Annotated in this window: 229 protein-coding genes, 1 tRNA gene, 3 pseudogenes and 1 other annotated feature (2 of these 234 only partly in view); of the genes and pseudogenes, 29 read left to right on the forward strand and 204 right to left on the reverse strand. The window is 38.1% G+C overall.

Translation table 11 applies throughout. The annotated features are described in order from the left end of the window. From IGI67_RS05185 to IGI67_RS05215, 7 genes are all read right to left on the reverse strand, one after another. A protein-coding gene (locus tag IGI67_RS05185; protein WP_429956987.1) for a CPBP family glutamic-type intramembrane protease crosses the window boundary here: on the reverse strand, positions 1 to 694 show its 5' portion. Its footprint begins 110 nt before the window's first position; 694 of the gene's 804 nt are visible here — the first part of the coding sequence; its start codon is at positions 692 to 694; its stop codon lies off the left edge, out of view. Positions 695 to 709: 15 nt separating this feature from the next. Beyond that, complete coding sequence (locus IGI67_RS05190) at positions 710 to 1,267, reverse strand: TetR/AcrR family transcriptional regulator (protein ID WP_429956988.1); 558 nt, start codon at positions 1,265 to 1,267, stop codon at positions 710 to 712. A 177-nt stretch (positions 1,268 to 1,444) separates the two neighbouring features. Then, positions 1,445 to 1,831 (reverse strand): DUF1761 domain-containing protein, encoded by a 387-nt coding sequence (locus IGI67_RS05195; RefSeq protein WP_207110337.1) that lies wholly within the window; start codon positions 1,829 to 1,831, stop codon positions 1,445 to 1,447. A gap of 20 nt (positions 1,832 to 1,851) precedes the next feature. Continuing rightward, positions 1,852 to 2,208 (reverse strand): rhodanese-like domain-containing protein, encoded by a 357-nt coding sequence (locus IGI67_RS05200; protein ID WP_429956989.1) that lies wholly within the window; start codon positions 2,206 to 2,208, stop codon positions 1,852 to 1,854. Positions 2,209 to 2,310: 102 nt separating this feature from the next. Then, positions 2,311 to 3,282, reverse strand: coding sequence for a hypothetical protein (locus tag IGI67_RS05205; RefSeq protein WP_429956990.1), 972 nt, complete (start codon positions 3,280 to 3,282; stop codon positions 2,311 to 2,313). 301 nt (positions 3,283 to 3,583) lie between these two features. Further along, complete coding sequence (locus IGI67_RS05210; RefSeq protein ID WP_429956991.1) at positions 3,584 to 4,534, reverse strand: Gfo/Idh/MocA family protein; 951 nt, start codon at positions 4,532 to 4,534, stop codon at positions 3,584 to 3,586. 9 nt (positions 4,535 to 4,543) lie between these two features. Next, the gene (locus IGI67_RS05215) at positions 4,544 to 4,990 is read right to left on the reverse strand and encodes a pyridoxamine 5'-phosphate oxidase family protein (RefSeq protein ID WP_429956992.1); all 447 of its coding nucleotides are present in this window, start codon (positions 4,988 to 4,990) and stop codon (positions 4,544 to 4,546) included. 106 nt (positions 4,991 to 5,096) lie between these two features. On the opposite strand from IGI67_RS05215, the gene IGI67_RS05220 reads away from it, so the two are divergent. Then, positions 5,097 to 6,026, forward strand: coding sequence for a helix-turn-helix transcriptional regulator (locus IGI67_RS05220; RefSeq protein ID WP_429956993.1), 930 nt, complete (start codon positions 5,097 to 5,099; stop codon positions 6,024 to 6,026). A gap of 150 nt (positions 6,027 to 6,176) precedes the next feature. On the opposite strand, the gene IGI67_RS05225 is transcribed toward IGI67_RS05220, so the two are convergent. The 6 genes and pseudogenes from IGI67_RS05225 to IGI67_RS05250 form a co-directional block, all read right to left on the reverse strand. Further along, the gene (locus IGI67_RS05225) at positions 6,177 to 7,697 is read right to left on the reverse strand and encodes a hypothetical protein (RefSeq protein ID WP_429956994.1); all 1,521 of its coding nucleotides are present in this window, start codon (positions 7,695 to 7,697) and stop codon (positions 6,177 to 6,179) included. Positions 7,698 to 8,015: 318 nt separating this feature from the next. Further along, positions 8,016 to 8,426 carry a nuclear transport factor 2 family protein gene (locus tag IGI67_RS05230; protein WP_429956995.1) on the reverse strand — a complete coding sequence of 137 codons (411 nt, stop codon included), beginning with the start codon at positions 8,424 to 8,426 and terminating at the stop codon, positions 8,016 to 8,018. A gap of 41 nt (positions 8,427 to 8,467) precedes the next feature. After that, positions 8,468 to 8,945: pseudogene (locus IGI67_RS05235) on the reverse strand (antirestriction protein ArdA). A gap of 12 nt (positions 8,946 to 8,957) precedes the next feature. Then, positions 8,958 to 15,128 (reverse strand): SpaA isopeptide-forming pilin-related protein, encoded by a 6,171-nt coding sequence (locus IGI67_RS05240; RefSeq protein WP_429956996.1) that lies wholly within the window; start codon positions 15,126 to 15,128, stop codon positions 8,958 to 8,960. Positions 15,129 to 15,631: 503 nt separating this feature from the next. After that, positions 15,632 to 15,991 carry a rhodanese-like domain-containing protein gene (locus IGI67_RS05245; RefSeq protein ID WP_207110329.1) on the reverse strand — a complete coding sequence of 120 codons (360 nt, stop codon included), beginning with the start codon at positions 15,989 to 15,991 and terminating at the stop codon, positions 15,632 to 15,634. A gap of 60 nt (positions 15,992 to 16,051) precedes the next feature. Beyond that, positions 16,052 to 16,888 carry an AraC family transcriptional regulator gene (locus IGI67_RS05250; protein WP_429956997.1) on the reverse strand — a complete coding sequence of 279 codons (837 nt, stop codon included), beginning with the start codon at positions 16,886 to 16,888 and terminating at the stop codon, positions 16,052 to 16,054. A 417-nt stretch (positions 16,889 to 17,305) separates the two neighbouring features. Between IGI67_RS05250 and IGI67_RS05255 the strand changes: the two genes are divergently transcribed. Beyond that, positions 17,306 to 17,578: a hypothetical protein gene (locus IGI67_RS05255; protein WP_429956998.1), complete on the forward strand. Its 273-nt coding sequence runs from the start codon at positions 17,306 to 17,308 to the stop codon at positions 17,576 to 17,578. A 276-nt stretch (positions 17,579 to 17,854) separates the two neighbouring features. Here the strand turns inward: IGI67_RS05255 and IGI67_RS05260 are convergent, their stop codons facing one another. The 17 genes from IGI67_RS05260 to IGI67_RS05340 all read right to left on the reverse strand — a co-directional run bounded on the left by IGI67_RS05260 (position 17,855) and on the right by IGI67_RS05340 (position 41,456). Next, positions 17,855 to 19,063, reverse strand: a complete 1,209-nt coding sequence (locus tag IGI67_RS05260) for an LPXTG cell wall anchor domain-containing protein (RefSeq protein ID WP_429956999.1) — start codon at positions 19,061 to 19,063, stop codon at positions 17,855 to 17,857. Positions 19,064 to 19,261: 198 nt separating this feature from the next. Continuing rightward, positions 19,262 to 19,801, reverse strand: coding sequence for an STM3941 family protein (locus IGI67_RS05265; protein WP_207106752.1), 540 nt, complete (start codon positions 19,799 to 19,801; stop codon positions 19,262 to 19,264). A gap of 74 nt (positions 19,802 to 19,875) precedes the next feature. Further along, entirely contained in the window at positions 19,876 to 20,655 is a 780-nt protein-coding gene (locus IGI67_RS05270; RefSeq protein WP_429957000.1) for a winged helix-turn-helix domain-containing protein, read from the reverse strand. Between the two features lie 35 nt (positions 20,656 to 20,690). Then, entirely contained in the window at positions 20,691 to 22,193 is a 1,503-nt protein-coding gene (locus IGI67_RS05275; RefSeq protein ID WP_207106751.1) for a hypothetical protein, read from the reverse strand. Next, a complete protein-coding gene (locus IGI67_RS05280) occupies positions 22,193 to 22,909 on the reverse strand; it encodes a hypothetical protein (protein ID WP_429957001.1) in 717 nt (238 codons plus the stop codon). Before IGI67_RS05280 ends, IGI67_RS05275 begins: the two co-directional genes overlap by 1 nt. Positions 22,910 to 23,034: 125 nt before the next feature. Beyond that, a complete protein-coding gene (locus IGI67_RS05285; protein ID WP_429957002.1) occupies positions 23,035 to 24,111 on the reverse strand; it encodes a hypothetical protein in 1,077 nt (358 codons plus the stop codon). A 16-nt stretch (positions 24,112 to 24,127) separates the two neighbouring features. After that, positions 24,128 to 24,868 (reverse strand): hypothetical protein, encoded by a 741-nt coding sequence (locus IGI67_RS05290; RefSeq protein WP_429957003.1) that lies wholly within the window; start codon positions 24,866 to 24,868, stop codon positions 24,128 to 24,130. 37 nt (positions 24,869 to 24,905) lie between these two features. Continuing rightward, complete coding sequence (lepB, locus tag IGI67_RS05295; protein WP_429957004.1) at positions 24,906 to 25,454, reverse strand: signal peptidase I; 549 nt, start codon at positions 25,452 to 25,454, stop codon at positions 24,906 to 24,908. 41 nt (positions 25,455 to 25,495) lie between these two features. After that, the gene (locus tag IGI67_RS05300; RefSeq protein ID WP_429957005.1) at positions 25,496 to 25,897 is read right to left on the reverse strand and encodes a hypothetical protein; all 402 of its coding nucleotides are present in this window, start codon (positions 25,895 to 25,897) and stop codon (positions 25,496 to 25,498) included. A gap of 219 nt (positions 25,898 to 26,116) precedes the next feature. Then, positions 26,117 to 27,304, reverse strand: a complete 1,188-nt coding sequence (locus IGI67_RS05305; RefSeq protein ID WP_429956489.1) for an IS110 family transposase — start codon at positions 27,302 to 27,304, stop codon at positions 26,117 to 26,119. Between the two features lie 581 nt (positions 27,305 to 27,885). Further along, a complete protein-coding gene (lepB, locus tag IGI67_RS05310) occupies positions 27,886 to 28,452 on the reverse strand; it encodes a signal peptidase I (RefSeq protein ID WP_277988913.1) in 567 nt (188 codons plus the stop codon). Beyond that, a complete protein-coding gene (locus IGI67_RS05315; protein WP_429957006.1) occupies positions 28,406 to 30,553 on the reverse strand; it encodes a glucosaminidase domain-containing protein in 2,148 nt (715 codons plus the stop codon). Before IGI67_RS05315 ends, lepB (IGI67_RS05310) begins: the two co-directional genes overlap by 47 nt. An 11-nt stretch (positions 30,554 to 30,564) precedes the next feature. Next, positions 30,565 to 32,277, reverse strand: a complete 1,713-nt coding sequence (locus IGI67_RS05320; protein ID WP_429958610.1) for a class C sortase — start codon at positions 32,275 to 32,277, stop codon at positions 30,565 to 30,567. Between the two features lie 99 nt (positions 32,278 to 32,376). Further along, on the reverse strand, positions 32,377 to 33,051 hold the full coding sequence (locus IGI67_RS05325) for a pilin N-terminal domain-containing protein (protein WP_429957007.1): 675 nt from the start codon (positions 33,049 to 33,051) through the stop codon (positions 32,377 to 32,379). A 3-nt stretch (positions 33,052 to 33,054) separates the two neighbouring features. Next, positions 33,055 to 37,995, reverse strand: coding sequence for a SpaA isopeptide-forming pilin-related protein (locus IGI67_RS05330; RefSeq protein WP_429957008.1), 4,941 nt, complete (start codon positions 37,993 to 37,995; stop codon positions 33,055 to 33,057). A 22-nt stretch (positions 37,996 to 38,017) separates the two neighbouring features. After that, positions 38,018 to 39,808, reverse strand: coding sequence for a SpaH/EbpB family LPXTG-anchored major pilin (locus IGI67_RS05335; protein ID WP_429957009.1), 1,791 nt, complete (start codon positions 39,806 to 39,808; stop codon positions 38,018 to 38,020). A gap of 532 nt (positions 39,809 to 40,340) precedes the next feature. Beyond that, positions 40,341 to 41,456, reverse strand: a complete 1,116-nt coding sequence (locus IGI67_RS05340; protein WP_429957010.1) for a tyrosine-type recombinase/integrase — start codon at positions 41,454 to 41,456, stop codon at positions 40,341 to 40,343. 422 nt (positions 41,457 to 41,878) lie between these two features. Here IGI67_RS05340 and IGI67_RS05345 point away from each other — a divergent pair, with 422 nt between their 5' ends. Further along, positions 41,879 to 43,378: a helix-turn-helix domain-containing protein gene (locus IGI67_RS05345; protein WP_429957011.1), complete on the forward strand. Its 1,500-nt coding sequence runs from the start codon at positions 41,879 to 41,881 to the stop codon at positions 43,376 to 43,378. Between the two features lie 1,082 nt (positions 43,379 to 44,460). Here the strand turns inward: IGI67_RS05345 and rbsK are convergent. Genes rbsK through IGI67_RS05380 form a run of 7 tightly spaced genes read right to left on the reverse strand, consistent with a single transcriptional unit; the run spans position 44,461 to position 50,972 of the window. Then, a complete protein-coding gene (gene rbsK, locus IGI67_RS05350) occupies positions 44,461 to 45,378 on the reverse strand; it encodes a ribokinase (protein ID WP_429957012.1) in 918 nt (305 codons plus the stop codon). Positions 45,379 to 45,432: 54 nt separating this feature from the next. Further along, positions 45,433 to 46,380 carry a nucleoside hydrolase gene (locus IGI67_RS05355; protein ID WP_429957013.1) on the reverse strand — a complete coding sequence of 316 codons (948 nt, stop codon included), beginning with the start codon at positions 46,378 to 46,380 and terminating at the stop codon, positions 45,433 to 45,435. Between the two features lie 27 nt (positions 46,381 to 46,407). Next, a complete protein-coding gene (locus tag IGI67_RS05360; protein WP_429957014.1) occupies positions 46,408 to 47,856 on the reverse strand; it encodes an MFS transporter in 1,449 nt (482 codons plus the stop codon). A 40-nt stretch (positions 47,857 to 47,896) separates the two neighbouring features. Then, positions 47,897 to 48,724 (reverse strand): energy-coupling factor ABC transporter ATP-binding protein, encoded by an 828-nt coding sequence (locus IGI67_RS05365; protein ID WP_207106736.1) that lies wholly within the window; start codon positions 48,722 to 48,724, stop codon positions 47,897 to 47,899. Continuing rightward, complete coding sequence (locus IGI67_RS05370; RefSeq protein ID WP_207106735.1) at positions 48,714 to 49,556, reverse strand: energy-coupling factor ABC transporter ATP-binding protein; 843 nt, start codon at positions 49,554 to 49,556, stop codon at positions 48,714 to 48,716. Before IGI67_RS05370 ends, IGI67_RS05365 begins: the two co-directional genes overlap by 11 nt. 12 nt (positions 49,557 to 49,568) lie before the next feature. Further along, the gene (locus tag IGI67_RS05375) at positions 49,569 to 50,327 is read right to left on the reverse strand and encodes an energy-coupling factor transporter transmembrane component T (protein ID WP_429958611.1); all 759 of its coding nucleotides are present in this window, start codon (positions 50,325 to 50,327) and stop codon (positions 49,569 to 49,571) included. Positions 50,328 to 50,345: 18 nt separating this feature from the next. Further along, a complete protein-coding gene (locus IGI67_RS05380) occupies positions 50,346 to 50,972 on the reverse strand; it encodes an ECF transporter S component (protein WP_429957015.1) in 627 nt (208 codons plus the stop codon). Between the two features lie 219 nt (positions 50,973 to 51,191). Here IGI67_RS05380 and IGI67_RS05385 point away from each other — a divergent pair, with 219 nt between their 5' ends. Next, positions 51,192 to 53,090, forward strand: coding sequence for a PfkB family carbohydrate kinase (locus IGI67_RS05385; protein WP_429957016.1), 1,899 nt, complete (start codon positions 51,192 to 51,194; stop codon positions 53,088 to 53,090). A gap of 287 nt (positions 53,091 to 53,377) precedes the next feature. Here the strand turns inward: IGI67_RS05385 and IGI67_RS05390 are convergent. The 3 genes and pseudogenes from IGI67_RS05390 to IGI67_RS05400 form a co-directional block, all read right to left on the reverse strand. Beyond that, a pseudogene (locus tag IGI67_RS05390) lies at positions 53,378 to 54,638 on the reverse strand (cytochrome P450). A gap of 204 nt (positions 54,639 to 54,842) precedes the next feature. Then, the gene (rpoE, locus tag IGI67_RS05395) at positions 54,843 to 55,451 is read right to left on the reverse strand and encodes a DNA-directed RNA polymerase subunit delta (protein WP_429957017.1); all 609 of its coding nucleotides are present in this window, start codon (positions 55,449 to 55,451) and stop codon (positions 54,843 to 54,845) included. A gap of 73 nt (positions 55,452 to 55,524) precedes the next feature. After that, positions 55,525 to 55,959, reverse strand: a complete 435-nt coding sequence (locus IGI67_RS05400; RefSeq protein WP_207106729.1) for a DUF1934 family protein — start codon at positions 55,957 to 55,959, stop codon at positions 55,525 to 55,527. Positions 55,960 to 56,104: 145 nt separating this feature from the next. On the opposite strand from IGI67_RS05400, the gene IGI67_RS05405 reads away from it, so the two are divergent. Beyond that, complete coding sequence (locus IGI67_RS05405; RefSeq protein ID WP_429957018.1) at positions 56,105 to 56,914, forward strand: lipoate--protein ligase family protein; 810 nt, start codon at positions 56,105 to 56,107, stop codon at positions 56,912 to 56,914. After that, positions 56,904 to 58,253, forward strand: a complete 1,350-nt coding sequence (locus tag IGI67_RS05410) for an HD domain-containing protein (protein ID WP_207106727.1) — start codon at positions 56,904 to 56,906, stop codon at positions 58,251 to 58,253. The genes IGI67_RS05405 and IGI67_RS05410 overlap by 11 nt, the downstream gene beginning before the upstream one ends. A gap of 125 nt (positions 58,254 to 58,378) precedes the next feature. Here the strand turns inward: IGI67_RS05410 and IGI67_RS05415 are convergent, their stop codons facing one another. Then, positions 58,379 to 58,819 (reverse strand): NUDIX hydrolase, encoded by a 441-nt coding sequence (locus tag IGI67_RS05415; RefSeq protein ID WP_207106726.1) that lies wholly within the window; start codon positions 58,817 to 58,819, stop codon positions 58,379 to 58,381. A gap of 137 nt (positions 58,820 to 58,956) precedes the next feature. Between IGI67_RS05415 and gloA the strand changes: the two genes are divergently transcribed. Continuing rightward, positions 58,957 to 59,325 (forward strand): lactoylglutathione lyase, encoded by a 369-nt coding sequence (gene gloA, locus IGI67_RS05420; RefSeq protein WP_207106725.1) that lies wholly within the window; start codon positions 58,957 to 58,959, stop codon positions 59,323 to 59,325. 41 nt (positions 59,326 to 59,366) lie between these two features. On the opposite strand, the gene IGI67_RS05425 is transcribed toward gloA, so the two are convergent. The 10 genes from IGI67_RS05425 to IGI67_RS05470 are packed head-to-tail and all read right to left on the reverse strand — an operon-like array spanning position 59,367 to position 69,252. After that, positions 59,367 to 60,728, reverse strand: a complete 1,362-nt coding sequence (locus IGI67_RS05425) for a TrkH family potassium uptake protein (RefSeq protein WP_207106756.1) — start codon at positions 60,726 to 60,728, stop codon at positions 59,367 to 59,369. A gap of 30 nt (positions 60,729 to 60,758) precedes the next feature. Next, positions 60,759 to 61,391, reverse strand: coding sequence for a V-type ATP synthase subunit D (locus IGI67_RS05430; protein ID WP_207106724.1), 633 nt, complete (start codon positions 61,389 to 61,391; stop codon positions 60,759 to 60,761). A gap of 4 nt (positions 61,392 to 61,395) precedes the next feature. Next, positions 61,396 to 62,772: a V-type ATP synthase subunit B gene (locus IGI67_RS05435; RefSeq protein WP_429957019.1), complete on the reverse strand. Its 1,377-nt coding sequence runs from the start codon at positions 62,770 to 62,772 to the stop codon at positions 61,396 to 61,398. Further along, on the reverse strand, positions 62,765 to 64,546 hold the full coding sequence (locus IGI67_RS05440) for a V-type ATP synthase subunit A (protein ID WP_207106722.1): 1,782 nt from the start codon (positions 64,544 to 64,546) through the stop codon (positions 62,765 to 62,767). Before IGI67_RS05440 ends, IGI67_RS05435 begins: the two co-directional genes overlap by 8 nt. Before the next feature lie 14 nt (positions 64,547 to 64,560). Beyond that, positions 64,561 to 64,872, reverse strand: coding sequence for a V-type ATP synthase subunit F (locus tag IGI67_RS05445; protein WP_207106721.1), 312 nt, complete (start codon positions 64,870 to 64,872; stop codon positions 64,561 to 64,563). Further along, positions 64,862 to 65,857: a V-type ATPase subunit gene (locus IGI67_RS05450; protein WP_429957020.1), complete on the reverse strand. Its 996-nt coding sequence runs from the start codon at positions 65,855 to 65,857 to the stop codon at positions 64,862 to 64,864. The genes IGI67_RS05445 and IGI67_RS05450 overlap by 11 nt, the downstream gene beginning before the upstream one ends. 37 nt (positions 65,858 to 65,894) lie before the next feature. Further along, positions 65,895 to 66,479, reverse strand: a complete 585-nt coding sequence (locus IGI67_RS05455) for a hypothetical protein (protein ID WP_207106719.1) — start codon at positions 66,477 to 66,479, stop codon at positions 65,895 to 65,897. Positions 66,480 to 66,491: 12 nt separating this feature from the next. After that, entirely contained in the window at positions 66,492 to 66,962 is a 471-nt protein-coding gene (locus IGI67_RS05460) for a V-type ATP synthase subunit K (RefSeq protein ID WP_207106718.1), read from the reverse strand. Positions 66,963 to 66,980: 18 nt separating this feature from the next. Beyond that, complete coding sequence (locus tag IGI67_RS05465; RefSeq protein WP_429957021.1) at positions 66,981 to 68,942, reverse strand: V-type ATP synthase subunit I; 1,962 nt, start codon at positions 68,940 to 68,942, stop codon at positions 66,981 to 66,983. Then, positions 68,929 to 69,252: a hypothetical protein gene (locus IGI67_RS05470; protein ID WP_429957022.1), complete on the reverse strand. Its 324-nt coding sequence runs from the start codon at positions 69,250 to 69,252 to the stop codon at positions 68,929 to 68,931. The genes IGI67_RS05465 and IGI67_RS05470 overlap by 14 nt, the downstream gene beginning before the upstream one ends. A 51-nt stretch (positions 69,253 to 69,303) precedes the next feature. Continuing rightward, positions 69,304 to 69,351: a sequence feature (sodium ion sensor (DUF1646 type); this cis-regulatory element may regulate processes involved in with the transportation of sodium ions), on the reverse strand. Between the two features lie 216 nt (positions 69,352 to 69,567). On the opposite strand from IGI67_RS05470, the gene IGI67_RS05475 reads away from it, so the two are divergent. The 3 genes from IGI67_RS05475 (at position 69,568) to IGI67_RS05485 (ending at position 72,428) form a co-directional block, all read left to right on the forward strand. Further along, complete coding sequence (locus IGI67_RS05475; RefSeq protein WP_207106715.1) at positions 69,568 to 70,293, forward strand: gamma-glutamyl-gamma-aminobutyrate hydrolase family protein; 726 nt, start codon at positions 69,568 to 69,570, stop codon at positions 70,291 to 70,293. Positions 70,294 to 70,477: 184 nt separating this feature from the next. Further along, on the forward strand, positions 70,478 to 71,155 hold the full coding sequence (locus IGI67_RS05480) for an ABC transporter ATP-binding protein (RefSeq protein WP_429957023.1): 678 nt from the start codon (positions 70,478 to 70,480) through the stop codon (positions 71,153 to 71,155). A gap of 1 nt (position 71,156) precedes the next feature. After that, a complete protein-coding gene (locus IGI67_RS05485; protein WP_429957024.1) occupies positions 71,157 to 72,428 on the forward strand; it encodes an ABC transporter permease in 1,272 nt (423 codons plus the stop codon). Between the two features lie 62 nt (positions 72,429 to 72,490). On the opposite strand, the gene IGI67_RS05490 is transcribed toward IGI67_RS05485, so the two are convergent. The 11 genes from IGI67_RS05490 to zapA form a co-directional block, all read right to left on the reverse strand. After that, on the reverse strand, positions 72,491 to 73,939 hold the full coding sequence (locus IGI67_RS05490) for an alanine/glycine:cation symporter family protein (protein WP_429957025.1): 1,449 nt from the start codon (positions 73,937 to 73,939) through the stop codon (positions 72,491 to 72,493). Positions 73,940 to 74,143: 204 nt separating this feature from the next. After that, positions 74,144 to 74,959, reverse strand: a complete 816-nt coding sequence (locus tag IGI67_RS05495) for an aldo/keto reductase (protein ID WP_207106711.1) — start codon at positions 74,957 to 74,959, stop codon at positions 74,144 to 74,146. Between the two features lie 72 nt (positions 74,960 to 75,031). Then, positions 75,032 to 76,291 (reverse strand): ABC transporter permease, encoded by a 1,260-nt coding sequence (locus IGI67_RS05500; protein WP_429957026.1) that lies wholly within the window; start codon positions 76,289 to 76,291, stop codon positions 75,032 to 75,034. Continuing rightward, complete coding sequence (locus IGI67_RS05505; RefSeq protein ID WP_429957027.1) at positions 76,284 to 77,183, reverse strand: ABC transporter ATP-binding protein; 900 nt, start codon at positions 77,181 to 77,183, stop codon at positions 76,284 to 76,286. The genes IGI67_RS05500 and IGI67_RS05505 overlap by 8 nt, the downstream gene beginning before the upstream one ends. Positions 77,184 to 77,194: 11 nt before the next feature. Then, entirely contained in the window at positions 77,195 to 77,659 is a 465-nt protein-coding gene (locus tag IGI67_RS05510; protein WP_429957028.1) for a DUF6442 family protein, read from the reverse strand. Then, positions 77,659 to 77,865 (reverse strand): helix-turn-helix transcriptional regulator, encoded by a 207-nt coding sequence (locus tag IGI67_RS05515; RefSeq protein ID WP_207106707.1) that lies wholly within the window; start codon positions 77,863 to 77,865, stop codon positions 77,659 to 77,661. The genes IGI67_RS05510 and IGI67_RS05515 overlap by 1 nt, the downstream gene beginning before the upstream one ends. A gap of 87 nt (positions 77,866 to 77,952) precedes the next feature. Then, entirely contained in the window at positions 77,953 to 79,728 is a 1,776-nt protein-coding gene (uvrC, locus tag IGI67_RS05520; protein WP_207106706.1) for an excinuclease ABC subunit UvrC, read from the reverse strand. 165 nt (positions 79,729 to 79,893) lie between these two features. Beyond that, positions 79,894 to 80,208 carry a thioredoxin gene (gene trxA / locus IGI67_RS05525; RefSeq protein WP_010744490.1) on the reverse strand — a complete coding sequence of 105 codons (315 nt, stop codon included), beginning with the start codon at positions 80,206 to 80,208 and terminating at the stop codon, positions 79,894 to 79,896. Between the two features lie 114 nt (positions 80,209 to 80,322). After that, positions 80,323 to 82,683: an endonuclease MutS2 gene (locus IGI67_RS05530; protein WP_429957029.1), complete on the reverse strand. Its 2,361-nt coding sequence runs from the start codon at positions 82,681 to 82,683 to the stop codon at positions 80,323 to 80,325. Between the two features lie 61 nt (positions 82,684 to 82,744). Continuing rightward, positions 82,745 to 83,293 (reverse strand): CvpA family protein, encoded by a 549-nt coding sequence (locus IGI67_RS05535; protein WP_207106704.1) that lies wholly within the window; start codon positions 83,291 to 83,293, stop codon positions 82,745 to 82,747. Between the two features lie 12 nt (positions 83,294 to 83,305). Continuing rightward, positions 83,306 to 83,740, reverse strand: coding sequence for a cell division protein ZapA (zapA, locus tag IGI67_RS05540; RefSeq protein WP_207106703.1), 435 nt, complete (start codon positions 83,738 to 83,740; stop codon positions 83,306 to 83,308). A 136-nt stretch (positions 83,741 to 83,876) separates the two neighbouring features. Between zapA and rnhC the strand changes: the two genes are divergently transcribed. Beyond that, positions 83,877 to 84,779 carry a ribonuclease HIII gene (gene rnhC / locus IGI67_RS05545; RefSeq protein WP_429957030.1) on the forward strand — a complete coding sequence of 301 codons (903 nt, stop codon included), beginning with the start codon at positions 83,877 to 83,879 and terminating at the stop codon, positions 84,777 to 84,779. A gap of 45 nt (positions 84,780 to 84,824) precedes the next feature. On the opposite strand, the gene IGI67_RS05550 is transcribed toward rnhC, so the two are convergent. The 23 genes from IGI67_RS05550 to IGI67_RS05660 form a co-directional block, all read right to left on the reverse strand. Then, positions 84,825 to 86,015 (reverse strand): amidohydrolase family protein, encoded by a 1,191-nt coding sequence (locus tag IGI67_RS05550; RefSeq protein ID WP_429957031.1) that lies wholly within the window; start codon positions 86,013 to 86,015, stop codon positions 84,825 to 84,827. Positions 86,016 to 86,127: 112 nt separating this feature from the next. Beyond that, positions 86,128 to 87,588 (reverse strand): amidase, encoded by a 1,461-nt coding sequence (locus IGI67_RS05555; RefSeq protein ID WP_429957032.1) that lies wholly within the window; start codon positions 87,586 to 87,588, stop codon positions 86,128 to 86,130. A 141-nt stretch (positions 87,589 to 87,729) separates the two neighbouring features. Then, on the reverse strand, positions 87,730 to 88,389 hold the full coding sequence (locus IGI67_RS05560) for an amino acid ABC transporter permease (RefSeq protein ID WP_429957033.1): 660 nt from the start codon (positions 88,387 to 88,389) through the stop codon (positions 87,730 to 87,732). Continuing rightward, entirely contained in the window at positions 88,389 to 89,228 is an 840-nt protein-coding gene (locus IGI67_RS05565; protein WP_429957034.1) for a transporter substrate-binding domain-containing protein, read from the reverse strand. Before IGI67_RS05565 ends, IGI67_RS05560 begins: the two co-directional genes overlap by 1 nt. A 561-nt stretch (positions 89,229 to 89,789) precedes the next feature. Then, a complete protein-coding gene (locus IGI67_RS05570; RefSeq protein ID WP_429957035.1) occupies positions 89,790 to 90,470 on the reverse strand; it encodes a PBECR4 domain-containing protein in 681 nt (226 codons plus the stop codon). A 279-nt stretch (positions 90,471 to 90,749) separates the two neighbouring features. After that, positions 90,750 to 91,265, reverse strand: a complete 516-nt coding sequence (locus IGI67_RS05575) for a DUF6933 domain-containing protein (RefSeq protein ID WP_429957036.1) — start codon at positions 91,263 to 91,265, stop codon at positions 90,750 to 90,752. Between the two features lie 1,642 nt (positions 91,266 to 92,907). Then, complete coding sequence (locus IGI67_RS05580) at positions 92,908 to 93,384, reverse strand: sigma factor-like helix-turn-helix DNA-binding protein (RefSeq protein ID WP_429957037.1); 477 nt, start codon at positions 93,382 to 93,384, stop codon at positions 92,908 to 92,910. A 124-nt stretch (positions 93,385 to 93,508) separates the two neighbouring features. Next, a complete protein-coding gene (locus IGI67_RS05585) occupies positions 93,509 to 94,150 on the reverse strand; it encodes a hypothetical protein (protein ID WP_429957038.1) in 642 nt (213 codons plus the stop codon). A 22-nt stretch (positions 94,151 to 94,172) separates the two neighbouring features. Continuing rightward, entirely contained in the window at positions 94,173 to 94,541 is a 369-nt protein-coding gene (locus IGI67_RS05590) for a phage replication protein (RefSeq protein ID WP_429957039.1), read from the reverse strand. A 50-nt stretch (positions 94,542 to 94,591) separates the two neighbouring features. Next, positions 94,592 to 94,786 carry a hypothetical protein gene (locus tag IGI67_RS05595; RefSeq protein WP_429957040.1) on the reverse strand — a complete coding sequence of 65 codons (195 nt, stop codon included), beginning with the start codon at positions 94,784 to 94,786 and terminating at the stop codon, positions 94,592 to 94,594. A gap of 177 nt (positions 94,787 to 94,963) precedes the next feature. Beyond that, positions 94,964 to 95,116, reverse strand: a complete 153-nt coding sequence (locus tag IGI67_RS05600; protein ID WP_429957041.1) for a DUF2292 domain-containing protein — start codon at positions 95,114 to 95,116, stop codon at positions 94,964 to 94,966. Between the two features lie 27 nt (positions 95,117 to 95,143). Beyond that, positions 95,144 to 95,464: a hypothetical protein gene (locus IGI67_RS05605; protein WP_429957042.1), complete on the reverse strand. Its 321-nt coding sequence runs from the start codon at positions 95,462 to 95,464 to the stop codon at positions 95,144 to 95,146. A gap of 91 nt (positions 95,465 to 95,555) precedes the next feature. Then, positions 95,556 to 96,398, reverse strand: coding sequence for a DnaD domain protein (locus tag IGI67_RS05610; protein ID WP_429957043.1), 843 nt, complete (start codon positions 96,396 to 96,398; stop codon positions 95,556 to 95,558). Positions 96,399 to 96,423: 25 nt separating this feature from the next. Continuing rightward, the gene (locus IGI67_RS05615) at positions 96,424 to 96,642 is read right to left on the reverse strand and encodes a hypothetical protein (protein ID WP_429957044.1); all 219 of its coding nucleotides are present in this window, start codon (positions 96,640 to 96,642) and stop codon (positions 96,424 to 96,426) included. Next, on the reverse strand, positions 96,639 to 96,848 hold the full coding sequence (locus IGI67_RS05620; RefSeq protein WP_429957045.1) for a hypothetical protein: 210 nt from the start codon (positions 96,846 to 96,848) through the stop codon (positions 96,639 to 96,641). The genes IGI67_RS05615 and IGI67_RS05620 overlap by 4 nt, the downstream gene beginning before the upstream one ends. Continuing rightward, positions 96,845 to 96,988, reverse strand: a complete 144-nt coding sequence (locus IGI67_RS05625) for a hypothetical protein (protein ID WP_429957046.1) — start codon at positions 96,986 to 96,988, stop codon at positions 96,845 to 96,847. Before IGI67_RS05625 ends, IGI67_RS05620 begins: the two co-directional genes overlap by 4 nt. 19 nt (positions 96,989 to 97,007) lie before the next feature. Further along, positions 97,008 to 97,289 carry a hypothetical protein gene (locus IGI67_RS05630; protein WP_429957047.1) on the reverse strand — a complete coding sequence of 94 codons (282 nt, stop codon included), beginning with the start codon at positions 97,287 to 97,289 and terminating at the stop codon, positions 97,008 to 97,010. Next, entirely contained in the window at positions 97,286 to 97,462 is a 177-nt protein-coding gene (locus IGI67_RS05635) for a hypothetical protein (protein WP_429957048.1), read from the reverse strand. Before IGI67_RS05635 ends, IGI67_RS05630 begins: the two co-directional genes overlap by 4 nt. 138 nt (positions 97,463 to 97,600) lie before the next feature. Beyond that, positions 97,601 to 97,930 carry a hypothetical protein gene (locus IGI67_RS05640; protein WP_429957049.1) on the reverse strand — a complete coding sequence of 110 codons (330 nt, stop codon included), beginning with the start codon at positions 97,928 to 97,930 and terminating at the stop codon, positions 97,601 to 97,603. Between the two features lie 2 nt (positions 97,931 to 97,932). Further along, positions 97,933 to 98,229, reverse strand: coding sequence for a hypothetical protein (locus tag IGI67_RS05645; protein WP_429957050.1), 297 nt, complete (start codon positions 98,227 to 98,229; stop codon positions 97,933 to 97,935). 113 nt (positions 98,230 to 98,342) lie between these two features. After that, a complete protein-coding gene (locus IGI67_RS05650) occupies positions 98,343 to 98,642 on the reverse strand; it encodes a DNA-binding protein (protein WP_429957051.1) in 300 nt (99 codons plus the stop codon). A 12-nt stretch (positions 98,643 to 98,654) separates the two neighbouring features. Continuing rightward, positions 98,655 to 99,317, reverse strand: coding sequence for a Rha family transcriptional regulator (locus IGI67_RS05655; RefSeq protein WP_429957052.1), 663 nt, complete (start codon positions 99,315 to 99,317; stop codon positions 98,655 to 98,657). A gap of 2 nt (positions 99,318 to 99,319) precedes the next feature. Beyond that, positions 99,320 to 99,529, reverse strand: a complete 210-nt coding sequence (locus tag IGI67_RS05660) for a helix-turn-helix domain-containing protein (RefSeq protein WP_429957053.1) — start codon at positions 99,527 to 99,529, stop codon at positions 99,320 to 99,322. A gap of 160 nt (positions 99,530 to 99,689) precedes the next feature. On the opposite strand from IGI67_RS05660, the gene IGI67_RS05665 reads away from it, so the two are divergent. From IGI67_RS05665 to IGI67_RS05675, 3 genes are all read left to right on the forward strand, one after another. After that, positions 99,690 to 100,658: a helix-turn-helix transcriptional regulator gene (locus IGI67_RS05665; RefSeq protein ID WP_429957054.1), complete on the forward strand. Its 969-nt coding sequence runs from the start codon at positions 99,690 to 99,692 to the stop codon at positions 100,656 to 100,658. After that, positions 100,651 to 101,262: a Fic family protein gene (locus IGI67_RS05670; protein ID WP_429957055.1), complete on the forward strand. Its 612-nt coding sequence runs from the start codon at positions 100,651 to 100,653 to the stop codon at positions 101,260 to 101,262. The genes IGI67_RS05665 and IGI67_RS05670 overlap by 8 nt, the downstream gene beginning before the upstream one ends. A 74-nt stretch (positions 101,263 to 101,336) precedes the next feature. Beyond that, on the forward strand, positions 101,337 to 102,485 hold the full coding sequence (locus IGI67_RS05675; protein ID WP_429957056.1) for a tyrosine-type recombinase/integrase: 1,149 nt from the start codon (positions 101,337 to 101,339) through the stop codon (positions 102,483 to 102,485). An 82-nt stretch (positions 102,486 to 102,567) separates the two neighbouring features. On the opposite strand, the gene IGI67_RS05680 is transcribed toward IGI67_RS05675, so the two are convergent. From IGI67_RS05680 to IGI67_RS05690, 3 genes are read right to left on the reverse strand one after another with little or no spacing between them, the layout of a single operon-like run. Beyond that, entirely contained in the window at positions 102,568 to 102,891 is a 324-nt protein-coding gene (locus IGI67_RS05680) for a DUF1292 domain-containing protein (protein ID WP_086305741.1), read from the reverse strand. Positions 102,892 to 102,906: 15 nt separating this feature from the next. Beyond that, positions 102,907 to 103,335, reverse strand: a complete 429-nt coding sequence (gene ruvX / locus IGI67_RS05685) for a Holliday junction resolvase RuvX (RefSeq protein ID WP_207106697.1) — start codon at positions 103,333 to 103,335, stop codon at positions 102,907 to 102,909. Beyond that, positions 103,332 to 103,601: an IreB family regulatory phosphoprotein gene (locus IGI67_RS05690; RefSeq protein WP_010739601.1), complete on the reverse strand. Its 270-nt coding sequence runs from the start codon at positions 103,599 to 103,601 to the stop codon at positions 103,332 to 103,334. The genes ruvX and IGI67_RS05690 overlap by 4 nt, the downstream gene beginning before the upstream one ends. A 249-nt stretch (positions 103,602 to 103,850) precedes the next feature. Between IGI67_RS05690 and IGI67_RS05695 the strand changes: the two genes are divergently transcribed. Beyond that, a complete protein-coding gene (locus IGI67_RS05695; protein ID WP_207106696.1) occupies positions 103,851 to 104,318 on the forward strand; it encodes a TspO/MBR family protein in 468 nt (155 codons plus the stop codon). Between the two features lie 40 nt (positions 104,319 to 104,358). Here IGI67_RS05695 and IGI67_RS05700 read toward each other — a convergent pair whose 3' ends face one another. Together IGI67_RS05700 and IGI67_RS05705 are read right to left on the reverse strand one after the other, a co-directional pair. Further along, positions 104,359 to 104,685 (reverse strand): GNAT family N-acetyltransferase, encoded by a 327-nt coding sequence (locus IGI67_RS05700; protein WP_429958612.1) that lies wholly within the window; start codon positions 104,683 to 104,685, stop codon positions 104,359 to 104,361. A gap of 12 nt (positions 104,686 to 104,697) precedes the next feature. After that, positions 104,698 to 104,934 carry a hypothetical protein gene (locus IGI67_RS05705; protein ID WP_429957057.1) on the reverse strand — a complete coding sequence of 79 codons (237 nt, stop codon included), beginning with the start codon at positions 104,932 to 104,934 and terminating at the stop codon, positions 104,698 to 104,700. Positions 104,935 to 105,072: 138 nt separating this feature from the next. Here IGI67_RS05705 and IGI67_RS05710 point away from each other — a divergent pair, with 138 nt between their 5' ends. Both IGI67_RS05710 and IGI67_RS05715 read left to right on the forward strand, forming a co-directional pair. Further along, positions 105,073 to 105,522, forward strand: a complete 450-nt coding sequence (locus IGI67_RS05710; protein ID WP_207106695.1) for a LytTR family DNA-binding domain-containing protein — start codon at positions 105,073 to 105,075, stop codon at positions 105,520 to 105,522. Beyond that, on the forward strand, positions 105,519 to 105,929 hold the full coding sequence (locus tag IGI67_RS05715; protein ID WP_207106694.1) for a DUF3021 family protein: 411 nt from the start codon (positions 105,519 to 105,521) through the stop codon (positions 105,927 to 105,929). The genes IGI67_RS05710 and IGI67_RS05715 overlap by 4 nt, the downstream gene beginning before the upstream one ends. Before the next feature lie 20 nt (positions 105,930 to 105,949). Here IGI67_RS05715 and IGI67_RS05720 read toward each other — a convergent pair whose 3' ends face one another. Beyond that, entirely contained in the window at positions 105,950 to 106,684 is a 735-nt protein-coding gene (locus tag IGI67_RS05720) for a class I SAM-dependent methyltransferase (RefSeq protein WP_429957058.1), read from the reverse strand. 199 nt (positions 106,685 to 106,883) lie between these two features. Between IGI67_RS05720 and IGI67_RS05725 the strand changes: the two genes are divergently transcribed. Further along, positions 106,884 to 107,639: an ABC transporter ATP-binding protein gene (locus IGI67_RS05725; RefSeq protein WP_429957059.1), complete on the forward strand. Its 756-nt coding sequence runs from the start codon at positions 106,884 to 106,886 to the stop codon at positions 107,637 to 107,639. Then, on the forward strand, positions 107,620 to 108,462 hold the full coding sequence (locus IGI67_RS05730; RefSeq protein ID WP_429957060.1) for an ABC transporter permease: 843 nt from the start codon (positions 107,620 to 107,622) through the stop codon (positions 108,460 to 108,462). The genes IGI67_RS05725 and IGI67_RS05730 overlap by 20 nt, the downstream gene beginning before the upstream one ends. A 45-nt stretch (positions 108,463 to 108,507) precedes the next feature. On the opposite strand, the gene IGI67_RS05735 is transcribed toward IGI67_RS05730, so the two are convergent. The 9 genes from IGI67_RS05735 to IGI67_RS05775 all read right to left on the reverse strand — a co-directional run bounded on the left by IGI67_RS05735 (position 108,508) and on the right by IGI67_RS05775 (position 118,330). Further along, positions 108,508 to 110,160: an IS1182 family transposase gene (locus IGI67_RS05735; RefSeq protein WP_429956783.1), complete on the reverse strand. Its 1,653-nt coding sequence runs from the start codon at positions 110,158 to 110,160 to the stop codon at positions 108,508 to 108,510. A 202-nt stretch (positions 110,161 to 110,362) separates the two neighbouring features. After that, positions 110,363 to 110,836: an IS200/IS605 family transposase gene (tnpA, locus tag IGI67_RS05740; protein WP_429956784.1), complete on the reverse strand. Its 474-nt coding sequence runs from the start codon at positions 110,834 to 110,836 to the stop codon at positions 110,363 to 110,365. A gap of 227 nt (positions 110,837 to 111,063) precedes the next feature. Beyond that, positions 111,064 to 112,404, reverse strand: a complete 1,341-nt coding sequence (glnA, locus tag IGI67_RS05745; RefSeq protein ID WP_429957061.1) for a type I glutamate--ammonia ligase — start codon at positions 112,402 to 112,404, stop codon at positions 111,064 to 111,066. A gap of 49 nt (positions 112,405 to 112,453) precedes the next feature. Continuing rightward, complete coding sequence (locus tag IGI67_RS05750; protein ID WP_010744471.1) at positions 112,454 to 112,834, reverse strand: MerR family transcriptional regulator; 381 nt, start codon at positions 112,832 to 112,834, stop codon at positions 112,454 to 112,456. Positions 112,835 to 113,520: 686 nt separating this feature from the next. Continuing rightward, entirely contained in the window at positions 113,521 to 114,777 is a 1,257-nt protein-coding gene (locus tag IGI67_RS05755; protein WP_429957062.1) for an aminotransferase class I/II-fold pyridoxal phosphate-dependent enzyme, read from the reverse strand. Next, on the reverse strand, positions 114,761 to 116,005 hold the full coding sequence (hflX, locus tag IGI67_RS05760) for a GTPase HflX (protein WP_207106688.1): 1,245 nt from the start codon (positions 116,003 to 116,005) through the stop codon (positions 114,761 to 114,763). Before hflX ends, IGI67_RS05755 begins: the two co-directional genes overlap by 17 nt. 63 nt (positions 116,006 to 116,068) lie before the next feature. Then, complete coding sequence (gene miaA / locus IGI67_RS05765) at positions 116,069 to 117,013, reverse strand: tRNA (adenosine(37)-N6)-dimethylallyltransferase MiaA (protein WP_429957063.1); 945 nt, start codon at positions 117,011 to 117,013, stop codon at positions 116,069 to 116,071. After that, complete coding sequence (locus IGI67_RS05770) at positions 117,010 to 117,744, reverse strand: glycerophosphodiester phosphodiesterase (RefSeq protein ID WP_207106686.1); 735 nt, start codon at positions 117,742 to 117,744, stop codon at positions 117,010 to 117,012. The genes miaA and IGI67_RS05770 overlap by 4 nt, the downstream gene beginning before the upstream one ends. 70 nt (positions 117,745 to 117,814) lie before the next feature. Further along, the gene (locus IGI67_RS05775) at positions 117,815 to 118,330 is read right to left on the reverse strand and encodes a hypothetical protein (RefSeq protein WP_207106685.1); all 516 of its coding nucleotides are present in this window, start codon (positions 118,328 to 118,330) and stop codon (positions 117,815 to 117,817) included. A gap of 296 nt (positions 118,331 to 118,626) precedes the next feature. Here IGI67_RS05775 and clpP point away from each other — a divergent pair, with 296 nt between their 5' ends. Beyond that, positions 118,627 to 119,220, forward strand: a complete 594-nt coding sequence (clpP, locus tag IGI67_RS05780) for an ATP-dependent Clp endopeptidase proteolytic subunit ClpP (RefSeq protein WP_088932181.1) — start codon at positions 118,627 to 118,629, stop codon at positions 119,218 to 119,220. Positions 119,221 to 119,278: 58 nt separating this feature from the next. Here the strand turns inward: clpP and IGI67_RS05785 are convergent, their stop codons facing one another. The 5 genes from IGI67_RS05785 to IGI67_RS05805 all read right to left on the reverse strand — a co-directional run bounded on the left by IGI67_RS05785 (position 119,279) and on the right by IGI67_RS05805 (position 122,564). Continuing rightward, on the reverse strand, positions 119,279 to 119,920 hold the full coding sequence (locus tag IGI67_RS05785; protein ID WP_429957064.1) for a lactate utilization protein: 642 nt from the start codon (positions 119,918 to 119,920) through the stop codon (positions 119,279 to 119,281). A gap of 171 nt (positions 119,921 to 120,091) precedes the next feature. After that, positions 120,092 to 120,547 (reverse strand): DUF3788 domain-containing protein, encoded by a 456-nt coding sequence (locus IGI67_RS05790; RefSeq protein WP_429957065.1) that lies wholly within the window; start codon positions 120,545 to 120,547, stop codon positions 120,092 to 120,094. 118 nt (positions 120,548 to 120,665) lie between these two features. Further along, the gene (locus tag IGI67_RS05795) at positions 120,666 to 121,379 is read right to left on the reverse strand and encodes a DNA/RNA non-specific endonuclease (protein WP_429957066.1); all 714 of its coding nucleotides are present in this window, start codon (positions 121,377 to 121,379) and stop codon (positions 120,666 to 120,668) included. Positions 121,380 to 121,417: 38 nt separating this feature from the next. Further along, the gene (locus IGI67_RS05800) at positions 121,418 to 122,362 is read right to left on the reverse strand and encodes an SPFH domain-containing protein (RefSeq protein WP_429957067.1); all 945 of its coding nucleotides are present in this window, start codon (positions 122,360 to 122,362) and stop codon (positions 121,418 to 121,420) included. Further along, positions 122,349 to 122,564, reverse strand: coding sequence for a hypothetical protein (locus IGI67_RS05805; RefSeq protein ID WP_207106754.1), 216 nt, complete (start codon positions 122,562 to 122,564; stop codon positions 122,349 to 122,351). The genes IGI67_RS05800 and IGI67_RS05805 overlap by 14 nt, the downstream gene beginning before the upstream one ends. Before the next feature lie 134 nt (positions 122,565 to 122,698). Here IGI67_RS05805 and IGI67_RS05810 point away from each other — a divergent pair, with 134 nt between their 5' ends. Then, positions 122,699 to 123,391: a CPBP family intramembrane glutamic endopeptidase gene (locus IGI67_RS05810; protein ID WP_429957068.1), complete on the forward strand. Its 693-nt coding sequence runs from the start codon at positions 122,699 to 122,701 to the stop codon at positions 123,389 to 123,391. A gap of 952 nt (positions 123,392 to 124,343) precedes the next feature. On the opposite strand, the gene IGI67_RS05815 is transcribed toward IGI67_RS05810, so the two are convergent. From IGI67_RS05815 to IGI67_RS05895, 17 genes are all read right to left on the reverse strand, one after another. Beyond that, complete coding sequence (locus IGI67_RS05815) at positions 124,344 to 125,351, reverse strand: DUF4767 domain-containing protein (protein ID WP_429957069.1); 1,008 nt, start codon at positions 125,349 to 125,351, stop codon at positions 124,344 to 124,346. A 908-nt stretch (positions 125,352 to 126,259) separates the two neighbouring features. Further along, on the reverse strand, positions 126,260 to 126,460 hold the full coding sequence (locus tag IGI67_RS05820) for a cold-shock protein (protein ID WP_429957070.1): 201 nt from the start codon (positions 126,458 to 126,460) through the stop codon (positions 126,260 to 126,262). 17 nt (positions 126,461 to 126,477) lie between these two features. Next, complete coding sequence (locus tag IGI67_RS05825; protein WP_429957071.1) at positions 126,478 to 127,005, reverse strand: hypothetical protein; 528 nt, start codon at positions 127,003 to 127,005, stop codon at positions 126,478 to 126,480. Between the two features lie 2 nt (positions 127,006 to 127,007). After that, positions 127,008 to 127,193, reverse strand: coding sequence for a hypothetical protein (locus IGI67_RS05830; RefSeq protein ID WP_429957072.1), 186 nt, complete (start codon positions 127,191 to 127,193; stop codon positions 127,008 to 127,010). 88 nt (positions 127,194 to 127,281) lie between these two features. Continuing rightward, positions 127,282 to 127,791, reverse strand: coding sequence for a hypothetical protein (locus IGI67_RS05835; protein ID WP_429957073.1), 510 nt, complete (start codon positions 127,789 to 127,791; stop codon positions 127,282 to 127,284). A 22-nt stretch (positions 127,792 to 127,813) separates the two neighbouring features. Continuing rightward, positions 127,814 to 128,305 (reverse strand): hypothetical protein, encoded by a 492-nt coding sequence (locus tag IGI67_RS05840; RefSeq protein ID WP_429957074.1) that lies wholly within the window; start codon positions 128,303 to 128,305, stop codon positions 127,814 to 127,816. Between the two features lie 455 nt (positions 128,306 to 128,760). Next, positions 128,761 to 128,895 carry a DUF2292 domain-containing protein gene (locus IGI67_RS05845; protein WP_429957075.1) on the reverse strand — a complete coding sequence of 45 codons (135 nt, stop codon included), beginning with the start codon at positions 128,893 to 128,895 and terminating at the stop codon, positions 128,761 to 128,763. 137 nt (positions 128,896 to 129,032) lie between these two features. Beyond that, positions 129,033 to 129,185, reverse strand: a complete 153-nt coding sequence (locus tag IGI67_RS05850; RefSeq protein WP_429957076.1) for a hypothetical protein — start codon at positions 129,183 to 129,185, stop codon at positions 129,033 to 129,035. A gap of 1 nt (position 129,186) precedes the next feature. Beyond that, positions 129,187 to 129,384, reverse strand: coding sequence for a hypothetical protein (locus tag IGI67_RS05855; protein WP_429957077.1), 198 nt, complete (start codon positions 129,382 to 129,384; stop codon positions 129,187 to 129,189). Beyond that, on the reverse strand, positions 129,377 to 129,577 hold the full coding sequence (locus tag IGI67_RS05860) for a hypothetical protein (RefSeq protein ID WP_429957078.1): 201 nt from the start codon (positions 129,575 to 129,577) through the stop codon (positions 129,377 to 129,379). Before IGI67_RS05860 ends, IGI67_RS05855 begins: the two co-directional genes overlap by 8 nt. A 337-nt stretch (positions 129,578 to 129,914) precedes the next feature. Next, on the reverse strand, positions 129,915 to 132,401 hold the full coding sequence (locus IGI67_RS05865; protein WP_429957079.1) for a VapE domain-containing protein: 2,487 nt from the start codon (positions 132,399 to 132,401) through the stop codon (positions 129,915 to 129,917). Positions 132,402 to 132,429: 28 nt separating this feature from the next. After that, positions 132,430 to 132,648, reverse strand: a complete 219-nt coding sequence (locus tag IGI67_RS05870; protein ID WP_429957080.1) for a hypothetical protein — start codon at positions 132,646 to 132,648, stop codon at positions 132,430 to 132,432. Continuing rightward, complete coding sequence (locus tag IGI67_RS05875; protein ID WP_429957081.1) at positions 132,645 to 132,914, reverse strand: hypothetical protein; 270 nt, start codon at positions 132,912 to 132,914, stop codon at positions 132,645 to 132,647. Before IGI67_RS05875 ends, IGI67_RS05870 begins: the two co-directional genes overlap by 4 nt. Then, complete coding sequence (locus tag IGI67_RS05880; RefSeq protein ID WP_429957082.1) at positions 132,914 to 133,090, reverse strand: hypothetical protein; 177 nt, start codon at positions 133,088 to 133,090, stop codon at positions 132,914 to 132,916. Before IGI67_RS05880 ends, IGI67_RS05875 begins: the two co-directional genes overlap by 1 nt. A gap of 130 nt (positions 133,091 to 133,220) precedes the next feature. Continuing rightward, on the reverse strand, positions 133,221 to 133,430 hold the full coding sequence (locus tag IGI67_RS05885; RefSeq protein WP_429957083.1) for a hypothetical protein: 210 nt from the start codon (positions 133,428 to 133,430) through the stop codon (positions 133,221 to 133,223). Positions 133,431 to 133,546: 116 nt separating this feature from the next. Beyond that, positions 133,547 to 133,831 (reverse strand): helix-turn-helix domain-containing protein, encoded by a 285-nt coding sequence (locus IGI67_RS05890; protein WP_429957084.1) that lies wholly within the window; start codon positions 133,829 to 133,831, stop codon positions 133,547 to 133,549. Positions 133,832 to 133,840: 9 nt separating this feature from the next. After that, entirely contained in the window at positions 133,841 to 134,023 is a 183-nt protein-coding gene (locus tag IGI67_RS05895; protein ID WP_429957085.1) for a hypothetical protein, read from the reverse strand. 159 nt (positions 134,024 to 134,182) lie between these two features. Between IGI67_RS05895 and IGI67_RS05900 the strand changes: the two genes are divergently transcribed. Both IGI67_RS05900 and IGI67_RS05905 read left to right on the forward strand, forming a co-directional pair. After that, entirely contained in the window at positions 134,183 to 134,617 is a 435-nt protein-coding gene (locus tag IGI67_RS05900; protein ID WP_429957086.1) for a helix-turn-helix domain-containing protein, read from the forward strand. Positions 134,618 to 134,676: 59 nt separating this feature from the next. Then, the gene (locus IGI67_RS05905) at positions 134,677 to 135,822 is read left to right on the forward strand and encodes a tyrosine-type recombinase/integrase (protein ID WP_429957087.1); all 1,146 of its coding nucleotides are present in this window, start codon (positions 134,677 to 134,679) and stop codon (positions 135,820 to 135,822) included. A 209-nt stretch (positions 135,823 to 136,031) separates the two neighbouring features. On the opposite strand, the gene IGI67_RS05910 is transcribed toward IGI67_RS05905, so the two are convergent. Then, positions 136,032 to 136,102 (reverse strand) — tRNA-Gly (locus IGI67_RS05910). Between the two features lie 132 nt (positions 136,103 to 136,234). On the opposite strand from IGI67_RS05910, the gene IGI67_RS05915 reads away from it, so the two are divergent. Further along, positions 136,235 to 136,573 (forward strand): thioredoxin family protein, encoded by a 339-nt coding sequence (locus tag IGI67_RS05915; protein WP_429957088.1) that lies wholly within the window; start codon positions 136,235 to 136,237, stop codon positions 136,571 to 136,573. Positions 136,574 to 136,637: 64 nt separating this feature from the next. Here IGI67_RS05915 and IGI67_RS05920 read toward each other — a convergent pair whose 3' ends face one another. Further along, a complete protein-coding gene (locus IGI67_RS05920; protein WP_207107041.1) occupies positions 136,638 to 137,276 on the reverse strand; it encodes a redox-sensing transcriptional repressor Rex in 639 nt (212 codons plus the stop codon). Between the two features lie 202 nt (positions 137,277 to 137,478). Between IGI67_RS05920 and IGI67_RS05925 the strand changes: the two genes are divergently transcribed. Together IGI67_RS05925 and IGI67_RS05930 are read left to right on the forward strand one after the other, a co-directional pair. After that, positions 137,479 to 139,398 carry an ABC-F family ATP-binding cassette domain-containing protein gene (locus IGI67_RS05925; RefSeq protein WP_429957089.1) on the forward strand — a complete coding sequence of 640 codons (1,920 nt, stop codon included), beginning with the start codon at positions 137,479 to 137,481 and terminating at the stop codon, positions 139,396 to 139,398. Between the two features lie 67 nt (positions 139,399 to 139,465). Continuing rightward, entirely contained in the window at positions 139,466 to 140,125 is a 660-nt protein-coding gene (locus tag IGI67_RS05930) for a C39 family peptidase (RefSeq protein ID WP_207107043.1), read from the forward strand. 268 nt (positions 140,126 to 140,393) lie between these two features. Here the strand turns inward: IGI67_RS05930 and IGI67_RS05935 are convergent, their stop codons facing one another. The 9 genes from IGI67_RS05935 to IGI67_RS05975 all read right to left on the reverse strand — a co-directional run bounded on the left by IGI67_RS05935 (position 140,394) and on the right by IGI67_RS05975 (position 147,971). Further along, the gene (locus tag IGI67_RS05935; protein WP_207107044.1) at positions 140,394 to 141,032 is read right to left on the reverse strand and encodes a bifunctional 4-hydroxy-2-oxoglutarate aldolase/2-dehydro-3-deoxy-phosphogluconate aldolase; all 639 of its coding nucleotides are present in this window, start codon (positions 141,030 to 141,032) and stop codon (positions 140,394 to 140,396) included. A 26-nt stretch (positions 141,033 to 141,058) separates the two neighbouring features. After that, positions 141,059 to 142,126, reverse strand: coding sequence for a mannonate dehydratase (gene uxuA, locus IGI67_RS05940; RefSeq protein ID WP_207107045.1), 1,068 nt, complete (start codon positions 142,124 to 142,126; stop codon positions 141,059 to 141,061). A gap of 23 nt (positions 142,127 to 142,149) precedes the next feature. Next, complete coding sequence (locus tag IGI67_RS05945) at positions 142,150 to 142,593, reverse strand: PTS sugar transporter subunit IIA (RefSeq protein WP_429957090.1); 444 nt, start codon at positions 142,591 to 142,593, stop codon at positions 142,150 to 142,152. A 16-nt stretch (positions 142,594 to 142,609) separates the two neighbouring features. Further along, a complete protein-coding gene (locus tag IGI67_RS05950; RefSeq protein WP_207107047.1) occupies positions 142,610 to 143,482 on the reverse strand; it encodes a hypothetical protein in 873 nt (290 codons plus the stop codon). Positions 143,483 to 143,515: 33 nt separating this feature from the next. Beyond that, complete coding sequence (locus IGI67_RS05955) at positions 143,516 to 144,022, reverse strand: PTS system mannose/fructose/N-acetylgalactosamine-transporter subunit IIB (RefSeq protein ID WP_207107048.1); 507 nt, start codon at positions 144,020 to 144,022, stop codon at positions 143,516 to 143,518. An 80-nt stretch (positions 144,023 to 144,102) separates the two neighbouring features. Then, on the reverse strand, positions 144,103 to 144,975 hold the full coding sequence (locus tag IGI67_RS05960; protein ID WP_207107049.1) for a PTS system mannose/fructose/sorbose family transporter subunit IID: 873 nt from the start codon (positions 144,973 to 144,975) through the stop codon (positions 144,103 to 144,105). 23 nt (positions 144,976 to 144,998) lie between these two features. Further along, positions 144,999 to 145,841, reverse strand: coding sequence for a PTS mannose/fructose/sorbose/N-acetylgalactosamine transporter subunit IIC (locus IGI67_RS05965; protein WP_429957091.1), 843 nt, complete (start codon positions 145,839 to 145,841; stop codon positions 144,999 to 145,001). 14 nt (positions 145,842 to 145,855) lie between these two features. Continuing rightward, positions 145,856 to 146,959, reverse strand: a complete 1,104-nt coding sequence (locus tag IGI67_RS05970; protein WP_207107051.1) for an iron-containing alcohol dehydrogenase family protein — start codon at positions 146,957 to 146,959, stop codon at positions 145,856 to 145,858. A 13-nt stretch (positions 146,960 to 146,972) separates the two neighbouring features. Beyond that, positions 146,973 to 147,971: a D-isomer specific 2-hydroxyacid dehydrogenase family protein gene (locus IGI67_RS05975; protein ID WP_429957092.1), complete on the reverse strand. Its 999-nt coding sequence runs from the start codon at positions 147,969 to 147,971 to the stop codon at positions 146,973 to 146,975. A gap of 294 nt (positions 147,972 to 148,265) precedes the next feature. Between IGI67_RS05975 and IGI67_RS05980 the strand changes: the two genes are divergently transcribed. Then, positions 148,266 to 149,126 carry a MurR/RpiR family transcriptional regulator gene (locus IGI67_RS05980; protein WP_429957093.1) on the forward strand — a complete coding sequence of 287 codons (861 nt, stop codon included), beginning with the start codon at positions 148,266 to 148,268 and terminating at the stop codon, positions 149,124 to 149,126. 124 nt (positions 149,127 to 149,250) lie between these two features. On the opposite strand, the gene IGI67_RS05985 is transcribed toward IGI67_RS05980, so the two are convergent. The 19 genes and pseudogenes from IGI67_RS05985 to IGI67_RS06075 form a co-directional block, all read right to left on the reverse strand. Then, a complete protein-coding gene (locus tag IGI67_RS05985) occupies positions 149,251 to 149,883 on the reverse strand; it encodes a YczE/YyaS/YitT family protein (protein WP_429957094.1) in 633 nt (210 codons plus the stop codon). Next, positions 149,876 to 151,765, reverse strand: a complete 1,890-nt coding sequence (locus IGI67_RS05990) for a BglG family transcription antiterminator (RefSeq protein WP_429957095.1) — start codon at positions 151,763 to 151,765, stop codon at positions 149,876 to 149,878. Before IGI67_RS05990 ends, IGI67_RS05985 begins: the two co-directional genes overlap by 8 nt. A 115-nt stretch (positions 151,766 to 151,880) precedes the next feature. Then, positions 151,881 to 153,323, reverse strand: coding sequence for a glycoside hydrolase family 1 protein (locus IGI67_RS05995; RefSeq protein ID WP_429957096.1), 1,443 nt, complete (start codon positions 153,321 to 153,323; stop codon positions 151,881 to 151,883). A 54-nt stretch (positions 153,324 to 153,377) separates the two neighbouring features. Next, positions 153,378 to 153,719: a PTS lactose/cellobiose transporter subunit IIA gene (locus IGI67_RS06000; RefSeq protein ID WP_207107057.1), complete on the reverse strand. Its 342-nt coding sequence runs from the start codon at positions 153,717 to 153,719 to the stop codon at positions 153,378 to 153,380. A gap of 34 nt (positions 153,720 to 153,753) precedes the next feature. After that, positions 153,754 to 155,019 carry a PTS sugar transporter subunit IIC gene (locus tag IGI67_RS06005; protein WP_429957097.1) on the reverse strand — a complete coding sequence of 422 codons (1,266 nt, stop codon included), beginning with the start codon at positions 155,017 to 155,019 and terminating at the stop codon, positions 153,754 to 153,756. Between the two features lie 3 nt (positions 155,020 to 155,022). After that, positions 155,023 to 155,328, reverse strand: coding sequence for a PTS sugar transporter subunit IIB (locus IGI67_RS06010; protein ID WP_207107058.1), 306 nt, complete (start codon positions 155,326 to 155,328; stop codon positions 155,023 to 155,025). 211 nt (positions 155,329 to 155,539) lie between these two features. Then, a complete protein-coding gene (hemC, locus tag IGI67_RS06015) occupies positions 155,540 to 156,436 on the reverse strand; it encodes a hydroxymethylbilane synthase (RefSeq protein WP_429957098.1) in 897 nt (298 codons plus the stop codon). A gap of 315 nt (positions 156,437 to 156,751) precedes the next feature. Continuing rightward, complete coding sequence (locus tag IGI67_RS06020; protein ID WP_207107060.1) at positions 156,752 to 157,198, reverse strand: precorrin-2 dehydrogenase/sirohydrochlorin ferrochelatase family protein; 447 nt, start codon at positions 157,196 to 157,198, stop codon at positions 156,752 to 156,754. Further along, positions 157,183 to 157,881, reverse strand: a complete 699-nt coding sequence (locus IGI67_RS06025; RefSeq protein WP_429957099.1) for a sirohydrochlorin chelatase — start codon at positions 157,879 to 157,881, stop codon at positions 157,183 to 157,185. The genes IGI67_RS06020 and IGI67_RS06025 overlap by 16 nt, the downstream gene beginning before the upstream one ends. A gap of 399 nt (positions 157,882 to 158,280) precedes the next feature. Then, positions 158,281 to 159,402 (reverse strand): aminotransferase, encoded by a 1,122-nt coding sequence (locus IGI67_RS06030; RefSeq protein ID WP_429957100.1) that lies wholly within the window; start codon positions 159,400 to 159,402, stop codon positions 158,281 to 158,283. Positions 159,403 to 159,537: 135 nt separating this feature from the next. Then, entirely contained in the window at positions 159,538 to 160,191 is a 654-nt protein-coding gene (locus IGI67_RS06035; RefSeq protein ID WP_429957101.1) for an HAD family hydrolase, read from the reverse strand. Positions 160,192 to 160,240: 49 nt separating this feature from the next. Then, positions 160,241 to 160,801, reverse strand: a complete 561-nt coding sequence (gene hxlB / locus IGI67_RS06040; RefSeq protein ID WP_429957102.1) for a 6-phospho-3-hexuloisomerase — start codon at positions 160,799 to 160,801, stop codon at positions 160,241 to 160,243. A 16-nt stretch (positions 160,802 to 160,817) separates the two neighbouring features. Further along, a complete protein-coding gene (hxlA, locus tag IGI67_RS06045) occupies positions 160,818 to 161,453 on the reverse strand; it encodes a 3-hexulose-6-phosphate synthase (protein WP_429957103.1) in 636 nt (211 codons plus the stop codon). Between the two features lie 19 nt (positions 161,454 to 161,472). After that, positions 161,473 to 162,406: pseudogene (locus tag IGI67_RS06050) on the reverse strand (dihydroxyacetone kinase subunit DhaK). A 5-nt stretch (positions 162,407 to 162,411) separates the two neighbouring features. Further along, positions 162,412 to 163,062 carry a dihydroxyacetone kinase subunit DhaL gene (gene dhaL, locus IGI67_RS06055; protein ID WP_429957104.1) on the reverse strand — a complete coding sequence of 217 codons (651 nt, stop codon included), beginning with the start codon at positions 163,060 to 163,062 and terminating at the stop codon, positions 162,412 to 162,414. 6 nt (positions 163,063 to 163,068) lie between these two features. After that, complete coding sequence (locus IGI67_RS06060; protein WP_429957105.1) at positions 163,069 to 164,229, reverse strand: mannitol dehydrogenase; 1,161 nt, start codon at positions 164,227 to 164,229, stop codon at positions 163,069 to 163,071. Continuing rightward, on the reverse strand, positions 164,229 to 164,660 hold the full coding sequence (locus IGI67_RS06065; protein WP_429957106.1) for a PTS sugar transporter subunit IIA: 432 nt from the start codon (positions 164,658 to 164,660) through the stop codon (positions 164,229 to 164,231). The genes IGI67_RS06060 and IGI67_RS06065 overlap by 1 nt, the downstream gene beginning before the upstream one ends. Positions 164,661 to 164,676: 16 nt before the next feature. Next, positions 164,677 to 166,668, reverse strand: a complete 1,992-nt coding sequence (locus tag IGI67_RS06070) for a BglG family transcription antiterminator (RefSeq protein WP_429957107.1) — start codon at positions 166,666 to 166,668, stop codon at positions 164,677 to 164,679. A gap of 63 nt (positions 166,669 to 166,731) precedes the next feature. Continuing rightward, positions 166,732 to 168,186 (reverse strand): PTS transporter subunit EIIC, encoded by a 1,455-nt coding sequence (locus IGI67_RS06075; RefSeq protein WP_429957108.1) that lies wholly within the window; start codon positions 168,184 to 168,186, stop codon positions 166,732 to 166,734. Between the two features lie 188 nt (positions 168,187 to 168,374). Between IGI67_RS06075 and hxlB (IGI67_RS06080) the strand changes: the two genes are divergently transcribed. Next, positions 168,375 to 168,932, forward strand: coding sequence for a 6-phospho-3-hexuloisomerase (gene hxlB / locus IGI67_RS06080; protein ID WP_429957109.1), 558 nt, complete (start codon positions 168,375 to 168,377; stop codon positions 168,930 to 168,932). Positions 168,933 to 168,995: 63 nt separating this feature from the next. Here the strand turns inward: hxlB (IGI67_RS06080) and IGI67_RS06085 are convergent, their stop codons facing one another. The 20 genes from IGI67_RS06085 to IGI67_RS06180 form a co-directional block, all read right to left on the reverse strand. Next, positions 168,996 to 169,862 (reverse strand): class II fructose-bisphosphate aldolase, encoded by an 867-nt coding sequence (locus IGI67_RS06085; RefSeq protein WP_429957110.1) that lies wholly within the window; start codon positions 169,860 to 169,862, stop codon positions 168,996 to 168,998. Then, positions 169,856 to 170,395 (reverse strand): DUF4428 domain-containing protein, encoded by a 540-nt coding sequence (locus tag IGI67_RS06090; protein WP_429957111.1) that lies wholly within the window; start codon positions 170,393 to 170,395, stop codon positions 169,856 to 169,858. The genes IGI67_RS06085 and IGI67_RS06090 overlap by 7 nt, the downstream gene beginning before the upstream one ends. Then, a complete protein-coding gene (locus IGI67_RS06095) occupies positions 170,392 to 171,861 on the reverse strand; it encodes a xylulokinase (RefSeq protein WP_429957112.1) in 1,470 nt (489 codons plus the stop codon). The genes IGI67_RS06090 and IGI67_RS06095 overlap by 4 nt, the downstream gene beginning before the upstream one ends. A 15-nt stretch (positions 171,862 to 171,876) precedes the next feature. Beyond that, positions 171,877 to 172,923: a zinc-dependent alcohol dehydrogenase gene (locus IGI67_RS06100; RefSeq protein ID WP_429957113.1), complete on the reverse strand. Its 1,047-nt coding sequence runs from the start codon at positions 172,921 to 172,923 to the stop codon at positions 171,877 to 171,879. Positions 172,924 to 172,933: 10 nt separating this feature from the next. Further along, entirely contained in the window at positions 172,934 to 173,764 is an 831-nt protein-coding gene (locus IGI67_RS06105) for a PTS system mannose/fructose/sorbose family transporter subunit IID (RefSeq protein ID WP_207107077.1), read from the reverse strand. After that, entirely contained in the window at positions 173,757 to 174,521 is a 765-nt protein-coding gene (locus IGI67_RS06110; protein ID WP_207107078.1) for a PTS mannose/fructose/sorbose/N-acetylgalactosamine transporter subunit IIC, read from the reverse strand. Before IGI67_RS06110 ends, IGI67_RS06105 begins: the two co-directional genes overlap by 8 nt. An 18-nt stretch (positions 174,522 to 174,539) precedes the next feature. Then, complete coding sequence (locus IGI67_RS06115) at positions 174,540 to 175,016, reverse strand: PTS sugar transporter subunit IIB (RefSeq protein ID WP_207107079.1); 477 nt, start codon at positions 175,014 to 175,016, stop codon at positions 174,540 to 174,542. Positions 175,017 to 175,045: 29 nt separating this feature from the next. Next, positions 175,046 to 175,459, reverse strand: coding sequence for a PTS sugar transporter subunit IIA (locus IGI67_RS06120; protein ID WP_207107080.1), 414 nt, complete (start codon positions 175,457 to 175,459; stop codon positions 175,046 to 175,048). 27 nt (positions 175,460 to 175,486) lie between these two features. Further along, positions 175,487 to 177,388 (reverse strand): BglG family transcription antiterminator, encoded by a 1,902-nt coding sequence (locus tag IGI67_RS06125; RefSeq protein ID WP_429958613.1) that lies wholly within the window; start codon positions 177,386 to 177,388, stop codon positions 175,487 to 175,489. A gap of 25 nt (positions 177,389 to 177,413) precedes the next feature. Then, positions 177,414 to 178,250: a class II aldolase gene (locus IGI67_RS06130; protein ID WP_207107082.1), complete on the reverse strand. Its 837-nt coding sequence runs from the start codon at positions 178,248 to 178,250 to the stop codon at positions 177,414 to 177,416. Positions 178,251 to 178,827: 577 nt separating this feature from the next. Further along, positions 178,828 to 179,907: a hypothetical protein gene (locus IGI67_RS06135; RefSeq protein ID WP_429957114.1), complete on the reverse strand. Its 1,080-nt coding sequence runs from the start codon at positions 179,905 to 179,907 to the stop codon at positions 178,828 to 178,830. A 407-nt stretch (positions 179,908 to 180,314) separates the two neighbouring features. Beyond that, on the reverse strand, positions 180,315 to 181,601 hold the full coding sequence (locus IGI67_RS06140; RefSeq protein ID WP_207107084.1) for a class II D-tagatose-bisphosphate aldolase non-catalytic subunit: 1,287 nt from the start codon (positions 181,599 to 181,601) through the stop codon (positions 180,315 to 180,317). Between the two features lie 249 nt (positions 181,602 to 181,850). Then, the gene (locus IGI67_RS06145) at positions 181,851 to 182,945 is read right to left on the reverse strand and encodes a PTS fructose transporter subunit IIC (protein WP_429957115.1); all 1,095 of its coding nucleotides are present in this window, start codon (positions 182,943 to 182,945) and stop codon (positions 181,851 to 181,853) included. 15 nt (positions 182,946 to 182,960) lie between these two features. Continuing rightward, positions 182,961 to 183,275 (reverse strand): PTS fructose transporter subunit IIB, encoded by a 315-nt coding sequence (locus IGI67_RS06150; RefSeq protein WP_207107086.1) that lies wholly within the window; start codon positions 183,273 to 183,275, stop codon positions 182,961 to 182,963. 59 nt (positions 183,276 to 183,334) lie between these two features. After that, entirely contained in the window at positions 183,335 to 183,808 is a 474-nt protein-coding gene (locus tag IGI67_RS06155; RefSeq protein ID WP_207107087.1) for a fructose PTS transporter subunit IIA, read from the reverse strand. Position 183,809: 1 nt separating this feature from the next. Then, positions 183,810 to 185,729 carry a BglG family transcription antiterminator gene (locus IGI67_RS06160; protein ID WP_429957116.1) on the reverse strand — a complete coding sequence of 640 codons (1,920 nt, stop codon included), beginning with the start codon at positions 185,727 to 185,729 and terminating at the stop codon, positions 183,810 to 183,812. Positions 185,730 to 186,065: 336 nt separating this feature from the next. Further along, a complete protein-coding gene (locus IGI67_RS06165) occupies positions 186,066 to 187,616 on the reverse strand; it encodes a hydantoinase/oxoprolinase N-terminal domain-containing protein (RefSeq protein ID WP_429957117.1) in 1,551 nt (516 codons plus the stop codon). Then, positions 187,609 to 188,700 (reverse strand): DUF917 domain-containing protein, encoded by a 1,092-nt coding sequence (locus tag IGI67_RS06170; protein WP_429957118.1) that lies wholly within the window; start codon positions 188,698 to 188,700, stop codon positions 187,609 to 187,611. Before IGI67_RS06170 ends, IGI67_RS06165 begins: the two co-directional genes overlap by 8 nt. Positions 188,701 to 188,703: 3 nt before the next feature. Beyond that, positions 188,704 to 189,996, reverse strand: coding sequence for a cytosine permease (locus IGI67_RS06175; RefSeq protein ID WP_429957119.1), 1,293 nt, complete (start codon positions 189,994 to 189,996; stop codon positions 188,704 to 188,706). A 136-nt stretch (positions 189,997 to 190,132) separates the two neighbouring features. Continuing rightward, positions 190,133 to 191,620: a PucR family transcriptional regulator ligand-binding domain-containing protein gene (locus IGI67_RS06180; protein WP_429957120.1), complete on the reverse strand. Its 1,488-nt coding sequence runs from the start codon at positions 191,618 to 191,620 to the stop codon at positions 190,133 to 190,135. A gap of 347 nt (positions 191,621 to 191,967) precedes the next feature. On the opposite strand from IGI67_RS06180, the gene IGI67_RS06185 reads away from it, so the two are divergent. Further along, positions 191,968 to 192,654, forward strand: coding sequence for a phosphoribosylaminoimidazolesuccinocarboxamide synthase (locus IGI67_RS06185; RefSeq protein WP_429957121.1), 687 nt, complete (start codon positions 191,968 to 191,970; stop codon positions 192,652 to 192,654). A 126-nt stretch (positions 192,655 to 192,780) separates the two neighbouring features. Here the strand turns inward: IGI67_RS06185 and IGI67_RS06190 are convergent, their stop codons facing one another. The 32 genes from IGI67_RS06190 to IGI67_RS06345 form a co-directional block, all read right to left on the reverse strand. Then, positions 192,781 to 193,080 (reverse strand): hypothetical protein, encoded by a 300-nt coding sequence (locus IGI67_RS06190; RefSeq protein WP_429957122.1) that lies wholly within the window; start codon positions 193,078 to 193,080, stop codon positions 192,781 to 192,783. Positions 193,081 to 193,381: 301 nt separating this feature from the next. Next, positions 193,382 to 193,669, reverse strand: a complete 288-nt coding sequence (locus tag IGI67_RS06195) for a PspC domain-containing protein (protein ID WP_207107095.1) — start codon at positions 193,667 to 193,669, stop codon at positions 193,382 to 193,384. A gap of 221 nt (positions 193,670 to 193,890) precedes the next feature. Continuing rightward, a complete protein-coding gene (locus tag IGI67_RS06200) occupies positions 193,891 to 194,313 on the reverse strand; it encodes a VOC family protein (protein WP_429957123.1) in 423 nt (140 codons plus the stop codon). A 59-nt stretch (positions 194,314 to 194,372) separates the two neighbouring features. After that, on the reverse strand, positions 194,373 to 194,996 hold the full coding sequence (locus IGI67_RS06205; RefSeq protein ID WP_429957124.1) for a class I SAM-dependent methyltransferase: 624 nt from the start codon (positions 194,994 to 194,996) through the stop codon (positions 194,373 to 194,375). A 177-nt stretch (positions 194,997 to 195,173) separates the two neighbouring features. After that, positions 195,174 to 195,605 (reverse strand): VOC family protein, encoded by a 432-nt coding sequence (locus IGI67_RS06210; protein ID WP_429957125.1) that lies wholly within the window; start codon positions 195,603 to 195,605, stop codon positions 195,174 to 195,176. A gap of 448 nt (positions 195,606 to 196,053) precedes the next feature. Beyond that, complete coding sequence (locus IGI67_RS06215) at positions 196,054 to 197,214, reverse strand: tyrosine-type recombinase/integrase (protein WP_429957126.1); 1,161 nt, start codon at positions 197,212 to 197,214, stop codon at positions 196,054 to 196,056. Positions 197,215 to 197,268: 54 nt separating this feature from the next. Continuing rightward, positions 197,269 to 197,469, reverse strand: a complete 201-nt coding sequence (locus tag IGI67_RS06220; RefSeq protein ID WP_429957127.1) for a DUF3173 family protein — start codon at positions 197,467 to 197,469, stop codon at positions 197,269 to 197,271. A 215-nt stretch (positions 197,470 to 197,684) separates the two neighbouring features. Further along, positions 197,685 to 197,876, reverse strand: coding sequence for an RNA polymerase sigma factor (locus IGI67_RS06225; RefSeq protein ID WP_429957128.1), 192 nt, complete (start codon positions 197,874 to 197,876; stop codon positions 197,685 to 197,687). A gap of 40 nt (positions 197,877 to 197,916) precedes the next feature. Continuing rightward, the gene (locus IGI67_RS06230; protein WP_429957129.1) at positions 197,917 to 198,297 is read right to left on the reverse strand and encodes a sigma-70 family RNA polymerase sigma factor; all 381 of its coding nucleotides are present in this window, start codon (positions 198,295 to 198,297) and stop codon (positions 197,917 to 197,919) included. Positions 198,298 to 198,459: 162 nt separating this feature from the next. Further along, positions 198,460 to 199,923 carry a helix-turn-helix domain-containing protein gene (locus IGI67_RS06235; RefSeq protein ID WP_429957131.1) on the reverse strand — a complete coding sequence of 488 codons (1,464 nt, stop codon included), beginning with the start codon at positions 199,921 to 199,923 and terminating at the stop codon, positions 198,460 to 198,462. Positions 199,924 to 200,152: 229 nt separating this feature from the next. Continuing rightward, positions 200,153 to 200,467 carry a hypothetical protein gene (locus tag IGI67_RS06240; protein WP_429957132.1) on the reverse strand — a complete coding sequence of 105 codons (315 nt, stop codon included), beginning with the start codon at positions 200,465 to 200,467 and terminating at the stop codon, positions 200,153 to 200,155. Between the two features lie 111 nt (positions 200,468 to 200,578). Continuing rightward, the gene (locus tag IGI67_RS06245) at positions 200,579 to 201,379 is read right to left on the reverse strand and encodes a hypothetical protein (RefSeq protein WP_429957133.1); all 801 of its coding nucleotides are present in this window, start codon (positions 201,377 to 201,379) and stop codon (positions 200,579 to 200,581) included. A 58-nt stretch (positions 201,380 to 201,437) separates the two neighbouring features. Further along, the gene (locus IGI67_RS06250; protein ID WP_429957134.1) at positions 201,438 to 202,004 is read right to left on the reverse strand and encodes a hypothetical protein; all 567 of its coding nucleotides are present in this window, start codon (positions 202,002 to 202,004) and stop codon (positions 201,438 to 201,440) included. Between the two features lie 60 nt (positions 202,005 to 202,064). After that, on the reverse strand, positions 202,065 to 203,042 hold the full coding sequence (locus IGI67_RS06255) for a hypothetical protein (protein WP_429957135.1): 978 nt from the start codon (positions 203,040 to 203,042) through the stop codon (positions 202,065 to 202,067). A gap of 166 nt (positions 203,043 to 203,208) precedes the next feature. After that, positions 203,209 to 203,880, reverse strand: coding sequence for a helix-turn-helix domain-containing protein (locus IGI67_RS06260; protein WP_429957136.1), 672 nt, complete (start codon positions 203,878 to 203,880; stop codon positions 203,209 to 203,211). Positions 203,881 to 203,905: 25 nt separating this feature from the next. Next, positions 203,906 to 206,155, reverse strand: coding sequence for a hypothetical protein (locus IGI67_RS06265; RefSeq protein ID WP_429957137.1), 2,250 nt, complete (start codon positions 206,153 to 206,155; stop codon positions 203,906 to 203,908). Beyond that, the gene (locus tag IGI67_RS06270; protein WP_429957138.1) at positions 206,155 to 206,931 is read right to left on the reverse strand and encodes a hypothetical protein; all 777 of its coding nucleotides are present in this window, start codon (positions 206,929 to 206,931) and stop codon (positions 206,155 to 206,157) included. Before IGI67_RS06270 ends, IGI67_RS06265 begins: the two co-directional genes overlap by 1 nt. 91 nt (positions 206,932 to 207,022) lie before the next feature. Next, the gene (locus IGI67_RS06275; protein WP_429957139.1) at positions 207,023 to 208,132 is read right to left on the reverse strand and encodes a hypothetical protein; all 1,110 of its coding nucleotides are present in this window, start codon (positions 208,130 to 208,132) and stop codon (positions 207,023 to 207,025) included. Between the two features lie 90 nt (positions 208,133 to 208,222). Then, on the reverse strand, positions 208,223 to 209,722 hold the full coding sequence (locus IGI67_RS06280) for an immunoglobulin-like domain-containing protein (RefSeq protein ID WP_429957140.1): 1,500 nt from the start codon (positions 209,720 to 209,722) through the stop codon (positions 208,223 to 208,225). 364 nt (positions 209,723 to 210,086) lie between these two features. Continuing rightward, positions 210,087 to 210,902: a CatB-related O-acetyltransferase gene (locus tag IGI67_RS06285; RefSeq protein ID WP_429957141.1), complete on the reverse strand. Its 816-nt coding sequence runs from the start codon at positions 210,900 to 210,902 to the stop codon at positions 210,087 to 210,089. A 92-nt stretch (positions 210,903 to 210,994) separates the two neighbouring features. Further along, positions 210,995 to 212,011, reverse strand: a complete 1,017-nt coding sequence (locus IGI67_RS06290; RefSeq protein WP_429957142.1) for a D-alanine--D-alanine ligase family protein — start codon at positions 212,009 to 212,011, stop codon at positions 210,995 to 210,997. A 59-nt stretch (positions 212,012 to 212,070) separates the two neighbouring features. After that, the gene (locus IGI67_RS06295) at positions 212,071 to 213,540 is read right to left on the reverse strand and encodes a hypothetical protein (protein WP_429957143.1); all 1,470 of its coding nucleotides are present in this window, start codon (positions 213,538 to 213,540) and stop codon (positions 212,071 to 212,073) included. A gap of 19 nt (positions 213,541 to 213,559) precedes the next feature. Beyond that, complete coding sequence (locus IGI67_RS06300; protein ID WP_429957144.1) at positions 213,560 to 215,785, reverse strand: Mur ligase family protein; 2,226 nt, start codon at positions 215,783 to 215,785, stop codon at positions 213,560 to 213,562. Between the two features lie 44 nt (positions 215,786 to 215,829). After that, positions 215,830 to 217,626 carry a CapA family protein gene (locus IGI67_RS06305; RefSeq protein WP_429957145.1) on the reverse strand — a complete coding sequence of 599 codons (1,797 nt, stop codon included), beginning with the start codon at positions 217,624 to 217,626 and terminating at the stop codon, positions 215,830 to 215,832. Beyond that, entirely contained in the window at positions 217,619 to 219,133 is a 1,515-nt protein-coding gene (locus IGI67_RS06310; protein WP_429957146.1) for a glycosyltransferase, read from the reverse strand. The genes IGI67_RS06305 and IGI67_RS06310 overlap by 8 nt, the downstream gene beginning before the upstream one ends. A gap of 336 nt (positions 219,134 to 219,469) precedes the next feature. Next, entirely contained in the window at positions 219,470 to 220,171 is a 702-nt protein-coding gene (locus IGI67_RS06315) for a class A sortase (protein ID WP_429957147.1), read from the reverse strand. 98 nt (positions 220,172 to 220,269) lie between these two features. After that, positions 220,270 to 224,631 carry a MucBP domain-containing protein gene (locus tag IGI67_RS06320; RefSeq protein ID WP_429957148.1) on the reverse strand — a complete coding sequence of 1,454 codons (4,362 nt, stop codon included), beginning with the start codon at positions 224,629 to 224,631 and terminating at the stop codon, positions 220,270 to 220,272. 61 nt (positions 224,632 to 224,692) lie between these two features. Beyond that, complete coding sequence (locus IGI67_RS06325) at positions 224,693 to 224,791, reverse strand: hypothetical protein (RefSeq protein WP_429957149.1); 99 nt, start codon at positions 224,789 to 224,791, stop codon at positions 224,693 to 224,695. 489 nt (positions 224,792 to 225,280) lie between these two features. Then, complete coding sequence (locus tag IGI67_RS06330; RefSeq protein WP_429957150.1) at positions 225,281 to 226,414, reverse strand: hypothetical protein; 1,134 nt, start codon at positions 226,412 to 226,414, stop codon at positions 225,281 to 225,283. Then, positions 226,411 to 226,545: a hypothetical protein gene (locus IGI67_RS06335; RefSeq protein WP_429957151.1), complete on the reverse strand. Its 135-nt coding sequence runs from the start codon at positions 226,543 to 226,545 to the stop codon at positions 226,411 to 226,413. The genes IGI67_RS06330 and IGI67_RS06335 overlap by 4 nt, the downstream gene beginning before the upstream one ends. 24 nt (positions 226,546 to 226,569) lie before the next feature. Beyond that, positions 226,570 to 229,821: a KxYKxGKxW signal peptide domain-containing protein gene (locus IGI67_RS06340; protein ID WP_429957152.1), complete on the reverse strand. Its 3,252-nt coding sequence runs from the start codon at positions 229,819 to 229,821 to the stop codon at positions 226,570 to 226,572. Between the two features lie 31 nt (positions 229,822 to 229,852). Beyond that, a protein-coding gene (locus IGI67_RS06345; protein WP_429957153.1) for a hypothetical protein crosses the window boundary here: on the reverse strand, positions 229,853 to 230,686 show its end. Its footprint extends 834 nt past the window's final position; 834 of the gene's 1,668 nt are visible here — the last part of the coding sequence; its start codon lies beyond the right edge, outside the window — the gene reads right to left on this strand; its stop codon occupies positions 229,853 to 229,855.

Raw genomic sequence — 230,686 nt, forward strand, 5'->3', positions numbered from 1 at the left:
GAAGATTAGCTTCTGGATTGGAAATTAACATTATTTTTTCAAATAGAACCGTTGATCCCATGTTTATTGAAGTATGAAAAAGAATCGACGCAACGATGTTATTGTTAGTTTTAATATATAACCAAGATGAGATAAATGAGAATTCAGTAACCGCCAATATATAAAGCAAAGCTAAACTAATTGATTGAAACCTGAAATGCCAGACTCCCCATAATATACCTATGATCAAACTACTAGTAAATAAAGAATATTTTTCTAGCATCTTTGGCAACATAAATCCTCGCCAACCAATCTCCTCACCTGTCACGCTAAATATAGTAGCGATCATACAAATAACATAACTTGGAAAAGAACGAATCATATCTGGATTAACCCACTTACTATTAACTACAAATGTAAGTGCAAAATAGCTGAATATACATAAAATCATAGGGAGAACAATAGCAATGATTAAGTACTTAAAAGATGTATTCCTTATGGTGATTTTCTTTAATAATCTAGTAATCCCGATCTTTCTATCGAGAGAAAAAGCGACAACAAAAGCTCCTAGAGCAGGTCCCCATTGCGCAGTCATTAGACCCGTTTTTAACGAGTCCGGAAACAGCATTATTTGCGGTGCACCGATGAGTATTGTAATCAAAATTGTTAGTGGATAAAATAAAGTTAGTGGATATTTGATGACTATCTTTTTCATGTTATTTCCCTCCTACTAATTTGATATTTCTTCAAAAAATCCTTTTAGTTTCTCTGCCAAATCATCTTCCGAAAAATTCTGTATACCCAAGAAACAGATGATGGCTAATCCATAAGTATAAATCGTTAAGTGTTCAGTAATCTGATTTAATCTTTTTTCGGAGTAATTCTTTTCTGATAATTCTAAAGAAACTAACTTATGCAATTCCTTATCCGTCTGCACAGAAGAAGCGTTTTGATTATCTAAACTTCCATTTCCTTTTGGCATACTGATTAATTTGAACAGTTCTTTCTCAGTTTTAGCGAAATTGATATAGGATAATCCAGAATCTAAAAGAGCGTTATTAGTCTTTTTGTACATATAAACAAAATGCTGCATGTATTGTAATGCGGATTGCATCACTACTTTTTTAAGATCATCCATATTTTTATATATACGATAAATAGGCTTAGTAGAACAGCCAAGTCTTTTTGCTATATTTCTGGCAGATAGTACATCCATCCCTTCTGCACGCACCATTTCAAACGCAACCTCATCAATTTTTTCTTTATCAATAATAATATTATTTACCAAGGTATCCCTCCTTCCACCCAAAGGTAACACGTGTTACCTTTGGGTGTCAACTCCTTTTGTTAAAAATAATAACTTTTGTTAATAATAGATCCTTTTTTGTTTAAAAAATATTGAGTTACTTTAAGTATTTTCTGGAGAATATAAATAAGCCTCTCTGCAATTAGAGAAGCTCAATTTTTACATAAAAATCGAATACGTCGCTGCCAAGATCAAAATACTGATGATACGATAACCTTCATTGATCAAAATTGTTTTAAAGGATTTCCCATCAAATATCGATAATTTTATTCCTTGAAAGATCAATACACCTAAAATCATCAATACCTTATAAGTCAACGCGACAGGCAAATTGTGAAATAACCCAATTGTACAGAATGCTGCGATCCATTCCGTTACAAAGGCAAGAAACATTCTTCCTGGTGTAAATATCTCTTTAATCCGTGCATCTGAAAAGCCCATTTCCTGTTGCCAAATTTTTCCAGTTAATAATGTATACCATAAACATCCAGCCAAAAACGATAGAATCGTTCCAGCTATTGCTGCATAGTAAAATCCTGCTGTCATTTAAACAACCCCCTCACCTTTTAAACTGGTTCCATTGGAAGTTCGGTAGCAGCCCAAGCCTCATTGCCGCCTGCAATTTCCAATACATTATAACCATTTTCTAAAAGGATCAAGCTTGCTTGCTTTGCCAAAGTACAGGCTCCGCTCCAAGTGGCTACATAAATCAGCTTCGTTTTATCTAATTCAGTCAAACGCTCATTTAATTCAATCAATGGAATTTGTTTAGCATTCACAATCTTTTCTTTGAGAAAAGCTGGATCTCCTATCCGAACATCAACCACTTCAAATGCTTCTGGCTTTTCCTGAATCCCCATAAATACCTCGATCGGACTTCTTTGTGAATCAATCACTGCTTGTAAATATTCTTTTCTTGTCATTGTCATGCACTTCCTTTTCTTTTGTTAAGTACATCCTAACAAGATTCACAAACAGAAACTTCTTCTACTTTGCTGTCTTTCTAAAGACGTGATTTAGATTCATTAAATATGTAAAGCAATCTCCCCACTTAAATACTCTACCAAAATCGTTTTAACAGACTCCTTTTCACCTTGATTTAACGAATTTGGCATCATATGGGCAATATTAGTGCCTAGAATGATACTGTCCTCGATAATTTTTACTGGATAGTTTGCTTCGATTTCTTCTCTGCTTGTACATACCGGTGACTCCATTAAGTCTTTTGAATAGATAGAACGGTCTGTTACGACTAAACCATATGGCCCCATCAAAGTAGAATCTGTGATTGCAAGCTCAATCGTTTCGTCTAGAGGAATAGAAAATTTCTTAATGACCTTTCTAAAGTGCTTCGAATGCTTTTCATCACTACCCATTTTCACACAGGAATTATTAAGAAGTCCAAGTTCAGTGATTCGACCAGATAAGTCATTAGATTTGAGGGATTCAACATGACTAATCTCAAGTGTTTCCTTAGTAGTCAGAATGTCGGTGATTGCCTCAATCATTAACTGCATCAACTCTTTTTTTACCTCATCTGACAAAATCGTTTCGAAAAACTCCCACTCAAATGCAGACGCAGCCTTTCCCAAAACCTCAATTGCTTCAACCTTAGAAGATGGATAAGGATAAACCTTAGGAAGATAGTCAGTAAATACACTCATTTCTCTCACATAAATCATATGATCAGTCAATAAAAAGCCTACAGCCTGATTTTTTCGTGTGATTTTATTTTGTGCACGTCCTCCTACAAAGAGAACAGGAATTTCCTTTTGATCTAGTGGAAGATAATCAAGAAGGAGCGTTTTGAATACTTTACTGGCATCCTCCCAAACTTCTGGTTGGAAAAAGGGACTAAAAACAAATTGCAAGGCTTCCTCAGAATAATCCTCGTAACGTGTCGATATTTTTTTACAATAACTTTTTTGATGATCAATCTGCTGAACACTTAAATTATTAGGTACATCCAAATAAAACACCTTCCCTTTAAAATACACTGTTGTTACTTCATCATACTTATTAGAATAACGATAATCAAGATGTTTTGGACTAGAAATATTGCAACAAAAAATGAGGCTTTCCAATCCATAATATAACTATAAAAATAAAAAATAGTTTTATTCGAAAGAGCAATATTATCTTCTTCTCATTGAATAAGGCTAAAAGACTCATTGATCTATTAATGAGTCATATTTTTCATAAGAATAACTTATTTAAAAAAGAAAAAAATTACAGAATTTTTGTGCTTAGAAAAAGCATATTCATTTAGAATATGCTTTTTCTAGAATGTTTATTTAGTTAACTCTTTAATTGCTGCTCCAGTTCCATCACTAGTTTTAATACTGGAATAGATTGTTCTAAATCTGTCAAACCCTTTTCACCACTGACGATTTTTCGCAATGAGTAATCCAATGAAGCAAAGTAATGATTGTGCTTTGGTAAGTCAATACTTTGAACTTCGTCATCGCTGTATAGGAGCATTTCTGCCTTATTGTCACCTGCAGTACTCCAAGACTTTTCATAATAACTAAGTGTCGCTTCTTCAAAGAAAATTTGCCAGCAACTTTGAACTGCATAGACTTTAGTTGGTAATGCGGAATTAGTCAGTACAATGGGGAGTCCATTCAAACCTTCTAATAGAGTCGATGCTGCTGAAGAGTGTTCATCACGTTCTACTGCTGCGACTGATTTTACTTGTAGGTCACCAAGACACCAGGATAAAAAATCAAAATCGCTGTAACTCATTTCCATGGGTAGAGCATTCAATGGTAATGGATGATTGCCCCAAACTGGTCCGGCGGCATTCGTCATTGAGACATGACAAACTCTTCCATATTCTCCGGAATTGATCATTTCATGAGCTATTTTTGCAGGTGTGGTGAAACGATCAAATAAATCAACAAGCACTCGTTTCCCAGTTTGATGAGATACTGCTGTTAGCGTTTCTATATCTGCTAAAATGGGTGAAACTGGAATCTCACAAATGACATCCTTCCCATGCTCCATAGCTTTAATAGCAAATTCAACTTGTAATTTTGGCGGCAATGCGATCGTAACTATTTTTATGTCTGGATCAGTTAAAATGTCTTCTAACTTTGTCGTACTAATCACTCCAAATTGTTTAATAATCGGATCTAGTGATTCTTGTTTACGGCTAAAGACGACAATTTCACTAACTAGTGGATGATTGACAAATGTTTCTACATGAACGACACCAAATCCTGTACCCAATATACCTATCTTCACCATACTCTCCTCCTATAACATCGCTCGAATTGCATGCGGTTTGAAATGCAGCAAAACATAATCGGCAGAGAGCGGACCCTCAGGATGAAATTCTGTCATCCATTCCTCCCATTTTTCTTTCTTTCGCTGATCATCTTCTATTACTTCTCCTGAACATTCCAATACCACATAACCAAAGCCATTTGTAATCGCGATTTCTGCAGTATTACAAGCTAGTAGATTTTTCACTTTTTGACTATTTCGATTGGTCTGCATATAGATTCCACACAGTTTAGAATCTTGCAGTAGGTTAATCACACTTAGCCTTACATGCTGATCCTGTTTAGTACCTAACATCACCGTATGGCTCTCCACACCTGTTTCAGTAAATACCGGAATGCCCTTTTGAACAAAATTGTTTACTTCCTCCGTAAATTCTTGAGGTAAATCTGCTAAACTCCCCATGTAATAAATACTCATAGAAAACTCCTCCTTCATTAAGTTAGTTTCATTCTAGCAAACAAACCACGACAACTAGCTGTCGTGGTTTAGTGATATACTTAAACTATCTATGGAGGTATTTTTTATGAAAATGGATCGTATTCTTTCAATTACGATGATTTTATTAGAGCGCGAACGCGTTAGTATTGGTGAATTAGCGGAAATATGTGAAGTTACTCCTCGAACTATCCAGCGTGACTTGGATGTCATCAATTTGGCTGGAATCCCAATCGTTTCCTATCCAGGTGTGGGTGGCGGGATTAGTATTTTAAAGAACTATAAGCTTGAAAAGCGTTTGTTTTCAACTGCAGATATCACAACCTTGCTCATGAGCTTAGGAAGCATCCGTTCCTCTATTTCTGGTGACGAGGTCGTGAATGCTCTCGCTAAAGTAAAAGGTGTCATTCCAGAAGAAAAGCGGAAAGAGATTGAAGCAAAAGCTAATCAATTGACGATTGATCTGTCCAGTTGGGTCGGAAATCCTTCACATCAAGAAAAACTAAATAGCATTCAGTTAGCGATTAATGATAATCTTCTTCTCCACTTTGCCTATAGTGATCGACTTCAACAAAAAAGCAAGCGCATCATTGAACCTTATAGAGTCATTTTGAAAGAACGTTATTGGTATGTGGAGGGCTACTGTTTGGATCGTCAGTCCTTCCGTGTTTTCAAACTTTCTCGTATGACAGAAATTAACATTTCAGAGGAACATTTCGAACCACGTGAATTTCATCCTGGACCCTCCCTGCAGCCGCATTTCAAAGATACAAATACTGTTGAAGTGACGCTTCGTGTAAATGAGCGTGTTCGTGAACAACTAGTTGATCTTTTCGGCGAAGAGCAGATAACTCAAGAAAGCGAGAATAGTTGGATTGCTAATATCTCTATATCAAATGACGTAATTGGATATCGCTACTTGATTGGTTTCGGTCTTGATTGTGAATGTCTAGCACCACCAGAGGTACGACATAATTTAATCGATTATCTTTCCCAAATGCAAGCATACTATCAATAATGACAAAGAAGGAGGCTCGGAAAATTCCGAACCTCTTTCCTATTATTTTATCGCTCTTTTTCCAGTATATCGGTCCATTTTCCAAAACTCATCCCCTGAACGACCCATTATAATATCTTTATCAGCAGCATTAAGCCAAATTTGCAAAAATTAAGTTGTTCGTTTGCTTAATGCTGTTTGAAGAACCGCGTAGCACTCGTTTACGCGCTGTTGAGAAACATCTTCATCTGGAAGAATATTCCAAGCGTCAGTTATTGCAGCATGGTAAGCTAGATAATCATCATAAGAAGAAAAATCTGCTGTACCAAGATCCTTTGAGCTCTCATATAATGCTGTCAAATCCGTTTTATCTGCTTTAGCGATCAAATTGTCCAATGCACCTTGTAAATGATCCAATGCAGCTTTAGCAGTTTCTTCGATTGGACGTTCACCTGCCAAAATATTTTTGGCTTCATCTAGATATTTACTTAATTCATTCCATGTACTTGGTGTATAATCCTCTTTATTTTTTGTCAGACCAGTTTCATATAATGTGTTTAATTGATTGAGCAACTCTTGAGGGGCATCTGCTTTTGCTAAGTCTACCATCTGTTGCAATTCATTTAATGCATCATTGACTGCTTTCTGAGTGATATTCAGGTCAGACAATTTATTATACGCATCGCTATAAGCATTATGAAACTTGATATATGTTTCATAATCAGCAAAATGTTGTGGACCCATTCCCGTTGCTTTCTGATAGAGGTTTTGTAAGGCCTGGGTTTCTGCACGCTTAACTAATTCCTTTACAGCTTCGTTCAAACTACTCAAACGGTTATCCACTTCCTTTTGAGTCGCTTCTTTTTGATCCATGGTAGCCTTTGCTGCTTCTTTTTCTCTCATTAATTTTTCCCACGATATCGGTGTATAATCATCCTCTTTTAGCTGACCTACAGTTTGCAATGTACTTTGAAGTTTATCTTTATTCACCTTATTGTAGGTAAAGACGACCTTTTTATTAGAAGCAATCTTCTTAATTTCTACAGTATCAGCTCCAACAAGATCATATCCAGAGAATTTTTCTGCCCTTGCAATATAATTAACGCCTTCCTTAATTTTAATGCTAAACTCTTTTAGAACTTTGGTTCCACTTTTATGAACAACCGTCACTTTGAAATAATCATTAGATTCATGATTCGCATAAAATGCTACTTTCTCGTCCCGCCAACCAACCTTTATTAAGTATTTCTGTTCATTCTGATTGATTGTGAAATTGTGTGTTCCAGCCTTAGCATTAGGATTGTATGCGCGGTAGACCGGAATACCGATAGGCTTATCCTTGCTATTGATATCTACTGATTTAAACGCTTCTCCTTCTTTTCGCCAACCAACCTTTCCTAAATAATTGTACTCTTTCGTATCCATTGTGAAATGGTGATCTCCTGCATTAGGATTGTATAATCGATAGACAGTTTTTCCACTGCTAGGTGTTTCCCAAGCTATTCCTTCATCGTGCCAGCCAACTCTAATCAATGTGTTTCTTTCACTTGAATTCTTCGTATAGAAATGTTCACCGCTGTTGGGATTGTAAACCCGGTATAGTGTCTGAGAACTTGCCTCCGCCTCATTTGTTATAAAAAAAAGCGCCAAACCAGAAAGGAAAATAATGCTGAATAACAATCGTCTTTTCATAAAAGTTCCTCCTTCCATTTGTAATCGCTTACGCATAAAATAATATAAGTTATTTTAACATGTGTCAAGACAGAAACTAAGCTTATTGATTATTAGCTACGTCAGTCAATTAATATAGATCATTAATTACAACATTTATCTGATATTAACTCAGTGAATCCTAACTGATTTTTTTAATAATAATTAATTTTTCAATGATAATATAGATAACTTTTCCACCGACCAGATACTGGTATAACTTCTAATTTTTTTTCATTACATCACGTCCTTTCTGTGTTTGAGTATAGAAAAAGAGCAAGCCTTTTAGAGGGATTGCCCTTAATTATTTGTTTTTAGTTTTTCAACATCTTCTTTATCTGATTCATTCATAATGTCAAATGGGATTTTTGCATCACATATGACTTGCCATATTTTTACTTTTTCATCGCCAATAACAACTTTCCAAAAAGCAGGTAATCTCCAAGTTTGCTTTGTGTTTCCTTTGTAACTTCCACTGGCATAACCCAAAAGACCTATAGAGTTTTCATTTTCAAAAGCTTCTGTAACTTCAATATGATAATTTGGAAACCAATTAAAATATCCAGCCCAGCCACTACTCATTTCTTCTTTACTAGCTATATTGTCCCATGTGTCAATAAATTGATGGTCGTTACTCATTAATTGAGATATACCTTTAACATCATGCTGGTTAATTGCCTTGACGAACTGTAACGCTATTTTCATTTTCATGACTTTGACCTCCTTGTATTTAAAATATTATACCATATAGTTTAGCTACAATATTCAAACACACCGTGAGAGGTGACAAGGAAATTCCAATTAATTTCTAAATCCCTACCAATGGTAGAATAATCAAGGTACATCTGCATTCGCTCTGGAAAATCTCCAAACGCTCCTTGTTCTATCCAATCATAAGCCACATCTTCCATAGAATCACAATCTGATTAACAAATGATATCATCTTGATGTTCCAATAACTCTTCTAAAGAGCTAAACCACATCCCTTGAATTTCTTTCAATTCATCATAAATATTCCATTACCATTTCACACAAGCGATGGAGTTCAGAAATAGGTGTGTACTCGTCCACCTCAAAAGGCCATTCATAATCATGAATGGCGTATTCTTCGTATTCACCATCTAGACCAATAAGTTCTTGCATATCTTCGTAGTCAATGGGATGGGTGAGCCATGCACCAACTAGCTCACCCTCGTTGTATTTTCCTAAGTTCGCACTATATACTTGCAGACCTCTTACTACTTAATTTTTTCTTTTAAAGTAAATACCCCCAACAATAGCAATAATTATTATCCCTACTACTAGCAGCAATGTGCTCCGCGTATCATTTGTTTTAGGATAATTTGAACTAGATGACTGAGCATTCCTATATGAATTCTTCGTATCTTTTGGTGTAGCAGGGACTCTTTTATTTACGAACTGACCGACATCAACTGTCTCGGGTTTATTTTTGTTAGCCGCCGAGATTTGGAATTTACGTCTCTCATGATTGATACTATAGCCGTTCGGTGCCTTTATCTCATCAAAATAGTACTTACCGGGCTGTAACTGTTCAGCAGTTATTATCCCTTTATTATCAGAAGTATACTTTCCGACAAGCGTGCCGTTCTCTTTGCGAACTTCAAAAACAGCCCCAGCTAATCCTTTTTCTGATTCTGTCACTTTTTTCATTCGAACAGACCCCTGATAATTAATGAAATCTCCAAGAGCTATCGTCGCAGGCTTGCCAGTTGTACTTTTAGCAATCACAAAGTTGGTCTTTTCAGTATTGAGTAGATAGCCAGTTGGTGCTTTTGTTTCGACTAATTGGTACTCACCAGGAGCTAACCCTGTCGCAAAAATTTTACCATTTTTATCAGAAATCAATGTTTTGCTTTCTTTTCCTGTAGAGTTAAGTACCGTTTGAGCTTCTCCTTGACTATTCTGAATTTCGAATTCTGCTCCTTGAAGAGTTTTGCCTGCTTCATTTTTCTTAAGGAGTTGAACAGAACCTTGATAATTAACAAAATCACCTAGATTAATCGTCTCAGGTTTTCCAGTTTGTTTGGTGATCTCAAATGGATGAGCTGTTTTATCCAAGATATATCCTTTTGGAGCCTTCGTTTCTTTCAATACATAGTTTCCTTCGTTGATCCCTTTGAAGTAAATCTTGCCCTTCTCATCAGAAATAATAGTATCCGTATTTTCACCAGCTTGATTGATTACAGTAACTGGCTTCTCTCTATCCGAGATATCAAATATTTGATACTCAGCTCCTGCCAAGGATTCTTTTCGTTCATTCATCTTATGACCAACAACTTCCACTTGGTAATTCTCGAAATCAAGATTATCAATATTTGGATTCTGATTATCATTTTCTTGAACAACAAAATAGATAGGTTGATTATTAATGATGTAGCCTGGTGCAGGCTTTGTTTCAATGAGTTTGTAGTCTCCTGCACCTAATTCAGATATATCCAAGACACCGTCTTTAGGAGTAACAATCTTCTTAACAAAATATTGCTCACCATCGACGATATGATACAACTCAAATTCTGCCCCAGCAATCGAACCTCCATCACCTACTTTAGTAACCTGTGCCTTTCCACGGAAGTTTTGGAAATCGCCTACATTAACTACTTGTGGTTTCCCGTTTGATTCTTCAGGAATTTCAATTTTTATCAGAGAAGGATTAATGACGTAATCACTACCTTCTGAAACTTCTGGTGCCTTAGTCTCTTGATAATAGTACGTTCCAGGAGATAACTCTTCAAATAGAACGTTTCCGTCCGAATTACTTGTGGCCTTTTTAACCACAGTTGTTTTATCTTCCTTGAATAGTGTAAACTCAGCACCTTTTAATCCATCACCATCTGTATTACGTTTCGTTAGTTCAAACGCCCCTTGATAATTGATAAAATCATGAAGCTTGACTACAGAAACTTTTCCATTTTGGGAAGCTTTTATCGTAAATTGAATCGTTTCTTTGTTTAACATGTAACCATCTGGAGCTTTTATTTCCTCAAGCACATACTCTCCTGGTGCTAGAGATTCCATTTTCACCTTTCCATTTTCATCGGAAATGAGCGGTTCTTGATTGACCACATCTCCATTGAAATCAAGTATATTGAATTCTGCTCCTTTGAGTGTATTTCCTTTCTCATCTTTTTTCAAAAATTCAATAGAACCTTGATAATTGGTTAATTCTAGTGGCGCGCCATCGGGTTGGGTAGTGACTGCAGTCGGTTTTCCATTTGCTTTATCTGAAATAGTAAATGGAACTTCTTGTGTATTTTGAATAAAGTTGTTAGGTGCTTTCGTTTCTACAAATTTATAGTTTCCTGGAGCCAATCCAGTAACTATCACTCGACCATCATTTTGAGAAATCAATGGCTGCTTATTGACTTTTTCTCCTTGGCTGTTGATTACATCAAAGGCAGCTCCAGATAGCGGATTTCCTTGACTGTCTTTTTTAACAAGAACAGCACTTCCTTGGTAATTTTTATGCGAAACATGCACGGTTGGCACTTGATAATGACTGTTTCGATAAACTACGAAATAGGTTGGCCGTGGATCTAAAACATAGCCTGTCGGCGCTTCTATCTCAGTCAATCGATAAACTCCTAAAGGCAAACTGTCAACTTCAAGAAATCCTTCACTATTTGTTGTATCCGGACTCAACGGTACTTCTGTCCATAAGTCCGTTTCGAGGGCTAATGGACCAATTTTTTCTAACTTAAATCGTGCCCCTTTGGTTACACCATTATCTAATTTTATTGGATTTCCATTTTCATCTGTTTTTTGAAAAATCACTTTGTTCCGTTCATTCCGAATGATTGATGGTGCGGCATCGCTTGCAGAGGTATTTTCATTAATCGTTATACGACGACCAGCAACTAAATCATCAGAAATGGTGAATCCATCTGGTGCCTTCGTTTCAAACAATAGGTATTCTCCATATGGAAGACTTCCAAATGTAAGTTGACCATTACTGTCTACATCGCCTTCTCTAAGCAGCTGGGTCTTCATTGTATTCCACAGCTGGAAGTGCGCTCCAGTTAAATGAGTCTTTCCATCAGCTTCTGTTTTCTGAATTGTCAATTTTCCCTTTTTACCGTTTGCAGAACCTCCGCTATGGTTAATCTCGACGACCACATCTTGTCCATCACCACCAGAAACTATTTGCTCATTATCTCCTGTAACGGATAGTTTATTTGAAACGGTATCCGTATTTCCACTTGCGGAAGAAGTAATATAACTTCGATACTCTAACTGATACGCAGTATCTATCTTATGAAGCAACTTGATTGTTAGTTGTTGTTTTCCAGTCTCATTGTTAGTTATCAACTCAATAGTGTAATCTTTATCCAAAGTCAAAGGTTTATCCAGATTAGGAGTGATTGTTCCATCTGCATCTACTGTAGTTTCGTAAAGTTTGATTGATTCTTTATCGATCACTTGATTTTCAGTAGGTTCATCTGTGATAACTACATTTTCTAAAGTGGATTGAGAAGGATTAATGACCGCATGCCAGTTCACATAGTCTGGGTCCTGTTCGTCTTGTTCACCAGTTTTTTGAACAAATTTCCCGCCGTTTTTAATTCCTACTTCACCAATCACATCACGGTCGTCGCCAGCATTTTCATAGTGTGCAACATTTTCATACTGATTAGACCCTGCAATAATCTTCTCTTCGACAGATGTCTTAAATTCAATCAAGTAGGTTGTATCTACTTGATTAGGGAAATCAATCAAAATGGATTGATCGTTACTCTCTGAGGGTTCTTCGACTTTTCTCATTTGGTTATTAACAACGGTCTCAGGTTGTTTCTTTACTACTGTGCCATCCTTCTCTACTTCTGCTTCATAAATTTTCAGTGATTCAGAAACGTAGTCTTGGTTTTCTTTGATGGTATCTTTTAATTGAGCATTTGTAAGAACATTTCCACTTAAATTGACCGCGATTGTCCACGTGATTTCTTTTGTTTGTGCATTGTATTGACCGCTTTTCTGTGCATTTAATTGATAGGGATCATTGGGTTTAAAATTTTGATTGTCCTCAGAATGGTGACTATCACCAAATTTATCTTTCCAATCAGCGGAAATACTATTTTTAAAGTGATCCAATTCTGGTTTATTAGGATCTAACAAAGTCACATCAAAATTTGTTTTGTAGGTTAATTTGAACTCATCTTCTGTGGGATTGTAATCTCCTTTAAAGACCACCTTAAATCCTGTTTCATTTCCATTAGCGTCTTTTAATAGTTGTAGTTCGTAATCCGATCCAGGCGTCAAAACTTTATTTGTTGTAACATCGCGTATTTCAAAATCAGGGGTCAAATCTGGATTTATCGCCATTGATAGTCCTGGAATTGGTGAATACGTATCCGTTAATTCTAAGTCCTTCATATAATAATGATTTTTATTGACACTGATTGTCCATTGAGCTTTATGAGTAGAATAATCTACGTTAGTCAATTTTTTGATCACATTTTGTTGCTGAGCAGTACCTTTGTCGCCGTCTGTTTGCCCCGTACCAATCGAAACAGAATTATTTACCTGTGTTGGATCGGTTACTATACCATCAACTTTTGTTTGATATTCTACTTTCACTGCTTGATCCATATCATGCAAAAACTTCACAACAAAGCCTTTGCCGTCTGGATTCGGTTCTAAGATGTAATCTTTTCCTTCAACTAAAGGGGTTCCCTTGATCTCATTGCCCTTATTATCAAAGGTGATTGGATAGAGTTTCATTGAATCATCTACTAGGTCCATATTATTACTGATAGTATCAATAATGGTCGCCTGATCTTTTGGTATATTTTTTTCGTTGTAATTGTAGTTTATTTCCCAATTGAACTGCTGATTATCAGCATCATAATTCGTCATATTTTTTTCAATTGTTTTCCCATAATTGGTAGTTACTGTCGCCTTCGCATCAAATCCATCTGGATCATTTTTATCGGTTAAGGAGGCTTTGTTTGTAAAACTTACCTTGCCACCATCAGTTGGTTTTATTGAATCATCTATGTCTGTTTGGTAAACAATTCGGTAGGCTTTGTTTGTATCTCCTAGAATTGTCACATTTCCATTAGAATCTACGGTGTATTCATCTGGACTCAATTCTCGACCAACCTCTTTAACTGATCCGTCTAGATTCATGACTAGTTCAGACACTTTGACTGATTTGTAGGTAATGCCATCCGGCCAACTTTCACTAACCGTGGGATCGGTTAAGTGATTCATTGATTGGTTGATATCCACGGTCCACTCGACACTAGAAGGATTGGGCGTTCGATCAAAATGGCCTTTTTTGTCAATTGACTTTTCTGTATCTGGATGTATTTCAATATCCACAGGAGGCAAATTATCTTCTACTGGATAGTGAATCGTAATATCACCTGGTCCATCAATATGTTCTTTATTGAAAAATGTGTCAAAATAAAATTGTCCATTGATATCACTTTGATTCTGAACTTCCTCAGTAAACGTAAATCGAACGTTTCCATTTTTATCAACAGTGTATGTCGCGTATACTTCGCCATCTTCATTTTTCAACTCTCCGCTGGCAGAATTTTTAGGTATCAATTCATCTGGCAATTGAAAATCAAAATAATCTCCGGGTTTAATTTGTTTTCTTACCTCTTCTGGAATACTCCAACTATAATAAATACGAACATTCGTATTCGGACCGACCGGAGGTTCAACAACATTTCCTTTATCATCTAAATACACTAAGTTAGAGCCAGTTAGAATCGTCCCATCACCATTAGGAAAATAGGTCCGAATATCGGTTGGCTCTTCCGCTCGAGTAACAACACTATCTTTTTTCGGCGATTCTTGACTTTTAAATTCTTTACTATCTTCCTCTGAGCTTCCTATGATTTCAGAGCTGCTAATTGTAGTATTTGCAACCACGCTGCTCTTTATATCATCTATTGCTGTTGAACTCGAGGCTTCAGTGGAAGTCTGTTCCAAGGAATCTGGATGTTGATACACTAGACTCTGCCCTTGATACTGAATATCAAATTGACGCATTTGCTTGAAAGAATCCTGCTCCAATGTTAAATGGATCATTCCTTCTCCGCTAAAATCAGTTTGTACTTCAATAACTTGATTTTTTTCAATATTCAAATCTACTGAATGCCCATCTTTCTCTAATTGAGCTCGCTCAATAATTGGCTGAGAGGTTTCAAGCTTAGCAACTTGCTTTTCATTTAATGCTGAAAACTTAACATCCAATTGATTATCTGCATTTCCTTTTTCGATACTTTTTAAGGTTAATGCAGGTGGTGCCACTGTTTCCGCAATTGAGACCAAAGGCGTCAATGAATTTAACAGGATTAAAAAAGTCATAAAACTGTAAATGAACGTTTCCACGCTCTTTCTTCTTATTGCATGCTCCCCTAATTTTTCTTTATTTTTTTCCATCAAAATACCCATCCCCTTTAGAAGCTGTTTCAATTTAAACTAATATAAGAATAGACAACAACTATAATAAACGTATAATAAAACGCTCAAAACATTCATGTTTTTAATCTCTTGCTTAATTCTTGCTAATCAAATTGAATTTCTTCAAAAAATTTGCCTTCTTACAACAAGGTAGATTAGAGCTTTTCTTTAAATGGCACCATTTGAAAAGATTAAGTTAAACGAACAGTTTTGTCATCTCAATATTTTTATATCACTCTAAATTAGATTGCTTTTCTAGGATGTATAGTCCCCCATAAATAATCAAGTTTGACTATGAAACTTCTTCAATAACCACAACAAAAGAGACTCGGATTGTCCAGAGCCTCTTTCGTGCAAATGATATACATTTCGATTGGTTTATTATTTTCCTATTCATACGAATTTCAAACATCACAACTCTTCATTCATCGTTGCTCGATAAGGAAAAGTTGACTTGATAAGACATTTCTATCTTGTTTTAATCAGATTTCCTGCATCGGTAATCCCATTGCCTTCCAAGCTTCATTTCCGCCGCCAATCTCTAATACTTGATAACCGTGATTTAACAGAAGAATACTTGCTTGTTTCGCTAAAGTACATGCAGCATTCCATGTTACTACATAAATTAGTTTGGACTTATCAAGTTCGCTTAACCGACTTTCTAATGCCATGAGTGGAATTTGTTTCGCACCCACAATTTTTTCCTTCAAAAATTCTGGTTCGCCGATACGTACATCCACCACCTCAAACGCATCCTTGTTTTCTTGAATTCCCATAAATACTTCGATCGGTGTTTTCTGTGAGTCAATAACCGCCTGCAAATAATCCATTCTTTCCATCATCAATCGCTCCTTTGTTTTTGATAAACCAATCTTATCAGTTCAGTGAAGAGGAAACTTCTTCTACTTTGCTGTCTTTTGTAAAAAACGATTCTTTACTTTTCGTCTATTTCTCGCCAACTGCTGTTTAATCCCGTTTGCTAGAATATTGGGCAGATTAATGATCAGTGGCGGATCGCTAATCTTCCGCTCTCTTAATTGGATAGTCAATTCTTCGTTCTTTTCCAATGGGAAAGTCACTGATTGCCCATCGCAGGCCCTCATGGCTTTGCTTAATTGAAAATATCGGAAAGGATTCTTACTTCTCCTAACTCCGCAAGCCAACGGATAATAGGTCCCAGGAGGCAGATGGTAAAAATCATACTCAAATCTCTTTACCCGACATCTCCCCATAATTGGTTGATGATTGGGGTTTGGCTTAAGAAATAATCCGCTAAACACGATTCCCTTAAAATCCTTAGGTACTTCGATATGTACGGTCAATTTGTAAGGACTAACGATGATTGGAAAGTTGGGATTTCTGTAGAATAAGGAGTCATTGTCTTCATCGACAGCTTCTTGCTGCTTCACTAGTTCAAATAAATGATTTACTTGCTTTGCATAGGTTTTAGGTGACAGTCCAGTATTTTTAGTAAAAGTCGTTGTAAAGGTCCCAGGACTTGAATAGCCTGCATCCAGCTGAGAATTGATGACGGATTCTCCATTAACTAAAGATTCGATACCGTTTTCAATTTTGAGCGAAGAAAGATACTCGTTTGGTGAAATACCGGTGATCCTTTTGAATTCTCTGCTAAAATGAAATTTGCTATAGCCAAAATGCTCGGCAACCTTTTCTACCTTCAAGCCTTCACAAGCGAATTTTTCCATATACGTAATAATTTCCTGAATACGGGGTTCCATTTTTATCCGCCTTTCTCTTAAATATGATGAATATTGAATAACTTTCAGTTTGATCATATCTTTTTTAGATAACAACTGTCAACATAATAGCTTATATGAAAAATCAGCATAACATTCAATATTTAAAGGATTTATCCTAACCGAACAACAAATAATTATTTATATAATATAACGATCAATCGATTATCGATAAATTAAAACATAAGTATCCTTCATTTTAAAGTTCTCTTCACCATCAAATATAAAAATATCATACAATTATTTCTCGTAGTTTTATCCTTTCTGGCTTGAGTATTCTTCTAAATAATTTTATGTGTTCTGATTCCTTCATTTTCTGAATTAAATAGTTGAATAAGCTATTATTTCTAAAGCTTTATTGCTAGAATGAAGCTATTAAATGTATCAAAGGAGTTAAAAATGAGAGGAACTATTTCAAACGATAAACGTGTGTATATTTACGAATCACCATTCCTAAAACAAGGAGAAAATGGCTTGAGCCTCAATCAATTACGTGCCATTTTCATTAAGACCTTTTTGAATAATCAGCGAGCAAAATATGTGGCGGAAAATTATGCCCTTGAAAAGGAAAAACGCAAAATCTCTATTTGGAGAAAAGATGGGAAAGTTTTGTCAGAGGATGAAGTACTTAAAATTGATATGATTGTTCCTCAGATATTTGAAACAAACTAGCCATTGTTTTGATAGGTCACAAATCCAATAGCTGCCAGTAAAGACCGACAATCTGATGTAAATTGTCGGTCTTTTCTATAAGATTTTTGCTTACAATATAATAAGGTCTCTTCAGTTCTTATCTTGAGCCCCTAATATAGATTAATGAAATAATTTGTTTGTATGTTTGAAAGTTAAACTATTGACTGCTTTAAAATAAGAAAAACCATGAGTAATTCTATTTCTTTCATGAATTACTCACAGTTTTCAGTTAATCATTTTCTATCATAGATATTGTTAAATAAATTTTTTCCTACTTTTTGTTCCTACGTATAAACTGATTCCTAATAAAGCAATTCCTAGCACTACCAAAGAGCTTGAACTACTTTCTCCAGTTTCAGGAAGTTTACTTTTTTCTGAACTTACTGATTCTACATATTTAGTAGCGGTGGAAATAGCTTTTGGTTTCTCTACCACTGTTTCCACAGGATCTGTTATTTCCGCTCTCGAATCTTCTATGTCCAAAGGGTTTTCTTTACTTTCATTATTGTCGATATTTTGTTTTGTCTCCAAAATTGTCAGAGTAATGATCTTTTCTACATTGATTTTTTCTCCATTTAAATCAGTACCTTCAATATAGAATCTAATTTTATGAGTGCCAGCTCTTACTAAGGTATTTCCTAGAACTGTCACTTTGATAGGACTTCCAACAATTTCGTAACCAAAATTCAACCCTTCTGTATTCTCAAATTTTGCCCAGGATAAAATATCATTTTCCGTTAATTTATCTCCCACATACATTGTTTTATCGGATACTTGAATAGACGGTTTTTTGGTTACGATTGGTTTCGTTGTACTTGGTTCTGTTGTACTTGGTTCCGTTGTACTCGGCTCTGTCGTACTTGGCTCTGTTGTACTTGGTTCCGTTGTACTCGGCTCTGTCGTACTTGGCTCTGTTGTACTTGGTTCCGTTGTACTCGGCTCTGTTGTACTTGGTTCCGTTGTACTCGGCTCTGTTGTACTTGGTTCCGTTGTTATTAACACTAACGAGTTAAGCGCATAGTTCATTGAACTAATATAAACTGAGTAATCCAAATTATAATCTAGACACGCTTGAGCATTAGACACAGCGGTCTGTAGCTTAGCAATTGAAGCTTCGGTGTATAGGTGCGCATTCGCAATAGCATTATTTCCCTGATTAACTAAATTTTGTAATTCTGCTCGTAAAGTTGCATCATCATTCGTTACGCTTGGTGTTGTTTCATCCACTTGCACTGACGTAGATGTATTGTTTTCATTTACTGCTAATGATGGTGTTGTACTTGATTCAGTTGCTGGTACTGGTGCTGCTATTGACGTGCTTGATTCGGTTTCTGCAGCTGGTACTACTACTGATGTGCTTGATTTTGTTTCTACTGACTCCGCATTTGCAAATGACAATGGAGCTGATAGTAGAAATGGTCCGCATAATAATGTAATTCCTAAAACCCTTAATCTATTTTTCATAAGTATCTCCTTATTTATATATATTTAAAAAGTATAGAAGTGACGAGTGCTGTCTAAAGAATATGGTGAACTTCCCTCCTATTAAAAAATTATCACTTCTAACTACTTCCCCTAATTTTTATTATCTTATACACTTGTATGTCTCTTTTTATACTTGTTAAACTGTTACTGCGTTATTAGTCAAAAAGGCCAAATAAGCTATTCATTCTCATAATCTTTTTCATTGATTCTTTGGTTTGCATGTCTATTCACTCTAAATTCATTCATTTTTTCTACTAATTCTTTACTTGTACAATTCTTAGCTGATTGAAGACTAATATTTATTTGTCCTAATCCCATTGCTCTATTCATTTGAATTACTTCTTGTTGAATTTTGAAGGATTTCGCTAAGAGAAATTTGTTATCAACCAAATAGACTGAAACAACTACTTGCCCTTTTATTTGTTTTTCCTTGATTTTTTTTACTTTAGTCCATGGGATTAAAATGGGGTAAGTATCGAAGTGAGACAAATAATAATAAAAGCCTTGATCATTTAGAAGAACCAACTTCTTCCTTTTGAACAGTTCAACAATTGATACTTTGGAAAGTAAAAAAATGGAAATGCCTAATAAAAACAATGTTGATAAGAGATATCTATTTCGTTCATGTGACATGTCTAATGACAAGAGCACCGTAAAGAATAAAAAAAGAATTAGGAATAATAATCCAACTGGCTTTACCCTACTTTGATACACCACAAACTCTGTTCTTATTAGATAATTCTCCTTTCTTTATAGAATTTATTATGGCGAATACTTCAGCAACCAAATTTTTAATTGATTAGGATATCACCTGATTCAACTATTCTTAACAATTCCTGATCAACACGATACCCTTTACCCCAAATGGTATGGATTGCAGTTCCCTTTAATGGTGTTTTTTTGAACTTTATTTTTACGCGTGTAATCGTGCTTGAAAGAGAAGCTAAATGGGACTTGGTTGGTCCTTCTTTCCAAAGCTCTTGGCAGATTGCTTCTCTGGATACTATCTTGTTTCCAGCTTTTACTAGAATCGATACGAGTCTAGATTCTGTATGAGATAAATGCAACATAACATCATGATAAGCTGCCGTATCATCAATGTTATTTTCTGATATTTGTAATGAAGGTGCTTTAAGTAATGAGGCACTTCTAGAAAATTGAGAGAGTTTTTTTTCACTGAGACGCTCAACATTTTTCTCAGTTAGAGAATTCAATACTGATAAACATTCTCTCAATTCATCAAGAGAATCCTTGGTTGAAATAATGGCATTTAATAGACCTGTTTCTAAAAAATGCTGATCAACTTCAGTGACTTTTTTTTCAACTTTTCTAATAATCTTGAAAGACGAATCATTCAGTGCTGACGATAATCTTGCTACTTCTGATTCACAAATACTTTCACTAATGATTACATATTGAAAAACATTTAAAAAAATTGAAGTAGTTTCTTGATGTATCAATTCATCAAAAAGTCTTACTGAACAATACACTTCATAATTTAACAATTGTAGTTTATGTTGAAGCTCTTGTTCGATTAAAATATTCTTTGTTAAAATCAAAATCCTATCCATATACAAACCCATCCAATCTTTTCTCATAAAAGTAGTTAATTTTGCTTATTATTTAATAGCGCTCCTTTAGCAAGCCGTTCAACTTTTTGTTCCAAGTCTGTATATATATCTAATACCGTATCTTTCGACTCAGAAACCTCTAACAAAATTTTTCTTGCGCGATTACCGATTGTTTCCACTTCTAACTCAGCTTCATCAATTAGATGTTTTGCCTCGGATTGTGCTTCTTCAATCGTACGATTTGCCTGTTTTTTTGCAGAAAACAATACTTCGCCAATCTCTAATTGAATTTTTGTAGATTCAACTTTTAATTGTTCATTTTCTTTTGTCAGTTCCTCGATTTGCTTCTTTGCTTGTGCTAATTCTTCTGGAGAAAAAGATACTTCCTCTGATTGTTTGACAAGTAACTCTTCAAACTGCTTTAATTGTTGATTTTTTTGTTGGATGACTTCTTCTGTAGTTTTTAAACGTCTAGATAGTTCCGCTTTCTCAAAATGTATCGCCTCACAATTATTTTCTAACTCTTCCACTTTTTCGTTCAATTCATTTATAAGATCGGCGTTATCAGTAATCGATTGTCCTTCTTGCATGACTTCTATTTGTTTTTTTAATTGAAGGATTTCATCTTCTTTTTTTGTTAAGTCTATTCTCAACTCTTTATTTTTTTCGTCTAAATCGGCATTCTCTTTCCTGTCAGCAAGCTCTGCTCCCATCAAAGTGATTCTCTCTTGAGCTTGATGTAAAGCTTCATTCAACTCTTCTTTTTCTTCGCTAAGTTGTTCTTCTAAATGTTGCTTTTCCTTATTAAGTTCCTTTATATTACCCTCCATATTGACTAGTCGCTCCTCCAATTGCTTATTTTTGACGATATGTTGCTTCAATTGACCTCTCAATTCTCCGCGTTCTTCTTCTAATCGATTGACCTGCTGAATAATGCTCGTATATCTTTGAACACTCTCAAAGTGTTGTTTTTTCGCCTTCTTTAGTTGATTTTCAGAATCCAAAAGCAATGCTTTTTGCTTCTCACAATACTCATTTAATTGCTCGTACGCTTTTTGGGGTTCTGTTCTTTCTAGATTTAATTGTTCAAATCGTTCGTTGAGGGTTGAAATTTCTTTTTCTTGTTTTTCTATTATTTCGTTTGCTTTAAGAAGTTCTACTTTGTTTTTTTCATAGTTATCCTTGAATTGTCCAAATTCTTTTTGTTTTTCCTCATAGCTTGTAATTTCCTCTGTTAATTGAGTATTTCTTTGTTCCTGCTGTTCGATCCTTTCTTTATAAGTCGTTTCTTGGATTTTTTTTGATTGAAGTATCTTCTTATGAGCTTCTTTCAGCTCTTCCAGTTCCTTAGACAAACGACGATTATCAGATAAATAATCTTCTTGTCGCTGTATTGTTAAGTTGAGTTGTTCTTTTAAATGTTCATTTTCCTTTACTTGATCCTCAAGTTCTAACTGTTCCTGCTCTATCTCATCATTAGTAAACTCTTTTATTTCATCAATCAAATTTTTATTGAAAAACCAATTGTTTTTAGCCATCAACCTTTTCCTTTCCTCAATTCCGATTGAAATCTAAACTGTCCTTCATCATCTCTTATATAGCTTCCTTTATATAAATCATTTCCATTTTGGTCATTAATATTAATCTGTATTTCAGAAATATTTTTGATCTCTGAGATTTCCCTTATAAATGCAGAAATATTTTGACCAAGAATGACTAGATTAGCATTTCTAGATTCTACAGATCCTGTCAATAGAATAGAAAATGTATCGGACTCGCTACCTGATGAAAAAACAAAATTAGCTTTATCAATATATGGGTGAAGTTGGTTGGATATAGAATGTTCTACTTTTTCTTTATGTTCAATCGTTTGATTATTACTGACTAAATTTTTTTTTAACCCTATGCCTGACGTTGGATATTCTTCAAGTAGCGCGCTTGGAGTTCCCTTCTGTTTCATCGAGCGGACTTCAGATTGAAGCATACGATTATTAGTTGTTATATCTTTCATAGTTATCTCTAAGCGATAAATTGTAACAATGGATACTATAATTGATGCTGACGACCCAACCAATAAATAAATGAGACTCTTTCGTAACTCCTTCTGTTTGAATTGTGTCAGTTTCAATTTAAACAAACGCGAACTCTTATTGACTGAGACCCTATTCAATCGAAAATGAACCAGCATACGATACATTAAGAAAAGAGAAATGATTCCCATGATAAACAAACACCCTAATGTAATCACTCTCATTGCCCCCTCCTACATGATTTACAATAATTACTCTAATGAGAAAACTTATATGTTATGTACAGCTCTAGAGAACAAAGAATCTTTTATTCTGAAGTTCTTTGTTCTCGTTTTTCTCATCAAGATACTTATTTAGAGGATGCAGATAACTTAGAATAATCAAAATAATCAAATTTTGATGCTTCTTCTGCTAAGACAACTTCATTCTTAGCTAACTGATCAACACGCGTTTTTAGCTCGTCATAAATGACCATTATTGCCTGTCGAGATTCGTCGACTTCAAATGAAATTTCTTTTGCTCGTTCTTGAATCGTTTGAATTTCCTCTTCAGAATGCTGGATAATTCGTTGAGCATCCAATTTGGCTTTCTCTACCATTCGATTCGCTTGCTTGCGTGCGGCTACCAAGACTTCTCCAATCTCATGTTGAGAATATTGTGCTTCCTGCTTTAGTTTGTCATTTTCTTTTTGAATAACCATAATTTGACGCTGCAGATCAGATACTACTTCACCCTCAATAGAAGAATCTCGCTGTTCCTCGAGTAATCGTTGAATCAACGCTTCTTTTTCTTGAATAGATTGTTCTCTTTCATTGAAACCTCTCTCAATTTGATGAATCGTTTCTTCCTTTTCCTGAATTGTTTTTTGGGCTTCTAGAAGCTGTTTCTCTATTTTCTGAACGGCATTTTGATGCTGTGAGTCTACAAACTTCTGTTGCATTTCAATTTCATGATACTTTTCTTTATACCTGTTCAATTCATTTTCGACAGTTTGATAATGCTCCAATGATGCATTTAGTTCCATTATCCTATTCTCAGCTTTATCTAATTTTTCTTTCAAATCACCAGACTTTTGATTTTCCTGTAAGCTTTGAATTTCTTTACGATTTTGACGGATTTCAGCTTCTAAATTTTGAATTTGATGCCGATTTTGCGTTTTTTCTTCTCCATTTTTTAGAATCGTTTGTTTATAACTTTCATTTTCTCTAATGAGACGTCGTTTCTCTTCTTTTATGTCATTCTTATACTGTTCAAAAGCTTCTTCTTTTTCTGCTAATCGTTGCTTCAATTCTGCAACCTCATCATTTTTTGTATCAATAGTTGGCATCACAGGAGTGTTCACCATTACATCCTCTGGGACAGAATTAATTTCATCAATAATGTTCTTATTAAAGAACCAGCCATTTTTCTTTTGTTGTGCGTTCATTGTTCTCCCTCTTTCATCATTCATCCTCTTGGATTAATACAAAATTCTCAGTTGCATTTTCACGTGAGAATGTACAACTATACATATTTTTTTTATTATTGTCGTTCAACAAATTCATCTGAAAAGTAATCTGAGTTAACTTTTCAATATCTTTTGCTTCTTTAGCAAAGTTTTTTATATTATCTTTTATTTGTTTTTTATTTTCCTCACTTCCAGAGTTCCCAGCCAAAGCAATATTTAGTGTTTGAGTGGGAATATCTAAAACAATCAGTGTCGTTGACAGACCAAAGTAGGGAGCAACTTTTTCTGAAATGTCATTCTCAATTTCATATTGTTTCTCTCGATTTTCATCAGCAAATATTTGTTCCCAAGAATAGTCTTTTAATCCAATCCCCTTTTGCGGATATGCCTTAATAGGTAATTTAGTGTTCATCTGTTTTTGTTCTTTCTCTACTTTGTATAGCCTATCTCCAAGTGCATTGTTTTTTTCTTCCAAGGCATACAATTGCTTGTTCAATTGAAATGAACTAAACGTGCTAAGAGATAATGCCACTCCTAAAAATAGAGTCAAAAATAATAGCGCTGACACGTGTTTGCTTTGTTCGATTTGCTTCACATAATCAAGCTTTCTTTGAAAAGATAACGGTAAGTTTCGAGGTAGCCTCAGTCTTTCTATTTGCCATTTGATGGCTATCCGTCGACAAGCTATTATGAACACTGCAATGAGCACTCCTACGCTAACCCAATTTACAATCACCACTTTTCTCCTCTTTTCACTTTATTTCTAGCCTTTTTTATTTTAATGTTGGAAAATCAAACTGAACTGTCCCTTCAATTGATTCCTTAGAAACAAAACCAAATGCTCGGCTATCCTTAGAAACATCGACATGATCTCCAATAGCAAAGTACATATCATTAGGAACAGTTGTTAAGTCTTTAAACTCTTCTGAAATTGAAGGTGACAATTGAAAAGTATAAGTTGTCTCAAAGTCATCAATACTCAAAACAATTCGATCATTTCGAATAAACAGTTTATCTCCTGGAATTCCAATCACTCGTTTAACAAATTTTTCTTTTTCACCATCAACTGAAAAGGCGATCACATCATAACGCATGATTTTCGCTTTCTTTTTTACTAGTACCATGTTTTTTTCTGTCAGCGTTGGCGCCATCGAAGTGCCAGAAATAGGATGAAGGCTGTATGTTTTTCTTACAAACTGTCCCGAGATAAACATGACAACTAACAAGAAAAGGGTCAATATAGTTAGAACAAGACTCTTAGTTACTGAACGTTTATAAGGATTCTCTGCTTTTTTTGCTTGACGTGATCGGACATTTGGCATAAATTACGGTATTCCTTTCCAATATTTTGCCTCTACTATTTCTATTTTTTTTGGATAGTAAATGCATCGTCTGACTTTTGCCGTGAGTATGTTTTATTAATTAGAATTTTATTTTTCTTACCTTCTGTATTCATTACTTTTATATGAATTTTCATTAATTGAGGAATCATTTCTACTTCTTGCACAAAGCACTCAATATTCCTTTCAATCAATTTCTTGTTTTCTTCCTCCTGAGTATTTCCTATCAAAGAGATTGACAATGATTTAGGTGACTTTTCTACATTAGTCAATACTCTTGATATACCAAAATATGGGCCCATCTTAGCAGCTACTTCTGTCTCAAGTTTCATTTGCGTTTTACTTGACCCCTCTTGGTCAAAAATTTTTGCCCATTCCAATTTGTTTAATTCAAGTCCTTCTTCTGGATACTGCTTAACCGGCATTTTGGAAATAAGCTGCTTTTGTTCTACTTTTAATGTGTGAATTTCTTCCTGTAATTGTTGAACTTGATTTTTTGTGTATATGATTTTATTTGAAAGACTAACTATATAGAGTCAAGTGAAAAATAGCTAAATAAAAAAAATATTTTATAACAATTAAGTCTAAAAATGAGTGCAACAAATAGACCTTCCACTATTAGATTTTTTTTGATTGTTCAATAGCTAATCGGAAACAATCTTATAAGGTTCATTTTTAGTCAAAATAGCATGGATTACATAACAAAGCTTACGAGAAACAGCACCTAAGGCCGTCAGATGATGCTTACCTTCAGAAATTTTTTTCTGATAAAACGCGCGAAAAACAGGATCACATTGAGAAGCAACCAGAGCAGCTGAAAACAGGGCTTTTCGTAAGTAAGGAGATCCACGCTTGCTCATAACATTATGTGTTGCTTCATATTGCCCCGATTGGGACACAGAAGCGTCTATGCCAGCATAAGCAACCAGTTTTTTCGGATTAGAAAATTTGTGAATGTCTCCAATTTCACCAAGAATAGTCGCGCCATTTATGGGACCGATTCCAGGGATTGTGAGAATAACGGAGTCTAAATCGCTCATTATGCGCTTAATTTCTTTTTCAGTCTCCTTTACTTGGCTTTCGATGAATTTCAATTGTTCAATCATGGAGCGTAATTGAAATGTAAAAGCTTCTTGAGCAAATTTTACTCCAAAGGAGTTAGAAGCTGCTTGCTTCAATTGATCTGCTTTCTCTGGCTTTATTCGGTTTCTGCTTAACTCAGCTAAATATTGAGCCAACGTTTCTGCCGAAATTTCTTCTAGCTCTACAGGAGAACTAAACTCAAGCAATAACTCTTTAGACGCTTTTCCGAAAATACTTTGTTTGGTAAAAATTGATGTATATTCAGGAAACACTTGATCTAGTATAGTTATGATTTTTCGTTTGAAGTCGCTTACGGTACCTACTAAATAGGTTCGGTAACGTGAAAGTTGTTTTAACGAAAAAACATTTTCATCAGACAATACTGTTTCTACAAAGGAACCATAACGCATTAAGTCTGCAATCAAAACAGAATCAATAATATCATTTTTTCGTTTTCTGATTTCTGTTCCTTTGCGCCAGCCATCGGTTTGAAGAGGATTCACAACGTGAATCAAAAAGTCTGATTCGTGGAGGTATGAAAAGATAGAGAGCCAATAATGCCCTGTAGCCTCCATTCCGACAACAAAGTCAGCGGGAGTCTCTGAATATTTTGAAATCCGCTCAATCAGTGAGTCAGCTCCTTCAGTAGTGTTAGGGAAAGAAAAACCTTTTAATATTACCTTACCTTCTTTACTCATTAAAGAAGCTACGTGGGTTCGCTTGCCGATATCAATTCCTAAGAAGTACATGCATTTGACCTTTCTAAAAAAATATTTTGGATTGAAATCCACTCAACTGAAAAGCGTCACTACCTTGTACGAGATACGGAGTAAAGCAAAAACTTTCAACATCTAACTCATACGTGATCCACTTATCAGAGAGAGGTGCCAGTCTTTCGATTACGAGCTTCAAAAACTCAAGGAGTAAACGGCATAGCCTCTCAATCCAATAAATATATTATCTCAAAATGAATGAGTTAATACCAAATTTAAATAACGATGGTTCATAGGGTTATCCAATCAAAACCGGAAGGTTAAAACCCTAACTCTAATATACAAGGAGTATTATAATCGACAAAACTATGAATAAACTGATTATCATGGTTAGAAAATTATACTGATTGTATTTCCTTTGTTTTTGATCTTCAATTTTTTCATAAAAGCTTAGTTTTTCAAGTAATTCTGATGGAGAATTTTTATTATTTTTAATTTGATTTAACTTCTGTTGCTTCACCAATTGATGGAAAATAAAGACAAACATTATGACTAAAAGTACAAGGCATATCCCAATAAGAACAAACAACCAATTTCCACCTCTCTAAGTAATCTGTCTATTTTTTAGACCACAGGACTTTTACCATTCTCCCTTCGATCTGTTTATTAGATACAAAACCAAAGGAACGGCTATCATTAGAAATATCAACATTATCCCCCATGACAAAATAGGCATTCTCAGGAATTGTTGTTCGATTTCTTAATTCATTTGCGATGTCCTTCTCTAATTCAATCTGTATGGTCGTTTGAAAACTATTGCTAGTTCCTAAATCAAGAATCATCACATTATTTTGAATGATATAGGAATCACCTGGTTGGCCAATTATTCGTTTGACTAACAGGTCTCCATTTCGATGATCTGAAAAAGCAACAATGGCATATCTCTTTAATTCCTTTCTTTTATCTATCAGTACCCAATCTCCATTATTCAATGTATCTTCCATTGATTTTCCAGAGATTGGATGTACGATAAAAGTCGTGCGGATAAACACGATAATAAGACTCATAAGAATTAGACATGTTATAAATCCGATATTTATAGTCTTATTCTTCAATTCTGAAGAGTTCCCTTCCACATCACTTCGGCTCAATATAAGAAACAAGCGTTGATTTAGCGAGCTCATTATCTATCACTCGATAAGAAATAATTGTTCCACCAATCACATTGCTTTCAGATATTAAGATGCCGTTTGAAGTGACGGCTTCAACAAAAGCAACATGCCCATAACGTGGATCAGAACCCGCTGTTCCTGGAGAGAAGGAAATCAAATATCCCGCAGTTGGTGTTTGTGTAACTTTATATCCTAAAGCTCGACCTTTGCTCCCCGACTCACCGCCATTGCCCATAAAGTCATCTACTTTTTTTCCTAATTGGGCTACACGATTATAGGCATACCAAGTACATTGCCCCACAGGATAAGAACCGGAAGAATTATAGTTTTTTCCATCATAATCTGGGAATTTCATTGCTGAACGATACTCTTCTGGTATGTTCTCTTTCCCTTGTAATACAGCGCCTGTTTGAGTCCCCTCCACACTTTTAGGAACGTCATATTGTGTTAAATGATACGCAGCAATCAACGAACTGATTTTTCTATTGTATGAAGTATCAGTCGCATATCTTCCTGTTAGTGCGTCAGCTGCTCTTAAATAGTTTTTCGCATTCGATCGCCATGCAGTTGAGTAGTAATTCTCATTTCCCTGTATTCCTGAACGGATCAGTGTAACGTAATCCCCTAAGGATTCTCCATAGCTGGAATAACTTCTAAATGCCGCATTAATAGAATGCATTTCACCACTACCATCATCTTCCTGCGTCGAAAAGTTTACAAAAGAGCCTTTAAACGTTCCTTTTATACCAAAAAGATTGTGGTAAGGAGCAATAGATAGCTGGCTTGTTCCTGAGCCGCTTTCTAGTATCGCTTGAGCGATCATAACTGATGCAAACACGTCATATTTCAGCCCTAAATCTTGTGCGTTATCGGAAATTTCCTCAATAAATGCAGCCGTTTGATCATTTGGTTGAAAATCCATAGAAGCCGGATAGTTTTTTTCTACTTCTTTTCCATAATCAGTTGCAGTTAGATCTATCATTTCGCTATACTGAAATAACGTTTCTGGTTCCTCCGACGTGAATTGTTCAATAACGACCTCTCCATAAGAGTCATCCTCATCCTTCTCTTTCTGCTCATAACTTAAGTAATGATCATCGCCTAAATACATGCCAACAAGAGTATTCTTCTTGTATAACAAGTCACCTGGTTCTCTTGTTTTACTGTTTGCCTTTTTAACATGTTCAAAATCCTCTCCGAATAATTTTGAAGTAAGTTGATTTAACAGCTTTTCTACAGAGTTAACCTGTGAATCGGTCTCTTTCTCTTTTCCAACTAATTTGATTCCTTCAAAGACGAGGATCGCTTTATTTTTGTTTTCAAATGTTCCTAAAAGAGGTAATTCGAATCCTTTCAAATCTGACTCTGCTACTTTGCTGACTTGAAGTGCTTCATCCAACTCGACTTTAGCTTCTTTAGAAGAAAGTACCGATGATTCGCTAGGGTGACTATAAGTAGGTAACATCGATTGTATATTCACAGAAAAGGGGCTTGGATCTGGAGATTGAACGACTGTTTGATTAGAACTACCAACAATTGATTCGGATTTCTGCTCTTTTTTTTCCGAGTTTGTAGTACCTTCGACTACTTCCGAAGACTCTTTCGAATCCTGTATTGAGTTAGAAGTTGCTGTTGATGACTCTTCAGGTCTACTACTTTGTGAAGAACTCATTTCACTTGTCATTGTTGTGCTACTCGATGTCGTCTCACTTGAACCACTTTCAGCAGTTGAAGTGCTTGTAGTCTCTGTCGTGAGAGTACTACTCGTTGACGTCGAAGAAAGCTCACTACTAGAATTGATTTCATTGCTAGATGTTTTCAGGTTATCTGAAGTTTCATTTGTTTTTGTTGGTGGGGCTGTCGACTGTAGGTCTTCTTCTTTTTGCTCAGCAGAAGGTACCACTTCTTCAATAGTCCCTTTTTCAGAGGATTCTTGTGCATTAACACTTTGAATGCTCTTACTTGAAGATTCAACAGTAGGACTATATTCAATCACGTTACTGGATTCTTCAACTATCGAAAGCTCGTCTGCTTTTAATTTTTCTCCAAATAGATTATGAATGGTATATGCACTAATCCCAAGAATGCATATACTCAATAGTTTCTTTTTCATCATTGTTCTCCTTAGCGCATTAGACTGAAAAATAAAATGGGTAATAAGAAAAATAGGAACATTGGAATAATTGTTTGCAATGGATCTGCTACAAATCTTGCAGCAATAGCCATTGAGAAACTATCAAATTCTGTTACAGGCTCCTTTTTTACTACTACACCGTTTGATTTTTTTTCGCTCTTTTTTAGATCCATCTGTTTCATTTGGTTTTCTGATGAATCATCCAATGGTTGAACGCCAGTTAACTTCCCTTGAACTACCCGACGATAAATAGTACCTATGTTTCCTTCACAACGAACCAAAGTTATTTTTGCTTCTTGCTCGTTTGATTTCTCTATATAAGACACTTCTATGTCTCTAACAACTTTGTTAAGATTTACCTCATAGATGTATATATCTCTGTAATCTGTTGCGTAAATCTTGTCTCCATTTTTTAGTTTTTCTATTCTGTGCAAGAGTAAGTCTTGATCATAAATATTATGAGCCAGCAATACATAATTATTTTTGCCTAACTGTTGATCCAATTTGTAGGTTGCTACTCCTGTTAAGAGGTTCTCATTTGCAAGTCCGGCTAGAATGGGGAGATTAATTTGTGCATCTGGAATTACTAATTTTCCAATTCCCCAATTATTGATCGTATCTTTTGTCACAGCCTTAGCATGTGCATAATCTGCTACACTAACGCTAGCAATTTGCTTTTCTTCATAATTAGCCGTACTTATTTTGTTTAAATTGTAGTTACTCAATGACTCCTCTCTACCTATATCCACGGCCGAGACCGTAGTCTCCTGCTGCATATGAGCATATCCATAGATTGCTACTGCAAGAACCGCTGACATAATAACAAATAGTAAAACAAAATATCCCTTTGTTACTCTGAAAAGCAATCTCAACCGCTTCCTAGCTTTTTCGACAACTTTAGGATTATCTGATCTAAATCGTTTCACTTGATAACGATAGATCGCGACTAAAATTAAAAATAGTAACAAATTGATTCCTATTGTTCCTAATACAATCGTTTGATAACTCCATAAGTTACGCTTTTTGATTCTCTTTTTCATAGCGTCTTTATAAGGAATTCTATGACCTGTAACAAGTAATCGATATGTATTAATTCCAGGCGGGGTACACGTTAGCAATGTCACTTGGTCTTTTCCAGGAACAATTTTTACTTTTTCAGCTTCACTCGGTAAAATCTCCTCAAAAGAGTCAATTTGATATGCTAATCGCTTTCCCAGAATGTTGATGAAAAAGAGATCTCCTTCAGTAAGATTTCGGATATCAGTAAAGAGAACTTGGTTCTTAACTCCACTGTGTCCAGTTATAACAGCTCTTGAATCTTTACCACCTATCGGTACAGATGACTCTTTTAAGTGCCCCAGGCCTTTATCCAATGTTTTAAAAGATGTTCCATGAAAGAAAGGCATTTTTTCAATATCAATAGCCGGAATATCAATGGTTCCCATTACCTTTGATTTATTTTTTAATACTGATTCATAAAGAATTGGTTCAACTTCTTTTCCTTGTTGCTTACCGAAAATATATTTGTTGTATTCTTTCACTAACTTATACTGTTCTTCCCGCTCTTTTTTGCTCATTTGTTCGAGTGCATTATCATAAGCAGTAGAAGCTTGGCTTCGTTCACGATTCGCTAAATAATTACCAACGATTGGATACAAAAGGATAGCTACTCCAGAAAAAATCATTAGTATCGCAAATTTCATTAATAAAGAATGGGATTTTTTTTTTCGATTTTCCAACAGAACTCTCCCCTTCTTTTTAAAAGAAGAAGCGTGGATTTCCAACGCTTCCTCTAGATACATTTAGTAATAATGTTTCTTGGATCGCAGCATTCGAATACCTATAAACCCCATCAAAGTTAGAAAAATGATAATCACATAAAATGAATTGTATGAACCAATCGTTCCGCTCGTTTGTGGAATACGTTTGGGATTGGTACCTTTTTCCGTAGTTATTTCCTTAGGATCAATTACAGTTGCTCCAGCTATACTCGATTTTGGATAAAGATAAACATCATTTAATGACTGTCCACTACGCTGCGGCAAAGGAAGCTCTAATATAACTGGCTCCATTGGCTCTTTGATTTGATCCTGAGCTTTTTCAATTACTCGATAAGTCCCCTGGACCAAATCGGAAAGTTGTGCCTGCCCATTATCATCCGTTGTAATTGTCTTACTAAAGGCATCTGTTCCCTGTACAGGCTCAAACTGAGTTGTTCCATTTACAGGAGACACACGTGTGATTTCATAACTTATTCCAGATAGCGGTTCGAACGTTTTACCCTCTTTATTTACTGCCTTTTCAATTTTCGTCCCATCGATTGGCAACGGATTTTCAGCCAAATCCGCTTCTGTTAGCTTGTATTTCACGATTGTTATGCTTCTTCCTTGATCTTCAGCAAATGCTTGAGGTGCCTGAGCAAGAATGACTATCATCAGAAAAAGTAAGGAGAGAGCTCCAGATAACATTTGTTTCATTCTCTACTCCCCCTTCTTTTTCGGTTGACGATAGTAATACGTTATTCCACCAAAACCTGCCACCATAGTGATAGCTGCACCAATCAGAAGTCCAAGTACCCATTTATTTGCGCCAGTGAATGGTAACTCTGTGGATTTATCATCTGAAGCAAATAGTGCAATATTCTGATTTCCTTCAACAACTTCCACATCAATCGGTTCTTTAATTAATTCATATCCTTCGGGTGCTTTGATCTCTTTCAGTTGATAACTCCCTTTATATAGATACTCAAACATCAAATATCCGTTAGTATCTGTATCTGCAGTTCCAAGTGGAGTCGTTTCTCCTTTTTTATAGATCTCAAATGTCGCACCTTTTAACGGTTTTCCAGTTGCTTTTTCTTCATCGCTTAGCTTCCCATCCCCATTAGCATCTACCGCACTCCCAGTTTCAAATTTGAAAAGGCGAAGTGTAGCAGGACGAATTAATCCAAGATTCACATTGTTGATTTTGTACGTAGGGATATCAACATTTTCGATACTATTTAAATTTTCTAATAGCGGTGCCTTGTATCCTGGTGTTTTATAGGTTGTCGGATCAGCCTTCGAATTCTTGGTTGGGTCGTCTCCAACTAATTGTTTTGTGACATGGAATTCTTTTTTCTCTACGCGATCGCCAATAACAAACTCCGCAACATAGGTTCCTTCAGGTATTGCAGCAAAGGTATATTTTCCATTTTCATCTGTTTTAATTAGCGATTTCCCTGATGCGTCAACAAATTTCTCACCTGTTAAGCTAGCTTCAACTAATTTGTCTTTGTAATTTTCGTCAACCAAGCTCGTTCGATAAAGTTTTACTGGAATATCCTTAGCAAATTCTTCCAGTCCGCCTGCTGATTTATTTCCAATTAACCCATCTAAATTATCGTCATACCAAACGACACCTGTTAACTCCCGACCATAAACTCGCGTCCAGACTGCTTGTGATTCTATTGGCAGGTTTAGCTTTGAGTTCATACTGGCATCATTGACAAATACATCTCCAGCTTTTTGATCTGTAGGTTTAAGCTTCACAGTCAACTCAACTTCTTTCCCAACACCTAAAGAAGGAATCGAGACTAAAACTGCTTTGGCATTCTTTATTGAATTTGCTGGAGTTGTTCCCGAGACATAATTTGACCATCCTGAAATAGTATTTGGATCTGTCTTTTCATCCGCTGAGGAATTCGTATAACTGATGGTGGCTGCTGGCTCACTAACAGAAATTTCTTCAATCGTATAAGCTCCTGAAAGCTTGGTCCCACGAGAGTCTCCATCATAAGGTAAGACATCTAGTAACTTGGCTTCTGGAATTGCTGCAGCACTATTATTGAGTATCTTAACTTTATAAGTGATCGTATTATCCACACCTAAAGGATCTGTCTCTCCGAGTTCGATCGCTGGTTTATTGGCCTTCTTACTTAAAATGACTTGCTGAATTAGCATAATAATGAAATCATCTTGTGAAGAGCGAATCCCTTCAGTACTTTTATCATTTAATGTAGGATTCCCACTAACCCACATTTCTCCAACGGTTTTAACTACAAGACTATTCGTATATCCACTCTCTTTAAAACTCAACTGAGAAAAATCTGATTTTGCTTTAAATTTTACTTCTATTCCTAATTTACGTTGGTCATTAGTTAATTCATTGAATACCCAACGAAGGCTTGTTGTTCCGCCCTCGTTTACTGTGATTGTAGGTTCTGGTAATTTATTCCCATTACCATCGACTGAAGAATCAGGTTTGTAAGAAATACCTTTAGGTAGAGTGGTTGTAAGGGCTCCATCATAAGTAACCGTATCACTTCCAGTCATTACTCCGGTTACTTTTATATCAATATCTTGATTTGATTGATAAACTTTTTCAAATACCTCAGTCTTAGTAGTAATAGCCATGTTTTTTACATAGGCACTATCGCCAATAAAATTCCAATAATCCATGTAATCAGTGACTTTACCAACAATATTCCCCGAACTGTCAAATCTTGTCGGGACATATGTTCCATATCCTTTAACATTTGTATAAAAACCATTTTTTGCTGAGGAATAACCATTGTTTGCTGTTTCTGCTGGTGCTTGATATAAAATACCACCATTTTCTTTAAAAAATTTATGTGAGCCTGTGACCACTATAGGTTGACCGCTTTTACTTTTGTCTCCAGAATTAGCTATGACTATTACAGGTACTTTCATTCCAACTGTCAAATTTTTGTAGACACTTGGATCATGGTCATAGGCTGCTTCAGCATAAACTGCACTAATGCTCCCTTGTTTTTCTGCCTCATCAGGAGAATCATACCAATCGTACAAAAGTTTATCGGAATCGACTTGCGATACTCGCATTGTATAAGGTGGTGTTTGTTTTAAACTTTTTGCTATTCCATACTTTAAAATATAACTCCCATTTTTTGTTGACCATAGATCAAAAAGTGCAGCTCTCGATTTATCATATTCGAATGCTGTTGGATCCCATTCAAGTATAGAATTTGAACTTTTTGCTATAGTAGTGTTAGATGTAGCATCATACCTAGATAAATATACTGCTTGTCCGGTAGAAACTTGTGAATTACCAAAATTTTCGACGGTTCTGCCTTGACCTGGGGTTGAACTAGAATAATAACTTCCTTCTATTTTGTATCCACTGTCTGAAGGAGATAAAATTGTAGTATAGCCCCAATAACTCCCAGAGGGTGTAACATTATTTTGATAGGAAATAGAGGAATCATTAGATGTCGATATTCCATCATACGAAACTTTATCGACATATAAAGTCATAGTATATTGTGTCCATTTATTAGCAAGACTCGCATTTATAGTTTTTGTTTTATCCCAATAAAAAACCATTTCTAAACTAGAGAAGCTTTTGGCCATTGCTGTTTGTGTCCTGTTTCCAGTCATATTGTAAGTATATGGATTCAAAATACCGACATAATTACTATTTGAAACATCCGTTGTATATGTTCCATTCGTACTTACAAAATCTCCAGAGTTATATACACCTATTTTTTCTACATTTACTTCGGGTTGAGACATATATATTGCTCCCGTATTTGCATTAGGTATATCTAAAGGTCTTGTAAACTTATCGACATTAACTGTTCCAGTTTTCTTCCAAGAACCTTGACTTCGATTATTGATTGCAGGTGCATATGCTTTCATTGTAAATGGGTTGTACTGTGCAGTTGTTAAATCGCCGGCGTTAGCGCTACCTTTTTGCTTTATTTGATAAGTAATTGGTCCTTTTGGAAAAGTTGAACCCTTATAATCTTTTTTTCCAGGCAATGGTTGTAATGTTGTTGCTATCCCAACATCATAGGACGCCACTTTATCATTAGTTACTCCAAACACAGAGCTATCTTTTACTTCTCCCTGAGTCAATTTAACACCTACAGATGGTTTTGCTGAGACTGTTGTTATGGGTGATTTTAAATTCGATAGAGAATTCATATCATATACTGCATTAATATTCTCTATTTCACCAGTTTTCACATTCTTCGCATCCACTATCTCCAACTTAATTATCGGCTGTATTTTCACACCTTGATTAGAACCATAAACATTTAGAATTACTGGTACAAAAACTTGACCAGAATCGGATATCATAGACTCCATAACCCCTCTAGAAGATTGTGAGGAATCTCCTTCGGCACTATCAATGTATGTACCATTTGCAATTTCTCCATGATTTCGTGGTATAGAATCTTTTACTTCCACTGCATTGGGCATCTCAGCAATTACACGATATCGAATATCAGTATATTCAACGTCTTTCTTAATGTTTTGAATTGAAAAAGATGTCAGATAACTTATTTGATCAAAAGTCCTAACAATATCATTGTCTTCCCTAGAATCATTACCGGGTGAATCATCATTATCAAAATCTGCTGTTCCTGTCTTAACAGATAAATTGGCATCTCGGATAATAATTGGTGAGTCCTGTTCAGATTTAGTTTTGTTCTCATCATGAGTTGCGGTGCTTTTAAAAAAAACTGGTTTTTTTAAAGAATCTTTTTCTGTGTAATCTCCCTTTTCAAGTTCTTTATCTGTTTTGTCGGTTTCTTTTGTTTCAACAAACAATACTTTTTCATAGTTTTTTGGTGAGACTATTGACGCCTGATCTGGTGACTCATCTTCAGTTTTCTTTTGAGTAGAGCTTTCATTTTTCTCTTCTATGTCTTTCGGATTTTCTTTTTCAATAGTCTTTGTTTTCTCTGACGATGAGCTCTGATCAACAGCATCTTCGGATGAACTGATCTTTTCCTCTGTCAATGAAGATTGTGTTTCTTCGGAGACTTGTTCAGAAGAATCTTCTTTACCCTTAGTTGATTCTTTTGTTTCCTTATCAACTATAAAGTTCACAAGTACCTGACTATTCTTTTCGTCTTTTCGGTTTTGTAACTCTACTTTAGTCGCATCTGAACCATTTCGCTCAACACGCAAATATAGACTGCTTCCCTTTTCTAAATTCAAATAGTATGAATCTAGCTCTCCAGAGGATGTAATCTGTGCAAATTCGGGAGCCTTTTCCTTAATTTCTGAACTTCCCGTTTTTGAATCACTTAAGGCTTCCTGTCCACTATCACTACCATAAAAAGTAGTCATATAATTCTTCTCATCGAGAATGGAAACCGTTAATTGTTCGTTTTTCTCATCTATTAAAGTGAGTGAATAACCAGGCTCTTTTTTTACCTTATAGATCCCAGTCTCTTTTGCCACGACCTTGATCAAAGAGCTATTTTTAGTCGTCTCAATCAGTTGATCTTGATCATTTTTATCTCCTATAGGTGATACATCAACCAAATCACGAGAGCTTAATGCTTTTAATATTGGACCTTTAGGAGTGACCACAAAAATGAACACTCCTAAAAGAATAACGATGGGAAGAATTATAAGCATTTTTTGCGACTTATTCACTTTCTTCATTGTTCCCATCCTTTCTTAGCCTCTATACTGCACGTCTTTTTTTGTCTATCACAACTGCTGTGGTACCAATTGCAATGGCTCCTAAAGCGATCACGATCATCAATGTCATGCCGTCCCCACCAGTAAATGGAAGGTCTGTTTTCTCTTTGTTTTCTACATCAACTACTACATTTTTATGTGAATCTAAGGTTACAACAACTTCAACTGGATTTTTTAATAATTCATATCCTGATGGAGATTTTGTTTCGACAATCCAGTAAGATTTCTTGATTTTATCCTTTTCCCAAGTTGCTTCTGATGGAATTGTAGGATCTTGTTTCCCATCTCCATTACTATCTGTAAACCAATCAAGTTTTAACCCGTCAAACTTGGCTACCCCATCTGCATCAGATGTAGTTGTCAAGAATGTCACACCCGTTGGTAATGCTGGAGTTGCTGTGCCATCATTATTTAAGATGTATGATTTACCATCTGAAGCGAGAAATTTCTTGCCCTTGGCGTCTTCTTCGGATTCAGAAATATAGAATTCAGCACCTGCTAATTTATTCGTTTTATCTTCTGAAGATTTACTGATTTTAAAACCACCATCGAAATATTCCGGTTCATCACTCGTACCTTCAAAAGGTTTTTGGCCTGGAATCAAGTAATTTACATCATATTTATTTGAAATTGTTCCATTGAAGTCTTTTAAAGCCTTCACTTTATAAATAACTTGAATCTTTTGATCCTTGTCTTCCTCTACCTTTTTCATACCGTCATTTGTTAAACTTACAAGTACTTTTTTTTCTGAATTAGCATCAGCAGAAACTTTATTTGGAGAAGCTATTGTAGTTCCATTTAATGACACTTTATACTCATCGCCATTTGTTAACGTTGTCCAAGTGACACCGTCTTTTCCTAAAACTCTTACTTCAATATCTTCTAAAGCCAATCTCTGATCAATTTCATCGACTACTTCAAAATAATCCGCATAGATTTCTGTTCCTGCTGCTACATCTAAATCTGGTAATGGATTACCATCTCTATCAAACCTATTGATGATTGTCATATCCTGTGTCACCTTGTTATATAACCCACTTGGCAACTTCGTTGTTGCTTCCCACTGGAACGAATTTCCAGCTTGAATTGAGAATCCCTTACCGCCTTCAACAGTCTTATCTAATTCTGTATCTGTTACAATATTCTTGGGATAAACATGAACATCATAAATCAATTTACCCGTATCATCCCGTTGGGTTTGTGGTAAATGAGCAAAGAATGGCGCCATAGGAGAACTAATTTCTTTTAATGATCCTGTCTCTTTATCCATGTAATCGTATTTTCCTGTATCAGGATTCACAACTTCACGAACTAAGTAAATACCATCCGCTGCTTTTCCAGTTCCAACATCAAACGTCAATTTACCATTAGCATCAGTTTTGCCAGTCATCTTAGTAAAGCTAGTATCTTCTTCCCAATCCGTGCCTTCTTTTTGTTTCAAAGGATCCGTTAAAGCTGATGTATTTAAAGGCTTCACCTTGATTAACTCAAAGTGAACACCCTCCATCAATTTCTTACCATTTAAATCAGGAGCTTTGCTTGGATCTGGATTAATACCGTCTCCTCTATCACCAAGCTCAGATGTATTATTGATTTCATACTTCCATATCGTAATTGAGCGCTCTGATGTATTATCAGATACAGCATTTGAGCTGATATTTTGTCCCTCAGCATGTGCAACTAGAATGTTCCCTACTGGTGCCATAACAGAAAGGCTTGTAAATAATGTTGTTGTTAGCGCTATCTTAGTAATTAGTACCTTTTTCATTTTCATTTATTTATTTCCCTCGTCTCCTCTTAATTAGTAAATAAACCCAAAATCAATTCTATAAATGTAATCTAAAATTAGATTACGTTTTTTCTTAACAGCATTAGATATAGTTTTCACTCCTCCCACAAAGTACGTTTAGAAAATTTTCTTGTTACTCAACTAGCCTAAATCGAATTATTTGAATAAGTTTAATTACTATCGTTTTAGTGGTAAAATGAGGTTGATTAGCGATGAATATATCTTTAACAAAGTGGATATATTCTCAAATTTTTCTTTTTTTTAGTACAAACAAGAAATGTCTTATTTATACCGATAATTACTCTTTTTTTCCATTTACTGACGGTTCATGACGGCTAATAAACTAATTTGAATTTAGATATTATAAAAAAACTCATGATAAGAAATGAAGCCAACAGTGGAATTACACTTAATGGATTTCTTTTTTATCATGAGTTCTCTTTTAAGTATCCTTAATTTTTGAAGACTAGTGACTGTATATTTTCATAGAAAACGGAAAACATCCCTAAACAATTAATTACAATGCTGTTTTAACAATCATTTCCATGTTTTTAATAGCTTTAATTCGATTTTCCATCATAGTATCAGCATAAATATCAAGGGTCATTTTTATGGATGAATGGCCAAGAAGTGAGCTTACAGAAGCAATATCTGCGCTAGATTCTAAACATCTTGTCGCAAAAGTATGCCTCAACTGATGGAAATGGATATTGTTTAAGCCCGCTCTTTCTCTAATTTTATGAAAATGATATGTAATCAGTCTCGGTTCACAAGGCGTTTCATTGTTAGAAAAAATATAAGGTGTGCTTGTGTTATTTCTCTTTAGCAACCATTTTTTTATGTCATCGCTCATTGGGATCTTTCTTATTGACGTCTGTGTTTTAGTTGTTGAATAAATAATTTTTGTTTTTGATGTTCCATTGTGCTTTGGTATCCTTTGCACTGTATGAGACACATATATATAATTTCCCTCCATATCTATATCTTCCCATTTTAATGCGGCCAATTCCCCTATTCGCAACCCTGTGCGAAGAGAAAAAATTACTGCAAAACCCAAACCATCAATACTTTTTCTTGCCTCATTTTCTAACATCTTTTGTTCAGGAATTGTTAGTGAGCGAACTTTATTTCTTTTTTCCGAAGGTAGGTCCACATGATCACAGATATTTTCATTTAGATATTTCTTTTTTACACCAAATAAGAAACTACTTCGCAAAATTGTAAACACTACACGTATAGAGCTTGAAGACAGCCCTGATTCTTGCCAAATTTCTATCATATTTTCCAAATCATGAATAGTTAATTTATTCATCTCGAAATGGCCGATAGCTGGTATAATATATTTGTCTATTTTATATTTATATCCTGAATAAGTAGATTCTTTTATGAATTTTTTATTCTGTGAAAGCCAATGGTACATCCATTCTTTTACATTAATGGATAATTCTTCTGTGATTTCTTTACTATTATTATACTTCGATTTATAGAGAGATAATGAATCCTTTACGCTTTGATAGCTTCTTCCATATATGTATCCATAGACAATTCTTCCATCTTCCTTTCGACCTTTCTTATAGCGGCCTTCCCAACGACCATCTTTTCTTTTATAAATATTTTCTCCACGGCGAACCAATGTTTTTCCTCCTATTTCTTGACGGCTATTTAGACGGTTTTTACAATAAACATTTTATTAGCTTATTTCCTAAGTAAATAAACGTAAAAAAACATTTAATATCGTGTAATAATAATTTTTCAGATGTCACCAAAAAATTATTGACTATACGAATTACATTGATTACAATGTAATTAGAATTTTCGATGTTATTCTTAAATAGCCCTTGTTTTTTTTGATCGTTTTACAAATATTTCTTGTTTGTACTAAAAAAAAGAAATATTAAATCATTGATCTACTTTTCTTTTTTTACTTTATCATATTATTTAGTTATTTATATAACATGTTTTGGGTAAAAAAAAACCACGTTTTGTGTGGAATTAATTGAATAAACTTTAGAAATACCTTATCCTTTTATTTATAAAAAAGAAGAAGGTGTTTTTTTGTTTATTAATCAATTACTTAGTTCAGAAACCCAATTAGAACTTTCCCTTCTACAAACATTATTCGTAAATAGATCTTGGTTAACTACTTTGGAACTTCAGCAATACTGTAAAAAAAGTAGGAATACCATTATCAAGTACTGTGATCTTTTAAAAGAAGATGCTAAGAAAATGACTGCTCATGATTTGATTCTACATGAAAATGGTAGAGGATATTTTTTTAACGGCGGTAAGGAAGATTATCAATCCATGCTTATCTCAATTGTTCATAAATCTCTTTCATTTGATTTACTACAACAACTACTACTTAAAAAAGAAGTTCTTTTGAATGAATTTGCTAATGAACACTATACTGACCCTATGACTATTCGGAGAATGCTTAAAAAATTTAATAAACATACAAAATCTATCGAATTATCATTTCATATTAAAAAAGGGATCATTCATATATCTGGGACAGAACTCGCCATTCGTTTTTTTACATATATTTTTTTTTGGTATATCTATAAAGGAACTGTTTGGCCGTTCAATGATCTGTCAGAACAACAAATCTCTAGTTTTATTAACCATACATTTTCAAAATATGGAAACGTGAATGATGTTATTACTCATCAATGGAGTTATATTTTGGCGATCAATATATTAAGAAATTCTACGGGGCGTAAGATTTCAATGGGTATGCTTCCTGTTTTTTCTGAAGAGTTAGTTTGCTTCGTATTTGAACCTCCCTCTCCAATTGATGGAGATAATTTTATGAAACAGCTTAATAAAATACATGATTTTTCTTGGGAAGAAATTCTCTACTTTTTCCTTTTATTACTTACGGGCGTAAGGTTCTATACAATAAAAGATATATATTCACGAATATTATATTTTCATCAAAAAAATAACTCTATCATAAATGAAAAATTGAGATTAATTATTTCACGCTTTCCAGAGTTCAATCAAGCCACTATAGAAAATCAAGAATTAGCAACCAGTTTACTTATGAGCTCCTTGCTAAGAAGTATTTTATTTCCAAACTACACTGTACCGATTTCTGGCTATGATTATCAGGAATATTTGGATGTCAATTTCCCTTTTCTAAAAAAAGAGATGGCAAACCGACTAAAATGGTTGCAAAGAGAAGATGATTTTTTTAGCTCTTCTCAGGATTTTCTTTTATTACGTATGGTTGAGATGTATACTCTTTTGGGAGACCCCGTGGACTTCAATCCAAAAATTATTTTACAGTTAGAAACTGATTTGCCCATTACAATAGAGAAATTATTGAAATCATATTTACTCTCTCTCTTCAGCCCGTTTTATCGTCTGTCCATTTTTAGTACATTAGGTAGCGATAAAGCAATTATTCCAGATTTAATCATAACTTGCACGAAACCTAAAAATCAGACTGACCACGGTATTCCTATTGTTTATATCAGCCCCAATTTAACCAATAATGATTTAAAAGAACTAACTGCAGCATTTAATAATTTGATTGATGTTAAAATGGTCTAGTTAATTGTAGGGGAACCAGAGAGATAATTGAACTAAACTGCTTTCTGTTTAATTATGTAAACAGGTTTGGCTCATTGATTTTTATTTAATCATTACCGTTCGTTTCCTTAGAGTACATGCTTTTAGGAAATAGATTTTTCTACTTCGATTCAATTACACCTTCTTAACTGCTAAGCAGTTGAAAATCTCAAAAAAAGGTCACTCAAATAAGGTTTCTCCAATTTGGAGAAATCTTTCTTGTTTAATTCTCAATCTGCAATACCTTGCTCTTCGGATATGTTGAGATTTAATTCATTAGAATTTTCCAATCTTATTCTGAACAAAAGATTGATATTTGTTTATTAGCTGATCAGAAAAGACTTGTAAAATATGCAATGTAATCCCACTCACCTACAGCGCAATTGACTAATTACTGTCATACTAATCAACTGAATAACACTCTCTCCGAAGCTCAATAGTTTATTTTCACTAGGCTCATCAATGGCATGTTGAACTCAGACAATTTGTTGATTTCCTTTATCAAGTGAGTCGATAAGTGCATTTAATTTGACTCAATCTTTTGTACTACTCTTTTTTCTCTATGATAGTTTTATTCCAGTAGGCATCTAAAAGATAAACGATTTTGAGAAATATTGTCGATCTCAAAATAACTCCAGAACTTCCAATTTGGTATTATTTCTTGATAGTTTATTCTTAAATGGCTTGAGCCTTAATCAATTACGTGCCATTTTCATTAAGACCTTTTTGAATAATCAGCGAGCAAAATATGTGGCGGAGAATTATGCCCTTGAAAAGGAAAAACGTAAAATCTCTATTTGGAGAAAAGATGGGAAAGTTTTGTCAGAGGATGAAATACTTAAAATTGATATGATTGTTCCTCAGATTTTTAAAACGAACTAGCTACTGTTGTTTTATGTGTTACTTGATTTTTAAAATGGTTTCCTGACGGTCTAGCACCTGTAAGCCAAATAGATTAGAAGCAATCCAAAGTAGATGTGTAGCTATTAATGAGAACCATACAAATAAACACTTCCAGAAAAACAGGAAGTGTTTATTTGCGTTCTCAATTTAAATATGTTTTTTTATATTTCTACGGCTAACTCTGTTTCATATGGTATAGCTGGTTGGGCCCCATACCGTTGGACAGTCAGTGAAGCAGCTTTACTTGCATATGAGATTGCTTCTTCAATATTCTCTAAATCATGAGTCAATTTTGATGCAAGCGCACCAATAAACGTATCTCCTGCAGCTGTTGTGTCCACTGCGTTAACTTCGAAAGCAGATACAAATCCAGTTTTTTTCTCTGCGATAGAATAGAATGATCCTTTACTTCCTAACGTGACAACAAGGACCTTAACTCCTAATTCATGAATTGTTTTAGCTGCCTTAACTAAGTCATCTTCACTAGTAATTTTAACTCCTACTATTGTTTCTAATTCTATTTCGTTTGGTACCAAGATATCTGTCATTTGAATAATTTTTTCGGGCAACATCTCAGGAGCAGGAGCTGGATTAAGAATTGTAAAAGCAGCTCCTTTTTGAGCAATTTCAAAACTTCTTTCAATACTCGTTAGATTAGTTTCTAATTGAGCTATTACATAATCACTCGAAGAGATTTCTTTTTGATTCTCTAAAATGTGTTCGGTTGAAATTTGTTGGTTAGCTCCTCCATAGATTACAATACTATTTTCACCACTATCATCAACGGTTACATAAGCGCTTCCGGTTCTCACGCTATCCAAATGGTCAATTCCTGAAGTATTGATTCCATCTTGTTTAAGTAAATCTACAAGCATCTTTCCCCCATCATCATTTCCCACAGCGCCTATAAAATCTACCTGCGCACCACTTCTGGCAGCCGCGATGGCTTGATTGGCTCCTTTTCCACCACCATTCGTAAATATCTCTTTTGAATGAATCGTCTCACCTGGTTTTGGAAATTGTTCTGTTCGAATCGTTGTGTCCAAATTAATACTGCCTACTACTGTAATCTTATTCATCTCTGCACTTCTCTCCAATTGTCTTCACTTGCATGTACGCCATATTAAAAAATCTTAGGAAAAATACTTGATCGTATCCATAGTCAGTTTTCTGAACTTATCTAAATCAAGTTCAAAAGCAACTTGAACATTTTTATCTTTTTTGTAGACATCATCATAATCAACTACAGTACTTCCTAATGCTAACGTGTCACTAGTTTCTACTTGAACATTCATTGGATATACAGTAAACATATCCGGATCAATAACATAAGCAACAGCACATGGATCATGCATATGGATACCTTCAACGTGAGTTTCATCAGCCCAGAATGGTCGTGTAGTTGTCAGATTGAAAAAATCCAACAGATCAGCCATTGTTGTGGCTACTTGATTTCCTATAGTACGAATTTCCTTGATATCTTCTTCAAATAATTGAGCTTTTAACGTTACATCTAAACCAAACATAGCTACAGGAACTCCTGCTTTAACAACGATATCTGCTGCTTCAGGATCTACATAAATATTAAATTCAGCATGAGGTGTCATATTCCCACCAAAACAAGCTCCCCCCATAAAGGAAATCAGTTCGATTTTCTCTTTTAGTTCAGGGTGTGATAATAAGAAAATCGCAATGTTTGTTAATGGACCAGTAGCAATCAGAGTAACCTTTTCATCTGACTCTCTCAAAATTTTTGCTATCAAATCGTTTGCTGAAATATCCAAATCCGCGATTGTAGATTCTGGCAGTTCAGCACCATCTATACCTGATTCTCCATGAACATCATCTGCAATAATCAATTCACGGCGCAACGGTTTCTTTGCACCGCTAGCAACAGGTATTCCTTCACTTTTTGCAAGTGTTAATAACCTCTTCGCATTAATGTATGTCTTTTCTGGAAGTTGATTTCCAGCCGATGTAGTAACTGCTAATAAATCAATATTATCTGAAGCAATAGCCATCAACAACGCTAATGCATCATCATGACCTGGATCACAATCTAGAATCACTTTTTTTACCATTTCGAATCCTCCAATGCTTTATTATTACTATTTATTTTGTTGAATTTTTTCACCATGAGTGTAAATCATTTTTTTGGTGACAATGAATATTACGAGCGCTACCAATACTATTATTCCGCCAATTAAGAAAATATTGGCATATGTTGAAGCAGCTCCTGCTGTTGAACCAACGACACTGCTTCCGGACATAACACCAGAAGACATCATACCTCCAAATACTGCTACACCTACAGAACCAGTTATAGCTTGTACTAAATCATTTACACCTAATACACGTCCAGACTCTTCAGGTGTAACTGTTAGGGTTGCTGTATCAACAATTGGTGAGTAAAAGAATGATGTTCCAAAATAGTAAATACATGGAGCAAATGCCAAAGCCCAAACTTTACCATGAGGAATTGCAAAAGCAATTGCTAGCAAACCTAGCCCCATAAAAGATAAAGCCATAATAATTGCAGCTGAGCGTCCAATCTTTTTAACAACGGGACCACAGACAAACCCTAAAACGGCTGCTAACAAAATGGATCCAACTAATAGCAATGACACTTCTGCTGAATCAATGCCAAAAACATTTAGTCCAATAGCATTAACGCCTGCATTTAATGTGTAACTAAAGAAGTATCCAATAAATATGACTGACATCGTTGCAATCAATGCAGGATTCTTCAAAAAATCAGGTGTGATAAAAGGATTTTTCGCTTTATTAATATAAACGATAAACAATACTAACGTTACCACTGATGAAATAGCCCAAAATGCATTCATATCAGTGAAAAACATAGTCATTGCACCAGCGAATGCCCCAATCAAGATAAAACCAATCCAATCAATATTAGCCCCTTCTGCACGTTCATCAGGTAAATTTTTTGCTAACGAAGGAATGAATAAAACAGAGATAATTGGAACAGCAAACAACCAACGCCAATCAATTTTTGTAATGTATCCAGCAGCAACAACACCTAAAGCTGCTGAAAAACGGAAAACAGCTACAAAAATACCATAATAGATCACGCGGTTTTCTTTAGCAATATACTTTGAAACCAAAACCAAAAAGACAGATCCTGCGACCTGACCTCCAGCTGATTGAAGAACACGAGCAATAACAACTGCCCAAATACTGCTTGGACCAAATCCAAATCCTATGATAGAACCTAAAACGAAAATAATTACTCCAAATAATGTCATTTTTTTCAATGAAACAAAATCACCAAGTGCTCCATAAACTACACAGACAATTCCCAAAATAATTCCTGGAATTGAAGTAATTAGAGGTGCCAAATTTGTCGCTCCTAATTGTTGTCCAATATTGACAAAAATCATACCAAAAGCTTGTTGCTCCAAAATTCCAAAAGTAAATATCAATAGGATCAAAGGAATGGCTTTTTTTGCCATTCGATTCATTTTTTCAAACTCTTTACTTCCTTCCTCTGGTATCGGAACGCCTATAATTTTCTCATTTTCTTTTGTTGCATCCATACTTTCATCCCCGCTTTCTTAATATATATAAAGGGTTATTTCACCCATTTATCCTTTTTTTGTCAGCTCTCTTCTCTTCAAAGTATCTGTGAAAATCCTGCTGATTAAAAACAGGCTGATCTAAATCTAATATTTGCCCTACCCTTGTAATTGGAGGTGGACTTACATAACTTGCTTTCAAAACATCCGGTGCAGAAAAAATGATTTCTTTCTTTTCTCTGTTTAGAATCTGACCTTTTGACATGACGATTATTTGATCGAAATTCTCTACAACAAACTTCATATCATGAGTAATTGTTAGACATAATTGATTATTTGCTTTCAACGAAGCAATGATTTTAGTCAGTCGCTGATTTCCCTCAATATCTTGCCCACAAGTTGGTTCATCTAATATAATCATTTCCGGATTCATCATGAGAATTGATCCGATGGTACAAAACTTCTTTTCTGTCGCATTTAAATCGAACGGATGGACATAAAGTTTATTTGTTAGACCGACTAAATCAGCTATTTTTTCTAACCGCCAACGGATTTCCTTTTTAGGTACTCCCTGTTGCTTTGGTCCGAACTCAAATTCTTTTTTTACACTTTCCAAAAATAGCTGGTTGTCTGGATTTTGAAATACGTACCCAATTTTTCGTGACCAAAAAGCTGTTGTGTGTTCCTCCACACTTTCACCATTGATTAAAACTTCACCGTCACTCGGTCGTAACAGACCGTTTAAATGCTTAACAAAGGTTGTTTTTCCAGCACCATTTTGACCAATAATGGCAATTGGTTCTGTCCCTTCAAATACAGCACTGATACCATTCAGTGCAACTTCACCAGAAGGATACTTATGTACGAGATTTTTTACTTCAATCTTCATTCATCAACACCTCCTTCAACCTTTTAACAGCTTGTTCCTCAGTAAGAATAACCGAATGAGGAGAGTAATCTTTAGTTATTTCATAATAATCAGGTGCTTTCACACCATAATCCGTTAGCTTGGGATTACTAAAAATTTTTTGTGGTGTATCATTTAAAACTAACCTTCCTTCATGCATAACAAGAACTTTATTTGCTAAGTCAGCGACTTTTTCCATGTCATGATCCACCATTATAATCGTCATCCCTTCACGATTGAGCATTTTAACAGTCTTCATAATTTGCTGACTACCTACAGGATCCAGTTGAGTAGTACATTCATCTAAGATTAAAATTTGAGGCTCTAAAATAATTGCAGCAGCAAGGGCTACTCTTTGTACTTGCCCCCCTGAAAGCTCTAACGGGTTTCTATTTAATAAGTTAGTAATCTGTACTATTTCAGCTACCTTATTAATCTTTTCAATCATAATTTCTTTCACTAATCCTCTATTTCCTAAACCAAAAGCTAGCTCCTCACTTACTGTTTCCGCTGTATAGGATAGTTGATTGAACGGATTTTGAAAAACTAATCCAACCGTTTGTGATAATTCACCCACTCCAAGCTTTGAAATATTTTCTCCCCTTATCCTTATTTCCCCATTTGTATGACCTATAAAATAATTCGGGATTAATCCAGCTAATGCATTACATAAAGTTGATTTTCCGGCACCGTTTGCTCCTATTATCGCAACAAACTCTCCTGCTTGAGCATCAAAATTAATGTCTTTTAGCGCCATATCTGGGGCTTCATTGTATCGATAGGAAAAATTTGTTGTCTCGACTATCTTATTCATCTACTCACCTCACTATCTCCAAAATCGGATAACTATACAAAACAGTAGAAATACGATTGATAATACTTTTAGAAGCGTATCAATTAAACTCTGTTTAACATCAATCAAAGTTGTTGGCTTAATACCCTTAATACTAAATCCCCTTGTTTCGAGGGTCATGCCTCTTTCTTGTGCATCGGTCAGGGAAGACAGAACAACTGGTCCTATTAACGGTAAAAACGCTTTCGCTCTTTGCAAAAAAGATCCTGTTACCTCGACTCCTCGAGATTCTTGTGCTTCTTGAATGATTTTTACTTTTCTCTGCATTTGTGGAACAACATTGAGACTAGCTAGAATAAGGTAGCCGATTTTCATGTTTAGACCAGATTGAGTCAACGCAGCTACTGTTTCCGAATTCTTAGTAGTTTGCAAAAAAAGCGAAAATGCTGTTAGAAAAACTAACAAAGTGGAAGAAATTTTTAATGCATATAGCGTTCCTTCCAAACCTAGTTCAGCGAACCCTAAATCAGCTATTATTGTTGTATTTTTTGGACTGTATAACCCTTGAATAAAAATCAGCATAAATGTAACGGGGATTCCAAAACCAAGTATCAATAAACCAATTTTTCTACCTGACTTCATAAAGCAAGCAAGTACTAAAATTATTGCTAATATGAAGTATCCTAGAAATGGACTAGGATATATTATGCAGCCTACTCCTAAATTCAGTACTAGTAATATTTTGGTGATTGGATTTAAAGCTCTAAAAAAAACATATATTCTATTATTCATCTTCACAAATTCTCACCTTCAATTTTCCGCTTTTCCATTTGTCAACGAAGCATTATCCAATGGAGCGTATTGACTAGAGAAACGCTTAGGTATTTTTTTAACCAACCAATATACGATCAGAAAGACTAATCCTTTATCGATTAAATTCTCTATTAATGAAGTTGAAAATACAGAAAAAACAATTTCTTTTGTAGCGGCAATTAATGCTGCTGTTGCAAGTGAACTTGTATTAATTCCTGTTGCCCCTCCATATACAAATATAGTGATTAGAGATGAGGTAAAAGAATTAGTTAATGTACAAGCTATCCACGTGAATATCACTCCGACAATGTTCTTAAAAAAACCGGCCTTTACTAGATATCCTGTCACTAATCCACATAAGATACTGACAGGTGCATATGGAAAAAAAACTGGATTTGTTACAATTGCCAAAAATAGATTAGTAATCAGTCCGCAAAGTGCTGCTACCCAAGGACCAGCTAAGCAGGCTACTAAAACGGTACCAATCATGTCCAAAAACAGTGGTAATTTTAACGCTGAGCAAAGTGTGCCGCCAATCAAATTGATTCCAACCGCTATCGGTATTAATACAAGCACTTTCGTTGAGAAATTTTTACGGAAAAATGCTTGAAAAAGTTTTTTCATTGTAGTTTCCCTCTTTAATATGTGATAAAATCAATTTAAGAAAACACTTTCGGAAAACGTTTTCCTTGATTAGAATTTATCATCACAGTTTAACTTTGTCAACATGTTTTTTTCGATTGCTCAAAATTTTTTTAGTCTTTTTGACTAAACGTACTTGACCCTTTTTGAATAGGTTGAGTATGATGGGAAAGAGAGAAGAAGAGGATAAAGGAGAAGTATATGAATATAAGAGATATTGCAAAATTAGCAGGGGTTTCTGTATCAACGGTTTCTAAAATTGTGAATAAAAAGGATGCCAGTATTAGTAAAGAAACTCGTGAAAGAGTTTTAAAAATAGTTCATGAATACAATTACACTCCCTATTCATCTACCATTAACTCCGGGACATCCACTGGTTCAATCGGTATACTGATTAACTCTAGTAAATATGTAGAACATTCCCTAAAAGGAATCATTAACTATGCACAACAGATGGGGTATAGTCCGATAATTTTTGATAGTCTCGGAGATCACAAACAGGAGCTTAAAAACATTACTTCTTTAGGAACAAAACAAGTAGAAGGAATAATTTGGGATCCAATAAATGAAAGCAGTTTAAAAAATCTAAAGCATGTTGAAGCTTTAGATATTCCAATAGTATTACTCGGAAATTTGCAAGATGAATCGTCTTACTCCCTTCCATACGAAGAAATCGCCTATTTTTTAACGAAACAATTAATTGAAAGAAAGCATAAAAGAATAGCTTGTATTGTGGGAACTGATAAAAATATGGATCCCTTTCTTAGTGGGTATAAGAAAGCCCTTTTTGAATATAATCTAAAGTTTAATGATTCGCTAGTTATTGACACATTAGATTTGTCTATCAATGATTTTATTATTGATAGACAAATCTCTGGTTTCGTTTCTGCTGATTTTTATAAGTCTATTGAGCTCTATAATCTAACTATGCAAAGTGGTCTCAAAGCACCTAAAGATTATTCGTTGCTTTCCATTCGTAATAATGCAGAATTAGAATTTAAGAACTATCAAGATGCTCTTTCTACTATTACAATTAACAACACAGGTTTTGGTGAGCATGTATGCCGTACACTTATTAGTTTAATTACAAAGGATGAAGAACCAAAACCGTTTTATGAGAAAATGGTTTTGGATAACACAAAGTCACTTGGATTCCCTGCTGAAAATGAACGTCCTAAAATTCTTGTTGTTGGAAGTATCAATATGGATACTTATCTATATTCCTCAAAACTACCTCATAACGGTGCAACAAATTTTTTATCTAATCTAAGCAAGCGTCCGGGCGGAAAAGGTCTCAATCAAGCAATAGGTGCTGCAAAACTAGGGCACCAAGTACGTTTGATTGGCTGTGTTGGATCCGATAGTGAATCAAACACTATGTTTCAAGAACTTAAGAAAAACAGCGTCAATACTGAGGGAATCACGCGATCAGACGATACAGAAACAGGTCAGGCCTATATTTCTGTAGAATCTAGTGGTGATTCCATGATTTCAATTCTGCCAGGAGCAAATGCGGCGTTATCACCTACTATTCTAGAAAATAAGCAAGAGCTATTTTCTAATGTGAAGTACTGTCTCGTGCAAACCGAAATTCCAATAGATGCAGTAGAAATGACTTGTACATTAGCTAAAGAGAATGGTGCTAAAACAATATTGAAGCCGTCAGCTTCAAAAAAAATTTCAGATTCACTTTTAGCTAAAATAAATTACTTTATTCCGAATGAGGAAGAACTATCTTCAGTATGTCCAGATTACAAAACAATTGAAGAAAAGGCAGCCTTTTTGATTTCCAAGGGTGTCAAGAATGTTATCGTCACTTTAGGAAAACAAGGCTGCTTCTTAAAGAATGCTGAACAAGAAAAATATTTCTCAGCTGCTAATTTCTCCACAATTGACAGTACCGGAGCAAGCGATGCATTCATTAGTGCATTATCTGCATATTTATTAAGAGACTATTGCTTAGAAAAGGCTATTCAAATCGCTATTTATGCTGCAGGTTTTTTGGTATCGCGCGATGGCATTACAACAGCTCTAGTCGATCGAACAACTCTCGAAAGTTACATTGCAAAAAAAGAACCCAATCTCTTGTTAAAAGATTAGATTCAAAATCTAGGAATTTTAAACTGCATCTGTGCTGAATCGGTTAGGTCCTGATATCTGTAAACAGTAATTACTACCTGTTGTTTTCATGGTATGAAGTATTGATGATTGTTGAAATGTTCGAATACTTTTGATTGCTAGAACATCTTAGTTTGTTTTTATTCACTCTATGTAGATGCCAATCTAACACTAATAGAGATAACAGTGTTTTGTTTACTGGTTTGCTTTTTAATTTAGTAAAAAACCTCTCCAATAGGGTTTTCCCTACTAAGAGAGGTCTTTCTTGTTTAATTCTTAACTAGCACTGCTTTGCTATTCGGATATGTTGGAAATTGATTCATTGGAATCTCCCAATCTTGTTCCGGTACAGAAAATTGATATTTATTAACTAACTGATCGGAAAAGACGCGTAAAGTATGCAATGTAATCCACTCACCTGCACAACGATGCATAGCTTCAAATTTTCCGCCGCCTTGCGCGATCATTTCATATTCCTCTTCATAGGAAATGTGTTTTTCCTTACCAAGGTAACGTGAGATTCGGAAAACTTCTGGTGTCTCAATTGTTCTCTCGTCATGATTTGTTCCGTAAAGATCCAGTACTACCCAGCTGTCTTTAGGAATCAAGTAACCGTCACTCTCAACGTCTTGCTTCGCAAAAGCCGGAAGCATCGGGAAGAACGGGTAATAGCGTCGCATTTCCTGAATAAATGAATCCTGCAGTTTATTAAACTCCGCATGCAATCTTTGATAGATATCCGGTCTGCTGAAAAGAGCGTGCCCCATCAAGGCGATCCAAACAGTCAAAGCAACGGTTGGTCGAATCACATTCAACAATTCCACCGCAGCTACTTCAATCGGCAGAAGCTCTCCGTCATCATCTGTTGCCTTCGCAAAAGCGTACAGCGCGGTTTCCCCTTTTTCAGCTGCCGGATTTATCCGAGCATTTTCAATCAGCGATTGCGCCCACTTTTCTGACTTCTTACGATTTTCTATTCCCTTAGCATGTGTCGCAGGATTCGTAACAGCAGAGCTAATCATTGAAATCTGATATTCTGCTAATCGATCAATCTCCTCCTGATTCATTTCTGTCAGATCAATACCAGCCCATTCGCAAATGGAGCGGAATAAAAACATCCTTAGATAAATCAAACAGTTCAAACTCACCGTGCTGCTGATCCATTTTTTGTGTCAAATTTTTATCCAAAATTCGATGATAGTCGTCCATTCGTTTTGGCGTCATTAGCTCCATAAAAATGGATTTCCTATGCTCATGTGCTTTACCATCCAAGGTTTGTACACCGTCTTCTCCAAACAGTGTTTTTAAAACAATTTTGGGCATTGCCCCCGCTCTTTTGAAATTTTGCGGATTATAGAATTTCTTAGCTGCTTCTTTCCCATAAACGGCTATCACTTCTTTGTTCAACAGATGGGCTTTAACCACTGGTGCATCTGCTTCCTTGCGTAATTCTGACAACAGCAGATAGCCCTCTTCTAAACGTTCTGGTACATGAGTTAATTTGATTTTGATTTCTGGTACTTCTTTCATAGTGATCCCCTTCCTATTTCTATCTAAAATCATACTATCGTTTTTTTTAGATAAGAATCAAAGGAAGCGCTTGTGAATTTCAAACTAAGATAGACCTTACAGATTCATTTATTTTTTTAAGCATCCATTTGCCATATAACAATCGCTGTACATTCAGCGTTCTTAACAAAAAAAGGACAAAAGAAAAGAATAGATCAAACTGATCTATTCTTCTTCGTCCTCTTCTTCATCAAATTCATCGTCGTCATCGATCACACTTAGATCATCTTCGATTCCGCCTGGGACTACCTCTTCGTCATCTTCACTCGCATCCGCACCGATTTCTTGTAAATCAGAGTTGTATGCTGCGATTTCGTCGTCATCGTCGTCGTCGTCATCATCATCGATTTCATCATCATCGTCGTCAGCGAGCAGATCCGTATCTTCTGGATCATCGTCATTGTAGTCGATAGCATCTTCATCATCATTAATGAAGGCATTGACTTTCTTACGTTTCTTACGACGTGGTTTGTCTTCTTCTTCATCTTCTAAGCCATGGTTTACCTCTTCATCGATTGAATCGATTGCATACCATGAACGTAATCCCCAGCGATTATCGCCAAGAGAAATAAAACTTCCATCAATATTCAAATCGGTATAAAATTGTGCTAATGCATCACGAATCTCACTGTCTGATTTGCCAAGGTAGTTTTGGATTTGATTCACTAGATCCGAAAAATCCATTACATCTTTGCGTTCTTCCAGAATTGCGTGTGCCACTTCAATCATTGATAATTCATCTTTGTTCAAACCATCAAAAATACTAAGTTCCAAGTATGACACGTCCTTTCAAAGTCTACTCCTTATCATACAAAATCAAGCGCTAAAAAGCAAACCTTTCTTATACTTAAGTCGTAAATTCTAGCACCATATGATAGTCGCCAACTTTTTCCTCTTTCATATAAAGTGCGTAATCAATGGTGATCATTCCTGAAAACGGACGATCTTTCAAACTTACATGGAGGTTTTTCGCATACGTCGAGATCATAAAGATTCCAAATGGCGTTTTATAACTAGTCTCTAGTTTTTCACGATAAGCAAAACGCATCCGCATCCGTGCTTCACCGGAACGAATTAGTTGGACCTGTGAATCAGGTGTCACCTTCACTGTGACTGGAACTTCTTGCCCATCTGGCTGGATTTCTTTGTAGCGAATGTACAGGGTATCTCCCATTTTGACGACTTGACCTGGGAGATCAAATACGAAGTCCTCTGTTTCATTGTTTTGAGTAACCTTCGTTTGAACGTTTATTTTTGCGGGAATGCCTTCATTTATATTCACAGAGCTTCCACTCCTTCCATTATTTATTTTTGACGGTTTTCTCTTTTTTGTCAACTACTTCTGCTTTTTTGAGACGCTTAATTACTTGCTTTGCCTATTTTTGTTTATAATAGGAAGAGAAAGCAAGGAACGAGAGGAAGATTAGATGAAAGAAGCATTGCTTTTTGACCAAGAGATGCTTAATGAAAGTGAATTATTTACCCCCTTCGCGTTGACTGATGTGTTGACAGAATTTAGCGGTGAGCAGCAGCAGCCGATCATTCATTTTTGGCAATTGCCGCAAACCCTGATACTGGGAATGAAGGACAGTCGTGTCACTTATTTTGCTGAGGCATTACAAGCCGTTCGAAAAGAAAACTACCATTTACTTTTGCGAAATGCAGGGGGTCTAGGAGTCGTAAGTGATTCTGGCATATTAAATGTTTCGTTGATTCTTCCCAAAGACACCCTTTCCACCTTATCAATCGATGATGGGTACGAAGCAATGGTAGACTGGTTAGCACAAACGAGCTGGGGAAAATTGGGGTTAGAAGTTGGAGAAGTCTCTGATTCCTATTGTCCAGGAAAATATGATCTCTCTGTTAACGGGAAAAAGATAGCTGGCATCGCCCAACGTCGCGTAAAAGACGGTGTAGCGATTATGATGTATCTTAGCGTCAATGGTGATCAAAATTTTCGAGGGGAACTTGTTCGTACCTACTATCAAAAGGGCTTGAAGGAACAGTTTGGCGTAGATTATCCCCCCGTTAATCCTGCTAGCATGACAACCTTGAATGATATCGCTTCACATGACGTATCGATCAATGCAGTAAAAAAAGAGCTTTTGCAAACGATGCCTCATAATGACCAAACAGAGTTTCTAGCAAACTTCTATCAACTAGAAGAATATCAACGCCGCATTAAAAACATGCAGCAGCGTAATTTAATCATTCAGGAGGTTTTCCATGACTTATAAATATCAAATGCTTCCGCTGGAAAAAGTTTTCCGTGATCCGGTTCATAACTATATTCACGTACAGCATCAAGTTATTTTGGATTTAATTAATTCAAAAGAAGTTCAGCGTCTGCGGCGCATCAAACAGCTCGGAACTACTTCGTATACCTTTCACGGAGCAGAGCACAGCCGTTTTTCTCATTCTCTTGGTGTCTATGATATTACACGTCGAATCTGTGATATTTTCCAGCGAAATTATTCCAAGGAAAAATATGGGAAAGATGGTTGGGATGACGCTCATCGCCTAGTGGCTTTATGCGCGGCATTGCTGCATGATGTTGGCCATGGTCCCTATTCTCACACATTTGAACATATCTTTCATACGGATCATGAGGCTCTCACGGTAGCAATTATCACCTCACCTGAAACAGAAGTATTCCAAATTCTAAATAATGTCGAAGCGGGATTCCCTGAAAAAGTAGCCAGCGTAATTACTAAAACCTATGAAAATCCGCAAGTCGTTCAGATGATCTCTAGTCAGATTGATGCTGATCGAATGGATTATTTGTTGCGAGATGCCTACTACACTGGGACTGAATACGGTACTTTTGATTTAACACGGATTTTACGAGTGATCCGTCCCTATGAAGGCGGGATCGCCTTTTCTATGAATGGCATGCACGCTGTAGAGGACTATATCGTCAGTCGCTATCAAATGTATGTTCAAGTCTATTTCCATCCAGTTTCTCGAGCGATGGAAGTACTGCTCGAACATCTACTGGATCGTGCGCATGAATTGTATCAGGAAGATGCGGAAATTTTCACGTTCCATTCGCAATTTTTGATTCCATTTTTAAAACAGGATTTTTCACTAGAGAATTATTTAAAACTGGATGATGGTGTATTAAATACCTATTTTGCTCAATGGATGGACGAGCAAGACTTGATCTTAAGTGATTTAGCTTATCGTTTTTTAAATCGCAAACCATTAAAATCAATCACGGTTGATTCCAGCGAAAATCCATTGCTTCTCGAAATGAAAACCTTAGTAGAAAAAGCGGGCTTCAATCCTCGTTACTATACAGCTATCAACTCAAGCTATGATCTGCCTTATGACCTTTACCATCCTGAAAAAGGAAGCCATCGGACACAAATTGAGCTGATGCAAAAAGATGGAACCTTGATTGAACTGTCAAAAGCCAGTCAATTGGTTTCCGCACTAACAGGTCAAGGACAAGGAGATGTTCGTTTTTATTATCCAAAAGAAATGACCCAGCAGGACAGCAAAAATTCAGACCTGTTTGATGACTATTATCAAGCCTTTTCTAAACATATCCGTAATGGGGCACTAGAGGAATAAAGAAGAACAGCTGAGTAAATCCAAAATCCCAACAACAAAGAAGCCAAACGACCTTATGCTATCACTGATGATAACAGAAAAGTCGTTCGGCTTTTATTCTGATTAATTGCTCAAGAGTCTTTTGGCTAGTCCCTTTTATTCAACCATTCCTCTACAGCCCATTTATGACTGCCGCGCTTCAGTAAATTGATTGCTGCTTGCGGCGATTCCCAGAGACTGTGATTTCCTTCTTCCAATGGTTCAGAAACCTTCTCCCAGCTTTTGGCAGAATAAAAATAGCCTGGGTTATAAAAAAAGGTGGCCCGATGACGTGAATAAAAATATTCATCCGCCTGCCCTAAGTAATCCGATAGAACAATTTCAAAGCCTAGTTCTTCGAGCATTTCTCGCTCAATAGCCTCTTCCTTCGTTTCATTTCCTTCAATTTCTCCTCCAGGTAAAAAGAATGCACCATTAGGAGCTTGTATGAGTGCGATTTTCTCATCCTCATTCATTAAAATCGCATAAGCTGCATAACGCGCTTGATAATTTTTTTCGGCTTCCTTTACGCCAAATACTGGGATCATTCGTGGCCTCCTGCAAAATGTATTTACCAATTAGTTTACATTAAAAAAAACTCATAAACAACCGCTGAGCATAAAAGCTTGTCATTTCATTTTTTATGTTATCATAAATGTATGAATAATTAGGAGGTTACTTATTTATGAAAATGGCACATACTTGCGTTCGGGTAAAAGATTTGGACGCATCAGTAAAATTTTATCAAGAAGCATTCGGTTTTGAAGAGTCTCGTCGTCGCGATTTTCCTGATTCAAAATTCACTTTGGTTTATTTGACTTTCCCAGGAGATGATTATGAATTAGAATTGACGTACAATTATGATCATGCCGCTTATGACTTAGGAGATGGCTATGGCCATATCGCAGTTCGCTCAGAAGATATTGAGAAGCTTCACAGTGAACACAAGGAAAAAGGATTCAATGTAACAGATATGAAGGGCTTGCCAGGTACAGATCCTTCTTACTATTTCATCACAGACCCTGATGGCTATAAAATCGAAGTTATTCGTTAAAAAATACCGCTCTTTAGATTTCGTTCTAAAGAGCGGTTTTCTTATCCAATCATGACACTTTCTTCCGGCAGCTTATAGTGTCCGCTATTAGATTTCATTAGGCGCATCGTTAATGAGAAGCCGACCGTTAAAATGCCGACCCTGCCAATATACATTAAGCCGATAATCAAAAGTTTCCCGGCAAGGGTCAAGCTAGGCGTCAGGCCCATCGTTAAACCAACAGTTCCGAAAGCGGAGAAGGTCTCAAATAAAAGATACTCTATCCCACGAAATCTTGGCAATGTTTCAGTAACCGACATAAGCATTGTCACAAATATGCATGAGGTTAACGTGATAAAAAACAAGGTAAGTGCGCGAGAAACTACTGACGGTCGAATCGTCCGTCGAAAAACCTCTGCGTTTTCTCTTCCCTTTAGCATAGAGATTGTCTGAACTAGCAGAACACCAAATGTTGTCGTTTTTAGTCCGCCAGCTGTCGATCCCGGTGTACCTCCGATAAACATTAAGACGATTGTAAATAAGATACCTGCTTGGCTGACATTCCCATAATCAACAGAGAAATATCCTGCTGTTCTAGCAGTTACCGACATAAAAAGCATATTCGCAAAACGATCAATTGAAGAGGAATCTCCAACGATGTTGCGTCCACCGCTTTCTGATATATAAAACACCAATGTCCCAATAACTAATAAACTGATTGAAACAGTTAAGGCCAGCTTACTATGTAAACTGAGCTTCTTTGTTTTGCGAAAATTCATCAGATCCTGCCAAACAATAAACCCCAAGCCGCCGGCAATGATTAATCCAGAAATCACAAATAATACGTAGGCATTATCTTGAAAGCCAACTAAACTATCTCCGAATAAATCAAAACCAGCATTACAAAAAGCGGAAATAGAATGAAAAATCGCATACCAAAGTCCCTTGGCAATTCCATACGTCGGTACAAAGTCAATTGCCAATAAGATAGCTCCTAATAATTGGAAGCCAAAGGCAAACCGAAAAATGTAAAACATCAGCCGCATAACACCCGACAAGCTATCTAAATTTAAGGACTCTTGCAAGATGATTCGTGTTAAAAGTCCCACCCTTTTCTTCATAAATGCAAAGAAGATGAATGGCATCATCATAAACCCTAAGCCGCCAACCTCTATTAGACCAAGTATTACTAATTGACCGCCAGTATTCCAGTGCTCATTCGTCGTTAATGTGGTCAGGCCTGTCACACAAGTAGCAGAAGTTGCCGTAAATAACGCATCAATAAAAGATGTTCCCTCACCAGAGTTTGTAAAGATCGGCAGCGTCAGCAACAAGCTGCCAATCAAGATAACTCCGCCAAAACCTAATGCAATAAATTGAATAGGATAGAGTTTTAATCGCCGGTGTTTTTCTTTATCCATAATTTCCTACCTTCAAAAAAAGGCACTACTTTCTCAAGTAGTACCCATATTTTTAACTTTAATCATGCGTGTGACTTCAGCACGTTCATTTTCTTCCAGCTTCATTTTAATGAAGTAGATCGTTTCTTCCAGCTGAGGAATCGTCATGTATTCTAAAGCGTTCACTCGTCGTCGTGTTTTTTCGATTTCTTTCGCCATCAATTGACACGTTTTTTCGATTTCTGTTAGTTCCAACAGTTTAGGCAGCACTTCTGTAAACTTCTGAATGCTCTGATCTAAATCATCATTGGAATTTAAGAAGCCATATTCTAACGGACCATCTGATAATTCCGATTCATGTTGAAAATTCATAATCGGAACTTTGACACTCATCACATCTTTTTCAATGACATCAAGAGATACTCGTTCTTTAGGAACAGCTAATAATTCCTCGATGTACTTATCATTCAGCAATGCATCGGCAATCGAAAAATTCTTCATCGCTTGTTGCAGCTCGTCCTCAACCTCTGCTCGCATGATATTGTTCTTTTTGACCAACAATATAAAGCGGCGCATCAGTTCGTCCTGCTTATCCTTTAAAAGCTTATGACCGCGACTCGCAGTTGTCAGCTGTTTTTTTAACCGTGTGAGTTCCATCCGAGTTGGATTGACATTTAGTTTCACCATAGGATCAAACTCCCTCTGTTAAATATTCGTCCAACATATCATCTTTAATCCGTTTTAACTCGGTACGAGGCAGCATAGCTAACAGCTCCCAGCCAAGATCCAAGGTTTCTTCAATGGAACGATTTTCATAAAACCCTTGATTGACATATTCCTCTTCAAATCGTTCAGCAAATTTTGCGTAGATTTTATCAACGTCAGAAAGCGCAGAATCCCCCAAAACGACAGCCAGCTCTTTGGCTTGTTTTCCTTGAGCATACGCAGCGAAAAGCTGATTCATAGTTGGTGCATGATCCTTACGTGTTTTCCCTTCACCGGTTCCCTTATCCTTCAGTCGAGAAAGCGATGGTAAAACATCAATGGGTGGTTGAATACCATTTTTATCCAATTCTCTAGACAAAATAATTTGACCCTCTGTAATGTAGCCAGTTAAATCGGGAATTGGATGCGTCTTATCATCTTCAGGCATTGTAAGGATCGGAATTTGTGTTACCGAACCCTTCAATCCTCGAATACGACCGGCACGTTCATATAATGTAGCCAAGTTTGTATAAAGATACCCTGGATAACCACGTCGGCCTGGGACTTCTCTACGGGCAGCTGATATTTCCCGCAAAGCTTCACAATAGTTGGTCATATCCGTCATAATAACCAAGACATGCATTCCTTTTTCATATGCCAAATACTCTGCCGCAGTCAATGCCATCCGCGGTGTCGCAATCCGCTCAATTGCTGGGTCATTTGCAAGGTTCATGAAGACAACTGAGCGGTCAATCGCACCTGTCTGACGAAAATCTTCCATGAAGAACTCTGCTTCTTCAAAAGTGATCCCAATCCCAGCAAATACAACCGCAAAATCGTCTTCCTTGTTCAATACTGTCGCTTGACGTGCGATTTGTGCTGCCAGTTCTTTATGCGGTAAGCCAAATCCCGAGAATACTGGTAATTTTTGACCACGCACCAATGTGTTCAAGTGGTCAATCGCTGAAATACCCGTTTGGATAAATTCATCGGGGTAATCGCGAGAAACAGGATTGATTACCTCACCATTGATATCGACATTCTTTTCAGCCAAGATTTCTGGTCCGCCATCTTTTGGTCGACCCAATCCATCAAAAACACGTCCAACCATGTCTTCTGAAACACCCAATTCTAATGGATGTCCCAAAAAGCGAGCCGTTGATTCCTTCAAGTTAATGCCGCTAGTTCCTTCGAAAATTTGAACAAGCGCCTTATCTTCATGGATTTCCAACACCTGTCCTCGACGTAGTTCACCATTGTTCAATCGAATTTCAAGCAGTTCTTCATATTTGATACCTTCAACTTTGTCAATCGCCATCAAAGGTCCGACCACTTCATTAATGGTACGATATTCTTTAATCATTGGTCATTCCCCCTTTAGCAACAATCGCTTGAATTTCAGCCACAATATCTAAATTGATTTGATCTAATTTTGTTAACTCATCTTCAGAAATATATTTGCTTCGCGCGATACGGTCTCTCAATGTCACTGTTCCGTCCATGATTTCTTTTAGATAAGTCCCCAATTCTAAAGCACGTTGGCCTTCTTTGTTGAAGGTCAAAATATTATCGATCATTTTAAATTGTTTTTCTCGTGATGTAAACGTATCAACATCATCAAACGCATTTTGCTGCAAGTAATCTTCTCGCAATGACTTCGCTACTTCAAGAGTTAAACGATCCCTTTCTGATAGAGAGTCAATCCCAACTAAACGAACAATCTCATTTAGTTCAGATTCCTTTTGCAGCATTTTCATGCCTTCTGCTACCATTTGAGACCAATTTGCTTGAAGGTCGTTATCCAAATACTTGCCAACTTCTGAAGAGTATAATGAATAACTTTGCAGCCAGTCAATCGATGGAAAATGCCGTTGTTGCGCCAATGTAGCACTTAGTCCCCAGAACACTTTTACAACCCGCAAGGTATTTTGTGTTACTGGTTCAGAAGTATCACCACCTGAAGGCGATACTGCACTGATGGCTGTAATCGAGCCTTCACGACCGTCACTTCCTAAAGCAATGACACGCCCAGATCGTTCATAATATTCCGCCAAACGGCTTCCTAAGTATGCAGGGTAACCTTCGTCACCAGGCATCTCTTCTAAACGTCCACTCATCTCCCGCAAGGCTTCCGCCCAACGTGAAGTAGAATCTGCCATAATTGCAATATTGTACCCCATATCACGAAAATACTCAGCAATGGTGATTCCTGTGTAGATCGAAGCTTCACGTGCCGCTACCGGCATATTCGAAGTATTCGCAATTAGAATCGTCCGCTCCATCAATGACTCGCCTGTCTTAGGATCGATCAACTCAGGAAATTCGTTCAATACGTCGGTCATTTCATTTCCACGTTCACCACAGCCTACGTAAACTACAAGGTCCACATCCGCCCATTTAGCAATCTGATGCTGAACAACCGTTTTTCCAGCACCAAACGGTCCCGGCACTGCAGCTGCTCCGCCTTTTACAACTGGGAAAAAGGTGTCAATTACTCGTTGGCCCGTAATCATAGGTGCTTCTGGATTTAATTTTTCTGACACAGGTCGTCCACGACGTACTGGCCATTTTTGTAACATAGAAAATTCTCGCGGTCCATTTTCTGTCTCAATCACATAAACAACGTCATCGATCGTAAACTCACCTGATGAGATTTTTTTCAGTGTTCCCTTGACCCCATTAGGTACCATAATTTTGTGTGTAATGATTTTCGTCTCTTTAACTGTTCCGACGATATCACCCGCTGATACAGTAGCCCCTTCAGCCATTGTTGCTTCAAACAACCATTTCTTTGTGTGATCTAAAGCTGGGATTTGAATCCCTCGACTCAAAAAGTTACTTTCAGTCTGCTCTTTAAATGTATCTAACGGACGTTGGATACCGTCAAACATTTGAGAAACAATCCCCGGTCCTAATTCAACCGAAAGAGCTTCCCCTGTTGTTCTAACTGGTTCGCCTGGTCCAATTCCAGCAGTTTCTTCATATACTTGAATGGAAGCTACATCGCCACGCATTTCAATGATTTCGCCGATAACTCCAAGGTCACCCACGTAACAAATATCTTGAATTGCCGCTTGCTCCATGTCTTCTGCCAGTACTAATGGTCCAGAAACTTTTATTATTCTACCTTCTTGCAAGTCACTAGCTCCTTTTATAAAATATTCTGTCCTACCGCTCGTTCAACCTGTCCTTGAATCATAGACTGGCCGATTCCTAAAGTTCCCTCATGATTTGGGATCAATACAATCGCCGGAATCATCTTCTCTTCATAACGTTTGATTGTATCAGGGACAAGTTGGGCAAATTCTTCGGTAATATAAATAATGCCATAATCGTTTTTAGCCATCTCTTCGATTTGCTGACGAATCATTTGCTTATCTTTTGTCGTTCGGGTATCAAAATCAAAGAGTTTGAAAGGCAAGACAGAATCCTTATCACCAATTGCACCAATTTTATGTGACATATGTCTCACGCATCCTTTCTCTAATTTGATCCTCCGTTAATCCGATTCGTTTACCTGTGATGATCAAGCGAAGATTTTTATTTTCAATCGACTTCGCATTTAACAACGCTAATACTGGTAGCGGACCAAAGGCTTGTGTTTGCGCCGTTTCGTAAAAACTCGTCAAATAATTATCGCAAAGTCTTTCTAACTGACTTAAATCGATGGTATTATCCTTAATAATCGGTTCGATTACTTCACTGTAGGCGGTAGTTTTCAAATAACTCGTCAACATTTCCATATCAACTTCAACACAATCCAGTAATTCCTCTTTTGGTATACTTCCGTGACTCGATAAAGCAGTCGACATAAAGTTCCGACTTCTTTTTTGTTTAATCCCGCGTGCTACCATTAAGATGTTGGTGAAATCAATGAAGCTGATCACTTCTTTCGTCAACTCCGGCTCATTTATGCTATCTGCGATTTTGCGCTGACAATATAAATATTTACGATCCAAAATAATATCGATTCCTTGCAAACTGTTCGACTCTTCAAAGTGCTCCCTAACCTCTTGGATACTTTCCAGCAAAATATCTGGTAATCCGCTAGCTTGACCCGTTCGGATAGCAGTTTTAATCTGATCTAAAGAATAAAAACCATCATAAATATAAAGGTCATCAAAATCCTGATTTAACAAATCAGCTTTGATCAAGGCTTTCAGGTTGTGGAAGGTAAATCGCATTGTATAGATCCAAATAACATTCGGATCAGGTATGATCTTTACTAATTCTGCCAGCAGATTATTTTGCGCCGTTCCCAGAGCTGCTTCAAAGCTTTCATAAAAATTATCTGACAAATATTCACCGTATATCGTTCCTCTAAAAAGAGCCTCGATTTCTGTCATATCCTCAGCTTTTATCATTCGCGCCATCAATTCAGGAGCCAACAGCTCCAATTCCTTCAAACGAACCAGCGGATTCAATTCATGATACGTAGATTGTTTCATTCAATGCCTCCTAATTCGTAGTCTTTTAAGACCATGGTTATTCAAAAAGCGTTTCGGCTGTTTGATAACTTTCTCGCTGTTGAATTTCTCTAACTAAACTTTGATAAAGAAAGTTATATTGTACGCCCTCTTTATCTAAAATGAATCCAGCTTGACCAATGACCGGCTCCCCACCAATTGTTAATTGATACGTAAGCTTTTGGCTTTGCTCGACTAGCCATTCTTCTGTAAAAATTGCTTGCGACTTCTCACCAGGAATAAAAACTAATTCACCTTGTAATGGCATTTTTCCTAAGGCATCGTGAGCAAATTTCCGCTGCTCTTCTGGTGCCCAATTCTCCATTTGAGTGACTGCTTCAGCAAATACACGTTCTAAAATAGCTTGTTTTTGATTTAAAATCATTTGTTTTTGAGCAACCTGCTGCCGATTCGTAGCCTGCTTGTAATTGTTCTCTAGATTTTGTACATTTTTCTCCAAGCGTTTTTGATGTTCAGCTTCGATCTCTGTCAGCTCCGCCTGAAACTCTTGATCGATCCGTGCAGTCTCTTTTTCCTTCAATTGACGCTGCTCCAGATCTGCTTGCTGATTCAACTGCTCGACTATTTTTTCGATTGCTTCCATTAAAAAAACTCCTTACACTTGTCCGACTAACAAGAATGAGATAACGAATCCTAAGATCGCATATGTTTCAACCATGGCAGCATAAATGATTCCTTTTGTTGAATGCTCAGGTTTTTTCGCCAAAATTTGGATACCTGCCGCTGCAACTTTCCCTTGGGCAATCCCAGAGAACAAACCAGTGAAAGCGATTGGTAATGATGCCCCAAAATACCCTAATCCTTGAACCACAGTTAAATCACTAGATAGATTTGTAAAAATCAAGAAAGCAATAACGAATCCATACAATCCTTGTGTTCCCGGTAATAGTTGTAGAATTAATGCCTGACCAAACTTCTCTGGTTGGCTGGTCGTTAATGCCGCTGCTGCCTCACCCGTCATACCAACACCTTTGGATGAACCGATACCTGAAAAAATTGTTGCTGTCGCCATTCCTAAAATCGCGAAAATAATACCACCACTGTTGTTAATCAAATACTCCATCATTGTCTAAAATTCCTCCAATTATTTTTCTTGTTCTATATTCACATATTTTTCTTCTGACTTTAATGGACGGAATGCACGTCCTCCGCCTTCGTAAAATTTTCCGAAAAATTCTACATATTGTAGACGAGCCCCATGGACATAAGCAGATAATAAAGACAAAAAGATATTTAATCCATGTAGAGCTAACATCAATAAAATTCCAACACTAAATCGTGCAATCGGCGGCATATATCCGACTAGCATATTAAATGCTGCCGCGATGCTTCCTCCAGATATTCCTAAAGCCATCAACCGAGTGTAGCTTACTAAATCACCAATATAACTAGTGATTCCATATAAATTATAGGCCCCTTTAGCTAACCCTTTAATCTTAGATTTCGATTGCAGCATCGGGGTGATAATGATCAGCAAAGCACTTAATCCTGCTAGTCCAACACCTATCATAAATAGCGGCTGGCTGTTCAGCAGCATTTTTCCTGCTCCTCCAATAATCGCCCCAATCATAATCCCTTGCCAAGCAAATCCGTCTGAAACAGCACCTAAATAGTTCTTGGCCTTGATATTTTCTCGTGCTGCTAAACCTAAACCGATAAAAATTTGAATGACACCAAAAATAATCGATAAGACTAAAATACTAATGACGTCCTCACTGGTTGAGAGAATTGGTGTATATCCAAGTGAAAAACCGAAGAATGAATTATAAATCAATCCCCACATAATAGTCGGTACAGCTAAGATTTGGAAAAAGCGCATAAATCGTTCCATTCCTCGTGGCAAGATTGTTCTCAAAGCAACGGTTGTCCCTATTAGCATCAACGCACCATACCCTGCGTCCGCAACCATCATCCCAAAGAAAACAAAGTAAAAAGGCATAAACCACGGTGTTGGATCAACTTCATGGTATTTAGGCAGGCTATACATCTCCGTCAGCATCTCAAACGGTTTTACCAACGTATGGTTCTTTAGCTTAGTTGGTATCTCTTCCGTAATTTCGACACTCGTCGGCTCTTCAATTTCTAGGTAAAGATTTTCACTACCTATTAAATTGCCTACAAAATCTTCAAATGTTTTGAAGTTCTCCGTTTCGATCCACCCTTGCAGCAGGAATAATTTATCATCTTTAATAAAACGATCGTGGATCAACCAGCGATTTTTTCGTGCTAATAGAACCTCTTCTGCTGTTTCCAAGTTTTCAATCACGCTTTTTTTCTGTCCGATTAACCGAGCGAGACGTTTATTTTCTTCCACTAATTCAATGATTTCACGCTGGATCGCGGTCAATTCAGTCTTAGGCAGTCGTGAATAATTATAGGTAAATGCGGTTATACTAAACTGGCGAGCTAGTTCTTGTACCTCTGCTTGTTCAGCTCGCAAGTACAATAGGACAAAATTAACGATATGATCATCACTGTAAATGACTTCACTATGAATCTGTTTCTCTTTCAATTGCTGATCAAATAATTCCCAAATACTCGCATCTGCAGTTCCTAAAAAGCATTTTGTTGAATGCAATGAATAATCTTTTGGCAGAAAATCTAATGATTGCCATTTTTGCAGGAGACTTTCTTGCTCATGCAGATTTTCTTGTTTCGATCGAACCTCAGAAAATAGAGATTCTAACTCCTGGATGCTCTCCAATTCCGATAGCAGCACACTCTCATCAAATGTTTCTTCCAATTTTCTTAAAGTCGCTTGCTGACGTTTAAGGTGGACTCCTTTTTCACGACTGCTGCCGTGATGTTCCACAAATCGTATGGCATGTGTTATTTGTTCTAATTGATGATCGATTTTTGTCAGTGTATCTTGACTAGCCAGAGGTTCAACTTCGTAAAAATATTTTTCTACCCAATCATTGCTAACTGTTTGTTCAAATAAATCTCGAATTTCCACCCCTTGGAATCCCTGAACCGCAGATAGAATTTGTTCACTATACCCCTGCTGGGCAATCAAGGTCAGCTTACTCATTTTACTGACTGCCATATTCTGAGATCACCCTTTCAATAATTTTTTGAATCGTTTGCTCTTTCTTTTCTTGATATTTTTCTTCCATCATTTTAATCGCATCTTCCGCATGGCTGTTCAATTCTTTTTCTTCAGCTGCCAATTCTTCAGACAATACTTGTTCTCTTTCCGATAAAACAGTAGAAAAATCCATTCTCAATTCTTCGCGCTTTTTTTGCAGCTGTTGTTTTTTATTCGTCTCATAAGCTGCTAATTCTGCTACTAGCTTTTCTTTTTTTCTTTCATTTTGCTCCTCAGCAGACTTTATTTTTTCTAAAGCTTCTAACACACAAACCCTCCTTTATAGATACAAAAAAAGAGCGCACCACTCTCAAGGTTGCTCTTCTCACCCCTTGAAGAACACGATCCTTGAAGCTTACGCCCAACCATTTTGTATTTATTCAATGAACATAGTATATCAAAAAAAGGATTGCACGTAACTATTTTTCGCTAAAAAGTTAAAATTTTAATACGTTCGACTTTAAATCTGGACTTTATTTAATAGTAGGTTTTTACAAAGTGGAAATGAGAAAAAATTAATAACCGAATTACTTGCTTTTTGAGTTTTGACTGTGGTATCAAATAGTAGAAGGAGTTGTCGTTTATGAAAAAAAATATTATTGGAATAGCCGCAAACCAACACTACCAAAATAATCAAGATTTTTTTGATCAGCAGTTTACTTACAGTCCTCAAGGTTTCATCGATGGTGTGCATAAAGCGGGGGGCCTACCTATTTTATTGCCAATCAGCAATCCTGAGCTAGCTAGTAATTATATCGAATCAATCGATAAACTTTTATTAGCTGGAGGACAAGACGTAACTCCTATCCTTTACAATGAGGAGCCTCATCCAAAGTTAGGTCCTACCAGTATTGAACGAGATTCTTTTGAGATTGCTCTAATCAAAGAAGCCATCAAACAAAACAAACCTATTTTCACTGTTTGTCGAGGGACACAACTATTAAATGTGGCCTTAGGTGGAACCTTGTATCAAGATTTATCTCAATACCCTGAATGGGAAGTGAAACACGATATGTTTCCAACCGTACCTGATTTTGGTCTACACTCCATCACAGTTAAGCCTGAATCAGCTTTAGCTCCACTTTTTGGTGAACGAGCACAAGTCAACTCCTATCACCATCAGGCCATCAAGGATTTATCTGCAAGTCTCATACCTATTGCTTGGTCACTTGATGGTATCATTGAAGCGGTTGAAAGTCGTGAAAAGAACACGAAAATCCTTGGTGTACAGTGGCACCCTGAACTCACCCATAAGAAAGATTCTAAAGAACAAAGCTTATTCGATTATTTCGTTCAAGATTTTGAGTAAATAATAATGATTTACTCTTTTTTTATTGTTTATTCGTCACTTAATGCTTAATCATCATACTGCGAAATATCATTTCCCTTCAAAAATTTTAGTATTATTCACTAAATACTACTTTAGTACCATTTCATTATTGCCAACTTATGGGAGAATCAATCCATAGCTTTTAGCTAAGAGGAGGAAAATAATGAATGCAATTGAAGTAACGGATGTGAAAAAAGTTTACGGCTCTGGCCAATCAGCTTTTGAAGCATTGAAAGGGATTAATTTTGCGATAAAAAAAGGGGAATCTGTCGCAATTATTGGAAAAAGCGGATCGGGCAAGTCAACCTTGATGCATATATTGGCACTGCTAGACCGTCCGAGTTCTGGGAAAATATCTTTACTTAATCAAGATACAAAACAAATAAAAAATAGTGCGTTGAATAAAATGAGAAACGAAACGTTTGGTTTTGTGTTCCAACAATTTTTTATAAATCCCAAGGATACTGTTTTATCCAATGTATTGCTGCCATTAAAAATCGCTGGTATTAAAAATCGACAAAGAAAGCAAATGGCGATGGAGGCTTTAGAAGCGGTTGAATTGAGTGATAAGGCTGACAATAAGGCCAATGATTTATCTGGTGGTCAAAAGCAGCGTGTCTGTATTGCTCGTGCGATTGTAAATCAGCCAGAAGTCATTTTCGCCGATGAGCCGACAGGTAATTTGGATTCAGCAACTGGAGAAAAAATCGAAAAGCTGCTTTTTGATTTAAATCAGAAAAAAGGCATCACATTGATTATTGTTACCCATGATCCGGAATTAGCGGATCGGTGCGATCGTCAAATCCACATTAAAGATGGTCTAATATTGGAGGGTGCCTAAGATGAAATTATTCGACATTATTAAATCAGCGAGCTCAAACCTATGGAGAAACAAAGGACGAACAGTGTTAACTGTAATCGCAATTTTTATTGGAGCATTCACGATTTCATTAACGACTGGAGTCAACAATGGTGTTAACGATTATATTGATCGGCAAATCAACGGCGTTGGCGGTGAGGACCAACTGATGGTTTTTCCTAAATCACAAATGGGTCCCGCCGATAACGAACCGCAAGAATACGATCCAGATAAAGCTTCTGGAGCAGATGCTGATTACTTAACAGCAAAAGATCTTGACAAAATCAAAGAAACAAGAGGAATCAAGAAAGTTGAGCCTTTCCACTTTTTATCAACGGATTATGTCCAACGAAATACTGGTAAAAAATATCTCCTATCGGCTGTAACTGTTAGTGATATCACGATTGATTTGGAAGCAGGCCGTGAGGCTAGTTCTTCTGGAGATAGCTATGAAATAAACTTGGCTCCAGAATATATGAAGTCATTAGGATTCAAATCAGCTAAATCGGCACTTAATCAGAAAATTAAAATCGCTGTCAGCAGTCAAGCTACTGGCGAGCGTGAAATTTTAGAAGTGACCATCGTCGGCGTTCGTAATGTCAGCCTGATCCAACAAGGTCAATCAATTATGAGTAAAGCTTTGTCTGATAAAATTATCAGTGTCAACGAAAACGGCATGCCAGAAAATATGAAAAATAAATACGGCACCCTTTTTGCTACAATGAATAAGAGTCTATCTGAAAAGCAAATCAATCAACTTAAAAAACGTTTAGAAAAAAAAGGCTTTAGTGCCATGACAGTTGAAGATGAAATCGGAATGATTCGTCAAGTTATTAATGCGATCACTGGTGTCTTAACCTTATTTGGCGCTATCGCATTATTGGCCGCAAGCTTTGGGATCATTAATACACTGTATATGTCCGTTCAAGATCGAACACGAGAAATTGGTTTGATGAAAGCGATGGGAATGGGACGCTTCAAAGTATTTTTAACTTTCAGTATTGAAGCTTTGCTGATTGGGTTCTGGGGTGGTGTTACAGGAATTGCAGGGGCTGTTATAGCCGGCCATTTCCTAAATGATTTTGCTACAACGTCATTTCTAGACGGTTTAACTGGCCTTACTCTATTACAGTTCTCATGGCCGAGCATGGTAATAATTTTATTGATCATTATGCTGATCGCATTTTTAGCTGGAACTTTCCCAGCCAATCGGGCTGCACGGTTAGATCCAATCAATGCTTTACGTTACGAATAAAAGAAAAAGAGCTGTAGCAAAGGATTACAAATTTGCTACAGCTCTTTGTTAATTCTTATAACCTAGTCATCATCAAAAGAGGCATCCGCCAAAGGCACAGATGAAAACTCTTCTATCTCACCTGCAGATAAACGAGCAAAGTAAGATTTTGTTTCTTTAAACACAACTGGACTTAATAGAATCAGAGCAATAATATTTGGAAATGCCATTAACCCATTGAAAATATCAGCAATTGTCCATACTGCTGACACTGTCAAATATGGGCCAATAAATACAGCAAAGATATACACCCAGCGAAAAACTGAGGAGAACTTAGTATTTCCGCCCGTTAAATAACTCAAACAGCGCTCAGAATAATAATTCCAGCCCAAAATAGTTGTAAATGCAAAGAATGCCAAACATATCATCAATAGAAGTGAAGCAAGCGTTTGAGAGATAGGTAATGCTTCACTAAAAGCAAAGATAGTTACAGCAGATCCTTCCAGCCCAGTATCCCATGCCCCAGTCAAAATGATTGCCATTCCGGTCATATTACAGACAACTAAAGTATCGATAAACGTACCCGTCATAGAAACAAGTCCCTGTCGTACAGGTTCTTTTGATTGTGCGGCTGCAGCTGCAATCGGTGCACTTCCTAATCCTGATTCATTAGAAAAAATGCCCCGTGCAATTCCTTTTTGCATAGCTATCATCATGGCGCCTATCGCACCGCCAGAAACCGCACGTAAACCAAATGCACTCTGAACAATTTCTACGATGACCCCTGGCAATTTAGTAATGTTCACTACAATCATGAATAGACATAATCCAACATAAATCACAATCATCAACGGAACAATAATTTCCGATACTCTGGCTATTCGTTGAACACCACCAATTAGCACAATAGCAACAAGAACCGTAACAACAATTCCGGAAATAATCACTGCCCACGAATACTCATTTCCAAAGAGGGAAATCGTATTGACTTTTTTAGGATCAAAAAAAGTTTCTGCCGCAGAAGTAATCCCGTTGATCTGTGCGATTGTACCAATTCCGATTACACCAGCAATTGCACCAAAGAAGGCAAACATTTTCGCTAGCCATTTCCATTTTTTTCCGAGCCCATTTTCAATGTAATAAAATGGCCCTCCCAAAGCTTTGCCATGATCATCAAACGTTCGATATTTTACAGCTAATAACCCTTCCGCATACTTCGTTGCCATTCCTAACAGCCCAGCGAGCTCTAACCAAAATAATGCTCCTGGTCCACCTGCAACAATGGCCGTGGCAACGCCAACAATATTACCTGTACCAATCGTAGCTGATAAAGCTGTACATAGCGCTTGGAAACTTGTGACATCACCTTGACCACCCTCTTCGTTTTTCACCATATACTTCAGGGCTAACGGTAAACGGCGAATTTGGATCATCCGACAACCAACAGTTAAAATAATACCAATTCCTAAAATCAATAAGATCATCGGGGCTCCCCAAATCAAAGAATTAATTTTTGATAAAATATCACCCATCAAATCCCTCCCTTTTTCTTGCCATTTTATCATAAAATTAATTCACAAACTCTTTTTCATTTAAAAAAATTTTTTTATACTTTTGACAAGTACAAAATTTTACTTTTTTTAAACGTGAAAAATTAACAAAAAAGCATGAAGTGGATACTTTTTCGTATCTGCTTCATGCTCATGATTTATACCAAATTTATAATTGATCATTCATTAAAAATCGAAATGATCCGGATCTGCTCCCAAGCGTTCATTGATATTCAATCCATCAATCTGCTTAAGCTCTTCATCAGTCAATTCAAAATCAAATACGTCAACATTTTCCTTGATCCGTTCCTCATGAACAGATTTTGGAATCACTATGATGTCGTTTTGCAAATGCCAACGAATAATTACCTGTGCTGCTGATTTATTGTGCTTTTTCCCAATCTCAATAAGTGTAGGATGTTGTAAAATTTTTCCTTGTCCTAACGGTGACCAAGCTTCGACAGCAATATTTTCTTTGGCCAAGTATTCACGTAACTCAACCTGTGTCAAAGTAGGATGTAATTCTATTTGATTAAGCATTGGTTTGATTTTCGCTGTCGTCATCAGTTCTTCGATGTGGTGCTGATGGAAATTCGATACACCGATCGCTTTCGCACGACCACTTTCATAGATTTCCTCCATTGCCCGCCAAGAGTCATTAAACTTTCCTGCTACTGGCCAGTGAATCAAATATAGATCTACATAATCTAATCCTAAACGGTTTAAACTATCATTGAATGCTTCATGAGCAGACTCGTATCCCTGATCTGCATTCCAAAGCTTAGTGGTAATAAATAAATCTTCGCGCTTAACTCCAGATTGACGAATTCCTTCGCCTACACCTTTTTCATTTTTGTATATTGCTGCAGTATCGATTAACTGATAGCCTTCTTTGATCGCCCATTTAACAGAAGCCGTTGCATCATTTTCTTCCACTCGCCAAACACCTAAACCTAACCGAGGCATTTCGATACCATTTGCTAATTGTTTCATTTTGTCCATCAAATCTCCTCCTTATAGTTTGTGTTACAACTCTATTGTGAGAGACTTTGATGTTGCGGTCAACTGATTTGTCTATTTCTTTTTACGATCATTTCTCATGATAGAGATCGATTGTTTTAAGGCACTCAGAGTCCCGCCTTCGCTATATACTAATACGTTGGATTTATACAGTTGTGCCGAGAAAAGTGTTAAGACAATTGTGAACAATACCAATATCCCTAGTGACACAAAGGCGCTGGACATTGCTGCCGTTCCCGATGCTAATCGCAATGGCATGCTATAGGAAGATAAGAATGGAATATATGAAGTCACTTTGATGATGACATTAGTCGGATCAGAGGTTCCTAAAATCAGTCCTAACATGTAGCCGATCATCGAAAGATACATCACAGGTTGAATCGCTTTTGCCGTGTCTTCTGGTTTACTTACGAGAGAACCACATAATGCTGAAAGCACTGCATATAAAAATAGTCCAACTAACATAAACGCAACAATTGTTATTGCCCCAGTGCCTAAAATTGATTTGATAGACACATTATTGATAATATCCTTCACCATAGCCATATCTTTAAATTGACGATAACCAAAAACTAAAGCGACACCATAAATCAATAATTGCGTTAATGCAACTAACAAAACCCCTAATAACTTGCCATAATAGTGGGTCTTAGCTTTCATACTGGAAAGCAGTACTTCCATAATTCGCGTACCTTTTTCTGAAGCGATCTCTTGGGCAATGATTGATGAGTAGCTGATTATGAACACGAACATAATAATCGTTGTCAAAAAGCTTAAGACGAATTGAGTGCCAGAATCACCGCCATCACTTTGCATCTTACCATTCTCAAAAGTTACTTTTGTTGATTCAAATTTTGCAGGCTCCATGACCTTTTGAACTTCAGCAGTAGTTAAGTTCAATTGACTGGCTCTAGCACTTGCTTGCATTGAACTTAAGATTTGCTGCAATTGCGTTTCGGTTGACGTTCCTAAAGAAGCTTTGCTGTATAATTTCCCCGATACTTGATCCTTACTCATCTTCAGATCAAGATAAGCATCGATCTTTTTGTCCTCTAATTGCTTTTGAGCTTTTTTATTACTCGTAACTACTTTAAAGCTATAATCCTTATTCTTTGTTTTAGCCAGCTGTTCTGCTACCGCCGGTTGATCACTGACAATTCCAATTTTATTAATGTCATTTGCATCACCAAAGAAGTGTTGTGATAAGTAGAAAATTCCCATAAGCAAGAATGGTGCCAGGATCATTATTAAAAATGCCGTCGACTTCACATTTTTCTTATATACGTCTTTGATAATAATTCCCATTTTACTCACTTGCAGCACCTGCTTTCCATTTAAAGATTTCTTCTAACGTCGGAGGTTGTTGATTAAACATCGGAATATACCCATCTTTTGTCGCTTGAGCAAAAATCGCTTGTCCTGCATCTGGATTATCTAACGTGATGTCAAAGCTTCCGTCTTCTTTTTGAATCACCGAATGTACACCAGCAAAAGCTTCTACGTCTTCTTTTGTTAAGTGCGATTCTAAATACAACTTACTGCGACCGAACGATTCTCGAATTTCATGAACCTTACCATTTAGAACGATTTCACCATTTCGCAACATGATCAAGTGATCACAGATCTTTTCAACATTATCCATATTATGGCTAGAGAAAATGACACAGGACCCCTTTTCTTTCAATTCAATAATGCCATTTTTTAATAATTCAGCATTAACCGGATCCAAGCCGCTGAAAGGTTCGTCTAAGATAACTAATTTAGGCTCATGAATCAAAGTGGAAATCAACTGGACTTTCTGTTGGTTTCCCTTCGATAAGGATTTTACTTTGTCTGTTTTTTTTCCTTTAACTTGAAACTTTTCCATCCATTCATCAATTTTTGGTGCAATTTCTTGCTTGTTTTTCCCTCTTAATGAAGCAAAGAACAACAATTGATTTTCAATAGTTACCTTTGGATACAATCCGCGCTCCTCTGGTAAATAACCGATTGTATTATAATCTTTTCCAGATAATGGGTGACCATTCCATGAAACAGTACCAGAATCTTTTGATAAAAAATCTAAAATCAAACGAAAAGTCGTCGTTTTTCCTGCACCATTTTGACCAATCAATCCTAAAATTTTTCCGTCTTCAATCGTAAAACTCATCTCATTCAATGCTTTATACGATCCAAAACTTTTACTCAAATTTTTAACCTGTAACATTTTCTCACTCCCTATAATTTCTTTCTAAAATAAAAGTAACAAATCAGATAACTGATTAAAAACACATAAATCAAGCCACTTGCTGTATACATTAGTGGTCGTGATACAAAGCTACCAATCATGGCTAAAAGGACAAATACAAACAGCATCACGTAGGTAGTTATATATAACGCTCTTGAGATGATCTCAATATTCCGTTCGTCTGTGTGAATAATTCGGTACCGTTTTAATTTATCTAGATCCTCCATTATCCGTCGGTTCCTAAAAATATAAATAATAAGTATCATAGAAGATGTCATGAACATCCCCATTAAGAAGCCGATAGCATGGGCATTGATTTTCAAATCATAGTTATTTACTCCAATGAGAAGTATACCTGAACAGGTCAACATAAAAATAATTGCTATTAGATAAAATCTGTTCTTTTTTTTCAGTTTTTCTTGGTATTCACGATCAGCTTTCGATAACTCTTTCATTATTCCCCATCCTCCTCATCAAAAATGAATACATCCTCAATCGATCGATCAAAATAACGTGCAATTTTATGCGCCAGAATCAAGGAAGCATTGTAACGTCCATTTTCTAGCGAAATAATTGTTTGTCTTGTAACCTCCAATTCTAATGCAAGATCACTCTGGGTCAGCTTCCGCTCTTTTCGGAGCATCTGAATTCGATTTTCCAAACAATCACTCCCTCAATGTATAGTTCCCTTTACATCTTACAAAAAAAGTATAGCACCCTTTACATTAAATGTAAAGGGTGCTATACATTATTTTTTTTGTAGTTGATGATACGTATTCTCAGCGACTACTTTTGGTAATCCGACCTTTTGTAACTCCTCTATTGATGCTGCTTGAATATTCTTTAAGGATTTAAACTCCTTTAACAGCATTTTTTTCCGTTTTGGTCCTAACCCATCAATATTATCCAATTTCGAAGCAAAACTATTTTTACTTCGTAATTGCCGATGGAAGGTAATGGCAAAACGATGGACCTCATCTTGAATTCGTTGAAGTAAGAAAAATTCTTGAGAGTTACGCTCCAAAGGAACAACCGTCAGTTCTGGTCCAAAAAGCAGCTCACTGGTTTTATGCTTGTCGTCTTTTGCCAGACCAGCAATCGGAATGTCGATCCCTAACTGATTCGCTAATACATCCTTGGCAACATCGACCTGTCCTTTTCCCCCGTCAATCACAATTAAGTCTGGGAATGGTAATCCTTCTTTTAACACACGAGAATAACGACGATAGATCACTTCTCGCATCGAAGCATAGTCATCTGGGCCTTTCACTGTCTTTATTTTATACTTGCGGTATTCTTTTTTAGCAGGCTTTCCATCAATGAAAACTACCATTGCAGAAACCGGATCAGTCCCCATAATATTAGAGTTATCAAATGCTTCAATTCGGATCGGCGCTGGAATATTCATCGCATCACCTAATTTTTCTACTGCCCCGATCGTTCGAGCTTCACTGCGACCAATTAAATCAAATTTTTCATTCAATGCTACTTGTGCATTTTTCCCTGCTAATTTCACAAGTTTTTTCTTATCACCGCGTTGTGGTTGTAAAACCTTCGTCGCTAACATGGCTTCTACACTTGGCTTATCAATATTATCGGGAATCAATACTTCCTTGGGAATGAAATGTTCATTTTCTTGGTAAAATTGACCAATATAAGTAAGAAAATCTTCCTCAGCATCATTGTAAAATGGAAACATTGAGACATCTCGCTCAATCAATTTTCCTTGGCGGACAAAAAAGACTTGGACGCACATCCAACCTTTATCAGTTGCATACCCAAAAATATCACGATCAACTAAATCAGTATTAGTCATTTTTTGTTTGGTCATCACTGTTCCGATCGCTTTGATTTGATCTCGGTATTCAGCTGCTTTTTCAAATTCCATATCCGCAGCCGCTTGATTCATTTTTTCCTTTAATTGATCTTGAATTTCAGTATGTCCGCCATTCAAGAAGCTCTTGATTTCTTCTACCATATCCTTATAAACCTGTGGATCCACATGAAAAGCATAGGGACACAAACACTGTCCTAAATGATAATAAAGACAAGGCGTTTTTTGCGATGGTTTACATTTTCGCAACGGAAACAACCGATCCAATAATTTTTTAGTCTCATTAGCAGCATTCACATCAGGATACGGACCAAAGTAATGGGCTTTATCTTTTAAAACTTTGCGCGTAATCATCAAGCGAGGATATTTTTCATTCGTAATTTTTAAAAATGGATAGGTCTTATCATCCTTTAACATGATGTTATACTTTGGATCATTTTTTTTGATCAAATTAATCTCAAGCAGCAACGCCTCAATGTTAGATTCTGTCACGATATACTCAAAATCCACGATCTCACTTACTAATCGTTCAGTCTTAGTGTTATGACTGCCGGTAAAATATGAGCGGACTCGATTTTTTAATATTTTTGCCTTCCCCACATAAATAATCGTGCCATTTTTATCTTTCATCAGATAGCAGCCCGGTTGATCTGGTAAAAGCGCTAATTTGTTTCTGATTCGTTCGTTCATAAGTGGCTTCCCTTCACAGCTATCTCCTAATATAGTAGTTTATTATATCTGCAATTCCACTGAAAAGCTATTTATACCGAGCAATTTTTTGTCTCGGACTCAGCAGCTTACCCTAGTAAAATTGTCACACTTAAAAAAGCTGGACATAAAGTCCAGCTCATCTTCTTACATGTGAGCTTGGATAAGCTCCTTTAATTGATCCTTAGTATGAACACCAATCACTTTATCAACAACTTGTCCATCTTTTTTCAAAACAAGTGTTGGGATACTCATAATACCGAATGATGCTGGAGTCTCTGGATTTTCATCAACGTCCATTTTTACAACTCTGAATTCATCTTCATCATATTCTTCGGATAATTGTTCTAAGATTGGTGCCTGCATACGACAAGGACCACACCATGTTGCCCAAAAATCGATCAAAACAAGTCCATTATCTGTTTCTTCGTTAAACGTTTTATCAGTGACTACTTGTGACATTTGAATTCCTCCTATAATAAATCGGATACTTTAAAATCCGCATCCTTTTTTCTTACTAAAAGTAGTATATCACGGTCACATTTTCTTCGCTAGCTTTCTGCTTACACTTGTAAACTATTTAAAAGTTACCACCGTAGCCCCACTACCGCCTTGGTTTGCAGGAGCAAATTCAAAGCTTTGAACATTCCGATTATTTTTAAGATAATCAGTAATTCCTTTACGTAACGCACCCGTTCCTTTTCCATGGATAATTCTTACTTGAGCAAAATTTGCTAAAAGTGCTGCATCAATGTACTGATCCACCTCAGCAAGTGCTTCTTCATAACGCTTCCCACGCAAATCCAATTCTGGTTTCACACGAGCGCTAGCTCCTCGTTGGACACCTGTTATCACGCGTTGCTTCGGTTCTTCAACAGGCGTAGTCAATACCATATCATCTTCAGAAACGGCCATTTTTAAAATACCCAATTGGACCTGCCACTCGTTCTCACCGATCTTTTGGATTAAAGTGCCCCTTTGTCCATAAGTTTCTACAATAACCTCATCATTTGGCTTAAACTGTTTTTTGGCCTTAGCTTTTTGCAGAATCTTATTTTTTTTCAAATGTTCATCTTGTTTTAAATCCGCTAATTGTGTCTTTGCTCCAATCAGTTGGTGTTCCTTTATACTTCCTTGACCTTCTAATCGCATTTTGCGGATATCTTTAATAATTTTTTCAGCATTTTCTTCCGCTTCGCTGACGATTTTATTGGCCTCTTTACGAGCTTTATCCATTTCTTTCTCACGTTCATCAAAGAAATAGGAATATGCATTTTTTAAATCGCGATAGAGCTTTTCAGATTCCTCCACATAATGACGAACCTCTAGGTATTCAGTTTCCGTAGCTTTACGTTGATTTTCTAAATCAGAGATCATCTCATTCAAATCTTGACTTTCCTCATCAATAATAAGCTTCGCACTCTCAATCACCATCGGATCTAGACCAAGTCGACGAGAAATTTCAAAAGCATTGCTTCGACCAGGTACCCCAATCAATAATCGATAAGTCGGACTTAATGTATCGACATCAAACTCCATGCTTGCATTGATCGTGTTCGAACGATTATAGCCATAAATCTTCAATTCAGGATAATGCGTCGTAGCCATCACATAAGAAGATTTCGCACCAACTGCGTCCAAGATCGCGATCGCTAACGCAGCACCTTCTTGCGGATCTGTCCCTGCACCTAATTCGTCAAACAACACTAGACTATGTTCATCGATTTTATCTAATATTGAAACAATATTGGTCATGTGAGAAGAAAATGTCGATAAGCTTTGCTCGATGGATTGCTCATCACCAATATCAGCAAATACTTCTGTAAAAATGCCCATCTCACTATCTTCATATACAGGTAATGGCAAGCCTGACTGTCCCATCAATTGTAAAAGACCAAGCGTTTTTAAGGAAATCGTTTTTCCCCCAGTGTTCGGTCCAGTAATCACAACAGCCTGAAAGTCCTGACCGATCATAATATCATTAGCAACAGCCTTTTCTTGATCCAACAGTGGATGCCGTGCTTGCTTAAAGAACACATGGTTCTGTTGATTGATCGTTGGTACAACTGCTTTCAACGCTTTGGCAAAGCGTGCCTTTGCGTTCATCAGGTCGAAACGTCCTAATACATACGCATTGTGTAAAATGTCTTTTCTAGGGGCAACTAATTCAGCCGATAATTCAGCTAATATACGTTCGATTTCCGTTCTTTCAGCAATCTGTTGTTGCCGCAATCGATTATTTAACTCCACAATTTGCTTTGGCTCCATAAACAAGGTCTGACCCGAAGCGCTCTGATCGTGTACGACCCCGCCAAAAATCCCACGGTACTCCTGTTTTACAGGGATTACATAACGATCGTTTCTCATAGTAATCAAACTATCACTCAAATATTTTGCATTTTTTCCACGAATCAATCCGTCTAACTGCTCACGAATCGTTTGTTCACTGCGGCGAATTTGACTGCGGATCGTACGTAATTCTGGTGATGCTTCATCCCGTATGCGCCCGTCTTCCTCTACAGAACGTCTCAACTTCCCGCTTAATTCCGGTAATGTCGTCAATTGATCTTCCCAAAAGTATATGCGTAGAAATTCTAACTCGCTATCCTTTAAATCATCAATAAATCGAACCAACTCACTTGTTGTTGATAGCACACGAGAAACCTCTGCCAACTCTACCCCGTTAAGGTTCGCACCAATTTCAATTCGCTTCATGTGTGGTTTAATATTATTTAATTTAGGAATCGGCAGTCCTCCACGTAAACGCTGGACCTTCATTCCATCATCTGTCTCATCTAGCCAGGCTTGAACTGTTTCTTCATCACTAGAAGGAGCCAATTGACGAATTTCTTCTTCCCCTTGTTCAGTTGTTAAATATTGTTGAATCATTTTTTTTACTTGTTCAAACTCTAATGTTTTTAGAATGCGCTCATTCATATTTTCACCTTCTATACATAAATAAACCGAAACCTGTCAAACAGCGTCCCGGTTTTTTTCTTTATCCAATAATTTTTGTCACCCACAAGCTATCAAACTGAGAACTCAAAAATAGTGAGTGCTCAATCATAAAACGGGCATACCAGCTGCCTTCTAATTGATTTTGAATCAATGCCATCGGTACGAAACTGACAAGCTTCAAAATCAAGAAAATGAACACATAGCAAACAAACAGTTGTAAGACTCCAGCGACAATTCCGTCATATTGAGGAATGATCACCTTAAACAACAAATCTTTAAAGAAGATCACGATTAGATGTGTCAACAACCAGCCCGCGAGCAAAATCATCACAAACGCAACTCCTGCATAAAAAGCTTTATCTAAATTGAAAGCTTGTTCCACAGAATAATATACCATCTTTGATTCGCTGGTGACGGATGGATATGGCACAAATAAATCCAAATGCGATCCTAACTGCTGATAAAACATTCGTGCAACAATAAATGACAGCAGATATCCAACCGAAAATACTATCTGATAAGCCAAGCCTCTTCGATAGCCAACATAAAAAGATAGCAGTAATGCAAATAAAATTACCAATGTTAACATAGTATCCCTCACTTATTTATTTGCCGCTCTTTTTTGAATCTCGCGTTTCCGGTTCTCATTAACAATCTGCTGTGCTTCTACGTGGTTCCGGATCGGAACATTTTCTTTTCCGTTTTTCCGCATTATTTCCTTGGCTTCAGCTTCAATTGCTTCGATTTTTTTAATTCGATTTTCTAATTCTAAATTATGAGCCGCTTGTCCATCAAGTGTATATTGCTGCTTTTCCAGCTTCATTAACGCTTCTTGCTTTTTTAATTGATCTGAGACCGCATTGATCGCCAATAACATCGTAGCTTTTTCTTGCGTGATCTCAGGTGATAACGACATGATCTCATTTAACTGTTCATTGACCAAGGCTGTAACCATATCCATATGTTGCTTGGATTCTTGTCCAATGATAGTATAAGTCTGACCGGCAACGATTGCCTTATAGCGATTTTGCGCCATATCGATCAACCTTCCTAATCCGATTTTTTTATTAATCCTGTATCAAAAATACTAATATATTATATGCTAAAACTTTTGATATGTACAACTTTCATCAATTAAAAGCCAATTAACTTAAAGAAAAGAGAAAAAAATCATGAGTTCTGCTGTCTTAAAACTAACAAAAACAGAGATTCAAAAACTGAAAACCTATTACACTGACTATTTGTTAAACAAAAAAGTTCCCTACAGTGAATTTTCTGCCAAAAAAAATGGCACAAGCATCACCGCCTATACTTCTGGTAAAGTTCTATTTCAAGGGAACAATGCTGAACAAGAAGCGGCCCGTTGGGGAAAAACAGGCGCTGCAAACACGAAAAAAGAAAACAGCTTGCCCAAAGATTTCGCGTCACTATCTGTCCTAGGCAGTGATGAGGTCGGTAATGGCAGTTACTTTGGCCCGCTATGTGTTTGTGCGGCCTATGCGGATAAGGAACATCTTACCGCACTAAAAAAACTTGGCGTTAAAGACTCAAAAATGCTGACGGACGGACAAATCCGTAAAATGGCTGAAACAATCAAGGAGTTGATTCCTTATAAATTATTAGTGCTTCATCCAGAAAAATATAATGAGATTCAACCAAAATATAATGCCGTCCGTATGAAAGTCGCGTTGCACAACCAAGCCATTCGGATACTACTAGAACAAATTTCACCTTCTAAACCTGACGCGATCCTAATCGATCAATTCACTTCAGAAGCAAATTACATGAAATATGTTAAACAAGAGACCAAGCAGATTGATCAAAAAATCTACTTCGTCACCAAAGGCGAGCAATACCATCTTTCTGTTGCCGCAGCTTCAATTATCAGTCGAGCAAGCTTCCTTGAAGAACTTGATAAGGCTTCGCTCGAGCTTGGAGCAAAAGTGCCATCAGGAGCCGGCAAACCTTCTGATGAATTGGCAGCAAAATTATTGCGTCAAGGCGGAATGAATCTGTTAAGTAAATATGCCAAATTACATTTCGCAAATACAGAAAAAGCACAAAAATTACTTTAATAAAGTTAACCCGTCAAAATGTCCAGCCATTTCGACGGGTTAATTTTAAACTTCTGATCCAGCTAGATATACTTGGCGGACGTTGCGCAACGCTTCAATATCAGCAGTGGCATCACCAGCTACAACTAAAATATCTGCTTGTAAACCATCTTTTAATTCGCCAGTAGTGTCTAATAGATCAAAGACTCTTGCAGGATTTTGTGTAGCTGTTTGAATTGCTTCTACTGGTGTTAACCCGTACCGTACCATCAATTCTAATTCTTCGACAATCGGTACACTTAGTGCTTCTAACATTACCATATCCGTCCCTGCTAGAATCGTCAACCCTTCATCATAAATCGCCTTAAAATTATTCGAATAAGCTTGAACAGAGCTCTCGAAGAAATCCAAATGATGGGAATAGGTTTCAGTAGATTGATTTGAATGGTCAATTCCTACTTCTTGAACCTTTTTATTATAATCTGCTAAAAAATGATAAGCAAACATCGTTGGCGTCCACGACTGCTGATTTTTAACCATTTGCTTTGCTTGCTCAACAGTTAAAAAATTTCCATGTTCGATCGTATCGAATCCAGCATCTATACACATTTGTATACCTGGCTGAGTCCCTGAGTGGACTACACATTTCATCCCAAGACGATGGGCTTCCTCCACACCAGCATCTAGCTCTTCTTGTGTGAACTCACAGATATCATCGCGATTAGTCGTTAACAGCTTGATCCAGTCCGCACCATCTTTTTTCTGACGACGAATCGTATGACGAATATTTTCTGCACCATCTACCTCTTCAATCCCATCTTCATGACCGTGTCCTCCGGTTATACAAATTCCACGATCTGTATGCAAAATGCGTGGTGCTTTAACGAACCCTTTCTCGGCCGCTAAACGTAGTGTTTCTAATAGAAATTGTGGTCCACAGCAATCACGAATCGTTGTCACACCTTTTGCTAGACAAGTCTCGGCTTGTTTTTGTGCGTAATAGGCAATCATAAAATCATTGTACCGATGCAGATCGGGCTGTGTCCAATAATAGCCCAGATGAATATGTGCATCCATTAATCCTGGTAAAATCGTCCCATTGCCATAATCACGAACCTCTACTTGGGAAAATTCATTAGATAATTTTTCAGCTTTTCCAACAGCTAATATCTTATCTTTATCAAAAACAACACCGCCATCCTCAATGATGGTTTTGCCATCACCAGTAATTAATTTCTTAGCCTTTAATAAAATCAACTTCGTATTCCCTCCTATGTTTAAAACGTTTTCAATTACTTTATTAAGTGTAACAAAAAAACCATCTAAATTGATAGTCAATTTGGATGGTAGAATCAATTAATTTTTCTTATTATTGACGATAATACTCTGGTAATTTAAAGCCGTACTCTGTTTCAATTATGTTTCCAACTTGCAGCAATAAATCCTCTCTTCCCCGCGCTGCCATAAATTGAATTCCGATAGGCAAGCCTGCAGAGGTTACATGTGTTGGCAGACTAATAGCTGGTTGTCCGGTTAGGTTAGCTAATTGAGTGTACGGTGTAATTTGCAGGCTTTTCTCAAACATTTTCTCGATCAAATGCTGCAATTCAGTCTCAGATAGACTTGATGAAACTTCTAACGCATCGCGGATTTCACTATTTAATAATTCCTCATCTATTTTTGGTGCCGTCATTGCAGTTGTCGGTGTCAGGAGCAAGTCATATTTTTTGAATAACTCTTCCATCTTGAAAGCTGCAAAATCCCACTGATTCAATGCATTTATAAAGTGACTGGCTGGGATTTTTTTGCCATATTGATAGATAGCCCAGGTCATTAATTCCATATCATTTTTTTCAACTGGTCGTCCTAATCCCTGTTCTATTCCAGCAAACATAGCGGCTGTTTCGGCGCCATTCATCAAATAATAGCTGGTTATTAATTTATTTCCGTTAACAGGATAATTGATTACTTGCAGTTCATGTCCTTGCTTCAATAAAAAATCATGGGCCTTTTCGACTGCACCAACAGCCTCAGGAGACACCTTTGTATCGATTGGCGAATCAATAACTACAGCTATTTTTAGCTTCTTTTTTTGCGCCGCTTGTGTATGCCGCCACTCCTTCAAAGGAGCTTGGTAAGGAGCCGCACTCTCGATGCTTCGCATAGTATAAAATAGCTTTTCTGTATCACGCATCGAAACCGTTAATGCAAAATCAATCGCTGCCCCTTGCCATCCACGCCAACTGTTTGGCCCTACAGGCATGGCACCTCGGGTTGGCTTTAATCCAATTAAGCCGCAGAAAGACGCTGGAATACGTATTGACCCGCCGCCGTCACTAGCTCCCGCAATCGGAACAATTCCAGAAGCCACTGCACTAGCTGCTCCTCCGCTAGACCCTCCTGAATAATAAGCAAGATTCCATGGGTTTTTCGCTGGTCCGTAAATCTGTGCATCTGTAATATTTTTAAAACCAAACTCTGGCGTATTGGTTTGCGCAAAAGGGATTAAGCCGCTTGTTATCATCTGATTAGTAAAATTACTATTCCGGCTAGCGCGATGCTCTCTCAGTAGTTTTGATCCTGAAGTACTTAGCCACCCCTCTTTTTCTTGTCCTAACATTTTTAACGGCACTGGCAACCCAGCAAAAGGTCGTTCTAGCATATTTTGTTGCTTCTGATATTCTTCAATAGCCTCATGATCCATCATTGAAACGAATGCATTTAACATTGAATTTTGCTTTCTAGCTTTTTCTTCAAAAGTTTTCAACAGCTCGTGGAAACTTATCTCTTTATTACGTAACTTTTCTGCCCAGTATAAACCATCTTTCATTGCGATCCTCCTCTTCTTCTTTTTATTATTATCACAGACTTTTTTTAAAAGTACTAGCAATTGTCATGGATTAATGCTCTATTGCCATATTGAATACTTAAAAGCAAAGAACACACGATCATTCATGTGTCCTTTGCTCATTTAAGTGTATTTCTTTTGAAAATATTTTTCCAATCGATGTTGAATATTGCCAATACCGATACACAGTAGCCAATAAATCAGTGCAACTAAAATATACATTGACAGATAATCGAATGTTCTTCCACCAATAATTTTCGCTTTCTGAAAAATATCTGGTACAGTGATCATCGCTGCCAAAGAGGTTCCCTTAACAAGATCCATTGCTACGTTACTTAAAGCCGGAATCGATATTCTTACTGCTTGTGGCAAAACGATATAACGTATTGTCGGCAAAAAACGGTTTCCCAATGCGTACGCTGCATCCCATTGTCCTGAATCAACCCCAGCAATTGATCCACGATAGATTTCGCCAATAAAAGCACTGCTGGTTAAACTAAAACAAATAATCGCTGCCGTTACTGCGTTTAATTGGTAGGGTAACCCAAAATATAATAAGAACAACAGAACCAATGCAGGTGTTCCCCGTAAAAAAGATAAGTAAAATCTTACAAGAAGTTTCACGGGCCGCCATGGCAAAAATCCTAAAATAGTCGTTAAAACACCAAGCAAGTTACCAATGAAAAATGCCGCTAAGCTGATCCCTAAAGTGTAGCCTAATCCACTCAGAAGAAATGGAATTGAGTCCAACATCAGGGCTACATTAAGTGTTGGAATATACATTAGTCTGCCGAAACCTTTTCGGTTACTTTCTGTTTAGGCTTCACTGAGACATCCGTGTCAAAATACTGCTTAGAGATTTTCTTTAGCGTTCCATCTTTTTTTAAATCTGCTAGTGCAGCGTTAACCTTTGTTTTAAGAGATTGATCCCTTTTGTCAAATAGAAAGCCTGTAGCGTTTGCGTTGAAATAAACATCTTCAAGAATTTTAACAGGAATATCTGGTAAAGCCGCAACAGACATTTTTTGTAAATAGTAATCATTTAAGATTACATCTGTACGTCCATTAGCAACATCCGTTAAGTACTGATCATTCGTGGCATTATCATAGGTTACTGCTTTCGCCCCATATTTTTCTGCGATCTTCATATAACTAGTATTAGGTTCGCCTGCAGCTTTTTTCCCTTTTAGATCCTTCAAGGAGTTAATCCCTGAACTATCACTCTTCCTGACGATCATACTATCAAAGGAATATTTAATTGGCGAAGACAGAGAGAATTTTTTTGATCGTTCTTTCGACATCCCAAAATCGTTTGCCGCAAAATCTGCTTCTCCTCGATTGACTGCAGTTACTTGACCATCAACATTGTATTCCTTAAAGTTGATTTTTAACGCTAATTTCTTTGCAACTGCTTTTGCCACCTCAACATCATACCCTGTCAGCTTATTTTCATCGTTGTAATAAGAAGATGGAAAAAGCGTACCGGAAGTAGCTACCGTCAATTCCTTTTTGTCCTCTACTTTTTTCCAACTAGTATCCTCTTTGGTCTCTTCATTACTTCCGCAAGCCACTAAACTCACACCTGCCATAACTAGCGCCAAACCTATCCACCATTTTTTCAACAGCATCATCTCCTTTTTATTTTGCTAAATTCTAAACGTTGATTCTTTTATAGCATATAAAAAACAAAGACATGTAGAAACTTGCCTATGAAAAACAGTTGTTAATACAGTTGTTAAATGCAGCAAGCGTGTGCTATCACAACTATTTAATAACAGTGCGAAGCAATTTTCACTAAATTTATTCGCAGAATATTTTTAGGTATCAGTTACTAGTTCCCCTTTCCATTTAGAAAAGAGAAAAAAGACATAGTTTTTTTACTATGCCTGATTCTGTTATTTTCTTGATCACTACTCCTTTAAAAGATAAAATAAACGAATACTAAAAAGAGGAACCCCATGACTTAGGATTCCCCTTACCTCTAAAACTATTCTTCTTCTTCGGTCATGAATATCTGTTGTCTTATCACAGTTTATTGAGTTTTAAAAACCCATAAAAATTTATTCTCTATTAGATTTTATCTTGCTAATATTTAACACATACGAAACATTTTCTTGGTCAATATCTTAGTCAAAAATTTCTCATCTAATGTGGGGCGTCCGTTCACTTTGTGGACGGTATTTTTAGTTCCAAATTATACTTTTAACTTTAGAACGTTTCATTAACGTGTATCTTGGTCTTTTATTAGAATGGAGCGTTGTCGGTTTAAATATTCCATCTTCGTGATCCCTTCTCAGTCCTAAAATAATTTCTTCTTTTCTTCCCATTTTTGTAAATACACAATCTAATTTCATTGGGTTAGGCTTCTCGTTCTCCATAGGAATACAAACTTTTATCTTCTGATCTGTAAACACCTCATACAAGAACGGATACAACAATATTCGATTTTTAATGTCTTGTGATCCAAAATTATGATGCTTTCTAATGTTTTGAGCCGTCATTCTGCCGGAGTCAATATCTTTAAGTATTCTGCTACCAACTCTATTTTTACCAACATAGTGCAACCCTAATAGGTGTGGTAACCCATCATCATGAAAAGCTACTTCAAATTGATTCAAGCTTTTATAATTCGTCAATACCCGACATGATTTACCGTGAAAGTTACAACGGTAATCATTTAATATGTTAGTCAGTACTACATCGTTATACCGTTCTAAAGATATCCTCGTCATAATTTCTCCTAAAAAAAAGTACCCTCCTATTCCTAGAAGGGTACGAATATGTAAACGGTACGGACTAGATGCGTCTCCAGTCGGGACTTCCGGTAGGTTACTAGGCCTCCTCCAGGCAACTTGACGTACCACAATCAAATCTCCGAATTTTCGGACAGGCAAGCTTGCAAGACGACCTACAAAAGTTATAGGTTGGGAAGATAGCTAATCTTCACCATTAATATAACAACATCGCTAATATTTGTCAATATTCTACATTCCTCTGGTTCGATCTAGTTAGAGCTATTTAAAAGAAATTTTAATTATTTCTTTTCTAATTCAATCCAGTTAAAGCTAATGAGATATAGCAAAATCTTTACAAATAGAATAAAATGACACTCATAGATTTAAATATCAAAGTGTTTACCTATTCTACATCAATTTATTTAATTCTCTTTTGACCACTTCTGTACTAAACGAAAAATTTGGCGATTGACTTTTAAAAGGGACATTAGCAAGAACTTTCATAATCTCTGGCTGTAATATCGTTGAAAAATCAATATCTTCTGAACAACACTTTATACGCTGGATAATATTATTAGCGATGGTGACAAGAGCCCGATTATCATTTGAAGATAATTCTATTCTGCCAGCTTTTAAAAAGTATTTTTTTATCTGAACTGTTGGTACATCACTATAACTAAATACTTCTTCAATGCCCATTTTGATGTAAGTTATTAGTTCCTTTTTATTCTTCGCATTAATATCTGCTAAAACTATTGACGAAAAAGACAAGTCATTCACTAGCACAAGAATCTTTTTACGGTTTAACGTGAAATAGTTAGCGTGCCAGGAATAAAATGAATGTTCATCACTAGAAATTTGAATGTCTGAATTAGTAAAGGATGAAAATAGAGGTAGTACTTTTTTTGTTGGAATAATGTTCATGCTATCCTCCATAGCTTTTTCTTTCAGTATACCAAAAATACATTATTGATTCTAAAATACGCAAAAAATATTTTATATCAACACTTTAAAGTCGTATTTTTTGAATTTATCACAAATGAGGAATATAATTAAGTTGTATTCAATTAAGAATAATTACTAAGGTGTTAGGACAATAGCACCACTGACCGCCTTCTCTCTCTCATTGCATGGCGGTCTTTTTACCTTTTCCTTATGAAATTTTAAGCATAATCTCTTTTGATCGGCATAGAATTTGTTATAGACAATGCTCAAATAAAAAGGAAGCGATTTAATGCCGCAATATGTTTGTACAAGAAAGCTTTTTAGAACTAAGCTCTACGAGGTACATCAAATTACTTGCAGAGATGCACCAAGAGAAGCGGACAGTTTCACAGTAGGCACATTTAGTACCTGTAATCAAGCGATTGAATACCTTGAACAAAACAATCCCGGTAGCTTTAAATTTCACGGTTGTTACTTCTGCTGCCCATCTTGCTATGAGCATAATCTAGAATTCGAAATTCCGTAAATCTTGTCTTTCTGACTGTCCTATTTTGATGTACAATAGTTATGAGCTAGGCTGAATCTCCTTATATAATTCAAACCGGCTTATCATTTTCACCTAGCTCATTGACCGCCTTCTGATCCGTCGGCGGTCTTTTTTTTATGAGGCAATCAGATGTATAATGCTTATTATGAGTTAGTTCCTATAAATAACCCATAATAAACCCTTACTAACTCATTGGTCACTATTACCCGATAGTGACCTCACATATTGCTAACTACATGACAGAATGATAGAGTATCTTTTCGAAATGTATTCTTTTATAGATTTAGACCGCTGCGGAAACTGCGGTCTATTTTTTTATTGATTTATAAGCACTATAATTCTATACTGTCTATGGGCGCAATTAATTCTTTTTCAGAGAATTTTTTCCGATTTGACTGCTGTTTTTAACAGTAGTCTTTTTTTAATTGAAAAGCTCATTTCACAATGATAATTTATTATTAACTTGTTACATTTGGAGTCTGCTGCGGAAACAGTAGGCTCTTTTTTTGTGTGGTTTGGCAAATTCAAATCACCTTTCTAAAACCTTACCTAAAAGAACTATCAAATATTATGGGGTAACGATTCGTTAGGTCATCCCTAACAACCACAAAATCACTCTCAATGATCTAAAGTAGCGATTCGTGACTTTAGAAAGCATGCTACCACCGCAGAAATACATCGTCTTTTTATCAAACTAACCCGATATTTTCGGGGTACATGGCAGGTCGATATTTTCGACTTGGCTAGACTGACTAGCTTTTTTCTAGTCAGTTCAAATTGACGATACCGATGCTTTCGGTGTTGTCAAAAACAGAATGAATATTGTTCACGCTGAATTACAATTTGTAACGTGGCTCTAACAAGGTTACTATTTGATACCCTGTCGGAACTGGGTCGATATTTTCGACCTTGATTTTATATCTCCCCAAAATTGGAGACATCTTTATTTGAGAGGGGGACAGAATTTTCGGCTGCCCCACCTTTTTCTACACTCGATGTCTGCATGTTTTTATACAACCGTAAAATTCAATCGGCGGAAAATTCCGCTCATAATAAATCAATGACATGTTGTTTTTATATAAGCCCTGCTTCGATCATGTTCAGCTCATCTTGATAGTATTCGATCTCATTCTCTCTTTCTAGCCGCTCTTGTTTCTTATCCTGATAATTCTCTAAGAACTTGATCGATTTACTTATATCGGCGTGCCGCTTCCTTATGTATGAATGGCTATAGCCCAATTCCTCAGCTATTTCATCTAACGTACAATGATCGATGTATTTCAACCGAAGAATTTGACTATCAATATTATCAAAGCTTTCAAAAATATCGTAGGCCTCTTTCATTTGATCTTCTAGCAGTGTAATTTCATCGCCAATAATTCTAATCTTATCTTCGAGCGATGCAGCCCGGGAATTCTTTTTTAACTTTATTTTGCTTAAATCGCCATCTACCCAGCGTATCAACTCCAGCTTTGATTTATTGAGATTCCACTTTAGATACGTCAACTGTTCCGATAATTCTTGATAATCTTTTAGCCATTGGAATTTCAAAGCATCGCCCCCTATCGTCACGATCAAAATAGCTATGTTCTCTTGCTTAGAATTCATATAGAGTAAAACATAAAATCAGATACAAGCAACGTTTTGAGCTGCTTGTATCTGTTCTTTGGTATTTCTAGTGATTGTCTGTATTTCCACCATAAACAGCAGTCTCTTGTATAACACCTTTGCAATATTTAGGATCAACATGCAATTTGAATATTCCTTTTTCCATCATTCTTTCTATTCGCCACCCGTCTTCTCCAAACAATTCAAATATGTTTCCTTTTCGAAGTTTTTCAGTGGCTAACACATCTAAAACATCACTTTCTAACCTGCCAAACGGTGCATCTTTTGAATAACTAGGCTCATAAAAACGGGCGTTCTTGTCTACTCCTGGTCTGTCATCATTATATTTATTCAGCATTGATGACACGTCGTCTCGTAAGTTCCATTCATCACTATAATTTGTTACTGCATTAACCTTAGCCTTACCGTACTCGTTCAGGATCTCAATTGCTACGACTGTACCATACCCGTTATGAATTGTTAGCTCCTGCAACTTTTGTTTTAGTTCGTTAGAGTTGAATCCTTTAAATCTAACTACTGCCATTTGTTCGATTTCTTCAGGCTCCTGATTTATTGCAGCGTCTAACTGAATAGCCTCACGAACTGATCCCATAATTTCATCTTTCACCGATTGCGGCAAAGAATTAAATAATTCATCCGTGCTGTTTTCTATGTTTTCGATCTCATTCATATTTTTTTGTTCTGTCATTTTGATTTCCTGCTTTCTATTTTTAATTAGTCATTTTGTTTTCAATCATCGCGATGCGTTCTTGAATGTCATCAAGCTCAATCGATCGATAGGCAATTTCTAAAACGTTCTTAGCCGCCTGAACCTTCGAACTTGGCGATGCCTTCTTATCGGTCATAACTTCCCTTAAAACCTCTACAGCCTCCTCAGATGCTTTCTGTAGCCTAGCCGTGACTTGCTGCATCGCCTCACGCCGTAGCTTACGGTATTCAGTCAGAAACTTGTCATCTTTGAGATACTTGTATCCAGTAGTTTTATTGATGCCTGCCATCTCACAAGCTTTCTCAATGCTAGGAGCTTCCAGCAACGCTTTTAAAAATCGATCCTGCCGAATGTTTAACTCTATGGCCATGCAATATTCCCCCTTCCGTTAGTATTAGTCGTTTTGCGTATCGCCAGCGATCATAAGATGATTACAACTTCATAATCATTTTCTTTGAGATGCTGATCTAGTTCCTCCTGAGTAAATGAACGGTCTTTATGTGTATACGTGCCGTCTTTATTAGTGTACGCAACAAAAATCTTACTTTTATCGTATCCACCAGTTACCTCAGTTTCAATGCGCCTTAACCTCTCTAATATCCTGCTTCTATCCATTTTGACGCCCTCCCATTCAAATAAAAAAGAGGATACAAGAGACTCAACGCACTTCTGCGCTCAGCTCCTGTATCCTCTGGTTCTTCCTAGTAAGATACTATTATTCGACTACCGCTATTATACCATTTATATGCTCAAAATGATACGTTTCTATGCCACTTTAATATCGTTTCACTGTTACTTTTCGGGTTGTTTTTCAGTCAATTGATGTGATTCTGTTTTATAGTATTGAACCACTTGACCATCTTTTACGATCAATTTTATTTCACCATATTTCGGCAGTTCTACTACTTCCGCCTTTTGGTTGTTATCGATGTATACTTTATCCATTTTATCGCTCCTCTATTATTTTGAAATCTATAGCGATGCTCGCCATCCTTCTAAATCAGCCGATTCAATTTGATCTATAAGCTGGGTCATGTCTTTTACTTGCGATTTATATGCCGCCAATCCTTCTCTGCGTTCTTCTTCAGTCTCAGCAATGAAATAGCCCCGATCATCGCCGCTACGCTTAGCGCATACAGGAACGCCCTTCTTACGTAGGCTATTGATTACATCGTATACAGTTCGTTCATCTATGCCTAATAATTGGCCAACATCTCTAATAGCAATCTTATGTTCGCTACCGCTGGGGATCACATCCAAAACGTCACTTTCTAACGTGGTTAATTGGTCCATGTTAACCTCCTCCAATTCTTTTATAATTTGTTTCAGTCTTTAAAGATTTTCAGTTCTTCTGCATCAGAACCAAGCGTGTTCTTATATACACTTAAAAAGGTAAATTGTCTTCGTCGTCATCTACCGAATACTTAACCTCATCGCTTTGGCTTAGTTGTTCGTTAAAAGCTTCTTGTTCATCTTGTATATCGTCAACAGTAGTAAAACCCTTTTCTTGCCATTCTTTGAGTAATGCAGTGATATAGGCTAACGGAGATTTCACATCTTCTCTAAACGCTGTTTTTGTCATCGCCTCATAAAGAAAATCAAATCCGTATCTTTCACCTAATCGATTTAAAGTATTTCTATCGATGTCACCAACTGCATCAAATGTTTCTACATAATAGGCTAAGCAGTCATTTAAACTGAAAGATGAAAAACCGACAGCATAAGCATTTTTTTCAGAGTCTTCTAGACTAGCCTTATCTTTGCTATCCTGCTCTATGCTTCTCTGCTCTCTACTAATCTGTCCTTTACTAAACTGATCTATGCTACTCTGCTCTATGCTATACTGAGTATCCGAATCGGATACGTCCTGTATACAAGGTGTATCCACATATTTATATGTTCTGTTTTCAGTAGTTATGATGTGTTCTTTCTCCGATAAATGAATACTTGGCGTATACCTATCTTTTTGAATATAGTTATTTAACTTCCATTCTGAAATAATAATCACGCCATTTTCAAAAGCGATTATAAAATTTTTAGCTTCTAGCATTTTTAAATCATCGTCTGTTGCGCTACATGCTCGTTTAACTTTTTTTGGGCTGGACACAAATCCATCATCATCAGCGTGCATCCCTAAATGAAAATAAAGATTTTGCGCTGTTGGTGCCATATCTAGAAACCTATCTGAATCAACAACATCCTTTGAAAACATCCTTCTATTTGCCATAACGTCATATCACCACTTCTTAAACTTATTTGATTTCATCTTGCTTGTTTCCATATCGAGTGTAGTTCTCTAGGCTCTTTACTAATTTCTTTGCAGTCTCTGACTCCATAAGCTCGTAAACTTTGTTCAATTCGTCGGCTAGCCGTTCTCTGCTGCCTTTTTTATCAGACTCAACACGATTTAAAACATCGCTTAGAATGTCGAATAACTCATCTTCTTCTTCAAGCGAGCTTATTGTTTTCATTTCACTTCTACCTCAATCTTTTCAATTGCAATCGCCATTTTTAATAGATTATTACGAACGGCACCTTTCTTCTTTTCATCTGCTTTTTTTCTTAAATAATCAACTAGATTTTTCCGTTCTTCGGTATCCGACTTTTCGGCGTATTCAAATACATCATTCAGCGTTTGTACTAATTCATCCCCGAAATATTCTTTTGCTGTCATCATGCGGCTACCTCCATCGGTTCTAAATTCTCAGCGACTATGATTGTATTACCGGATTTGTTGCCGCATAGATAAATACCTTCTTGAAACTCCATCAAAATTTTAACCAATGATCCTGGCGCAATAAATTTAGATTTTTTCACTTTGCAAATATCGCCTATTTTAATCATTTGCAGTCACCGCCATTTCTGAACGGTCCAAAAGTTCATTTGTAACTGAATCGATTGTTTTACTGGCGCTATCCAGTACGCCTGAAATATTATCGAACCCTTTCTCATGAAAAAGGTCATAAAAGATCAAGAGTCTATCACCGTCGCTGTTGGCTCGTTGTGCTTGTAACTGCAGACTACTTATATAACTCTGAACCAATCCGACAGAAGCATTCAAATCATTAATATCATAAGCAATATGTCTTAATTGGTGTTGTTCATTCACTTTCATCATTCTGCACCTCCAGCGGTTTGTTTGTGATCGTGGATATATGAGAACTCGTCATAACTAACGAAAAGCAGTAATGCGATGCCAGTAAATACAATGATCTTCCCTAATATCGGCAATGTGGTAGCGATGCCTCCCAGTAAAAAGGCGGCTAATGCTAAATTAATTCTTTTCTTCATCGTTTTACGCTCCATTCTGATTTGTGTTGTGTTAAAATAGAGCAGAACAAAAGGCTAATTATAGCCCTTTTTGGTAGCTCTCAACGTTCGCTTTGGTCGGCTTGATACGTTGAGGCTTTTTTCTGCTCTATTCATGGGTTATCCTTCCAATTCTGCACCTAATAAATCGGCTAACTGTTCAATGTACTGATAAATCAAATCTTGATAGACTTCTAAATCAATAGGTTCACCGTCTGTCTTGGTACATGTGGACTGATTGAACTCATACAATCCTTGTAAGACAGATTGGACTGTCGGCGGTTCAACGCCGTATAATTGCTTTTCATAAGCTTCAATTTCCGCCACAGCTTCGCCAATTAATGCATGGCCTTCTTCCAAACTGGCATGATGAAAGGCGGCTTTTAATCCGTTCAATATTCGTGATTTCTGACGATCAATTTCAATTGGATTTACTTGTCCATCGCTCATTTTTAGTATCCTCTTTCTAATTCAATCCCTAATAACTCAGACAACGTTTTAACACGATGGTTTATAAAAGCTTGGTAAGTCGGAGATACAACAACACTCTCCCCATCAATAGAACCATCGCTAAATGGGTGGCTTACTTCGTTTAACTCCTGCAGCAAATTTTTAACTGTTGCTTGATCTTCGAAGAGAATAGCATTCGCAACCTGTCCGATTTCTTCTTGAATCGCTTCTAGTGGCGTGTCCGGTTCGCATTCTAAAATATGATTCATCGCTTCTTGTACTTTTCCATTTCTATTCATTGTTAAAGTCCTCCTGATTTCAATTCTAAAGTGTCTAACATTTGGCTACAGTGACAGTTTACACATCTCCTCAATATTGATGACTCTACCCATCGCCCCACACGTCAGGTCTATTAAATTTTGTGTTTTTCTAAAAAAGCATCTGCATCGCGTTGGTCAATTTTTTCGTATCCATCGATCATTACGACACGCAAGCCCATCTTTTCAATGAATACGTATTTAACGGTATTGTAACTTGTTGACATATAAGCGGCCGCCTGCATATAGCCCATGAACCGAGGCAATTCAAGTTTTTTCTTGTATTCATCTAGAAAAGCAATTGCTTGCTGTTTTCCTTCTTCTGCAGCCGCTTCTTTGACCATTTCACGCAAAGCCGGGGATAGGTCTAATTCGTCTATGCTAAGTTTGGCCATATGATCACCCGCCTAGCGAGCCTTTTCAGGCTTTTTAAGCGTTGTTTGATAAATCACTACCCCGATATTCAGAATCAGCTTGATATCATCGTATGAGCGACCTAATAAGATGAGGCCTGTTGTCAATTCTTCAATCTGATTGACTGCCGCCTGCTCTTTAGTAGTAAGAAAATCTAGCGGCGTAGCTTTCGGCTTTGTCCCTCTAGCCTCACGCAACTGTTTAGCATTGAAGCCTAGAGCCTTCTTGTACACTAGATTAGTAAAATGTTTGTAGAAATGGGCATTAAACCCTGCCTGCTTGATCGCATCCGTCATAGTTAAGCGGATTTCTTTCCCCTTAGCTCGTTCTAACCGTCTTGCCGCCAGTTCTGATTCCATCCCATAAAACTGTTTAACCAGTTCTTTTTTAAAGTTTCTGACTGGTTCAGTGTTATCAAGGTACGTTATTAGCAAGGTCGCTTGCTGCTGATTGAGATGGTAAATCTTTTTTCTAGCGCGACCTGACGCACGGATTTCAAATCCGATCGTTCCAAATTCACTTAGATCATTCTCATAGGTACGAATTAAACGAGTCACACTATCACGATTGTTGCCGGAAAATTCTGCAATGATCTCATCCGTAGTGAATGGTTCGCAGTTTAAGTCTTCAGATTCAATAAATACTAATTCCTTCATCGCTAGCCCTCCTTATAAACTTTTTCGTTGACCAGCCAATCAACTAATTTCTTATAGACTGTTTTTCGGACTGATAGTAGTTGCTCGTTTTCTATCATTCCCAAAGTCTTAGCTGAAATACCAATTTCGCAAGCAGCAGAACCCAGAGTTATATTTTTTCTTGCTCTACGTTCCCGAAGCTTTGCAGCCATTTCTGAATCAAGTTCAAACATTTATTCACCTCCCTCAATTCTTTTAATCTGATTACAGGAATATCTTAATATCTGAATAAAAGATTGTCAATGGTTTTTTCCTTTTTTCTGATATTAAGATTTACTTTATTCTTAAAAAATGGTAAATTCGTAACGATGATACAAACAAGGAGGGAATTAATTGAATAGGATAAAGGAACTTAGAAAAAAGAAAGGCTTTACTGTAGCTGATTTAGCAAAGGAAATTGAAATTTCTCAAAGCATGTTATCAAATTACGAAAATGGAAATAGTACGCCAAGAAATACCGAAACATGGGAAAAAATGGCAAATTTACTAGATGTAACTGTTCCCTATTTAATGGGATTTGATACTAAATTAACAATGGGAGAACGTACATCTGAAGCTAGAAAAGACATGGGACTTACTACAAAGCAACTAGCTAGAAAGGTGGGAATTACTGAGGAAACATTAAAAAACTTTGAAGCCGATGTACCTCAATCAATAGATACTCATCAATTGAATAAAATCGCTTCTATCCTCCAAGTTTCTGTAAGTTATTTATACGGCTATACTGAATATAAAACAGCAGAAGAAATGCAAAAAAAGTTGAATGAACGATTTGTAAAGTCCGATTTAAATTTTGATGAATTAATTGATTTTCAACATTTAGAAACGTCACTACAAAAGAAAGAGCAAGAAGCTTTTTCCAATCGTTTTAAGAGTGCCCGACAAAAGAACGGAGTCGACATAAAAAAACTGTCAAAATTAACTGGATTACCTTCAGATTTCATTGAAAAAATAGAGAATGGTGAAGGATTACCTGCCCCAAAAGACTTGGAAAATTTGATAGATAAAATCAGGTTCATTACTGGAAATTCAATCCAAGCAAAAGAAATTGAAGAACACGGAAAAGCTTCTCCTTTAAATTGGGAAGAACTGTACAATAATATATCTTCACCTATTCTAAGTGCGTATAGCAAAGAATTATGGGAGCGATTCGTTGATACTAATCAAGATGAGCAAAAAATTATCAATACCTACAGAGAGTTAACCGAGGAAAATAAAGATTTCTTGCTTAAAATTTCTGACACTTGCCTAAATTCTCAGCTATGGGAGCGCAAGGAAAACGGAGGCTCTTTAAATGCTTGAGGACAAATACAGCATGCCAAAAGATGAAAATATATTTTTGGCCAAGAAAACACTCGTAGAAAATATTTATAGTCAAGCTAAGATGGAAAATATCAACATCACCTTTCCAGACACTAAAACGATCATTGACGGCATGAGTGTTTCAGGATTAAAGACCGATGACGTTCAAAAGGTCTTAAACTTGCGTAATGCTTGGCGATTTGTACTTGATGATGTATCTGCAGACTTAAACACGGAATACGTTAAAACAGTCCATGCGATGGTATCTTATGGCAGTTTGGCGCAGTCTGTTCCGCATATGAGTATAAATACTGATGTAAGCAGTCTTATCTATGAAAAGCCAACTTGCTCAACAGAAAAAGCCCTAAACTATTTTCTAGTTGCTTGCAGCTCTAAACTGTTTTGGGAAAACAACATACTAACTGCTACGATCCTTGCAAATAAAATCATGATCGATTCTGGCGTCGGTATATTTATTATTGTGGAGAAACACTTGCTTCGCTTTAAAAAGCTGATAATTGATTTCTATGTAACTGAAGACAGTACTATAATCAAACAATTTCTATATGACCATTGCATTTTTGGAATCGACTATACTGAATAGTTTCTAACTGTCCAAAATTGGACACCCTCCATACATACCCATCGCCCCACGTTAGGTACTGGGAGGAAAACACAATGGCAACATTCAAACAATACGAAAAGAAAAACGGTACGAAGGCATGGCTCTTTAAGGGCTACCTTGGTACCGATCCTGTAACAGGAAAAGAAGTACACACCACACGTCGTGGTTTCAGCACAAAAAAAGAAGCCAAGCTAGCCCTATCCCGGCTAAAGCTTGACTATGAAGAAAACGGCTTGAAGAAAGATGAAAAAGAAACCTTTCGACAAGTCTACGAATTATGGGTTGAAACTTATAAAACGACTGTAAAAGAAGTCACGTTTATAAAAAATGAGATCAAGTTTAATAAATGGATACTGCCTGTTTATGGCGATCTGCGTATTAAAGAGGTCACTGTAAAGCGAGCGCAACAAATTGTTAACGCCTGGGCTAAGGAGACCGATCAATACAAGGTACTGCATTCTACAGCTAAAAGAATCTTTGAGTATGCTATCAGTCTTGGTGTGATCCAGTATAACCCACTGGCTCATATTATGATGCCTAAACGACCACAGAAAGCCGTTAGCAATGATCCGGTTAAAGTATATAGTAAAGAACAGCTTAAAACGTTATTCGACTATGTCAACGCACTAAAGCCGAATTACAGTAATGACTATAACAAAACTCTGCTACGCTTTCTATTTTATAGCGGCTGCCGTATTAGTGAAGCTCTGGCTCTCAATTGGTCAGATATTGATTTTGAAGGCAGTGACGTTCTAATCAATAAGACTTTGAGCCAAACGAAACACGGCTATAAAATCAGCGATCCAAAAACAGATAAAAGTGCCGCTAAGATTACCCTCGATGCTGAAACAATTGCGACCTTGAAGAAATGGCAGATAAACCAGCGCAAATATATGCTTAGTCTTGGGATAACCGATCCAACTATGATATTCTGCGGCATCTATAAGCAAATGATTACCCATCATGCTATCTATGCCCGGATGCTGACGATTACTGAAAAATCGGGCATTCCCTTTTTGGGTCTCCATGTCACACGTCACACCCATGCAAGTCTTTTATTAGATGCTGGGGCAAGCATGAAAGAGGTTCAAGACCGTTTACGTCATGCAAAGATTTCAATGACTATGGACACATACGGACATCTTAGCAAAGAGACAAAAGACAAGACTATAGAAAAGCTCGTTGCGCATCTAAATTTCTAAATGTCTTGGTCAATTTCTTGGTCAAAAGTAAAAAAGAAAAGGAGAAACCCTGTTGCACCAAGGTTTCTCCCACTTTTAAAACTTATTCTTCTTCTTCGGTCATGAATGTATTAAATACTTCCTCGATCATGTCCCATTCAGCGTCAGTCTCAATTTGTTGTAACTCGCCTTCGCTGCCGTCTTCGTTTTCAACGTATGCGTAAGCTTGTAATTCAACATCCTCGTCCTCTGGCGCTCCTGCAGGATAAAGCAACACATAATTGCGATTAAATTCTTCTTGTCCATCGATGGTTAAAAGAATTTCGTAGAGCGTTTCATTTCCCTCGTCATCTACTAAAGTAATCACTTCATGTTCGTGGTCATGATCGTGTTCGTGATCATGGTCATGTGTGTGTTCGTGTGCCATTCTTATTCCTCTTTTCTAAAGTTTATTGCCGGTACGATCAAGATAATTCTGTAAAATCATAACCGCTGCAAGTTTATCAATAACTTTTTTTCTTTTCGAACGTGAAACATCTGCCTGTTCAACTAACATTCGTTCGGCTTCCACCGTAGTAAGCCGTTCGTCTTGAAAATCGACCGGCAAGTCAAAAAGCTCTTTAATTTTCTCAGCATAAGCCATGGAAGCCTCTGCTCGCGGACCGATCGAATTGTTCATATTTTTAGGAAGTCCTACTACTAATTTGGTGACTTGGTATTCTTTGACAAGCTCACCTAAACGTTCAAAGCCAAACTTCCCTTTTTCTTCGTCGATTCGGATGATCTCGACTCCTTGAGCCGTCCAACCGAATGGATCACTTACTGCGATCCCGACAGTTTTCGAGCCGACATCTAATCCCATTACTCTCATCGAATATCAATACCATGATCTTTCAAATAGTATTTTACCAAAACTTCCATAACCTCATCGCGTTCGTGACGACGAATCAAGTTTCGTGCATCTTGATAACGAGGGATATACGCAGGATCTCCTGATAATAAATAGCCGACGATTTGGTTGATCGGGTTGTAGCCTTTTTCGGCCAAAGCATTGTAGACAATCGTCAGTGTCTCACTGATTTCTTTTTTACGATTATCATCAAAATCAAAACGGACTGTTTCATCTGTGTATCCCATTTTCTCACACCTCTCCTTGAAATTATCAACAATTATATTCTACTAAAAGAAGACAAAACTTACAAACTTTGCAAGTTGCCAATCTCTTGGCTTTAGAAAATCTTCCAAATTATTATAACATGCTTTTCGTTTATATATGGCTTTTTTTACAAGCATCTTTTTTTCTTTTAAGGATCGTACTAGTTATACTGAATAGATAGAAAGTTCGATAAAGCGAAACCTAATTGCCAAAAAATAGGAGGTTCTATCATGTTAAATAAATTTTTTAAACTACTCGTCTGTATTATCGGGGTAGAATTGACTGGAGCGCTATCAGGCTTTTTTGCTGGTGACATTCCAAAGATTTATGCACAGTTAAATAAGCCATTATTGGCGCCGCCAGGTAACATTGTTGGAACTATTTGGATCATTCTCTATGCCTTGATTGGTTTAGCGTTGTTTCTAGTAATTGATAGTAAAGAAGCCAGAGGCAAAACGGTTTCTTATGTGCTATTCGGAATCCAACTAGTTCTAAACTTCATTTGGAGTATTATTTTCTTTGGCGGTTCTCATTTCTGGATTGCTTCTTTTATTAGTTTGACGCTTTTGATTACTATTGTTCTTAGTATTCGTGAATTCTACACTCTTTCAAAGAGTGCTGCACTCTGTTTTATTCCCTATTTCATTTGGATTGTTTATGCTACCTATCTTTCTTTTGGTTTAGCCATTCTAAACTAAGCACAGTTGAGAGACATCAAAACAGTTTTGATGTCTTTTTCTATTGAGCAAAATACTTTATCATTATCGCTGTTCCAGCTATACCATAATCCCCAGTACCATATTTTAATTGATATTCTTCTGTCAAAAATGTGTGCATAGATTTATTTGTTCTTTTGAAGCCGGCTTTTTCATAGGACTTGATTGCTCGTATATTTCTATTTGAAGGCGCTATTAGTAAAAGGTCAATTCTCATTTCTTCATGCAAATAATTACTCAAAGTACGAATCGCATCATTTCCATACCCCTTGCCGCAATTTGCCTCATCCTTCATCCAAATATCCAGTTCAGCTGAAAAAGAGTTTAGATGAAAGGCAGAATAGCTAATAAATCCAACAGCTTATCGATCGCTCTTGATCAGAAAGCCTCGTCCTCTTTCTGGATGAGCGCCAGTAAAATAATAGTCCTCGTAGTATTCTTCACAAAACTCCTGAAAGGTCGCAATAGCTTTCTCAGGATAATCAGGCGGGCCGCTATGCGACTTAGTTGTTTCAGATTGAAAGCACCATTCATAAATCTTTTGACGATCTGCTAGTTCAGCAGGAAGTAAATCGATTTTCTCCCCTTTGATTTTCACTTGTATCCCTTCTTTTTTACATTATTTATTCTTTTATTATACGTTATACCCAACTATTCTACTAACGCGATTTGACCGTCATTAATAAGAATTGCTATACTTTTAAGAATAGAGAACATTGAGGAAAAGGAGTCCCCCTTGAAGACAACTGTTGAAATAATCGAAACGACGAAAGAAGAAAGTGCCCTATTTGAGGTTCATGAGATAACTGACACTTTACAAAATATTCTATCCGTACTCAAAGAAGAAAAGCTTTTTTTAGTCGGTGAAGAAAATGGTGCTCACTACAAATTGCCCTTCTCCGAAATCCTTTATATCGAAGTAGTTGATAAAAAAAGCTTTATTTACACGCAGGACATGGTTTGCCAAAGTACTGAAAAACTTTATCAGCTTGAAGAAAAATTGCTTCCCCATGACTTTATTCGTGTAGGGAAATCTTTGCTTTTAAATATCAAGGCTATTCGAGCTGTATCGCCAACTCTAAGCGGTCGTTTTGAAGCTACTTTAATGAATAACGAGCGAGTTTCTGTATCTAGGAAATACGTTCCCGATTTAAAAAAAAGCTTAGGAATGAGGAAACGAATATGAGATTAGTCGAGTACCTAAAAAGTGTTTTTCGTTTGTCCTCCATGATTTTTACTCTGCTAGCAACAATAAACCTATTACTTAACAAACAAGTCCTATTTGAAATTATTGAGTATATGTTGGTGGTATCCGTGTTATCTGGACTACTGCGATTTATTATTGAAGACAATGAAAAATTCTCCAATCAACGCATTGTTATCAATCAATTAATTTATATTGGACTGATATTTTTACAAATTATTATAGGTGATATTTTGTACGGTTGGGAGCTAGGTTTTATTGGTCTGATGAAAAATTTCGGAATTACGTTGATAATTTACGTCTTTATAAAATTTTTTATTTACAGTAATGATAAAAAGGAAGCTGATGAGATTAATGAGTTAATCCAGCAAAAAAGAGAATCAGAATAATCGGATTCTCTTTTTTGCGTTTACTGAGCAACCACAATCAGACGAATGCTTTCATGGTCATAAGGTTTTCTGTCATAATCACCATAAATCTCAATACTTTCAAAACCAGCAGCCGTTAGTAATCTATGATAATCCTCATCTAAGATGATCTTATAAACGATATCATACTGATTACTCTCTGTTCTCTTAAGTGAGTGATACAAATCTAAAACATGAATCGTTTCACTCCCCTCTTTTTGCTCCTTAACAAATACTCTTGAAAAATCAGAGCGGTTCACCACAACCTCAATCGATGGCAAAGACAAAGTGTAGTGCGTCGTTCCTTGTGTCAGAATCAATACCCCTCCATCATTGATTCTGCTTTTCATAGATTTAAGAGCAGTAAGCAACTCATGCTCTGAGAGTAAATGCGGCAAAGCAGTTGTTAAACAGACCACAGCATCAAATTTTTCTTTGTATATTTTTTCTAAATACCTGAAGTCGCATTGAGCCAGAGGTATTTCCTTTTTCAATGCGGCTAAGTTCTTTGCCGCTACTTCAAGCATCGCCTCCGAATAATCTGATCCGACTACTTCTAAGCCCATTTCAGACATCATATATAAATGTTGTCCTGTGCCACAAGCACAATCTAATACCGTTCTCACTGGTTTTTCTGAGAATAATTGCTGAAAAAATACTTTTTCTGCTCCTAAATATTCTTCAATCCTGCCAAATTCATCATAATCATACGCAAATGTTCTGTACTTATCTTCCATCTCCTTCACCTCTCAATTTATTGCCTATATTATAGCAAAATAAAACTGATTAAGGACCAACTCTTCTGTTCGATCAAACAAATATCTATTTATTTTTCACCTTAGATGGAGTTAACGACCACTTAGAGAAATTGCATTGTTTCAATAAAAAAAGTTGATTATAGTGGATTTATCAAGAAAAAGTAAAGGAGCAACTACTATGAACGAACTTGTGAAAATCACAAATTTAACCAAAAAATATAGTCACCATGAAGTATTAAAATCTATTTCATTTTCAATCAAGGAAGGAGAGTTATTTTCCATCCTAGGTCCGAATGGTGCTGGGAAATCAACCTTGATTTCGTTGATCCTAGGACTAACGAAACCAGATACTGGCAAGATTCTTTTTGAAGGGAAGAAATTAGCCCCTCATTCTATCGAACACAAAACAATGATTTCAGTTGTTTTTCAAAATAGTATTCTAGACGAAGATTTATCTGTTAAAGAAAATTTATACATTCGTGCTCGCTTTTATACTAATAGCTGGAAAGAAGCCAAGCATTTGGCCAAAGAGAAACTGGCAGATGTACAAGGCAGCCACCTCATAAATAAACGCTATGGTGTTTTGTCAGGTGGAGAAAAAAGGAAAATCGATATCGCCCGCGCACTCCTCAACACCCCGAAGCTGATATTTCTTGATGAGCCTACTACTGGCTTGGACATCGGATCACGAGCAGATATGTGGCGCCTAATCCATCATTTGAAAGAGAAATATCTAATGACAATCGTACTGACTACACACTATATGGAAGAAGCTAGAGATTCCGATAATATTTTAATGTTGGGCGCAGGTGAGGTCATGGCTTATGCTCCTCCGGAGACTTTGAAAAGAAACTATCAATGCTTAACACTTGAGGATGTTTTTTTAACAATTATGGAAAAAGGGAGAGAGAATTATGAATGCACTAGTTTATAGAGGACTATTATTATTTTTTAAGAACAAACAGGCGGTGATTGGTTCTTTCGTTGGCGCAGTAATTATGATTATTTTGTACGTTTTTTTATTAGGAGATAGCCTAGTTGATTCACTATCCGTTCTTTCACAACCTAAATTAGTCGTTGATACTTGGATGTTTGCAGGAGTTATTGGGATCGCCTCAGCCAGTTCCACACTAGGATCCGTCAGTTTAATGATCCGAGACAAAGAGCGCAATGTCTATACTGATTTCATGATCTCGCCGATTTCAAAAGAGAGAATTATGTTAGGCTATTTTTTCAGCACTTTCTTAATCTCTTTATTGATCACTTTAGTGGTTATTGTCATTGCTGAAATTTATATCGTTGTTCTTTCAAAGGGAAAGCTATTGACTCTATCGCAATTTGGTTTGCTATTTTTTGTTAGTCTTTTAACTGTATTTTGTTCCTCCGCTTTTATGTTCTTTGTAGCCAGTTTTTTTAAACGAACCGATACTTTTTCTACCATGACATCTGTAATTGGTCCTTTGATCGGCTTCTTAACTGGCTGTTATGTTCCAATTGGTAGCTTGCCTGACAATGTCCAACGGGTTGTCGAATACTTTCCATTAACTAGTGGAATAGTGTTGATTAGACGTATTATGACAGAAAATGTGTTCACCACCGCAGACAAGCCAGCCATAAATACGATCAAAGAAGAATTGGGCATCGTGATGAACGGTCAAAACGATCTTTTTCTGCCTGTCGCAATCCTATTGATTTCAAGCGGACTGTTTTTAGCAATTGCTTTATGGAATGTTAAGCGTGTGGAAATAAAGCGATAACTATTATACTAAAAAAAGAGGCTGGGACATAAAGCCTAAGCTCAACTAAAAAACAGGGATCAAAATCGAAAAAGCGATTTTGATCCCTGTTTTTTTATGATTTGATTTCCCCGTATTGTTCTCATGTTGCCTATTAAGCATCAATTTCTTCATATTGACTGCCATTAAGGCGATCCCTACTTCATTTTTTACTTTGTCTTTTCCTCGAACGGAAAATCGCGTCCAATTCAAACAAGCCTTCAGATGACCAAAAGTTGATTCCACGTCAATCTTACGTTGGGCATAGATTGCACTGGTTTCTGGTGCTGAAAGCAAGTCTCGTTGTTGCGCTTTGAAATATTCTAATGACGGATTGACTTTGATTTTTCTTCGATAGCCGCCTGGTGTGAATGCCTCGGGTAGGTTCTTCTGATTCGCATCCTTTGTTTCGGCCACATATTCTTTGAAATCTCGTTCAAATCCGTAGTCGTCTATTTCTGTACGATAAGTGTTGAAGTTGAAGCGAACACCTTTAGGATCAATGTAGTAATCATCCGTTTCAAAATAGTCCCAGTTCATGACTTTCTTTTCGTCGGTTCGCCACTTCTTACTCTGTTCCTTGATCATTGTGCTATAAGGAATCAACGGCGTCTGTTGAGGAAGTTCATCCTCAAAGAAGCGATAATTACTTTCTGAACCATAGCCTGCATCCGCTACAATGTAAGGTGGTAAAGGCAGAAATTGCACCTGCAACGTTTCTAAAAAGGGTTGAAGGGTTCGAGTATCTGTAGGGTTCGCAAAAAGATCATACCCTAGTACATATTGATTGTTCGTAGCGATTTGAAGGTTATAGCCAGCTTTCAATTGCCCATTACGCATGTGGTCCTCTTTCATTCGCATGAATGTCGCATCTGTATCTGTCTTGGAATAGCTTTTGCGGTCACCTAAAATACGATACTGGTGCTCATATTTTTGAACACGCTCTTGATGGGAGCGGAAATGTTTGAGCTGAGCCTTTGGCAGTTTGCGTTTGGAGCGAAGCGACTTACGAACAGAACCGATAGGTTCTTGTTCAATTGCTTCGTCGTATTGCTCGACTGTTTCAGTCAAACGAGTAGCGAGCGCATGAATTTCCTCTTTTGACAATTCACCATCAGATTCCCGTTCAAGTGCTGGGATGATTTCCTGTTCGACGAGCGTTTGATAAGCTTCTAAGGATTTTTTTTCTAAATTTTTGTGGTTTTTCTCTAGGGCAGTTTTCCAAACAAAGGTGTATTTATTGGCCGCAGCTTCAATTTTTGTGCCATCAATAAAAATAGCTTCTTCGGTTATTTGATTCGTTTCTACCAAGTGCGAACGCAGTTGAACAAAACAAGTCTGAATCAGGGGCAACACTCGGGGATCGACTCTGAACCGATTGATTGTGCGATAACTAGGTTCGTGCCCTTGTGCGAGCCACATCATTCGAATACTATCTTTCATCAACTCATCAATCTTACGACCAGAGGTGACGGATTGCGTATAGGCACACAAAATTATCTTCAACATCATGCGCGGGTGAAAAGAGCTCGCCCCGCGATCGTGTTTGAAAGCCTCAAATTCTGAATCTGGGATGCTCTCAATAAAAGAATCGATGAGTCTAGCAATATCATTTTCCGGAATGACAAGTGTAAAATCTAGCGGTAAAACGACCTGATTTGTGTTATAATTTTTAAACATAAGAGAACCCTCCAGACTTTTTGTTTCGACGCTTTAAGTTTATCAGAGAGTTCTCTTTCTTTGTAGGGAAAATCAAAACCACCCGTGAAACGGGTGGTTTGCTCTTCGGCTGAAAGCCTCTATTACCGGCCTTGGCCTGAAAGGCCATCTGAAGGCTTCCTCCCGCACCACATCTACTCGCTGATTCTAAAAGAATCTCTCTTTATTTCTTCTTGTTTTTTTCTCCTGTAAATGGATCTACTTCTTCAAACAACGTTAACTGGTCCGCTACATGATCTTCTTTGAGTTGTTTACGAATGTATTCTGCTATCTGTTCCTTATTTCGACCAACCGTATCCACATAGTATCCGCGACACCAAAATTTACGATTCCCATATCGATATTTCAACTCCGCATGTCGATCGAATATCATTAAGCTGCTTTTTCCTTTTAAATATCCCATAAATTGAGCCACACTTAGCTTTGGTGGAATGCTGACAAGAAGATGAACGTGATCCTTACAAGCATTTGCTTCATGAATTTCTACCCCTTTTCTTTCGCAAAGCTTACGGATGATTGCTCCGATACTTTCTCTATATTTCCCATAAATGATTTGTCTACGATATTTTGGTGCAAATACAATATGATACTTACATCTCCATTTTGAGTGTGCTAAACTTTCTTTATCCTTCATCATAAGGATACCTCCTAAATTTGATTGTGATGCGGTCGGGAAACCATCATCAGTTTATCAATTTTGGGAGGCTTTTTTAATACCACGCTGGAAGCTCTCTGGAACCATAGGCATAGCCTATGGTTTTCAAAACATACAAATAAATAGGCATCAGAGAAAATCATCGATTTTCTCTGATGCCTATTTTTATGGAGCTGGATTTATGTCCCAGCCCCTTTTACGAGTTTGGATTAGTAAAGTTCTAAGTATTGATCGCGTTCCCATTCGGACACAGTTTGTCGGAAAGCTGCCCACTCCATACGTTTTGCTTCATTGAAATTAGTATAGATATGACTTCCTAAAGCATCAATCATCGTTTGATCTTTACGTAGTGCTTTGATCGCATTATGAATCGTAGAAGGCAAGTCATAAATTTCTGCTTCTTTACGTTCTTCTTCTGTCATCACGTAAATATTACGATCAACTGCCGCTGGTGGTGTCAATTCATTACGGATACCGTCTAAACCAGCTTCTAATAAAACAGCCATCGTCAAGTACGGATTTGCCGCTGGATCGACTGAACGCAGCTCTAAGCGTGTAGATAAACCACGCGATTCTGGAATACGAATCAATGGTGAGCGGTTGCGTCCACTCCAAGCCACATAAACTGGGGCTTCAAAACCAGGAACTAAGCGTTTATAAGAATTTACGATTGGATTACATACTGCCGTGTATGCACGTGCGTGTTTTAAAAGACCTGCCAAAAATTGATAAGCTGTTTTGCTTAATTTCATTGGACCATCTTCATCGTAAAATACATTGCCTTCATCGTTGAATAGCGACATATTGCAATGCATACCGGAACCGTTGATGCCGTATAACGGTTTTGGCATAAATGTTGCGTGAAGGCCATGCTTGCGAGCAATTGTTTTAACGACTAATTTGAAGGTTTGGATATTATCACAGGCTTCGATTGCGTCTGCATATTTAAAGTCGATTTCATGTTGTCCTGGAGCAACTTCGTGATGTGAAGCTTCTACTTCAAAGCCTAAGCTTTCAAGTTCTAACACGATGTCCCGACGACAATTTTCTCCTAAATCAGTTGGTGCAAAATCGAAGTATCCGCCTTTATCATTCAAATCCAATGTTGGATCGCCATTTTCGTTCATTTTGAATAAGAAAAATTCTGGTTCAGGACCTAAGTTGAATGATGTGAAGCCAAATTCATCCATTCCTTTTAATACGCGTTTTAAATTTCCGCGAGGATCTCCTGGGAATGGTGTGCCGTCTGGTCCATAAATATCACAGATTAAACGCCCCACTTTACCATGATCACTTTCCCATGGGAAAATCATCCAGGTAGACAAATCTGGGTACAAATACATATCACTTTCTTCAATACGGACAAAACCTTCAATAGATGAACCGTCGAACATCATTTTGTTATCTAGGACTTTTTCCATCTGACTTACTGGCACTTCAACGTTTTTGATAGTCCCCATAATATCTGTGAACATCAGACGTAAAAAGCGGACGTTCTCTTCCTCGACAATTCGTTTAATATCCTCTTTACTTAGATCTCTTTTCGGCATAATATCTAAATCCCTTCCTCGCACTTCATTTTTTTATATTCCACAATCACTAAAGCTTAGGGCCTTGCGATTGATATGGATTTTGTTGTTGGAAACCACCTTGTGTTAACATCTCATCATAAAAAATACGACGGACATCTTTATCAGTCAATGGCGGTTTCTCTTTAGCAGCTTTAACTTCTTCCTGACGCATTTGATAAACGCGCTTTATTCCTGCCATGTTCAGGCCATCAGATAAATAGTCTTTGATTTCTAGTAACACATCAATGTCGTTTAGAGAATACATCCTACGGTTACCTTCACTTCGTTCCGGGTGGATCAGTTCTTGCTCCTCATAGTACCGAATCTGTCGTGCAGTCAAATCCGTTAGCTTCATAACTGTACCAATTGGAAAAACAGCAAGCGAACGACGCAATTCTTTCTCCCGCATAATATCTCCTCCTTGTTTTTTGATGTTGAAAAAAGAATACCATCCGTTAGACCAATCGTCAAGAGATAATGTCACATTTTCTTACATAGCTTTTCCGAACGTTCGTTTTTTTGACCAAATGATTATTATATCAACGTTCTCAATGGATAAAAAATTGTTATACTGCAAAAAAAAGAAAGTAGCGATAAAGTTGCCTAAAATCAAAATTAGAGAAAATCGTTCAACTCAGACCTGAGTATTCAGTGAGGTATTTAATGGGGATTTTAAAAAGAGACTCCAAGGAGAACCGTACCTATCTTGTATATTTCAAACGCGATCATAAATTATATCTTTTTTGAAGATGAAATCGAACAGAAGAAAATTTGAAAAATTTCTATTTAAGAGGCATTTGAGATTTTTTAATAATCTCACGTTTTTCATCTATTTTAATCAAGCGCTCCCAACAGAAATTACTGCTTGTCCACCCTTTTATTGTGATTATGATTTCTCAAGACATATACTCGTCTTTTCGAAAATGAATAAATCAAGCCCATCTAAAGATATGCTTTTCAGTAGATGAATTAGCTGGTTAGCATTTCTTTATGTAGATAAAAAGCTGCCCTTCGCAAAGCGAAGAACAGCTCTAAAAAACTACAACTATTTTATTAGTCGGTTGCCCAAGGTTCGTTCAAAAATTACTTCTTTTTTTATGATTGATGATAAACTTCATTCACAGCATTGGTTACTGCAACTTTAACATGCTCAAAAGTCAAACCGCCTTGAAGATATAAAGAGTAGGGCTCTCTTAATGGTCCATCCGCACTTAGTTCAATACTTGCTCCTTGAATAAACGTCCCAGCAGCCATTATGATATCGTCTTCATACCCTGCCATATAAGATGGGATAGGGGCAACATAGGCGTCAATTGGCGAATATTTTTGAATCGCCTGACAGAACTGAATCATTTTCTCACAATCACGAAAATCGATCAACTGAATTAGATCCGTCCGCGGCTGATTCCATTTAGGTGTTGATTCCAAATTATATTCTGCTAACAGTGCAGCAGAATACACGGCTCCTTGAATCGCCTGGCTCACTACATGAGGTGCTAAGAAAAAGCCCTGAAGCATGTCAAAGACACTTCCGAGCATTGCTCCGCCCTCTGCTCCAACTCCGGGAGTGGTTAGGCGATACGCACATCGTTCAATCAACTCTTGCTTTCCAGCGATATAACCGCCTGTTTTCGCAATTCCGCCCCCAGGATTTTTAATCAACGAACCAGCCATTAAATCTGCTCCGACTTGTGTCGGTTCTAACAATTCAGCAAACTCGCCATAACAGTTATCCACAAAAATCACGACATCCGGTGCGATACTTTTAACAAAATCACACATTTCTTTGATTTTTTCAATCGTGAACGACGGCCGGGAAGCATAACCCCGTGAACGTTGAATGGCAACTACCTTCGTATTGCTGTTTATCTTTTTTTTGACACCATCAAAATTAATATTGCCGTCTGCTAAAAGTTCGACTTCATCATATCCGATGTTGTACTCCTTAAATGATCCTATTCCGTTGCCTTGTACACCAATTACTTCTAGTAATGTATCATAAGGTGTACCTGTGATATAAAGCAGCTCATCTCCTGGTCGTAACACACCAAACAATGACGTAGCGATTGCATGAGTTCCTGAAACGATTTGTGGTCGAACTAGGGCTGCTTCTGCACCAAGCGTTTGGGAATAAACAGCTTCTAAAACATCCCGCCCTTGATCGTCATTCCCATATCCTGTTGACGGCAGAAAATGGCTTTCTGAAACGTGATTCTCCCGAAAAGCTTTCAATACTTTGGCTTGATTTGACAAAGCAATTTCTCGTATTTCTTGCAGCCGTCCAGCTATCTGTTGATCGACTTTATCTATTTTTTCAACCAGCTCGGGTGCTAGCTCAGTTGTCCAACTCATCTTCCATTCTCCTAATCCAAAGAGATTTTTTCTTAGCAAATCCCCGCACATTGTATTGTTCCTTTTCCTCATCAAAGCTTTCGCTTAAGACCAATGTCTCACGTTTCATCTCGCTCAAAGCCTGTCCTTCGTTTGCGTTCAAAGTCAGCATATAAGGCTCTAGTAAATTCATTATTTCTCTTTTGATAGCATCAGCTAATAAATCTTTTCCTCTATTTGTTTTTGCAGAAATTAGAACACTAGGAAATAAGGTCGGTGCAAAGGTAACTTCATCAATCCGATCCGCTTTATTGTAAATCGTGAGCATTGGAATATCATCCATCCCAAGATCTTTTAATAAATCAATAACGGTTTTTTCTTGTTGCTGCCGATCTTCGGCACTAGCATCTACGATATGCAGCAAAAGGTCCATCCCTTTACTCTCTTCCAAAGTCGATTGAAAAGCGTCGACTAATTGTGTAGGTAAGTCCTGAATAAAACCAACTGTATCTGTAATCGTGGTCTCCATTCCCTGCGGTAAATGCCAACGTTTTGTTAAAGGATCCAAAGTAGCGAACAATTGATCTTCAGAATACGTATCAGCATTCGTTAATAAATTTAAAATCGTTGACTTGCCTGCATTTGTATATCCAATCAGACCCATTTGGAAAATACTGGACTGCTGCCGTTTTTGACGACTTCGCTCACGATGAGCTTCAACTTCCTTTAGCTCCTTTTTGATTGCAGAGATACGGCGACGAATGTGACGCCGATCGGTTTCTAGCTTTGTTTCCCCAGGTCCGCGAGTCCCGATTCCTCCACCAAGCCGAGATAAGCTTTGTCCCTGGCCTACCAAACGTGGTAATAAATAATCTAATTGAGCAAGTTCAACTTGCAGCTTGCCTTCTTTTGAACGAGCACGTTGAGCAAAGATATCTAAAATTAATTGGATCCGATCAATTACCGGAACACCAACCAGTGATTCGATCGTCTGGCTTTGGCGTGGTGACAGGGAATGGTTGAAAATAACAAGGTCCGCTTCATGCGCGTCAACTAGCTGCGTGAGTTCTTCTATTTTCCCTTTACCAATGATTGTTTGACGATCAACTTTGGGTCGCTTTTGTGTTAATGAAAAAACAATTTCGCCATGAGCCGTCTTGGTTAGTCCGGCCAACTCATGCATCGATTCTAAATAATTATATTTACTCTCGTCTGTCTCGACGCCGACTAAAATGACTCTTTCTGACAATCTGTTTCCTCCTAAATTTCTATTCTATGATGTACTAATTCCTTTATAATGGCACTTTATCAATTAAACATCCTCAATTGAAAGTGTCGCTTTATCTTCTGCTAGCCACTTGGCTATGGTTGCTTCGATCTCTAAAATTGTATCTGGTTGCTGAACTAGATCATACCAATGGACGGACATACGATTACGAAACCAAGTCAATTGGCGTTTAGCATAGCGACGCGAATGTAATTTTATTTCTTCCAATGCCGATTCCAACGAGGTTTTCCCAGAAAAATAAGGAAATAGTTCTTTATAGCCGATTCCTTGAGCAGCTTGCACTTCAGGGGTTTTAGCCAATTTTTTAGCTTCCTCTAGCAAGCCCTGTTCAACCATTAAGTCAACACGCTCATTGATCCGCTGATACAAAATCGCTCGATCCGTGTTTAAACCGACTATAAAACTGTCATAAAGCTTTTGAGGCTGTTCCTTTGGTTCGAGAATAGAGTGCCCTGTTGTCTCAAAAACCTCTAACGCTCGAATCACTTTTTTACGATTGTTGTAATGAATCTTCTTCGCAGCCAGAGAATCTGCGGCTTGCAGTTTTTGCCACAATGCTTCATTCCCATTATTATCTGCAAAAGCTTCATATTTAATCCGGAGTGTATTATCTATAGCTTCTCCTTCGCTACCAAGCTTATAATCCCACAATAAGGATTGGATATATAAACCAGTCCCCCCCACGACGATTGGTACTTTACCTCTGCGACTGATTTCCTCAATTGTTCTTCTAGCCGTTTTCTGAAAATCCGCAGCAGAATAATTTTCATCAACATTCTTCACGTCGATCAAATGATGGGCAATCCCAGCCATTTCACTCGGAGTCACTTTAGCAGTTCCGATATCTAACCCACGATATACTTGCATAGAATCTCCGCTAATAATCTCTCCATTGAACTTTTTTGCCAAGTCAATACTCAAGCTTGTCTTACCAACCGCAGTTGGTCCAACGATTGTTATTACCTTCATTGTTTGAACCTGCTTCTTGTACGGATGGCTTTTTCCGGAAAATCGGTAATTATACCGGCCAAATTATTTTCATAACAAGTCATCATGGTTTCGTAAAGATTGGGTGTCCAAGGTCGAATAGCTTTTTCATAATTCTTAACAATCTCAGGATGCTGTTTTACCCAATCATAGCTCGGATGCAAGCCCTCAATAAAGTCCGTCTCTAAGACAGTCTGATATTTTTCCAGATCATTTTTCTGAATCAAATCATATTGTATATCCGGCTCGTACTCATGCATGATTCGCAAAGAGTCAATATTAAAACTCGTGTACCAATACGTGAATGGCCACTCCTTACTTGTCATGACTTTCGATATTTTTTCTTCAATTCCTGGGTAATGAAATTTATTCGTCTTAATTTCAATACATAAGAAGCCACGAAAACGCATCTGCAGCAATAAATTCAGAACTTCCTGCAGTGTCGATATTTTAGTCGCCTGATATTTTTCATCAAACCAGCTGCCGGCATCCAGTTCTTTGATTTCTTTTAATGTTAACTCTCGAATCAGCCCTTTGCCATCAGTTGTGCGATCAACACTTTCATCATGAATAACGACTAACTGCTGGTCGGCTGTTAGATGAACATCCAATTCGATGCCATCCGTACCAGTCCGTACCGCCTCCATGAATGCCGGCAATGTGTTCTCAGGATGAGTGCCTGCACTCCCACGATGAGCAATAATAACTGTCATCCAATACCACCTCGTTCATAATCTATTAAATGAATTAGTTTTAAATCTTTCCACGTCCACTTGTAAAACGCTATTGTACATTGAAATAACGTAAAGGCTGTTTAGTCGAGCGAGCTAACTGCTGTTTCTTTTCATCTAGTATCTCTAAAAGCTGCTCAGAGAAAGTCTCCATGACAATCCGTCCGCCCTTATAAGTATAACCGCCGATCTTAACGGTTTCCTCGGGAGATAAAATAACTTTTCGGTGAGAGATATTTTTGAAAAACTCTTCGATTAAATAATTTGGCAAGTAAAAATTATTTTGAGCAGCAAAAGAATTTAAATAAATGAAATCATCAATCGTAATGTAACAGTCATCGAACGAATTAAACGTCACATAATCTTGCATTAAAACATTTCGTTTGGATAAAATCTCATTCACTTTTTTGTTTAAAAGATTGATTGTTTCAATTTCTTTAACCTGATGCTCCAATTCTCTTTCACGTTGATGGCGCAAGTCGATATACTTAAAAACAAAATAAACGGCAAGACCTGTCAATCCTGCTCCAATCAATACACCAATTAGTCCAATAAATGCGATTTCCACGTTTTTTCCTCCTAATTCATACTTATGGAATTATTCCTTACAAAAGTAAACTGATTCTCAACACGTCTATCATCCCACTGAAGAATTTATAAAAATGCGGCAATCTGACATCCTGTTATCATCGGTATTAATAGTACCATATTTTCATGTTTCTAGGATAGTTTGACCCGTTTAAAAAAACGGAGCCTTCTATTTGACCAAAACTGACCAACGTTGTATACTTTCTTTAAGTTTTAGCAATCTAACCTCGTTTGTGCTAAAATAATTTACGAACAATATTTTAAGGAGGATTCACTATGAATTTAGTTCCTACAGTCATTGAACAATCATCTCGTGGCGAACGTGCTTACGACATTTATTCTCGTTTATTAAAAGATCGCATCATTATGCTGAGTGGTCAAGTGAACGACGATATGGCGAACACCATCATCGCCCAATTATTATTCTTGGATGCCCAAGATTCTGAAAAAGATATTTATCTTTACATCAACTCTCCAGGCGGTAGCGTTTCTGCTGGCTTAGCAATTTTCGATACTATGAACTTTGTAAAAGCTGATGTACAAACTATTGTACTTGGTATGGCCGCTTCAATGGGAAGCTTCCTACTGACAGCTGGCGCTAAGGGCAAAAGGTTTGCATTGCCAAATGCTGAGATCATGATTCACCAACCACTAGGTGGTGCACAGGGACAAGCTACTGAAATCGAAATTGCCGCACGTCACATTTTAAAAACGCGTGAACGTTTGAACAACATTTTGTCTGAACGTACTGGTCAACCGATCGAAGTAATCGAACGCGACACCGATCGTGATAACTTCATGACGGCCGAAGAAGCAAAAGCTTATGGTCTGATCGATGAAGTGATGGAAAATAGCAGCTCTTTAAGCTAAACGACAAGAAACCGAGGAAAATTCCTCGGTTTTTAATTTTGTTTGACTCGCTATTTTCTTATAGGCCAACTTCATCAATGATCAAGAAAATAACGATACGATCTTTTGCCATTGAACGTCGTGTGATGACAAGCGTATTGCAAATGCATTCTGTTTGAAGACAATCACCGCAGAGACCTTTTTTGATGCATGGTGTTTTCTGTAATCCTAAACGGTGAGCATTTAATGGGGCCGTATTTTTTCTTACCATTTCTACTGTCGCAGTTAAATCTCCATAAACTTTTCGCATACTGACAAAGGCCAGTACTTTATCTGGACCATAGGTCAGAGCAGCCACACGATTTCCTACGCTATCGATATTTACTAGCTCCCCCTCTTCAGTGATTCCGTTAATACTCGTTAAAAAATAATCAGAAAGCAATGCTTGTTTCATCACTTGATGTCGCTCTTCTGGTGATTTTGTTCTTTCTCGATCAATGATCTTTTGCCCTCTTTTGTATAGCTCTTCAATTACACCAGATTGCTCTACAGTAATCGAACCGCCAAAACCCACTGATTTATCAGGATCAATGATCTTCATCGCCTGTTCTCTCGCTTCCAACAGGTTCTGACAAATAATTGGCTGAAAATTCCGCCGTTCCAACTTTTTGCTTAATGTTGATGCCGCCGCAACATAACGTTTTCTTTGATAATCTTCCATTAGCTAACTCCTTAGTCAAATAGTTATCTTTTTAATTATACGTTCAAAATTCACATACTTACTCATTTCCCAAAAAAGAGATTCTTACTTCCTTCTCTATTTTCAATTATTTAAGTTCGATTCGCAATAACAAGTTTAGCTTGAGCACAAAAAGTGCCCAAGAAGAATATCTTAGGCATTGTTAGTTTTTTTAGTTGAACGAGCTCTGAGTGCTGCCAGTTCTTTGATATCCTGTAAGATATCTTGATCCGTTACTTCAAAAGAGATTGATTTTCCTAGTTTGCTGGACTTGGCATTCTGATACTTATTTTTAGTATACTCACAACACATTGATATCAACGCATTGGCATCATCTAATTCTTTCGCACTGAAGGAAACCATCGCAACGAAATATCCTTGCTTTGGATACACTGTGCACAACGCTTTGCCGTTCTTCTTGAACTTTATATTCCATCCTTTCCAATAGCCCTCTCCCATTGAACAACCGCTATAAGCACGCTTAGGTTTCACAGCATAGGTCTGTATTAAATACTCCGATAATTCTTGCCATAATGGATTTGAAATAAAGTCTGAAATTTGTCGGTCTGTCGGTTCGATATCCACATGGAATAATTCATACCATTGCATAGTAGCACCCGCTTTCTTCTTTAGTGACTATTCATTTTAGCTGACAACGTAGTTTTATGCTTGTTCTCCAATGCTCTTTTCAAAAAAATCATCCAAGATAAACTTGGATGATTTTCTTCTACTCTTTTTGAGAATAGCCATTTTGATAATCAATCTTAATACCATCTTGGACATTGTAAATGAAGAGATTAAATGATATCTCATCATCTTCGATACTTTGTCCCTCCATTTGGACACCGCGAGCAACCAATTCATTTCCTTTAAAATAAGGCGTTACGCGATAACGTACATGGTGGTTCGTTTTACGAATGTAATTCCCAATTTCAATCTCATGGTCATTCATTCCTGGATCATTTAATGACGCCGTACCAGTCATCAAATTTTTCAAATTGTTGTTCTCTCCTGAAAATTGAAAAGCAATCAAATGGGCGCGGTTAAACAATGGCTCATCATTATAAAATTTTTGATGCCAGCCTGTTGGTTTGACATATAAACGTTCACGTTCTTGATGCGGCATCAAATCTTTGCCTAACATGGCGTTGGCAACCCCAACTCGATTCAGCTGGTCCAATTCTGAAAAGCGCGTCCAGGTACCTTCATTTAATGAAAGGTCCTCCTCAGAAAAGCTCGGCTGGTTATGGTTCAATTGGATTGTTTGATGCTTGCCATCATACTCTGGTACTTCTGAAACTTGACTTACATTAATTTTCTTTACTGAATTAGTCGACTCTTCATGTGATCCTATTTGTGAATAAATTCCATAAATCCCTGCCAAGACTACTACGATTGCAGAAAGGACTTTTGGCATCTGTTTTTTTGCTGCGATGGTCATTCAACTCCTAATTCCTTTTTTCCATCACACTGATCCCATTATTTCGTCTGCTGCCAAATCTCCTTGATTGCCGGAACATTACCAAGCTCTGTTAGATTACTTGGCATGATCACCGTATTACCATTATTTTCAACCACATGTTTGAAGGCTTCAATTCCTAGATAGGCGATCATTTCATCAGTCAAATTACTTTCTGCAATAGCTTTATTGATCTCCTTGATACGGGCTGTTTCAGCTTCCGTAATTTTTGCGATACGATCAGCTTCCGCAGCTGCATCGATTCTAGTGCGGTCCGCTCGAGCATCGGCATCGATTTTTGTTTGTCTTGCTCGCGCTTCAGCATCAATCTGCATCTCAGAAGATTTTGCTTCTGACTCTAATATTACTGATTGTTTTTTCCCTTCAGAAATCGTGATCAAAGATTCCTTGTCCCGACTAGCTGTGATCAATTTATTCATGGAATTGACGATTTCATCAGAAACTGATATTTCCCCGATATTGATCCGATCAATAGACAACCCATATCCAGCTGTAATATCTTTCACGCTTTCATAAAGATTCACATTGATTTCCTCGGTACCATTCAATACTTCATTCAATTCCATTTTACCGATAATACCGCGCAGATTTGACTGACAATCTTGGATCATTGATGTGACAGAATCCTCATTATCATACACAAAAGCCCTAGCATCTGTCACGTGATACTTGATCGCTTCATCGATTTCGACGATTACATTGTCTCGAGTGATCACGCTTTGCGGTTCAATTTGGATTGGTGTTTGTTTTAAAGAGACACGACGACGAACTACATATAAAATCGGAATTAAAAAATGCAGCCCCGGATCCAGTGTCTTCACATATTTACCAAAACTTTCGACAACTTTGACCTCTCCTTGCTGAACGATCACGACCAATTGGCTGATGATAAATAGAAGCACAACAACCACAATTACTAATAAGATGATATTAAATATTAACAATATAATTCACATCACTTTCTTCAAGATTATTATTGATGACGACTAACAATTCCCGACTGGTAAAGTCGATGACCTCCAGCATATCTTCAGGCTTCGGCTGCCCGTTGATCACTTTGTAGTCATACCAACTACCCAAAATTCGAATGAGCCCAGTAATACTTGACCCTTTACTGCGAAAACACTTCCCCATCGTTTTCTGCATTTGATAATCCAATACAAACTCCCTCCCTTATTATCAGTATACCAAAACATTCATATACAAAATTACTCTTATTTCATATTGCTTTACACATTTCCCCTATTTTTTTAAACTAAAAAAGAAATGGGGGATAACAAATGAAAGCAATTCAAAAACAACAGTGGGGCCTTTTGATCATTCCATTAGAATTATTGATCGGTGCCCACTTATTCCGTTTAAGTAAAAATCCCAAAGTCACTTTACTTGCCTCAACAGCGCTAGTTTTAATCGGTGCTTTGCTTATGATTTGGTTATTTCACGATTTTTTAAAAGAACAATGGCATCATTATCGACAAAAGCTTTTTCTTAGATTACTAGTGAGTATTATTTTAGTTGTCGGTGCTTTTTTGATACTGCAGGCTGCACGTCGAATGCTTCCTAGCGAACTTCTTCAGCTTCGCACCCCTACAGGTGACTCCTTACAAATACTTAGTCCCAGCTGGACAGTGCTAGCTGCCGTTATTCCTTTTATTGCTCCTTTTACTGAGGAACTGACCTTTCGCTATTTACTATTAGGGCAATTTTCTAGTAAAACCTGGCGCATGATGATGTTTTTTGTCCAAAGTATTCTATTTGGTTTGATTCATTGGAACAATTTCAACGGCAATGTATATGCAATGATCCCTTACATGGTATTAGGTCTATATTTGGGAGGAATCTATTTGCTCTCAGGCAATATTTGGAGCTCGATCATCGTTCACTGGATGCTAAATACTATGAACTCAATGCTGCCGGCACTCTTACTACTGTTCCTAAAGTTTTTTAGAATCACTCCTGACCTCTCCTCATAGAAGCTTTTTACTCCAACAATTGCAAGTACAAAAAGAAGAGATAGGCACTCACTGAGGAGACGAGCAGCAAGCAGCCACTAAAAGCAACTTTATCTAACAGAATTTCCGTGTTCAAATCAGAATAGTTACTCTTACTAATCACTGTTACCAACAATCCGAAAAGGAAAAACGGTTCCCTTATCTCCTCAGCTGTTTACCTCTCTACTACACCCAAATCGGCTCGGGATTTCAGCAGGTAAACGAGAATAGAAACGTATTTTCAAACCATAAAGCAGCACAGAGAAAAACATATGGCTTCGTTTCACCCACCGATAAATTCCTTCAAAAATCATTTCCTCTCCTCCTTCTTTTATTATTAGCTCATAGTATATTCCTTGAAATATAGGAACTCTAGTAAATGTCAAATGAGAAAGAACGATTTTATGACACGAATAAATCTCTTCATTAAAGTAAGCACCTCAGTTTGAGTTCACTATATTTGAAAATATCCTTTTTTGCATAATCCGCTTTCAAAGCAACGCAAAAAAACCAACGCTCAGCCACAAACGTTGGTTTAATCAGGATAAATTACCCTAAGTGAAGGTTTCCCCTCACATCACCCCTAGCATACATCAATCACTGTTTGAATAGCAAGGGGGCAGTAGAAAGAAAAGTATTAAATACTAAAAACACGGCTGCTTGTTGGTAGAAAGCAGTCGTGTTTCTAAAGAGAAGCGGGTGACGAGAATCGAACTCGCGACGGAAGCTTGGGAAGCTTCTGTTTTATCTTGCATGCTCTAGAAACAGCATAGCATCAAGGAAAACTGACACATAGAGGGAAATCTCTTTAGATATTTCTTTAGATTCAACAAAATTTCTCATCTAGCTTGGGGCGCTATACATAGTTTCACTTACACTCACAGACCTTTTCACAGACCACCAACGCCGATTTACATATCAATTCTACGTCAATTTATTTATTCCACAATTCTTCTGTCTGTATAACTTTATGATCGCTATTTCTGATTGTATATTTTGCATAGGGGTTATCGGGATATGATGCATTACCATCATAAACTATTAATTCAGTCGTATCTCCATTTTTTACGAACTCATCATAACTACCACCAGCACCGCCTATGTTACTCCAGTGAAGGAGCATTCTGTTACCACTATTTTCTCTCAAGCTCCAACAACTTCTATCGTAATTTTCCCAAATAAAATTTTCTCCAATTTCATTTGAAGCATTTTGATACGTATCTTCATAAAATTGAATAGCTTCGTCCATAGAAGACCACGTATTACTATTTTGAACTGGTTGATTAACGGGCTTATCATTCACAATGTTTTGAAAACCAGAATTTAGGTCGTTATTATCTGTTCGTTTGAAATGCAAGGCTCCATCTGGCATCCCTTGATTTTGCATCGAAACTAGAACAACGGGTTGATTATTATAAAAGCCAAAAAAGTAAACATGCTTCGCAGCATACGGCGCAGTTTCAGCATCCGAATATACCGAGACGATACTATAATCAGCCGACGATCGACCATCACTAGACCATTCAGCAGATACAATCTGTTCGTTTACTGCTATAGGTTGTTTTTTATCGCTGCCTAATAACTTTACTCCATAAAAATCAACATTGTGATTCGGTTGGTATTCTTTATATGACTGACCCATCGTATTTCCCCAACTTTTCATAAAGTTTTGAAGTTTACTTGCTTTGTCAATATTCCAAATAGACCCTGCTTTCTCACTGTTACTCTCACTTGCTTTCTCTGAAGATGATATAGAAGTATCGTCATTTTTAATTTTTGAACTTTCTTCAACGATCTTACTTTTTTCTTTCTTTTCATCCTTTAAATATGATTCTGATACCTTTACAGAGCTACTTTCCGGCTTTGCCTTATTTCCAGCCTTACACCCAACAAAACTAACTAAGCAAATACAAATTCCTACACCCAAAACTACTTTTTTCATGTGATTCCTCCTTATATTCCATTTTTCATTTGTACTTAGTATATCAAAAAAAACATTGTGGATTCTAAAATACACAAAATGATTATTTTTAAGGCGTATCTTTTGGATTTATCACAAATAGGGAATATAATTAATTTGTAGTTAAGGAAGATTGATTAACAGAATAGTTACCAAGGTGCTAGAAAAATAGCACCACTGACCGCCTTCTCTCTCTCATATTGCATGGCGGTCTTTTTTGTTCAACCATTTTATTGTACAATAGTTATGAGCTAGGTGAAATATTCCTTACTTTAATCAAACCGACTTATCATTTTCACCTAGCTCATCGACCGCCTTCTGATCCGTCGGCGGTCTTTTTTTATGGGTCAATCAGATGTATAATGCTTATTGTGAGTTAGTTCCTATAAATACCCCATAATAAATCCTTACTAACTCATTGGTCACTATTACCCGATAGTGACCTCACCTATTGATAACTACATGACAGAATGATAGAATATCTTTTCGAAATGTATTCTTTTATAGATTTAGACCGCTGCGGAAACAGTGGTCTATTTTTTATTGATTTATAAGCACTATAATTCTATACTGTCTATGGGCGCAATTAATTCTTTTTCAGAGAATTTTTTCCGATTTGACTGCTGTTTTTAACAGTAGTCTTTTTTTAATTGAAAAGCCCATTTCACAATGATAATTTAATATTAACTTGTTACATTTGGAGTCTGCTGCGGAAACAGTAGGCTCTTTTTTAGGTCAAGTTGATTCCATCATAGCCCAGCGCAAAATTGCGCTCGTTGGTTTTTTCAGCCAAGCCAAAAATGGATTTGGCAATTTATCCCCATGGAGTTATCTCCCTCAACAAACCGCAAACAAAAAAGGCAGCCGAATTTCTGGCCACCCTTCTGTATTTATTCAACGACTACATTCGTTGCGATCGTTCCTTTTTCATTCTCACTGATCACATAAACAACGGATTGGCCAACTTCTAACGATCGATACCCTTCACCTACAATATCAGACCAATGAACAAAAATATCTTGTCCATCCTCTCCAGTAATAAAGCCGTAGCCTCGTTCCGTATGAAACCATTTCACTATACCTTTTTGCATGTCTATATTCTCCGTTCTTATTTATTAATTCTGTTCACTTGTTCGCTCACTACATAAGCAAAACCAAAAGAGTGGATGTTTGAAGTGAGGTAGTCAACACTAGGGTGTTTCCCATCATCGTAGCGTCTAAACTCGCTGAGATCGTCATACAGCTGATTTATAAACTCTTGCTCATCTGATTGATATCCTTGCTTCAATTCGAGCACGCGATCAACAGCAGACCTTAAATCACTTTCGTACTTCTCTTTCAATGCCGCATCGTTCTGATCAATTAGTTCCCTTTTAGCCTTATCAAGCTGATCTTTCATATCCTTTGCATTATTTTCAATAATTTGACGATACTCAGCCGAATTTTTTGAGACAGCTTCTTTTAATTGATCGATCTCACCTTTAATAGCAAAGGCTTCTCGGGAATTCCCATCGATTGATGCAAGTTCTTGCTCTGCTGCCATCAAGGCTGCTTTAAGAGATTTCTCTACGCTTTGATTTGATTGGAATTTCGCCTTTTGCTGTTCCATTAATTGCTTTGTTCGTTCAAAGTTCATTTTTATTTACTCTCCTTTGTTGATACATCTTTTAAAAATGCAGCTTTCATTTGTTCATCTACACTCTGATCCTTGTCCGTACCATTCTCTTCTGCTTCTTGAATAAAGGCTTGCTCCAGGTCTTCGTTAATTACTCCAGCAAGTACCAATTCATGCAGCTTGCCTTTTAAAATTTCATATCTAGTCATCATAAATTCCTTCTTCCAGTTATTTTTTATTTGGTTTTTTTTTGTGTAATTTACATGGTTTCGTTCCGAATTTTAGGCTTATTTTTTGTCATTGTCTCTCCTCATTTACTGGTACACGCTCGAATCCTAGTGACTTCAAATGACTAGCTTCTTGCTCACTATCTGAAGATCCGAACTTCTTCGCATCGCATTCTTCACCAAGAACATATTTTTCTTTTCTCGTGCCTCGCTCCACAATGTCAACCAAATACAAGTTCCTATTGATCCGATAAACAAAGTAAAGGGCGATTTCGTCTAAAACTTCTTGCATGGCTGCTTTTAAATTCTCTTGTGCTTGTTTCCGCAGTTCTTTAAATTGAATTGCAGATACGTGATACTTTGAAGCTAACAAGCCATTTTTTACAGGCTTCACGGAGGTCATATAGCCGTTTTTTCTATCTACCGTGCAAGGCTTTGCGTTCTTATAATAAACGTCAGACAGTAAGTTTAAATCACTCTGAGACAAGCGCTTCATTCCATGAAAGAAAATCGTTGCATTCTCTAATTCGATGGGATCAAGTACCTCCCTAGCGGCCTCATAATATTTCCATTTCCTCAAAAAGTATTCCGGTCGTATATTGTCATAAAACAAAAAAATCACACATCCTATCTACGTTGTCGTCTACATCTTCATTCAATACCGTGTATTCATCCTCTAGCGACTCGATTCCTTGTCTAAAGCAAAGAGCGGATTCTATCTCATTGATTTCACTCAGAACGCTGTCAATCAAATTCTGAGGACATGTAACTGTTGTATCTGATAAGAAGTGGGTTATTAGTGTTTCTCGCTCTGTCGGATCCAATGTGGTCAGAAAAGAGGAAAAATGTTTTTCCCTGAATCGATACCGTTCTATGCGATGATCAATCAAGTCCATTTTTAGCAGTAACTTTTCTACTTCTCGATCAGGTCGAAAACCAGCAACACCGATTCCAAGTTTTGTAAATTCGATGTGCGTCGACATGTTTCGTAAATAGAATTCTTGATGGACTCTTTTTCTGTATTGCAGCAGTGATCTAAAGATTGTCGGAAAAGAGAGATAGTTTTTTATCACGATTTCATCGAATGGATCCAAAATATATCACTCCTTTTTTTATGGTATCCGTTTTGTCTTGTTTCCCCGTATTTGTACTTTTTTGTCAGGTCTTTTTCAGAAGTGCATGGCGGCGTTACAACATTCATACACTATTTTTGTACATTACACTTTGTCTATCTTTTTATGGTGCCCGAAAACTCCGGAAATCTCTTATTTGATCGTCTTTTTTTTTAGGACGGAAGAAACGGAAGTTTTCCCTCTTTTTTATGGGTGCCGAAAGTGCCGGAAATGAACTCTTTTTTATGGTGTCGGAAATGTCGGGATACTTTAGTATTCTTTAGGAGTAAAATTCTTCTAGAAACCTTCGTCAATGCCGTCAGAAAAAGGATTTCAAGTATTCTCTTACCTTCTAAAGTTTTTTTACAACAAAAAGAGGACACAAGACCTCTCCAATTATGGATAGAAGTCTCATGTCCTCTGGTTTTCCAGTCAGACTATTTAAATTTTTGTGATGCCGTTGTTTCGGTACGGATCACTTTGCCATCTTGTACGATTACTTTTACTGATCCGTGTTGTGGCAGTTCTACAGTGACCGCTTTCTTATCCGTATCTATATACAGTTTATCCATTATTCCACCTCTTATCAAGATTTTTTCATCATGCGCAACTTTTACTTTTCCTAACCACCTATACGTGAAAAAAATGAGGTTTTGTCAGGTTTTTGGATTCTAAAGGTTAACAATTGCGATCTTGGCAAAGCCATCTATTATTTCTTTTTCAACTTTCGGAGTTTTCTGGTAAGTCGTTTCTCCGCCCGGCGTGCATCAAGCCATTCCTCTGTTGCAGGTTTCTCTACTCGTTCTTTCATGTAAGTTCCACCCATAAATCCATTTTTCTGCCGCTTTGTTTTTCCCATCATTCTATCGCTCCTTCTTTTTAGATAATAAATATTCTCGTTTTTCCTTATGAAGCTTGTTTATTTTTTCTTTTTCGCGCTGGATATATTTTTCTGTCGATTCTCTCACCGTTTGACTTCGTGTATTGTTTTGGATCTCGCGTAACTTGCGCAGTTCCTTATTGTGATATGCAAGCAAAGCGTTAACTTTTTGTTCATTCATAAAAGGCCCTCATTTTTTCTGTGTTGTCTATATAGATGATAGTTACCGTTACAATTACAGTCCTGAATGAATCGTCCCATGCGGAGCTTGAATTGCAGGATTCTATCTCCATATAAGGAACCTCTTTCAAAAATTTAGCTATCTTTGGTTCAACAAGGCTCGCTGGCCCTGAAATCACTTTTACTTTTCTCATACTAATCTCCATTTCTGTCGTGCTAACACGGAATTGTTTTAAATTCTCGTGCAATTGTGTGTTACAGTTTGAAATTGTGACCTATATTCATTACTGGTATGTCACACTCGAAAACACCGAAATATCAAGCTTTTGCTTTCATTTCCATCCAATTGTGACATGTGACATATCTTTTTTTACTTCTCTGTATTTACTATGAGTAAAGGGAAATATGCCTTATTTCTATTTCTGCATAATTCACATATAAACTTTCAAAAATCGTTTGTCACATGTCACAAAACTAGTGTAGTCCTTGTGGCTGCAGGTCTGAGAGGTGTGACCTATAGAAAATCGTATGTCACAAACGCTTATAACCTCTATGAGTTTTCGTTCCATTAGGTAAACGAATTGTCTTTCTTCTCCAGCCAGGATGATTGTTCATGATAAGCCCAATTTTTCGAACCTCAGAACTGCTGCGAAAATCTAACGAGAAATTGACATCCTTGTCAAACGCTTCTGATAGAATCTCTTTAGACGTAACGAGCATTCGCGGCTCAAGCTTTGTACTGTCAAAATCAACGGTGATGTGTTCTCGGTTGTTCAAAATATCTTGAATGTATCTCTGCTTGTCCGGAATATCACGTTCATACCAGTCAGGCGGGATTTTAATGTCCAAATACTCATAAACGATGACTTCCGCAATGTCTTCCATTTCAGCAGCCTTCTGCTTCTGGATTGCGACAGATTCCAATTTCTCAGATAAATAAAGCTTTTCGCCTTGGTCATAATAATGCTTTGCTTCCGCCCATAATTGCGACACGATCGTTTCTAAACTTCCATCGAATGGTGATGCTTTTTGTCGCCCCCTACTACATGTGAGCGGGTAAAAACGACGATTCCCGGTCTTATCCTTCAAATACTGATCATCGTTGCTGGTCCCAATAAATACGCATGTCCGCGGAAAAGATTGAGTCTCACGTCCGTATGGTGGTCTAAAACGATCTTCTGTCGCAGAAATGAATTGTTTCGTCTTTTCAACTTCTGTTTTCTTCATCGCAGACAGCTCTCCTAGTTCGATCAACCAAGATCCTACTAAGAACTGCAGATCATCCTTGCTAACTCCTAACCCTTTTAGACTATCTGAGAAATAATCTGGTGCTAGCTTATTGATTGTGGTAGATTTTCCGATTCCCTGAGAACCACTCAGCACCGGGACCATTTCAAACTTAATCCCCGGTTGGTAGATTCGTGCAATCGCCCCCGCCATCCATTTGCGAGTAACTGCGCGAGAATACTCAGAGTCTTCTACCCCTAGATAGTCAATAAACAACGTCTCTACTCGTTCTACACCATCCCATTCCTCACGTTCTATATACTCTTTCACCGGATGATAGCGACGTTCATAGGCAGACTGCAAAATGGAGGCATATAGGTTATTCTCTTTGATTTGCAGTTGGCGTTTTTCATCAAGAAATGCTCGCAGCATCGTTGTGTCATTGTCAGTCCAAACGGATTCCTTGCTATCAGACCAAGGAAGCTTTTTAGCACGCTCCTTCTGCTGTGTGAAATCATTAAATCGCAAACAGCCCTTTAGCACTGGATCATGTTCTAAAAATAGAAAGCCGTTATAAATAGACCGTTGCAGTTCATTTTTTTCAGTAAGTCGCAGCATAGACAACCATTCTTTTGTCTTTTCCGTTGCATCAGATTCCCAATCATCGCCCCAGTCGTCCTCAGTATCATCAAGGCTGCCAAAATCATCTTCCAAGGAATCAAACATTTCAGCAATCAGCTCACTTTTGACAATAGGGTCTTCCCTGGCCTTTTCGATCATCGCTTTATATGAGGGCAATCTTGATATAGGTGTATCGGGCTTTGCTTCCTCATCCAGATAACCGAATAAATGGACACGAACAAGATCAAAGGCATTTACTAGCTTGTCACCGACTGGATCCGTACCGTGATGGCTATATGCAAATTTATCCTCGTATATTATCAACCCACCTTCTGTCGAACCCTCTATATAGGTGTATCGATCATTATGCGATGACGGTTCGTAAACTTCCGATAGATATTTCTCGATCACTCCTTGGATGTCGTACACTCGGCAAAATGCTCCAATCACGCCTTTTTTAGTTAGCGGATCTCCTGCCTTTTTCGCTTGTCGTTCTCTGATCGAATAGCCGCGACTGGATTCTGGCCAAAAAGAGGCATCGCGCCAATCCTCGTACTCGGCTAAAATATCATCCGGGTTCAGCCAAGGAGAATCAATATAATCGAAAAAATAAACGCCTTCTCTTGAATGGCTGGGATTGTACATCATTCTTTCAGCTTGATAAGTGGTATCGTCAAAATTATCCATCCCTACCAAATCTGCTAGCTTTCGAGCGATTGGCTCGTACTCATCTGCAGTGACCGGCCGGCTTAATGGAAATATCAAACGGTACCGTGGTGTCTTTTGAGTATGGCTATGGGTTGTATAAATCGCCACTGCCTTTCCGAAAATAAAACTGACCGTATCCCATAAATCTGAGCTCGTGCTATCTGCATCCAAGGTAATAAGGCTCCGCATGGTTGCATTGCCGCGTTTTCTTCGTCCTTCTTTTAGGAAACCGCCGACAAAGCCACCTACGTCCTTGATTTGATCCTTTTGGCTCTTCGACATTTTCTGATACTCTTCCGGTGTCTCATGTGTTTCTATCGGATTATCCAACATCTGCAGAAACTCAGACCACCGCAACGTTTTGTTTTTCCAACGTTTTGCCATTCGGTTATTTGCTACCGCGAGATTTATTTCACCGTCGTATTTTATCCTTTTTTGCTTCTTACTCCGTCTTTGTTCCATTTGCCTGCTCCTCTATAAATCACATATTTCAACTTTCAACTACACACATTGACTCGATCTGATCCGCTAATTTTAATAAAATCTCACGCGAAATATCCCGTTCTACTTTTCTCGATTTCTCAGCGTCACTACGCAACGATGCAGCTAAACTTAATTTTTCTTTTTTACTAGATACCTTCGCATTTTCTAACAATTCACGAACCATTTGCGCTAACTCTTTACCTAAATATTCGTCCAAAGTCATCATTCAGAAACTCCCTTCTTCTCGTATGAGTCTAAAATCTCTTGCATCGCGATCGCTGCTTTATCAATTTTATTTTGGATTGTCTCCAAACTTCTTTCCATATTGGTAAGACCTCGGTCTTGAGTTAGAGAGTAAAAGACTCCCTGTGCTGGTTCCTCATCAAGTACAGCAGTTAAACTCAGTGTAGATAAGTAATTGCGTACCATCCCAATTTGGTAGGTCAATCCTTCTAGTTCATCGGCCATTAATCTAATTTCTGATTGCTTCATTACTTTGCTCCTCCTACGCGTCTCCTAATATCCCAACTGTATGAAAACTCGTCATATACCATAAATTGCCTCAGTGCGATGCCGGTAAAGAGAATAATTTTTAATAGCAGCGGTAACACTGTAGCGATACCACCTAGGAGAAATGCCGCTAAGAAAAGATTGATTTTTCTGTTCATGTTGTATGCTCCATTCTGTTTTTGTGGTAGAATGGACAAAAGAATCTGGGCTTCTGCCCGTTTGTTGCCTTTATCTCTGTCCGCCAAGACTTTTGTGAGATAAGGCTTTTCTTTTGTCCTCAATCATGTGCTAGTCCTCTGTTGCTTCCTGCAATGCGATCTCATCGGCTAACTCTTTAGCTCGTTGCATCATCGCGCAGCATTCGTAAAATACATCTTTGTTGGTGCCCTCTGCTATCAGATCATCCGGGATCCCGTCTAACCTGTCGCCATCTTGGATCGTCACCAGCTTCGTACTGATTTCCTTTTTTAATTGGTGAAATTCTTGATACTTGTTCATTAATACCCTCCAATCTTTTAGCCCAACTTTCGAACAATTGCCTACAGTAACTTTTCTGCTTATGTGCTCTCAGTTAAGAGAAGTGCTCCATCGCCCCACGCTAGGAATCCAAAATTTTAAATCTCATGTTTCTTCAAAAATTCATCGCAAGCCTCTTTGCTAATGCGCTCGATACCATCCACGATCGAAACTTTTAACCCATTCGGAATCAGCTTGCCTGTCAAAGTATTGTACGCAACATTGCAATACTCACAAGCCTGCTTTTTATTCATCCACACGGGAAGCTCTGCACGCTTCTGCTGCAGTTTGAAAGCTTCACCGACCGAGTTAGTAATTAAACTTACTAATGGCTGAAACGCCTCATCAGCAAAGTCTATTGATTCAATGCTTAGCTTTGCCATGTTCTCACCTCACTTTCTTTCTGACAACAATTCGGAAATGGCTTTTTCAACACGCGCTTTTCTATCATCGCTCAATTCAGTTCTTAACCAAACAGAAAAACGACTGTCAGAAATACCTACACATTCTGCAACTTGCCAGTTTTTCAAACCATTGATAAAAATGCAACTTCTGATTTCCTTGTTAGCTTTCATTGATTCCACCTCAATTTGATGTTTTACGAAATCAAAACCTCATTTCGTTATATTTAACTTAACATGACATCATATTGATGTCAACAACATATTGTATTTTTTTATTGTTGATAATTCTTTTTGATGTCGCTATAATGGATGAAAAGGATGGTGCTATTAATGAACAGACTTCGACAACTACGAGAAGAGAAAGGCTACTCTTTACGCGAGCTAGGTCTTAAACTGAACATGAATGCTTCTGTTTTAGGTAACTATGAACGTGGTGATCGACAACCACGCATTGATGTTTGGGAAAAACTGGCTGATTTTTTTGAAGTAACACCCGCGTATATGATGGGACTGAGTTCCAAAAAGAATGACGATGACCTAACTCTGAGTTTGGTCCATGATGACTACGAAAAGGAAAAAGCAAAAAATATATCAAAACTAGTCCATGATTTAGATTCCAAATTAGTCCTTCTAGGTTTTTCTCCAGAACGTGACAACATGGTTGGTTCTGAGGAGCTACTATCTAATATCGTTAACCTCCCTGAGGAACAGTTCTCTATCCTAGTTGATCTCATAGAGGTGTTTGCAAAATCAAATAATGCTTAACTGATCAACCCTCTCTATACATACCTTCGCCCCAAGCTAGGTACTGGGAGGAAAATACAATGGCAACATATAAAGAATATAAAACTAAAAAAGGTAAATACTGGGCTGTAAAAGCCTATCTCGGTATTGATCCGCTGACAAATAAGCAAGTCAACACAGAAAAGCGTGGTTTTAAATCGAGGAAAGAAGCAAAGGTGTTCATCGATCGTAAAGCGTTAGAGATTGAGAAAAACGGCATCGCACGCAGCAAGGCTACTGATTTCAAAGCTGTGTATGAGTTATGGCTACAAACCTACCAGCTAACTGTCAAAGAATCGTCGCTAGTGAAGCTTAAGCAGAAATTCAATAAATATATTCTGCCTGAGTTTGGCGAGTCTGAGATGGATAAAATCAAGCCTGCTGACGTGCAAAGATTTGCTAACTTCATGTGCTTTGAAAAGGAAAACAAGCACTACAAGGAGTATATTTCTAATGTATCGCGGCTCTATGAGTTCGCGATCCGGCAAGGTCTAGCAAAAAGCAACCCTGTTAAATTGATTACCATCCCAAAGAAAAAAGCCGATCTTTCAGAGAAGAAAATACACTTCTTCACGAAAGACCAACTTAAATGTTTTCTAGGCGATGCAGACCAAAATGAATCATCTAAAATCTTTACTTTTTTTCATTTGGCCGCTTTCACTGGATGCCGACAAGGTGAGCTTTTAGGGCTACAGTGGGATGCAATAGACTTTGAGAGTAAGACGCTCACGGTACGGCAAACACTCACCAGGGGAGAAAATAGACGGCTTTACCTTGAAGAGCCTAAGACTCGAAAATCTCGCCGTGTGATCCCGCTTGATGATGCGACGGTTTCCATTCTAAAAAAATGGCGTCGGACGCAACGTGCAGAATGGCTGCAGATCGGTATCAATACGATGGACGCGAAACAACTGCTATTCACAACGATCGACAACGAGCCTATTCAGCTATCACACCCACGTTTATGGATGCACCGAATCTGTAAGAGATGTGAATTGCCTAAACTTAGCCCACATGCTCTACGACACACATACGCTACCATGCTTATTAGTGAAGGCATAGACTTTAAAACCGTTTCTGACTTATTAGGACATTCAACTGTAAGCATGACACTTGATACCTATGCGGGAGTATATGAAGAGAAGAAAACAGCCGCAGTCAATCTATTGGCTAACATCATGAAATAGCTCGATTTTGAAATCTCTTTAGATTCAATTTTCAAGTTTTATGAAAAAGCCTATTGCGGCAAAGCTAAACGAGGCTATTCGATATATAAATCTCTTTAGATATCTCTTTAGATTCATATGAAATTAGGTGAAATCTGGTGAAATTGTTAGAGGACAAAAAAATACCGCCATCCCTCACAAATGGCGGTAAATCAATAAATTTAAAGCAAAGCGGGTGACGAGAATCGAACTCGCGACGGAAGCTTGGGAAGCTTCTGTTTTACCACTAAACTACACCCGCATTAGTACATTAGAGAGTATAAACCTTTTTATTAAATCTAACAACTATTTCTACCAGACAATAAAATTGACAATTGAAGCAAATCTGATTATCTTACAGATAGTAAGTATTGATTTTAGAAAGGAAGACTCTATGAAGAATTTATCAACCGTTCAAAAGGCTCTTACCGAAGAAACAAATAATGTAGTCTTCATCTCCTCTGAATCATGTAGTATTTGCCATGTAGATGAACCAAAAGCAAGAAAACTTGCTGAGGATTACGATATTTCTTTTCACCATATGGATATTATGCATGAACCAAGGCTAGCCGGCTTCTTTGAGGTTCTAACAGTTCCTGCCGTTTTGGTTTATCATGATGGAAAAGAAATCGCACGGCAAGCGCGTTTCATTGACTTCAAATCGTTGGAAAAGCTTTTACAACAATTACCCAAGGATTCAAAAGCAACAGATTATCAAAATTTATTCACTTAAAAAAGACTGAGCACATTGTAATGCCTCCTTATTGAGGACACTACACCTGCTCAGTCTTTTACTTTTATTTGTTATCTGTATTATGGTGTAAGAAATAAATCAATGTTTGCAATTCGTTGGTTAAATCAACGCTTTGGATAATGACATCATCAGGTGCCGTTAAACGAGCTGCTGTAAAGTTCAAGATTCCTTTAATCCCTGCATCAGCTAATTGATCAACAACTTGCTGGGCTTGTTGGGCCGGTAAAGTCAAGATCGCGATTTCAATCTGCTGTAATTTGATTTGTTCCACCATATTGTCCAATGGATATACTGGAATACCATCAACGATGCGTCCTACAATATCCTCTTTAACATCAAAAGCACAGCTTACACGAATACTGTTGCTTTGGTGAAACTTGAATTTTAACAAGGCACTCCCCAGATTACCAACACCGACTAATGCTACATTAGTTAATTGGTCATCATTTAGTATCTTTCCAAAGAAATGCATCAAATCTTCAACATCATATCCGTATCCACGTTTACCTAATTCACCAAAGTAAGAAAAATCGCGACGGATCGTTGCGCTATCGACTTGGATCGCCTCACTTAATTCTGTAGATGATACTTTGGTTTTTCCAGCATTATTTAAAATACGCAAATACCGATAGTATAACGGCAATCGTTTAACAGTCGCTTTTGGAATTGAATGTTCTTTCACAATAACTCTCCTTTATCAAAAAAATTCGTAAATGTTGACTACTGCACTATAATAGCAATAATCTAACTGAAATTGCAACGCACTTGCTCGAAATTTTGTGAAAAAATCACGATTGGCTGAAATGACCGCTTCCAATCGCAACGTCCTTAAAAATATGTTAGACTAAATCCATTCGGAAAAATAAATTTAAGGAAGATATCCAATGATTTTACTACAAGCAAATCAGGTTGCCCGCTACTTTGGTGCGGATACGTTATTTGAAAATATCCATCTCGAGATTGCCAGTAAGGCGCGGATCGGTTTAGTTGGACGAAATGGCGCGGGAAAATCTACTCTACTAAAAATAATTGCCACTATCGAAGCACCAGATGCTGGACAAATTATCAAAAATAAGCAAGCCAGCTTAGGCTATTTGGCTCAAGACACGGGCCTAGATTCTCATGAAACTATTTGGAATGAAATGCTCAAGGCCTTTGATAAGGTGCGTCAAATGGAGAATCGAATGCGAGAAGTTGAAATTGCCATCGGTGAGACGCCAGAAAGCGATAGTCGTTATGCTTTCCTATTGAAGGAATACGACCAGCTTCAACATGATTTCAATGATCAAAATGGCTACGGCTATGAGAATGAGATTCGTAGTGTGCTCCATGGTTTCAAATTTGATGAAAGCTTTTATGATAAAGAAATCAGTACTTTATCAGGGGGGCAAAAAACGCGTTTAGCCTTAGCTCGAATGCTGTTAGTTAAACCTGACATCTTGATTCTTGATGAACCAACAAACCACTTAGACATTGAAACTTTGGCTTGGCTGGAGGATTATCTGCAAGGATATCCAGGGGCCCTGCTGATTGTCTCCCATGACCGTTACTTTTTGGATCGTGTGGTCAATGAAATATATGAGATCTCACGTCACAAAATCCGCCATTATACTGGAAATTATTCCCGTTATCTAGATTTAAAGGCAGCTCAGCTTGCCAGTGATTGGAAAGCTTACGAAAAGCAGCAGGTCGAGATTGAAAAACTAGAAGACTTTGTCGCACGTAATTTAGTGCGTGCTTCAACAACCAAACGAGCGCAAAGTCGACGTAAAACCTTAGAAAAAATGGACCGCCTGGATCGTCCAGATGGGAAAGAGAAATCAGCTAAGTTCATGTTTGATATCGACAAAGTGTCTGGCAACGTGGTTTTACAAGTCGAGGAAGCGGCGATTGGTTATCAGGAAACCTTATCAGAGCCCATCGATTTAGATATTCGTCGTGAAGATGCTATTGCACTTGTCGGCCCAAACGGGATTGGGAAATCGACTTTATTGAAGTCATTGATTGGACAGCTTCCCTTTATTAAAGGAGAGCCGCATTTTGGAACGAACGTTACCGTGGGCTATTACGATCAAGGTCAAGCTGATCTGCATGGAAATAAAACAATCCTAGCTGAGCTTTGGGATGAACACCCTACTACTCCTGAAAAAGATATCCGTAATGTTTTGGGCGGGTTTCTTTTCAGCGGTGAAGATGTAGAAAAGACGATTCCGCTGTTGAGTGGTGGAGAAAAGGCCCGTGTTGCTCTAGCAAAACTCTCTATGAACAAAGAAAACTTTTTGATTCTTGATGAACCAACGAACCACTTAGACATTGATAATAAGGAAGTTTTGGAAAATGCCTTGATCGATTATCAAGGAACGCTGCTCTTTGTTTCCCACGACCGCTATTTTATTAATCGTATTGCGAACAAAGTGATCGAATTATCTCCTGAAGGCAGTAAATTGTATCTTGGGGATTACGATTATTATTTAGAGAAGAAAAAAGAAGAAGAAGAGATCGCCGAATTACAGGCAAAAGAAGAAGCACCTGTTGAAGCGCCAAAGAAGAAATTCTATCAGGATAAGGAGCAGCAAAAATTAATCCGCAGTTTGCGGCGAAAAATCGAAGCAATTGAAGAAAATCTTTCTGCTTTAGATGAAAAGATTGACGAATTAGAAGTACAAATGAGTCAACCTGATGTCTTGAATGACCACGTCCAACTATTAGAACTGACAAATGATTTAGAGGCAAAAAAAGCGGAGCAAGAAGAACAGCTTTCCAGCTGGGAAGAACTCAGCTTAGAACTAGAAGAATTTGAATAACTTACAACTTTTGACCGATGACACCTTCCCTTTTTTTCGTTTTAATGAAAGAGTGGAGGTGTTTTTTATGAGGCGAAAAATTCGCCCTTTTTCAATTTTATTTGGCTTTTTTTTAGTGATCGCCAGTCTAGGTATCCTCTCTTCTCGATTCTTTCACTTTAATAATGCTGTCAGCAGTCAACAAGATTTTTCTGCTAGTGCAAATCAATATCTTCAGGAGCATGGGCAGGATTTTCCCTTATTGCTGCAAACTGACTCGCGCTGGGCGAATAAGGCCTATGGCAGCGGCTCTGATCAAAATGACCTAGCTACGAACGGCTGTGCTATCACCTCTTTGGCAATGATCCTTTCTTATCAGGAAAAACGGACGGTATACCCTACCGAGATTTTAGAATGGAGCAGTAATCGCTATTATGAAGCCGGGCAAGGAACTGCTTGGTCTATTTTCCCTGCCTTCGCTCAAAATTATGGATTGAGCCTACAAAATCTTGGCAAGGATCAGGGCCAGATCCAACAACATATCAATCAAAACCAACCATTAGTAATCTCTGTCAATCCAGGTGAGTTTACCGATGTCGGACACATTATGGTGATCAAAAAGGATTTACAAAGCGATCAATTAATCGTTTATGATCCGAATGATTCACCAGATAAGGAACACTATAAACAAAAATATTCCTTGGATCAGCTGATGCCGCAACTTGCTAATGCCTGGGTTTATAACTAACTTAAAACAAAAAATAAAGCTGGCAGAAATATGCCAGCTTTATTTTTTTGGGGGTGCCTGCTTTCACAGGGGAAAAAGAATTATTTTTAGGGTTAAGTTCATCTTACGCCAATTATTTGAAAAAGCTATGAGCATTTTGAATAAAAGTTAGAAAAAAATGTGGCGTTATTATGAAGAGCCTTGCTTATTATAATTAACCAAAAACATTCATGCCTTCATTCTTTTTCAAGAAATCCAGCATGAATGTTTCTTTTTTTAATGTTGGAGGCTATTTGATTTGATCAACTAACGTCTTAAGAATTTGATCCATCTTCTTTCCATTATCCTCTTTGATAATTTTTTCAGAAAGAATAAAGGAACCGCCCACTCCTAATACGTGCGGGTTCTCAAGGTACTCGACAAAATTCTGCTCGTTAATCCCACCAGTAGGCAAGAATTTCATATCATAGAAAGGCCCGCTCAAAGCATTAATTGCTTTTAACCCTCCATAAATATCTGCGGGAAAAAATTTTACGATTTTGATGCCATACTCTGCTGCCAGCTGAATATCTCTTGGCGTAGCGGTTCCAGGAAAAACGGGAATATCTCGTTCCAAGCAATACTCAATTACTTCAGGAACAACCGCGGGAGAAACAACAAAGCACGCACCATTTTCAACAGCGGTTTCAGCTTCTGCTAAGGTTCGAACAGTCCCTGCTCCCACTAGGAGTTTTTCAGATTCTGACAATCGTTTGATTGCCTCCGCAGCTAGCTCACTTCGAAAAGTCACTTCGATCAGTGGAACATCATTTCTCACCAGTATCTCTTCAGCTTTGGATAAATAATTTAAATCAGTTGCGGTGTAAAGCGGCAACAGTTTGGTTTGCATTAGTTGTTCATAAACCTGATGCTCTGTATTTACGGCCATTTTCTCTCTCACTTTCTACGAGATTCTTATTCTTTTCTTCTAGTAATAGCTTCGTGCAGCCCCTGCATATAGGTAATCCCCATCGCACGATCATACAAGCCGTATCCTGGTCTTGCTACTTCGCCCCAAAGCGTCCGTCCATGGTCTGGACGAATGACACCATCAAAGCCGACTTCTATTAGAGCCTCCATGATTGCATACATATCAAGTGATCCTTCAGTGGATAAATGCGCGGTTTCTTTGAACTTGCGATAGCCCAAAAACTCGACATTACGGAAGTGAACAAAGTTGATTCGATCACCAATTGCATGAACGATTTCTACCATATCATTTTCTGGGTCTGCGCCTAATGCGCCAGTACATAATGTCACTCCGTTGTATGGGGAATCTACCATGCTGATGATGCGTTGCAAATCAGCCAAATTTTTGGTGATTCGCGGAAAACCAAAAATCTCCCAAGGAGGATCATCCGGATGAATCCCCATTCGCACATCTGCTTCTTCGCAAACAGGGATAATTTTTTCAAGAAAGTATTTTAAGTTCTCAAATAGATCATCTTCTGTCACACCATCGTACATTTCAACTAGTGAATTGAACTTGTTCAAGCGCTCTTCTTCCCAACCAGAAAGCTGAAAGCCTTTTGATTGGCTGCTGATCAATTTGTACATGTCTCCTGGTTCCATATTGTCTACTACTGCTTGGTCGTAAAGTAAGGCCAAACTACCATCTTCATTTTCATAATTAAGCGTTGTTTTTGCCCAACCAAAAATCGGCTTAAAGCTGTAACAAATCAAGTCTACACCGCAAGCAGAAAGATTTTTGATCGTTTGAATGTAGTTGTCAATGTAATGATCTCGTTCAGCTGTTCCTGCTTTGATTGCATCATGAATTGCGACGCTTTCAATTCCTAACAGTTCTAATTTTTCTTTTTCGATAGATTCTTTTAATGCTCGTATCTCTGAAACTTCCCAAACATCGCCTGGTAATTTATTCAACAATGTACCGACAACGCCGTTGATACCGGGGATTTGTCTCACATGATTTAAAGGAATGGAGTCGCCTTTCTCTCCATACCATCTAAAGCCCCATTTCATTAATTCTGGCCTCCTAGTCCTATTTAAAAGTCGTCTTCGTCATCCTCTTCCTCAATTTCGGAAACATGCCAAATATCTAAACTATCTGCGCCCTGTGCCATTATTGCAGGTGCAGCTTCTTGCACGGGTATGCTCAAAATTTGGTGGTTGATCGTTTCCAGTAACATCGGCAGGTTTACGCCGCCGAGCACATAAACATTTTCTTGAAGTGCTGGATCTAATCCATTGGTAATCAAAACGGATTGATTGTAAGGACTAGCACTGACTAAATCTGTCAGAATGATTATCCCAGCATTTTGGTCGACCTCTTTAACAGCCGCTTCAATTTGGTTTCCTAATTCTTGGACATCGTCTCCAGGATTTAAATTGACCGTAACAATATTATTGGTTGCTCCGACAATTACTTCCGCTGCATCCTTCAATCCATCACTTAATTTTCCGTGTGTGGCAATTACAATTCCTAACATATGCCCCTCCATTCTCTTACTGAAACAAACTCGTTACAGCAGTAATATTTTCCATGTTCAACTGCTTCGCTTTTAAATCGGCTGGATTTAAATAATAGGCGGCATTTTCCTGATCGCTTCTTGCACTGAAGAGATAACTTACCTTTTGGTCTGCCGGTTGATATTCTATCTTTCCGTTGATGTTTTTATCATTCGGTGATTTACCGACTAAATGTAACGGCGCTGATGAACCAACACTATCTAAATAATAAATTTTGCACTGTCCGCTAACCTGTTTCTGCAATTCCTCCAAGCCCTTATTGCCATAGCTGCCTTCATCTAAAAAGGCATAAGCGATATTTTTTTGCTTATTTTCTGCTATCATTTTTAACATCGCTAACAGAGAAGACGTATTGCGAACCAGTGTTTTCCGGTTAGATAACCCTTTGGTGATTTTTCCGAATAATACAAAGTAGCCTGCGTAAACGGCCATAATCATAAGAGTACTAGGTGAATTGAAGTTAAACGAATTTGGTGAAAACCGCATATAAATCAATGTACCTAGTATCCCTAAAAGGATCGCAATTATCGTGCTGAGCAAAATGAACTTAGTGGTCTTTTGGGCCTGGTCCTTGCGATTGAACAGCTGATAAGACCCGATACTTTCAGGAGGAGTATCATAGAAGGTACAAATCACGCGATCTGCCTGTTTAATGTTACCGACGTAGACATTTCGAGCAGCATATTTCTTTTGCTGGTTATATTCAATTACTTGAATATCCTTACGCATTTTTGCAATATCGGTCACCAATGCCGCTAGAAATCTTTTCTTGCTCTTTTCTGTCCGACGCAGCCGATAAACATATTGGTAACGAAATAGCCAATCTTTGAATACCTCTGTTTGCTCCATCTACACTCTCTCCTGTTCTTCAGTCAGTGAATTCTATAAGCCGAATTGTTTTAAAACATCCTTCAAGCTGGATTTTGGTGCCGATGGCGTCGCTTGGAAATAAATATTTTCGACGCCATAATTTTCGTTCATGTCTTTTAATCGTTCCGCATCCTCTTTATTTAAGTAAACAGATTTGGTGACTAATAAATCTTTTTCGGGGTCCTTTTGCGCAATACCTCCGATATTCAACTCTTTCATCGGTACGCCATGTTTTACTAGATCGTAAATCACACTCACCGTTTTTGTGATCAAAATACAGTTATATTCCTTAAAATTGAATTCATCCCAATAGAATTTTGCTTTTTCCGGAGTGATTACGATCGTCTTCTGGCCTGTCCGGCTGCCAGCATTCTTATACAAATCGCGCATAAATTTATCTTTTGCTACTACTTCGTCAACGACAAAGATAGAATTTACTCCACTTTTTTGCGATAAGGTCATCATAACCTGTCCGTGAATCAATCGTTCGTCTACTCGAGCTAAGTTAATTACGCCCATTTAACACACTTCCTTTTCCACATTAAGTATTTTCTTTATTCTTCTAACAATGAAAAGTAGAATAGAGCCTCTTTTCTAAATTATAAGATTCCGACACCGGCTAAAATAATTAGAATCAAGGTCAACCAAAGTAATGCCTGGGTCACCTTCAGCCCTTTTTTCGTATAGAACCAATACACACCCATAACAACAGCCAAAGGTAGAATACCTGGCACAATCTGATCAAGAATTTCTTGGATAACGAATTTCCTTCCTGAGATCGCAAATTTCAGTGTCGATTCCACTTTTACATAGTTACCGGCTAAAATCCCCATCATAAACAGACCAAGTACAGAAAGTGCTTCAATCGCTGTTTGAACACCCGTACTTTGCATCAAACCTGTTGCATTACGTCCCATTGTAAAGGATTGTCTAGCAAAGAATACACCCAACGCTGCTTGATAAAGCGCAAAGAAAACGAATGGGAACAACGCGCCTAACGCACTTCCTTGCTGTGCCCAAGGAACAGCGATTGCAATAAAGATATATTGCACAGTTCCTGAATCGATCGCATCACCAATTCCGGCTAATGCTCCCATCAATCCTGCTTTTGTGTTATACATCAAATCATCTTGCATCAAAATTTCTTTGTTTTCATATTCTTCTTGCGCCCGCTGCTGCTCCATCGAAGACATCAGGCCTGTGATAACACCGCCGCCCCAGCTCAACTGTGTATTGAAAAACAGAAGCTGCCGTTTGTATGCGGCTTTTAACGCATCATCATCCTTATAGAGTTTTTTTAGGATCGGCATCATGGCATAAAGCAATGATGGTGCCAAATAGCGTTCAAAAGAATGCGGTATTTCATTAGCGAAATGCCATCTTAAATACGCTTTAGTGACATCTTTGCTAGTAATTTCTTCAGGGGCTAGATTATTATTCGTTGCAGCTTGATTAGTTGATACTTCAGTCATCTTCTCGTCCTCCTTGTACTTTCTTAAAATCCGTCATCATAATCGTCGTCATCATCGAAGGTGGCAGATGCGCTCTGGCCTGCTGATTCAGCGACAGGTGCTGCCCCTTTGCCTTTTTGCGATTGAACGAAGATCAACGCAATCAAGATTCCAAAGATTGCATAAGTTACCATTGTAATTTCAAGTGATTTCAGTACAACACTCATGAAATAGGCCAAGAAGAAGAAAACCATATAATCCTTTCGACCAATGACATATACCGTTGTTGCGATACCGATGGCTGCTAAACCACCACCAACTACTTCAAGAATATGAATAACTACGGTTCCTTCTAAAGCATTGATCACATCTGCAATAATAGGTGCGCCTAAATAAAGAGCAATAAATACTAATGGTACAAATAGAACAAAGGAAGCGATCGTTGGATATAAGATAATTGAACGCTTGATTGCTTTCGCATTCAAATCTTCAACCGCCTTATCGGTATATTTCCCTAAGAATGTATTAATGAAAAAGCGGAATTGGTACAAATAACTCCCTAACAGTCCAACCGGTACAGCGACCGCAATTGCTGCTTCTGGCTTTAAATTACCTAATAAAGCTACTGGCACAGCAATCGCCGCAGCAATTGAAGGTTCTGCCGGCATGGAGCCCCCAGGTGAGAAAACACCCATATAAATCATTTGCAAAGCCGCTGTAACGATCATTGCTTGCGCAACATCTCCCATGACGATTCCGACGATCAAGCCTGTCATAAGAGGTGAGAATCGTAAAGTCAGCGTCGCGCCGCCTCCTAACCACCTTGACATTACCGCAGCGACCCATAAAGCAATCAACAGACTCTGCATTACACTTAAAGTATCCATAATTTCCTCCTCTTTTAACTCTTATTCATATAATTTTCTAACTCAAAAATCGATTTCTTCAACAAATCAGTCGTTATTGGCAACGGCAGCAGATGAACTTTTTCTTTCGAATCAATGAATGCGACGATTTGATCGATAACAGCTTCGTCTTTCGGAAAAAGCTTCATCTGTTTCAAGGACATTGGTAAGCCCAGTTCCTGATAAAATGGCAATAACAGGTCGATTTGTTCCCACTTCTTTTCAACCGCCAGCTGGTAGAAAATACCGTAGGCAACCTTTTCGCCATGCAGGAAAGCATGGCTTTCCAAAAGGTATTTGCTCATTCCATCATGCATGGCATGAGCGATTGCGTTTCTAGCGTACTTATCCCCTAAACCGCCAACTAGCCCTGCAACCGCGAAGACAATCTCGGATAGATGAATAAATTCTTCTGTCACTTTGCCTTCTTTCATGTCTTTGATTGCTTTCGCAGAGTTATTTAAAATGGCGGCTTTACAAAGCTCTGAGGTATAGCCGGCTAATTGTAAGAAAGGTTCATTTATCAAATGCTCTTGCTGCAAAATGGCGTCAGACTCATACCATTTCGCAATCGTATCTGCTAATCCGGCAACAAAGTAATTGATCGGCGCATCGATGATCAACTTAGGATCCGTAATGAAAAAGGCCGCTTGTCTTAGAAAGTGCTCCGTTTTCCCTTCTGATTCTCCGCTTTCCTTGTACATGACCGAAAGTGGTGTCCAAGGTGCACAATTGCTGGCAAGCGTGGGGATCACACCGAAATTCACATTTAAGCTATGAGCTGCATAGCCAACCAAATCCGTCAGCTTTCCGCCTCCAACACCAATAATGAAATTAATCTGATTCTCATTTACAACTTTCGCAATTCGTTCTGCACCGTAGTAGCTGCATTCACCAGTATATTGCAGGAAATGAAAACGATAATTCTCTTCAGCTAAAAAGCTCAGATAAGGTTTGGCTTTTTCAAATGAGACCTGACCATGAACGACCAGTACATTTTTTGCTGAAAATTCTTGCAATAGCTCAGGGACAAAGTCAATCGCACCAACATGATAGCGATAAAACTGAGGACCTGCTTTGACCTTTAAATCGGTTAACATTTTTGTCCTCCCTCTAGCTGACTAATTTGCTGACTGCTTGAACGGAGCGCTCAGGTACTTTACCAGCAACCACGTCTTCCACGTCTCGCAAACATTTCGCTCCCATCTCCTGTAAACATTCCATCGTATAAGCAGATGTGTGAGGAGTCATCACTACATTATTGAAAGCCAGATAAGGATGATCTTTTCGACCAGGCTCTTCTTCTAAAACATCTGTTGCCAGGCCTGCGATTTTACCGGTCTTTAAAGCGCTGACAATTGCTTCTTCATCAAGTAATGCGCCGCGAGCGCTATTTGAAAGATAAACATTATCCTTCATCTGCTTAATCTCATCAGTCGAGATCATATGATAGTTCTCTTCATTTAAGCTGGCGCAAAGACAGATGATGTCTGATTCCTTTAATAATTCTGGCAGATCGACTTTTTTTGCTCCATAGCTTTCAATATGCAGGGCTGATTTATAAGGATCGTACGCCAAAACATGACAGCGAAACCCATTCCTTAATGTTTCAACTACACAGCTGCCGGTATTTCCTACACCGATAACGCCAACTGTTTTGTTAAACAATGTCCGTCCAACAAAATTGGCACGATCCTCCCAGCTATCATTCTTCACACTCAAATCTGCTTCAACAGTTTTCCTTAAAAGTGCCAACAGATTGGTGATATTGTTCTCCGCCACTGCATCCCGTTCAACTAAAGCCGGGATGATCGAAACGAGCGTGTCATGCTTGCGCGCTGCCTCAATATCTATATTGTTGTAGCCAATCCCATGTCTTGTAATTAAAATAAGTTCATCTTTATGATCAAAAAATTCCTGAGTAAAAAATGGTGTGACACTTGCAATAATGATATTGTATCCAGCCAACAGCTCTGCCAACTCACGTCCAGCGATCTCTCCATCTACTGTAAATGAACGAACCTCGCCGATTTTTTCAAGTCGTTCCAGCTGGTCGTGAAAAATTTTGCCGAAACTACTTGAATTTACAATCGCAATTTTGTATTTTCCCATCACTAAAGCTCCTTTTTGTCTCGTTTGACTCTTCATGACTGACAAATCCACTTATACAACCACTTAATTAGCTATTCTTATTCGCCTCAGCTCCTTTTTTTCATCATTCCAATCGGTCTTCATATCAAACTGCCATATGGGAACCGATTTCTGATAACGCATTCAACTCTATGACTTCATTATACAAAAAAATATTTTTTTGTAAACATAAAAAATAAAAAATATTTTTGTTGATTTTTTTTTCGTTTACTAGTATCTTATGAGTACATACTACTGAATAAAGGAGGGATGCAGATGTCTAGCCCTATTCACTTACAAATAAAGTCATTATATAAAGACTTCAGTCCGAAAGAACAAGCGATTGCCGATTATATTTTAGAAAATCCGAGCAAAGTGAGTCACAGCTCCATTAGCGACCTTGCTGCTGAACTTGGGATTGCCGATTCTACTTTTTTCCAATTCACAAAAACATTGGGTTTTAATGGGTTTAAAGATTTTAAGATGGCCATGTTGAAGCAAGAAAATGATTTGTCCGCCATTACGATTCACGAAAATGTTCAAAAAGACGATTCTGAATTAGTAATGGCACAAAAAGTTTTTGATTCAAATATGACTACTTTGACTGATACCAAAAAACTGTTAAAGGAAGCAGATTTAAACAAAGCAGTGAGGATGATTTCTGAATCACGCCGGCTTTACTTTTTTGGTGTGGGCGGATCGGAAATCGTTGCAACAGATGCCTATCATAAATTCTTACGATCTCCAATACCTGTGGGTCACAGTACGGACTATCATCTTCAATTAATGGAGGCTTCTTTACTTACAGAAGAAGACTGCGCCATGTTTATCTCTCACTCAGGAAAATCCAAGGAAACCATTCATATTGCGGAAGCCGCTAAAAAAAATGGCGCAAAAGTAATTGTTGTGACTAGTCAGGCTAACTCACCTTTAGCCAAATTGGGGGATGTGGTGTTCATATCACTCTCTGAGGAAATCGAATTTCGTTCGGAGGCACTGGCTTCCCGGATTGCTCAATTAAGTATCATTGATTCTCTCTATGTGATTTTGATGTTCCACAATCGAAACAATGCTCAAAATACAATCTCGAAAGTTAGAGAAGTCATTCAAAGTCTTAAAGAGAATAAAACAGATTAAAAACATCCACTTATGATTGTTTGCGTTTGGCCAAACAAATCATAAGTGGATGTTTATTTTGTATTGAGAAAATCAACAACGATCACTATTTTTAAATGAATAACTAGCTTTGTCATACACTGCTTTATTCCGACAATTGCTTTTTCTTCTCACGAAAGCAAGTAGTCGCCTTAAGGAATTTTATAAATGAGAGACAGCCCTGGATCATTGGTCCTAATAGAAAAATGGCAAATAGTGTGCCAACTCCAAAGGTACTGCCTAGTAAAATACCGAAAGCAACAATAACTAAGTCTAATAGTACTCTGCCCTTTTGCAAAGATATCTTAAAAAGTTCGCAAATACAAAACATCATACCTTCTAACGGGCCCGAGCCTAATCCTCCGCTTAAATAAATTGCCGTTCCCAGCGCCATAATACAAAACCCCGAGAATGAAGCATAACTATTATTTTGAAAAAAAGCGATTGATTGAATAACTGAAGCAGTTTGATTGATCGTTTCACCTACTAATAACGTATTGATAATACTGCCGATCCCCAGCATCCTTCGTTTATATAAAAAAGTAAGCAGCAAAAATAGTAAGCTGAGCAGCTGACTCCAGCGTCCAAAGGAAATCGTTGAATAGTTCATCAGTCCTAAAATCAAGGTGCTGACTGAATCAAAGCCTCGATTTGCGCTCACAATTATTTCGATCCCTATTCCCATTAAAATCGTCCCGACAATGACCCAGGATATACGAAGAAAAAAGTTTTTACTCATCGGCATCTACCAGCGCTTTTAATCGTAATATGAATTCGTCATAATCTTCACTCATACTCAGCTGCTTTGTATGGATCGGCTCTGAAACAATCTCAATAAATTTTTCAAAAAAGTCATTGAACTCATTGGCTTCTTTTTTGTTGATGGCAATATAGGCAATCAGCTTGATTGTGTGATCCGCCCAAACCAGCGGTTCTTGCAATGTCATGATTGCAACACCGCTTTTTGCAGCCTCTAGCTCCACCGAATGAGGTACCGCGATCCCAGAAGGAAAACTTGTCGGAGACATTCGCTCGCGTTTTTCTACTTTTTCGAAAAATTGATCGTCTACGAACCCTTCATTTACCATTTGCTGATTGATTTGTTTGCGGATTTCGATCGGCTTTAAACCAGCGGGATCAATTTGATTAAAATATAGATTAGGCAAAATAAATTTTTCGATAGCCTGATACATGCGCCGTTTTTCACGCTGTGATTTTAGCGAATGGATTCGTTTCTCAATTTTCTTGATATCCTTACTGGTTAAAAATGGATGGATAAAAACGGACCCAGCATATTCCGAAGCTGTCTCGCGATCTGTGGTCAACAGTAAATCGTAATCGGCAGTTGCTGATTGCCACTTTTCCGTAACGAAAACAGTTAAATTTTCTCCGAAGCGTTCTTCGATCTGTTTGCTCAAATTTCTGGCAATATTATGATAATCATTCACGATCAGCTGGATTGTCACTTGATTGCGAAAATGCTTCTGTGTTTCAAGAAAAGCCCCAATATGTAAAGCAATGAAGGAAATTTCATCATCATTGAACCAAATATCCAGACGATCTTGGATCAAGGAAGAGATGTACACCGCTAAATCATAGGTTAACGGATAAGCTGTTTTTAAATCCAACAGGCTGCTATTACGGGTGAAGGTTTCATAGTGTGAACGATAATACAGGCTCTGCAAATGAATCGCCAGTTTATTGAAAAATTCCTCATCGTGCAGCTCGACCAAATAGGTTCGCTCTACCTCTGCTAAAACATCCTGTAAAGCTGTGATGATTTTTTGATCTACAAAGCTGGATAGCTGCTGATTGTTTTGCTTCGTCAAGGTTTCATTTTGCATCCCGATAAATAATAAGGACAATTGCTCTAACTCCGCTTGAGAAAAATGAATATCATATTGTTGCGCCAGCTTATCGCTGATTTCTTCAGCAATTAAAAATTCCGGTTCTCCTTGTTTATTTGCCCCGCTCTTCTTCAAGCTATGTCCCTGGCGAATGCGCTCGATACTGATGGCAAAGTGCAGGACGATATTATTCAATGAGTATTGATTGATTTGAATGGCGTGTTCAGTCAGGACCTCTTGGATCGTTTGCTGCAGTTTTTCCAATGAGATATAGCCGATCATTTGCTGGATACTTGCTTTTAGTTTTTCCTGAAGATCACTCTCGTTATATAAAAGTGAAATAAGATAGCGCCGTTTCGCCCTCTCTGGACCAGTTAGTTTGATATAATCCTGTTCAAAAACAATTTGAATCGCATCATTAGTGATTTCTTTTTTTAATTGCTGGATATCATTTTTCAGCGTTGATTCAGAGATAAAAAGCTTTTCAGCCAGCTCATAAAAATCTACACCCTCGGAAGAGTGCTTCAACAGCTCCAAGAAAATCCGAGATTTGCGATCCTCTGTGCCATTCAGTTGTACTTTTATTTCTGCATTCAGTTGATAGCCTAAATGGCTGGTCAAAATGAGTTCCGGATTTTTCTGATTGATCCTGGCAACCCGATTTCGGATCGTGCGGGTCGTACAATTACTAAACTCAGCCAATTCATCCGAGGTAATCCATCGCGCCTTCTTATCCAAGTATGCAATCAGCTCTTTTTCTTTTTTCGTCAGCACATTTACACCTCCACAGCTTACTCATTCTAAGAGAAATACTTTCTAAATCCTTATCGATTTACTTACGATGAACTGACAAAGAAAAGTTGATCAAGAAGATCAACTTTTCAATTGATTATAAAACTTCACCGTTTGTAGCAATCACCTGCTTATACCACTCAAAGCTGTCTTTTTTGATACGTTGACCTGATCCTTTTCCTTCATTGTCTAAATCAACATAAATGAAGCCATAACGTTTCTCCATTTGCGCAGAGGAGCAACTGATGATATCGATCGGGCCCCAAGCGCAATAAGCAATGACCTCCACGCCATCATACATAGCCTGCTTCATTTGAGCGATGTGTTCAGAAAGATACGAAATCCGGTAGTCGTCATGGACTTGTCCATCCTCTAATTTGTCATACATCCCGAAACCATTTTCTGCGATGATGATCGCCTTGTGATAGCGATCCCAGTATTGCGACAACGAATTGTACAGTCCCTGCGGATCAACGGCCCAGCCCCATGGATTGGCTTTTAAGTTAGGGTTTGGCGTGACAGACGATGGACTCATGGTATTTTTTGAAGCATCTACCATTTGGGAGTAGTAATAAGAAAGAGCCAAATAGTCCATCGGATGATCCTTCAGCAATTGCTTATCCTCAGGTGTAATTTCTAAATGGATGCCATTCTCGGAAAAATAATTCAACGCATATTGCGGATACTCTCCTTGAAATTGAACATCTGTGTAGAAATATTGCATACGGTTCCGCCGTAAAGCCAAATTCACATCAGCTGGATCACAGGAATAGGGATAGGCCGTACAATCAGCCATCATTGTCCCAATCAACAGATCAGGATTAATTTCTTTAGCATGTGCGGCCAATTGGGCACTAGCCACAAACTGATGATGAACCGCTTGGAAGCTTGCTTCCTCATAATTGTCTACAGTATCATAAGGAATCGCCGTAGAATTGAAGGGCTCAAACTGAATCAAATTGACCTGATTGATCACAATCCAGTATTTTACCTTGGCTTGGTAACGCTCTAAGACAACTTTTCCGTATTTAACAAATAGATCGATCACCTGTCGATTGTTCCATCCACCATATTTCAATGTAATTTCTACAGGTGTTTCATAATGCAAGATCGTAATAATCGGCTCCATGCCCAGCTCGATAATTTTATCGATCAAGCGATCATAATAAGCTAAGCCTTCTTCATTCGGCTCCTCTTCATCGCCAGTAGGAAAAATACGCGTCCAATCAATTGATGTCCGAAAGGTTTTAAAGCCCATTTGACTTAATAGCTCCAAGTCTGACTCATACGTATGGTAGAAGTCAATCCCATGGCGTTTCGGATAATAGCCATCTGCATCCGCCAAGTTCGCTTTAACATCAGCTAAAGACATGCCTTTATGCTGTTCCTCTGCAATTTCTGCGTTGCTCTTGTCTGGATAATATTTGTGCAAATCAGCTAGACTGATCCCTTTTCCAGCAACTTTATAAGCACCTTCGGCCTGATTAGCCGCAATCGCTCCTCCCCACAAAAAATCCTTAGGCATTTGATAATTCTTCAATGAAATTCCTCCTTGTGTATTCGTACTGACAAGCATCCATTTGTCCTTGTCTGATTATTTTTTACTAAAGGCTTCGAATAAACGAATGAGATGTTCTCCAATTAAAATTTCGCTTTGGGCAGTCATCAGTGTATCTTGCGCGTGGCAAAACAATGTTGAATAACGAATTTGCTCACCGGAGGCTTCCAACTGCAAAGTGTCTGTTTGGAGTCCATGTGCGATCACGACCTCTTTGCGGGCTTCTTTGATTTCTTTTGCTGCTTTTTCAAAATCCATAGCTTCTAAGCTTTCCAACGAATGGACCAAATGATCACGTGCACTGCCGGCATGAACTAAAATGTTCATTGACAGTTGATTTAATTGATCGTTGTCCTCTATATATTTTGTCTCTTCCATAAGCGACCTCCTGCTACTTCTCATATATACTTTTTTAATGAACGGCTTCTGCTTGAGCCTCATCTAACGCGTCCTGAGCTTCTTGTTTTACTAAAGAATTGTCGTATGCTTTGAAAAACGGTAAGAATACGAGCCAAGTGATCACAAAAATCAAAGCGCAAACAACAATCGCTCGCCAATCCTGTGTTGCCAAATAAGATGTAAACGGATAAGGCATATACCATAGTAAGAACGTACTAGATGGAACATTAACCAATCCCAATGACATCGTCACATAAGCGATCGTCGGCACAATAATACTATTGATCCACATCGGCACCATTAAATATGGATTGAAGGCAATCGGTGCCCCGAAAACTAGCGGCTCATTAATATTAAAGATCGACGGAATAATTACAGCTTTGCCGATTGCTTTTAACTGGGCAGATTTGCTTAATAACAGCATCATCACGGATAAGGCTAAGGTGGTGCCAATCCCGCCCATTGAAGAAAAAGCATAACAGGTTTCTTGTGTCGCGATATTCATAGCTTGTCCGCCATTCGCTACCGCTTCAGCATTAGCTGCTAAGCCTGACATATACACTGGATAAACGACTGGCATCATTACCCATCCGGAAATCCCGAAAGTATACAAGAATACTGGGATGAAGACAGATAGAACAAAACCAGGATACGATTGTACAATGCTTGCTAAGGGACTGAAAACGATCAAAACAACATCAAAGAAATCAATCTTAAATTGAAAGGTAATCAGCCAGCCAACAAGCAGGACAAAAGTAATCGGCAGCAAACTATTGAACCAGCCAACCACAAAGTCTGGGATAGGTGTATCTTCATCAAAAAAAGAATACTTCACCGCAAAATTCATCACGAAACCAACAAATAGACCTGTGATCATGGATAGGAACATCCCTGTAGCTCCGAATCGTGAAAGAATAAACACTGCTTCACCATCAGCCGTCATCGTTGGGAATAACAACATCATGAACAATACCAATGAAGCCGCTCCTGAAATCAATTTTTGACCGCCATATCCCTTTTTCTCCATCAAATAATAAGGAATCAAAAAGGCTACCACTAACGCATACATACCAAATGAAAAGTTGCTGATCATAGAAAAATCAGGCATGCTGCTAAAAATATTTTTTAATAACGAAACAACTGTCACTAGCGAACCTACGAAAACCAACGGTAAAGCCACCATGATTGAATCCTGAATAGCGGATATCCAAGGATTTTTCACTACTTTATTTACTTTGGGTGCAAAGGAATTCGTCATAAAACTCATAATCTTATCCATCAGTTAATCCTCCATCTTTAAAATCAAGTCCAGCGCTTTCTCCCCATTCAATGTTCCATAAACAGCCTGAGGGATCACTGCCGCTTTGACATTTTTATCCTTCGTTTGCTCCTGAAGATCATTCAACATGTAGGATAAATGGGGGCCGATCAGCAAGTAATCGATTTCATTAATACGATCATCCAGCTGCGACTCACTTGCGGCTTTGACCGTCACCTCTACTTTTCTTTTCTTCGCTGCTTTTCTGATCGCCGCTGCCATAAATCCACTGGAGGCACCTGATCCACAAATTAATAAAATATTTTTCATTTTCTTCACCACTTTCATTTATTTACAAGTTCATTATAGGAAACCTCGAGTAAGCTTCACAAACTTACTTTTTTCCTAGAGGTGGGAAAATCAGCTAGGCTCTCTGATAGCGCACAAAAAAGGATTGTACCGTAATCTGATACAATCCTTTTTAAAATAGTAGCGGGCCTTCAGCTAGTCTTCTAAATACGCATCAGCCCACATCCTCTCGTCAACAGAATGGTCTTTGAGGCAGTAATTGTTGAACAGCTTGCTTGGCTAACAATAATGGATCACGTCCTATCAATTGAATCTGTCTACCTTGAGAATCCATGTTCTCTGCTAAAAATGCATAAAACACCCAATTTTCTCCCTCTCTTTTGGCAAAAGCACCAATGGGAATGTCGCAATTTCCATTCATTTGACGAAGATAGAAACGCTCAGCGAGCGCTGCCATATGAGTTTCCTCATCGGTTATTTTTGATAACAGCTCAAAAAGCTCCTGATCTTCCTTTCGGCATTCAACACCTAAAATGCCCTGTCCGATTGCAGGGACACAGATTTCTGGTGTTAAGATCTGATAATCGGGCAGACGATCAAAGTAATCCATTCGCTCTAATCCAGCACATGCTAAAACTGTGCCGTCCATGTTTTCTTTTACCATCTTATCTAGACGCGTCTCAATTTTCCCACGGATAGGCACAAACCTCATATGAGAATAATACATTTCCAATTGCTTCGCTCTGCGAATACTGCTCGTCCCGATCACAAGCTCGTCTTTTGAATACAAATCAGCAGCATCCTTTAAAATTAAACAATCCCAGGGCAGCGCACGTTTAGGTGTAGCAGCCAAAATAAGATCAGCAGGAAGATTGGCAGGCATATCCTTTAAGCTATGTACAGCAAAATCAATATTTTTTTGCTGCAGCTGATATTCTACTTCCTTAACAAAGACACCTTTTCCTCCAATTTGAGTCAAAGGTACCTGCTGCAGCCGATCTCCTTTTGTAGAAAGTCCAACAACCTCAATGACTAATTGCGGACAGAGTTCCTTTAACAATTTTACAACGATTTGTGTTTGTCTTAAGGCCAAGGGGCTTTTTCTTGTCCCTACTTTCAGTTGTCTCATAGTATTCCTCGATCTATTATTTTTCCTCCACTATTATAGGCGAAGACTTCTGATTTTCCAATCCTTCAAATTTTTCTTTATTCCAACCTTGAAGGCCAAGAAATACATCCCCGCTAAAATGCCTCCATCGCCGACAATAGGCCTTATCTCAAACTAATCAGCATTCCGCTCCAAAAGTTCTTCAACTAATCGTACCCCGACCTTACCCTTTTCAGTTACCACTAAACTTCCTTTCAGGATCGCCGTTTCGGTTTCTATTTGGTTCGTATCATCACAACAAGGGAATCTTCTAATTATTAAAAAAAGCCAGCAACCTTACGTCGCTGACTTCAAAAGATTCATTATTTTCTCTTTTAATTTTTTTGTTTGTGTTGGGGACTTTCCCTGCGTAGTGATGGCAATCTCAAAATCCTGTTCCTTAATGACCGCCATGTTAAAGAAATTGCTTCTTGCCTGATTTGTCGTGTCGTTGACAAGCTGCTCTGGGGTCGTTTCTTGGAGAATCAATTGGTTGATGCTCTCGTCATTTGTACAAATAAAGATAAAATGAAACTTACTTGTATCTCCTTTTTGGAAGCCGCGCTGGATGACAACAACCTGCTTATTTTCTGCCAATGCTTTTAGCTCCTCCGTGATGATAGGAGCTATGATCGTTGGAACAGCACCCGATTCAACCAGGTTCTTCGCTTTTCTGGTCGCGATTTTTCCGCCGCCAACAATCAACACAGCAAATTCTTTAATATCGATTAAAACTGGATACATGGGATCTCCTCTATTCGCTCGATAATAGCTGAAACCAGAGCTTCACTATCCTGCATCGTCGGAAGCAAGACATCTCGCACTTCTCTTTGCTCTCTGATTTCATTTTTTATTTTCTTAGACAAATACTCTTCTGTAAGAAATAGCCGCTGAATAATCATTGGCTCACTATGCCTTTTTAGTACGGATTGATACGAATGATCACCATAATAGTTGGAAGGATAGACTCTTCGCTTTACTTTTCTTTCGACTTTTTTAGCGATCTGCTCCAATTGTTGAAATGGTTCTGGAGAACGCGGTGTGCCGTGTGCAACCAACAATACCTCGGCTCTGGAGTCCTCCACAGAATGAATTTGTTGAACCAAGAAATCCTCAACAGCATCTGTCGTACCCAAGGTAGGCAAAATGTGATATGGAACTTGCTTCTCAATTGCTTTTTCGGCTCGTTCCGGCAGATCCTCCTTTGCATGTGTTGCTGGAAAAAGCAAAACAGGCAAGAAAACTATTTCTGTCACCTGCTGGTTCAGCAACGACTGAATCGCCTCTTCTAATGTTTGCTGCATCCCTTCCAATAGCCCTAGTTCATAAGGATTCTGGAGATGTTCGGCAGCTTTTTCAACCACTGAAACATTCGCTGAAGATAACTTATTTTTACGACCATGTAAAACAAAAATGATTCCAACCATGTCACTTCTCCTTCCTATCCAGTCTTTCTCCAGTTACAAGGGAAGCTATTTATTGGATTCTAAAGTTTAGAACCCATTAAGGAGCTCGCTGTCAATTGCTTGGGGCATGTTCCTTCATATTCATCAAGCCAAACCCTTATAATTTTCATTTAGTCCTGTTAATCGTTCACGGATTCACTATTATCATACCAAAGTCTTTGTAATAACCCTATAAGTAAATAGGGATTCAATTGAGAAGATTAGTGTTACTTAAAGATGTTTCCTTACCTACTTTTGTTTTAATCATTGTTACTACAGTCTTTTTCAATATGGTGACCGTTTTTCAAGTTAGCTGACTTCTCATGTTCCAAGCAATCAAAAAAGCGTAACGAATTCAAATCATTTCGTTACGCTTTTAGTTTAGATTGTTGCTAGGTATTCAGAAAATTTATTTAGGCCAGCGATCAGCTCTTCCGTGCTGCAGCCATAGCCGATCCGCACACAGGATTCAAATCCAAAACAATCGCCTGGGGTAAATAGCAATCCATGATTATTGATCAAATCAAGGCAAAGCTCTCGACTTGAACGATCAAAGTCATAGTAAAGCAAAGTGACGGTTCCCGCCTGGGGTTTTACGTATGAAATATGCGGCTCCTTCGCCACCCATTCATCTAGGATTTTTAAATTCTTACGAACAATCCTTTGACTTCTTGCTAGAAGCTTGTCCTTATTAGTCAAAGCAATGGCTGCTAGTTCTTCATCCAGCATCCCACAGCTGATAGTATTGTGGTCTCGATGCAGCAGGCACTGCTCTAAGGCGGTTTTATCTTTTGTCGCGATCCAGCCTAAGCGCAGACCAGCCAGCGACCAAACCTTTGACATGCTGCTGACACTGATTCCTTTGTCATATAAATCAACGATCGATGGACTATCTGTCTCATCCTGAGTCAAGCCGCGATACGTTTCATCAGAAAGTATATACGCACCTGCTTTTTCAGCGATATTAATAATTTCCTCCAACATTTTCTGATCCATCAACGAGCCGGAAGGATTGTTGGGATTATTGATAATAATTAACTTCGTTTTCGACGTAACCAGCTTTCTTAATTCTGCTACATCAGGCAAGAAATTATTTTCAGGTGACAAAATATGCTCCTTGACCGTTGCTTGAAATGATGCAGGGATTGAATAGAGCTGCTGATAGGTCGGCAAAACTGCCACTACTTCATCCTCAGGTTCAACCAATGAATAGAGAACTAAATGATTGGCTCCGATTGCTCCATGAGTCGTTGTGATCTCCTCTTCGTTGATCGTTTGATAAAGCGAAGCGATCCCCTTTTTGAAGCGCGGATTGCCAAATATATGACCATAAGTCAGACGCTTCTGGGCTAATTCGTTTAACGTTTTAGTCTTATCTAGTTCAGCAATCTCAAACAGCTCATCCATACTGATCGAGTCAACACAGGTTTCGCCGGTATTGTAAATCGCCTTATCCTCATGTTCATTCATCCATAATTCCACTTTAAACGGTTCTATCTTCATTTGATCGCTCCTTTTTCCAACAATCGATGAAAAGCTTATCATCAAATTTTTATCTTCTTATTATAGAGGATAAACTTCATTGTAGCTAGAAGGGATTCCATTTTTTTTTAATAAAACAAGCAGCGTCAATACTGGTTAACTCGATGAATGAGTGACCGAGCGGAGTACTTCAAAAAAGTCAGTGTAGCTGCTTTCGACTAGTCGCTCGATCTCTAATGTAGGATCAACAAAATTTTTAATATGGACACAGGAGAGTCCGGCATTAACCGCAGACAGGATGCCGTTTGGCGAATCTTCATAAACTAGGATTTGATCAGCTGGATGACAGGCGATGTCGATCGCTTTATGATAAATTTCTGGATCGGGTTTTCCTTTACTCACCTGATCTCCGTAAACACCAAAAGAAAAATAGGAAGCCAGGCTCGTATTTTCCAGAATCCTTTCTGCTTCTTTTTTATAGCTGGATGTCACAATTCCACAGATAACTTCCTTACCTGCCAAATAATCCAAATACTCGCAACACCCTTCAGTTACTGGAAAAACTGCATTCTTTTGTGCCCGCTTTCGTCGATCCATAAACTCCTCAAATAATTGATCAAACATTGGAATCTCACCAAAATGAGTTTGAAACAGTGTTTTCAAAACTGACGTTGGGGAGCCGACAACGCTTTGATAAAAATCTTTTTCTAAACAATCCCCTTCTCGAGCCATTAATTCCCTCCAAATAGAGAAGTAGTAACGCTCAGAATCAATCAGTGTTCCATCTAAATCGAATAGTACAACTTTCATTTTACCCTCCCTAACCAAAGAGCACCGAGCCTTTGCTCGATGCCACTTTTTACTCTAGATTTGCGTGACGGTAATCCATATCCGACTGCTTCTGTTTTAATTCCTTTTTCAAATCAACGATTATTGAATCGTAGACTAGCCAGGACAATTGTTCAAAGGACGAACCATTTGGCTGGATTGACGGCGCTTTTTCAGTTGCCTTATCACCTGTTGAAATACCTGGAATTTGAATCAAAGCATCTGCCATTGTCCCAATCGGATTCTTCGGATGAATCGTGATCGTCGCCAAGCGTGCTTTTTCACTCTTGGCTTTTTTCGCCATATTGACTAATCCTTCAGTACGGCCCGAACCAGATCCGATAATGATCAAATCATTTTCACGAATGGAGGGCGTTGTAGGTTCACCGACAAAATAAACGGTGAAACCTAAATGCATCAAACGATTAGAAAATGCCCGAGCCGCGAAGCCAGAGCGTCCCGCACCGGCAATGAAGATACGTTTCGCCTTTAAAATCAATTCATGTATTTGTTTCAGCTGTTCTTGATCAATCTGTTGAGCATCTTCGGTCAATTCTGCTAAGATTGCCAACAAGTTTGTAGATGGTGTCATCTTTTGCTTCCCCCCTCTACGCCTTGGCAAGCATCGCTTCTTTAATTAAGCGTGCCTCTTCTACTGGATCCGGCGCGTGAGTGATGCTGCTGCCGACAATGATAATATCTGGGTTCAGCTCAACATATTTATCGATTGTTTTACTGCTGATTCCGCCAGCCACCGCAATTTTCGTCTTTTTCGCACAAGCGGTCATCACCTTCAAATCATCCAATGGTGTTCGGCCACACGCCTGTTGATCTGCACCAGTATGAACGGCTAACACATCCACTCCCAATTCTTCCATTTCAGCAACCTTTTCTTCGAGGTTTGCCACACAGATCATATCAACAACCACTTGCTTTTTAAAATCAGTCCCAGCTTTCACACACTGTTTGATTGTCGCCACATCCGTTACGCCTAAAACCGTCACATATTCTGCTCCTGCTTCAAAACCTAATTGCGATTCATAATAACCGCCGTCCATTATTTTTTCATCCGATAGTATCTCTTTGTTCGGAAATTTTTCTTTGAAGCGCCTAACAGCCTCCATTCCAGAATCAATCACAAATGGTGTCCCGATTTCAATAATATCAACATGTTCTTGGACCTTTTCCGCAAAGTTTAGTGCTTCTTCCAATTTTAATTCATCCAATGCTAGTTGTAATTTCATTTTTAATTCATCCTATCCTTTAGTAGTTTTTCAACCCAATTGCTTGACCTTCTGCTTCCATCAATTCTGTAATCTCTTCATCCAAATCAACGATCGATAATGATATCCCGCCCATATCTAGCGAAGTAACAAAATTGCCAACAAAAACCTTCTCTACCTGATGTCCTTTTTCTTTCAGTGTTTCCAAGACTTGACCGCAAATCACATACTGTTCCATCAACATGGTCGAACCAAGTCCGGAGATCATGACTGCCAATTTCTTTTGCGCTGCCTAATGTTTTTTTCTCGATTCCTGTTTCACCATGATGACCGATTCCAAACTCCATTGTTCCATCAGCAATCAGGAAATTCGGGTTTCCTACTGCTGGAATCGTACATGGTTTGACGCCCATGCAAATACTTCTGGTGCGATCCACAACCTTTTTCGCAACTTCAATAACTTCATCTAATGTACCGCCTGCTGCAGCTTTTGCTCCGCCAACCTTCCACATAAAATAACCACCGGCGATTCCGTGACGTTTTTCACGAGTTTCTTTAGGTGAAGACGCAATATCGTCTGTTGCTACCACATATTTCACTTCAATATCTTCATCTTCTGCCATTTGGATCGCCATCTTAACGTTCATTGTATCTCCTGCATAATTTCCGAAAAGACAAGCTACACCTCGCCCGCTGTCTGCCTCGATCATCGCATCTAAAAAAGCTTGTGCAGGTGGCGAAGCAAAAACCTCCCCAATTGCCACTGCATCGAGCATTCCTTGTCCAACATATCCTAGAAATGCCGGTTCATGCCCACTACCGCCGCCAGTGATGACACCGACCTTTTCCTTTTTTTCTTTGAGAGTGACTACTCGATCATTCAAAGTTGAAAGCACAACTTCAGGATGAGCTGCAGCATATCCCTTCAGCATGTCCTCCACGATAAAATCTGGATCATTCACAAAAATTTGCATTAATTTTATTCCTCCACCAGGTCATTTATTGTATTTATGAACGCCTCAATAATCAGGTAACAAGAAGTTGCCCCAGCATCTTGATGACCGATTGAACGATCCCCGATGCGGCTTGCTCGTCCAATCTTCGCTGGAATCTCTTTTGTTGCCTCAAGCCCTGCTTTTGCGGCGGTTAGTGATTGAATTAAACAAACATCGAATGGGGCATCATCAATAAAATATTTTTCGTAGGTTTGGACTGTCGGTACTAATACATCGATCAGACTCTTATCTCCCACCTTTGCGTCTGTTAAGTCAGAAAGATTTAGGTAAGCCTTCTGCAACATTTTCATTACGATTTCGCTTGTGATTATCTCGTTTTTCCTTGCCGCACTGCTTAACCCTTGAAAGAAGCTGCCGTATAAAGGGCCCATTGATCCGCCGATTTTAGTGACCAACACCTGGCTGATCACCTTGAAGCCATCACTCATAGTGTATTCAGTCATATTGTCCAATTCTTGGCGAGCGAAAGTAAACCCTTTGTTCATATTGATTCCATGATCACCATCACCGCCATGACTGTCGACTTCACATAAATATTGTTTATTCGTTTGAATCGTCTCGATGACTGCATCGACAATACGGCTTGCTTCTTGATTTGAAAATTCTGTCCTCATGTTGGCCTACCCCTTTATTTCCAAAAATCGTTGATAGTTTTCCTTGATCTCTCGATGCATTCGATTTTCTAACGGTATTTTAGTGAAATGCACGATTGCTTCATCGATTCCATGTTCTGCTACATAGGCCAATAGTTCGACCGATTGCTCATCCTCTGGGTTATCAAATAGGAAGGCCGCTGCTATTCCTTCTAACAGTCGATTATTTTTCAGCTCTAACTCTTCACATTGGACACAAGGACCGACTAAACGTTCCTCCGGCTGCAGCTTCCGAATCGGTGAGCGAGAGACTCGCGTGATCATATCCTTGATTCCTGGTGTTTGATAACGATCCATGATGAAATCAATATAGTCTGCCATATCTTGTTCGGTAAATCCGTACTTTTCCATTAATAGTTGTGCTGATTCCCACATCGTTTCACGAATCTGCTGCACTAAGTCCTCAATATGGAAGACATCTTGGATAATAGAGTAGCCATGAACAAAGCCAATATAACCAGCCCAAGCATGTCCGCAATTCACGACATAAAGCTTTCGCTCAATGTATTTTTGTAGATTTGTTGTATAGACAGCATCTTTGATCGGTTTGTCTTCAGGATCTACCAGCTTCGATTCTTCGATCACTAATTCATGATCACGGCCGATATCGATCGTCTTTTTACCATCATGCTCTGAAGCTAATACCATGCGATCAACTGCTGTATTAGGAAATGCAGCGATGCTGTCCAGCCATTCACTCGCCGATGAATCAAGAGCAAGGATCGCCTTACGCAAAATCTCGCTGTTAAACATCGCGTTCTCACAGGCTAAAATGTTCACTCGTTCCCTTCCGCTTTCAGCCCGCTTCTTCAAACCTGCCAAAAGAACCGGCGCAATCTTCGGCAAATTTTCAGCCCATACTGCTGTGGTAATCACATCTGTCGTACTGATTGTTTCAACAATCTCCGTTTGATCATCAAGCGAAGACAAAGCATGGATCTGTGTTAATTGCTTCTTCTTGTAATCCTCATTGATCAAATATAAATCGAAGGTTTTCGTTTCATTGATTTGCTTGACTAACTCGCTGTCAATATCAACGATCGTTACCTCATAATCGGATTCATGTAGTAAATCAGCGATAAAACCGATCCCGATACTTCCTCCACCAAAGTGTAATGCCTGTTTCATTAAACGACGACCTCCTCAAAAATTTTAAGAATCTCTGCTTTTGATGTTGCTTGACGTAAAATCTCCACATTCTCCATTTCAGAACAAATAGTTGCTATCTGTCCTAAAATCTCCAAATGTTCGTTGTTCTTCCCGGCAATTCCAAATACTAAGTAAGCTGTGTTGCCATCAAAATCAACACCTTCTGGCACTTGCAGCAATGAAATTCCAGATGAGTGGATTTTTTCTACCGACTTTACAATTCCATGAGGAATGGCAATATTGTTGCCGATGTAAGTAGAGACTTCTTCTTCTCTTTCCAGCATATCTTGGATATAGCTTTCTTCGACATAGCCGTTTTCAACTAGAATTGCTCCAGCTGCTAAAATCGCTTCATTCTTGTCTGCATAACTCTGATTCAACTGTATGTTCTCATTCTTAAAAATTTTCATTTCCTCATCTCGCAATCTATACAATTTCATTCATTTTTACTAAATATGTTTTCAACTCACCCGCGGATTTGATTTTGGTCAACTCGTAGACATGATCGAAGAAAAGCTCCTTGACTTGTCTATAAAACTTCTGACTGAGTTCAGAAGCATCTTCTGAAGTATCGACCACTATTAGATAGTAATTTCCCAGCTGGTTTGAGCTCTCTGAAATCAGCTGAATGCGATCAGCTGCTATTGTCGTGTTTCTTCGAATAATGAAGAGGACCGTTTGATTCTGCTGCACAGTCGTTTGAATACTATTTGTCAATTTTGCTTCATCCACTTCCAAAAATACGGCTAATTGTTTTATCGCGTCTCTTTTTTTCTTAACCTTTTTGGTGAAGACTTCTCTTTCACTGAATCGACATTCTTTCATCAGCTCTAGTATTTTTTGGGCGTAGAACATCTTTTTTGTTAAGTGTTTTTCAAACTCTTCGACAGTCATTCGCTTCTGCCGCTGGATCGTCTTTAGATCGGAATACTTATGGTTGTTAATTTTAGTTTGTACCAAAGCCAATTCTTGTTCGTTTAACAAAGGAGAGACTTTTAAGTATTCTTCTGGCGCTAAAGGTAAAGGAATCGTAGATAAAACCAGTTCGTAATCATGCACATTTTTATTATGCAGATCAGTTAATGAAATAATATCCTTTACATAAACCTCTGGTACTTCATATTCCAGACGACTGGTGAGCATTTTTGATGAGCCCATACCGCTGGAGCAAACAATCAATACTCGAAAAGCCTTATTCGACAATTTGTCGATCATCATCACAAAATATAGAACCAAAAAGCACAATTCATCTTCTGGGAAAAAGTCTTTGCCAAACACTTCCGTCGCTGCTTTACTGACAATTTCAAAAATGAATAGGTAATTCTTTTTAATTTCATCCTTCATAGGATTTCTTACAAATAGACCACTATTAATTCGTGTGACAGCCTTTCTTAAATGGGCAGATAAGTCGCGAATTTGCCGTTCATTCCCCTGCAGCTTCACGCCCAGCTGTGCTTCAACGTTATTAACCATCTCCTTCACAGAAATCGCACTATCGTTTTCAAAGCGCGGAAGGTCAAACGCATTTGATGGATCCTGTTGGAAATACAAATGGATGATCCATTTTAAATAATCCAGAAATGATTCAGGATGACTTTTTTCAGCTAAAATCGTTTTTTGTTTCTCAATCATCCGATGATATAATTTGAATCCTGTCGGGTTTAATTCGATGGCAATCGTGTCGATCGTATTATTTGGCAACACCGTCAGGTTGCAAACATCCAGCCACAATGACAGTAAAATTACCAACTCTTGCAGGTCATTATCGTCAATATCCACCTTTAGCTGACCAAGCAAATCATAAACAAAATGGAGCGGTTCTTTGATTTTTTGAAAACAAATCTTTTTGTAAAATGAATCCTTTGAATGCTTTAGTAAAAACCATGCGATAAATTCCGATGAAGCCACGTGTTTCGTCAAGACGTCTAAAATTAGAATATGGCGATTGATCATATCTGTCTCTAGCTTGATGCCTTCACCTTTTTTAGAAATCACTCGAATCCCTTTTTCAAGCAGATTATCCGTTAGAAAGGCGACATCTTTTTTGATTGTTGAAAGAGAGACTAATAATTCTGCAGCAATCGCCTGCATCTTGATATAGTCCTCTTCCAACAACAAAATCAGTGTGATTAAATCGACTCGTTCCGTTACAGAAAGAATTGGATGAATATTTTGTTTTTGAAATGCTTGCTTCAACGCAGTTAAATTTTCCGACTTTCCCTGTATCTCGAAACCTTCAGCAGGAATGGAAACCAACTCCAAGTGAAAGGTTTTCAGTGTCGTCTTAATATTCTTTAATTCTCTATATACAGTCCGTTCATTAATATTCAACCGGTCACTGATATCTTGTACCGTATGCTTATTTCTACTATTTAACAAAATCGTTAAGATAGAGCTTTCTCTGGTAGATAAATACATTTAGATTCCTCCCCATCATTAGTAGAATTCATCATACTACACTAGAATGAAAGCGGATACACCTTATTTACCATTATTTTCTTTGATGAACTTGATGAATCGATCGTACTCACTGTTGTCCAAGAAATTCTTGATTGTCAATATGGGCACTTGTTTTCCCTTAGATAAACCTTTTACTCTTTCCAATAAAATCTCATTTGTAATAATTAGATCAGCATCCTCAGGAATATTGTCGACGGAAACGTTCTTGACTGTTACCTCTAACATGTTTTTTCGAGCTTTTGTATTTAACATTGACGCCCCCATGGCACTAGAGCCCATTCCAGCATCACAGGCGATGATTACATTTTTAATCAATTTACCTGCTGGCATAATAGCCGCTTCTTCATTTATTTCTGGAACTGCTGTTTCAAATCCCTCTGCAGAAGGGATTCCGGCTGGTTCAACCGCCAATGCCGCTTCTTCTGCTGCCAAGTCCTTTTTTAAACTCAATTTCAAGAAAAAAGCTCCTACTGCAAAGGAAACCAAGACTGCCGAAGCATACATCGCGATATTTACAACGAAGTTTCCACGAGGTGTCATCATTAATAACGCTAAGAAACTACCCGGTGAGACCGCGCCAACAGTTCCCCCGCCAAAGAGTTGTCCAATGGCCAGTGCTGTCATATTCCCTGCGATTGGACCTAAAATAGTAATCAGTTTGATCATGGCATAAGGAAATGCTACTTCTCCGATACCACCTAAGAATTGAATCAGCATTGATGCTGGTGCTGATTTTTTTGCCATACCTGTTCCAAACATTGAAAAAGCGATCAATAAGCCAACCCAAGCGCCACCGTTTGCCTCAACTAAGAATAATAGCGATTTTCCTGTTTCCAATACTTGCTGCGTTCCTAGTGGAATCATAATTCCGTGATTTACAGCATTATTTAAGAATAGAACCTGTGCTGGTTGGACAAAGATACTAGTCAACGGAATCAAATTCCGTGCCATCAACCAGTCGACACCACCTGAAATAAACGATAGAATAACTGCAAAAATCGGTTCAACTGCTACAAAACCAACCAAAGCTATCGCAAAACCAAGAAAGCCTAGTGAGAAGTTATCCACTAACATTTCAAGTCCTGGTTTGACTTTTCCCTTAAACAGTTCATCGATTTTTTTCATTAATATTGCGCCGATCGGACCCATAATCATACCGCCGATCAACATCGTGATATCTGCTCCAACTACTACCCCCATAGTTGCCAAAGCACCGATCGCACCACCGCGCTTTCCATAAACATTGTACCCGCCCGTATATCCTATCAATACAGGTAATAAATAATTCAAAATCGGTGGAACCAGTTCATTTAAATGTTTATTTGGTGTCCATCCAGTCGGGATGAAAAATGCTGCCATCAAACCCCAAGCAATGAATACACCTATATTCGGCATAACCATTGAGCTTAAAAATCCACCCATACGTTGAATTTTCGCTCGCCAGCTGTTTGCATTTGCAGGTTGCTGAAACTCCATTTTCTTTTCCTCCTTGAGAATATTCATTTTTCGAAGGCGCCTTCTGACATTAATTATAGGGGGCGTTATCTCGAAAAGCTATCGCTTGAAAGGACACCTTTGTCAGTCAGCCTCTGTCAAAGATACTCTTGTGATGGTTTTCAATAGTCATTAGACTTTGATTACAACGAATTATTGGAGGGAATTGTATGTCAGTAAAAGTACACACAAGAGAAATCATTGAGGAATTGAGAGCCTTTGTAGAACATGAAAAGGACGAGCAGCTGGATCAATTGGTTCATGCAATCTTACACGCAGATAGTATCTTTCTTTCAGGTGCCGGTCGTTCTGGAGTAGCCATCACAGGTTTCACAAACCGTCTGCTTCATTTAGGTTTATCGGTTCATCTCGTAGGAGAGATCAGCTGTCCAAGAACAAAAAAAGGGGATTTGCTAATCATCGGGTCTGGTTCGGGCACGACTGCTAGCTTAGTCGCTCTCGCTAAAAAAGCAAAAAAGAATGCTGTGACGATTGCTTTGCTTACGATGGACAAGGATTCAACAATTGCTGACTTAGCTGATGTGGTGGTCGTATTACCAGGGGTTTCGCCAAAATTGAAAGAGAACAACCTCACCTCCATTCAACCAATGGGCTCCGCTTTTGAACAAATCAGTTTTTTAACCTACGATGGAATTATTTTAGAACTGATGGATAAAATGAAGGAAACAAGCAACACAATGGTAGAAAGACATACGGATTTGGAGTAGATAACAGCAAAAAGAACGGCAAGGAATGAATCAGACTGATTCAATCCTTGCCGTTCTGCTATTCTATTTCCCACCAAAGATCTTCATTGCTAGCACATAGTCTTCTTTCAACGCTTCCGTCGATCGATTAATGCACTCTTCTAAGAAGTACTCCTGGGAATCTTCCTTCAGATACTCCTTCAATGCAATGGCTCCTGCCTTATTTGCATAGGTATAATAATTGATTTTAGCAATGCCGTTTGTGATCGCCGTTTGATAATCTTCGGCATCAACGCCCGAACCGCCATGCATAACTAATGGGATAGTAACGGCCTCATAGATTTCCTTTACACGCTGCAGATCCAGTTTTGGCTCCTTCAGATAGATTCCGTGAACCGTTCCAAAAGCGATCGCCAAGCAATCTACACCTGTTGCATCGACAAATTCCTTAGCTTGTCTGGGATCAGTATAAATATCCGTATCACCGATTTGATCATCATCGGGTGCACGTCCTTCTCCACCGCCTAAAGAGGAAGTAAAAACATGACCTAATTCTGCTTCTACACTGACACCTAAGCTATGTGCTGCCTTCACGATCTCTTTTGTTCGAGACACATTTTCGTCAAATGGCCGATCAGAAGCATCGATCATAACGGATGTAAAGCCCAGCTTCATCGCCTTCATTAGTACATCGTAGCTTTTTCCATGATCCAAATGCACGACCACTGGAACTTTGCTTTCCTTAGCATAATGAAGCATGATCGGACCGATTTCTTCCAAAGGAACTAAGGAACTATGCCCTTCTGCGTGCTGCAAAATTACCGGCATATTGACTTCTTCGGCGGCTTGAATAGCGGCGCGAACCATTTCTAAATTGGGTACATTAAACGCAGCGATTGCTTGTTTATTTGCTCTGGCCTGCTCTAAAACCTCCTTCAAACCTGCTAGCATGCAACGTCCTCCTTCGATTGTTTGATTTCGGCAACGATATTAGCCGCTAATGAACGCATCGTTTTATAGGCCATACTGTCACGATTGATATAGTTAGGGATCAGCCAAATCTCCCGTGTCTCATTTTCGAGGGACAAAACCACTTTGATAGAGCCCAATTGCTGCTGCTTTTTCTTAACCAGCCTCTCGATCTGCTCCTCCACCACTTGGCAATTGCTGATTTCCGTAAAGGAATAAATCTCCGGCTTCAAGTTTTCCTTGGTGTATTTTTTGTGGTTGGGCAGACAAATCTGCTGGTTCTTATCATCAAAAAAGATCAGTTGATTGATTTTTCTAGAGATTTCAAAGGATGTACCTGCTGGCTCTGACTGCGCATCCTTCAACATAGCCAAAAGTTCCTCTTTAGTCTTCGTTTTGATTGTTTGAGTGAAATTAGCGCTGACTTTTTCGTAGCACTGTTTGCAAACATTGCCGTCGGCACATTTGAATTTGATCCATTTTACTGGTGTGCTGCAAATCAAGCATTTTTTCATTTATCGTCACCTCCGAAACGCATTAAAAGCTGGGTCAGCTTTAAATACTTTTTATATTGCTGATTGTATTTTTCAATTAGAACCGGGTCTGGTTGAATCAGCTGTGCTTCATTTTCTGGAAAAGTGAAGCTGCCCTCGACGCCTATAATTGCTAAGATTGCGGCCCCATGAACTGCCTCTTGAGACGTCAGCACACGTTTGATTGGATAGCCTAAACTATTGGCAAAAATTCTGATCCATAGCTCACTTTTGGCTCCGCCGCCAACGATCGTAAAATACTCTGGCTGTTCCTCATTTTTCATGGCCTCGAACAGCTGTCGAATACCAAAAGCCAAACCTTCTAATACTGCCAAATACATTTCTGGTCTGCCGGTTTCGAGGCCTAATCCAAGAAAAGCCCCTCTTAATTCAGGATCAGCGAATAACGTTTTTTCACCGTTCATATGGGGGAAAAAGAAAACCTCGTTCTCCCCAAGTAAATCCTGCGGAATTTCTTGCTGCTCCCCAGCGTAGTCCTCTGTCTGTAAGATTTTCTCTAGCCACCAGCTATTGATTTTAGCGCCGGCCTGCACCGTCCCTTGTGTGATGATCGCGTTATCTTCTTCGGTAATTCTGGCTGCGACATTTTTTCCCTTCGATTTTAATTGTTGCATACGATTAGGAATGGCCACTACACCAGATGTCCCTAATGAGATCAACGGCTGCAGATTTTCGAAGCTGCCAGAAACAATTGCAGACGCTACATTGTCGCCTGTTCCTGAAATGACTGGGATAGTCTTGGCAATCATTAATCTCTCGCAGATCTCATTCGTCAATTCTCCAATAACTGCCGATGCAGGGCGAATAGCAGGGAAAAGCTCCTTATCCAGCTCAAATAATTCTTGAACTTCTTTGGACCATTGGTTGGTATGTAAATCATACAAAGAGGACGTTGAGGCATCGCAATAATCTGTCGTATAGGTTCCGGTCAGCCGTAATTTCACATAATCCTTCGCAATCAGAAACTTATTGATCCGCTGAAATTGCTGCGGTTCATTTTCCTTTACCCAAAGTAAACTGGCCAACGGACTGCCGGTTGAAACGATTTTGGCAATATGAGCGGACTTGGGATGGCTTTTCAAGACCTGTTTGATTGCTGGAAGTGCTTTTTTAGTTCGATTATCGTTCCACATAATAGCAGGCCGGACAGAAAAACCGTGTTTGTCTACAAACACGGTCGTGTGCATCTGCCCAGTAATCCCAATTCCCTTGACCGTTTCAGCAGGAATCTGTTGGAACAGCTCTTTCAAACCGTTCACTGTGATCTTGATCCATGTATCCGGCTCGATCTCTGCCCAGCCATTGTGTGGCGTTTGATAATCGTACGCATAGTGTCTCTCAAAAATAGTTTCCAACTGCTTGGTTACAGCAGCCACCTTGATCGACGTGGTCCCGATATCTAATCCAACATAAACAGATGCACTCATCTTTCTTCCTACTTTCTATTCGTCAAAGGTAATAATCGTTTTTAGCGTATCCGGCCGCAGCGCGTATTCAAAGGCTTCGACAGCCTCGGTATAATCAAAGGTCTTGGCTAACAATGGCGTGACATCCACAATTTTTTTAGCGATCAATTGAACTGAACGATAAAAAGTCGGGATTTTCGGACTGACCGTACCAGTAATCAGCTTCTCAGAGGAATGGACGCTCCCCATATCCGTCGGTACAGGATCGTTTGGATGCAGCGAGCTGAACATAAAAGTTTGCCCGCCCGTTGCTGTAAAGTCCATCGCCTGTTTGGCAATTTGCGGAAGTGCGGTCGTATTGAAGACTACTTCCGCACCTCGCCCTTCTGTTTGCTCTTTAACGAAGGCGACTGCATCGACTTTGGTTGGATCAAAGGTTACATCCGCTCCTAATTTCTCCGCAAGCTTTCTGCGTTCTGGATTCGGCTCGCTGAGAATGACACGAGTACCGGATAATTTTGCCAAAATGACATGGAACAAGCCCATCACACCGCCGCCGATAATTACGACATCCTGCCCAAACATCAGCTGTGCCCGTTCCACACTATTGACGACACAAGCTAACGGTTCAGTAAATGCACTGTGAGTGAACGGTACCTCTTTCGGATATTTATAGAGCTCACGACTTTTAACAGCGATATACTGTGACATTCCTAAGAAACCAGAAATACCTTCTGGATTTTGAAAGGTCGTTGACTTCGCGACTTCAATACAAAGGTTCTCCCTGCCTGTTTTACAGTAATGGCATTCTCCGCAAGCAGGAATAATGTATTTCACCACATGATCCCCAACAGCAAAATGCTCAGGATTCACCTCACTGCCGATTTCCACTACTTCACCGCTGAATTCATGACCGCCGATTCTAGGATAGGTATACTTCATGTCCCCTAGATAATCCCGTAAATCATTGGTACAAAGACCGTTCGCTCGGACCTTCATCAACACCTCATCTTTTTCAATTACAGGCATTGGCAGCTCCTGGATCTCCAGCTGCTTGACCCCTGTCTCAACAATTGCTTTCATTTTTTCGCCCCTAACCTAAAATCCCAAAGAATCCAGTGACAATACCGACAGCTACAATTAGACCGATGATCTTCAATGAAGACCAGCCGCGCTTCATTAGAAAATAAATCAGCATCGTAAAGGCAAACGGCAGTATATTCGGCATAACTGCGTCTAAGAATTGTTCTTGCACCTTAAAGGTTGTAGTGGAGCTGACGATTTTTAGTGCTACATGCATTTTTACATAGCTGGAGATCAAGCCGCCCATTACCATACAACCCATGATTTCAGCGCCTCGCAGAACTTTGTTCAAAATTCCCTTCTCTAAAAAGTCCATGACGGCATCCGCCCCGGCTCGATATCCGAACATAAAGTTGGCATAGCTCATGCCCCAAGCAATCGCGATAATAGCTACAGCATAAATGATTGAGCCCCAAATCGTGCCCTTCAATGTTAAGTCAATACAGATTGCCAGTAAAATCGGGATCAATACTCCTTGGAAGATCGTATCACCGATCCCAGACAAGGGTCCCATCAAGGATGTTTTCAAACTGGTGATAAACTCACTTGGAATCGCTACCCCTTTTGCCTTTTGTTCCTCCAGCGCAATGATCATTCCAATGATACATGAGCCAAATTCAATGTGAACGTTAAAGAATTCTATTTCCCGTTTCATCATTTCCTTTTTCTTTTCCGGATCATCATTGTACAGTCGTTTTGAGATTGGAACAAAAACATGTGCAACAGCCTGTCCCATCATTCGTTCGTAGTTATAGCATGTCTGTGGTAAATTTTCCCAAATCAGCCAAGAACGGAATAAGTCTTTTTTACGAATCAAATTTCCTTCTGCCTCTTTACTCATAGATCTCATCCTCCTCTGAATCAGCTTTATTGCCTGTAGCCTGTACATAAATTAATGCGGTTAAGCCTGCAATTACACCCAGCGGTAATAAATCTAAGCCTGAATAAGTCGCTAAAATGAAACCTAAGAATAAGAAGACTCGCGCCTCGCCCTTAAAGATATATTGCAGAGTAATCGCTACCCCTAATGCCGGCATCATTCCGCCGATAACAGTAAAAATAGTCAACGCTGTTCCGCTCAATGCTTCGATGAAGCCAGAGATGTAGCTTGCGCCAAAGTAAGCAGCTAATCCACAGGGAATGATTGTAATCAGGGCCGTCATGAGCTGAGGAAAGAGAACATTGGCTCGCCAGATTTTGTGATACTCGCCCTTTTCAATATAATTATCTGCCACGTGAACAAAAACTGAACCAAAAGTCATTCGCCCATACCATACGATCGTTCCTAATAATCCGATCGGCACGGCTACAGACAAGGCTGTTTTAGCATCTAGCCCGCCAGTAATCGCAAATGCCGTCCCTAAAATCCCTGCCAATGCCATGTCAGCTGGCATTGAGCCGCCGGCCGAGATAAATCCTAAATACACTAAGTTGATAGAAGCTCCGGTCATCGCCCCCATCAATGGATCCCCCAAAATAATTCCGGTAATAAGTCCGCATACCAATGGCCGCTGCAATGACCACAACCCGACGAAGGGCAGATTTCCTATTGCTAGAAAATACACGACCCCACATAGAAATGCTTGAAAAATCGACATACCTTTTTCCTCCTTTTTTTATAATAAATTAGTGATCTCTATCAAACGCTGTTCTGGTACTAATTGATAGAACACATGAACACCCTTATCTACCATTTGACGAATCGCTTCTACCTCTGCCTGATCACAAGCGACATTCTTGATAAACGGCTTACGCTCATCACGGATACCCATTCCGCCAAGGTTGACCTGCGGCAGCTCGATCCCACCTTCAACCAACTTGGCATACGTGATCGGTGTTTTAGTCAATAATAAAATCCGTTCCTTTTCGTTATAAGGCTTTTTCAGCTCCGCAATACCTTCTTCTGTCGTAAAGGCGTCTACTCTAACCTTTGTCGGTGCCAGCGCTTTCAATATTCTTTTTTGAAATGGATCACTGGCTACGATGTCATCGATAATCACAATATGATTGATACTATAGGTCGGTGTCCAAGCCGTTACTACCTCTCCGTGTATCAGACGGTCGTCCACTCTGGCAAATACGATATTTTTCATGTTTCTCTCTCCTTTATTCTTTCTATTTTTTAGTCTTCCAAATTTACAGCTAAATAATGATTGACATCAATAATCGTTGCAGGTGCCTCAGCCAATAATTTTGTACAAATAGCTGTGGCTGAATTGTCTTCATTCATGCGGGACATGAAGGCCTCTAATACTATTGGCAGGTTCATACCGGTAATATGCCGAATGGGATAATCCCCCATTAATGACACCACTGCATTGAATGGACTGCCGCTGAATAAATCGGTGAAGCAAATAATGTCCTTCCCACCGCCAAAAGCTTCAATCGCTGCTTTGATTTGATCCTTTAAACTGCCTATATCATCCTTTGGATACAAGCCAAACGCCACAGCATTCGTTTGCTCCCCAACGATCATCTGCGCACTTCCTAACATACTTTTGGCGAGATCACCATGAGACACAAAAATATAATTCATGTTCAATCCTCCTAATTTACCTATCTTCTAAATATATTCATCCAGCAGTTGGGAAAGATTTTCCTTAAAATTATCAAATGTTGGTTCTTTGATGACTCGTTCGACAAAACCTTTTTCTTGAATGATTTTGGCTAAATAATTCCACAACTGAAAAACTTTTGCATTGTTTTTTTCGATTGCTACCAGCATGACCAGACGTACTCTATTTCCATCAGAATCCCAGTCAAGTTCATTTTTCAATAAAATGACAGAGACAAAGGTTTCAGCCAAGATTGGATTGATTGGATGCGGCAAAGCAATCCCATTGCCAAAATAGCTGCTGCCCAGCTCTTCCCTCAGCTCAACTGCTTCTCTTAATTGGAACACCTTATCGCCAACCTTTGAGACCGAAATGGAGCAAAGCTTATCCAATACTTCCTGTTTCTTCGAAAATTGCCCAAAATGAAACAGCTCTTCATCAAATAAATTGACGATCTCAAACTTATCATTGAATCCATCGATGGCAAGCTTGATTTTAGAGTACTCCTGCTCACTCGGGAAAAAGCTGATTAGGATGGCACCCATCTGATCTGTCAGCTCAGTTTGCTCCGTTGTAAAAATGACATCATAATCCTCAATATCGATCGAGATGACTTCATGGGTATTGACTAAAGTCAGAATCGTGATCTCATTTGAGAACCATGTAGCGAATCGCTGCCTTAGCAGAATACTTTCACTGCGCTTCAAGCTGGTAATGATCAGAATTCGTTTCTTGCCAGAAATGTCATTATACTTCGCTAAATATTGATTGAAATAAATAGCCAGATAAGCGATCTCGCCTTCTTCGATTTTCTTTCCGATCGAATTCTGCAGCAAAAGACACATGTAAGCCGCAATATCAAAACCTAAGGGAAACGATTGCTTGATTTGATCCAATAGTTGATTCTCGTTTTGAATGTTGTATTCAATCCTTGTTAATAAAGGCATCAGATGCAGCGCCAGTGAGATTCGCAAATCAATCTCCTGACGAAAATCGATATCAAATTTTTCGTTGATCTCCTTCAAAGCATGAAGAATAAAGGTGTTAACCTCTTCTGAGATATAATCATCCTTCTCATAATCACTTTTTCCTTTGATGTAAATCGCCAGGTTGATGATTTCCTCCTGGGAGACCTTAAAATAAGAGCGCTCGGCAAGCCGATGAAAGATCTCAGCCGATACCTCCATTTCAGAATCAAAGTCTTCCCTTCCTTCAAATTCCTCTGAGCCAATATAAAAGCCGCTGTTCATCCGTTTGATCGCCATTTCAATATGAACGATCAGATTCTGGAAAAGGGTTTCTGAAATATGGAAATGGTGCTTCATCAGAACACTGACTAAAACCATTTCAATATCTTGACGAAACATTTCTTCTGTTCCCATATTGCTTTGCTCCTGATGGATATCCAGGTGCCCCAGCTTCAGCAAGCATTTCCTTTTATCGTATTCATTCCCACGAATAAGGATTCCGGAATTTCTCTTTCGTTCAACACTCAAATGATAATTACTAAGCAGCTTGTCTGCTTCCTTTAAATCTGTGTTCAGTGTCGAAGAAGCAATAAATAGCTGATCAAGCAATTTTTGACGATGGATCGGTCTTTTTTGGTTCAATAGTAAAACACATAATTTTCTTACTCTATCTGATTGATTCGATTCACTAGCAGCTTCCTTTTGATGGATATTTATTTGAAAGGCCGTGTAATCCTTGATGATTAATTGGCTGCCTTTAGAGGCTACTGAGATTATTTCAGCGTAGCTGGAAGCGGCTAAGTGCTCGCGTACTTTCTTGATGTCAGATTGGATCGTACGCATACTTACATGAAACTTGTCAACAAAGTGGTCAGCAGTTAAAAAAGAGGGACTGTGTCGTTCAAATTCTTGAATCATTTCTTTTTGTCGTTTATTTAGCACCATATCCCCCTCCTTGATTTAAAACCTATTTTTCATTTACTTCAGTAATGATTGCTTTTACTCGCTCTTCGACATTTTCGATGGCCGATTTTGAAAGGGACATAATATCAAATTCATTATGATTGTTTTCGTAGGCTTGACCGAATGTGCGAATGAACGCCTGACGAAGATCAGAGCCGTAATTTACTTTAATCAGATTTTGTTTTTTGGCTTGTCGAACTTGATCAAAAGGAATTCCTGAGCCGCCATGCAGCACCAGCGGGACAGCAGAGAGCGCCGCGATTTCTTCTAGCAATGGAAAATCTAGATTCGGTGTCAAATCCATCCCGTGCACATTTCCGATGGAAACCGCTAGTAAATCACACTGGGTTCTTTCGACAAACTCTTTCACATCAGCAGGATTTGTTTTTGCATCCTCTTCAGAGATATGATCGTCTTCCTTCCCGCCAATCGCTCCTAATTCCGCCTCAACTGGAATACCGTAGAAGTGGCAGTACTCAACCGTTCGCCTGACCTCTTCAATATTTTCTTCAAAAGGTAAATGAGACGCATCCACCATGATCGAAGTAAATCCTGCTTCGATACACGCCTTTACATCTTCAAAGCTTTTCCCATGATCCAAATGCAGTGCGATCGGAACAGAAACATTTTTCATCGCTGATTTGACCATATCCGCAATGATTTTAGGACTGGAAAGCTTCAGATTACTAGATGAGATTGCGATGTATCCGCCTAGTCCCTTTTCCTGATAGCCGCGAATGATGCCGGCTGTTAACTCGTAGTTCGTCGTATTAAATGCCGGTAAGACTAATCCGTTTTCTTTGGCATAATCCATCAACTTATAGCCATTTACTAATTGCATATTGTGCCCTTCTTTCTCTCTTGCTATCTGAATCATATCCTGAAAAAAGCGCTCTTGGTGCCAAACATTCTGCAAGATGAATCATGCAATTTTTCGAAAACAAACAATTCCTGTCAAACGGTAAACACTGGAACCCCTGATTAACATAGAACTTTGAAGCCATTCAAAACATAGCTGCCTGAAATGAATTCTTTAATAACTTATAGCGATAGGAAAATTGCAGGATATATCCTGCAGTTTTTGTTTGTTAAGAAGCCGCATGGACAGCTTCTTAACAAACCTCTTTTTTAGCTGCTGACTAGATTGATTATCTCAAAATAGTCCCATGCTTTATAGCTCAATTCGTTTCTAGCACTGACAACAAAAAACCTTAAAAGAACCGCAACGGACCGCAATCGTTTTATTACCAACGATTGCGGTTCACTACAGCGATTCTTCTAAGGCACTTCTGTTAAGTTAATACGATTAGCAGTTATAGGATTCAGTTAGCGACTCCAGCACCAGATCAATCTAAAGTTTATACGCTTTTCACCCATGACAAATAAACCTCTTTACAAGAATGAAAAAAACTATTTTTCTAATTTCTCCATTTACTTGGTTTAAAATTCTTGATAATCTTTTTCTCCCCTTTTGTCAGCTTTTTACCGCCTGTTCTCGTAGTTGATTTTCCATTTTTAGGCGGTTTTTCCAGCTTTTCATCAATCACAGCTTCAGCTGCTAAAGTTGGCGACAGTAAAGGTGCCATGTCTTCTTGAGCCTCCTTTTCCGCCTTGACGCTTGCTGCTGGAACAATCCTTGAATCCATTTCTGTCTTCCTGCCAAGAATCATATCCGGCGGCAGTTTTTCAGAATTTTCCGGTATTTGAGCAGAAGATTCCTTCTCTTCCGAAGCAGGTTCGACTTCTTCAAAGATTTCTTTGATTAACACAATGAGCTCCTCTTTAGTCAACATAGAAAGATCAAAGCCTTCCAGCATGCTGTTTTCAACGGTAGCCTTCGTCGTTTCTGTCGTCAATTTTTGGGCAGACTGCTCCTGTGACTGTTCCTTGGGTTGTTTTGTACTATAGATCGTCGTGGTACCTTTGAAATCACAATCCATGAATTTTACGAATTGACGAACGTCTCCCTTATGGAAGATCGTCAGAGTCGTCAAGACTCTAAGTATCCGTTTTGTTTCCTCAAGGTTATTGCTTGGATCGGCATCTCTTAGATTCCATGTATGTTTTTTTCCATTAGCATCTTCAAAAATCGAAGTGAGGGTATAGCTATCATATTGATCAGTAATGACAGCATGTCCTCGATCTTTTAGATACCCTTCATATAAGCGCATCTTCTTTGTCGCTTTGTAATACTTTGTCTCGTTCTTGAATAAACGCTTGATGATGCTGAGCCATTCGTGCTCCTCTACATAGTCCTTGAAAAATGGGCAGAACTTTCTCAGCGTATCATTGGGTTGGGCCTGAAAAAGCAGCTCACGAACAATCTCTGGACAAGGCAGTGAAAAATCGCTTACTATTAAGGCATTTCTCAAAATAATCGCCACGATATATTCTACTACTAGGTCTGTGTTTTTCGTCTCTTCCCAAAATTTATGTACTTTCTTTTCAAGGTTCTTTCTATTTTTCATAGTAAAAATTTGTCGTCTTGTCAGCTCCATGCCCAATTGCTCCTTTTCCCCCGCATATGTATGCGTTTTCCATATTTATCTCTATGATGCTACAAAAGAAGCAATTTTTGAAACCCAAATTGTTTAAAAAAAATTAAGCTTTTTGTGTATATAATCGGTTAAAAACCTGATTATAACAAAAAAATATATTTCAATCTGATTCTTCGCGAAACTGTCAAAAGATCACTTCCTTAAAATTCAAAAATTTGATTTCACCACATAAAAATGGCGATGAAAGAATTAGGAAATAGAGCCTTTTGATCATTATTTTTTTCGATTTTATCCCCCCTCTGTGCAGTTTTTCTGCACCGACCTGTCGCTCACTCATAATTAGCATAATTAAAGTTCAAAAAAAACGAGATCTTCACCATTATGTAGTGAAAATCTCGACCGTATTGTCAGGCTTTTATTTTGTTTAGGCTTTTGATTCGACTAGTCACACCGGATAAATTGTAGCATTCAGCGTAATCACGAATCGGGCGCTTAATATGATCAATCACATAGCGTTGGCCATCAATGTTGTGGGCCTTTAAATTTGTATACATTTTTTCAATTTCAACTTTCACTTCCTCATCATTAAAGGTATAGTGACCGGCGATATCTAAGATCTCCGCTTGAAGCTCGGTATCATTTTGCGTCATGATCTCTGCAACAGTCAGATTTTTTTGTTCACCGACCATCCATTTTCTCCAACGTTCACTCTTGATCGCATGCTCCAGCAGCACATCACGTGTATTAGAGACCTCTTTGACTAACCCATATTCCATTAGCTTTGCTTCTACCGCTGCTAGATTCAAATAAGCACGAGTCTCTTCTGTGCCGTACTGTGGTGCAACGTTTGTCGCAGTGATTTGTGACGGGATATGTTCTAATAATGTCACATCATCTAAGTAATCACCATTATGCTCTTTCAAACCAACGCCATAGCCTTTTGCCATTTGCGCCAAGTCATAAGCATTCTTAAAATTGAAGGTGCCCACCTGTTCTGTTTTACGTGTTAAGGTTCCTGTTTGTCCAACAATGAAGGTCGGCATTGGCAGTCCACGTTTTTCCAACTCTTCCTTCAATCGTAAAATGAAGGTCTCATAAGTCTCTGTAGAAGTTAGGCCGCCATTCGTCTCTTCAGTTCCAACCTCATAACCGATTTCTGGTAGGTTGCGAACTTTCCGCTCTTCCTCGCAAAATTCAATCAAATCAACCGTTCGTTCTAATACAGTCTCTAGAGGAATCACTTTACCTACCTCGAAAGGATCTTTCGTTGGATCGATCATTAATAGATCAAAGCCTGCTTCAATATCTGCCACATAAGATTTTTTTCCCAGCTCCATCGCTTTTTCCGTTGGTAAATGATCATTCCGCTCTTTATCTCGCTGCCATGGTCCGCCGTGATCGCGACATAGATAATAGAGATTGTCATAGCCAATTTCTTCCGCTACTTCTTCCACTGCTTCAGCAAACGTAAATTGATTCCACCCATTCACATAGCCGCCGCCTAAATCATCCGCATCCACCTGATTACGACTGGCAATAAACATCACTGGATAATCATCGTCCCTTGATAACTCGAGAGTTGCCTGCACACAATTTTTTGACATTGGCCCAATTCCCAATAAGGTTGCACTCTCACCTGTTGCTTGCAGATCCAGCAATCCTTCTACAACTGCTTTAATAGGTAATTTTTCCATCTCGTTGACATCTCCGTTTCCTGTAATTAAATTTAAGTCCTTGTTTCTTATCACCTCTTAAGTATAGGGTGGAAGCATTCGTCTGAATATTACATTTCTCTGCAACAAGTCCATGCATTAGCGGATCCACTTGTTGCAAGATTGGGCAAAACTTGTTGCAGAGAAAAAGGGGAAATCTGTTATTTATAAAGAAAACGGCAAAAGAAATAGGGCGAACCCATTTTCCTTTGCCGTTATAACATTTGACTATTATTTTGCTACTTCGATTTGTTCATTCGTCTCTTTCTTTTTTTCTTTCGTTGATTCATCAACCAAGCTTGGTTTAGTGAAATGTAAAATGGCTGCTGAAATGGCCGCTCCAACAATGATCGAGAGCGCATACCACAATTTCCCATTAACTACCGGCAAGATAATAAACCCGCCGTGGGGGACTAATGCCTCTACTCCAGTGGCCATTCCCATCGCACCGCCAATAGCACTACCGATAATAATTGCGGGCAATACCCGTTTGATATCCTTTGCTGCAAATGGAATCGCCCCTTCCGTGATCCCGATCAACGACATAAAGAAAGCTGAAATACCTAAGTCCTTGTCTTCAGGAGTATATTTTTTTCGATCAATAAAGGTTGAAATAGCCATAGCTAACGGCGGGATCGCACAAGCGATTCGATGTGCGCCATTCGGTCCGTAAACACCTTCCGCCATCAAAGCTAATGTGAACGCCGTTGCAGTCTTATTAATGGGGCCGCCCATATCGACAGCAGTCATCGCGCCTAAAATCAAACCTAAAATAAGCGCGCTGCCGCCTTGCATTTGCCCTAGCACTTGAACCAGCCAATCCATCGCTGCACCAATCGGCACCGCAATGATATAAATATAAAACATTCCTAGTACAAAGGTCGTAACCACTGGAACGATCAGAATGGGCATGATTGTCCGAATAGTAGCTGGTACCTTCCATGTTTTACACCAGCGAACAAAATAACCAGCGGCCACACCCATGATCATTGCCCCTAGAAAGCCTGTCTTTATTTGTCCTTCACCGATTGGATTGTTGGCAACAAATCCTAAGATCATCCCAGGAACCAGGCCTGGTTTTCCGGCTAATGAATTGGCAATATATCCCGACAGCAACGGAATCATCATCGCAAAACCTGCGGCGCCCAGATCATTTAGGTTTTGCATGAATGGGCTAGTGATCTCCATTCCGGCATCCGTGGCTTTCCCCGTAGCAAGAGCAACCGCCAAGAAAATCCCACCCACAACCACTGACGGCAGCATAAAGGATACTCCTGTGTTAAAGGCCTTTTGCAAGTCTTTAAAGAACTTGTTCTGTTTTTTCATTTTTATATTTTCCCCCTATAGTTTTTCTGCTGCATCAAGATATTTGGCAGGATACTTGATGATGTCTCCCGGATCGACAGACAAGGTTTTTCCTGTATCTATTTTCTCTTCAAAGCGTTCACTATCTTCCACATCGATTGCAACAGCCAAGATCAAAACATCCGCCTGATCGATCGTTTCCTGTTCCAGCTCATTTTCGATCCCCATACTGCCTTGTGTCTCTACCTGCACTTCATAACCACGTTTTCTACATTCCTTTTCAATAGCTTCTTGCGCCATATACGTATGCGCGATCCCTGTTGGACATGCTGTAACTGCTACTACTTTCATTCTAAAAGCCTCCATATTCCTATTCATTCACTCATTTTAAGTTTTGATACTGACACTTTCTAAATGTCAATCGAGCGTAATTGTTCATATACATTGTTTTTATCTGTCTCTGTCAATAATTTTTCTCTAAACGTCTCGTCTAATAGCTTCTTACTTAACTGTGAAATGAATTTTAGATGCATTGTTCCCTCACTGTTTTTAGGAACGCCAATTAGAAAGACCAGTTGAACTTTGTCATCACTTTCCTGGATCCAGTGAAAGCCTTTATTGGTTCTGACAAAGGCGATGAAGGGCTGCAAAACGGTTTCATTTTTTCCATGGGGAATCGCGATACCATAACCGATCGCAGTAGAAACTTCTTGTTCTCGCTTCTTGACTGCCTGAAACAAGATTTCCGAATCCTCCACGTATCCAATAAATTCTGCAACGTCAACAATATGCTGTATGACCTCATCTTGATTATCCAAATCACTGTCTAAAAAAATTAAATCATTCGTAATGACACTTCTGCCGCTCTCCTGCACGTTATCCACACTAATCACTCCCAAGTTTTCTGAATGCCCCTTCGTTTGAGGTTGCTTCCCGCAATTGTTTTAATTGTTCACCATTGTCAATGATGTTATAAATATCCGATAGAATATTTCTTGTTTGATACGTATCCTCTTTCGCAATACAAATCAAAAAGATCAGATCGACATAGTATTTATTCCATTTAAATTTCTTTTTGTTCTTTATCAAAACGATGATCGTTTTATTGACCGCTGTTGAATTGCCGTGAGGAACTGCTGTTCCAGAAGGGAGATCAGTGCCGCCCAATGCTTCTCGTTCTTGAACAGTTTGAATAAATTGCCGATCCACAAAATTCTTCTCAACTAAAAGGGTCCCAATCTGTTCGATCAACTCTTCCTTAGAAGTAAAATCCGTATTTACAAAAATAAATTCTTTAGCGACAAATTTCATCAGATGATGTGCTCGGACTAAATCGATCACTTTTTCATCTGTATCAGGCAATAAATTTGAGGTTTTTATACGTTCTATGTCCTCTTTCGTCAAAAATGGCGAGACCTGGATCACTTCTTTTTCAGGTATGTCAATCTTAGTTGTAGAAATGATCAAATCATATTCATCAATGGCCAGTTGTTCTACTTCAGCAACGGAAGCAACTTCAAATGTATCCAATGAAGGCAAGATACTTTTTATTCGATTGATCAGCAGCTCCGAAGTAGCAATCCCCATTTGACAAACGATCAAAATTTTTCGATTCATCCGTGCTCGTTCGATTGCGGCCTGAAAATACATAGTCAAAAAAGCAATCTCATCTTCATTAAAACTAATGCCTAACTCTTCTTCATAGCCGCTAAGCACGACCCAAATAACATTGAAGGTCAAGGAGAACTCGTTTTTGATCTGAGTGGTAAAGGGATTTTCTGTTTTGTTGTTTGTTTTTAACCGATAGATCATTGGCGGAATATGATTTTTTAGCTGTTCCTCCAGCTTTTGATCACCGGCAAAATCAATGTTCAAGGCTGCCGATACTCTAGCAAGCAGTCGTTCAACGATCACTTCGTCAATTTCATCATCTGGTAATGTTTCAAAGCGATTTGAAATCAGCTGCAAGGATAAATAGTGAACATCCTCATTTGTATAAGACAGCTCCAAACGCAAAGCTGCTTTATGCAGCATTCGGACCGCGCTTTCTTCAAAGAAAATCATCGCTTCATTAGCATCCGCTTGTTGATGTTCTTCAATGTGATGCCCATTAGCTATCCGATAAACTAAGATGATAAAAATACTCAAGATATTTTGCACATAGTAATCAGAAATCGCATTTACATTTTCTCGAATATACGTATATAAAATATTCGAGCAAGCGCTGATCAAGGTCTCCCCGTAGTAATCGTTCAATAATTTAATTTTCTCAGCAATATCTTCGTCTAAATAAATCTCAGAATTACTTAACAAGTAGCGATTGAACTGAAGCATCGCTTTTTGAATGTCTTCTTCTGTCCCTATCAGTGAAGTTCCATGAACATCACTGCACAATTTGATCTCGGAGCCGACATTCAAAATCTTCATAATGAACTCAAAATCCTTGATGATAGAGGTTTTGCTCACCATGAAGCACTCAGACAAATAGTTAAAACTGACCACCTTCTCTTTAAAAAGCAAGAGGTTCAAAATTTCAATTCTGCGATTGAACGTATTGTAGATGTCACTTCCTTCATTTTTTTCTCTGATCACGCCAACTTCTTTGAAACGTTTCAGCGCGACGCCGACACCGCGCTTTTTTTCAAGATATTCTCCCGAGCTTTGGAGATATTCGTCAATGATCCCCAGCTCACTATGCGTTGTTCGTTTAGAAACACCCAGTTGACTGGCAAAATATCCTACTGTCTGAAAGTCACTTTGTTGCATCAGCAACTCCAGTAACTCTTTTTGTCTTTTTGTAAGCATAATGATAAACACTTCCTTACTATCTGAAATAAAGGCCTTAATTTTTGATAGCGTTATCATGATCATGACCTTATTATAGTTTGAGTATTTGATTTTAGATATTACATTTCATTGCAACAAGTCGCTACAACATCCAAGATACTTGTTGCAGAGAAACCTCTGATTTTGTTGCAATAACGCATTCATCCATTCAAAAAAACAACCGACCATAAAGTAGAGGTCATTTGTTTTTCCTGTTCCAATCCAATGATAAGTTTTTCTTTCAAGCAAAAAAAGCTTAGAAGACGAAAGCATCTTCTAAGCAATTAATTATTCTCATATTTTTATGAAAATCGATCAACTTGTGACAAAATCTAACTTGCCAGCAACTTTGACTTTGATATTAACCGCCTGCTTGGGTAAATAGGCTAAAGGAATCACTTCTACAAAGATTGTTTTAAGCGAGTCTTTGGAAGCTCCTGAGCGGATCGCTTCCTGTTCCGCCGCGGCGATGGCTATCGCCACTGTCTCCTCTTGCGTTTGTTTTTCTAATGAATACACAGAGTTTACCTCACCTGAAACTTCTCCCAAGGCAGCTCCAATCGCATTAGCCGCATCATAATTCTCTGGAACGAGCACCTGTGAAACACCATTCATCTCTTTAGGCAAAATAATGCTTCCGCCTCCAACTAAAATAACTGGTATTTCTGTGCTATCTGTTTTCATCTGATCAATTGCATCTTCAATCAGCTCTTTTATTTTCTTTTTGGACTCGCTGATCAATGCGGTGTCCAGCTCTTGAGAAATAGCACCAGTAACTGGATGATCTGTTTGATTCGCGATTGCGATATCAGTTGCACACAAAGTCGTGCCGCCAAAGGACAAGCTTTCTTCCAAGATACGATAGCCTAAGCTTTCTGGACCAACAGTAAGTTCCTCTGCTAAATGAATAATTGTTCCACCGCCTAATCCAATCGAAAGAACATCTGGCATGCGAAAGTTGGTTCGAATACCGCCGATAAGTGTGGCTAGTGAAGATTCTCGAGGAAATCCTTTTTTCAACACACCGATATCAGTAGTGGTTCCCCCAACATCGACAACTAAAGCATCCTCCAAACGACTTAAATGCGCCGCTCCTCGAATGGAGTTGGTTGGGCCGCAGCCGATTGTCAACACCGGGTAGCTCAGTGCTTTTTCCAAATCCATCAATGTTCCGTCATTTTGACAAATAAATACATCCGCAGTGATCTGATTATTACTCAATGCTTGTTTTAAGCCCTGAATCATTTTAATGATCGTTTGGGTAAGTGCTGCGTTCAAGATACTCGCATTTTCTCTTTCCAATAATCCAACTGAGCCGATCTCACTAGATAACGTTACTGGAACACCGAGCTCTTGTTCAACGATCCTTGCTGCCTGTTTTTCTTGTTCGCTATTTACAGGAGAAAAAACACCTACTACCGCGACCGCTTCGACCTTGCCCTTCATCTGCTGACAAACTTGTCGAATCTCCTCTTCGTCCACTTCAGCGATCTTATTTCCGTTGTACTCATAGCCGCCTGAGACAATTGCAGATTGAGCCATCATTTTACTTGCTAGATCTTCTGGCCAGCCAATCATTGGAGCAACTGCTGTCGTAGCCGGCTTCGCTAAACGAATGATTCCAATCTTGCTCAGCTCTTTTCGTTGGACAATCGCATTCGTGCAATGAGTCGTTCCTAGCATTACGACACTGATTTTTTCTGTCGGAATCTTTGTTTCCTGTAAAATCTTTTGAATGGCAATATCAATGCCTTCACTGACATCATCCATTGTAGGACTCTTGATTTTCCCTACGCAGCGCAACTCTTCATCTAAAATCGCGCAATCTGTATTTGTCCCGCCAACATCGATCCCTAATCTATACATGCGCCTTTTCTCCCATCAATTCTTCCACTGGTTTGTAGTCTACTTCATAACCAAAATATTTGGGACCAGCCACCTCAAGCCCCTTTTTTGTCCGCCATTTTGAATCACAAGGTAACGCAATCACATGAATACGCGCGCCATAGCGCAGTGTTTCTGTTGTAATCGGCCGTCCTGTTTCATAATCCAACGCACAAATCAAATCCGGTGTGGAGGCTAGAACAACTCCATCCTTTTTAGCCAGCAGCAGTTCATTTTGGAAAAGAATTTCCAGCTTTTCGCCTTTATTGTGATTGATTCCGGTAAACGCAGCTCTTCCTCGCGTAAAGCCGCCTGCAACGTTTCGTTCAATATGACTGATTTTCCCTTCAAACAAAGAAAATCCGGCTAAACGCTCCAGTAATCTTTCGACTGGAGGAACTGACTCATTTAACGTAGTTAACTCCTCGCCGATTTCCTTCGCCAAGCTCAATGTCCCGCGAATCCCGCATTCTTTAACGATTTTCCCAGAAAAAACATTGTCGACCATATTGGCATTACCACCCATAACGTCCGTGACAGCGCGAGCGATCTTTTCAGACCATTCACCGTCCTTCGGATAATAGACGATTCGATTTCCTTGGCTGTCTGCCATTGCGACGATTTCTGGTTGATAGCCCTTCAAAAAGAAGGTCACCATTTGCGATTCGGGAAATGCACGACCCATCGCATCAGCGTCAACGATCGGCAGCCCCATCTTCGCCGCACAAGCAATCGGTAATAAAGAGTTTCCTCCGCCAATTTCAATCGGCATGATTGCTTGCGTCCGTTCAGGGAAAAAATCCTTCAGAACTTCGGCTGGCCCATAGACCTCTTCTTCCGAGGCAATCTTCTCATTAGAAACAGAGGGAGCACCGATAGAACCTACAGGCATCACCAACGCTTCATCCTCAAGTTCCTCTACCGTTAAAACTCTGACTGGTCCATACTTCTGGATCGCTTGCAAAGCCATCAACTTTCCGACAAAAGGGTCCCCTCCGCCTCCAGTTCCTAACAATGTAGCGCCAATCGCAATATTTTCTAAATCTTCCGCAGTGATCCATTCCATGAATTATTCCCGTCCTTTAGTCAATTTCGTAATAATGAAGTAGCAGATTCCTGCCGCTAAAATACCATCCAACGCCGATACATTCGTCAAGGTAAACAAGCCGAACCCAGCAGGCGGTTGACTGGTCATAAACGCTACTGTACTGCCTACTACCCATGAAAAGAGCGACGTGGGATAATAATCCTTCAAGTTTTCCTCATATGAGAAGTCATACTTTTCTGTGTAAAAGAAATAATCAATCATGTAAATACCCGCAATCGGCGAGACTAACACCGTGATAATAGATAAAAAGTTTTCAAACATACCATAAATCCCGAACATCGCCATCAGTATTCCTAAGGTTCCGCAAATAACCGTGATAATCTTAGGATTGACTTTTTTAAAGACAATTGAAAAATCCAATGAGGCTGAATAAAGATTGTTTGTATTTGTTGTCCATTGAGCTAAGGTCAGAACTAAAATAGAAGGAATTCCTAATCCTAAAGTGAAAAATACAGCAGTAAGATCAGCCGTGTTCATCACTTTAACTAAAATCAATGAGATGATGATCATAAAGCTATTTCCAATCGTAAATCCGACAAAACCGGCAATCATCGCCTGCTTAGGATTCTGCGCCCATCTCGCAACGTCTGGTGCCATAACGACTCCGACCATATACACGCCAATCACTAAAGAAACGGCCAAACCAAAAGAAATCGGTGAGCCTTGAGGCGCACTTGCCAATCTAGAGGAACCGTTGCTGTTAAGAGACATGATCGTTGCAATAATGATCAAAGCTGCTAATAGAGGAACAGAGTAGGTACAAAGCTTTTCAATCGCTTGGTAACCCCAAAAAGCAGATAACATCATCAGTCCGCCGCCAATCAGTGAGAGCAGCCATGAAGGCATATCCGTTCCTGTCAACTGCTGGATCGCCGCACCTATATTTTCAGCGAAAAAGCCAATTTGCACACCAAACCAGCCAAGAGAAGAAATCCCCATGATCGCTCCCATCAATGAAGCACCACTCTTACCGAAGGCTACTCGAGAAATCATTCCAGTAGACAATCCCGCTTTTGCTCCAATATAGGCTGTCCCAATCGCTAATACTCCTAAGATCACTGAACCAATCATTACCGCAGAGATAGCCGTCCAAAAGTGCATACCTTGTGACAGGGCGACTCCCATGAACATCCCAGACAAATCAATACCGATAGCGATCCAGACCATGCTGATGGACAACCAGCGCTTCCGCTCCTTCTCAGGTACCCGTTCTCTTTCATAATTTCCCGAATTTGTTTCAACTACTTCTTCCATCTATTCCCCTCATTTCTGAATATTCTGACAAATAAATATTTTATCATTATAGCGAAGTGAGAAAATTATGACTATGTTATTAGGACAAAATATAAGAAGCCGCTTTGTCGAAAATGACAAAGCAGGCTTCCCATCGCTATTTATCTGTATACTTACGGAAATAAATCAAATTTTTAATCAACAAATAGCGTGAGGCAGTATGAGAAAAAGATAATCCCAAACGCTCCTGTGCTCGTTTCAAGCGGTACTTAATCGTATTATTATGCAAAAAAAGAAAATCAGAAGTAGCTTTTATACTCTCGTTACAATCCAAGAAATACACAGCCAGCGTGTCGATCGATTCTTTATCCAAGTAGCGCTCCAAAAAGACTGATTCCGTTTCTGGTGTGACATCCTTCAGCAAATAGAGCTCCTCTGGATAAAAACAATGCTTTTTAGGAAAGACCCGCTTGGCCTCCTCGATCTGTTCATCCATGGCTTTCATTTGTTGAGCAATCGCCAATACACCTGACAGCTCTCTGCTGATAAAAAGCGTATCTTCCATTGGATCGTATATTGGAAGAACCCTATGAGCTTTTTTTTCCTCCCTATTTCCAACTATCCATTCCCGATCTCTTTCTTTGTAGCTGATTCCATTCGAAGGAGAACTCTCCCTAGGCGCTGCAGGATCTTTTCTTTGTAAGCAATATAAAGTCAGCGGTGCCTCTGGATCGATCCCAGCTCTTTGGGCTAACAACGCAGCGGTATAGAAATCTCCCGTTTGACAAGCAGAGAAAAACTGCTGCCCAGTATTCAACAACTGCTCTTCACCAAAATACTTGATCGTTTTTTCAACGATTGTTTTGATGCCCGCTAGCTGGTTTTCACTCAAAGGCTTTTTTCTAAAAAGCGTCAAAAAGTATTGATGACTCAATGTGGGCATTGCTAAAGAAATATCGGTTTGGAAATAAAAGATTCGATTTAATTCTATTGGCGCATTCTTTTTTGATGGATTCATTTCTTTGTGAGCGATAGACTGTCGTAAAGTGGCGTCTAAGCTTCTTGGCCAAGCTTTTGACAGCAGCACTTCATTTTCAGCACTTTTAATGAAGAGACTGCACTTCAATTTATCCGATAAAATACTCAAGCCTGTTTCGATTTGGTGAGGTGCTGGCAATTGACGAATCGTCTCCAGCAAGATATCCTGCTGCTGATCGAGTTCCGCTTCTTCTTCGTTGATATATGACAATACTTCAGAAATCACTTCACTGTATCTTAAGTCCATCCGCTTCATCGGCATCAGAATCAAGACCATTCCCAGCTCATTCATTTTAGCAATAACTTTTTCAGAAACTTGAGGAATGATGAGACCCACATAATAAAGGACAATTCCTAGCTGACTATGTTGATGCAAAATAGAAATAATCTCCAGCTGCTTCTCCACATCTTCTGCAATTTGGGCAAATGACGTCAAAACTAGCTCATTTCCAGAGTATTCTCCCTTAAGCGGCATCTGGCTGTACAGCTCTGGTTCAGACACCTCTAAAACAGAAATCGTAGTGACTAAACGATGTCGCTGCTCCACACCTGCAACGATCTTAGCCCCCTTCATTGAAGGCAGCTTCAACATATCCTGAATATTCAAATGCGTCCCTCCATTCCTGAAACATTGGGACTATTTTACCAAACAATGAAAGAATTATCATTTTTTATTCATAATTTTTTTATTTATCATCCGCTGAAATGTTTTTCCTGTGTTGCTTCCCCATCGCTTAACCGATCAAACTCTCCTATTTTAATTCCGATCAATTCAATAAAATACGAACAATATAATACCAATAAATTCTTTAAAACGCCTTTAGCATCAATTATCAGCTAAATCCGAACTTTACTCACTTTTTTTAGACTGAAATCCGAAAAAGCATCGACAGAAAAAAAATCCAATGTTATCATTTTTGAAAACACTGGATATTTCAGAGAAGGCGGGAAAATATGAAAGAATTGTACGATGGCAAAACAAAAACAGTCTTACTAGATGAAGAAAACAAGGAAGTTTACTTATTATTTAAAGACAGTGCGACTGGCGAAGACGGCGTTTTTGATCCAGGCTCCAACACAGTCGGCGGCAGCGTTGACGGTAAAGGAAAGATTGGTCTAACGGTTTCTAAATACTTTTTTGAGTTGATGGAGAAAAACGGGATTCCTACTCACTATCTTGATGCCGATATCGAAAAAGGCGTAATGAAAGTTCGCCAACTAACCGTTCCGAACTTGGAATTTGTGTTACGCTATTTTACCGCTGGCAGTATGTGTCGCCGATTCACTTTGCCTGAGGGATTACCTTTTGACCCGCCTTATTTAGAAGTAACACTAAAAGACGATGAGCAGGGCGATCCACTGATTACTGACCGCTTATGCCAAATGAAAGGCATCCTTAGTCCTGGACAATACGACGAAGCACTCGACATTCTAACAAAAGTAGGCGCAGTTCTTAAAGATGCTCTAGCTGAAATGAACTTGACCTTGATTGATTTCAAAATTGAGATTGGCTACGACAACGATGGAAAAATGTATGTCGTCGATGAAATCACGCCAGATATTTGGCGCGTCAAAGATGAAGAAGGCAACATCCCTAACCAAATTGACTGTGCACAATTGATCTTGGATAAAATTCAATAAGCAAAAATAAACTCAGAAAACTTAAATCAAAAAAACACAACTTCACAAAAGCTGCGAAGTTGTGTTTTTTGATTTAACAATCGTACTTGATCCCTTGCTAATACAAAGACCAACTGAAGCCACCAATTATGAATGCCAAATGTGACTCATTTGTACGAAATATTCTGAAATTAGTGATTGTACAGCCTTTGTTCCTTTGATCATCACAGGCAGCATAACAATCATTCCTAATGAGAAACATACGCTCAGGATAAAATTAATGATAAAGAAGCTTTGTAAATTAAGTACCGCCGCCCCAATAACTAGAAGTGGTGAAATAGCAAGCATCCCTGCAGAAAACCAGATACTAGCCATCACTACATAAATCGTAAACAATACCCAAGAAGCCACCAATACGTTAAAAATCACAACACCCATTTTTTTCATTTAAAACAACTCCATTCCTTTTCTCTTTTTTCAAATATAACAAGTAAAGAGGCGAATAGAATCAACCTTGAAACTGAACTTCCACTCAAACTTTAGTTGTATACTCATACAGCCTTTACAATGAACCAAAGTTTTCTTTTGATAAAAGCGCACAAGGCCAAGTATTGAAGCCTTTTTTGTCACCATTACTCTTCTACTCACTTCGCTGATCCTCAACCATTTCCCCAAAAAAGAACAGATCACCTTAAGCAATCTGTCCTTTCGTTTTTATAATTAAGCTCTTAATAAATCGAGCATTATTTTAGAAGTCACCCCAACAATCATCTGCGACTGTTTCTGCTTGATTCGGCTGAGCAGAGCCTGTTGAACGGCTTGAATAGTATTCAAAGCTCGAGCTGCTGCTATCAGACGAAGGAATGAGCACCGACAGTAAAATGTAAAGCAAGATTGGTGCCCCGATCAAAGTGATGCTGGCAAAGACATATATTACACGTGCGATGGTTGGATCAACGCCAAAATATTCTGCGATTCCAGCTAAAGTTCCTGTTAATACCCGATTGTTTTTTGATTTCATCATTCTATTTGTCATTGTGTTTCTCTCCTTTTTCATTTCCCTAATTTATTCAAGATCGTTTTTGAAGGAACTCAATCAATCGTTGAACTCCTGCTTTTCCACTCGCGATGTGTTTCTCTCTTATGTCTTATATTATGCTGAAAATTTAACGATTCGTCATAGGTCAAAAGGAGTATTTTCACTCTAGTCATTAAGTATGATTTTTTCTAAGCTTAGCGTCTATCTAAAGGCTGCTCTCAAAATATTCGATTACTCATCGGATGCTTTTCATCAAACTGCACCAGATCCCAAAGATTGCCATACAAGTCTTTAAAGACCGCCACTGTTCCATAATCCGCTTTTTTTGGCTCTCTGACAAATTCAATTCCTTTTGACAACATCTGTTGATAGTCCCGTTGAAAATCATCCGTTCCCAGAAATAGAAACACTCTGCCGCCAGCTTGATTTCCAATAAAATCCTTTTGAATTGGCTTGGAGGCTTTGGCTAACAAGATTGTCGTTCCATTTGATCCCTTTGGAGAGACAACTACCCATCTCTTATCCTGTTCTGCCTGATAAGTATCCTCTATCAGCTTAAAATCAAACTTATTCGTGTAAAACGCAATCGCCTCATCATAATCCTCTACAACTAAAGCGATATGAACAATACTTTGCTTCATCAACGATCTCCCCATTCATTTTTTTATTTATTATGGATAGTACTCCTCGGTTTACTGCACTATATTTTTCTGATTTTGTAAAAAATCCAGTCTCTTTGCCTTTTTACCTGTATCAATTGGAACCCCAAGTCACCCAGAAATGTTTCAAAAGAATGACTTTCTTTCAACTCTGGTAAGAAATAGCTTATTTTTGAGTACTCACACCCAATTAGAAAAACACCTTTATTGGAAAGTATTCTGCTGATTTCTAAAAAACTGCCTCTCAGATCCTTCCAATGAAAATGATTTTGAAATGCACAAACTAAATCAAAATGATTCATCGGAAATGCCGTGTTGCTTACATCCATCACATCAAATGTTACGTTATTAGCCGCATTGTGCCTGCGAGCTTGCTCAATCGCTGCTTTCGAAATATCTATTCCAATTATAGAACTCGAAACGAATGTCTCGCTAATATACTTCGTCGTTGCTCCATTACCAACACCTATATCTAAGACATTGGAAAATTCTTTTGCCTCTAAAAACGATAGGCACCATTTAGCCATAGGCAAATAAACCTTATTCCATAATTTCATCATGAGCTTGCCCATCAGACCAGATGGCTCCTTTGATTGCTGCAACAAATACTTATACATGACGTACAGTACCAGTAAGAATAAAAGTATCAACAAAATAAACTTCATTCATTTTCCTTTCCGACTCATAGTTTAGTATAAATAATATCACATAACTCTTCTCTGATAGCAGATTCTCCCAACTCATTGACTTTGAAACAATTTTACATAGAAAAAGAGGGACAGTTTTTTCTGTCCCTCGTTCTCTTTCATATATTTTTTAAAAGCAATTTCTACAGCTTAGCTCTACATCTCTTTTTCCAATATGTCCGTTCGTTCTTCAAAGCTTAATTCTTCATGTATTTGATGCAGCATCCACATATAACCAAATGGATCAACAAAAATTGAATTTTCGACAGCACCTTCCATCATCTGAGTGATAGGCTGAATCTCCGTACAGCCTTTATCTAAAGCCGCAGCATGTGTTTTTTCAATATCTTCAACCGCGATATTGAACCAGATCGTATTTGGATGCTCTTTGTCTGGAGCCTTTAATCCATAATCAGAATTCGCATCTAACATATGAAACCGTGTGTTATATAAGTTAAAAACAGCCTCATTGCTTCCTTCAGGATAATCTGTCACCTCAACCACTTCGAGTTCAAAAATTTCCTTATATAAATCCAAGGCAGCTATACTATTTTTAACAACAAAATCAATCTCCGTACCTTTAATCATCCTGTTCCCTCCATCTTCGTTCTGATACATTCCTCATCGCCTTCACATATATAGAGTTTATCATTTCTATTTTTGTAGCGCTAGAAACTGATTCCCGATGAATTCGGATAGACATTTCCAATAGTACTTTCTTGAAAATCCTCGAACATTTTTTCTGCTTAAAGGATTTAAAAAAAAAGAGACAAGCGAAATATCAGCTTATCTCTTACTTCCAATATTAATAAATTTTGATCAGAACTCCATTAGACAACTGAATATATTTTATAGAATCGTTTGTGTTTACATCGAAAGTCTAGAACAAGCAACGTTCTCACACTACTTCCGATACATCTTATTTACGAAATCTTGTCGAGAATCGTTGATATAACAACTTAAAAAGAACTAATTGGTAGAAAACTGGTAGAATGTCTTCAAAACTGTGAATAAATTATTTCGAAATAACACTAAACTAAATTATTTTGTCTAACAAATTTACTACTTGCTTATCTGATTTTGCATATAAATGTCCATATGTCCCAAGAGTTATTTGTATATTTGCATGACCCAAACGTTCTTGAATAATCAGAGGCTGTATATTCTGTTCAATTAACATTGCTACATGAGAATGTCTCAGCGCATGAAGCTTAATAGGTCTAACATTAGCTTCTCTTGCATACTGCTTAAGCCAATTAGAAAATGAATAGGATGGTGTAAATGTCCCATCTAACTGGGAAACATATTGAAATCTCCCAACTTTTTGTTGTAACTGTTTCCATTTTCTCAATTTTTTGCTCAAATTTACTCCAATACCGATTGTTCTATAAGATTTATCTGTCTTTGGAGTTGAAAGATACCAATCGTTCTTTGTCTTATAGACTAGTGTTTTATCTATTGTTATCAGGTTACGTCGAAGGTCAACATTTTCCCACATCAATGCTTGATACTCTCCAATTCTCATTCCCGTATAGAAAAGCATCTCAAATGTGATTTTTCGCTGGTGATTCTGAATCGAATTTTCAGGTATAGTATCCATCACTCGTTGAAACTCATCAACTTCCCAAAAATCAACTTTATTGTTCCTTTTCTTGAATGGAGATACACTATCAGCCGGGCTCTTATCAATAATCCCTTCTTTGACAGCTCTATCTAAAACTATCTTCAAATGTCCTAAAATTCTGTTTACATACGAGTTCGATAACGTTTTAAAGTCAGTACTGTTCCTAGAATTTTTTGTCACAGTATGGCTTAGTTCATTCATCCACTCCTCTATATCATGACTTGTTATATCCATGATCTTCATCTTAAAAAAAGCGACTAGTTTTTTTTCAAAGATAAATTGAGCGTTCTCATATGTCTGACTTTTGACCTGTTTCTCATACCACCTTACAAACCTAAACTTATAGAACTCCTCGAAAGTCATTTGTTTTGCAGCTTGAAGTTGCGGTGAGCTAGTTTGATAATTGCCAAACTGAAGCATGAATTTATCATATGCTTCTTTTGCTTCTTTTTGAGTTAAATACCCCCTCTTAGTCTTTTGAATCTTTTTCCCGTTCTTGTCTAGTCCTAGATATGCCCGAAAAAGCCACATCTTTGTTGCCTTATCCTGATACACATTCCTAATCTTAGCCATTTGAACTTCCCCTCTTTTTAAAGGGAAATAAGTCTACTGTCATTATAGATCGTCCTATGTAATTTGTATATTAAATAATTTTTCTATTATTCTTGCAGGAACGACCCTTACTTGACGGTTTCTGTAAAAATCTACTCCTTCATTTTTGGCTAAGTATTCTTTGCATTTTCTTATCATTTGTTTTGCTTGATATGGTTTAAAACCAAGTTCTACTAATTCTTTAGCGCTTACCATAATCTCAAAACGTTTTTCCATAATTTCTCCTCTCATTTAGGTTTACGTTACTCTAAAAAATTCTAATTTCTCTTCTAAGAATTTTAATATTGAACACATCGCTAGTTTTCTTTGAATGATATTTCTATTCAGTTGTCAATGAACGAATAACACAAATCGAATTTCAGTGCTATTTTCTTTCTCTATAACTAAAAACAATTTATGCACACCAAAAAGCAACTGCTCTCATCCTTTTTTTAATTTATTTTTTCGTACCTTTTTAACCCCTTGTACAACTTAATTAGACATTCTTGATAACAATCCTCTTCGAAGTATCCCCTTCTGCTGGAATTGGCTTTCAGTACTGGCGCAAAACGTTTCACGATCACCTCAAAAGCCCGATCATCCCCTCTTTTCATTCGCAACACCAATGAATACACATCTCTCATAAGTGATCCCCTCGTTTCTTAATAACGCTCAATGGTACAACTATTCTACCTCTCTCAACTTTATCAATATGAGATTCTTCCGTCGATTGATGGCTTGCGTTGAAAGATGGAAATGCTTCGCAATCTCCTTATCTGTCATCTGCAGTTCATACTTCAACCGAAGAAGTTCCCAATCCTTTTCAGTCAACGTTGCCAACCGCTTTTCAAGAAGGTCTCCCCCTAGAAGAGATAATTGATTTTCTTGCCGATAGAGTCGTTCATTGTTTAAAATAGTCCTCATTTTCTCAGGTTCTGCTACGTATTCTCGAAGGAGGCGACGGTTTTCTTTTATGTAGTAGTTTGTTGCCGCATTTCGAATGATTCGAGTAATGTAACTGACTAGCTGTGCTTCTCTTATTGAATGATTCGGATGTTGTTTCATTTATTTCGTCTTCTTTCTTTATTATGTATGGTTCTTACGAACCGATGCATCCTCTACGACTATCCTCATCTAAACACATGGGAACATGTGAGCCTTGTTCCTAGCCTGCTCCCATGCGTTAAGAAATATAGTTGTTGTGTTCAGTTAAAGCGGTCTGGTCCGTTATGAGTCTCTATTAGGTGGCTGTTTCCTCACTTCTTCTCGAATCCATTCGGTTAACACCTCCCAGTCAGTTGGTGTCGGTGGATAGTTCCACATCAACACACGTTCACCCAGTTTCGGGTGTACTTGATGATCTGCCACTACTATATGTGCTTTTTCTGCTGTATTGACGATGGTAATCGGAAGATTCAGTTTATGCTCAATCAAATTTCTTATATTTTCCTGATAAGACGTTCCTGAATAAAAATCGAGTCGCAGGGCAACCTCATAGCGTAAATTGCCTATTTCAAGGACCGCCTCTAACGAGGTCAACAGATGAAGCATCAAAGAACGATTTGTTAAAAGTGCTGGATCAAGCAGAGGCTCCTTCTTAAAATACGACTCTAAAAAAGCCTGGCAAATTTTAAACTGAACAGGATACTGATCAGAAAGATCGCTCTCCCTCAAATAGATCAGACTATCTACGCGCATACTACTACTCAATAAAACGTTCTTAAACATATTCCGAACGGCAAAATCAATCGTATAGAGTAATTGCGTATTCGATTCATCAATGTGATACTGGTTCAAAAATTTTAGAAAGTCCCCTGCAATTTGGTTGATTTTCCTCATAACAGTGACGGTGTACACCATTGTTGGATAGGGGACGATCTTTTCTAGTTCCAGGAAGGATTGAATGAACTGGTATTCTAAGTTTGCACGTTCCTTCGAAAGGTTAAAGCGTTCTTGAATGAACGGAATCGTCGAAGACGATTGTCTTCCTGGAATGAGAAGGTCATTGTTTTTATGCAAAAAATGGCCATTATTGATTCGAATAACTGTAATCATCAAATACATCATCAATTTACTCTGATCACCTTGGCAAAGAGTAACCGCTTTCAATTCTTCGCTTAAAAGCTGGTTGAAAAGTTGCTGAGCCTCTGCTTGAATATACGCTTCAAAAGGAGACTCGATATCCTTAAACAGAGTATGGTAAATAGAAAACAACAGTTGACGGATCGGATATTCCTCTCCTGTCAATTGATGTTTTGCTCCTATCTTCAAACCATAATCTGCAAGAAAACCATTCAGCTCCTTTTTCTTATCATAAAAGCTGCCGGAAGCTAAATGAATACTTGCCTCATAACCCGTGATCGAAAACGATTTTTCCTTGACGACCATATGAAGTAGTTGGAAGAGGTCTGAACGTTTTCCATAATACAAGATCAGCCGAGAAAGGAGATCCTCTACTTGACCAGTAAGCTGATACGTGTTGTCGTCCAGCTCCAGACTACACTCTGCGGATTCCTGTGCAACAAGTTGAATATCGGTCATGAGTTCTTCGCCAAGCTTTTTTACTCCTCGACGCTCCATCTTAAGGTCACGTATAATCTCTGAAATTTTTCGTGTTTGATTCGGACCAGATAAAATGTAATGCACCAGTGTCATCTTTTTCACTTTTGATTGATCAAATAGTTTTTCCATGTTGTTTTTCCTTTCCAAGTTTGACAAGCAGCGCGACAACCTTTGTCTTTTGCCAAATGAAAATAGTAAGATGGTTTTCCGTCAAGAAGGTGTGTGCCCTATTTACAAACACTAAACTTTCTTTAAAGTACCCTACATTCGTTAGAATACATCAACTAGACAACGTCACTTGGACACCTTCGTCAAAAAAATGAACAAACACCTCGAAAAAGAGGGGAAACTCTCTTCTTTACACGACACGATACACCCTTCTCAAACTAGAAATGATGGAAACCTCCACGATGTCTCCGGTCTTTTTTTGAATTTTTTTAAGAAAGTCTGCCTGCACACCTAATCCATAAAAAGAAAAGTCCTCCTCTTTTTCATCAGATGAGAACTTTTCTACCCGTGCTTCATAATTGAATCCATTCAAAATAACCCGAAGGGTTTCTTTCCCTTCATAGACTTCTTTTGGTATCCCCATTGATAAAGGAATGTAGTGTCCTCCTATCTCCAGATTTGATTGATAAATCTCTGACTGAAACTGATAATTTCTTGAACCCATCTCTTTTATCCTCCTGAAAATCCTTTCCTTACTCGTCTATCGTAAAAAAAACAGTTGTTTTCTCCTCTCTAAAAGAGGAAACAATTCATCCCTACCAAGCCAACGATGAGCCTATAACGCCAAGCGAATGATATACTCACCATCGACAGAATAAATATAGGTATAGTCCACTACACCAGACACATTTTGAATCCCTATTCGCCAATACTTATTTCGAGTATCTAATTCCACTAGACAAATCCCGCTGTGGTAATTTTCCAACAGTTTCTGTCTCTCAGAGACATCCTTGATAATCGTGGATAGCTTCTCTAGTCGAAGGTCATTTATTTTTAGATCTCCAGAGAGTGTATCTGACTGTACACTTGGTAGTTGTTTCCAATAATTGAACGGAGACTTCGTCATCAGCTGATACCGATCGTCCTGTTTGGTATCTAGGTTTCGTATCGTCGCCGTCAGTGTGATTGGTTGCTGCCGGGGGACATTTTCAACATGAAAACTTAAGCCAGTGATGATTAGCTTCTCCTCTTGTATATCTTGTTGCTGTATAAGTCGATTGAATGCAGAGGTAACGGTATCTTGTTGAAATAACGAAGGGGTAAAAGAAACGTAACCAGCTAGAAAACCGATAGAAGTTAAAACGAGAGGAAAAATCAAAGCGCCAACGATCCAATACCGTTTTTCTTGAATCTTTTTGATTCTTCCGAAAAGAAGACAACTTCCTACGAATATGACAGAAATAAAACGATACATATCCGGTAGATAAAATAGAATCTTATCCCGATAAAAGCCGCTTTGGTAACTATCCCATCCAAATATCTGTTTTGAAAAACTTGGATGAAAGACAATGACGACGTATCCTACAACTAGAAAAGCAAGACAGGAGAACCCTCCAATCAACAGCCCCTTCTTCACAATCGTTCTCCTACTTCCCTTAAATTTATTCTATGATTCAGTCTAATGACCGAAGTCATTACTGTCTTTGAATCAGTGATCGAAGATCTTCCACATGAGCGTCATATATTTTTGGATCATTCAACTGATTCTCTTTTAAATAAGAAGACAGAAACTCTTCTGATGTACGGGGATGAGTGTCGCCATTCGCAAGTTGAACACTTCCCTCATTTGCTCCTTTGGCAACTTCGTTTCCATCCTCTTTTATTTCATACGTACCATCCTTTGAAATCCAAATATCGTGCTTATTGCTTGTCCTGAGATGAAAATCACCATGCGTTTTCTTGACTTTCGTCCCACCGGAATACCCAATGGTATAATTCATCATGTCTTTCAAAAGGACATAACCGCCATCTTCATAGGTAACTCTATAGGTCTCGTTTTTTTCCTGAGTTATTTTTGTACCATCTTTTGTGATTGCTACCACCTTTTCTCCCTCTGAATAGGCATGCTCTTCATTTGAAAAACCAATACTTTCTTGAATATTGGCTTCTAATTGACTGATTAAGAGGCCTAAAACAAAAAAACACAAGAGCACACTTCCTAAATAAAGCCCCATTTTTTTTGCTATCGCTTTTTTTCTCACTCTAATATCCCCATTTTTTTGTAGTAATTCATTGATACTGCCTGTCTATTTTTATAGTTCTTAAAACAGATGATACACGTAACAGATAAATACTAGAAACATTCCAGCTGCCAATCCAACAACTAGGAAATAAGCTTTTGTTCCCTGCAATAGAGTATAAAGCGTTTTTCTACTCGATTTCCGAACACGTTCTTTCTCCGTATAAAAATTTCTTATTGAACGTCGATAAGAAAAAATAAGAAGGAAAAATGGAACAAGCATTAGGACAATCAAGGAAATGACTGCCATAGAATAGGATAGAAATGGTCTTCGAACGATCAGCCTCTTCCCTTCTATTTTGGGTCCCTTCTTCAAAATGATTTCCTGTATCCCTTTTATTGGAGAGGAATAACGAATCACGACGTGATTCCCTTTAGTTGTAAAATAGACGTTTTTTTCGCTTTTTTTCCTCTCAAAAGAAGGATGGTCAAGTACTTTATATTCTTCTTTTCCATAATGTGTTTCTAGAAAAAAGGAATCTCCTTTTTTTACCCGCTGAAGTTTTGTTACAAGCGCCTGAAATCCCCATCCTCTTTTCAGCTCGATGATCATACATGTCGCAGTACGTCCTTCTTCTGGTAACGAACTAGCCAGTTGATGTGTAAAAGGAAATTCTTTGCCCGCAGGTTGCTTAGGATACCCGATCGTTGTTTCTTCCAACCCTATGATGGGACTACTCAAGAATCCCATCATTTCGTTCGTTTGTTTAAAGAACTGATTAGACGGTTGTGCAATAGCTGTCGATTCTTCCATCATTTCCCTAGTTAAATACTTATTATAAGTTCTTTCATATTGAATCAACTTCTTTTGATCACGAGCGGTTGTTGCATCCAGGATTTGCTTATACGCTTCTTTTTGCTCGCTACTCAAATAACTGATTTGTCCTTCTCGAATAATTGGGAAAAGTGCAAAAAATAGGGCCTGCCCAATTAAACATAGAAAGAGAAACAATTTGATTCGCCAAAACATTTGTTCCTTTTTTTGTATTCTTTTTTTCATAATTTTTTTTCAAGTTGTTTGGAATGACTATTTGATCCAGCCCTTCATAGAGTCTCTTATCTGAATCAAGATTTCAAAATGAAAAGTGAACAACATTGACACTCCTTCTACTTATCCTATGAAACTCCGATGGAGTTTTTCATATTTTCTTGTGTGCTAACGCTAACTATTCCGTTTTACTTAATTGGTATCCTTGACCCCAAACCGTCTGAATTGTCCAACTGTGAAGGTCATGTTCCTCAAACTTATACTTGATTCGTTTGATAATATTGGACAACTGAATCAATTGTGAGTTTGATCCTTTTTCGTTTCCCCAAACGTTTTCACGAATAGTTTCTCTATCGACCGTTTCTCCCACAGACTCACTTAGTAATTTTAGAACTTGTTGTTCCTTCTTAGAAAAATAGGAATATGGGAATTCTTGAATAACAATGTCCGATTTAGGATTCTTTTTAGTAGCTATCACTCCGCTCAATTGTTCTCTTAATTCTTCCATTGAGGGATCTAGGGAAATATGAGCAACTGATATAGAGATTTTAGATGTTCTTGTTTTCACCTCTTCCTCTGTGCACTCTCCAGATACCACTAAGTCCGTTCGGCGAAAGATTTGATGATTTTGTAAACTCGTATTTTTAAGCACATCTTTAACACTCTGATTTGACACGCTTTCACTAAAGATTACTGCACTAAAATAGGGCAGGAATTCCCGATAACTTTTTCTCAGTTCTAATTTCTTCAGTAATTCTTTGCTACAAAACACCTCATGTCCCAATGTGTTTAATTGTTGCAGAAACGCTTGTTCTCCAGATACATTATTGGTTAATAGTAAAATGTTCATTTTTCCACCTCGACAATTTGCGATTTTACAGCGTCGTACTTTCTGCTTCGTTTCGCAAACTCCCTTTCGTTAATTGTGTGACTTTCAATTGTAACTCTTCGTAAAGATCAACCACAGCTTCTTTTGACTCGTCAACTTCAAACAAAATTTTCTTCGCGCGATTTCCAATATTTTCTAGCTCTAGTTCAGCAGAACTAATTAAATGTTTCGCTTCTAATTCAGCTTCCTCGATCGTACGATTGGCTTGTTTTCTTGCCGATAGTAATACTTCTCCAATTTCTTGTTGGGATTGGACCACCTCTTGCTTCAATGCGTCATTGGCTTCCATCAACTCTTGAATTTGTTGCTTGGCAAGGACGTAGTCCTTGGTATCGATCGTTGATTCGTTTGTAGTCATTTCCTGGCTCTTTCTTAATGCCGTAATGGTTAAATCTCGCTCTGCCAGTTCCTGACGGACTGTACTCAATGAGTCGGTCTTTTCTGCGACTTCTTGTTTTGTCGTATCCAGTGCTGTTTTCATTTGATTCAATTGCTCATTTAATTCGTCTTGAATTGCTTGTTGCTGACGGATCTTTTCAGCAGTCATCGTTGCTTGTTCTTGTTCGGCTTTTAATATTTCTATCTCCGTATCCTTTTCAGCTAAGATACGCTTTAAGTCTTCCAAGGTTTCTGCCATTGATCCAGCAGTAGTGTCAAACGCCGTTTGCGTGCCTATTTTATTTTCTAGTTTCGCAATCTCTTCATGTGCTTCGAAAAGTGCACTATTTAGTGCTGCTTGTTCTTTCTTCAGCTTCGATTCCAACGCTTGATTTTTCTCTTCCGCTACCTTCAGTTTTTGTTCCATTTCTTCTATTGTCATCCGTAGTTCCTCCACTTGGTTTTGTGTCATTTCCGATGTATCGTTCTCATTCTCAAAACGCTCGGTTAATTGAATGTTTTTTTCAGTAAGTTCAAATAGTTGTTCATGTAATCCAGCAAGCTGTCTCTCGTACTCCGTAACCCGATGTTCGTGTTCTGCTTTCTCTTCGTCTAATTCTTGTTGAAGCTGAGTGTCTTTTTCCATCAACTGCTGGATCTTTTCAGCTTGCTCATCCTCTTTGTCGGAATCTTGTTGCATCGTCGCAATCTTCTCTTCTAACAAAGTAATCTTGCTGTCTCTTTCCTCGAGTTGCTGAGTGAAAACCTGAAGGTTTTTCTCTTTTTCTTCGAGTTGATTTAGATGCGATTCGTTTTCTCGCTCCTGTTCTTTTAATTGCTGAACCAAATTGTTTTTCGCCGCTTTTTCCGCTTTTACTTGCTCATTTAACCGTTTGATTTGATTCTCTTTTTGGGTTATCTGATCAGTGAATCCGTGATTTTTTTGCTTTTCACTATCCAACTGTTGGCGCATGGTCTGTTCGCTTTTCTTATGGTTTTCTAATAGCTCGTTGAGATTCTTTTCAGACACTCGTTGTTTCTCCAAGGTGTCTTCTAAGGTGCGGATTTCCTGCGTCTTTTCATCGGCTTGGCTTTTCGCAACGCGTAATTCTTTTTGATTCGTTGCTAATTGTTCGCTCAAATTTTTTAATTGCGCTTTGGATTGATTGACTTGCTGCTGTAAATTTTGTTGTGCCTCAATCACCTGTTCTTTTTGACTTTGAGAGTCCTTTTGATTTTTAAGGGCATCATTCAACTGTTTCTGCAATTGTTGAATTTTCTTATCCCGTTCTTCACTGCTCTTTTCTGAAAAATGTTGTTGTTGTTGCTTCTGTTCATTGACTGTTTTTAATTCTTTTCGTGCCTGTTCAAGGGCACGGGTACTTTTTTCTTTTTCCTCTGTTAACTTTTCTATTAACGATTGTTGCTCTTCATAATGACGCGTATCCTTTTTCTTACTTTCCAATTGATTTTCTAATTGTTCGATATAACTTTCCTGTTGCTGCTTTTCTTCTTTTTGAGTACGAATCGTTGTTCGTAATTCTTCGTTGGCCCATTTCTCTTGATAAACAGATTCCAATAGTTCATTATGTTTCTCCTGGATCTCATTTCGTTCAATCGTGACAATAGCTAAGCGCTCTTCTGTTTCTTTCAATCTTTGTGAAACGGCTTCTTCTTGATCTGCACGTTCTTTCAATTCTTTAATCTGTTCCTGTAGTTTTCGAATCTCTCGGTTTTTTCGATCCAATTCTGCACTTGCGGACAGTGCTTGTTCGTGAAAGCTCTCTTCCGAGAGCTCATTGATTTCATCCACAATATCTTTGGTAAAAAACCAGCCGCCTTTTTTCTTTGTAGCCATTACCCTTTTCCTTTCCGTACGTTCTTTTGGAGTTCAAGTGTTTGCCCATTTGAAGTTCGAACAAACGTTTCTTCGTAAATCACTTTTTGTTCTTTACTTTTAAGGCTCTTCACTTGAAAATGAATCTCTTCGACTGCAGAAGCTTTTTCAGTTTGAAGAATCATTGCCGTAATATTTTCACTCAATGTAGAAATATTTTCTGCCGTTGGTTCAATACTTCCTGAAACAACAAGGGACATCTTATTGGTTTGTTCCTCTTGTACAATTGCCACAGTTCCTTTTCCTATGTATGGAACAAGTTCCTTAGATAGTTGTTGTTCAAGCGTGCGTCGTCCTTTTTCCGTCAAGCGCTCTTTTTGTTCTTGTAACTGCTTATTTTCAAATATTTTTCCTGTATTGGAATATCCTTCCAATACCTGATTCTCTTTAGATCCCTTAACGATAGGGATTTCTTCCACGCGCTCGAAGAGCGTCTGAACGACTTCCCGAGAAATCTGGTCTTTTCGATCAATTGCTTGTACTTGTTGCGTCAACTGAAACATTAGACCAAACATTCCCAGCAACAAACTACTAAGCAAAACACTAATGACCATAAACGTAAGCGTTGTTCGTTGTGTTTCTTTCTCTTTAAAAAGGTAATATTTTTTTCGAAACTCCTCTGAGTAACGTGCTAGGTCGTTCACTCTTCTTAACCGATAAAACCTTCTTAACCGTACGAAAAGGAGGAAGAAGATGCCTATCACAACACCTATGCCTATAATCATGATTGTTTCCACTATTTTCTCTCCTCGTTCATCATTCTTTCCATCTGTCTTCCTGTGAGTACAGGCTCCTAAAAAAGACGTACTCACAAGAACAGTCACTTCTTTATGCTGCTTCTTGAATGGCTTGATTCAATGCTTCTTCTAATTGTTTGTATTGTTCCTCTGATAGATAGGGCTTATATCCTTCTCGGATTTGTTCCATTCTTTCTTGGGTAAAGTTTGCTTCACCACTTCCAATTCCCTCTAATAACTCATTGAAATCTTTTTCCGAAACCGTAGTGTTTTGCTCTTGAACAGAACTCATCATTTTTTCTAGTTCTTTCATAGAAACAATCTGTTTTTCCTTTGGAAGATGAAGCCTCTTCTTTGATTCTTTTCCCTTGTTCTCTGCTCTTACGGTAGCGGAAGAGGTGACTCCCTCATTTTTTACAGAAAAGTCAATCGTTGATTTTTGGGTATGTCTATTCGTATCTATCACCATTTTTTGCTTGAATTCCGTTAACAGATGCAGATTCTTCTTTAATTCATTTGCTTCTTTCTTTTCCGCTTTATCTCCGTGTATATTTACGTAATTGACAAAACCTTTCATGTCTTTCTTCGTAAACGTCCGTGTAATCGTATCCCCTTTTCTCTCAAAAGAATCCGAATCCAGAGTATTAATATAGTCGCTAAACAATTTAGAATGAAGAGGATCGTTCATTCGATCCGTTGTTACTTGATCAGTAATGTTTTCTTGTACATCTTCATCAGTTATATGAATATATTTTCCTTCTAACGCCTCAAAAGTACTTTCTTCAACTGGAATCTCTGCATTGAACTCTTTTGCAAGTTCCATTGCTTTTGTCATAAAGTTTGTGCTCACGTAGAAAGAATCGTCTTTTTGATTCATTAAAAATTCCAACGGAATTTCTTGCCCCAATACTTTCACGTTCATATCCATAAAAAGCAATTCTTCCTTACTATCCAGTCGATAACCACCGGATATTTTTGTTCCAGTGACTATCTTAGCAATCATAGCCATTTGAGCTTTTGTCGGTGCAGCCGCGTTCTCCGCATCAATCGATAAGTGATCGATTTCAAGTGAATACTCCCCTGCGTTCATTTCACTCTGTTTTGCCAGTTCACCCGAAAATTCCTTTTGTACTTGCTTTTTACATCCTGTAAACAGGAGGAATGCCGTAGCAAGCATTACAATTACTTTCAACTTTTTCACTTTCTACTAACCCTCTCAAAAACGTTATAAGTACCTTTACACCCATCTAGATAACCATTAGGTTGCTTAAATGTTACTTAAAATCAATTTCTACCTTTTCGCGTTGCGATAATTTTTTCCTAAGAAAAATAATGCCGTTCCAGCGACGATCACACCCATCATCGCAGGGTACATACGTACTTTTTCACTTCCTGTTTTTGGTAAATTCTTAGCTGCAGAAGATGCTGGCAAACTTTTTTGTGGGAACACTTTTTTTGTATTTGTACTATTACTAATAGCCGTCGGCTCACCTGTTAGAGTCGGTTTTTGTCCGTCTCTTTCTTTTACTGTCAAAATCATCTCTGCTTGTGTTGAAGTTTCAGCACCCGTTCCTTCATCTTTTTTGGTAGCCGTAAAACGAATTTTGTAGGTTCCAACAGCCAATAATTGGTCCGTGACACTGTCTACTTCAATTTCATCATCTAATACTTCAAAAGCAATTTGCTCTGCATTTTCTGTATCGGCCCAATTCAAGATCATGTCTTCGGTAAGTTTATCCCCTACATACATAACTTTATCAGTTACCAAAAGTTTCAATGCGGCCTTTTCACGAACAATGACATTGTAGGAGTGATAAACCTCCTCACCAAGCGAATTTGTAATTTTATACCTTACGGTATACGTACCTGCTTTAGAGAAATCAACCGGGTTCTCTACTACCTCGATACCCATTTTCTTTTTAGCATCGAATTGTCCTAGCTTAACCTGCTTGTTATCTATCCCTACTTCATATGCGTCAAAAAACATATACGGGTCAAATTCTTCCTTCTTATCACCAACATAGAAAAGGTAATGAATATCCGGTTGTTCAATGACAATCCCACTAATGACCGCCATTTTTAAGTTGATAGCTTGTACAAGACCATTTTCTTGGGAAACTTCAAGCAACACTGTTGCATTGCCAACTTTCGTTGTTCCTTGAGCACTAGTAATAGAAATAGTCACCTTTTCCGGCGAAATTATTTCTCCCCTAGAATTCTTAATCACCATCTTATCTTTAATTGCTTGTTTGTAGTCTGCATATCTAGGTAAAGTCAATTCCGGCACTTCTACATCATAAACCTCTTGTGCTGGTTCAATATCGGTACCCGTTTCTGGTGCTTGCACGTGAATGGTTGATGTTCTTATCGCTTCTTTTCCTGCAGCGTTTTTCACGGAATAAGCAAGCGAATATTCGCCAACTTTATTCGTATCAACTGAGCCAGTAACGTTGATCTTAGATGTCAAATCTCCATCTTGGCTATCGATTGCTGCGACACCAGCCATTGGATCAAATGAGTCCCCTAATTTGATTGTTTTGTTCACTACACCGGAAAACGTGGGCTCAGACACCTCCACTGCTAAGGAAGCATCAATTTTCTCATCAGTAGTACTTGAATTTTTTTCTGAGCTGCTAGAAGAAATAATTTCTTCAGAATCATTTGTAGATATTTCCGTACTTTTGGCAACATTTGATTGTTCTTCTTGCGCTGCTAGTGCTGTGTGATTAACGAAAAGTATTCCAGTCAACATAACAAATACCGTTCCTACAACAACTTTATTCTTCTTCATCTTCTTCCCACTTTCGATTTTTTCGTTCAGAAAAGATTGCTTTTTGCATTCACTTTCTTACTGCTGATTCCTATCGATTTCCAGTCAGGAACTCTTTTAATTGCTTAATGGACTAGTAAGTGATCCTATTCCCTTCTTCATCTAACGTAAACCTGCCTTTGTAATCAAGCCCGTTAAGGGTTAGAAGAATATCAAAACGAATCTTATCCTTTACAAAGCCTTGTTCTTTCAAATAAGTAACATATTCCTTCAGCTTTCTTTGATTTACTTCTCTTATTTGACCTATGGAAAGCGTCCACTTAGCAAATCACGTAATCTCCAAAAAGTATAGAGAACTTTACTACCCTTTTAAGCATCTAAATTATCAAGAAAAATCTTCCTTACTTAGATAGCTAGGGGAATATTTAACTAGACACTGTGAAGAACGTAATGTTTCAATCTTTCCAATGAAATCAACAATTGTTTCATCTCCACTTATTGTTGAAAATTGTCCGAAATCATATTGCCACCATTTTATTTCTAGCAACTTTTGGACAACTTCAGGCGGAAATCTAAATCGAATAATTTTAGCTGGAACCCCTCCAACGACCGCATAGGGTGGAACATCCTTTGTCACAGTAGAATTTGCTGCAATGACTGCTCCGTCATGTACTACAATTCCCTTCGAACTAAAAGTGACATTGCTACCTATCCAAACGTCGTTTCCAATAACTATTGGCCCAGTTTTTAGTGTATTGGGCACATCAAGAAACAATGAACTATATTTTTCTTTATAGGTACTTATTGAAGCACTATTTCTTTCATATGTTACATATGATGTGGTGAATCTGGATGTAGAATGATTCGCCCCCATAAGTCTCACGCCAGGTGCAATAGAAGTGTACCTTCCAACGATTGTATTAATTGGTAAATTACTTCGACTGTAGCTAAACGAGCCCATTGTATGAATATGATTCCCTCCTACAAAAGTAGTAAAAGGTTCAACAACCGCATTCGATCCAATAAAAATGAAATCTTTTTCCGCTATCCAACGGCTTTGGCGATCTGTTAATTTGGTAAATATATCTTTTTCTCTAAGAAGATCATCGTAATGAGTAGAATATAGAATTTTTCTATACAACATATTATCAACGTATGAAATGCCTTTTTGGAAAAAAGTAACCCCTTTGATAATTTCCAATAGTATCTCCTCACTTTAAAATTTGATCATCTGTTAAATGCTTTTCTCTAATCGTATAGTAGATATTTTTATCTCCTGCTTTTGCCCTGTACCTAAAAATATTTCTTCATTGATTCATCCACGATAAATTCACATAAATCATTGAAATTAATGCCTACCGCATGTGCCTCTTGAGGCAATAAACTTGTCGGAGTCATTCCAGGTAATGAGTTCACCTCAATCATGAATATTTGGTTTTGATTATTTACTAGAAAATCAGTTCTTGAATAAACAGATAAGCCTAAAATCTCATGAACTTTGAGCGCTAGTTCTTTCATTTGATCATGTAAACCTTCTTCTATGTTTGCTGGAACAATTTCATCCGTGCGACTTTTTTGATACTTATTTTGATAATCATAGAATCCCGACTTAGGAATTAGTTCTATTGCAGGTAAAGCTTGATCACCTAAAACACCGACAGAAAATTCTCTACCAACAATCTTTTCTTCAACTAAGAGTTTCGCGGTATTAGAATATTTCATAGCTTCTTCAAGCGCATTTCTTAAGTCCTGTGCATTTTCTACAATTGAAATACCAATACTTGATCCACTATCAATAGGTTTTACGACAGCTGGAAGTCTAATATCCCTATATCCTTCTATATCTGAGATAGTCTGCCATTCTGCTGTTGGTAAATTGTGAAATCGCATTAACTCTTTAGATATCAATTTATCCATCGCTAACAAGCTACTTTTGTAATCAGAACCAGTGTATCTGATATTATTTATATCAAAGATCGCCTGCAATTTACCGTTTTCACCAATGCCACCATGCAGAGCAAAGAAAGTAATATCTGCACTGCTGCAAATTTCCAGAACATTACGACCAATTTCTTTGTCTAGACTATTCTCAAAATCAGGAACTTCTTCGGAAACTTTATATTCGTAATAATCTGTATGATATTTTTCGTAGGTTGCATCAAAATTGTCAAAATCAGAAAAACCTGTTAATAAATCCATTAATAATACATGATGACCATTTGAAATCAATGCATTTGCAATTTTACTTCCCGAAGTCATAGAGACCTCTCTCTCATTGCTTTTTCCACCTGCTAAAACAACAATTTTCATTTTTCATATTCCATCCTTCTTACTAACATTTGGTGCAATAAAAACTAATATTCACGCTCTTATGCTTGAACAATCTTATTTCCAACAACTCTAGAAAATGCCTTCGCTATAGTATTTGAACTTGGTAAAAACAGAAAATGAAAGGCGTCCCAGAAACTAATGATATCGCCTTTATGCAATAAGGGACCACTTCCACCAATAATATCAAACTGTGTAATTTCAAAAGTTTCATGTAAGTTTTGAATATTATCCAAAACTACTAAAGCATTTATTAACTTAGTCATTGAAGCTGGAGGAATTAGCTGATTTTCATTGATACTGTAAATTGACTTTGGTGGACAATGAGTATAAAAATGAGGATTTCCTTTAGGTAATAAAATAATGCTTCCTGATTTTGCCTTATACGTTTCCGTAGAATGATAATCTGGATTTATTTTTCTTTCCCTTGCAATATCTACCAATAATTTCATAGCTTCATACCGATCAGTTTTTCCTGTTGGTCCGGAAGACCCCATCACAGATGCTAAATACAGCTCTCCTTCATCATCCTTTATCAAAGCCACAGAGTTTAAAACCTCATTCAAAATTGCACCTGATTTTCCACCTAAAAGAGTGTAAAATTCTTCGAAAGTATCATCTTGTACTGTTGCTGTTACCTCTATTTCCCTTGCATTTTCTCCGTGTATAAAAGTCTTATGCTCCTTTTTTCCCCAAATTGGTAATAACTTTTCATATCCTGTCGCATGTAAGGCTAGCTTTAGGATATCTCTTGAAGTGGATAGATGCCCCACTTGCTTAAATCCATTTACATTTTTTAATGAAGTGTTCTTCATTCCTATAAGATTTGCTTTCTTTTTCATTTCCTCCAAGAAAACATTGAATGCAACTCCGTCATCAACACTAGTGCCCGGACTGTTAATATTTATTTTGTAATCCAACTGCGAAAAGGTTTCTCGCAATGTTAAATATGATCCACGATCATCCTGCAGATCAGGTAACACTTTATTAAATTCATCTGCCTCGGGTTCTTTCCCTTCACCGTACAAATCCGTTAAATCATATAATGATAACCGACGTATACTCCCTGCACCATCAGCCCCATGAATGCTTCCAACGAATATTAATTGAGTTCCAGTCTTTTTTTCAGACGTATCGAGAACATAAGTGAGCGTCTCAAAACCTTTCGATAGTCGACGCAGTCCAAAACTTGTGTTTTCAGATTTAAACCCTCCGTTAAAGTGAATGCCAAAAAGCCCTTTTACATACCTTGTCACTTGAACATCAAATTTTACAAAATAACGATGATTAGGCTTTAATATGATTCGTTGACAAACCTGTGAGGAAAACGTGGAATCGACAAATAAGTTTGGATAGCCCTCTTCATCCTCCTTAAACATAACTTTACCTGCATTGAGATTCCAATCCTCGTGCTCTCTTTTCCACCATGAATTTTTTAATATGTTCGGAATTGTATTCTGTTCGATGATTCTCTTTGCCTTTTTGCATTCTAACGAATTAGGATTATCCAATTGTCTATACCCCATTTTTTTAATTTTTTTCTCCTTGTAACATATCTACAACTTTATAGAATCCAATTCCGTGTGATCCTTTTACAAAAATATAAGAGTCCTCTGTCACTGCCTTCTTTATTTCATCTACAACTTGCTCTTTGGTTTCACAATGAACAACATTGCTATTTTCTACCTCTAAGCACTTAAATGGCTCTCCATAAAGAATGACATTATCAGCCAGTGAACTATTTATAAATGGCTCCAAGCGCTTATGCTGTTCCTTTGTTTGGTTTGCAAGATCAGCTACTTCTCCTAAAACAAGTACAGATGACCCTGTATAGAAATGCTTCTTACTTGAGAAATATTTGATACCATTAATAGTCGCTTCAATCGAACTATTATGTGTATCGTCAACTAGCGTAACCATTTTATTATTAATTAACTGTTCTTTTGGCCGCAAGATACGATCAAAACTTTCATAACTACTAAATTTACTAGCATAGTTTTCTGCACCATGCCCCGTACATTCGAGAGCTAATAAGGATGCCATAGCATTTTGAATTTGTCCGTCACTATCCGTTTTCAAAATAAAAGTAATCTCTTTATCATTTAGAATGATTTTTACTTCTGTTCCATCCTTCATGACAATCTTATTTTTTAAGTAACAATTTACAGTTTGATCTTCAAGACTATATAAACAAATAGTTAAGTTTAATGATTTAGCGACTTCGATAATATCCTTCAAATATTCTTGATCGATATCACCATTAATAACGGCATATCCACCTTCTTTAACTCCATAAAATATTTGTTTCTTTACTCTCAAATTTCTTTGTATTCCTACACCTGCATGAGCACTTCCAAAAGAAGTTATAATCGCGACATCTGGTCTCCAAAGATACGAATTGTTTCCATAAGCGAGTGGATTCATTGATGAAGCCGCGCCTTCATACACAATAAAATCAACCTTATTACTTATTCCTAGGCTTAGACTAAAAGTGGGATAATGCATGTTAGCATTAGATATGTTCTCTAAAACATTTCCATCATCACTCAATAAATGACTGAGCATTAACCGAGTAGAAGATTTCCCGGCACTTCCGGTAATTCCTATTGATTTTCCCTTATAAATCTCACTCATATAGGAGATATATTCATAACTGAATAAAAGACTGTCAGGGACAATAAACTGTGGAATTTCATTCATTAATGCCTTGATAGGTTCATCGGTAATAATGAAAGAAATCTTATCTTTTTGATTAAATTTTTCAATCAAAATATTTGAATGAAAGCTTCTAGTAGTGGAGGGAATTAGCGAACGATAGTGAGAGGCAGATAACGAGACTACAGCCACATTATCAAATCCTCTTAAATCAATCATTGATAAGTCTTGTATAACGTGATCCACCTTATTGTTTTTTTTAGCTATTTTCTCATTAAGAAAATAGCCCTCAAAATTGTTGGATAGCCATTCACTAAACGGTAGATCATATCTCTCCTCCTCAAGTTTTATTGGAGAAAGTCCTTCCCAATTATAGTTATCATCTAGGGCAGAACTTAATATATCCTCAACACTTTCACCATTAATAATAAGGCTGCATTCAATTTTTGAACTCTTCCTCCGAAAAATAAAGCAGTCGTTTTGGTTAGTCCCCCAGAAAATACTTGAAAGAATTGAAGCATCTTCGCTAAAATCAATGGGAGGGGTATATGTTTCACCATGAATAACATGGCTCCTGTTTTTTATAAAATAGTGGCTAGTAGCACTCAACTCCAAAAAGGCTAAGCCAATTTTGTAATAATCATAAATATTGCTTAGTTGAACTCCATTTTTTCTTCCTGTTGGGACTAACCTCGAAAATACAGAAACATTCAGCATTAAGGCAAGTTGATAAATCTTTCCTTTTGCACTTTCAAATCCCCCATATACCTCATATAATGCAGAAATACAATCTGGAGCATTGAAAGAAATTGCTTGATTTAATACATCAGAAAGTAATCTTTTTTCTCCATACTGTCCTCGAGTAGATCGCAGAGTTCCGAACTCATGTTGCACTTCCTTTGTAAAAGTTAATTCTTGATCAGGAGAAATTACTCCATTCTCAATATCCTTTAGTATCATCAAATACAACAAAAGATGCATCGTTCCCCATTTTGAACAACGATTGCCAATGGGGCGTTTATTAAGAATTTTCTCTGAGTTAAAAATTAGTTTTGTCTTTTGAAACAAAACATTTTCATTATTTTTTTTTAATTCTTTCAACGATCCATTCTCCTTATTTTTTCTATTCTTGTTCTTTTTTCAATTTATATATCTAAGTTCATTTCTAAATAATTACTTCTGACCGTCCATTTTGTAAGATTGGAATTCTCTCGTTCAAAAAAATGAATAATCTCAGAAAAATCTTCACTACTAACGAAATCTGGCTGCCATTTCGTTTCTCGATTGTTTGAATAAATCGGACGTAGTAAAAGTTTTATTTGCTCATTGTCCACTTTTAATTCAGCGATCATTCCATATGGCACTGATTGAGGATAGCCATCATATTCACCATCACTATTAAAAAAACCGTTCCCAATACTGTAAATTATCGGGGCTCTATTAATATCTTCAATTTTTTGAAGTGTATGAGGACCGTGTCCTATAATCAGGTCGGCTCCAGCAGTTAGTATCTTTTTGGCTAAATTCCTCTGTAAGTTTGAAGTCATATGAAAATCTACTCCCCAATGAGGAGAAACAATAACTAAACTAGCCGGATTTTGTTCTTTTTCCCAGCGGACTTGTTCTATTAAAAGCCCATCAAGACAATTAACTCCTGCATTCTGCACATTCGGATAAAAATCAAAATAGCGATAATTTCCTTGTCGATACCAATAAGCATTGAAAATTACTATTTCTCGGTTTTTTGTTTGGATTCGTAAAGGTCTAGCAGCTTCTTTAAAACTTTCTCCAATACCAGAAAAAGAAATATTATTGTCGTTCAATACCTTCTTTGTGGATATAATTCCAGATTCCCCATAATCTGCTAAATGATTGTTTGCAAGCAATAATGCATGGATGTTTGCTTTTTTTAATGCTTTAATCGTTTGTTTCGGATCTCCTCCTAAAACAAACTTCTTCAGTTCCCACAATCTAGAATCTGATCGATCCTCCACAAGAGCTGCCTCGAAATTTGCGATGTTCAATGTTGCTTTTTTTAAGTACTCTCTCAACGGCTCAAAACAATAATCGTACCCTCTTTCAATCAATGGATCCCATCGTCCTGCTTTGACTCTCCTATCCGTATAAAATTCTCCAGGATAGGTATCCCCAATAATATTGATACTAAAAGAGTCCTCTACAATGTTTATATCAACTTTTTTTGTTTGTTGATATTCTGTTTTATTCATAGGAACTTCATTCAGTAGCAGACAACTCGTTAAATACTCTCGGGTATATACGTTTGGGGCATTAAGAACAATCACCAGATGCCTGTCTCCCTCTTCATTATGAAATCCCAGCAAGTTGTTCGGATGATCCCACGTCACAGCATGACTCAACTTGTTACTTTTCACAGTAAAATTGCTAGACAAGACATGTTTATTTTTGAAAATCATTTCTGATACGCTTAGCATTTGGCTATACTCAGAACGTAAGTTTGCGAACTTTGTTCCAAGAATAACTAAGTCGTCCATGATATAGTATTGTTCTAAAGAAGACTTTTTCCCTGAGACATTTTCAAGACAAGGGGAAGGCGTTTCGGCTTTATATTGTTCAAAATAATGACTAATTTTTTTTTTCGACTTTTCTCGTATCATTTTTGCTAACGCAAAAATCGTCGACGTTCTTTGAGAAATAATGGCTAATTGTATCAGCTCTAGCGCAAGATATTCTTCTCCCTTAACAAAGAAAAATGAGCGATCTAATTTAGATTCTTTTTCAATAAAATCATCAATGACGAGTTGATCTGAAGGCAATATTTTTCTGTTCTCCATCAGCTTAAGAAATGTATAGATAACATATTGTGGGCCTAGCCCCTGATCATTCATAACGATTGGTTCACCAAACCAATTTATGATTTTTGTTGTATCCAAATCTACTTTTAATCCTTGATAATTACTCATACATTTCACATCCTTCTGTTGGAAACAGTTGTTCCCATTTCCCTCTTATCTTCTCTTCAGAAAAATCTTTTGATTTTTCAAATGATTTTTCTGAAAAATGTTTATATTTTTTTGAATCACTAAGAATCGCAATCATTTTATCTGCAAGTTCTTCAATACACCCATTGTTTACTAGCTCCCCTGTACACCCAGACTCAATCATTTCTCTTGGTCCATACTTAATGTCATACGAAACTGCGGGTATTCCATATGAAATACCTTCCAATAATGCTAAACAAAACCCTTCAAATGTGCTGGTTAAGGAGATCATATGCATTTTTTTATACTCACTATCTAAATCAATTAGATAACCGCGAAACTTAACGGAATCTCTAAGGTTCAATTGCTTTGTTAACTGAATAAGTTCTTTTTCCGTTTTAAATTTCTCTCTTGCATCTCCAAATCCATACAGATGTAACTCTGTATTCGGTAAAAAGCAATGAATTTTCTTAAAAGCCTTGATCACATGGTCTAATCTTTTTTCTACATAATATCTAGCGACCACACCAATTCGGATCGTAGACTCTTTCTCAATAGTTAATGAATTGCGTTGAACATCTTTTCTGATTCCTACTGGTATACAAACAAATTTTCTTTTTTCTTCAAAACGTTCGATAAGATCTCGGCGTTGCTGTTCTGTTGAACACACAATATAATCGAAATGGTCTAAATTGCTAAAAACATCTTTATACGGTGCGGTAATCCTTCCTTTTAATAGATCATTCCCTGAATAATGTTTACTATGAAGAATTGCTATTTTCTTTCCTACTTTTGAAACTTTTGTCAAGGGAAATGCTGTAACAATATTTTTATCAGAAATAACTGTATCATTGCATGTAAAAAGCTTTTGATAAAACAATGATATTAGCTCTTCTTCACCTGCTAATACAATGGGGGCATCTTGCCCATGTACACAAATCGATAGCTCCTTCTCAATATCCTCATGTTGATGATGTTTCACTATACACACTTCCCCTTTTGGAGAGAAATATGTCTCTGTGACAGGCTTTTGAGTATCATCTAACATACTTTCACAAGATAGAAAACCTCGTATATCATACATTTGTCTTTTTATTTTCTTTCCATTCTCATCAAAATAATTTACATAATTAATTTGCTTTTTTTCATTTAAACTTGCATATGCAATATATCTATCCTCCTTAAAGATTCGAAAATCATTTATCGTTCCTACTTGTCGAATCATATAGTTTTCTTTTGGGAATACATCGTTAAGATGAATCTTGGTTGTCTCTAGAGTTTCCGGGATCTTTTGAAAATAATCATACATATTTATATAATCATTCGCTAAAAGACCATATAGTCGCATATTCTCCCTTAGTTTCGTGTTAAACCTAATGGTGACAAGTTTACTGTCATGTTTTTTCTTTAAAAGTTTGTGTCTTTGGATAGCAGCGCTTTCTATCCCAGTCAATTGCTTTCCAACATTTACATTTATGTGATAAATCATACTTTTCTCCTTGTACTAACCAATACTTGTTTTGAAAACATAGCAAGCATAAAAAAACATTCTATGGATATATAATCAATTTGGTTCATTCATATTGATTTTTCAAAAGAATACTTTCTAATCTTCGATATAATGATGCTAAAATTATCTATAGAATGATGAAATAGCTTTTTAAATTAGCTTTTTTTGAATAGATACATCTTACTTTTCTCTGATTACATTCCCATGTAATGGCTTGCCTATAAATATATTTTCTAGTTACTCCAATCACTTACCCCTCAAATAATTAATTCTATAAAGTACTTTAATTCTTTTGAAATAGGAAAGGCCTTTTCATTAATACGATTGAACGGGAAGATCGAAAGCCTTTGCGGCAGTTTCACTCATTTTGTTCATAGGAACTTCTTCGATGAGTTCACCTTGTACGATGATCCTAGTCGTCGCATACAAATCCCCACAAGTAACTAAGGTAACAAGTTCTTTTCCTTCAATAGGGTCAAGTACCTCCGTATGTTCAGGTGTAATATTTTTAACAGAAATGATTTCGTATGTATAAACATGTTCTAAATCGGTCAGATAGATTCTATCTCCGATGTTGGTGTTCTCTAAAGGAGTAAACAGAAGTTCTGGAATATCCGATCGATGGCTGGCTAAAGCATAATTTCCTTTTCCCATCTCTTGATCTGCGGTCATGGTACCTGCACCGTAGAGCAGTCCTTCATTTGATAAGCCATTAAAAATAGGCAAATGAATCCCTACACTTGGTATCGCAATACTGGCAATGACTGGTAAGTCCTTACTTTTTCCAGAGGTCTGAGATTTTGCGATTGCTGGTGTGGAAATAGCTTCCACCTGCTCAAAATCAAAACTAGCCGGCTTTTCTTTATTTTCCTTTAGTTCTTCTTTTGTTACCTCCGCAATGGCATATTGATCAGAAGTTTTATTTACAATAAATGTTTTGATTGGTTTATTAAAAAAGAACAAAATGCCTACGACGATTAAAAGCATCGCAAAACTACGTATCACTATTTTCCGCATGATCTCTTCCTCTCAATTGAAAACAAAAGGTGGCAGCAACATTAAGCATGCCACCTTTTGATTGGACGTTTCTTGTAGTTACAAAAACGATGAAATGTTTATTTTTCTGGTTTTCTTCTCTTACGATTGGATCCTTTCGCAGCAAGCATCCCCATCCCTAAAAGACCAAGTCCTTGAAGTCTAGTAACGACTGAATCATCGTCATCCCCAGTCTTAGGTAGTTTTTTGCTAGTCATCTTGGCTCTAGGTTCATCCTCACTATCCGAATCACTGTCCAAGTCTGAGTCACTATCTGAGTCACTGTCAGAATCGGAATCGCTGTCAGAGTCTGAGTCACTATCGCTATCGGAATCGCTGTCAGAGTCTGAGTCGCTGTCGCTATCTGAATCACTATCGGAGTCTGAATCACTGTCACTATCCGAATCACTGTCAGAGTCTGAATCGCTGTCGCTATCCGAATCACTATCGGAGTCTGAATCGCTATCGCTATCCGAATCACTGTCCGAATCTGAATCACTGTCGCTATCCGAATCACTGTCAGAGTCTGAGTCACTATCGCTATCTGAATCGCTGTCCGAGTCTGAGTCGCTGTCGCTATCTGAGTCACTGTCCGAATCTGAATCACTGTCGCTATCCGAATCACTGTCAGAGTCTGAGTCACTGTCCGAATCCGAATCACTATCGGAGTCTGAGTCACTATCGCTATCTGAATCACTGTCAGAGTCTGAATCGCTGTCGCTATCTGAATCACTGTCAGAGTCTGAATCACTATCGGAGTCTGAGTCACTATCGCTATCTGAATCACTATCGGAGTCTGAATCGCTGTCGCTATCTGAGTCACTGTCCGAATCCGAATCACTGTCAGAGTCTGAATCGCTGTCGCTATCTGAATCACTGTCAGAATCCGAATCACTATCGGAGTCTGAATCGCTATCACTATCCGAATCACTGTCAGAGTCTGAATCGCTATCGCTATCTGAGTCACTGTCCGAATCTGAATCGCTGTCTGAGTCTGAATCGCTGTCGCTATCTGAGTCACTGTCCGAATCCGAATCACTATCGGAGTCTGAGTCACTATCGCTATCTGAATCACTGTCCGAGTCTGAATCGCTGTCGCTATCTGAATCACTATCGGAGTCTGAATCGCTGTCGCTATCCGAATCACTGTCAGAGTCTGAATCACTATCGGAGCCTGAGTCGCTGTCGCTATCTGAATCACTATCGGAGTCTGAGTCGCTGTCACTATCTGAATCACTGTCAGAGTCTGAGTCACTATCGCTATCTGAATCACTGTCGGAGTCTGAATCGCTGTCCGAGTCTGAATCACTATCGGAGTCTGAGTCGCTGTCGCTATCGGAATCACTATCGGAGTCTGAGTCACTATCTGAGTCACTGTCGGAGTCTGAATCGCTGTCGCTATCCGAATCACTGTCAGAGTCTGAGTCACTATCGCTATCTGAATCGCTGTCCGAGTCTGAATCGCTGTCGCTATCTGAATCACTATCGGAGTCTGAGTCACTATCGCTATCTGAATCGCTGTCCGAGTCTGAATCGCTGTCGCTATCTGAATCACTATCGGAGTCTGAGTCACTATCGCTATCTGAATCGCTGTCAGAGTCTGAATCGCTGTCGCTATCTGAATCACTATCGGAGTCTGAATCGCTATCTGAGTCACTGTCCGAATCCGAATCACTGTCAGAGTCTGAATCGCTGTCGCTATCTGAATCACTATCGGAGTCTGAATCGCTATCTGAGTCACTGTCCGAATCCGAATCACTGTCAGAGTCTGAATCGCTGTCGCTATCTGAATCACTGTCCGAATCCGAATCACTATCGGAGTCTGAATCGCTATCACTATCCGAATCACTGTCAGAGTCTGAATCGCTATCGCTATCTGAGTCACTGTCCGAATCTGAATCGCTGTCTGAGTCTGAATCGCTGTCGCTATCTGAGTCACTGTCCGAATCTGAATCACTGTCGCTATCCGAATCACTGTCTGAGTCTGAGTCACTGTCCGAATCCGAATCACTATCGGAGTCTGAGTCACTATCGCTATCTGAATCACTGTCAGAGTCTGAATCGCTGTCTGAGTCTGAATCGCTGTCGCTATCTGAATCACTATCGGAGTCTGAATCGCTGTCGCTATCCGAATCACTATCGGAGCCTGAGTCGCTGTCGCTATCTGAATCACTATCGGAGTCTGAGTCGCTGTCCGAATCACTGTCAGAGTCTGAGTCACTATCGCTATCTGAATCACTGTCGGAGTCTGAATCGCTGTCCGAGTCTGAATCACTATCGGAGTCTGAGTCGCTGTCGCTATCTGAATCACTATCGGAGTCTGAATCGCTGTCACTATCTGAGTCACTGTCGGAGTCTGAATCGCTGTCGCTATCCGAATCACTGTCAGAGTCTGAGTCACTATCGCTATCTGAATCGCTGTCGCTATCTGAATCACTGTCAGAGTCTGAGTCACTATCGCTATCTGAATCACTGTCACTATCGGAGTCGCTGTCGCTATCTGAATCACTGTCACTATCGGAGTCGCTATCGCTATCTGAATCGCTGTCCGAGTCTGAATCACTATCAGCATCCGAATCTTCATCGTCGTTCTCTACATATACAATTTTTGTATCTTCCCCATCATCATTTACAATTGGTGCTTTGTAGCCTTTGGATGGGTCTTCCGGATCAACAAGCTCTAAAGGATTTCCCTCTTCATCAACTGCTGTGTACCCGGGAACATATTCGATAACGGGATAATTTTCATCCGATGAATCCAAAATCTTTGATGGATCATTTGGATCATTTGGGTAAACGATGTTTCCACTGCCAGGAAATTCTGGATTATTGCTTTCTGGTACATAACTACCAATCGGACGGTAGGTGTAAGTAATGATCGATTCTCCACTTTCATTTACTACCATGTCAGAATTCTCATCTTTTCCAACCAGTAAGTAACCTGGAATAACCAACATTTCATCTACTATTGGAGTTCCAACTTTAGAATCTACTTTTTTCTCTGGCGCAAGTGTATTCCCCTGTTGATCCACATAATAGTAAGTAACAATGCCATCATTGGCTTTATAACTAACGACTGTATCTTGAGTTGGATTAATGATTGAGGAACCTTTGTATCCCTGTGTGGCATCAGAAGGATTCAATAATTCTAATGGCTGTCCACTTTCTGTTACAGGCGTATATCCTTTAATGAAGGGAACAATTGCTACATCGATTTGATCAACAGACAAAATTTTGCTTGGGTCTGACGGATCATTAATGTAAGGAACAGTGGTTGTCGTTCCTTGAGGTGTTGTAATCACATAGTTTCCAATTGTTTGATAAACATAAGTCACTTGAGAATCTCCGCTCACATCAACAACCATATCATTATCAGAATTCTCACCCTTTGATACATACAAGTACCCGGTGATTACTACTGGCTTTTCATCAATGGAAGCCCCTACTTTAGAAGTTACCTTCTCTGGTTCTTTGATCGAATGACCATTTTGATCGACATAATTGTAAGTAACTGTCGCCTTATTTCCTTTGTATTTATAAATGACCAATGTTGATCCGTCTTCTTTTACCTCTTTATCAGAAGAAGGATCTGTCCCAGCATAGGTATACCCAGGTATTGAAACCTTTCTATCCTCTACTTCTCTACCCGAAACTGCACTCACTTGTGCGTCAGGGATTATTTTATTCCCATCTTCATCAATATATCTATAGGTAACTGTCGTCTGCATGCCAGTACCTTTTTGGTCTGATAATGGACCGGGTTCCATAAGTAAGTCAATTTCTGCTTCTACTTGTTTCACAAGAGCATTAAACGCTTCAGATAATTTAACTAATTCTGCACTGGTCGTGGTTGGAGGTGTTGCCGCAGCTCCATCTCTTCCAGCTAGCAGTTTTGCATATGGTTCATCTAAAAGATCATGGTATGACCAAGGAGTGGGATATTGTATATTCGTTCCGAAATCAATGTAATAACTGTTGCCTATGGCTCCATTTGCTGCCTCAAACGCCTTGTTTCTTATCGCAACTGCCGGTGGAATTGCTGTTTTTAAATTATTCGCAGCAGTAGTAACACCACCATAATAATTCGTAGTATCTGCTTCTCGAGCTTCAAGTAAGGATGTAATTAAGACTGCTATTTCCGGCTCGTTTTGAACAGATTCTGCCTCATCTAGCGCCGGTTTAACAATCTGATTGTAAACTTGCTGTTCCTTTGGTGACATAGCTGAATTTGTAGGTGAAATCGGTTCATTCAAACTTCTATCATCATTGACAGTTTCATGGGTGGCTTCCTGTGCATTTATCGGAATTGCACCTGTACCAATAGTTGATCCTAAAATAACTGTACCAATAATCCCACTCTTTACTACCCAATGCTTTTTAACTTTGTGCAACTTATACTTGCGCCTTGTCTCTTTTCTGACTATGCACCTTTTCTCCTTCATGCAATCCCTCCTTTAAAAAGGGCTGCGTTTAACTGTAAACGCAGCCTCTATTTCTCAACTATTACCCTTTTGATTTAAAACCTTTAGTTCTTTTTTTTCTTGAAGGGTCATAGAATGCGATACCCATAGAAACCAAACCAAGTCCTGAAATAGCGTACAAGAGCTGTTCATCATTTGTACCAGTTTTAGGAAGCGATTTTCCAGAACCCTTGTTTGAAGACCCGTTTCCAATTTTCTTTGGATTAGGATTTGGTTCATCGCTGTCTGAATCACTATCGCTATCTGAGTCGCTGTCCGAATCTGAATCACTGTCGCTATCCGAATCACTATCGGAGTCTGAATCACTGTCCGAATCTGAATCGCTATCGGAGTCTGAATCACTGTCCGAATCTGAATCGCTATCGGAGTCTGAGTCGCTGTCGCTATCCGAATCGCTATCCGAGTCTGAATCACTGTCCGAATCTGAATCGCTATCGGAGTCTGAATCACTGTCCGAATCTGAATCGCTATCGGAGTCTGAATCACTGTCCGAATCTGAATCGCTATCGGAGTCTGAATCGCTGTCGCTATCGAATCGCTATCGGAGTCTGAATCACTGTCCGAATCTGAATCGCTATCGGAGTCTGAATCACTGTCCGAATCTGAATCGCTATCGGATCGCTCTGATCGCTATCGGAGTCTGAATCACTGTCCGAATCTGAATCGCTATCGGAGTCTGAATCACTGTCCGAATCTGAATCGCTATCGGAGTCTGAATCACTGTCCGAATCTGAATCACTGTCCGAATCTGAATCGCTATCGGAGTCTGAATCACTGTCCGAATCTGAATCGCTATCGGAGTCTGAATCACTGTCCGAATCTGAATCGCTATCGGAGTCTGAATCACTGTCGGAGTCTGAATCACTGTCCGAATCTGAATCGCTATCGGAGTCTGAATCACTGTCCGAATCTGAATCGCTATCGGAGTCTGAATCACTGTCCGAATCTGAATCGCTATCGGAGTCTGAATCACTGTCCGAATCTGAATCACTGTCCGAATCGCTATCGGATCTGAATCGCTCTGAATCACTGTCCGAATCTGAATCACTGTCCGAATCTGAATCGCTATCGGAGTCTGAATCACTGTCCGAATCTGAATCGCTATCGGAGTCTGAATCGCTGTCGCTATCCGAATCACTGTCGGAGTCTGAATCACTGTCCGAATCTGAATCACTGTCCGAATCTGAATCGCTATCGGAGTCTGAATCACTGTCCGAATCTGAATCGCTATCGGAGTCTGAATCACTGTCCGAATCTGAATCGCTATCGGAGTCTGAATCACTGTCCGAATCTGAATCGCTATCGGAGTCTGAATCACTGTCCGAATCTGAATCACTGTCCGAATCTGAATCACTGTCCGAATCTGAATCGCTATCGGAGTCTGAATCGCTGTCGCTATCCGAATCACTGTCGGAGTCTGAATCACTGTCCGAATCTGAATCGCTATCGGAGTCTGAATCACTGTCCGAATCTGAATCACTGTCCGAATCTGAATCGCTGTCTGAATCGCTGTCGGAGTCTGAATCACTGTCCGAATCTGAATCACTGTCCGAATCTGAATCGCTATCGGAGTCTGAATCACTGTCCGAATCTGAATCACTGTCCGAATCTGAATCGCTATCGGAGTCTGAATCGCTGTCGCTATCCGAATCACTGTCGGAGTCTGAATCACTGTCCGAATCTGAATCGCTATCGGAGTCTGAATCACTGTCCGAATCTGAATCGCTATCGGAGTCTGAATCACTGTCGGAGTCTGAATCGAATCTGAATCGCTATCGGAGTCTGAATCACTGTCCGAATCTGAATCACTGTCCGAATCTGAATCGCTATCGGAGTCTGAATCACTGTCCGAATCTGAATCGCTATCTGAATCACTGTCCGGAGTCTGAATCGCTGTCGCTATCGAATCACTGAAATCACTGTCGAATCTGAATCGCTATCTGAATCACTGTCCGAATCTGAATCGCTATCGGAGTCTGAATCACTGTCCGAATCTGAATCGCTATCGGAGTCTGAATCACTGTCCGAATCTGAATCGCTATCGGAGTCTGAATCGCTGTCGCTATCCGAATCACTGTCGGAGTCTGAATCACTGTCCGAATCTGAATCGCTATCGGAGTCTGAATCACTGTCCGAATCTGAATCGCTATCGGAGTCTGAATCACTGTCCGAATCTGAATCGCTATCGGAGTCTGAATCACTGTCCGAATCTGAATCGCTATCGGAGTCTGAATCACTGTCCGAATCTGAGTCACTATCGGAGTCTGAATCACTGTCGCTATCTGAGTCGCTGTCCGAATCACTGTCGGAGTCTGAGTCGCTATCGCTATCCGAATCGCTGTCCGAATCTGAATCACTGTCGCTGTCTGAATCCGAATCGCTATCTGAATCCGAGTCGCTGTCATCATCAGCTACATACTTGATTTCAGTATCTTCCCCCGGATCATCAACGTCAGGTGCTTTATAGCCTTTTGATGGATCATCAGGATCTATTTGTTCTAAAGGGTTGCCTTCCTTATCAGTTGGTGTGTATCCAGGAACATGTGGAATTATTGGAAAGTTTGGATCATCCTGATCGAGTATCTTACTTGGATCATTCGGATCGTTTGGATAGATAATTTCTCCGCTACCAGGAAATGCAGGACCTTCACCATCTGTAATGAATTTCCCCATTGGACGATAGACATAGGTTACTTCAGAAGTACCGTCACTATCAACGATCATATCATCATCAGAATTTGCACCCTTTTCTACATACAACCATTGTTCAACAACTTCAATCTTCTCGCTAATGATTGACCCAACTTTTGTTGCTTCCGTTTTATCTGGAGTGATTGTATTACCTTGTTGGTCTACATAATGATAGATAACTTCAGCATCATTTGCTTCTAATGTCCAAATTGTATCTTCATTCTTCTTTGTAGGTTGAATGATACTGCCTGATGTTAATTTTTCACCTTTTTCATTTACATAATGATAGCCTTCAGGTGGTTCAGGTACGACAAGATCTTCAATACTCGTGTAATCATCTTTAATCTTATATTTTGTTTTAGATCCTGTAACATTGTTATCAAATGCTGTGTTATCAATGATCAGACTCCCTACTTCTTGGTAGACAAAGATAACATCCGGTGTTGGTTCAGAGTAAGTACCTGTTTGATTCGATGGTCTTTGTGAAAGAACATAATTCTTATCACGATAGTCTTTTGCGCTTGCAAAATATCTTAGCCCAAATTTACCTGTTAGAGTTGTATCATCCGCGCTATTGTTGATAGGCTCATCGCCAATACCATCGTCATCTTTATCTAACATATACTTAACATCAACTGTTGAGTCATTTGCTTTATACACATACGTAACAGTATTTGGTTCAGAACCTTCTTCTGGAAATTCCATTTCCATTTCACCTGTTTCCGGATCTGCTCCAGAAGGTAACTTTCCTTCGCTCCTATCCAATGTATGCCCTTTTACTACTAAATCTTCCGTGGAAATTTTAGTTTTTTCACTAGGCCATCCTGCTCTAGTAATGGTAGTTTTTACAGGATCACCATTTTCATTGATAAAATTAATTTTTACTTTACTTTGACCTTCTATAGCTATCTGATCAGGTGTTGTCTGCGCACTGCCTTCATTCCTTTGTCCTGTATTTACATTCAACGTTGATTTATTCACTGAGTTTACAATTGAGGGATCTTGAAATTTTATTTCAAAACTGTTTCTCATATCATACCCAACTGTTGAATAGACATGGTTCACCTTTTCCTTTTTATCCTCATCGATTGTAAACCCATAAATTTCGAAGAATTCTACTGGATTATTAGCACCACTTTCTTTATAAAGAAGTGTATCTGTCAGTTTTGGACCTTCATAGATATTCCCAGTGTTTGTAGCAAAAACCAAATTATCTTTGTTATCCTTGAATGATGTATAAGTATAGGGGCCTGCCTTTTCTAATGCTTCTTGAATTTCTGCATCCGTTGCATTTTCGTCTACCGGAACATATGTTAAAGAATATTTCTCATCTACCCCAGAAAAGATGTTCCAACCTGCTAATTCACTTAGATTAGATAAAGGAGGATTAATGGACGTTACTATACCACCATTGCGAGCATTTGATAATACTTCATGATTTTTTCCCGTATAATCCAGAACTATACCGGATGAAATATCTACCCTATCAATCGTTATCCAGTCAGTTGTTGGTAATACTTGTTCTTTATCATTCAACATTCTATACAATATATTTGAATTTCCACTCATAATTACATCAGAAATTGTTGAAGAAGATGTTGCAGAGACCATTGAACTATTTGTTGTAGTTCCTTCTCCTCTCGAGGTGATTGTAGTGGTAGTCGTTAATTCCTTAGATATACCCGCGATTGTATAAACAGCTTTTGCATCTAAGTAATTTCCGTTAACCAAATTAAAGATGGGTCTTCCATCACCTTTCCTTGATGCTATGCTCAAGCTAAGGTTCTTTTGCTCATCAATTTCATCAGTAATTTTCAATTCAAGACCACCATCAATTGATGAAATTACTCCAATGCCATCAACCGGTACATTTTGAATTCTTACAAACGCCCCTATATCACTTCTAACGCCTGTAGCTGTCATGGGAATAAATAGCTTGTCTCCGACATTGATAGTTTTATCCTTATTGTTGATGGTACCCTTTATTTTTATTCCATTGTTTATATAGATGGTATCCATCACATTTGGACTAATATTCCCTTCAGAATCTAAAATATCATAATTCGTTATACTAAATTCTGCATCTTTATTTGCAATCCAAGTCTTAGTTCCGTCCTCATTTTCAATTGCTTGCGGTTGCACCTTTTCATTCGATCGTGTAGAAGTTGTTTCTTTTTCAGCAGAATCCTCTGATTCGGTTGCTTCTTCTACTGTCGATTCTACCGTTAGGGATGCTGAATCCTGTACCTCTTCCAAACTCTGGGAGGATTCTTCTTCACTGGCATCGACCGCCTTTGTCTCTGCCGCATAGGTTAACTGTTGGAGTGCTGGTGTGCCTACGGTTCCCACGATCATGGCTCCTGCTACACTACTTTTCACTACCCAATTCTTTTTAACCTTATGCATTCTATACTTTTTAATCGGTTCTCGCCGATAAACCAATGTTCTTTTCTTACTCATTCAGTTTACGCACTCCTTTTTCGTTTTATTGCTACTCCTTGTCTACTTCTCGATAGAAATAATCATAGTAGTTTACTAACCCGCTCAAGAAATGTTCCTGATCATCTATACGCATACGAAATTTATCGTGTCGCGTATAAAACCCATTGACGATCTTGCTCGGTCGCTTCATAAACATGGCCAATTCTGGATACATTACCCCTTTCGTTAATTCATTTTCGACACGTTTCACTGCGACTTGTTTCAAGGCCCAGAAGTCTTCTTTCGACACATAGTCCGTCAGGGCCTTCTCCTTAATTAGAGAGGTTTGCTGCAAGCGATCGGTCATTTTAATAGCGGCCATAAGCAGTTCTAACATCGTTGGATACGCCGTATCACGATGTTCGATGAACCGCAGATTTTCAAACGCATTTTTCAAGCCGAATTCATAATATTTTTTGTCTTCTATATAAAGTAGTAATTCATTGGTCGCATAGCTTAACCAGTGGTCATGGTATTTTTCATACTTTTTCTCCACAAATCGATCAAACAACTTCTTGGCTAAAGCTAAATGACGATCATTTTTCGTAATGGCATACGCACGCAAGATACTGAACACTGCTTCGCCATCATAATAGATAATATTAAATTTCTTCTTCGTTCCCAGTTCTTCATTTAGAATGTGGGTTGTATCTCCTTCCGGAGAGACAAAATGACGTTCCATTCCTAAGATAAGTTGATTGATCACACCTTCATACTTAGTGTTCCCGGTGACTGTCTGGAATTTTGCAATGGCCAAAATAGCTAACGCTTGTGCGCCCAGTTTCAACGAGATCCCTCGTTTGGTTTCTTCTTTGATATACAAGGCATTATCTTTTAAAAGCGT

Source organism: Enterococcus sp. AZ196, assembly GCF_050498845.1.
GTDB classification, from domain to species: Bacteria; Bacillota; Bacilli; order Lactobacillales; family Enterococcaceae; genus Enterococcus_A; species Enterococcus_A murrayae.

Coding starts and splice junctions, on each gene's coding strand:
- IGI67_RS05195 (WP_207110337.1), bottom strand. CDS start 1,831: ATGACAGCAGGATTTTACTATGCAGCAATAGCTGGAACGATTCTATCG.
- IGI67_RS05200 (WP_429956989.1), bottom strand. CDS start 2,208: ATGACAAGAAAAGAATATTTACAAGCAGTGATTGATTCACAAAGAAGT.
- IGI67_RS05210 (WP_429956991.1), bottom strand. CDS start 4,534: ATGGTGAAGATAGGTATATTGGGTACAGGATTTGGTGTCGTTCATGTA.
- IGI67_RS05215 (WP_429956992.1), bottom strand. CDS start 4,990: ATGAGTATTTATTACATGGGGAGTTTAGCAGATTTACCTCAAGAATTT.
- IGI67_RS05220 (WP_429956993.1), top strand. CDS start 5,097: ATGAAAATGGATCGTATTCTTTCAATTACGATGATTTTATTAGAGCGC.
- IGI67_RS05225 (WP_429956994.1), bottom strand. CDS start 7,697: ATGAAAAGACGATTGTTATTCAGCATTATTTTCCTTTCTGGTTTGGCG.
- IGI67_RS05230 (WP_429956995.1), bottom strand. CDS start 8,426: ATGAAAATGAAAATAGCGTTACAGTTCGTCAAGGCAATTAACCAGCAT.
- IGI67_RS05240 (WP_429956996.1), bottom strand. CDS start 15,128: ATGGAAAAAAATAAAGAAAAATTAGGGGAGCATGCAATAAGAAGAAAG.
- IGI67_RS05245 (WP_207110329.1), bottom strand. CDS start 15,991: ATGATGGAAAGAATGGATTATTTGCAGGCGGTTATTGACTCACAGAAA.
- IGI67_RS05250 (WP_429956997.1), bottom strand. CDS start 16,888: ATGGAACCCCGTATTCAGGAAATTATTACGTATATGGAAAAATTCGCT.
- IGI67_RS05255 (WP_429956998.1), top strand. CDS start 17,306: ATGAGAGGAACTATTTCAAACGATAAACGTGTGTATATTTACGAATCA.
- IGI67_RS05260 (WP_429956999.1), bottom strand. CDS start 19,063: ATGAAAAATAGATTAAGGGTTTTAGGAATTACATTATTATGCGGACCA.
- IGI67_RS05270 (WP_429957000.1), bottom strand. CDS start 20,655: ATGGATAGGATTTTGATTTTAACAAAGAATATTTTAATCGAACAAGAG.
- IGI67_RS05275 (WP_207106751.1), bottom strand. CDS start 22,193: ATGGCTAAAAACAATTGGTTTTTCAATAAAAATTTGATTGATGAAATA.
- IGI67_RS05280 (WP_429957001.1), bottom strand. CDS start 22,909: ATGAGAGTGATTACATTAGGGTGTTTGTTTATCATGGGAATCATTTCT.
- IGI67_RS05285 (WP_429957002.1), bottom strand. CDS start 24,111: ATGAACGCACAACAAAAGAAAAATGGCTGGTTCTTTAATAAGAACATT.
- lepB (WP_429957004.1), bottom strand. CDS start 25,454: ATGCCAAATGTCCGATCACGTCAAGCAAAAAAAGCAGAGAATCCTTAT.
- IGI67_RS05300 (WP_429957005.1), bottom strand. CDS start 25,897: ATGCCGGTTAAGCAGTATCCAGAAGAAGGACTTGAATTAAACAAATTG.
- IGI67_RS05305 (WP_429956489.1), bottom strand. CDS start 27,304: ATGTACTTCTTAGGAATTGATATCGGCAAGCGAACCCACGTAGCTTCT.
- lepB (WP_277988913.1), bottom strand. CDS start 28,452: ATGAGCTCGCTAAATCAACGCTTGTTTCTTATATTGAGCCGAAGTGAT.
- IGI67_RS05315 (WP_429957006.1), bottom strand. CDS start 30,553: ATGAAAAAGAAACTATTGAGTATATGCATTCTTGGGATTAGTGCATAT.
- IGI67_RS05320 (WP_429958610.1), bottom strand. CDS start 32,277: ATGAAATTTGCGATACTAATGATTTTTTCTGGAGTAGCTATCCTTTTG.
- IGI67_RS05325 (WP_429957007.1), bottom strand. CDS start 33,051: ATGAAACAAATGTTATCTGGAGCTCTCTCCTTACTTTTTCTGATGATA.
- IGI67_RS05330 (WP_429957008.1), bottom strand. CDS start 37,995: ATGAAGAAAGTGAATAAGTCGCAAAAAATGCTTATAATTCTTCCCATC.
- IGI67_RS05335 (WP_429957009.1), bottom strand. CDS start 39,808: ATGAAAATGAAAAAGGTACTAATTACTAAGATAGCGCTAACAACAACA.
- rbsK (WP_429957012.1), bottom strand. CDS start 45,378: ATGAATAAGATTACAGTAGTAGGCAGTATTAATTTGGACACAACGATT.
- IGI67_RS05355 (WP_429957013.1), bottom strand. CDS start 46,380: ATGGTAAAAAAAGTGATTCTAGATTGTGATCCAGGTCATGATGATGCA.
- IGI67_RS05360 (WP_429957014.1), bottom strand. CDS start 47,856: ATGGATGCAACAAAAGAAAATGAGAAAATTATAGGCGTTCCGATACCA.
- IGI67_RS05365 (WP_207106736.1), bottom strand. CDS start 48,724: ATGAAGATTGAAGTAAAAAATCTCGTACATAAGTATCCTTCTGGTGAA.
- IGI67_RS05370 (WP_207106735.1), bottom strand. CDS start 49,556: ATGAATAAGATAGTCGAGACAACAAATTTTTCCTATCGATACAATGAA.
- IGI67_RS05375 (WP_429958611.1), bottom strand. CDS start 50,327: ATGAATAATAGAATATATGTTTTTTTTAGAGCTTTAAATCCAATCACC.
- IGI67_RS05380 (WP_429957015.1), bottom strand. CDS start 50,972: ATGAAAAAACTTTTTCAAGCATTTTTCCGTAAAAATTTCTCAACGAAA.
- IGI67_RS05385 (WP_429957016.1), top strand. CDS start 51,192: ATGAATATAAGAGATATTGCAAAATTAGCAGGGGTTTCTGTATCAACG.
- IGI67_RS05405 (WP_429957018.1), top strand. CDS start 56,105: ATGAAAGAAGCATTGCTTTTTGACCAAGAGATGCTTAATGAAAGTGAA.
- IGI67_RS05410 (WP_207106727.1), top strand. CDS start 56,904: ATGACTTATAAATATCAAATGCTTCCGCTGGAAAAAGTTTTCCGTGAT.
- IGI67_RS05415 (WP_207106726.1), bottom strand. CDS start 58,819: ATGATCCCAGTATTTGGCGTAAAGGAAGCCGAAAAAAATTATCAAGCG.
- gloA (WP_207106725.1), top strand. CDS start 58,957: ATGAAAATGGCACATACTTGCGTTCGGGTAAAAGATTTGGACGCATCA.
- IGI67_RS05430 (WP_207106724.1), bottom strand. CDS start 61,391: ATGGTGAAACTAAATGTCAATCCAACTCGGATGGAACTCACACGGTTA.
- IGI67_RS05435 (WP_429957019.1), bottom strand. CDS start 62,772: ATGATTAAAGAATATCGTACCATTAATGAAGTGGTCGGACCTTTGATG.
- IGI67_RS05445 (WP_207106721.1), bottom strand. CDS start 64,872: ATGTCACATAAAATTGGTGCAATTGGTGATAAGGATTCTGTCTTGCCT.
- IGI67_RS05450 (WP_429957020.1), bottom strand. CDS start 65,857: ATGAAACAATCTACGTATCATGAATTGAATCCGCTGGTTCGTTTGAAG.
- IGI67_RS05455 (WP_207106719.1), bottom strand. CDS start 66,479: ATGGAAGCAATCGAAAAAATAGTCGAGCAGTTGAATCAGCAAGCAGAT.
- IGI67_RS05460 (WP_207106718.1), bottom strand. CDS start 66,962: ATGATGGAGTATTTGATTAACAACAGTGGTGGTATTATTTTCGCGATT.
- IGI67_RS05465 (WP_429957021.1), bottom strand. CDS start 68,942: ATGGCAGTCAGTAAAATGAGTAAGCTGACCTTGATTGCCCAGCAGGGG.
- IGI67_RS05475 (WP_207106715.1), top strand. CDS start 69,568: ATGAAAAAAAATATTATTGGAATAGCCGCAAACCAACACTACCAAAAT.
- IGI67_RS05480 (WP_429957023.1), top strand. CDS start 70,478: ATGAATGCAATTGAAGTAACGGATGTGAAAAAAGTTTACGGCTCTGGC.
- IGI67_RS05485 (WP_429957024.1), top strand. CDS start 71,157: ATGAAATTATTCGACATTATTAAATCAGCGAGCTCAAACCTATGGAGA.
- IGI67_RS05490 (WP_429957025.1), bottom strand. CDS start 73,939: ATGGGTGATATTTTATCAAAAATTAATTCTTTGATTTGGGGAGCCCCG.
- IGI67_RS05495 (WP_207106711.1), bottom strand. CDS start 74,959: ATGGACAAAATGAAACAATTAGCAAATGGTATCGAAATGCCTCGGTTA.
- IGI67_RS05505 (WP_429957027.1), bottom strand. CDS start 77,183: ATGTTACAGGTTAAAAATTTGAGTAAAAGTTTTGGATCGTATAAAGCA.
- IGI67_RS05510 (WP_429957028.1), bottom strand. CDS start 77,659: ATGAAAGAGTTATCGAAAGCTGATCGTGAATACCAAGAAAAACTGAAA.
- uvrC (WP_207106706.1), bottom strand. CDS start 79,728: ATGAACGAACGAATCAGAAACAAATTAGCGCTTTTACCAGATCAACCG.
- trxA (WP_010744490.1), bottom strand. CDS start 80,208: ATGTCACAAGTAGTCACTGATAAAACGTTTAACGAAGAAACAGATAAT.
- IGI67_RS05530 (WP_429957029.1), bottom strand. CDS start 82,683: ATGAATGAGCGCATTCTAAAAACATTAGAGTTTGAACAAGTAAAAAAA.
- IGI67_RS05535 (WP_207106704.1), bottom strand. CDS start 83,293: ATGTTAACATTGGTAATTTTATTTGCATTACTGCTATCTTTTTATGTT.
- zapA (WP_207106703.1), bottom strand. CDS start 83,740: ATGGCGCAAAATCGCTATAAGGCAATCGTTGCCGGTCAGACTTATACT.
- rnhC (WP_429957030.1), top strand. CDS start 83,877: ATGAGTTCTGCTGTCTTAAAACTAACAAAAACAGAGATTCAAAAACTG.
- IGI67_RS05555 (WP_429957032.1), bottom strand. CDS start 87,588: ATGAAAGATGGTTTATACTGGGCAGAAAAGTTACGTAATAAAGAGATA.
- IGI67_RS05560 (WP_429957033.1), bottom strand. CDS start 88,389: ATGTATATTCCAACACTTAATGTAGCCCTGATGTTGGACTCAATTCCA.
- IGI67_RS05575 (WP_429957036.1), bottom strand. CDS start 91,265: ATGAACATTATTCCAACAAAAAAAGTACTACCTCTATTTTCATCCTTT.
- IGI67_RS05585 (WP_429957038.1), bottom strand. CDS start 94,150: ATGACAGAACAAAAAAATATGAATGAGATCGAAAACATAGAAAACAGC.
- IGI67_RS05590 (WP_429957039.1), bottom strand. CDS start 94,541: ATGGCCATAGAGTTAAACATTCGGCAGGATCGATTTTTAAAAGCGTTG.
- IGI67_RS05595 (WP_429957040.1), bottom strand. CDS start 94,786: ATGGATAGAAGCAGGATATTAGAGAGGTTAAGGCGCATTGAAACTGAG.
- IGI67_RS05600 (WP_429957041.1), bottom strand. CDS start 95,116: ATGGATAAAGTATACATCGATAACAACCAAAAGGCGGAAGTAGTAGAA.
- IGI67_RS05605 (WP_429957042.1), bottom strand. CDS start 95,464: ATGGACCAATTAACCACGTTAGAAAGTGACGTTTTGGATGTGATCCCC.
- IGI67_RS05610 (WP_429957043.1), bottom strand. CDS start 96,398: ATGGCAAATAGAAGGATGTTTTCAAAGGATGTTGTTGATTCAGATAGG.
- IGI67_RS05615 (WP_429957044.1), bottom strand. CDS start 96,642: ATGAAAACAATAAGCTCGCTTGAAGAAGAAGATGAGTTATTCGACATT.
- IGI67_RS05620 (WP_429957045.1), bottom strand. CDS start 96,848: ATGATGACAGCAAAAGAATATTTCGGGGATGAATTAGTACAAACGCTG.
- IGI67_RS05630 (WP_429957047.1), bottom strand. CDS start 97,289: ATGATGAAAGTGAATGAACAACACCAATTAAGACATATTGCTTATGAT.
- IGI67_RS05635 (WP_429957048.1), bottom strand. CDS start 97,462: ATGAAGAAAAGAATTAATTTAGCATTAGCCGCCTTTTTACTGGGAGGC.
- IGI67_RS05640 (WP_429957049.1), bottom strand. CDS start 97,930: ATGAGCGATGGACAAGTAAATCCAATTGAAATTGATCGTCAGAAATCA.
- IGI67_RS05645 (WP_429957050.1), bottom strand. CDS start 98,229: ATGAATAGAAATGGAAAAGTACAAGAAGCGATGAATCATATTTTAGAA.
- IGI67_RS05650 (WP_429957051.1), bottom strand. CDS start 98,642: ATGGCCAAACTTAGCATAGACGAATTAGACCTATCCCCGGCTTTGCGT.
- IGI67_RS05655 (WP_429957052.1), bottom strand. CDS start 99,317: ATGAAGGAATTAGTATTTATTGAATCTGAAGACTTAAACTGCGAACCA.
- IGI67_RS05660 (WP_429957053.1), bottom strand. CDS start 99,529: ATGTTTGAACTTGATTCAGAAATGGCTGCAAAGCTTCGGGAACGTAGA.
- IGI67_RS05670 (WP_429957055.1), top strand. CDS start 100,651: ATGCTTGAGGACAAATACAGCATGCCAAAAGATGAAAATATATTTTTG.
- IGI67_RS05675 (WP_429957056.1), top strand. CDS start 101,337: ATGGCAACATTCAAACAATACGAAAAGAAAAACGGTACGAAGGCATGG.
- IGI67_RS05680 (WP_086305741.1), bottom strand. CDS start 102,891: ATGGCACACGAACACACACATGACCATGATCACGAACACGATCATGAC.
- ruvX (WP_207106697.1), bottom strand. CDS start 103,335: ATGAGAGTAATGGGATTAGATGTCGGCTCGAAAACTGTCGGGATCGCA.
- IGI67_RS05690 (WP_010739601.1), bottom strand. CDS start 103,601: ATGGGATACACAGATGAAACAGTCCGTTTTGATTTTGATGATAATCGT.
- IGI67_RS05695 (WP_207106696.1), top strand. CDS start 103,851: ATGTTAAATAAATTTTTTAAACTACTCGTCTGTATTATCGGGGTAGAA.
- IGI67_RS05715 (WP_207106694.1), top strand. CDS start 105,519: ATGAGATTAGTCGAGTACCTAAAAAGTGTTTTTCGTTTGTCCTCCATG.
- IGI67_RS05720 (WP_429957058.1), bottom strand. CDS start 106,684: ATGGAAGATAAGTACAGAACATTTGCGTATGATTATGATGAATTTGGC.
- IGI67_RS05725 (WP_429957059.1), top strand. CDS start 106,884: ATGAACGAACTTGTGAAAATCACAAATTTAACCAAAAAATATAGTCAC.
- IGI67_RS05730 (WP_429957060.1), top strand. CDS start 107,620: ATGAATGCACTAGTTTATAGAGGACTATTATTATTTTTTAAGAACAAA.
- IGI67_RS05735 (WP_429956783.1), bottom strand. CDS start 110,160: ATGTTTAAAAATTATAACACAAATCAGGTCGTTTTACCGCTAGATTTT.
- tnpA (WP_429956784.1), bottom strand. CDS start 110,836: ATGATGAAGGATAAAGAAAGTTTAGCACACTCAAAATGGAGATGTAAG.
- glnA (WP_429957061.1), bottom strand. CDS start 112,404: ATGCCGAAAAGAGATCTAAGTAAAGAGGATATTAAACGAATTGTCGAG.
- IGI67_RS05750 (WP_010744471.1), bottom strand. CDS start 112,834: ATGCGGGAGAAAGAATTGCGTCGTTCGCTTGCTGTTTTTCCAATTGGT.
- IGI67_RS05755 (WP_429957062.1), bottom strand. CDS start 114,777: ATGAGTTGGACAACTGAGCTAGCACCCGAGCTGGTTGAAAAAATAGAT.
- miaA (WP_429957063.1), bottom strand. CDS start 117,013: ATGAAGGTAATAACAATCGTTGGACCAACTGCGGTTGGTAAGACAAGC.
- IGI67_RS05770 (WP_207106686.1), bottom strand. CDS start 117,744: ATGACAGTTATTATTGCTCATCGTGGGAGTGCAGGCACTCATCCTGAG.
- clpP (WP_088932181.1), top strand. CDS start 118,627: ATGAATTTAGTTCCTACAGTCATTGAACAATCATCTCGTGGCGAACGT.
- IGI67_RS05785 (WP_429957064.1), bottom strand. CDS start 119,920: ATGGAAGATTATCAAAGAAAACGTTATGTTGCGGCGGCATCAACATTA.
- IGI67_RS05790 (WP_429957065.1), bottom strand. CDS start 120,547: ATGCAATGGTATGAATTATTCCATGTGGATATCGAACCGACAGACCGA.
- IGI67_RS05795 (WP_429957066.1), bottom strand. CDS start 121,379: ATGACCATCGCAGCAAAAAAACAGATGCCAAAAGTCCTTTCTGCAATC.
- IGI67_RS05805 (WP_207106754.1), bottom strand. CDS start 122,564: ATGCAGAAAACGATGGGGAAGTGTTTTCGCAGTAAAGGGTCAAGTATT.
- IGI67_RS05810 (WP_429957068.1), top strand. CDS start 122,699: ATGAAAGCAATTCAAAAACAACAGTGGGGCCTTTTGATCATTCCATTA.
- IGI67_RS05815 (WP_429957069.1), bottom strand. CDS start 125,351: ATGAAAAAAGTAGTTTTGGGTGTAGGAATTTGTATTTGCTTAGTTAGT.
- IGI67_RS05820 (WP_429957070.1), bottom strand. CDS start 126,460: ATGCAAAAAGGTATAGTGAAATGGTTTCATACGGAACGAGGCTACGGC.
- IGI67_RS05825 (WP_429957071.1), bottom strand. CDS start 127,005: ATGAACTTTGAACGAACAAAGCAATTAATGGAACAGCAAAAGGCGAAA.
- IGI67_RS05830 (WP_429957072.1), bottom strand. CDS start 127,193: ATGACTAGATATGAAATTTTAAAAGGCAAGCTGCATGAATTGGTACTT.
- IGI67_RS05845 (WP_429957075.1), bottom strand. CDS start 128,895: ATGGATAAACTGTATATAGATACGGATAAGAAAGCGGTCACTGTAGAA.
- IGI67_RS05850 (WP_429957076.1), bottom strand. CDS start 129,185: ATGATGGGAAAAACAAAGCGGCAGAAAAATGGATTTATGGGTGGAACT.
- IGI67_RS05855 (WP_429957077.1), bottom strand. CDS start 129,384: ATGAATGAACAAAAAGTTAACGCTTTGCTTGCATATCACAATAAGGAA.
- IGI67_RS05860 (WP_429957078.1), bottom strand. CDS start 129,577: ATGAGAAAAGTAAAAGTGATTTCAGGGCCAGCGAGCCTTGTTGAACCA.
- IGI67_RS05865 (WP_429957079.1), bottom strand. CDS start 132,401: ATGGAACAAAGACGGAGTAAGAAGCAAAAAAGGATAAAATACGACGGT.
- IGI67_RS05870 (WP_429957080.1), bottom strand. CDS start 132,648: ATGATGACTTTGGACGAATATTTAGGTAAAGAGTTAGCGCAAATGGTT.
- IGI67_RS05875 (WP_429957081.1), bottom strand. CDS start 132,914: ATGAAGCAATCAGAAATTAGATTAATGGCCGATGAACTAGAAGGATTG.
- IGI67_RS05880 (WP_429957082.1), bottom strand. CDS start 133,090: ATGAACAGAAAAATCAATCTTTTCTTAGCGGCATTTCTCCTAGGTGGT.
- IGI67_RS05885 (WP_429957083.1), bottom strand. CDS start 133,430: ATGAACAAGTATCAAGAATTTCACCAATTAAAAAAGGAAATCAGTACG.
- IGI67_RS05890 (WP_429957084.1), bottom strand. CDS start 133,831: ATGGCAAAGCTAAGCATTGAATCAATAGACTTTGCTGATGAGGCGTTT.
- IGI67_RS05895 (WP_429957085.1), bottom strand. CDS start 134,023: ATGAAAGCTAACAAGGAAATCAGAAGTTGCATTTTTATCAATGGTTTG.
- IGI67_RS05900 (WP_429957086.1), top strand. CDS start 134,183: ATGAACAGACTTCGACAACTACGAGAAGAGAAAGGCTACTCTTTACGC.
- IGI67_RS05905 (WP_429957087.1), top strand. CDS start 134,677: ATGGCAACATATAAAGAATATAAAACTAAAAAAGGTAAATACTGGGCT.
- IGI67_RS05915 (WP_429957088.1), top strand. CDS start 136,235: ATGAAGAATTTATCAACCGTTCAAAAGGCTCTTACCGAAGAAACAAAT.
- IGI67_RS05925 (WP_429957089.1), top strand. CDS start 137,479: ATGATTTTACTACAAGCAAATCAGGTTGCCCGCTACTTTGGTGCGGAT.
- IGI67_RS05930 (WP_207107043.1), top strand. CDS start 139,466: ATGAGGCGAAAAATTCGCCCTTTTTCAATTTTATTTGGCTTTTTTTTA.
- IGI67_RS05935 (WP_207107044.1), bottom strand. CDS start 141,032: ATGGCCGTAAATACAGAGCATCAGGTTTATGAACAACTAATGCAAACC.
- uxuA (WP_207107045.1), bottom strand. CDS start 142,126: ATGAAATGGGGCTTTAGATGGTATGGAGAGAAAGGCGACTCCATTCCT.
- IGI67_RS05945 (WP_429957090.1), bottom strand. CDS start 142,593: ATGTTAGGAATTGTAATTGCCACACACGGAAAATTAAGTGATGGATTG.
- IGI67_RS05950 (WP_207107047.1), bottom strand. CDS start 143,482: ATGGAGCAAACAGAGGTATTCAAAGATTGGCTATTTCGTTACCAATAT.
- IGI67_RS05955 (WP_207107048.1), bottom strand. CDS start 144,022: ATGGGCGTAATTAACTTAGCTCGAGTAGACGAACGATTGATTCACGGA.
- IGI67_RS05960 (WP_207107049.1), bottom strand. CDS start 144,975: ATGACTGAAGTATCAACTAATCAAGCTGCAACGAATAATAATCTAGCC.
- IGI67_RS05965 (WP_429957091.1), bottom strand. CDS start 145,841: ATGGATACTTTAAGTGTAATGCAGAGTCTGTTGATTGCTTTATGGGTC.
- IGI67_RS05970 (WP_207107051.1), bottom strand. CDS start 146,959: ATGTTAACCGATTTAAAGGTCAAAGCAGGTCCTCAGTTTTATCGCTAT.
- IGI67_RS05975 (WP_429957092.1), bottom strand. CDS start 147,971: ATGGGAAAATACAAAATTGCGATTGTAAATTCAAGTAGTTTCGGCAAA.
- IGI67_RS05980 (WP_429957093.1), top strand. CDS start 148,266: ATGTCTAGCCCTATTCACTTACAAATAAAGTCATTATATAAAGACTTC.
- IGI67_RS05985 (WP_429957094.1), bottom strand. CDS start 149,883: ATGAGTAAAAACTTTTTTCTTCGTATATCCTGGGTCATTGTCGGGACG.
- IGI67_RS06000 (WP_207107057.1), bottom strand. CDS start 153,719: ATGGAAGAGACAAAATATATAGAGGACAACGATCAATTAAATCAACTG.
- IGI67_RS06005 (WP_429957097.1), bottom strand. CDS start 155,019: ATGGATAAGATTATGAGTTTTATGACGAATTCCTTTGCACCCAAAGTA.
- IGI67_RS06010 (WP_207107058.1), bottom strand. CDS start 155,328: ATGAAAAATATTTTATTAATTTGTGGATCAGGTGCCTCCAGTGGATTT.
- hemC (WP_429957098.1), bottom strand. CDS start 156,436: ATGAGACAACTGAAAGTAGGGACAAGAAAAAGCCCCTTGGCCTTAAGA.
- IGI67_RS06020 (WP_207107060.1), bottom strand. CDS start 157,198: ATGTATCCAGTTTTAATCGATATTAAAGAATTTGCTGTGTTGATTGTT.
- IGI67_RS06025 (WP_429957099.1), bottom strand. CDS start 157,881: ATGGTTGGAATCATTTTTGTTTTACATGGTCGTAAAAATAAGTTATCT.
- IGI67_RS06030 (WP_429957100.1), bottom strand. CDS start 159,402: ATGAAGATAGAACCGTTTAAAGTGGAATTATGGATGAATGAACATGAG.
- IGI67_RS06035 (WP_429957101.1), bottom strand. CDS start 160,191: ATGAAAGTTGTACTATTCGATTTAGATGGAACACTGATTGATTCTGAG.
- hxlB (WP_429957102.1), bottom strand. CDS start 160,801: ATGACACCATCTACAAACTTGTTGGCAATCTTAGCAGAATTGACCGAA.
- hxlA (WP_429957103.1), bottom strand. CDS start 161,453: ATGAAATTACAACTAGCATTGGATGAATTAAAATTGGAAGAAGCACTA.
- dhaL (WP_429957104.1), bottom strand. CDS start 163,062: ATGAGGACAGAATTTTCAAATCAAGAAGCAAGCCGTATTGTCGATGCA.
- IGI67_RS06060 (WP_429957105.1), bottom strand. CDS start 164,229: ATGAAACAGGCATTACACTTTGGTGGAGGAAGTATCGGGATCGGTTTT.
- IGI67_RS06065 (WP_429957106.1), bottom strand. CDS start 164,660: ATGAAAATTTTTAAGAATGAGAACATACAGTTGAATCAGAGTTATGCA.
- IGI67_RS06070 (WP_429957107.1), bottom strand. CDS start 166,668: ATGTATTTATCTACCAGAGAAAGCTCTATCTTAACGATTTTGTTAAAT.
- IGI67_RS06075 (WP_429957108.1), bottom strand. CDS start 168,186: ATGGAGTTTCAGCAACCTGCAAATGCAAACAGCTGGCGAGCGAAAATT.
- hxlB (WP_429957109.1), top strand. CDS start 168,375: ATGTCAGTAAAAGTACACACAAGAGAAATCATTGAGGAATTGAGAGCC.
- IGI67_RS06085 (WP_429957110.1), bottom strand. CDS start 169,862: ATGCTAGCAGGTTTGAAGGAGGTTTTAGAGCAGGCCAGAGCAAATAAA.
- IGI67_RS06090 (WP_429957111.1), bottom strand. CDS start 170,395: ATGAAAAAATGCTTGATTTGCAGCACACCAGTAAAATGGATCAAATTC.
- IGI67_RS06095 (WP_429957112.1), bottom strand. CDS start 171,861: ATGAGTGCATCTGTTTATGTTGGATTAGATATCGGGACCACGTCGATC.
- IGI67_RS06100 (WP_429957113.1), bottom strand. CDS start 172,923: ATGAAAGCAATTGTTGAGACAGGGGTCAAGCAGCTGGAGATCCAGGAG.
- IGI67_RS06105 (WP_207107077.1), bottom strand. CDS start 173,764: ATGAGTAAAGAGGCAGAAGGAAATTTGATTCGTAAAAAAGACTTATTC.
- IGI67_RS06110 (WP_207107078.1), bottom strand. CDS start 174,521: ATGTCGATTTTTCAAGCATTTCTATGTGGGGTCGTGTATTTTCTAGCA.
- IGI67_RS06115 (WP_207107079.1), bottom strand. CDS start 175,016: ATGAAAAATATCGTATTTGCCAGAGTGGACGACCGTCTGATACACGGA.
- IGI67_RS06120 (WP_207107080.1), bottom strand. CDS start 175,459: ATGAATTATATTTTTGTGTCTCATGGTGATCTCGCCAAAAGTATGTTA.
- IGI67_RS06130 (WP_207107082.1), bottom strand. CDS start 178,250: ATGCAATTAGTAAATGGCTATAAGTTGATGGATTATGCCAAAGAAAAC.
- IGI67_RS06135 (WP_429957114.1), bottom strand. CDS start 179,907: ATGGAGCTGACAAGACGACAAATTTTTACTATGAAAAATAGAAAGAAC.
- IGI67_RS06140 (WP_207107084.1), bottom strand. CDS start 181,601: ATGGAAAAATTACCTATTAAAGCAGTTGTAGAAGGATTGCTGGATCTG.
- IGI67_RS06145 (WP_429957115.1), bottom strand. CDS start 182,945: ATGAAAAAACAGAACAAGTTCTTTAAAGACTTGCAAAAGGCCTTTAAC.
- IGI67_RS06150 (WP_207107086.1), bottom strand. CDS start 183,275: ATGAAAGTAGTAGCAGTTACAGCATGTCCAACAGGGATCGCGCATACG.
- IGI67_RS06160 (WP_429957116.1), bottom strand. CDS start 185,729: ATGCTTACAAAAAGACAAAAAGAGTTACTGGAGTTGCTGATGCAACAA.
- IGI67_RS06165 (WP_429957117.1), bottom strand. CDS start 187,616: ATGTATAGATTAGGGATCGATGTTGGCGGGACAAATACAGATTGCGCG.
- IGI67_RS06170 (WP_429957118.1), bottom strand. CDS start 188,700: ATGGAATGGATCACTGCGGAAGATTTAGAAAATATTGCGATTGGCGCT.
- IGI67_RS06175 (WP_429957119.1), bottom strand. CDS start 189,996: ATGGAAGAAGTAGTTGAAACAAATTCGGGAAATTATGAAAGAGAACGG.
- IGI67_RS06185 (WP_429957121.1), top strand. CDS start 191,968: ATGAAAGAATTGTACGATGGCAAAACAAAAACAGTCTTACTAGATGAA.
- IGI67_RS06190 (WP_429957122.1), bottom strand. CDS start 193,080: ATGAAAAAAATGGGTGTTGTGATTTTTAACGTATTGGTGGCTTCTTGG.
- IGI67_RS06195 (WP_207107095.1), bottom strand. CDS start 193,669: ATGACAAATAGAATGATGAAATCAAAAAACAATCGGGTATTAACAGGA.
- IGI67_RS06200 (WP_429957123.1), bottom strand. CDS start 194,313: ATGAAGCAAAGTATTGTTCATATCGCTTTAGTTGTAGAGGATTATGAT.
- IGI67_RS06205 (WP_429957124.1), bottom strand. CDS start 194,996: ATGAAGTTTATTTTGTTGATACTTTTATTCTTACTGGTACTGTACGTC.
- IGI67_RS06210 (WP_429957125.1), bottom strand. CDS start 195,605: ATGATTAAAGGTACGGAGATTGATTTTGTTGTTAAAAATAGTATAGCT.
- IGI67_RS06215 (WP_429957126.1), bottom strand. CDS start 197,214: ATGGCTAAGATTAGGAATGTGTATCAGGATAAGGCAACAAAGATGTGG.
- IGI67_RS06220 (WP_429957127.1), bottom strand. CDS start 197,469: ATGGAAAAACGTTTTGAGATTATGGTAAGCGCTAAAGAATTAGTAGAA.
- IGI67_RS06225 (WP_429957128.1), bottom strand. CDS start 197,876: ATGAGAGATGTGTATTCATTGGTGTTGCGAATGAAAAGAGGGGATGAT.
- IGI67_RS06230 (WP_429957129.1), bottom strand. CDS start 198,297: ATGAAACAACATCCGAATCATTCAATAAGAGAAGCACAGCTAGTCAGT.
- IGI67_RS06235 (WP_429957131.1), bottom strand. CDS start 199,923: ATGGAAAAACTATTTGATCAATCAAAAGTGAAAAAGATGACACTGGTG.
- IGI67_RS06240 (WP_429957132.1), bottom strand. CDS start 200,467: ATGGGTTCAAGAAATTATCAGTTTCAGTCAGAGATTTATCAATCAAAT.
- IGI67_RS06255 (WP_429957135.1), bottom strand. CDS start 203,042: ATGAAAAAAAGAATACAAAAAAAGGAACAAATGTTTTGGCGAATCAAA.
- IGI67_RS06260 (WP_429957136.1), bottom strand. CDS start 203,880: ATGAACATTTTACTATTAACCAATAATGTATCTGGAGAACAAGCGTTT.
- IGI67_RS06265 (WP_429957137.1), bottom strand. CDS start 206,155: ATGGCTACAAAGAAAAAAGGCGGCTGGTTTTTTACCAAAGATATTGTG.
- IGI67_RS06280 (WP_429957140.1), bottom strand. CDS start 209,722: ATGAAGAAGAATAAAGTTGTTGTAGGAACGGTATTTGTTATGTTGACT.
- IGI67_RS06290 (WP_429957142.1), bottom strand. CDS start 212,011: ATGAAAATTGTTGTTTTAGCAGGTGGAAAAAGCAATGAGAGAGAGGTC.
- IGI67_RS06305 (WP_429957145.1), bottom strand. CDS start 217,626: ATGAGTAATTATCAAGGATTAAAAGTAGATTTGGATACAACAAAAATC.
- IGI67_RS06310 (WP_429957146.1), bottom strand. CDS start 219,133: ATGATTTATCACATAAATGTAAATGTTGGAAAGCAATTGACTGGGATA.
- IGI67_RS06315 (WP_429957147.1), bottom strand. CDS start 220,171: ATGCGGAAAATAGTGATACGTAGTTTTGCGATGCTTTTAATCGTCGTA.
- IGI67_RS06320 (WP_429957148.1), bottom strand. CDS start 224,631: ATGAAGGAGAAAAGGTGCATAGTCAGAAAAGAGACAAGGCGCAAGTAT.
- IGI67_RS06340 (WP_429957152.1), bottom strand. CDS start 229,821: ATGAGTAAGAAAAGAACATTGGTTTATCGGCGAGAACCGATTAAAAAG.